The following is a 193,142-nucleotide window of genomic DNA, read 5'->3' on the forward strand; positions in this document are numbered from 1 at the left end:
GCTGTATTCGACACCGGCTCCGCTGGTGCCGCTTCTTCCGGTTTTCGTTTAGCCGCCCCACCGAGCCCCGCCGCCGTGGTAGGGCGACGCTTCTTGGCGGGCGTTTTGGAATAGACAAGCAGACTTCCGCTGGCAATCGCCTTGGCCAGCTGCTGCTCGTAATCTGCGATGGACATCCAGTGGGAGCTGGAGCCAACGAGGCGACTCACCAATTGAGATAGGTCATATTCGCTGAGGCGAAGCCCTTTTACAAACCCTTCGGCGCTAGTTCTGCAATGCCGAAAATCTTCAAGCGTTTCCCCATCGCGGGCGGCGTTCATCGACCGGTGTTGAGTGATTCGGTATTGTTTACCAAAACCTGAGCTTACGTTTTCATCGAACATCAAGGGCTCCTTTTCCTAAACTCGGTCCTTACACAGAAACATCATCGCCATGATACCTATGGTTATCATAACGTCAAGCGCAAGAAAGAGTCTCACGCCGATATTTTTCATCGTTGGCGGCTTCAAGCCGTGCCATTTTGCTCGAAGCGGTATCGACATCGCCCTCATTGTTGGGGTCTCCATTACCGACCGACCGTGGAGCCTCCGCCGGCGATGTCCGTCACATCCCGCCGTGCGCCTAAATCAAAGGTGTCATTCTCATTGCGCCGAGCCAGTTCGCCATGCCCCGAAAGAGAATACAGTCATGGCTTCGCCAACAGATAGACATCCATAATCCAGCCGTTTTCTTCTCTGAGTTTCGCCCGGCGTGCCGTAATGTGAGAGCCCACCTCGCTTAACCATCCCTTTATTAAACACTGCTTATCCATTCCCAGGTAGGCGCCCCACCAAATGTAAATACCTTTGGGTGAGAGGGTGTCGAAGGCGCTACCGCTGTCGAGCATCACCGCCACGTTGGGGACTTCCACAGGCCAACCGCGCTCTCGCAAACGCCGCCCTGTCGTGATTAACACCGGTTCAGACAAAGCGTTGAGCGGAATGCGGTGTTCAGCCGTCAGCACTTGAATACTGGTAATACCCGGTATTACACGTACCTCCAGGGTTTTCCCCCGCTCGCTCAAACGCTCGGCAATTCGCAGGCTGCTGTCGTACAACGATGGGTCACCCCAAATCATAAGCGCGGCGCGACCGCCATCGGGGAGGTAGGTATCGGCCATCTCCCCCCATACAGTGGCAATGGCGGTATGCCATTCTTCCACCGCCATGAGGTAATCGGCGCTGTCCCGCCGGGTGGGTAGATCAAACTCTACGACTTTCGCTGAGCGGCCCGGCTCCAGCAGTCGTTCGCATAGCATGCGCCTTAGATCCACCAGATCTGCTTTAGCCTCTCCCTTGCGCGGCAGTAGAACCACATCGGCATCGTTTAGAGCGCGAATCGCGGACAGGGTGACGTGGTCCGGGTTGCCGGTGCCAATTCCGATAAAGGCCAGCTCAATCATGGCTTGTCTTTTCCTGGAATGACGAGCCCGCAAAGGCCGAGGCGGCCGACTGGGGGCGGAAACGGCGGTCGTAATCCACAGCGTATAAACAGCTGTCCTGAAAATCGTTTGCCGCCAACGCCTGGCCCACCACTATGAGTGCGGTGCGGGTAATGCTTGGGTCCACCAACTGTTCCAACGTGGCCAGGGTGCCTCGGATTACTCGCTCCTCCGGCCAGCTGGCACGCCAGACAATCGCAGCGGGGCAGTCATCGCCATAGAAGGGCATTAACTCCCTCACGACGTGGGAAAGTTTATGAATGGAAAGGTGAATCGCCAATGTCGCCCGGGTGCGGGCGAAATTCTCAAGCGTTTCGGCTTCTGGCATGGTGCTGGCCCGCCCCTGGGTGCGGGTCAGCACCACGGACTGGGCCACTCCCGGCAGGGTAAGCTCCTTGCCGAGGCTAGCAGCCGCGGCGGCAAATGCGGGCACACCGGGAGTGATTGAGTAGGGAATGTGCAGTTGCTCAAGGCGGCGAAGCTGCTCGCCCATGGCGGACCAAACCGATAAGTCGCCGGAGTGAAGACGCGCAACATCCTGACCGTTGCCGTGCGCCCGTTGAACTTCTTCAATGATCTGGTCCAAAGCCAGAGGCGCCGTATTAATAACCCGTGCATCAGCCGGACAATGGCTCAGTACCTCCTCGGGCACCAGCGAGCCGGCATAGAGACAGACCGGTGAGGCGGCGATTAAATCTCGGCCTCTCAGGGTGAGTAGATCCGGGGCGCCGGGACCGGCACCAATAAAGTGTACTGTCATAAACGTATCTGTTCCGCTATCGCGCCGGTGGCCATTCGATCGTTCGATATTTGGCGGGGCCCGAGCAGGCGTGAACCCGGCCCCGCTCCGAGCAACGCCAGGGCTTCGGCGACGCTGCCTGTGTTTTTTTCACGCTGGCTGTAGGGCGAACGGGTGAGGGTTTCGACTCCTCCGCAGTCCTTATCCTCTACAAGAACCACGGGAAGCCCCCGTTCAGCCCCCAGCAACTGGACCCACTCAGCCTTATCGGCCAGCGCGACAAGGCTTTCCACTGGACCGTAACGCTGGGTCAGAGACTCAAAAACGTCGGCAAGAGAAGATAACCCCGCTTCGCGACGGTGACCAAGACCCATGACGATCATCGTGTGACCCGCCACTGAATAATGGGGTACTGAGCTTTCCATCCGCGCCGGGGCCCGAGCGCGCCGGCCGAGGAAAAAGCCAGGCGATGGAGCTCTCCCCCTCGCGTCTGATGCCATTGCATCAACAAACTTTCCGACTCCAGCGTCACCGCATTGGCCACGATTCGAACCCCTTCGGGCAAGTATTCCCAAAGCGTTTCAAGCAGAGCCTGGGATAAGCCGCCGCCGATAAAAACGGCATCCGGCGAGGGTTGACCTGCCAGCACCTCCGGCGCCCTCCCCTCGACGATTTCGAGCCAGTCCACGCCCAGCGAGCGGGCATTTCGGGCCGCCCTACTCCCTCGTTCCGCTGATGCCTCAAAGCCAATGGCTTGATTATCCGGGTGAGCCAGCAGCCATTCGATCGAAATAGCCCCGGAGCCCGCCCCGATATCCCACAGCCGCTCTCCCGCCCCGGGGGCCAGTGCCGACAGGGTCAGGGCCCGAACGGGCTGCTTGGTCCTCTGGCCGTCGTGCTCGAAAAAGTCGTCGGGCAGGCCGGCGGTACGCGGTAAGGGTGGCCCCTCCCCGGCCACCTCGATGCCTACGGCAACGGGATGCTGAACATCCCCCGGCGGTACCTTATTCGCCTTAATGTTGCGTAGACGTTCCCCGGGACCATCCAGCGCCTCAAGGATGTGCATAATGCTGGGCCCGAAGCCCCATTGAGTCACTTGAGCACCAAGTTCGGCAACCGCGTCTCCATCGCGCAACAGAACCAGCAGGCGCTGGCCCGGCTGCAGAAAGGGCCGAATGCGGGTAAGCGGCGCGGCGTGAAGCCCCAGGCAGTAGGTCGACTCCAATCCCCAAGCCAATCGCGACGCGGCCAAGCTAAAGGTCGAGGGCCCCGGGTGTACCACCCATTCCGAAGCGGCGATATGGCGCGCGAGTACCGTCCCGGCGCCAAACCAAAACGGATCGCCCGAAACCAACACGGCCACCCGCCGACCCCGTTCAGCCAAGAGCAAGGGAATCCCCTCGGCGAAAGGAACCGGCCACTCACGAACGTCAGCCTTCAGACGAGGTAACACCTTCAAATGCCGGCGGGCGCCGAAAATAATGTCCGCTTGCTCCAGGGCATTGAGGGTTGCCGGCGTAACACCGGATATGCCACGCTCCCCCCATCCTATAATTGTCAGCCAGTGGGCATTCCCAAGGTTAACCATGATTAAAGTCCTGATCCTCGGCGGTACGACGGAAGCGGGGGAATTGGCCCAGGCCCTTGCCAAAACTGATGTGCCTGCACTGTATAGCTATGCCGGCCGCGTCAAAACACCCAAGCCCCAACCGATACCGGTCCGTACCGGTGGTTTTGGCGGGGCTGAAGGTTTGGGAGAATTTTTGAGAGCCGAAGGCTTTACGCACCTGGTGGACGCCACTCACCCTTTTGCGGAACAAATGAGCCGAAACGCCGTCTTGGCCAGCGACCAAAGCGGCGTTCCCCTGCTGGCACTCACCCGCTCGCCCTGGCAACCGGTTGAAGGCGACCGCTGGCAAGAGGTGGCCAACGTCGAGGCGGCGGTTCAGGCCTTGGCGGGCCCCCGCCAACGAGTCATGTTGGCAATCGGTCGGCAACACCTGGAGGCGTTTGCAAGCCAACCGCAACATCACTACCTGTTGCGGCTGGTGGACGAGCCTACGGGTGCCCTGCCGCTTCCGAACTGTACCGTCACCGTAGACCGGGGCCCCTTCACGACGAAAGGCGACCTGGCGCTGCTTAAGCGCCATGGGATCGAGCGGGTGGTCAGCAAAAACGCTGGCGGCGAGGGAGCGGCGGCCAAACTGCTGGCGGCTCGCGAGCTGGGGCTGCCGGTGTTGATGATCAAGCGCCCTACGCTCGCCACCCGCCCTGAAGTGCACAGCGTTGATCAGGTTTTGCGCTGGCTCGGTCATGAGGTGGCCCTGGGTGTGTAGGCTCGGGCTTGCCCGTTTTGTTCAATGACCCGGGTCAGGCTTGAGCCCACCATAACCAGGGTCCGCATATCGGCCATCTCCGGTTGACTATCGGCCAGAGTGGTAATGCGGACCTGTTCGTTGGGCGTGGAAACGGCCCGGGCAAATATGATGACCCGCTCCGGCCCGCAGCTCTCCCGCAATACCTCGAGCGCGCGGGCAAACCCTTCTGGGCGGGCTTTGGAGCGCGGGTTGTAAAGCGCCATGGCAAAATCCGCTTCGCCCGCCAGGCGAAGCCGCTTTTCAATGAGTGCCCAGGGCTTGAGATTATCTGACAGGTTGATACAACAAAAGTCATGCCCCAGCGGCGCACCCACTGAAGCGCTGGCCGCCAGCATGGCGGAGATGCCCGGTAGAACCCTTATATCCAGTGAGCGCCACTCAAGGGGTCCAAATTCCAGCGCTTCATATAGAGCCGAGGCCATGGCAAATACCCCCGCATCACCCGATGACACCAAAGCCACTTTACGACCCGCCGCCGCCAACTGTAGTGCATGCCGGGCCCGGTCGAGCTCCTGGCGATTATCCGAGGTATGGCGCACTTGGTTTGGCCGAGGCGGAACGCGTTCCACATAGGTGCCATAACCCACCACATCCGTGGCCTCTTCCAGTGCGTGACTCACCTGTGGGGTCACCAACGCTTCCGCCCCCGGACCCAGTCCGGCAATAACGAGTGAACCGCTCATGGTCGCCTCCCGTTTCCGTGGATCAGCAAAATGGAAAAGTAAGGTGCGATGTCTCCGGCCTCCCGGAAGGGGGTGACGCGCTCCTCCGCCATGGCGGCGTATTCGATTAACCAGGCTTCGTCTGTTCGGCCGGCCAGGTCCAGCGCCCGCCGGACTTTAGCCAGGTTGCGACCAATTTTCATAACCACGAGCGCGTCAGTCTCCGCCATTCGCTGAGCCAGGTCGGCTTCGGGTAAGGTTCCCATGGCGACGGTCATCACATCGTCGCCCCAGGTGATGGGCTGGCCGGTGGCGGTCCAGGCGGCGGACATACCGGTAATACCGGGGACCACCGACACCGGCACTTGGTCTTTAAGGCGCGTATAAAGGTGCATAAAAGAACCGTAGAAAAACGGGTCTCCTTCACACAAGACAACAACATCCTCGCCGGCTTGAGTCAGCTCGGTCAGGTGATCCACACAGGACTGATAAAAGTCTGACAATAACGCGTTGTAACGCGGGTCGCTGACGGGTATTTCCGTGGTCACCGGGTATTCCATAGGCAACTCTATGACCGAGTCCGCCAGCATGCCTTCCACAATACTGCGGGCGTGCCCCTTGCGCCCCTTTTTACGGAAATAGGCAATATGGCGAACCCGCCGGATTAAGTTGTTGGCGCGCACACTCATTAAATCCTGAGCGCCTGGGCCCAGGCCCACACCGTAAATTTTACCCGTCGTCATTCTGTTCGATCAGCTATCGCGTTAACGGCCGCCACGGTGACCGCGCTACCTCCCAGCCGGCCCCGCACAATACAGCAAGGCGCGGCGCCGCTGTCCCACAGTGCCTGCTTGGACTCCGCCGCACCCACAAAGCCAACCGGGCAACCAATAATCGCCGCCGGGCGTGGGCAGTCTCGGTCTTGAAGCATATTGAGTAAATGAAACAAGGCCGTGGGCGCGTTGCCAATGGCCACCACGGCGTCGGCCAACAACGGTCGCCATAACTCAAGCGCCGCCGCCGTGCGGGTGTTCCCCATTTCCTTTGCCAACCCGGGAACTCGGTCATCGTTTAAGGTGCAAACAATGGCGTTATCAGCCGGCAGGCGTGCGCGGGTGATGCCTTCGGCCACCATGCGAGTGTCACATAAGATGGGCGCTCCCTGCTCCAAGGCGGCCCGCGCTCGGGAGACCATTTGGTCCTTGAACCGAATCCAGGGAGCCAGCTCAATCATTCCCAACGCATGAATCATGCGCACCGCCACCGGTTCTTCTTCATCAAGGAATTGATTAAGCTCGGCCTCCCCCCGAATAATCGCAAAAGAGTCCCGATAAATGGCCGAGCCGTCTGTTTCATAAGTGTGAAGCATTATTCCACTCCAAAATAATGGCGTACTTGAGATTCCGTTAACCCCGTGAGGCAAGGCTCTTCATCAGCGCCTCCACGAAAAACCAGATCATAGCGACCTTCCCGGCCGACAACACAAACGTCCGCCGGCAGACGCCGTGCGCAGCCCTTGGGGCAAGCGGACACATGCAGTGAACCGGCCGTTGCCCCCGCCAGCTGCGTCGCCAGTGGCCGCGTGCTCACGGTGGCCTGCTCACACCCAGGGAGGCCGGGGCAGGCATCAACCCTTAGCTCCGGTGCTTGGTTATCGAGCAATAGGCCGTCCAAAGGGCGGGCTTTCACCCCGGTAACCAATAGCCGACGCCAAGGCGTTACTCGCACATTTTCAATACCGCCGGTGCTCATTAGCCGGCGCAGTGTTGCAGTGTCCACTTGCCCGAAGCGCAACCCGTAAACCGCGCCAAGCGGGTGGTTTCCCAGCGCCAATGGCGGGCGCGACTTCGCTGGCGATACAGAAGCCGGTGCCCAGGGTGGCAAGGGACTTTCGTGGCGCCGCATCCGCCCCACCAGGGGGCCACCGGATTCGACAAACCAGTGCGCCAACCGAACCGTGAGCGCCGCCGCGTCAGCCGCTGATTGAACGGGTGTGCCCCGTTGACGTCCATCCGCCCTAACCAGCAGTTGCCCCGAGACCGCCCGTTCGATACGAAAGTCCGCGGAGTCAGCCATCAGGACGGGGCGTTCGCCCGCATCCACGGCAAAACCCACCTTGGCAGGTAATTCCGGCAGCTCGGCCAGTTGGTTCAGTAAGGCCGTGGTGCTCTGGTGCGTGTCATCGCCCGGCAGCCAGTCCGGCGCCACCAGTAGATTGCGGCGCGCTTCGAGTGAGGGAGCCTCATCCACTAAATCCGCTTGAGCCAAAGCCTCAATGAGCGGCTGCCAAGCCACTTCACGAACGCCGCGTAGTTGGAGGTTGGCACGGTTGGTAAGGTCAATCACCCCACTCCCCCAACGCTCCGCCGCCTCGCAAAGGGCTTCCACCTGACACCGGCTGAGCTGCGCATGTCGAGGACGTACACGCACGATTAACCCATCGCCGGAAGCCATGGGCTGCCAAGCGCCGGGGCATCGCCCTTTAATGCAGACCTTATCCTCCATGGGACCCCCCGCCGGCGATGGTTCCGGCACGCTCCTGGGCTTCGTCCAATTCAAGGAGCAAGTTCTGTATTACCTCGGCGTAAGCGCCAGGTTTTTTCCAAAAGCCCCGCTGCATGGCCTCCAATAACCGCTCTGCCATATCTTCCAGAGCCGATACGTTGTACTCCCTTAAGAACTGTTGATTGACCGGGTCGGTCAGCAGCGCGTCGGTCACCTGCTCGTATTGGTAATCGGCAATCAGATCGGTTGTCGCATCGTAGCCAAACACGGCGTCCACTGTGGCCGCCATTTCAAAGCCCCCCTTGTAGCCGTGTTCACGCATGGCCGTTATCCACTTCGGGTTCAGCACCCGCGACCTGACGACCCGGTTAATTTCTTCGTTGAGCGTGCGAATGCGTGGCTGAGCGGGGTTGGCGTGGTCAGCGTGAAAGGTCGTGGGCATGGCGCCACTGAGGCTATGGGTGGCATTGGCCATACCGCCCTGAAAGGCGAAATAGGTATTGGAGTCCAGAATATCGTGTTCCCGGTTGTCCTGGTTGTGGAGGACGGAATCCAAACCGGCCAGCCGGTGTTCAAAGTCCGCCCGAGCCGAGACGCCGTATTCGCCGACCTGACCATAGGCATAGGCACCGGCTTGAATATAGGCTTCCGCCAGATCATCCCTGGACTGCCAACTACGCTTCTCCAGGGGGCGATTAAGACCGGCCCCGTAATCTCCCGGCCGGCTGCCAAATACGCGGTAGCTCGCCTGACGCTTGGCCTCGATATCGGAAAGCCCCTGTTGTTCAAGTTGTGCCTGGCGTGCCAGCACCGCATTGCGGATGGTGTTCTCCTGGCCAGGCTCTTCATACTCCACCAGGGCCTGGACGGCGGCATCAAACAAACGGATGACGTTGGGAAAGGCATCGCGGAAGAAGCCGGACACGCGCAAGGTCACATCCACCCGTGGGCGGTCAAGCAACATGGTGGGAATAACCTCCACATCCACCACCCTCTGAGAGCCCTGGGACCATACCGGCTTAACGCCCATCAATGCCAACGCCTGAGCGATATCGTCACCGCCGGTGCGCATCACCGCCGTGCCCCAAATTGATAAACCCAGGCTTTTGGGAAAGTCCCCGTTATCTTGCAAGTAGCGCTCGATAAATGCCTGGGCGGATTTCTTGCCCAGGGTCCAGGCGGCGGGCGAAGGAATGGCCCGGTTATCGACCGTGAAAAAGTTTCGCCCGGTAGGCAGCGTATCCAGGCGCCCGCGAGTGGGGGCGCCGCTCGGGCCGGGGGGAATAAAATAGCCACTCAAACCATCAAGCAGTGATTGTATTTCCATGTAGGCGCCCCGCTTTAGGGCCGCCAAAACGGTGTGGCGAGCGTAACGACATTGCTCAGCCGTAGCTGGGTAGGCAGCGGCGAGCGCCTCACTCACCTCGCTTTGTACGTCAACCTGTACCACGTGCTCCCGCACGATCTGGTGTGCCAATGTTTCCAGGCGTTCACGGGTATCAGCACCACTGCGCCAGGGCGTGTCACTGAGGCGTTGCAAGGCCTCGGGGCGAGGCCCTTCCCAAGGCTCTGCCCCGAGAGCCAATGGGTCAAAACACTTTCCGCCACCCTGTTCCACAGGGGCGAGGCGAAGGTCCGCCGCAAGGTTATGCAAAATACCGCAATAGGCCGGCTCACTACCGCGCGGCAGTCGCAACATCGCCACCAGGGTGCCGGCGAGCTTGTCTTCTTCGGGGAGCACGCCCAGCACGTGTAAGCCATGCCTGATTTGCGATTCTTTAATATCGCAAAGGTAGGCATCCAACTCGTTGAGAAGTGCCTCATCCCCCTCCTCGGCGTTGACCGGGGCGCCTTGGTTCAGTTCTTGGTCAATGCCACTCTGGCGTAGATGATCGAGGATCGACTGACGCAATAGTGCTTCGCGGCGGGGGTCCATCCCCAGCGCCTGATAGTATTCATCCGTTAGAGACTCCAGCTCCGCCATGGCGCCGTAGAGCTCGGCTCGCGCCATGGGCGGCATGAGGTGGTCGACAATGACTGCCTGGGTGCGGCGCTTTGCCTGTGCGCCTTCGCCCGGGTCATTGACAATGAACGGATAAAACAGAGGCAAGGGGCCGAGCACAATGTCTGGCCAACATTCGGCGGACAAGGCTGTACTCTTGCCCGGCAGCCATTCCAGGTTGCCGTGCTTGCCCACGTGGACCACCGCGTCCACGCGGTAGTGCTCGCGCAACCAGAGATAAAAGGCCAGGTAGCTGTGCGGCGGCGCCAGTTCCGTATCGTGATAGGTCGCTGTCGGGTTCTCGCCCAAGTCCCTGTCAGGCTGAATCCCGACAAACGTCTCACCCAGGCGAATCCCGGCAATCATCAGCCGACCGCCCCGACATTTGGGGTCTTGGCGGGGATGCCCCCAGCGCGACCACACCGTTTGCTGCAGTGCCAGTGGCAGAGTTTGAAACCAGGCGAGGTAATCGTCGAGCGCAATACTTTGGGCACAGGGGCGCTGAGCCGTGTTATTGGGGTCATTGGTGACCACTGCCTGCAAAGCCGCAATCAGTCCGCCGCCGTCCATCGGTATATCGGCCACCGGATAACCCGAGGCTTTCAAACTCTGCAGAATCTTTACGGTGGAGGCCGGCGTATCCAGTCCCACACCATTACCAATTCGTCCATCGCGGTTGGGATAGTTGGCCAGAATAAGCGCCAGGCGTTTCTTAGCATTAGGGATATGGCGAAGCACGCAAAACCGTCGAGCCAGTTCGGCCACGAAATCCGCCCGTTCCGGATTCAGCTGATGGCGGATAATCGAGAGTTGGCAAAGCTCGCTATAGTGAGCTTCCGTTTTAAAACCCACGGCACGAGTGATTACACGGCCATCCATTTCCGGCAGAACCACTTGCATCGCCACGTCCCGGCTACGCAAACCGCCGGGCTGATTCTGCCAATCCTCTTCGGTACTACTGGATAGAATCGCTTGCAGTACCACGGGGGCGCCCACAAAGGCGCTCTCGCTTTCCAGGCTCGACAAGGCGTCCACATCCCCGGGAGAACGGTTGATCGAAAACCCTGTGGTATTGACGACTAAGACCGCGCCTGTTTGCTCTATCAGTTCGTTGATGTAAGCCAGGCAGTGTTCGTCTTTAAGCGAAGCCACGGCCACCGGTAGCGGGCTGATCCCCTTACGGTTCAGAGCCAGGATCAAACCGTCGATAACCTGAGTGTTGGCCCCCTGCAAATGGCTGCGGTAGAACACCACAATACACACCGGCTGACCGGGCGACTGAGACGCTCGCCATTGTGCCAGCGTGGTCTCATGAGTACCGCTATCAACGTCGGGTCGGTAGAGCGACGCTTTGGCGATGGCCTTGGGTTCACGCCAAGCGTAATCCAGTTGCAGACATTGCTCGCCGACAAACCGCAGCAGTTGCTCCGCCCCGTCGGTGCCGCCTTCGCGCAAATAGCGCCACACCAGCCAGGCCGTCTCAAAGGGCACGGTGGAGGCTTCAAGCAGCCCGTCGTCCGGCTCATCGCAGCCGGGCACTACAATAAGTTGCCGGCCCGGGGCCGCTTCGGCCCAGGCCAATAGCCGTTCGTAACCATATTCCCAGTAGCCGGTACCGCCCAGCAAAGAAAGAATAACCAGAGATGTCTGTTCCAACACCTTGGTTTCATAGAGGTCGTAAGCCGCTGGCTTGAGAAGGTTCATCCAATTGGCCAGCCGCACTGACGGGTAGCCCTCGCCCAAGCGCTCGACGGCCTGAGCCAATGCGGACAAGCTGCTGTCGGCCGCTGAAAGAATGACGATATCGCCCGGCGTCTGTTGCAGGTCGAGGATGCCTTCCTCGTCCACGAACCCGCCGGGTTGGGCCGCAAAAAGATGCATGGCTAGGCCTGCTCCATCTCCGCTTTGGCCAGAGTGGCGTGAACCAAGGCTCGGTCCAGTTGTTTACCAATAATCACAAGCTGGGTTTGGCGTACCTCGTCTTGCCTCCAAAGTCGATCAAAGTGGCTGTCGAGGCGTTGGCCCACGGCCTGTATGACCTGCCGCATCGGCTTGCCCGGCAACGCCGCAAACCCCTTGGCACGGTAGATAGGGTAAGTCTGAAGCAACTCTCGAAGCCCCTGTGCCAGGCGCTCCGAACTCACCTCCCCGAGGGTCACGACACAAGAGTCGAAATGATCGTGGGCATGGTCGTGGTGCGCCCCCGCCTTGTGGTAACGGTCGTGGTGGTTTTCAATCAAATCAATCGTTTGCTCGCTGGCGGCAGCGACCCCCATTAGCGCCTTCAACTGGTCCGTGTCTTCTTCCAAGGTATCCTTATCGATAAACAGCGTTTTAACGGCGGCGGGAACCCGGTTTTGAACAATGCGCTCAACCTCACTCCGCTGTTCGGAATTGAGTAGATCGGTCTTGGTCACAATAACCAGATCGGCCGACCCCAGTTGATCGTCCAACAGTTCTTTCAAGCTTGCGTCGTGGTCCAGGTTTTCATCCGCGCGGCGCTGAGCATCGACTTTATCCACATTATCGGCGTAACGCCCCTGCGCCACGGCGGGCCCATCCACAAGCGTAATGATGGCATCCACCGTGCAATGTTGGCGGACCTCTGGCCAATTAAAGGCCTGCACCAAAGGTTTCGGTAAGGCCAGGCCGCTGGTCTCTATAAGGATGTGATCAATGTCCTGGCGGCGTTCCACCAGCTTTTTCATGACGGGGAGAAACTCTTCCTCCACGGTGCAACAAATGCAGCCGTTGGCCAGCTCATAAATGCCCTCATCCGAATCGGTGGTGCTTTCTTCTTCGCACCCCAGCGAACAGCTGCGCAGCAAGTCCGAGTCGATATCCTGCTCACCGAACTCGTTCACGATCACGGCAATGCGCTTGCCCGCTGCCTGTTGCAGAATGCTCGCCAAGAGGGTGGTTTTACCGCTACCGAGAAAACCCGTTACAACGGTGGCGGGAATCTTATTCAACTGCATCGAACAGGCTCCTTGAGTCACTTTGGTCGCCGGTTTGCCGTGGCGTCGGGGAGAAAAGCCTGGCCACCGCGGCGGGATTGTTGGGAAAAAACAGATGAAGGTAAGTAGCGGTGAGGCGGCGCGCCCGATAGATAGGTTCGCCGGGGGCCGGGTGCCGCTGCCGCTTCCCATGGGCTATAGGCTCGGGCGTTCCTTCGCTTCTCGAGCGATGGTGAGCATGCGCCCGCACAGGTCCTTCCGGCAAGGGAGCGGTTTGCATACCCTGACATCCCCGGCGCCCGCGCATGGCGCCCTCCCCCGGTAGCAGACCCAACATTTCATGAGTCTGACCGTTGCAGTCCGTTAGCGCTTCCAGGCAGTACAGCAAGCCGCCGCATTCGGCAAGAATAGGCTTCCCGGCGACAAAGAAACCGCGAAGCGCCGCTTTCATGCCACGGTTCTCGGCCAGCGACTGGGCGTAGAGTTCGGGGTAACCACCGGGTAGCCACAATGCGTCACAATCCGGGAGGCGATTGCCCTCAAGGGGGGAGAAGTAACACAGCTGCGCGCCCATTTGTTGCAAGAGATCGAGATTGGCCTGATAAATAAAGCTGAAAGCGGCATCCCGGGCGACACCGACCGTTGTGCCGGCCAGGGAGGGCAGCTCGACCAGGGGCTCATCAAGCGGCGCTTCAAATACGACGGGAGCCAACCCCAACAACGCATCGCCTAGCCCCTCGGAGGCCAGCGCTTGCGCTCCGGCCTCAAACCGGAGCTCCAGATCATCACGCACCTCTGAAGCCTGCACCAGGCCCAGGTGCCGCTCGGGTAAGGCCAAGTTCGGATCGCGGGGCACGGCCGCTAACAGTGGTAAGTCATCGGGCATGGCCCCTTCAATTAGCTCCCGGTGACGGGACGAGGCACAAGCATTGGCAACCAGACCGGCAATGGTAACGTCCTCGCGAAAGTGTGCGATGCCCGAGGCAAGTGCAGCGACCGTTTGGGCCATTCCTTTGACGTCCATCACAAGCAGCATGGGCAGACCGAACCGGGCAGCCAAGTCGGCACTCGACGGCTCGCCGTCAAACACACCCATGACTCCTTCCACCAGAATCACATCTGCGGTACAAGCGGCTTCAAAAAGCCGGCGCCGACAATACGCCTCACCCGCCATCCAAAGGTCGAGCTGCTCCACCGGGTACCCGGAGGCTTGGGCCAGTATCTGCGGATCCAAGTAATCCGGTCCGGTTTTGAACACTCGTACCACTTTGCCCTGGTTATGGAGCAGGCGCGCCAAGGCGGCGGTGATGGTGGTTTTCCCCTGGCCGGAAGCCGGCGCCGCGATGATCACCGCGGGGCAGCTGACCGTTTGAGCGGTGCCGGTTTTACGGAGGAGGTTCATCAGGCTTTCACTCCCATGGCGGCCCCGGTCAAGTAGTCGGCACCGAGTTGTTGCGCAATTTGTTGGGCCCGCCCGCGCTTGATCGGCCCCTTTTCCACATCCACCACCACACAGTCACCAAGAGGTGGCAAGCCGGTCAGGGACTGGCGCGTGCGGCCATCGGTTATCAAATAGGTTTTCACCCTGAGTCCACGCTCGCGGTTTTGCCACTGATGGATCAGCCGGGATGCTCGAGTCAGGGCTTCCCGCAAAGGGGTACCGCCACCTCCGCTGAGAGCGTCCAGTCGTGAAATCAAACTCTTGGGCGCACGGCAACGTTGCAGCAGCGGTGTGACTCGGTCATTGCCAAAACCCAGCACCGCCATTTGGTCGCGCTTGCCATAGGCCAAAGTCGCCAGGGCCTGAACCAAGCCTTTGGCCTGGCCGAGAAGGCGCCCGCCAAGGGTGGAGCCCGAGGTATCCAATAATACGAAATGCACCGTGGGCTGGCCGGCGCGCTTCTTTTGAAAGCGAAGCGTGGTTAACGGCCATAGGCCCCGGTTAGCCACCAGGGTCGCAAACCAGTTTGGCTTTTCGGAGCCCGCTAAGTGGGAGCGTCGCCCTGCCTGGAAGCCTTTGCGTTTATTGCCGGCGTCGGACACTGCGCTTTGCATCCGCCGCGACAGCGTCCGTTTTAACGGTGATGCATTCCCGTCAAGCCCATGGACGTCATGATCAAGGGGGCGTGTTTCCTCGGCCATGGGCGGCATGGCGCCCCATTGACCTTGAGCGGATGAACCTTCCGAGGCATTAGTGGCTTGCTCGTTACGGCCATTAAGCGCTTGGCTGCCCGCCAACTCGGAACTGCCGGCACGCGGCGCCCCCGATGGGCCTTGGGGCGGAGGCGGGGGAAAGTCTGGCGGTTCAACCGACCTCTTGCGCCGATGGGCCAGCACCCATTCAGCCACGGCCTCCAGATCTTCCCGCTCAATGCGATCACCTCCCCTCCATGCCGCGTGAGCCTGGGCGGCCCGGTGCCAGCTCACATCCGCTCGTAAGCCCTCCACTTGGGCCGCTTCGCATGCCTCGGCGATGTACTGGTACACCCACGGGTCGGCAACAACGTTTGGCAATAACGATTGCGCCGTGCGAATGCGCTCCGTTAGCGCTTCCTGTTGGGGCGCAACGCTCGCACAATAACCCACTGGGTCGCGTTCAAATGCCTCGCACTGTTGGATGACCGCGACACGCTGTTCCCTGGGAATGGTGGGTGCCAGCTCCACGCACAAACCAAACCGGTCTAGCAACTGCGGGCGCAAATCACCCTCATCCGGGTTCATCGTCCCGATAAGCCTAAACCGGGCGCTGTGACTATGGCTAATACCGTCACGCTCAACCACATTTACCCCGCGCGCGGCGGTGTCCAACAACAGGTCGACCAGGTTGTCCGGCAACAAGTTGACTTCATCCACATACAGCACGCCGCCGTCGGCGGCGGCAAACAAGCCCGGCCGAAAAGCGGTTTCTTTATGGGTTAACACCTGCTGAAGGTCCAGGCTGCCCACTAGGCGGTCCTCCGTTGTGCTCAAGGGGAGGTTCACAAACGGAACCGCTTTTTCCTCCCCTGCCGGGATAACAGCCGCAAGCCCCCGGGCGAGCGTCGACTTGGCACTACCCCGTGGGCCTGAAATAACAACGCCGCCAATTCGTGGGTTGATGGCATTGAGCACCAACGCGGTTTTCAGCGGCTCCTGCCCAACAATGGCCGTAAACGGGAATTCAGGCTGTTGCTCGCTCATGGTGGCTCTGATTGTTCTTGTATAAACGTTGTAGTACCACAGCGCATAGCACGCCGACCGATAACCAGAAAAACAGATTGGTCATCGCTGATACCCAGATGAAATCGCGGTGCAAAACAGTGAGCGATGCGATGGCTGTCGCGTCGGGGTGATCGAATAGCGGCCCGTTGTGTATGGGGACAAACACATACGGCAGGCCCATTAACGGCAATGCAAGCGCTTTTATTTTGCCTCGTGCCAGACACAACACGCCCAGCCCAGTGGCGACCGAGAGCACCGAGACAAGCCACCACAGCTGGCGGGACATCAACCCGGCACTGGCTGTGCCGGGAATTTCCGGAGGCAAACCAATGGCGGGGGCCACGAAAACCGCAAAGTAAGCGCACAGGCCGATAAACAAACCGTGGGCCGGCGTCAGCCGTAGTCGGTCTCGAACATACAGTTGATTCATGATCACCAGTAGGATTGCGGAAAAACCCACGGCCGCCAACACATTCGACAATGCCGTAAAAAGCCAGCGCTCAACCCCGTCCTCGGGCGCCCAGGCACTGCCATCATGATAATGACCCTCACCTTCACCATGAGTATGACCGTGGTGAGCGTGGGCCACCTCTGCTGAGGATTCATAAGTTTCAAGCTGCTCTGCAGCCAAAAGCGTCGGTGTCACCCCAAGCGCTTGAACCGCCGTAAGCAACAAACCGGTCACAACGCCCACCACACAGGCGCCAAAAATTAGCGAACGAAACATCAGCTTCCCTCAGTTTCTCGTGAATAAAAAGTACTTCCCTCTTGGGGCGGTTACCCCAGAGGAGCTACTCACAGAGAGTTAATGACAAGGGAATACGAAACTGTGGCGGGTATCGTGGGCCGCATTGTGCGCGATATCCAGAGGCATAAACCCAACGGCAAACAGAATAAGAGCGCCGAAAAGGAGAACCGCCCCTTGTTGTACGAGAGAGGAAATATTGAACAGAGAGGCCGCAGGCCTCGCCTTTGAAGACGAAACGGTAGTAGACATGTCGATTCCCCGGGTGCCCGCCGCACCGTTGAAGGATGAATGAAACAACAGGCCGGTCTTCGGGCTCAAAGGCAACAGCGCCGCGATGGCGCCATTAGGCCCTGCACCTTCCCGGCCTTGGCCAGTGGTATAAGCAGGGTTTAACCTTTATTACCGATGCGGGGGCAGCGTTGGGATTGGCCTGGGGCCTCACCACACTTCCCGATTATCCCCTCACGCGAGGGGCACCTGTCTTTAGAAGGAATATGCTAAAGCATTGGGTCAAGGACCGCAATCGCCTCATGTACTAGCGAGGAGGGCCTTGGTGTGGCGAGCGCCCCACCAAGGCCAGCCCTTTAGCTGCCACCATCCAGGCCGAAGAACCGGATAACCTCGTTCTCATCCACGGGGAGGTTATGACCGACACCTTCCAAGCTAATGGCTTCCACTGGAGCGGCACTTCCGCTGTCACCGTAACGGGTACGGGTCGCGCCTTCAGAAGGCTCGTCGGTATAGTCGGGGGTTTGCGACAGGCCGTGAACATCCGTCCACTGCTTAATGGCCTCGTCGAAGTTATTGTAGTGGAGCACGTCATCTGCGGTGCCATGCCACAATTGAACCCGAGGGCGTTCACCGCCAAAGTCGGGGTAAGCATTTCGAACCAGGTCGCCCCACTCTTCGGCGGTTTTCGAGACATTGCCATTGGCACACTCACTGTTCCATTCCGAGTCGCCGGTGGTGGCAAAACAAGTGTAGGGTACGCCGGCGAAGAACGCTCCAGCCTTAAATACATCCGGATACAGTGCGAGCATCACGTTGGTCATCATCGCCCCCGAGGATACGCCGGTGACGAAGATACGACCGGCATCCACGTTATAGTGGCTTTCCACGTAGCCAATCATTGAGCGCAACCCAACCGGATCGCTTCCGCCGTCGCGAGTCAGCGCTTCGGATGAGGCCACATCAAAGCACTTGGAGCTGCGTGTCGCCGTAGGGTAAATCACGATAAAACCGTGGCTGTCAGCGAGGGTATTATAGCTAGTGTTCTGATAAAACTCCGGGCCGGTGCCAGTACAGTAATGAACCGCCAGTAGCACTGGGGCGTTGTTCTGTAGGCTTTCGGGAACGTAGAGGTGCATATCCAGGTCACTGGGGTTATCACCAAAGTCGGAAACTTCGAACAACTCGCCGCTAATCGCCTCGTCACTGCTTGAGCTACTGCTCTCGCTGGCCGAAGAGGACGATTCGGAAGACTCGCTCTGGGAGGAAGCGCTGCTGGAGCTGCTCGCCTCGGGCGCGCTGTCAGCGCCACTACCGCCGCAGGCCGTGAGAAAAAGGGACAGGACGGCACATATAAAGCCAGTTGTGACTGCATTTCTGGTATTCATGCGAACTCCTATGGAGAATGGTTATTATTATCGATACCAAGACGGCAACGAAACGCGCTCGGTAAGGATTCTTCAATGGCGTCTAAAAGATCTAGACTACCCTCTTTCTTTTTCAGAGAAAAGCCATTTTGGCATAAAAAACAACAAAAGAAAGGGGAATATTGCCACAATAGAGGTCGCATAGAGCGGGTTAGGTACCGGTTTGGTCTTAGTCAACATTTTCCGGTAGAAACGGTGAGCCGTTTTATGTGTCAAGAAAGCTCAGGGAAGGGAGGGCGCGATGGCGGTATTAGACCGTTAGGCCAGCCTGAGGCTGGCCTATGACACTCTATAAAACTACGGTTGATTAGCGCTGACGCCACCACAGGTAGCCACAAAGGGCGCTGAGGCCGACCAGTAGGCCGGTGGAAGAGGCAACCGGATGTTCGCGCACGTAGCCGCTGGTTGCGTTATAAGCTTCCTTGGCCCTTTTGGACATGGCGTTGCTTTGATCTTCCATCAAAATTTTGGCTTCCGCCACTCGGCCGTCCAGGGCCTCTTTAACCTCTTCCAATTCTTTTCCGGTAGCAGTTTTGGATTTTTTAATCAGGCCTTCCAGGTCCGAGATTAAGTCGCGAAATTCTTGGGACATTCTTTCCGCGCTACCGGCGGCGGACGCCCTCAGGGCAGCGAGGCCGGAGGAGCTGGCTGAGCCGTTGTTGCCGGTCTTGATCAAGTCGTTCACGCTCATAATCGTCTCCTTAGCGAGATATATTGGTGGAACCGATGGGTTGAGTGGCCCACTCGGGAGCTAACCTGCCCCGAAACGGCAATTCAAACTCAAGCCCTTGTACTTGTAGACAACAGGTTTTCTGATAACAGGTGCTTTAATAATAGCAGCCACTAGAAGAACACGCCCTTTTTATACTCGGTCGCTTCCCCAACTTCGAACAATGCGGTCTTTCACCCGTTGAAGTTCCTCTTCTGAGACACGAGCCAGTTCGCCCGGTTCCAGTGGATCGAAATGAAAGATGTAGAGCCGAGAGGCAAACTGCTCGAACGGGAGCGAAGCCTCGCCAAAACGTTCGCCATTTCCGGCCGTACTGACCAGAACGTCATCCCCCCAATGCTGGCCGCTATCGTTGTTGGGGTTGAAGAAGTACACCCTCATTACCTCTTTGGGGTCGAGCGTCACTCGAAGCACGGTAATGGCGTGCCACCCAACAAAACGGGAGGCACTGTCGGTTACGGCGACACCGGCGGGCTGAGGGTGAATCAGCGGTTGACTGCCGTTGTAGTAGGGATGGTAGCTGGCGTAGAAGTGACGGAGAAAGTCATCCAGTTCCCAGAGCTTGCCCGTAGCCACGTCCACGTTGATACGGAAACCCCGACCGGACCACCAGCCGTGAAACTCGGGGTTTACCCAACGGTGAGGGTCGCCCTCGCGCCCGATGCAGCGCCGCCCCATCTCGGCGTAGATCCGGTCCAGGTGCGGCACGACCAGCAAAGAGACCGGATCCAAATCCATCGGCGTGTCGGTGGCAACACCGCTCAGGCTCTCGCGGGAGGAGATGGGTTGCCCCTCGAAGTGAATGATGATTTCATCATCGCGGGTCGCCCAAACCACCATCTGCAATAGGTAGTCCGGGTCGTTGTAGGCCCACATGGACAGCGCCCGGGCGGACTGGCAGGTAGGGTTATTACCCTGCCCTACGCCCAGGGGCTGCCCCAGCATGCATAGTACCCCCTGCATCAACCAGGCCGACGGCGACGGCTGAGAGCCAAACACCAAGTTCAGCCGTTCCTGGCAGTGGGGTGAAATTGGCAAAGCCAACTGCCGCCACAGTGCCGGTGCCACGGCGGGTTGGTAGAGAATGCCGCGCTCGAGCATTAGGGCGAGCCCATAGATGCCCTGGGCCGTTTCCGGGAAGATGGCCCGTTCGATAATCGCCCGGCTCAACTCCCCATAACACAACAGACAGTCCCGACCGGTACTGGAAAGCCCGAGGGCCTCGGAAATCAAATAGTCGCCCTGCTCCAGCAGATGGCGCAGCAGCACTGGATGGTACGGCGAGACCAACCCCGTATCGTGCATTGCACGGGCAAAGCCGGTGGCTTCGTATTGCAAGGCCCCGGCGTCCATGGCTTGTAGGCGCTCCCGATAAACCTCGACGCCCGGATCCTCCCGGCAAGCCTGGGTCGGACCATACAGGCTGCTGATCAGCCGGTCGGCGCCCTGACCGCTTACTCCTAAATCAATGTCTGGATTACCTTGGCAGATGGCGATCTGGGTAATCATTCGTTTAACGCTGTCCACCTGGATGGGGCGCTGCTGCAAGATTCGCCAGATCTCTTCGATGAGCTTGTCGATGACGTGCTCATAGCCGATGCGTTCAGCCAGATGCCGATACAGCGAACGGGTCGCCAGAGCCAGACGCCCCTGCTGTTCACGCTCCGCTTCGCTGGGGGCGCCAAACAACAATTCCAGGTTGAGGGCCAAAACCTGGGTCAGGTAATGATGGGCCTGCTCAGCGGACATGTTCGGATGCAGGTAGTCGCCCATGGCAATCGCCAACAGGCGAAGCTCACTAATGGCTTCGATCACCACAGTGGCGGCATCGGGACTTTTAAGAGAATAGGTAGTCAGCGCCGGAATCAGGGTCTGCGGCTGGGCCCAGTCGGAGCCTTCAAACACCCCGGCTTCTTCCATTCGTTGCGCGCGCGCCTCCAGCATGGCGCAGCCGCCTTCGTGCAGCAGAATACGTCGGGCAATGTCCAGCAGCCGTTGAAGCTTGGTGATTTTGGCAAACTCGCGGCTATCGGCCAGCTGCTGTATCGTCTCATCCAGCTGGCTTGATAGCCGCTTCAGCTTTTCGGAATCCACTCAGGTAGTTACCCTTTTATTTTGAAATAAACGACAGGCCGCTCCGCGGCGGCCCTACTCCTCTCACGGATTGTCGATTATACATAGAAATCCAGGTCTTCCTGATGTTTCAGCAAGTCCCGCATTGTATAAGGGTCTTCGCCGAAGAAGTAGATCAAGCCCCAGTGGGTACCGAAGGCCGTGCGTTTGGTCACGGTTTCCTCCAGGGGTGGGGTCAGCTCGTGGAAGTCAAAATAGGCATGATCCTCGGTTTCCTCGGGGATTTCCAGCTTGCTCACTACGCGACGGCGCGGGTAAACACCAAAGCAGCCCGCATGCCCCTTGGCATCCACAACCTCTTTGGGGAAGAAATTGGTGATTTCTTCTTCCGTGGTTTTGGGGTCAAACGCGAGAATCATGCCCTGGTAGGCGTTGAATCCATAGGCGCGCTCAAGCAGCTCAAATACCTTGAAACCGGGAGGCCGGTAGGCCACTTCCCCGAAGTACATTTCTCCATCGCTGGTCACAAAGTATTCCGGGTGAACAAAACCAAAGTCGATATCAAAGGTTTTGATCAGCTTTTCAATCTGTTGGGTAATCTGCTCGCGATATTTCTCCAGCTCCGGCGTAGCGGGAACGAACACGGAGTAGCCCAGCGTAACGTACTCGGAAATGTTCAGGAAACAGATCTTGCCGTTGTGAACCCAGGCCTCCACCGCAAACTCCCAGCCGTCCAGGTGGGACTCCATAAGCACGGGAAACTCTTCATCGGGAATAACATCCACTTCGTCCGGGGTGCGGATCACCCGGTGACCCAGGCAACCGGCTTTATCGAAGGCTTTGAGGTGAATGGGGTCGTTCGGGTCGCCATCGAGCTTGAGCAGCGTCTGGTTCACCCGCTTGAGAAAACGCACTACATCTTCTTTGTCGTGGGCCTCCTCGAAGATGCCCACACGGATTCCCCCGAGCTGGGCGCGCCGCTTCATTAGTGCTTTGTCGCGCAGCAGCATAGCCTGACCAAACAGGCGGGGGTTGTCGAGCAGAACGGAGTTGATGGCACCGGCCCACTCCACGGTTTCCTCAAAAAGAGGGATCGCCACATCCACACCCATTTCCTTGAGGGTCTGCGCGATTTCCATGGACCGGTCGTTCAGTCGTTCGAAGTTCCAGGAGATATAGGGGATGTCGTGCTCTTTGCAGTAGTCTTCCGCCCAATCGGGGGCCACCACCACGTAGCGCCGATCAAACTTGTCCGCCGCTTCAATCGCCCCTAACGACCACCCCAACAACGCAATGTAACCCTTGTCGGGGTTGATGTTCTGCTCTCCTCGATTCGCCATAGTTAACCTCTTACAGCTGGTTGGTTCGCTCGCTATCACTAAAAAGTCAGTAATGGAGCTCACTTATAACCTTAGTGGAGATGACTGGCTTATTCCAACTCAAACTGTAAGATTTCTAAGGTTTTTTAGATTTTTTAGTTATAGAAAACCGTAGCCGATTTATTCCTTCTGCGCTAATTCGGTAGGGTGCTTCTGCATGAAACCCGCGCCCCTAACGGTTTTTCAGGCCAAAAAAAAGGCCGGCAAATGCCGGCCTTTTTCAGAACAATCGGGACTAAACTATTAGTCCTGATTCTTCATCTGCGCCTTGATCAGGTCACCCAGGGTGGTGGGAGAAGCCTGTTCAGCAGATTTGGCGCTGTGCTCTTTCACCGCCGTCTTCTCTTCCGCAACGTCTTTGGACTTCACGGACAAGTTGATGGTGCGGTTTTTGCGGTCAACGCTGATGATTTTGGCTTCAACTTCTTCGCCTTCTTTCAGTACGTTGCGCGCGTCTTCGACCTTTTCACGGCTCAGTTCAGAGGCCTTCAGGGTCGCTTCCACGTCTTCCGCCAGAGTAACGGTGGCCGCCTTGGCTTCGACTTCCTTCACGATGCCTTTAACCACGGAACCTTTGTCGTTCTCGGCCAGGTATTCAGAGAAGGGGTCGGTTTCCAGCTGCTTGATACCCAGAGAGATGCGCTCGCGCTCGGGGTCGATGGCCAGAACCACGGTTTCCAGCTCGTCACCCTTCTTGTACTTGCGAACCGCCTCTTCACCCGACTCGTGCCAGGAGATATCGGACAGATGCACCAGACCGTCGATGCCACCATCCAGGCCGATGAAGATGCCGAAATCGGTGATGGATTTGATCTTGCCGGTGATCTTGTCGCCCTTGGCATAGGTGCGAGCAAAGACGTCCCAGGGGTTTTCCTGGCACTGTTTCATGCCCAGGGAGATACGACGACGCTCTTCGTCGATATCCAGGATCATGACTTCGACTTCGTCACCCACATTCACGACTTTAGACGGGTGGATGTTCTTGTTGGTCCAGTCCATTTCGGACACGTGAACCAGACCTTCCACGCCTTCTTCCAGCTCCGCAAAGCAGCCATAATCGGTCAGGTTGGTAACCACCGCCTTGACCTTAACGCCTTCGGGGTAGCGGCTGGTGATGTTGACCCAGGGGTCTTCACCCAGTTGCTTCAGACCCAAGGAAACGCGATTGCGCTCACGGTCGAATTTCAGGACTTTCACTTCAATATCGTCGCCGACATTGACGATTTCGCTCGGATGCTTGATGCGCTTCCAGGCCATATCGGTAATGTGCAGCAGGCCGTCAACACCGCCCAAATCGACGAAGGCGCCGTAATCGGTCAGGTTCTTGACGATACCTTTAATGGTCATACCCTCTTGCAGGGTAGCCAGCAGTTCTTCGCGCTCTTCGGAGTTGGCTTGCTCCAGAACGGCACGACGGGATACCACGACGTTGTTCCGACGCTGGTCAAGCTTGATAACCTTGAATTCCAGCTCTTTCCCTTCGAGGTGGGTGGTATCGCGCACGGGGCGAACGTCTACCAGAGAGCCCGGCAGGAAGGCACGGATGCTGGATACATCCACGGTGAAGCCACCTTTAACCTTACCGTTGATAACGCCTTTAACCACTTCGTCGGCAGAGTGAGCGGCTTCGAGCACTTTCCAGGCTTCGGCGCGCTTGGCTTTTTCGCGAGACAGGCGGGTCTCACCGAAACCGTCTTCTACGGTTTCCAGGGCCACTTGCACTTCGTCGCCGACTTGCAGGTCCAGTTCACCGTCTTCATTCAGGAACTGGTTGGCGGGGATGACGCCTTCGGACTTCAGGCCGGCGTGTACCGTAACCCAGTCTTTGTCCACGTCGATGACTACGCCGGTCACGATGGTGCCGGGCTGCATGTCAACGGTTTTTAAACTCTCTTCGAACAGTTCAGCAAAACTTTCGCTCATGGTCATTCATATACCTTAATCTGTACCCGTTGGAGCGGCGGAAGGTGGGCGCTCTCTTACGGGTTTACCGTACTGCCAGTTGTACGGGCCGGTTGAGTTTGAGCAGGGATCTGGCTTTCGAAGCTGGCGCCAGCCAGGCCTGCTATGCCAGGGATCGTAAACAACGGGTTGGATACACTCTCCAGCAAGCGCGGCAGGCTAGCAGATTGTGGGGGATATGGCAAGATTAAGTGGTCTTATGGGGATGTTGGGGCTGGATGGGGTGTCGAGTCCGGTCCGAGAAGGGGGAACACCCTCCCAAGACACGCCGTAAATACGTGACGTGAAGGGATTCACTAATGCCGCGGTGGCATGGATGCCATGGAGCGGCCCCTGTAGGCTCGAATCGCGAATCCCGCGCTCCACGGTCTTGGAAAGCCTTACCCCACCTCTGGCCGGACTATCACATCAACTCCAAAAACCTAAGCCCGACCGTACTCGTCGTCAAAGCGCTGGATATCGTCCTCGCCCAGGTAGGGGCCGGACTGGACTTCGATGATTTCCAGGGGGATCTTGCCCGGGTTGCTTAGACGGTGACGGGTGCCCACGGGGATGTAGGTCGACTCGTTCTCGGAAAGAAGAACCGTATTGTCGTCCAGCTCCACCTTGGCGGTGCCCTTCACCACCACCCAGTGCTCGGCGCGGTGGTAATGCATCTGTAGCGACAGACTCGCCCCAGGCTTCACCCGGATACGCTTGACCTGATAGCGGGTGCCCTCGTCCACCGAATCGTAACAACCCCAGGGACGGTAAACCTCCCGGTGCTGCAAGTGCTCGGTGCGGTTGCACCGCTCGATCTCCGCGATCACCTTTTTAACCTGCTGGGCGTCGTTCTTATTCGCCACCAGAACCGCATCCGGGGTATTAATCACCATCAGATTGTCCACCCCGATGGTCGCCACAAGCTTGTCCTGAGTGAAAACCAGCGTATCTTTGGAGCCCACATCGATCGCATCGCCCACAAAGCTGTTGCCCCGCTCGTCCTTTTCGGACAGCTCCCAATAGGACTGCCAGCAGCCCACATCGCTCCAGCCCGCATCCAGCGGTACGCAAACCACATTGTGGCTCTTTTCCATCACCGCGTAGTCGATGGAAATATTCGGGGCCTCCGCGAAGGCCTCGCGGTCGATGCGCACGAAATCCAAATCCGTGGTCGCCTTGTCGTAAGCCTTTTGGGCCGCTTGCAACACGGCCGGAGAGCAGCCTTCCAGCTCCGAGAGAAAGGACTCCACCCGGAACACGAACATACCGCTGTTCCAGTAATAGTTGCCTTCGGCCAAATAACGCTCGGCGGTAGGCAAGTCCGGCTTCTCGGCGAACTCCTGAACCGGGTAGCTACCCTGCCCGCTGCCGCTTCGGTCGGTTTTGATGTAGCCGTAGCCGGTTTCCGGGCGGGTGGGTTGAACACCGAAGGTCACCAGTTTGTCGGCCTCGGCCGCGGCAACCGCCTCACGGATGGCCCCATGGAAGGTTTCGATATCGCGGATCATGTGATCGGCGGCGAGCACCAACAAGGTGGGGTTGTCGACCATTGCGCGCGCCTTGACCGCTGCCAGCGCCAGCGCCGGCGCCGTATTGCGGGCCAAGGGTTCGAGCAGGATGGATGCCTTGGAATGGCCGATTTCCAAAAGCTGCTCGGCCACCATAAAGCGGTGCTCTTCGTTACACACCACGATGGGCTCGCCCAGCTCGGGCACGCCTTCCAGGCGCAACAGGGTTTGCTGCAGCATGGTGGTTTCCCCAAACAGTTTGAGCAGTTGCTTGGGGTAGTGCTTTCTAGACAGTGGCCACAGCCGGGAGCCCGAGCCGCCGGCAAGAATGACGGGAATGATCATTATTTGCCCTACCGGTTTTTCAAGTAATCATCGAACTGCTCGCCAATTTCGCTGTGGCGAACGCCGTATTCAATGTTGGCTTTCATATAGCCGAGCTTGGAGCCGCAATCGTGGCTTTGGCCCGTCAGGCGGAAGGCTTCGACGGTCTCGTCGGTTACCAAGGCGTCCAGGGAGTCGGTCAGCTGGATTTCACCGCCAGCACCGGGCGGGGTTTTAGCCAGCAGGTCCCAGGTGGATTGGGACAGTACGTAACGGCCGACGATGGCCATATTGGAGGGCGCGGCGTCTTTTTCCGGTTTTTCCACCATGCCTTTGAGGGCGGCGTATTCGCCCTGCTCCAGTTCCGCTCCGCCACAGTCGACAACGCCGTATTTGTGGACCACGTCCCAGGGCACGTCTTCCACCAAGATCTGGCTGTGGCCGGTTTCGTCATAGCGTTTGGTCATGCCGGCGAGGTTGTCTTTGCTCAAGTTGCAGTGGTGCTTGTCGATGAGCACGTCGGGCAACAATACGGCGAAGGGTTCTTCGCCGACCACGGGGCGAGCGCATAGGATGGCGTGGCCCAGCCCTTTGGCTTCGGCTTGCCGCACGGATATGACGGTCAGACCCGGCGGGGTGATGGATCGGACTTCTTCGAGCAGGGAGCGCTTGAGGCGCGCTTCGAGTTGGGCTTCGAGTTCGAAGCTGGTGTCGAAGTGGTTTTCGATGGAGTTTTTGCTGGCGTGGGTGACGAGGACAATTTCTTTGATGCCGGCGGCGGCGGCTTCTTCGATGACGTATTGAATCAGCGGCCGGTCAACCACGGGCAGCATTTCTTTGGGGATGGCTTTGGTGGCCGGGAGCATTCGGGTGCCAAGCCCGGCGACGGGGATGACGGCTTTTTTGATCTGCATAACGTACTCCTTTTGATTTGGGGTCTCGTTCCCAAGAGTTGTGTTTGGTCAGTTTCTGAGCCTGGAGGTCTTCATAACGTCCGGTCAGGATACCGGGCACTCCACTTCCAAAACGCGATGAATACTTCCCTGTAGCTCCCTCTCTTCATCCCTGAAGAGAGGGTTTGGAAGTGGAGTGCCCGGCACCCTGCCCTACGTGGTATACGTCCAGCTATTGATTTAACAGCGCTAAAACTTCATCCGTTTTTTCCTGGACGAGCTTCTTGTCCCCACGGCTTTCTGCATTAAGGCGGACGACGGGTTCGGTGTTGGACATGCGCAGGTTGAAGCGCCAGTTGTCGAATTCCATGCTAATGCCGTCGGCGCGGTCGATGGCTTTGGCCTGGTCTTTGTAATGATCGTAGACCCGGTCAATGGCGGCGGCTGCGTCGTCGACTTTGCTGTTGATTTCACCCGGGGACGGGAAGCGGTCGATGCATTCCTGTAGCAGCTGGGAGAGGGTTTCGCCCTTGCGGCCGATGAGTTCGGCCACCAGCAGCCAGGGGATCATGCCGCTGTCGCAGTAGGCGAAGTCGCGGAAGTAGTGGTGGGCGCTCATTTCGCCGCCGTAGATGGCGTCTTCCTGGCGCATCCGTTCCTTGATAAAGGAGTGGCCGGTTTTGGATTGGATGGCGGTGCCGCCGTGTTTTTCGCAGATGTCGATGGTGTTCCAGGTCAGCCGGGGGTCATGGATGATTTTGCTGCCGGGAACCTTGAGCAGGAAGGCTTCGGCGAGCAGGCCGACGATGTAGTAGCCTTCGGTGAATTCGCCCTTTTCATCAAACAGGAAACAACGGTCGAAGTCCCCGTCCCAGGCGATCCCCATGTCGGCACCGTGTTCAATGACCGCTTCGCTAGTAGAGGCACGGTTTTCACGCAGCAGGGGGTTGGGGATGCCGTTGGGGAAGGTCGGGTCCGGGTCGTGGTGGACTTTGATGAACTCAATCATCGGCAGGTGCGGCTCGATGGCGTCGATGACGTGACCGGCGGCGCCGTTACCGGAGTTCACGACCAGCTTCAGGGGTTTGAGTTTGCGGGTATCCACGTAGCTCAGCAGGTGCTGGATGTAGTCTTCCAGGACCGAACCCTTGCGGTATTCACCTCGCTTGCTCTCGTCCACCGGCGGGAAGTCGTTGGCTTCGGCCATGGCCTGAATGTCGTTCAGACCGGTGTCACCACTGATGGGGCGGGAGCCCTCGCGCACCATCTTCATGCCGTTGTAGTCGATGGGGTTGTGGCTGGCGGTCACCACTATGCCCCCGTCCGCCTTCAAGTGGCTGGTGGCGAAGTAGATTTCTTCGGTTCCGCACAGGCCGATGTCGATGACGTCGGCTCCGGCGTCTTGCAAGCCGCGAGCAACAGCGAGTTTGAGGGTCTCGCTGGTTTCGCGGACATCACCACCGACCACGACGGTCTTGGGCTTGAGAAATTCAGCAAAGGCGCGACCAATACGATAGACGATGTCTTCGTTCAGCTCTTCGCCCAGTTGGCCGCGGATATCGTAGGCTTTGAAACAAGTTAGGCTCATCTTCGTTCCGTCCAGTGTCGTGTCTGTAGGATTGGAGTCGTCGTGTTTGCGTCGTCGTATTCTATTCTAACCGTCGCTAGGCGCTCGCTGCCGCTCAGGCGTTCACGGTTTTAAGAATTTGCTCAAGTACTTCATCAATGCTGAGATCGGTGCTGTCCAGGCAATGGGCGTCCTCTGCCGGTTTCAGCGGAGAGACGCTGCGCTCACTGTCCTGCTGGTCCCGCCGACGAATGTCTTCCGCCAAGGCCTCCACGTCTACTTTTTCACCTTTTTCCAGAAGCTGCAAGTAGCGGCGCTCAGCTCTGGCCTCCGGGCTGGCGGTCAGAAATATTTTGACTCGAGCGTCGGGGAACACGGTGGTTCCCATATCACGACCATCGGCCACTAGGCCAGGTTCCTTTCGAAAATCACGTTGGCGTTGAAGCAAGGCTTCTCGCACCGGCGAATAAGCCGCCACTTTTGAGGCATTCATACTGACCGCCTCGGTGCGAATCTCGCGGGAAACGTCACGGTCTTTCAGCAAAACTCGAGTTTCAGTGCCATCGGCTTCAAAAGCCACGTTCAAATGCCGAGCGATTTTAGCGACGGCCTCTGGATCGTCGATATCGACTCGCTCATTCATGGCCGCCAATGCGGTAAGGCGGTACAAGGCGCCACTATCGAGCAGGTGGTAACCCAGCCGGCTGGCCACCAGTCGGCTTAACGTACCCTTCCCGGCCCCGCTGGGGCCATCGATGGTAATCACGGGTGTAAGAGGTTCTTTGGGAGTCACTCGGGTTCGCTTCCTAGGGCTCGTTCAATCAATGGGTCACAAAGTTTCAATGGAGGAGGCGATCTGGCGGCAGCGCGCGATCGGGTCCTCTGCCCGGGAAATGGGCCGTCCGATGACGAGGTAGTGGCTACCAGCGGCAATCGCCTCCTCCGGCGTCAGAGTGCGGCGCTGGTCATCAGCGGCGCTATCCGCCGGGCGAATACCGGGGGTGACCAAACAGAAATCCTCTCCGTGACGGCTTTTCAGGGCGGCGGCTTCCTGGGGTGAGCATACCACACCGTCCAGGCCGCTTTGATGGCTTAGCTCCGCCAGGTGCATCACCTGCTCCATGGGGGAGCGAGCCACGCCGGTGCTGGCCAAGTCTTCCGCGGACATGCTGGTAAGAACGGTAACACCGATAAGCAAAGGCCGCCGACCGGAGGCTTTGTCCACCGCCTCGCGAGCCGCTGACATCATTCTCTCGCCACCACTGGCGTGGACATTGACCATCCAGATGCCGAGATCGGCGGCCGCTCTGACCGCTCCGGCCACGGTGTTGGGAATATCGTGAAATTTGAGATCGAGAAAAAGATCAAACCCCAGATCCTGAAGCCGTTCCACCACTTTCGGGCCACTGCGGGTGAACAGCTCCTTGCCGACCTTCAGGCGGCAATACTCTGGAGACAAGCGACGCGCCATGGTCAGGCAATCATCGAGGTTATCGTAGTCCATGGCGACAACGATCCTTGGAGCCTCGGGTTTGGGCATAATGGTCCCCCTGAACAAAAAAAGCCCGGATCCACAAGGATCCAGGCTGCCATTAAATCAAATTTGGCATTAAATTGCAGCGTCTAATCTTCAGTTACCAGAAGCTTGGCCATCAGGAGAGAGTGTCTGGTGTCAGGAGAAAAGTGCAGACACTCCCGTCAGGACCTGATGCGACCATCACCTCAGCGTGATGTTTTCGCGGTTTTCTTCAATCGTCGCCTCGCCGATGCCGCGAACCTCCGCCAGCTGATTCACGCTGACAAACTCGCCATTGGCCTCACGCCACGCCAGAATGGCTTGCGCTTTCTTCTCGCCGATACCATCAAGCTGTGACAGGGACGCCACATCAGCGGTATTGATATTGACGGGTGCGGCGGGCTCGGCCCAGGCCGCGACACTGAGCAGCAGTGCGAAAGAACATAGGAAAGACGAAATCAGTTTCATAATGAACTCCTTTTTCAAACGTTATCGATTGGATTACTCAACGTCGTCCGACGACGTTGGATATAGAGTAGAGGCACAAGCGTTTGGCGCGTAGGGGAAAAAACACAGAGAGTTTGTAGGAAATCGCCGACAAGATTTTGTCGTTTGAACTCAGTCACATTATGAGGCGGTTGATGGAGAGAAGTCGGTTGGCAGATCGGTCGACCTGCCCAATTTTTGAACAGACCGACCGAACCACTCTCGTTACAGCTTGGAAATATCCTTGGCATCCCAGTGCGGAAAGTGCTTGCGCACCAGCGCATTGAATTCCAATTCAAACTCACTGAACTGTTGGTGCGACGTATTGGCGCAACGCAAGCCCTCAATCACCATGCCGGCGCCAACGGTAATGTTGGTTAACCGATCAATAACAACAAAGGAGCCGGTAAAACGATGGTTCGGGTAAGCATCCACCACCACCGGCTGACTGAAGGTCAAGTCCGCCACGGCGATATCGTTTAACTGAAGCTTATCACCGGGCTTCTGCTCCTGGGTATTCACATCCACCAGGTAATCCACCTCTTCGAGGTGTCCCGAAACGACCTTGCTGGCAAACTTGAAGAGGTACTCCTTTCCGGGTTGCCCCACATCCTCGTGCATCCAGACCAGGTGGGCTTTCAGGTGGTTGGTTTGCTCGACCGTGTCCGAGGCGTGCACAATCATGTCGCCGCGACTGACATCAATCTCGTCTTCCAGGGTCAGTGTCACGGCCTGACTCACGAAAGCTTCTTGCAAGTCGCCATCAAAGGTCACGATGGACTTCACTTTACTGGTTTTGCCGGAAGGCAACACCTTGATAGCGTCGCCCACTTTTACCACGCCGGAGGCGATAGTGCCGCAAAAGCCGCGAAAGTTCAGGTGTGGACGGTTAACGTACTGGACAGGAAAACGGAAATCGTCGAAATTGCGCTCAGCCATTACCGGCGCATTTTCCAGAATCTCCATTAGCGTTGGGCCGGTGTACCAATCACAGCGCTCACTGCGATTAACCACATTGTCGCCTTCCAGCGCTGACATCGGCACGAACTGCACATCTTTCATGCCCAGTTTCTGGGCAAAGTTCAAGTAATCGTCTTTAATGTGGTTGTACACTTCTTCACTGAAGCCTTCCAGGTCCATTTTATTGACTGCCACCACGATGTGCTTGATACCCAACAATGAGGCAATATAGCTATGGCGACGGGTTTGGGTCATCACCCCATGGCGGGCGTCAATCAAAATGACCGCTAGGTCACAGGTAGACGCGCCCGTAGCCATGTTGCGAGTGTATTGCTCGTGTCCGGGCGTATCGGCAATGATGAACTTACGCTTGGCGGTGGAAAAATAACGGTACGCCACATCAATGGTAATGCCCTGCTCCCGCTCGGCCTGCAGGCCATCCACCAACAGCGCCAGGTCCACCTTCTCCCCGGTGGTACCGTACTTGGTGCTATCGGAGTTGATGGACTCAAGCTGATCTTCGTAGATCATTTTCGAGTCGTGCAACAAACGACCAATGAGGGTGCTTTTGCCATCATCGACGCTACCACAGGTCAGAAAACGCAACAGTTCTTTGTTTTCATGCTGTTCGAGATAGGCATCGATATCGGTTTCGATCAGTTCGCTTTGGTGACTCATAATTAAAAGTACCCCTCCTGCTTCTTCTTCTCCATGGAGCCGGCGCTGTCATGGTCGATGACGCGGCCCTGGCGCTCGGAGGTTTTCGTCAGCAGCATTTCCTGAATAATTTCCGGCAAGGTAGTGGCTTCGGATTCGACGGCCCCGGTCAGCGGGTAGCAACCCAGTGTGCGGAAGCGCACCATCTTTTCTTGCGGCTTCTCGCCGGGTTCGAGCGGCATGCGGTCATCGTCCACCATAATCAGCGTTCCGTCGCGCTCAACAACTGGGCGTTTAGCGGCGTAGTACAGCGGAACAAGCGGTATCTGCTCCAAGTGGATGTATTGCCAAATATCCAGCTCAGTCCAATTGGACAGAGGGAACACACGGATGCTCTCGCCCTTATCGACCCGGCCGTTATAAATGTTCCACAGTTCCGGACGCTGGTTTTTCGGATCCCAGCGGTGATGTTTGTCTCGGAAGGAGTAGACCCGCTCCTTAGCGCGGGACTTCTCTTCGTCCCGCCGGGCGCCACCAAAGGCGGCATCGAACTTGTATTTGTTCAAAGCCTGCTTGAGTGACTGGGTTTTCATGATGTCAGTGTGTTTGGCACTGCCATGGGTAAAGGGGCCCACGCCCATTTTTACCCCTTCTTCGTTGATATGAACGATGAGGTCCCAGCCCAACTCCTTGAGGCGATTGTCGCGGAACTCGATCATTTCCCGGAACTTCCAGGTGGTGTCGACGTGCAACAACGGGAAAGGCGGCTTGCCGGGATGGAAGGCTTTTTGCGCCAGATGCATCATGACCGCGGAATCTTTACCAATGGAGTAAAGCATCACGGGGTTATCAAACTCGGCGGCCACTTCACGAATAATGTGAATACTCTCCGCCTCGAGCTGTTTCAAATGGGTGAGATTGTATTGGTCAGACATTCCACTTAACACTGTTTGGGGGCGATGGCCGGCGTGGCCGCACTCCGCCCCGGGTGACTGGGATTACGAAAAAGCAAGCGCATTATAGAGGAAGACCCCTCTGTTCTCTAACGATCGATTACTTCTAAGGATATTCCGGTCTGTTTCGCCAACTCCACAAACGTCGGGAATGAAGTGGCCACATTGGTGGCGTCGAGCACACGAATCGGCTGACTGGCTCGCAAAGCGGCGATGGCAAAGGCCATGGCGATGCGGTGGTCGTGATGGGTCACCACTTCCCCGCCCCCCATGGAGCCGCCCTGGATCACAATGCCGTCGGGTGTCGGTTTGGCGTCGATACCGAGTGTGCTCAAACCGTCAGCCATGGCCTGGATTCGGTCACTTTCCTTCACCCGCAGCTCTTCCGCACCGGTCAAGACGGTTTCGCCCTCGGCGCAGGCCGCGGCCACAAACAGAGCCGGGAACTCGTCGATGGCTAACGGCACCTGGTCCTCGGGGATGTGAATGCCTTTAAGCTGGGCATGGCGCACCCGAATGTCCGCCACCGGCTCGCCCCCCACCGTACGCTCATTGCTCAGCGTCAGATCGGCGCCCATGGCCTTGAGAATATTGATTACGCCCACCCGAGTGGGGTTAATGCCCACATGGGTCAAAGTCAGATCCGAGCCGGGCGCGATACTCGCCGCCACCATGAAGAACGTCGCCGAGGAAATATCGGCCGGCACTTCGATTTTGGTGCCTTTCAGCTCACCCCCGCCAGTCAGCTCCGACACGGCCCCCTCTTTGGTCACCGGGTAACCGAAGCCGGTCAGCATCCGCTCGGTGTGGTCCCGTGTGGGGGCGGGCTCGGTCACCCGGGTGGTGCCCTCGGCGTAAAGCCCCGCAAGCAGCACACAGGACTTCACCTGGGCACTGGCCATGGGCAGTTGGTAATCAATGCCCTTGAGCACCTGTCCCCCTTTTATCTTGAGCGGCGGACGCCCCCCTTCGGCCGCTTCAACCACAGCCCCCATCTCGCGCAGCGGGTTGGCCACCCGGTCCATGGGGCGTTTAGCCAGGGACACATCGCCACTGATTTCGCTGTCAAAGGCTTGGCCTGCCAGAATCCCGGACATCAGCCGGATGGTGGTGCCGGAGTTGCCAATATAGAGCGGCTTTTTGGGCGCCTTTAAACCACGCAGCCCCACGCCGTGTATTTTGACACGCCCTTCGCTGGGGCCCTCAATCACGACGCCCATATCCCGAAAGGCTTGCAGAGTAGCCAGAGCATCCTCGCCTTCCAGAAAGCCTTCCACTTCGGTGATACCCTCGGCCAACGAGCCGAGCATGATCGAGCGGTGGGAAACGGATTTATCGCCGGGAACCCGGATGGTACCGGTGACCGAGCCACCGGGTTGCAATAAGTAGTCTATTTTTCCTGTCGTCATGGCTGGAACAAACGCCCTCTTGGCCAGAATGTTGGTGAAATGGTCGCGCGCGGTTTTGGCGCGGGTAAAAACGCCCAGCAGGTACTCGCCATCTTCCCGATCAATCGCCGAACGCAAGCGCGTCAGATTGTCGATAAACAAATCCAGGGAGTCGAGCACCGCCGTCCGATTGGCTTTCATGATGTCGTGCCACATGACCGGATCACTGGAGGCAATGCGGGTGAAGTCCCGAAAACCGCCAGCGGCATAGCGGAAAATGTTCGGGTTGCCAATATCTTCGGCCAGGGTGTCCACCAGCGAATAGGCAATGGCGTGAGGCAGGTGACTGGTGGCGCCGAGCACCTGGTCGTGCTCTTCCACCGACATATCCAGTACCTCGGCCCCCACCGCCTGCCACATTCCTCTTACACGCTCCAGGTGGGCCGCCCCGGTGTCTGGTAAGGGGGTGAGGATAACGCGATGTTGCTCGTAGAGGTCCGGGTTGGAGGCGGTAACGCCGCTGCGTTCGGAGCCGGCGATCGGATGTCCCAGCACCACTTGCGGCGGCATTTCACCGTAGACCGACTCGACAGCGGCTTTAATACTGCCCTTCACGCTGGCGCCGTCCGTCACGGTGACGTCACTGGAAACCTGCCGACGAACATCCGATAGAACGCTCTCTACCGCTAGCGTGGGGACGGCGACGAAGATGACATCGCCCTGCCCCAGTTCGGGAGCCACGGCATCAAGAGAGGCGACCACACGATCCACCACGCCCAGCTCCAGCGCCTTGCGGCCCGCTTCCGCGCGGCGGACAATGCCGATGGTTTCCCGACACACACCGCGGCGGCGCAAGCCGGCTGCCAGGCTGCCCCCGATGAGGCCGAGACCGATGACGACCAGTTTGCCAATCAGCGGCCGGCCCTTGTCCGAGTGAGCATCCTCCGTCATGGCGAGCTTCCCGTCATGGCCATTAGAGTACCGCTTTGGGGTAGGACCCCAGCAGTTTGAGATCCGCCGCCCGAGAGGAAACTTCGCCCAGCACCTTGCTGACCTCCGGGTCGTCCGCATGGCCACTGAAGTCGATGAAGAACACGTACGTCCAGGCGCCGGTGCGCGACGGGCGGGACTCGACCCGAGTAAGGTCCAGGTTGAGCCGATGGAAAGGCTCCAACAAATTGTGCAGGGCTCCGGGCTCATTGCGCATGGCCACCACCAGGGAGGTTTTATCATCCCCGCTGGGAGGTACCGACTCGGTGCCAATAATCAGAAACCGGGTGGAGTTATCCGGCTCGTCTTCGATTTTTTCCGCCAGCATGGTCAAACCGTACAGCTCCGCCGCCATGCCGCCGGCGATAGCCGCCGCGTTCCACTCCCCTTTCAGCCGTCGCGCCGCTTCGGCATTGCTGCTGACCGCGACTCGCTCCGCCTTCGGGTAATGGGCGTCCAGCCACTTGCGGCATTGAGCCAGAGACTGGGCGTGGGAATAGATTCGGGTGATGCTGCCGACGTTGGTGACATCCGAAATCAGCAGGTTCTGGTGGATACGCAGCTCCACCTCCCCGCAGATTTTGAGGTTGGAGGTCATGAAATTGTCCAACGTGTGGTTGACCACCCCTTCGGTGGAATTCTCAACCGGCACCACGCCGTAGTTGACCGCCCCGGCTTCCACTTCACGAAAGACTTCATCAATAGCGGGGAATGGCAGCGACACCGCCGAATGGCCGAAATGTTTGAGCGCCGCCTGCTGGGTAAAGGTGCCCTCTGGCCCCAAAAACGCGACCTTAATCGGCTGCTCCAGCGCCAGACAGGCGGACATGATTTCCCGAAACAGGCGGGCCATTTCCTCGTTACTCAAGGGCCCCTGGTTGCGCTCCATGGCCTTGCGCAAAACCTGCGCCTCGCGCTCCGGGCGGTAAAAGCTCTGGTTGGCGTCGGCCTCCGGCACCTCCCCCGCTTTCTTCACATCCGCCACTTCCTGAGCGCAGCTGGCCCGCTCGGAAATCAGCTTCCCGATCTGATCATCAATATGATCAATACGATCACGCAACGCTTTGAGCTTATCGGATTCACTCATACCAATTATTCGTCTCCGCCCTCATCTTCTTCTACCAGAGACTCGCCACTGTCTTCGTCCTCTTCAATGCGCTCAACTCCGCGCAAATGCTCACTTTCTTTCAGTCGAATCAGACGCACGCCCTGGGTGTTACGGCTCAACACCGAGACTTCGTCCACTCGGGTGCGTACTAGGGTGCCTTGGTCGGAAATCAGCATAATTTCTTCACCGTCGAGTACCTGCACGGCACCGACCAGCGCCCCGTTGCGCTCAGTGGTCTGCATGCCGATCACGCCCTGGGCACCGCGACCCTTGGTGGGGAACTCTTCAACCGGGGTGCGTTTACCATAGCCTTGCTCGCTCACGGTAAGCACCTGCCCGCCTTCCTGCGGAATAACCATGCCCACCACTTCGTGCTCATCATCCATGCGGATGCCGCGCACGCCGCGGGATACTCGACCCATGGCGCGGACATTGGACTCTTTAAAACGCACTGCCTTACCGCTGCTGGAGAGCAACATCACGTCGCACTCACCGTTGGTGACCGCGGTAAAAGACAACGAGTCGCCCTCGTCCAGTTCGATGGCTTTCAGGCCGACACTGCGCTGGCGGGAGAACTGATCCAGGGAGGTTTTCTTCACGGTACCGCGACGGGTTGCCATAAAGATAAAGTGGTCGGCGTCGTAGTTCTTCACCGGCAATATTGAGGTGATGCGCTCGCCGTCTTCCAACGGCAGCAGGTTCACCACCGGGCGACCGCGGGACTGACGTCCGGCCACCGGAATCATATAGACCTTGAGCCAGTATACTTTGCCGGCGTTGGTGAAACACAAGATGGTGTCGTGGGTACTGGCAATCAGCAGGTGCTCGACAAAATCCTCATCCTTCACCGAGGTGGCGGATTTGCCCATGCCGCCCCGGCGCTGGGCCTGGTAATCGTCCAGCGGCTGGCTCTTGGCATAACCGTTGTGAGAAATGGTCACCACTCGGTTTTCTTCGGCGATCAGATCTTCGGTGGTCAAGTCCAGTGTCGAGGCGGTAATTTCGGTGCGACGATCATCGCCGTAATCCCGCATTACCTGCTCAAGTTCTTCGCGAATCACTTCCAGCAAGCGCTCGGGGTCGTTGAGAATCTCCAGGAAGCCGGCAATCTGCTCCAGTTTTTCTTCGTACTCGGCCAGCAGCTTGTCATGCTCCATGCCGGTCAAGCGGTGCAGGCGTAAATCCAAAATTGCCTGAGCCTGGGCCGGCGACAGGTAGTAGCGCCCGTCGTGAACACCAAATTGCTCGCCCAGGTCCTCGGGCTTGCAGGCGTCATCACCCGCGCGCTCGAGGAAAGCGCTCATCTCGCTGGTTTCCCAGCCGCGAGTCATCAGCCCCTCTTTGGCTTCCGCCGGCGAGGGGGAGGCCTTGATCAACTCAATGACCGGGTCGATATTGGCGATGGCCATCGCCAGGCCTTCCAGAATATGCCCGCGCTCGCGCGCCTTACGCAGCAAGTAAACAGTGCGGCGGGTGACCACTTCGCGGCGGTGGCGAACAAAGGCTTCCAGCAGTTGCTTCAGATTGAGCAGCTTGGGCTGGCCGTCCACCAGGGCGACCATGTTGATACCAAATACGGTTTGCAGCTGGGTCTGAGCATAGAGGTTGTTCAGCAGCACTTCCGCCGACTCGTTGCGCTTGACCTCGATCACCACGCGCAGGCCGTCCTTGTCCGACTCGTCCCGCAGCTCACTGATACCGTCAATTTTCTTGTCTTTCACCAGCTCGGCGATCTTTTCGATCAACCGGGCCTTGTTCAACTGGTAGGGAATCTCGGAGATGATGATGGTCTCGCGACCGGTCTTGGCATCTTCCTCGACTTCCGCCTGGGCGCGCACATAGATGCGCCCCCGGCCGGTCCGGTAGGCCTGAACAATACCCGCCCGGCCATTAATCATGGCGGCGGTCGGGAAATCCGGCCCTGGAATGTGCTCCATCAACTCATCGATGGTGATCTCTTCATTATCGATCAGGGCCAGGCAGCCGCGCACCACCTCTTTGAGGTTATGTGGCGGAATGTTGGTGGCCATGCCCACCGCAATACCCGAGGAGCCGTTTACCAGCAGGTTGGGGATGCGGGTGGGCAGGACGTCCGGAATACGTTCGGTGCCGTCGTAGTTGTCGACGAAGTCCACCGTCTCTTTGTCCAGGTCGGCCAGCAAGTCGTGAGCGATCTTGGCCATGCGCACTTCGGTGTAACGCATGGCGGCGGCGCTGTCCCCGTCGATCGAACCAAAGTTCCCCTGCCCGTCCACCAGCGTGTAGCGCAGCGAGAAAGGCTGGGCCATACGGACCACGGTGTCATAGACGGCCGAATCACCGTGCGGGTGGTATTTACCGATCACGTCCCCCACCACACGGGCGGACTTGAGGTAAGGCTTATTCCAGTCGTTTTTGAGCTCGCTCATGGCGAAAAGCACGCGCCGGTGCACGGGCTTCAGACCATCGCGGACATCGGGCAGCGCCCGGCCCACAATGACGCTCATGGCATAGTCGAGGTAGGACTGTTTGAGTTCGTCTTCGATATTGACGGGTGAAACTTCTTTCGCTAATTCGCCCATGGACTCGCTGAGTTCCTTATTATCAAACGTCGGAAGAGCGGCCACCACGACGGCGTGGCCTATCTCGGCGGCCGGAGCCCCGGCGGGCCCTGTTAGCGCCCGCCACAGGCCCCTGAGGCCTACCGCACAAAGGGCGGAATATTACCACAAAAACGGGCTAAGGGGGTGATTTCAGGGCGTTTTTCAGGCAAGCTGCGCCTTGCCGCCGGGGCGGAGGCCAGATCCAGGAAGGTGCGGCTTTGACGTTCTGCATGCCGCCGGGCTTGAGGGTATACTGGCCGGCTCGGGGTAAGCCCGGTCTTGGACGAACCCCGGTCTTGGACGAATGATGTACACAGGATTCTCTATGCCAGCTCCCGAAACCGTCAGCTTGATCATCAACGCCCGCTGGATCGCACCAGTCATCCCTGAGGACCGGGTTTTTGAAAACTGCGCGCTGGTCATCCACAAGGGGCTGATCCAGGCACTGGTCCCCCAGGAAGAAGCCGCCAAGCGCTACAGCGCCGAGCAGGAGGTGTACCTGGGGAACCACTTGGTCATCCCCGGCCTGATCAACGCCCACGGGCACGCTGCCATGAGCCTATTGCGTGGCTACGCCGACGACCGCCCCCTAAAAACCTGGCTCGAAGAGCACATTTGGCCCGCCGAGGACCAGTGGCTGAGCGAGGACATGGTGCGCGACGGCGCCGAGCTGGCGATGGCGGAAATGATTCGTTCGGGCACCACCTGCTTTAGCGACATGTACTTTTTCCCCGAGCAAGTCGCCCAGGTAGCTCAGCAGGCCCACATGCGGGCGCAAGTGAACTTTCCGATTTTCGATGCGCCCAGCGCCTGGGGCCAAGGCCCGGAAGATTACTTCCGCAAAGGCCTGGCACTTCACGATGACTTTCGCGCCAGCCAGCTGATTCAAATCGGGTTCGGCCCCCATGCCCCCTACACCCTCTCCGACGAACCGCTCCAGCGGGTGGCCACGCTGGCCCAGGAACTGGACGCCACGGTACAGATTCACCTGCACGAAACGGCTCAGGAAGTTGAGGAGTCCATCCAGCAGCACGGCAAACGCCCCATACAGCGTCTAGCGGACCTGGGGCTGCTCACACCCCTGACCCAGTGCGTACACATGACCCAGGTGGATGACTCCGACCTCGCCCTCCTTAAAGAGAGCGGCGCACAGGTCATTCATTGTCCCGAGTCCAACCTCAAGCTGGCGAGCGGCTTTTGTCCGGTTCAGAAATTGCTGGAGGCCGGAATCAACGTCGCCCTGGGCACCGATGGCGCCGCCAGCAATAATGACCTTGACCTGCTGAGCGAAATGAAAACGGCCGCCCTGCTCGCCAAGGCCGTCTCCGGCTCGCCCGAGGCGGTGAATGCGCACACCGCGCTGCGCATGGCAACACTGAACGGGGCTCGCGCCCTGGGGCTGGAAGATCAAATCGGCAGCCTTGAGGTGGGAAAGTCAGCCGACATTACCGCCATTGAACTGAGCGATCTACCCTCTCAGCCCGTACATCACCCGGTCTCACAATTGGTCTATACCAATTCCGGCCACAAAGTCAGCCACGTATGGGTCACCGGCCGCGCGCTCATGTTGAGCCGGCAGCTACAAACACTCAATGAGCGGGAGCTGATAGGCAAGGCACGCTGGTGGGGCAAACAGATCGGATAGCTACTTTACCGTCGGGAGAAATGAAATGAGCAATGTCGACGCGGCGGAAGTCGCCAAATTCGAAGCCCTGGCCAGCCGCTGGTGGGACCGGGAAAGTGAGTTCAAACCCCTGCACGACATCAATCCGTTGCGCGCCAATTTCATCGACGAACATTCGCCGGTGGCGGGGAAAAAAGTGCTGGATGTGGGCTGCGGCGGAGGCATCCTGGCCGAAGCGCTGGCCCAACGCGGTGCCGAGGTGACCGGTATCGACATGGGCGAGGCCCCGCTGGGCGTGGCCCGCCTGCATGCTCAGGAATCCGGCCTGAGCATTGACTACCGCCAGATCACCGCCGAAGCCATGGCCGAAGAGGCCCCCGGCCAGTTCGACGTGGTGACCTGCCTGGAGATGCTCGAACACGTGCCCGACCCCGCCTCGGTTATCGAGGCCTGCGCCCGACTGGTCAAACCCGGGGGCCACGTCTATTTCTCCACCATCAACCGCAACCCGAAATCCTACGTGTTCGCCATTATCGGCGCGGAGTATGTGCTGCAACTGCTGCCGCGCGGCACCCACGACTATCGCAAATTCATCCGGCCCTCAGAGCTGTCCCGCTGGATGCGCGCGGCCAACCTGGAACTCAAAGTCCTAACCGGTATGACGTATAATCCCTTGACCAAGCGGTACAAACTGGACAAGCATGATGTCAGCGTCAATTACTTGCTCCACGCCCGGCACGTGGGTTAAGCCAGCGTCCATACAACAGAAGTTTTTCAATGACCTTATCCAAAAATATCCGCGCCGTTCTCTTTGACCTGGACGGCACTCTGCTGGACACCGCCCCGGATTTCGTGGTGGTGGTCAACCGGCTCCTGGCGGAATACGACCGCCCACCCCTTCCGGCCGAAACCATCCGGCGCAGTGTCTCCAATGGCGCGCGCGCGCTGGTGTGCCTGGCCTTTAACATCGACCCTGAGCACACCGATTTCGAGCCTTTGCGCGTGCGGTTACTGGAAATTTACAGTGAACATTTGGCCGTACACACGGCATTGTTTCCGGGACTGCAGGAGGTGCTGGACCAGCTGAACGAGTGGAGCATTCCCTGGGGCATTGCGACCAATAAACCGGCGGCGTTTACCATACCGCTGATGGAGCAGTTGGATTTGAAGCCGGCATGCGAGTGTATTATTTGTCCGGATCATGTCGCGGAGCGCAAGCCGCATCCGGAGTCGCTGCTGTTGGCGGCAAAGAATTTGGGCTGTGAGCCGGAGCATATTGTTTACGTTGGAGATCACCGGCGGGATATTGAGTGCGGTCAGCAGGCGGGCTCGGTGACGATTGCGGCGGCCTATGGTTATATCGAAGACGACGATGATGTGGATTCGTGGGGCGCCGATTACCGAGTGGAGCACGGATCGGAGATTCTGGGGATTTTGAGGGGCTTGGTTGAGCCTTTGGTCGAAGCTTAGGGTTTGCTCGTCGGAGTCCGGTCCGGGGTGGTGTGTACCCGTTGGAGACCCGCCGTGGATACATCCCTGTAGGCTTCTCATCGGCATCCATGCCTCAGAGAGTCTCCAACGGGTACACACCACCCCGGACCTCAGTGCCAATAGCGACCGATCAACGAGTCGTCACCCTACAAAAATTAGGTTGTGGCAATGAGGTGCGGAGAGGGGGTATACCGTTCATCGACTCTCTGAGGCATGGATGCCGATGAGAAGCCCCCATGGATGGGTTCACGGCGGGTCGATGAACGGTATACCCCCTCTCCGCACCGGGCTAGACGCAAGCACAAAAGCTGAAACGTATATTGGAAAAGAGTTAACACATGAAAGTACCAGAGAACTACCAACCCGCGCCGAGTTTATTGAAAGACAAAGTTATTGTTGTGACCGGAGCGGGCGATGGCATTGGTCGGGTGGCCGCGAAAACATTCGCTGAATATCGGGCCACCGTCGTACTGCTCGGGCGTACCCTGGCCAAACTTGAGCGCGTTTACGACGAAATCGAAGACGCCGGAGGGCCGCAACCGGCCATCTACCCCATCAACTTCGAAGGCGCCACCGAAAAAGACTACATCGACCTCAGCGACGCCCTCCACAAAGAATTCGGAAAAATCGACGGACTGCTGCACAACGCCAGCGAACTGGGCGAACGCACCCCCCTGGCCAACTACGCCCCCGATACCTGGCAGCGAGTCATGCAAGTGAACGTCAACGCCCCCTTCCTGATGACCCAAGCCCTACTCCCCCTCATGGAAACAGCCGAAAGCGCCAGCATCGTCTTTACCAGCTCCGGGGTGGCACAGCGGGGACGGGCATTCTGGGGGGCCTACGCCGCCTCCAAAGCCGCGCAGGACAACCTCATGCAAACCCTGGCCGACGAGCTGGGCGGGGCGCTGAATGTTCGGGCCAACAGCATTAACCCCGGCGCCACGCGTACCCGGATGCGGGCCGCCGCCTACCCGGCCGAAGACCCCAACACCCTACCGGCGCCGGAAGAGCATATGCCTCTGTACGTCTATTTAATCAGTGAGGATTCAGCGGGGGTGAACGGCGAGATTTTTGCCACCAAGTAAGCCCTAGTGGGCGTTATGCTCCTGCATGGCTTGCAGGAGCGATGCCTCCGCGCGGGACAGACCGCAGCGACGGGCGACTTCGTCCACATCCACTCCCATGCGGAACAGCTGGTTGGCTTCGGTGTAGGGAAGGTCTTGCGAGGAATCCGCGCCCGGTGCCGAGGCCCCACCGCCCTGTGCCACGCGCTTTTCCATGGCTATTAACCGGTTGCCCATGCCAATGGCGGCACTATTGGCCACCGCCAGTTCGTTCTCCAGACGGCGGTGGCTGGCGCGAACCTGTTCCACCCGCTGGCGGCTCGCCCGCAACGCGCTAAACGCGACCGCCAGGGCCAGCACGCTGAGCGTCAGACTGGCGATCACTCCCCATAGCATCCAGCTCATTGAACACTCCCCCAATCAACAACCGAACGCGCCAGGGCCCACACCCCGGCCCACCGGCAAGGCGCGTCGAAGGCGGTTTGTATGTTATTCGCTGGGCGTCTCACCGATTTAGATTTCGTCCAACTCGGCCCACTCTTCATTGGTGAGCAGTTTATTGAGCTCGATCAGAATCAACAACTCATCGTTTTTGTGGCAGACGCCCTGAATAAATTTGGCGCTCTCCTCATTGCCGACGTTGGGAGCCGTTTCGATTTCGGATTGGTTCAGGTACACCACCTCGGCCACACTATCGACCAGAATACCAATCACATGGTTGTCGGTCTCGATAATGACGATGCGGGTATTGTCCGTAATCTCCCCTTCCGGCAAGCCAAACCGATGGCGGGTGTCGATGACGGTAACCACGTTACCCCGCAGGTTGATGATGCCCAGCACGTAGGAAGGCGCTCCGGGGACCGGCGCGATTTCCGAATAGCGCAGCACCTCCTGCACCTGCATGACGTTGATGCCATAGGTCTCGCCATCCAGGCGGAAGGTCACCCACTGCAGGACCTGATCGTCCCCCTCGTTGGAGCTCTTGTTACTGGTTTTTGCACTGGTCTGAGTCGCCATACATCAAGTCCTCAAAATATCTTGCCTGTTCGGGTCGGGTGCCACCGAATTCTATCTGCGCTTTCTATTTGCGCTTTCTACCTGCATGCTCTATTCGCACTATAGTCGATTCGACCCTTCCTTGCCCCGTCCATGTCGTCATTTTCTTCATTCTAAGCGCGCTTGCGGTCTGCTTCCATGAGTAACTGCCCTACCTTGGGAATATCCAATAGCGCGCACATGTAGTCTTTAACGGTGCCCGCGAGCCACGGCCGGCGGCTGCGTTCGGACCGCCATTTCACGTCCTCCGGGTTCAGGCTAATGGGCTGGTTGACCGAGTCCACCGCCAGCCCCCAGGGTACCCCATCAATGGAAATCACGTACTGGGCGGTTTCCAGGAAGCGCTCATCGTAGCGCTCGGGCATCACGAACTTAGCCGTGTTCACCGTGCGGATTTTACCCCCGGGCGTCGGCAACAGCCCCATGAACCAGTCCGCCTGGCCAAACAGAGGAGTCAGTTCGTCAGTCAGCGGCTGAATTTGGCCCAGTGCGATCAAAGGCACCGCCAACGTCAGCCCGGAGACCTTAAACAACAGGACATCGAACCGCTCCTGCGCCCAAGCGGGTCTTCCATTTTCCAGCCACTCAACCTCCTTCATGCCGGTCGGCATAGCCGCCATGGTGGGCTCGGGTTCCGCGGGCGCCTCCGGCGCTGGAACCTCCCGGGGCGCTTCGACTACCTGAGGCGCGGGGGGTTCTGGTGGCGCCACCGGGCGGGGTGGCGTCGGTGTCGCTACCGTGGTTTTAGCCTCGGGGTCCACCACCACCGGGTCGCTGATCCGGGGGGGCGCGGCCTGTTGGGCGCGCGCGCTGTAGAGCAGTTTTTGCAACCGTTGGCGCTGCTCTTCTTGCGGATCCGCGTACTCGATCTCCGGCCCGGTCAAAAGCTCATCCATGTAGGCCTGAAGCACTGCCCGGGGATTTTCCTCGCGAGAACGGCTCATGGTTTCGCTCCCGGCACGTCCGGTTCCTTTCGCATCAGCCATTTGTACAAAGAGCGGTAGGCTTCCACCCCTCGACTGTCGGCGTCGAATAAGTGTGGCGGCACGCCAGCCTTGCTGGCGTCGCGGAACTTGGTGTCCACCGGAATCATTCCGGGCCAAACCTGGGTCGGGTAACTGTTTCGAATACTGAGCAAACTGCTCACCGAGGCTTGCGTGCGACGATCAAACATCACGGGGACCACGTGGTACTCCAAGGGTCGCTTTCGAGACCGTGTCATCATCTCCAGGGTATTGATCATACGCTCCAGCCCCTTCAGCGCCAGAAACTCGGTTTGAACCGGTAGCACCAAGCGCTGGGCCGCCGCCAGGGCGTTAATCATCAGCACGCCGAGCAGCGGCGGGGTATCCACCAGCACCAGGTCGTAGTCATCGTACACCTGAGTCAGCGCTTTGGTCAGCACGAGCCCCATTCCCTCTTGGCCCACCGCATGACGCTCCAGCGTGGCGAGCGCGGTGGCGGCCGGGAGCAGGTGCAGGTTTTCGTAATCCGTCGGCACGATCAACTCGCGTACCCGTTCGGGGGTGAGGTGTTTGCGCTCCTCGAACAGAGTGAAAACACTCTCCCGTGCGGCGTCGGGATCTTGACGAAGGTAGGTGCTGAGAGACCCTTGGGGGTCCAGGTCCAACAACAGAACGCGCCGCCCCTGCTCGGCCGCCAGGCCGCCCAGGGCAACGGTGGTGGTGGTTTTTCCAACCCCACCTTTTTGATTAGCTACACTCCAGACGCGCAACGATTGCGATCCTCAAACGGTAATGAACTGACAGTTTTTTGGCTCCCACCGGGCCGACAACCGTATTTAGCCGATATACGTCGCCATTAACGGTATGGTTCAGCAAGGCATGTGCCAACCTGCTCCCCATCACTCTCGGGGTAAATCCGGGTCACTACTGAACAGCAGGCCCCCGCCATCCAACTGAACCGGTTCAATGGGGGCTGAAGTATCCTCCTGGGCACCCGGCACATCAGGGCCCCGTGAGTTGTTATCGGCACCGTCCCGGCCTTCTTGAGCCGAAGCGCCGCTGTCCGGCTCCCTCGGCGGCAAAAACCCCGGGTCGGTGTCATCCAGAGCGGCGCTGGGGCGTGGTACCGCTTCCCGGGCGATCATCAAGGACACTCGGCGGTTCTTGGCGCGCCCTTCGGGCGTTTCGTTGTCGGCGGCGGGTTGGTGTTCGCCATAGCCGACGGCGGACAGTCGTTGCGGCCCTACTCCCGCGCCGGATAGCAACTTGACGATGGCACTGGCACGGGCGGCGGACAGCTCCCAGTTACTCGGGTACCGTTGGTTGCGAATCGGTTGGTTGTCCGTATGCCCTTCCACCTGCACCGGGTTGTCATACTCGGCCAGCAGCCGCGCCATTTCCGAGAATATATCCCGCGCCCGGGCACTCAACTCCGCGCTGCCGGACTCAAACAGGATGCTGTCCCGCAACTCCACTTGCAGCCAGTATTCGTTGGCATAGACTTCCAGCAGGTCCTCCCCCACCAATTCGGAGAAACGGCTGCTGATCCGCCGGGCCAGCTCCCCTAGCTCCCCCAGTTCACCGTCTTCGGCCGTTCCGCCGGGGTGGCCCAGACGGGGCTGTTCAGTGTCTCCGCGAGCATCCCCCCGGATATCAATCGCTGAGGTTGACGGGGAGAGCGCGGGCTGGCCCACCTGTATCGGGTCAATAGCCCTGGCCGGTTCGAACGCCTCGATGAGAGTGCTGGACAAAACCCGGTACTTACTTTCGTTTACTTGAGAGATGGAGTACATCACCACAAAGAACGCGAACAACAGGGTGATAAAGTCGGCGTAGGAAACCAGCCAGCGCTCGTGGTTGACGTGAAGTTCTGTGGGTCGGCGGCGTGGCATTTAGGGGACCACCTTCTACCGTTGCAGGTAGCCGTTGAGTTTCATCTCAATGGCGCGAGGGTTCTCGCCATCGGCGATGGCGATAATGCCCTCTATCATCAGTTCCCGGTAATGGGAACGCTCATTGATACACATTTTGAGTTTATTGGCGATGGGCAGTAAAAACAGGTTGGCGAGGGCCACGCCGTAAATGGTGGCCACAAAAGCCACGGCGATGCCGGGCCCCAGCTGCTCCGGGTCCGCGAGGTTCCGCATTACATGGATCAAGCCCATCACGGCACCGATAATACCGATGGTGGGTGAATAGCCCCCCATGCTTTCGTAAAAGCGCACCGCATCCTGGTCCCGCTGTTCGCTGAGCACCAGTTCATTTTCCATGACTCGGCGAATCACCTCCGGTTCGCTGCCGTCCACCATCAGTTGCAGACCCTTTCGGGCGAAGGGGTCCCGCTCATTGTCGGCAATCTGCTCCAACCCGAGCAGGCCCTGCTTGCGGGCGGTGACCGACCAGCTCACCAGTTTGTCCATGCCGCCCCGGAACGCATTCACCGGTGGACGAAAAATCCAGGGGAAAATTTGCAGGGCTCGTTTCAGGTGCACCTTGGGAGTCTGCAACATGGCCGCACCCACGGTCCCGCCGACCACAATCAAGGCCGCCGGCCCGTTTAGCAGGGAAGAGAGCGTGCCCCCCTCGATAAAGTTGCCACCCAGCAGCGCGGCAAAGCCAATAATGACACCGAGGATGCTCAGGATGTCCATTTCAGCAAACCTCTCGAGCCAGACGAGGGCCGATGTCATTCAGGCTCAGCACCTTATCGGTTAACCCCGCCTTGGCCACCGCCATGGGCATGCCGTATATCACACAGCTGGCTTCATCCTGGGACCAAATGGTGGCTCCCTGCTGTTTGAGCATGCGGGCCCCTTCCCGGCCATCGGCGCCCATGCCGGTCAGTATTACGCCCAGCGTGCGGTTGCCATAATGTTTGGCGGCGGAGCCGAAGGTGATATCCAAGGAGGGCTTATAAGTCATGCGCTGGTCTTCAACAATCTTCACGCTGCCCCGACCGTCGAGCATCAGCTGTTTGCCTCCGGGGGCGAGCAGCGCCAAGCCGGGCGCCAGACTGTCCCCATCGGCCGCTTCGCGGACGCGAATCTGGCACTGACGATTGAGCCTCTCAGCAAACGCACGGGTGAAGTTTTCCGGCATGTGCTGGACCAGTACGATGGGCACCGGAAAGTTAGCGGGCAGGTTCACCAGCACGTCGGTCAACGCCACCGGGCCGCCGGTGGAGGCACCAATGACTAACAACTTGACGCTGCCGCGCGCCATTCTGGGCGCGGCGCGAACCGGTTCCCGCGGGGCGGGGGCCGGACGCTCTTTGGGAGCCGGGCGCTGCAGTTTTGTTGCCTCTCGAGTAGCCGAAGCCGACGCCTTGGCCTGTCGCCCCAGGGTCAATAGTCGCTCGTGCAACTTGTCACGCAGGACCTGGGCATTGCGCGAGATTTCCCCGAAATCCTTCGGCATAAAGTCCATGGCGCCGGCGGCCAGGGCATCCAGGGTTATGCGAGCGCCTTCATAGGTCAGCGAGGAGAACATCAAAATAGGCACGGGCCGATCGGCCATTATGTGCTTGACGGCGGTGATGCCATCCATCTCCGGCATTTCGAAGTCCATGGTCACCAAGTCCGGACGTAGCGAACGAGCCTGCTCGACCGCTTCACGTCCGTTTGTGGCCGTTCCTGCCACCGTCAAATCCGGGTGCTGATCGATCATCTCCTTCAGCCGCTGGCGAAAGAAATTCGAGTCATCTACCACTAACACCCTCAATGGCATTGTTCAGAACTCCTGACCATGAATAAATAACACTCGGCAACTTCGCCCCGAAGCCACCGCGGGGAAAATTTCGGCGTTATACCCCGCCGGCGTAACGTTTGAGCAGACCGGGAATATCGAGAATCAACGCCATGGTTCCATCGCCGGTGATAGTGGCGCCCGCCATGCCGGGCGTACCCTGCAACATCTTCCCCAACGGCTTGATCACCACCTCTTCCTGACCGATCAGTTGATCCACCACAAAACCGACCAAGCGAGTACCTATGGCCACAATAACCACGTGGGCTTCGCTTTCGCGCTCTTTGCGCCCCCCACTGATCAACCAATCTTTCAGGTAAAACACCGGAATGGCCCGGTCCCGGATGGTCACGCACTCTTGGCCGTCCACCGTATGGGTTTTATTCATGTCCATGTGAAAAATTTCCTGGACGCTGGCCAGGGGCAAGGCAAAGGCCTGCTTCTGCAGCATGACCATCAAGGTGGGCATAATCGCCAGGGTCAGAGGCACCTTGATGTTCAGGCGGGTCCCCACCCCCTTGGTGGATTGAATTTCGATGGTGCCGTTGAGCTGAGTGATTTTGGTTTTTACCACGTCCATGCCGACGCCCCGACCCGAAACGTCGGAAATTTCCGTCTTGGTGGAAAAACCGGGCGCAAAAATCAAGTTGAATGCTTCGGTGTCGGATAGCCGGTCGGCGTTGTCCCGATCCAGTACACCTTTTCCCACCGCGATGTCACGCAATTTGTCGGGATCCATGCCGGCGCCGTCGTCGGTAATGGACAGGAGAATATGGTCCCCTTCCTGCTCCGCCGCCAGAACGACTTTCCCGGCACGGGGCTTGCCACTGGCCTCCCGATCGTCAGGGAGCTCGATGCCGTGGTCCACGGAATTGCGTACCAAGTGAACCAGTGGGTCGGACAGCGCTTCGACCAGGTTTTTGTCCAGGTCGGTGTCTTCCCCCACCAACTCTAGATTGACCTCTTTTTTCAGGTTTCGAGCCAGATCTCGCACCACCCGGGGGAAGCGACCAAAGACTTTTTTGATCGGCTGCATTCGGGTTTTCATCACCGAGCTCTGTAAGTCGGCGGTAACCACATCAAGGTTCGAGACGGCCTTGGCGAGCGACTCGTTCTCAATGTCATCCCCAAGGCGAACCAGGCGGTTGCGCACCAGCACCAGCTCGCCCACCATGTTCATGATTTCATCCAGGCGCTGGGTGTCCACTCGCACGGTGGTTTCCACCGGGGCGGGCCCACCGTCTTTATCCGGCTTTCCGCCGGGTTTCGGGGCCGCCGCTGGCGGTTTGCCACCTTCTCCCGAGCCCCCTTGGGCCGGCTGGGGCGCGGCACTCGGTTTCGATTTTTCCGGCGCTGGCTTCTCCGGTGTTTTAGGCGCCGGGGTGGCACCTGTAGTGGCCGTGGGGCCTTTGCCCTTGCCGTGCAGCTCGTCCAGAAGGGACTCGAACTCATCATCGCTGATCAGCTCTCCACCGCCCTTGGCCTGTTTTTGGTCGCCAGCCGGTGGCGTTGCTTCCGCAGTTTGGGCCTTGGCGCCGGGCCCCTTGCCCTTACCGTGGAGCTCGTCCAACAACGCTTCGAATTCATCCTCGCCGATCTCATCGCCTTTTTTGCCGTCGCTGTCCGAGGCCTTGTCGGAAGCCGGTTCAGAGCCGGGGGCACTGGGGCCTTTGCCCTTACCGTGAAGTTCGTCCAGCAGCGCTTCAAATTCGTCGTCTTCGATCAGATCGTCCTTCTTGGAAGTTCCCGCAGCCGACGAAGCAGGCTTCTCACCGGAAGGGGCTACCGGCTTTTCATCGGAGGCGGCGGGCTCGTCGGAAATGGCATCCAGCAATTTCTCAAACTCGTCGTCGGTAATGTCGCCCGTCGGGGTCGGTTTTTCCGGCTCGGGCGCGGAGCCCTCGGGAGCGCCCCCGTCGATGGGTTCGCCATCCACCAGCCGCTGCAGGGTCTGGATCAAGTGCGGGTCCGGCGGGGACATGGCCTCGCCCCGGGAGATTTCGGCGTACTGTTGATTGATGGTGTCCAGGGATTCAAGCACCACATCCATCAGCTCCGAGCTAACCTGGCGCTGGCCGTTGCGCAAGACATCAAACAGGTTCTCAGTGAGGTGGCAACATTCCACCATCGGGTCCAGTTGCAGGAAGCCCGCGCCGCCCTTAACGGTATGAAAGCCACGAAAAATGGCGTTAAGCAGATCGGTGTCCTCGGGGCGCTGCTCCAACTCGACCAGCTGCTCCGAGAGCTTCTCCAGTATTTCGCCCGCTTCGACCAGGAAGTCCTGGAGAATTTCTTCGTCGTCACCGAACCCCATTCAGCGCTCCTATCAAACCTGTATCAACTGTTGTTGTCATCGTGGTGGATGCACTTTTTGCCAACTGGGCCCGACCGCGCGCCCTAAAAGCCCAGGCTCGAGAGCAAATCGTCCACTTCGTCTTGGCCGGACACCACGTCGGCTCTTTCCGTGGCCTTCATTTGCGGGCCTTCCCCGGAGCTTGTGTGGCTCTTCTTGGCCGTCTTCTCTTCACTATCGGCATCCAGAGGCAAACCTGTAATATCTTCTACCTGAGCCGCGATTTTGACCAGGCTAACCAGGTCCTGCTCGACATCGTTAATCAAACCGATCACCCGTTTGAGCACCTGGCCGGTCAGATCCTGGAAGCCCTGCTCCAGCACAATTTCCTGCATGTTTTTGCCAATTTGCTCGGTACCGGTTTCCATTTGCCACAGAAAGTTATCCATACGGTGGTAGAGCTGGCGGAATTCCTCGGGGCTCATTTCACGGCGTTTAAGCCGGGCCCACTCCTCGCGCAGCGAGCCGGCTTCCTGGCCCAGGTTGGTGGCGATGGGGGCGGACTCATCCACCATATCCATGGTGCGGTCCGCCGCCTTCTGGGTGAGCTCTATCACGTAATTCAGGCGATTGGAGGCGTCGCGAATCTCTGACTTTTCGATGTTCGGAGGCTCGGAGCTCAGGTCCCCGTCGACATTGAAATTGACGATGGCGTCATGCAAGCCGCGGGTCAGCCGTCCCACAGATTGGAAGATATGACGGTCTCGCACTTCGGTAATGGCATGAATCAGTTGGGAAGCGTCTTCGTACTGATTCTCCTGCAGGCGGTCAATCAGTAGTTTGGCGCACTCTTTCAGCTCGGTGATGAACGCTTCGTTTTCATGCAACTGGGATGTTGAAGCCATGGATAAGCCTTATTTTTACTATGATCCGGGGCGGGCCGCCGCCGGCAGCGCAGAGTTCACCCTACGCGCTCAAAGATCTTCTCAATTTTTTCCTTGAGAGCCGCGGCCGTAAAGGGCTTGACCACGTAGCCATTGACCCCGGCCTGGGCCGCTTCGATAATCTGGTCGCGCTTGGCTTCCGCCGTGACCATCAGCACCGGCAGGGACTTGAGCTTCTCGTCCTCCCGCACCGCGCGCAAAAGGTCGATGCCCGACATGCCCGGCATATTCCAGTCGGTTACCAGAAAATCAAAGTCGCCGCTGCGCAGCATCGGCAGCGCCGTCACCCCGTCATCAGCCTCGTGGGTATTGCTGAAACCCAGGTCTCTGAGCAGGTTTTTAATAATCCGTCGCATTGTCGAAAAATCGTCGACAATCAGGATTTTCATGTTTTTATCCAATGCAACCTCCGTCTACTCTGGCGGGAGTCAGTTCAAGAAGGGGAGCCGCCGAAAGCCGCCCCGTCTGATGTTCATTCTAGCAGCCTGTTAGCCCGGCGCTCGCCGGGGGAAGGCAAATTACCCACAATCCTCCGGCAGGTCAATCGCCGCCCTACCAGTCCGCCAGGCGGGTGCGCAGGCGCAGCGCGGCCTGGCTGTGAATCTGGCTAACGCGGGATTCACTCACGCCAAGCACTTGGCCGATCTCTTTGAGGTTCAGCTCTTCGTCATAGTAGAGCGCCAGCACGAGCTTTTCTCGTTCCGGTAGCTGGGTTATCGCCTGCGCCAGCGATTGCTTTAGGGCGGATCGTTGAACGCCCTCCAGCGGGCTGGCGTGGTCACTGCCGGGGCCCGCCATGCTAAGGGTAGTATCATCGTCCCCAAAGGTCTCTTCATAGCTGAACAGACGGCTGGCGCTGGCATCGCGCAGCATGGCAAAGTAGTCGTCCAGCTCGACCCCGAGCTCTTCGGCCACTTCGGCGTCCTGAGCGTCTCGGCCGGTGCGGCCTTCGACAATACCAATGGCTTCGCTGATACGCCGGGCGTTGCGGTGTACCGAGCGCGGCGCCCAGTCCCCACGCCGCATTTCATCGACGATGGCACCGCGAATCCGGATTCCGGCATAGGTCTCGAAACTGGCACCGCGGGAGGCGTCATACTTTTGGGCGGCTTCAAGCAGCCCGATCATACCCGCCTGAATCAGGTCTTCCACCTGCACGCTGGCGGGCATGCGCAACATCATATGATGGGCGATGCGCTTTACCAGCACAGCATAATCCTCGACCCGGATTTGGTTGCCAAGTTGTTGCGTTTTATCGTACATGGCTAATCCATTGGCTGTGGCCATTGTTAGCTACCTCGTCACACCCACGTCCGCCGCTGTATTTCAACGGCTGTTAGCCACCTGCAGCAGACGCTCCACAAAAAACTCCAACCGCCCGGTCGGCGCACTGGGAAGCGGCCACTGGTCCACCTCCCGTGCCAAATCCCGAATGGCCTGAGAAGCTTTCGCGTGGGGAGCGAACTCCAGCAGGGACTTCTGCTTCTGAACGGATCGGCGAACATTTTCATCAAAAGGGATATGCCCGACGTACTGCAGGGTGACATCCAGAAAGCGCTCGCACACACTATTGAGTTTGTTATACATGGATTGGCCCTCACGCGGCGTGCGAGTCATGTTAGCCACGACCCGAAACCGCTGAAGGCCGTGATCGCGGTTGAGAACCTTAATCAGAGCGTAGGCGTCGGTAATGGAGGAGGGTTCGTCACAGACCACCACCAGTACCTCGTTGGCGGCGCGGACAAAGCTAATGACGGTATCGGAAATGCCGGCGGCGGTATCCACCACCAGGATGTCCACCTGATCACTGAGTTCGCTGAACGCATTAATCAGGCCGGCGTGCTCTTTGGGCCCGAGCATGGTCATGCGCTGCACGCCGGACGCGGCGGGAACGATTTTAAGTCCCGAGGGGCCGTTGACCAGCACGTCCCGAAGGCTCATTTTACCGTCGAGCACATCGGACAGGGTGTGCTTGGCTTTGAGCCCAAGCAACACGTCCACGTTCGCCAGCCCAAGGTCGGCGTCTAGGAGCACGACGCGGCGGCGCAACTCCGCCAAGGCAATACTCAGGTTGACGGAAATATTGCTTTTGCCCACCCCGCCTTTACCGCCGGAAACCGCGATGACTTGAACCGGACGCATTTGACTCATCTGCCAATAAACTCCTCAAAATCCGCTGTAACCCCGGTACGGGGTTGGTATTTCGGCGGTGTTACGACACCGCCCGGGCGGCACCCTCGCCGGTGGTGGACCTAGACCCCCGGCCCGTCGTGGACGCATCCCTCCGACCGATCAAGCTCGCGGCCCGAGTCACCAGCTGGTGAGCGCGAGCCACTTCAATATCTCTCGGAATATCCTGGCCGTGAGTAGTATAGACGATTGGCACACCACCCTGCATAACCACACCCAGGGATTCACCCAGGCTGGCGCTTTCGTCCAGCTTACTCAGAATACACCCCTCCAGTCCGGCTTCACCATAGGCGTGAAGGGACGCCTTGAGCAGCGCGGGCTGGCTATTGCTGGGCAACATCAACAGGGATTTCACCTGAGGTTGAGCACTGAGGCTCGCCATCTGTTCTGTCAGCCGTGGGTCGCCCTGGCGGAAGCCGGCGGTATCGATCAGCACCAGCGAGTGCCGGCGCAGGCCATATAACACGGAATTCAGTGCTTGTTGGTCATCCACCACCCGAAGGGTAACTCCTAGAATGCGGGCGAGGGAGCGCAGTTGGTCGTGCCCGCCAATGCGGTGGGTGTCCAACGTTACCAGGGCCACTTCGCGCGGCCCGTGCTCCATGACGTAGCGGGCCGCCAGCTTACCAATGGTGGTGGTTTTGCCCGCACCGGTGGGGCCGACCAGCGCAAACACGCCGCCCTGGGCGACCGGATCACTGGCGTCGGCAGGCAACTGGCGAGCCAGGCTGGCCAGGGTGCCGCTCCAGGCTTGGGAAAGGTCTCTGGTCGGGCGGCTGCGCTCAAGCAGCGGCGCGACCACCTCCTCGGGCAAGCCCATCCGCTCCAGGCGGCGACCAACGCTGGCCTGAGCCGGTGTTCTGGAGGGCTGGCCCTTATGGCCATCACCCAGCATTTTGGACAGCTGCTCTTCCAGCAGAAAGCGCATTTCCGCCAGCTCGCTCTGCAACGTATCCAGCCGGTCATCCTGCTCGCCGGCGCTCGCCTGGGGAGCGGTCTGGACCTCGGACCTCGATTTTGGCGCGGCGACTGGTTGGCTCGGTTCATCTCGCAGCGGGTAACGCTCCGCCGCGCTCATGGGCCGTGCGCCGGAGAGTTGCTCTTCGGCACCTTCCAGCAGGGACCGTTTAATACGAATACCCGCGTTCACTCGCTGGTTGGGCTGCAAGTACTCCCGGGCTGAGGCCTCAAGGTCCCGCTCGACATTCTTTTGAGCCGCTTGGCGTTGAAGCGCCCGCTCGATGGCATCGGCGCGCTGCCGCCCGGTTTCCGCCGCGGTCGCTGTCTCGTCCACCGGCTCGTCGCTCCAGGGCGTACTCCCCTGGACGGGCGGCGCCTCGGGCGTACTGGGCGCGGCACGGGTGGTCAGCAGCTCCACACCGTCTTTAGTGCGGTTGCTGGAGAGGATGACCGCGTCAGGGCCCAGCTCCTGGCGGACCATTTCCAGGGCGCGTCTCATATCCGCCGCGAGAAATCGTTTCACCTGCATTGTCGTACTCCTCATTCAGCCGCTATTGCCGATTGTTGGGTTTGCCGGCACCCACGCTGGCATCAATGGAAATCTGTTTGTTGTCCGGGATCTCGTTGTATGCCAGGACGTTCATATCGGGCACGCTGTTGCGAGCGAATCGGGCCAACATATTGCGCAAAGGCCCTGCCACCAGAAGTACCAGCGGCTTGCCTGCCACCTCCTGCCTCTGAGCCGCTTCCATAAGAGACTGCTGTAAACGCTCGGCCAGGCTCGGCTCGATAAAGGCGCTGTCATCGGCGCCGGATTTTTGTGCCTGCTGAAGGGTATTCAGCAATAACTGTTCCAACTCGGGCTCAAGGGTGATTACCGGTAGCTCAGGCTCCTGCCCCACTATGTTTTGGACAATTTGGCGGGAAAGCGCCACGCGCGCCACCGCGGTCAAAGTGGCGGGATCTTGACTCTTGCCACCGTTGGCCGCCAAGGCTTCGGCGATGGAGCGCATATCCCGGATCGGTACCCGTTCACGCAACAGGTTCTGAAGCACCTTCAGCAACACATTGAGGCTGACCGTGTTGGGCACCAGTTCTTCAACCAGCTTGGGCGAGCTCTTCGACAACATATCCAGCAGTTTCTGAACATCTTCGTGCCCCAGTAGCTCCCAGGTGTGGTTCTGCAAAATTTGATTCAAATGGGTGGCCACTACCGTGCTGGCATCCACAACGGTATAACCCAAAGTCTGGGCCTTCTCTTTTTGGCCGGCATCAATCCAAACGGCGTCCAGACCAAAAGCTGGGTCTTTGGTTTTGGTGCCGTCCAGTTCGCCGAAGACCTGGCCGGGGTTAATCGCCATTTCCCGGTCCGGATAGACCTCCGCCTCCGCCAGCGCCACACCCATCAAGCTGATGCGATAACCATTGGGCAGCAAATCCAGGTTGTCGCGAATATGAACGGAGGGAATCAAAAAACCCATCTCCTGAGACAGCTTGCGCCGTACGCCCTTAATCCGCCCCAGCAACTCGCCGCCCTGCCCTCGGTCCACCAGGGGTATCAAGCGATAGCCGACCTCCAGCCCGATAATATCCACCGGCTGAACATCATCCCAATCCAACTCCGCGGACTCTTTCGAGGGCGGCAACGAGGCCTGCTGGCCACCACCGGGCGCGGACGGGGTAACCGAGGGCCCTCTCTCCACGGTTCCGCCCCCGGAGCCACCGCCCCGGGAGGACGGAAATTCTCGATCATCCTCCACCGGCTGAGGTTGTTGGCTGCGCCAATAAATAAAGTACGCCAACGCGCCACAGACCAACCCCAGCCCGAGAAACGCCACGTGGGGCATACCGGGAATCGAGCCCATAAGCAGCAACACCCCGGAGGCAATCGCCAGTGCCTTCGGGGTAGCAAACATCTGCCCCATAATCTGCTCGCGCATATCCTGGGAGCTGTTAACCCGAGTCACCAGAATCGCCGCCGAGGTAGAGAGCAACAGCGACGGAATCTGGGCCACCAGCCCGTCCCCAATGGTCAGCAGAATGTAATTCTGCAGCGCCGTGGCAAAGTCCAGATTGTGCTGAATCATGCCAATGCCGAGGCCGCCGATGATGTTGATCACCAGAATCAAAATACCGGCAATGGCATCACCCCGAACAAACTTGCTGGCACCGTCCATCGCCCCGTAGAAGTCCGCCTCACTGGCGACATCCTGACGTCGGGTACGGGCTTCTTCCTGATCGATCAACCCGGCATTCATATCGGCGTCGATCGCCATTTGCTTGCCCGGCATGGCGTCCAAGGTAAATCGGGCGCTCACCTCGGAAATACGCCCGGCACCCTTGGTCACCACGACGAAGTTGATAATCATCAAGATCAGGAACACCACCAGCCCCACGGCATAGTTACCACCGATCACCACTTCCCCGAAGGCCTGGATCACCTTACCGGCGGCGTCCCCGCCCTCGTGACCGTTGAGCAACACGACGCGAGTAGAGGCGACGTTAAGCGCGAGCCGCAAGAGCGTGGCGATGAGGAGGATGGTGGGGAACACCGCGAAGTCGAGCGGGCGCATGGCGTAGACGCCGACGAGCAGGACGACGATGGAGAGGGCGATGTTGAAGGAGAAGAAGGCGTCCAACAAAATCGGCGGCACGGGCAGAATCATCATGCCCAGCAGCATCAGCAGCAGCACGGGAATACCGATGTTGCCATGGCCGAGCCCACGTAGGTGGCGGAAGGCGGCCCGGCGGTCGATGTTGTTGAGCTGGCTAAAGCTGGGTAGTGCCATGGAGGTCGCTTTTTTGACGGTTTGTCGTATGTAAGCGACCTATCGCAAGAAGTGTACCAGTTGCCCCTTCCCCTTTACCTAATCTCTTAGTGGCAACCGGATTGTTTTACGCTCGGAGGCGGATGCGGTGTATACCCATGGGAGACTCTCTGAGGCATGGATGCCGATGAGAAGCCTACAGGGATGTATTCACGGCGGGTCTCCCATGGGTATACACCGTAGCCGCCGGAGGTTGATTCGGAGCTCCCCTACCTTGAATGTTCTTTTCTAGGTACGGCGGCTACGGGGTGTGGACTGTTCGGAGACCCGCCGTAAACCCATCCATGGGGGCTTCTCATCGGCATCCATGCCTCAGAGAGTCTCCGAACAGTCCACACCCCGCATCCGCCTCCGAGCGTAATTCGAGCTTTCTGCTTCGTTAGCCTTAAGTCTGTTTGGGTCAAAATAGTCAGTCATACCGCATATTTCTCGGGACCGGAATATTCCTTGGGTACTGGGGGCGGTCCCCCCTGCCCTTGCGGTAATTTCTCAGCTGGAACACATACGCCAACACCTGCGCCACCGCCATATACAAATCCGCCGGAATCTCCTCATCCAACTCCGTCGTATAATAAATCGCCCGCGCCAACACCGGCGACTCCATAATATCAATACCGTGAGCCCGCGCGATCTCCCGAATCTTCAACGCCGTCTGATCACCCCCCTTCGCCAACAACACCGGCGTCGACATCCCCTCCGGATCATACCGTAGAGCCACCGAATAATGCGTCGGGTTCGTAATCACTACATCCGCCTTCGGCACCTCCGACATCATCCGGCGCTGAGCCATCTCCCGCTGCAACTGGCGAATGCGGCTCTTCACCTCCGGCTTACCCTCCGTATCCTTCATCTCATCCTTTATTTCCTGCCGGGACATCTTCAGCTTCTGGCTGTTGTCCCAGATCTGAAACGGAATATCGATCGCCGCAATAGCAATCGTCACCGCCGCCAGGGCAATAGCGCCAACAATACTCAGCCAAACGGAGTTCTTAATGGCCGTCACCGCCTCCTGGTCCGACAACCGGATCATATCCTGTTGCTGGATGGCCAATAGCGCCACGGCAACGGCCATAATTAATATGACTTTGCCCAACGCCTTGGCCAGCTCCATCAGGGCCTTGAGGGAGAACATGCGCTTCAAACCCGCGAGGGGGTTCATGCGGCTGGGTTTGGGCGCCATGGATTTGGAACTGAAGAGCCAGCCGCCCAGCCCAATGGGCCCGGCGATGGAAGCGACCAGAAGCAGGGCCAGCACCGGCATCATGCTCAGAGTACCGTGGTAGAGGGAGGCGGCGAGGTGTTCGACCATTATTTCGGTATTGAAGACCGCTTCCCGCTCCAGGTCGAAGTTAAACTGAACGACTCCCGCCAGCTTGTGAGCCATGTAGGGGCCGAAGATCAGCAGGCCCAAGGTGCCGGCCAGCAGGATGAAGGTGGTGGTCAGTTCCCGCGAACGCGGGATCTGCCCTTCTTCGCGCGCTTTTTCCTGTTTTCGCGCCGTGGGGTCTTCTGTTTTTTCCTGACCGTTGTCGTTTTCTTCAGCCATCAGGGTAGACCTATCACTTGACGAACAATAAGGAACGCTTCTCGGCTGAACACTTCAAACGCGGGCAGGAAGGCGGGCAGGACCAGCCACATGACCAGTAGCCCGAAGATGAGTGTCATGGGGAAGCCGACGGTGAAGACGTTCATTTGCGGGGCGGAGCGGTTCATGGCGCCGAAGGCCATGTTGATGACCATGATGGCGGTGAACACGGGCAGTGCAATGACGAGTCCGGCGCTGAATAGCCAGGTTCCCATGCCGGCGATGCTGGCGAAGGCGCCGGGGCCGAGGCCGTCTCCGCCAATGGGGAGGGTTCGGAAGCTTTCGATCAGCAGCCCTATAAGGATTAGGTGGCCGTTGAAGTAGAGGAACAGGAGTGTGGCCAGCAGTAGGTAGAATTGGGACAGTACGCTGGTGGAGACGCCGGTGGATGGGTCGTTCATGGCGGCGAAGCCGAGGCCCATTTTCATGGCCATGAGTTCGCCGGCGAGGATGAATATTTGCAGGAAGACTTGGAGCATGAAGCCCATGGCGATGCCGATGAGGAGTTCTTTGGCGACGATGACCATGGCTTGCAGGGAGACGAAGTCGATGGCCGGGGGCGGCGGCAGCATGGGGACGACGAGTATGGTGGTGAAGAAGGTGAGTACGACGCGAATTCTGGCGGTGACGGTTTGGGCGCCGATGACGGGCATGGCGAGGAATAGGCCACCAATGCGCAGCATCGGCCAGATGTACTGTCCGATGAATTGCATCAGTTGTTGTTCGCTCAGTACCAGTTCGTTCACTTTCGCTCTTTGTATCTCTTAGAGGTTTTGCTTTGTAGAGAGTCCGGCTTTTAGAAAATCGAGCCTCTTAGAAAGCCCGGCTTCGCCATCGGGTGTATGGGTCCCGGACACGCCGTAAACCCGTCCCTGGGGGCTCGAATCGCGAGTCCCGCGCCCCACGGTCCGGGACCCATACACCCGATGGCGAAGCCTCATTTGAGGCTTTACGTTTGCTGGGTTCTTACCCGATTAAATTTGGGACGTTCGTGTACAGCCTGGTAAATAAATCCATAAATTCCGTCAGCAGCCAGGGGCCGGCGATCATGACGGAGGTGAGGGTCACAAGGAGCCTGGGTAGAAAGCTCAGGGTTTGTTCGTTGATCTGGGTGGCGGCCTGGAACATGCTGACCACCAGGCCGACGATTAGGCCGGGGCCGACGATGACGATGAGCATTAGCACGATCAGGAAGAGCGCGTCGGCGAAGATGTCCATGACGACTTCGGGGGTCATTGGTGCCTCCTATACGCCAAAGCTGGCCGCGAGTGTGCCGATGAGCATGGCCCAGCCGTCCACGAGGACGAAAAGCATGATTTTGAACGGCAGTGAGATGATCAGGGGCGATAGCATCATCATGCCCATGGCCATGAGGACGCTGGCGACGACGATGTCGATGACCAGGAATGGGATGAAGATGATGAATCCGATTTGGAAGGCGGTTTTCAGCTCGCTGGTGATGAAGGCCGGTACCAGGATGCTGAAGGGGGTATCTTCCGGGGTTTGGATTTCGGGGTTGCCGGCGATGCCGACGAACAGTGCAATGTCGGATTCGCGCGTCTGGGCCAGCATGAATGAGTGGAACGGTTCGGCGGTTCGGGACAGCGCGGTTTGGGCGTTGATGTTTTCGTTGATGTAGGGCTGTAGGGCTTCTTCGTTAACGTGCTCGAGCACCGGTTGCATGATGAACAAGGTTAGGAATAGGGAGAGCCCGATCAGGATTTGGTTGGACGGCGACTGTTGCAGCCCGAGTGCCTGGCGCAGTATGGCAAAGACGATGATGATGCGGGTGAAGGAGGTCATCATCAGCAGGATGGCCGGCAGGAAGGTGAGCGCGGTCATGATCGCGAGGATCTGCAGCGTCACGGTGTATTCTTCGGAGCCGTCGGGTTGGGTGGTGACGGTCAGTGCCGGGAGGCCGGGTATGGCGGGCAGGGATCCGCCGATGACCTCGTTCGGGTTTTGTTGTTGGGGTTCTTCCGGCTCTTGCGGGCCTTCCTGCCCCATGACCGCCATGGCACCTAAGCCCAGCAATAGCATCAGCAGTAACCGGACGAGGCGTAGGGTCATTGTGTGGTGGCGTGGCATCATTGGGGTTTTCTGTCCGGCTCGGGCGCGTTATCAGGCTCAGAGGGTGTCGGCGCTGGCGTGGTGGAGCCAGGCTTTCTGTTCATCAGGGCCGTAAGCCGCTTTTTGAATTCGGTGGAAGTACCGCCGCTGGGGTCGACCACCGGCTCGTCGAATACGTGCAGGGTGGTGATTTGGTGAGCGGTTACGCCCAACAGGAGTTGCTGACCGCCAATCTCAACCACCATTAGTCGCTCGCGGGTGCCCAGGGGCATGCTGGCCACGACTTTCATGGACTGCTGGTTGTGAAAATTGCCCTGGCCAAAACGCCGCAGTAGCCAGGCCAGGGCCAGGATCAAGCCGACAATCAGCAGCAGGCTGAAGGCCACATTGAGTAGCTGCGTGGCCGCGCTTGCGCCTGTCTCGCCCATTAAAACGCTCCCATTTCAGAAAAGGCGCCTATCAACGCAACTTTTTAATCCGCTCGGACGGACTGATGACGTCGGTCATGCGGATGCCGAATTTTTCGTTCACCACGACCACTTCACCATGAGCAATCAAGGTGCCGTTCACCAGCACGTCGAGCGGCTCGCCGGCCAGGCGGTCCAGTTCGATCACGGAACCCTGGTTCAATTGCAGCAGGTTGCGAATGGAGATGGAGGTTCGCCCCACTTCCATGGCAATCGACACCGGGATATCCAGAATGACGTCCAAGTCCGGATTGGTATTGGGCTCTTCGTCTTCGCTGAGTTCGTCCAGCGACACTGGGTCCACCCCTTGCTCGGGCTTGGCGGAGGCCTTGGGCTCGGGCTCTGGTTTAGATTCGGGTTTCGGCTCGGGCTTGGACTCGGCTTCCGGCTCGACCTCGTCATCCTGCTCCATCATTGCTGCTTCCCACTCGGCCGCCATGGCGTCCTGATCTTTGTCATCATCGTGGGTATCATTTTCGTTTGCCACTGGAGCCCCCTTCGTTTGCCGTGATGTTATAGGCCGTACTATGGTCAATGAGACCATTAATTTTCAACGCCAGATTGCCACGAATCTGGCCCAGGCGGGTGCGAAACATCGGAACGCCGTTGGCGGTCACGACGTGGTATTCCGGAAAGTCCACCGGAATCACATCCCCCTCTTTCAAATTGATGATATCCCGCAGCGTAATTTCTCGGCGGACGATGTCGCACTCAAGTTCGACTTGGGCGGCGAGCACATCCTCTCGCAGCGCCTTGACCCAGCGCTCGTCCTGCTCCTCGCTGTCGCTTTGCAGCCCCGAGTCCAGCACCTCGCGGATCGGTTCAATCATGGAGTATGGGACGGTGATGTGCATATCCCCGCCACCACCATCAAGTTCCACATGAAAAGTGCTGACCACGACCACCTCGCTCGGGCTAACGATGTTGGCCAGCGAGGGGTTAACTTCTGAGTTCATATACTCGAAGGTGATGGGCATCACCGCCTTCCAGGCCTCGCCCAAGTCTACAAACACCTGGTCGAGCACCATCTGTACCACGCGCAACTCGGTGGGGGTAAATTCCCGCCCTTCGATTTTGGCATGTCGGCCGTCGCCACCGAAAAAATTATCCACGAGCTTGAAGACCAGCCGCGCGTCCAAAATAATCAGGGCGTTGCCCCGCAGCGGCCGGAATTTCACCATGTTCAGGCTGGTGGGCACGTAAAGTGTATGAACGTACTCGCCAAACTTCTGAATCTGGATGCCACCCACAGACACGTCGGCGGTCCGGCGCAACATATTGAACATGCTGATGCGGGTGTACCGGGCAAAGCGTTCATTGATCATTTCCAGCGTGGGCATGCGCCCACGAACAATCCGGTCCTGGGTGGTTAGGTCATAGGCTTTGATCGAATCGACATCGAGCTCGTCATCGGTCTCAACGTCACCCTCGTCCACACCGTGGAGAAGCGCATCGATCTCGTCTTGTGAGAGTAAGTCTTGCACGAGCGGACCCTTATGGTGTTACTGCCACTGGTATTACTGCATCACGAAACTGGTAAACAGCACTTGCTCAACGCCCGGCTGCCCAATCTCTTCCTGCAAAATGTCCTGGATGGAGCGAAGCGCATCTTGTCGCAACAGCTCCCGCCCTTCGGGCGTTTGCAAATCTTCAAACTCCTGGCCGCTCAACAGCATGATCAAGTCATTGCGAATACGCGGCATATGTCGCTCCAGTACGTCGGCCACCTTGTTGTCCCGAAACATGAGGGTGATTTCAGTCTGTAAAAAACGTTGGCGCCCACGGACATTGTAGTTGACCACCAACTTTTCATTGAGTGGATAGTATATGGCCTCCTGGCTCGCGGGCTCGGGGGGCTCTTCTTCCACAGCCGCGGGCTCACCCTCGCTGGGTTCCGGGTCCTCGGGGCCCAAAAAGTGCAGCAGCCCCATGGTGACCCCCACGGACAGCAACACCAGAAGCACCGCCAGACCAATCAGTTTGATCCGTTGATTGCGCTTCGCTTTGCGATCGACTTCCGCCTGTTCTTCTTCGGTCAGTTCCCGTTCTTCGTCTTCTTCGGCCATGCCAAAATTCCGTCGCTTTGGTGACTAATGGGGTTGGAGCAAGGGCCGTGCCAAGTAAGGCAGCACCCTTTAGGATACTTTGGCACAGGGCGGGAAGCGGAGCAAGGAAAGTAAAGAGTGTTAGAGAGGTTGCCTGGAAACGAGCATTCCATTGGGTTGAAATTAAGAAGGAAAAGCCACCGCAGTGGCTCTTCGGAGGGTAAGAAAACAACGCGCTCAATCAGGCGTAGTGGTCCACCAGGCGGTCACCGAGAATCCGCGGAGCCGACTGCACATCGCCATCGTCCTCCGCGCCGCCTTGGCGAGCACCGCCGCGCTGCCCGTCGCCCTCACCGGCCATGGACTCTCCACCGGACTGGTCCGACACATTCACGTCCACCAGGTCCAGCCCCTGTTCGGTGAACATCTCCCGCAGACGGGCGGCGCTCTGGTCCAGCGCTTCCCGAACCGCGGGCTGGGCGCTGGTAAAGGTCACGCTAATTTGGTCCTGATGGCTACTGACTCGAACTTGCACCGGCCCCAGATCGGGTGGATCCAACCGTAGTTCCGCGCTGGAAATTTTCTGGGAGGCCATCCACAAAACCCGCTGGCTCACGGCCTCTCCCCACTGCCCCTGCCCGACTGGCACTCGCACGTCGGATTGCACGGTAAACTGTCGGTCAGCCGGGGCCACCGGCTGAGCCCGGGCGCCATTTTCCAATTGCGCCAAGGCGCTGGCCGAGGTGCCGGAGGCACTCAGGTCCACGGGTTTGGCTTGTTCCCCCTGACCCCGGGCCAGGGACTGGAGTAGTAGCCCGAACTCTTCGCGGCTGCTGCGCATGCCGGTTTTGCCCGCCTCCAGCAATGCGGTCAAATCCAGTCCCTCCGTTTCGCTCGAGCCGCCGGGATTCAACAGCGTTGCGGCGCCCCCGGTTTGCTTGCCTGCACTGGGTTCGCCCCGGGCGATCGCGCTCAGTTGGGAGAGGTAAGCCGCGCCCCGCTTGCCGAGCACATCGCGGAGGTTTTGGGCGTCGGGAAACTGGGCGGCCAGCGCGGGCAAAGCGTCTAGGGGGATAGCCTCAAGCTGCTCGGCAATGGCATCCAGTGGGGCGCCATTTTCCAGGCTGCTCAACAGTTGCTGCAGTGCCTCTTCCAGTGCCGGGTCCAAGGCGCCGGCATCCACCTGCGCCTTGAGCTCCGCCAGCACGGTCTTGGCGTCCTCGGATAGTTGCGCCCATTCTTTATCCGACAAGCGTTCAAGCAGCGCTTCGGCCTCCTCCAGGGAGATTTCCTCGGCCTGTTCTTTTTCCGACACTGGGCCGGAAGGCTCGTTGGTTGATTTAGAGTCCGTGCGCCCCCGGTCAGTCGTTCTGGTGTCGGCTCTGGAGCCCACGTGGTCGTCTTTCCGGGAGTGGTTGGCATCCGACCTCGCAGTAGATTCTCTTTGGGTTGAAGGCTCTCTTTGGGCTGAAGGCTCTGACCTCCCTGGAGGCTCTCTTCGCCCGGAAGGTTCTGGCCGGTTCGAGTGCCGATCGGCCTGGGCCGCGTTCAGTGCAGTGGCGTCGCGTTCGCGAGCGGCATCAGCAGCGCGCGACCGCTGGGCTTGAGCCGCCGCGGAGGGCTGTTCCAGTAGACGGCGAAAGCTGTCATCGTTGCCGCGGGACTGCGGCTTCCCCGGCTGAGCGCTCGGGCTCAGGGACAACAGGCTGGAAATGGACGATTGAGCAGGCATGGGCAAGCACTCCGGCAAGGTTGGCGGCAACTTCTTGCCGCCAACCGGTAAACACAGTGGGAAAACCCCACGTTAACCAATGATTTACCGAAGCTTTTGCAAGGAAGGTGCCAACGCCCGAAAAAGCTCTGCAGCCGTTTACCCGGCAAAGCTTTTCAGGGTGCCCTTGAGCTTGGAAAACTCCTGCTGGATCTCCACAAGCTGCTGCTCCACGCCTTCCAGTTCACCGGCGCGACCGGCCGCTTCCATTTTTTCGCACAGGGAAGCCAGGCATTCGGCGCCAATATTGTTGCAGCTGCCTTTGAAGCTATGGGCCTGGCGGCGAACTGTATCACTATCGCGGGCCGCCAGCGCTTTTTGAATGTGGCGGATCCGCTCTTCCGAGTCGGTGAGGAAGGTGTTGATCAGTACGGGGAACTGATCGTCCATAACCTCCTGGAGGGTGGTGAGCACTTCGCGGTTCAAGTGGTTATTCGAACTCATAGTCGCGCGCCTCGTGTAAGCGGAGTTCCGCCTTTATTTAGCAGCCTTTGTCAGGCGTCACTGCTCCAGGAAAAAACGGCCTCGACTTCGTTGCCATCACCCAGGTAATGAACAGCATCGCACAGTTTTTCAACCAGCGCGAGCCCACGCCCACAGTAGGCATGGCTGTCATTGCTGAGCGCAGGCGCCCGGGCTCCGCCGGCAAAGCCGGGGCCGCTGTCTTCCACTCGCAGCCGAAGAATACCGCCTTCATCCGTGGTGCTGTGCTGCAGGTGGATACGAATTAATCCCTCACTGATCGCCGACAGCCGCTGTTGCCTTAATTCATAGTACTGCGTAAAGCCTTCGGCGCTGGATTTCAGGTCAGAGTCCAGCTGCAATATGCCGTGTTCGAGAGCGTTGGAGTAGAGCTCGGCGAGTAGGGTATAGAGATCACCGCTGTGCTGACGCAAACCGGGCACCTCCACCAGAATAGTGAGAAGCAACGGCATGGGGTCAAAATGACGAAAACTACCCGGGAGGACATCAAAGCTCATAGTCCATTCAGAGAGCGTAGAGCGGCTGCGTCGCTCGGCTTCTGCGGCCACCGCATTGACGTTTTCCGGCCGGTCCATCCGAAGTTCCACCAGGGATAGGTCGTCATCCCGGCGGCCTTCGCCGACAAAGGCCTGAACCCTCCCGAGAATTCGATCAAACAACGTGCTGTTATCCGCATCCTCCACAAACACGGCTTTTAACCGGTCCTCACCGAACATATCCCCGTCCGCATTGCGCGCCTCGTGGATACCGTCGGACCAGAGGTAAAGGCTATCACCCCAGGCGAGGTCGTAAAGCTGCATATCGTCCTTGAACCGCTGGTTGCTCAACACGCCCAAGGGCAAGTGGGTGGAGGTAATCGGCTCGGGTTCGCCGCCCGAAGCCCGGCGGATGTAGCCTGGAGGCAGCCCACCGTTCCAAACTCGAATTTGTTGGCGGCGGAAGTTGATATCCACCATGGTGGCACAGCAGAAAATTCCCACCGGAAGAATGGTTTTCAGTTTGTGGTTAATTTCCCGGAGAATGTCGCTTACGGCGAAGCCTTTGTTCACCATCCCATAGAAGGTGGAGGCCAGGGGGATCGCACCGACGGCCGCGGGCAGGCCGTGCCCGGTGAAGTCCCCCAGCAGTACCATCATGCTGCCGGAGGGCCGCATGCCCGCAACCAGAATATCGCCGTTAAACATCGCCAGGGAGGAGAGGAAGTACTTGACGTTATTGGAGTCCAGGCAGCCGCTGTGGGCGATATTGTCGAACACTTGCTTCGCCACTGTCTGCTCCTGCAGCAGGTGCTCATGATGGCGGCTGATCTGGTCCCGCTGGTCCAGGATGGTGGAGTGCATGGCCCGCATGCGGTTGAACGACTTAATTTTGGCCTGGAGGATAACCCGGTTATAGGGCTTGGAGAGGAAGTCGTCGCCGCCAGCATCGAGACATTGCACCAATGACTCGGTATCGGTCAATGACGTCAGGAAGATGATCGGGACGAGGGATTCGCCAGCCAGCGCCTTGATCCGGCGAGCGGCGCCGAAACCATCCAGGTTGGGCATAAGTGCATCGAGCAGCACCAGGTCCGGCTGCTCCTCCTCGAACACGGACACCGCCTCGCGACCGTCCCGCGCGCTGAGCACCCGGTGCCCATCCCGCGCCACGATCGTCTCCAGAATATGACGGTCGGTGTCCGAATCATCGGCGACCAGGATCGTTAACGGTGTGTCGTCGCTCATACGCAGCCTCTGCACTGTTGCCACTGGGAATCAGGGCGCAACATCCTTCTAACTCAGGGGCGAGGAGTCACCGGATATCAAACAACTGCTCAAAGTTGGAAATTGTCAGAATTTTCTTCACATCCGGGCTGCAGTTGCGGATCTCAATAGTGGCCTTGTCGCCACCAGCGTGGTCGCGCAGCAACAACAGCATACCCAGCGCGGAGCTGTCGAGATAGGAGGTTTCCTGCATATCGACCCGATAGCGCTCGGGCTTTTTCTCCAGGCCCTCGTAGGAGGCCCGGAAGTCCTGGTGAGAGCTGAAGTCGAAACGCCCCTGAATGTAGATGGTCAGGAGTGAGCCATCGGACGACAAAGTCGAAGTGATTGCCATAGCAGTTTTACGTCCTTTTTCACGCGGTAATTCTGAGCCTGGACTTTCGTTCTGGGGTTAAGGATAGCTTATAAACCCGCCTGCCGTCATGATTTTCGAGAGCGGCCCGGGCGGGTCAACCTCTGGGCCGCCAGATCGTCCACTTCGCGCTGTTGGCGCTGCTCAAAAGCGGCTTCTTCCTCCCGCTCCAGGCGGGAAATCATATCTTCCAGCGACCGACGGCGGTGGTACTTTTCCTCCCACTCCCGCCGGCAGTGCTCGCGGCTTTGCTGGACCATTGCCAGCTTTTGCTGTTGGCCATCCACGGCCTCGCCCAGACGCTGAAGAAAGCCACTATAGCTCATTAAGGCCTCGGCGCTCACCCCGCTGCGCTGGCGAGCATAATCATTCATGTATTGCTGGCGGTACTCCTGCAACTGACCCAATTGGGCCTGCTCGTGCTTGAGCGCCTCCTGTTGTTCGCCCAATTTGGCAGCGGCGGCCTGCTCTTCTCGCTCCGCCACCTGTAAGACCACTCTCATCCGTTGGGAGCGACGTTCCGCCATGGCTTAGCGCCTCCCCGGCCCGTGCTGCGCTGCCAGCGGGCCCCGCCGGTTGTTGCCCGCCGCGCCCTGGGGCGCTCTCTGGCCGGCGCCGTTTTGAGGGGAACCCTGGGGGCCCGCGCCTCCCGCCGGTTGTAGCGTTTTTTGCAGATAGGTCACACTTTCGGCGAAGTGCACAGGCTGGTTCAACCCCTGTTGAATAAACGCCCGCAAGTGCGGAAAGCGCTCAATCGCCAGGTCGGTCTCCGGGTCCGCGCCCGGTGTGTAAGCGCCAATATTGATCAAATCCCGATTCTGCTGGTACCGGGACAACAACTGCTTAAACCGCTGCATGGATTTGAGGTGAGACTCATCCACGATATTCGGCATGGCCCGGCTGATGGAGGCCTCCACATCAATGGCCGGGTATACGCCTTCCTCCGCCAGGCGGCGGGACAATACGATGTGGCCATCCAAAATCGCCCGGGCCGCGTCGGCGATCGGGTCCTGAAGGTCATCCCCTTCGGACAGTACCGTATAGAAAGCGGTAATCGACCCCTCCCCTTCGGCGGCATTGCCCGCCCGCTCCACCAACTGGGGAATTTTGGCAAACACCGAGGGCGGGTAGCCTTTGGTGGCGGGCGGTTCCCCGATGGCCAGGGAAATCTCCCGCTGAGCCTGGGCAAACCGGGTCAGGGAATCCATCAACAGAAGCACATTGCGCCCTTGGTCCCGATAGTACTCGGCGATACGACTACACAGCTGAGCCGCTCGCAGGCGCATTAGGGGGGCGTCGTCCGCCGGGGAAGCGACCACCACCGAGCGGGCCATGCCTTCTGGGCCGAGAATATGGTCAATAAACTCCTTCACCTCACGACCACGTTCCCCCACCAGGCCCACCACCACAATATCCGCCGTAGTGTATTTGGTCATCATGCCCATCAGCACACTTTTACCCACACCGCTACCGGCAAAAAGCCCCAGACGTTGGCCCCGGCCCACGGTAATCAAGGCGTTGATCGCTCGAATACCCACATCGAGCGGCTCGCTGATGGGGTGACGTTTTAGGGGGTTAATGTCGTGGGGGGCAAAGTCCAGAAAGTCCTCGCCGCGCAGCGGCCCGGCATCATCGAGGGGTTGGCCCAGCCCATTGACCACCCGACCGAGTAACCGTGGGCCCACGCGCATGCCCTGATGGCTGGACAGCGGAATCACGCGGGCGCCGGGCTGAAGGCCTTCCACCCGTTTGACCGGCATCAGATAGACGATTTCGTCGTCGAAGCCCACCACTTCCGCTTCAATACAGCGCCCGTCGCGGTTGATAACCTGGCACTGCCGACCGACAGACACGTTCAACCCGACGGCTTCTAGCGTCATCCCGACCGAACGGGTCAGCCGCCCCTCCGCCTCCGGACGGGGAGCCGGGGCCGCCTCGGTCGGACCATAGGCGCTCAGTCGGTCCAGCAGACCGGCACGGCGCGTTGGTTCTTCCCCTTCGGACTGACTCATTCGGGCCCCTCATCACTACCCTCGGGATTGCTGTCGGGGCGGCCCGGGCTCGCGTGGTCCGCCGCATCGCCCTGCGAGAGCTCGGCGGCGTTTTCTGTTCCCAGCTGTCGATTGACAAAGGCTTCGAGCTGCTGTGCCAACCGATGTTCCACCGAAAAATCAACCTGACTTTCGCGGGTTTCCACCCGGCAGCCCCCCGGCAACAATTGCTCATCAGTGTGAAACTGCCAGTCGAGCTGGTGCTCTTCGACGTAGGCTTCCACCAGAACCCGATCATCGGGATTCAAATAGATACGCAGGTGCTCGGCGCCCGCCGGCAAAGCGTCGACGGCGGCCTTGACCTGCTCGATAATGTGGGAGGAGTCTGTCAGTAGTTCCCGCTGAACCAAGCTTCGGGTCAGCACGCACACCGTTTGGAGAATCCATTGCTCCAGGGCATCTTCCTGCTCGGCGAGCGGCTCGCGCAGCGCCTGGATCATATGCTGAAAGCGCTGACGCTCCGCCACCAACTTTTGGCGCATTTCCTCCAGGCCCTTTTTTTCTCCGACGTCGTAACCTTCCGCCAACCCCTGGTCGTAACCGGCCTCATAGCCCCGCTCCCGACCCTCGGTTTCCGCCTCGTCCACTAACCGTTGCATTTCCTCCGCGCTCAGGCCGGAGCCTTCGCCTTCGTAGTCGACATCTTCAATTTTTTCGCCCTCACGCCTAGCTGCTTCCTCCATACGCTGGCGTTCCTCTCGTTGAGCGCTGGGCAAGGCACTATCCCGCTCGCCGTGAATCGGCGGCAGGACCCAGGGCTGGTAGTTCTCCAGCTCTTCGGCAGGAATGCGATTGGCGAGTTTCTTGGTACTCATGGGACCCATATTTCCAATAGGAAAGGCAGCTGCCTTGAGAGAAGCGCGGCCGGGACCCTGAGGCCCACAGCCGCTTCTTTAACAGAAGCTTACACCATTTTCTCGCCGCTGCTTCCCAACACAATTTCCCCGGCGTCGGCCATGCGTCTGGCAATGGTAAGAATTTCCTTCTGCGCGCTTTCCACTTCGGACAGGCGCACCGGTCCTTTGACTTCCAGGTCATCCCGCAGCAGTTCCGCCGCGCGCTTGGACATGTTGCTGAATATCTTTTCCTGAAGTTCGTTGTCGGCCCCTTTAAGGGCGACAATCAGTACATCGGAAGATACTTCGCGCAGTAGCATCTGAATACCGCGATCGTCCACGTCTTTGAGGTTGTCGAATACGAACATCAGGTCCTGAATCTGGTTGCCCATATCCTCGTCCAGCTCTTTGATGGCGTCCATCAAGTCGGCTTCGACGGTACCTTCCAGGTGGTTCATAATCTCCGCCGCGGTCTTGTAGCCGCCCACGGCTTTGGTCTGGGAGGAGGCGTTGCCAGTGAACTGCTTCTCCAGGATGTCATTCAACTCCTGCAAGGCGCTGGGCTGAACAGTATCGAGCGAAGCCACTCGCATCATGATGTCAATGCGCATTTTTTCGCTCAGGTAGCTGAGCACCTCGGCCGCCTGATCCGGATCCAGATAGGAGACCACAATGGCCTGAATCTGCGGGTGCTCGTTGCGGATCACATCGGCCACGGAGCGGGGCTCCATCCACTTGAGGGTGTCCAGGCCGGTGGTATTGCCCCCGAGCAAAATACGGTCGATCAAGCCGCTGGCCTTGTCCTCGCCCAGGGCGGTGACCAGCATGTTGCGAATATAAGCGTCGGAATCGGTCCCGAGCCCGGTCAGGGTCCGAACCTCGTCCAGAAAGTTGGACAGTACGGCTTGCACTTCGCTCTGCTGCACGTTTTTCATTTGCGCCATGGCGCCACCAATGCGCTGAACTTCCTTGGGGCCCATGTGCCGCAGCACCTCGGCCGCATCCGCCTCACCGAGCGACATCAATAGCACGGCGGCCTGATCCACATGATTGAGTTTGGAAGTGGGTTTGGCCGCTGCTGTATTGTCCCCTGCGGGCGCTTTTTTACCCGCTGCGGGCGTTTTCTCTGCCACGAATATCTGCCTCAGTCGTCTCGATTAATCCAGCTTTTGACCACCTGGGCGACTCGGCCCGGGTCATCCGCGACCAATCCTTTCACCGCATTGAGTTGTTGCTCGTAGCCTTCTTGCGGCCCGGGGAGTCCCAGAGCGCCGCCGGTGAGGGTAACCGCCTCATCGGACAAATCATCATACCCCCCGAGTCCGGACTCTTCCAGCGCCGCAAGCTCGCGCGCTTCTTCTTCGTCGGAGGCCTTTCCACCGGTGCGGGCCAGGCTTTTAAGGACCGGGCGCAGCAAGCCGAAAATCAGCAGTAGTATGACCAACACACCGGCCCCTTGCTTAATATAGGACAGTAACCAGTCCTGCTGCCACCAGGGTACCTCGGGCACCGTGAAATCCTGCCCCTCCCGCCCCCGGAAGGGGGAGTTCAATACATTGACGCTGTCGCCCCGGGCCGCGGAGTAGCCCACCGCGTCCCGGACCAGCATCTCCAGACGCTGAAGTTCGGCATCGGTCCAGGGCACTCGGGTTTCATTGCCGGCACCGTCGGCTTCCATCTTATCGTCCACAACCACCGCCACGGACAGACGGTCGACCCGGCCCTGCTGAAAGCGGGTATAGCTGACCGTACGGTCCAGCTCATAGTTGCGCGTGGCGCGCTCGCGGGTTTCCACCGGCTCGGCCTCGCCCATTGGCTCGCCGGTTTCGGGGTCAATCTGCTCGGGCGCTTCGGCATTGGTGCCCGGCGGCTGATTGGTCAGAGCACCGGGAATACCGCCGCTTTCGGAACCCGTGCGGGACTCGTTCATCAGTTGTTCGCTGCGAAGCGCGGGCACGTCGGGATTAAAGGTTTCCGCGGCCTGCTCCGTTGCGGTGAAGTCCACATTGGCGCTGACTTCCGCTTGATAATTGCCATTACCAACGACCGGCGCCAGAATGCGATTCACGCGCTGTTCAATGCCCTCTTCCACCCGCCGGGTGTATTCCCGTTGGCGATCGGCCAGGAGCAGTTCGGTATTTTCTTCCTTCGCCGACAGCAATTGGCCACGCTGGTCCACGATAGTGACATTGTCCTCATTGAGCTCGGAAATACTGGAGGAAACCAGGTTGGTAATCGCCTTTACCTGGGCGGCATCCATGGAGCGCCCCGGGTAAACATCCACAAACACCGAGGCCCGCGGCTCGCGTACATCCCGCACAAACACCGAGCGTTTGGGGATGGCCAGATGCACGCGAGCGCTACGCACGCTGTTCATGCTGGAGATGGTGCGGGCCAGTTCGCCCTCAATGGCGCGATGATACCGGGTGCTCTCCACAAACTGGCTGGTGCCGAGCGGCTGCTCCTGGTCCATAATTTCAAACCCGGTGGTGTCGTCCCGGGGAATACCGGCTTGGGCCAGTTTGATTCGAGCCATTTGCATATCATCGCTCGCCACCAACAGGCCACCGGTGCCCGGATCGATACGAAACGGAATTTGGTTCTGTTCAAGAATGGTAACCACATCGGGGGACTGGCGTGGGTCGAGGTCCGGCAACAACGGCCGGTACTCTTCGCCCTGGGTCCATAACACCACGGCAAACCCGATTGCGACGCTCGCCGCCAAGCCGACCATCAAGCCCGCCTGACGCACCAGGTTCAGATTACTGAACCCCTCGATCAGATCATTGCCGGAGCGCTTGCGCCCCCCGCTATCGTTGTCGGAAAAGTTATCGCCGGTTGCGGCGGAATCCGGTGCTGCCATGACGGTGACTCTCGTGTCGTGGTTCGGGCATTGTTGTCAGTACGTTTCTCGTTTGCACGAGGCGCCGATTAAATCGGCATGTTCATAATGTCGCGATAGGCTTCCACTAGCTTGTTACGTACTTGCAGGGTGGCTTGAAACGCGACACTGGACTTTTGCGAGGCCACCATTACATCGGTGATATCCACGTCGGGATCGCCTCTCTCATAGGCTTGTTGCAGGGCGCCGGAGGCCTTCTGGGTCTCGTTGACCTTATTCAGCGCCTGGGCCATGACATCCCCGAACTCGGGCACCTCGCGATTGCCTTCCGGTCGCAACGCATCGCCACGATTAACCTCGGACGGCGCGATGCCCTGGGGCTTCTGAAAGGCCTGGGTCTGGGCTTTGAGGGAGCGCATTTCCACCAGCAGGCGGTTGATGTCAACGCGATCGGTCATGAGTGGTCCCCTACGACAAGAATTTGGCGAATTGCCGCTTTTTCGGCATCCGGAGCATTCTCTGCACAAAATGGGCCAATTTCGAAGAAAAGCGGCAATGTCTTACCGCCATTGCTCTTGAGAAAAGCGCTGACGGCTGGCGGGGCTTATTGTAAGGAGGGGGCCGGGTGGGGGACGGCGCTCAGTCGGGCTGCATGGTTTTTCGAATCCGCTCTATCAGCGTCTCCCGACTGTAGGGTTTTACCATGAAGCTAGAGGCGCCAGCTTCCATGCTGTCCCGCACGACAGTCTTGGTATTGACGCCGGAAATCACCAACACAGGTATTCGGGCAAACGCTTCCTGGCCGCGCAGCCGACGCAACAGCTCCAGGCCGCTCATTCCCGGCATCTCTATGTCGATGAGAAGCAGCGATGGTCGAAGTTTTCTGAGGATATCCAGTGCTTGCTGGCCATTGGCGGCCATATGAGGCTCAAACCCTTCATCCCGCAAGATTCGAGCCTGCACTTTACGCTGAAAGTCGTTGTCTTCCACGACTAAAGCCGGCCCCTGAGAGCCGGGGCTCGGCCCGGCACCCGAGGAGGTTTTCGGCGCACTGACGGTTAAGTCGGGAAACAGGGGTTTACGGGTCACCTCCCGCCACTGGGTCAACCAGGGGCCCACCTTATCCGCTGCCATGGGGCGAGCAATAAAAAAACCTTGGGCCTTGTGGCAGTCGTCGCGGCGAAGAAATTCCCAGTCTTCCTCATTTTCCACGCCTTCAGCGGTAATCTCCAGGCCCAGTTCCTTCGCCAGCCCCAGGGCGGAGTCAAACATAACCCGAATAGCCCGGTTTTGCGCCGCCCCGTGGACAAAACTTCGATCCAGCTTAAACTGGTCAAACGGAATGTCCCGAACCTGCGCTAACGAGGCATGGCCCGTGCCAAAGTCATCCACCGCAAGCTTAAAGCCCTTCAGACGCAGGCGGGTCAGGTTGTCGAGCACAATCTCGGGGCGGCGCATGGGCCGGCTTTCGGTAATTTCCAGGATCAGGTCCCAGGGCTGTAGTCCCTCCTCCTCAAGCAGTTTGGTTAACCAGTCGGTAAATTCGAGTCGGTCCAGGTTGTCCATGGATAAATTGATCGACAAGGGGCACTGAATTTCCTCCGCGCGCCACCGTTTACATTGACTCACGGCCTCCCCGATGACCCAGTGGGTAAGGTCATCGATTAACCCTTCTTCCTCGGCCAGCCCGATGAACTTATCCGGCATCACCCGCCCCTTGGTCGGATGATGCCAGCGCACCAGCACTTCGAGGCTGGCGAGCTCACCGTCCCCCAGGGTCACCACTGGCTGGTATTCATTGAACAACTCGTTACGGGCTATCGCCTGGGCAATCTCATCGGTGCTGAACCGCTCGTCAGTGTGCTCAGGCACAGACTGACTTTGCTGCAGCAGCCGTTCCATCAGTTGGTCGAGTATTCGGTCATCGACGGGTTTTAGCAGATAACCCAAAACCGGGATGTGATGGGCTTCGACCAGGTTTCGCGCGGCCCGCAAAAGGCGCTCGTCTTCACCGCTCAACAGGATTAACTGGCCGGGAAACTTCAGCTCCACCAAATGCCGCACCACTTCAATGCCATCCATTTCCGGCATCTTTAAATCGAGGATAATAACGTCGGGGGGCGTTTTCAGCTTTTTCAATAATCCGACGGCTTCGACCCCACCGCCGACTTCCTTAATCATAACGTAGCCGAGCTTACGTAATTGCTGACTGATCAAACGACGAGTAAACGCTTCGTCATCCACAGTCATTATTTTGACGTTTCCTTTATTCATTCCGCCGCCTCACTCCTGCTCGGATAAATGATGTTGCACTTGCCGTAGAGCCAGTTGGACTCGCCGCCACTCGTTTTCAAAGTTGCTTAACAGCTCCCCCACCTGCGCGCTGTCAGTGCTCGTTGTTCGCCCCCAGCGCTCCAGCGCCAAGCAGCAGTCGGCCAACCCGTTTGCCCCGACCGAACGCGCGGAAGACTTCAAAGAGTGAGCGGCGTCCCCCACCCCCTGCCACTGTCGTCGTTCGGCCGCTTCACGCAACCGTAACACCAACCCTTCGGAGCTCGCACGAAAACTTTCCACAAACTCTGCCAACAGCGCTTCGTCCCCCCCGATGAGGTTCTGTAATACCCGCAAATCCAACGTATCGGAGACCGGCTCCGCCTGCGCTTCTTCCTCTGCCCAGTCAACCCCCTCGGGCTCGCTATCCGGCGGCTCTGTCCACCGGCTCAGTGACTCTCGCAGCGCTTCCAGCAATACCGGCTTAACCAGGTATTCGTTAAAACCCAAGCCTTGAGAGCGCTCTTCCTCCTCTACCGAGACATTCGCCGTCAGGGCAATAATCGGTACCGGCCTGGGTTCCTCCCGTTCGGCTTCCTCCCGGCGAATCGCGGCGGTTAACGCATAACCGTCAAAATCCGGCATATGCAAGTCGGTGAGCACCACCGCGTAATCCGCCCCCTGTTGCTGCCAATGCTCCAGCGCCTCTCGCCCATTGAGACACACATCGGCGGCGTAGCCAAGCATCTCCAGTTGGCGCTTGATAACCTGCTGGTTGGTTTCGTTATCTTCCGCGACCAAAACCAGCCGACGGGAGCTTAAGGCCTGCTCCCGCGTCACGGCCTCCCCGTTCGCTTTCCTTGGTACCGTCGCTGCCTTGTTAGCCTCCGGGGTTTCCCGCCCGAGGGCCACCAAGGCCGCGTGCAAAAACGCCGATTGTGTCAAGCTGTTGCTATCGATGCCAAAGATACCGGTACTCTCTTCACGGACTCGGCGCCGCTGGCCCCGCCCGAGCATTAACCAACGGTAATGGACCGGCCAGGTAGGCAGGGTGGCGTGCTCCAGAGTTTGGACACCTTCCTGGCTATTAAACCCGGTGTCGCGCACCAACAACCACAGTGAGTCGTCCCGGGCGGCCGACTCCGGCACCTCCTGCGGGGCATATACCTGGGCATTGCAGGCGCGCAAGTAATCCTCCCAGTCCGCTCCCTGGTACTCGGGCCAAACAACACAACGAGTACCGTTTAAGTCCGGCAGAGGATAGTCCGTGTCTTTGGTCTCTCCCAGAGGCAGTCGCAACGCCATGCGAAATTCAGTGCCCCTATGCGGCTGACTAGAGACTTTAATATCTCCACCCATCAAGTCCACCAAACTTGAACTGATGCTCAAACCCAAACCTGTGCCCCCGTATAGACGGGTAGTAGACGCATCGGCTTGAGTAAAGGGATTAAACAACCGCGCTTGCGTTTCCGGGGTCATTCCTATTCCGTTGTCAATTACGTGAAAGGCCAAGTCCACGTGAGATTCAGAATGCCCCGTCTCATATAAACGCACAGCCACCCGGCCGGGCCGATCCAGCCTCGAAGAGAACTTGATGGCGTTGTTCACCAAGTTCAGCAGGACCTGGCGAACCCGTAACTCGTCCCCCACCACCTGAGCCGGCATAGAGGGACTAACATAAAGGGTCAGCTCCACGCTATGGTTTAACGCCATGCGGTCCAAAAGGAGGCAAACACTACGCACGACCGCTGAAGGGGAGAATGGAGCTGAGGCCAAATCAAGCTTGCCAGCTTCAATTTTGGAGAAGTCCAGAATATCATCCACAATGACCAACAGCGACTGCGCCGATTCCCGAATAATATCCACCATCTCCACTTGTTCGCCCCTCAAACTGGTTTGGTGAAGTACATCCACCATACCGACGATGCCGTTAATCGGGGTGCGAACTTCATGGCTCATGGAGGCCAGAAACTGCGACTTAGTCTCACTGGCCAACTCGGCCAACTCCCGGGATGCCTCCAGCTCCCGAATGCGTTCTCGCTCCTCTTCGGCGCGATGCTTCTCTGTCACATCTTGGAAATACACCGCGAGGCCGTCGGTAGAAGGGTAAACGTTTACCGCCGACCACAGCTTCAAGGGTTCAAAATAGGCTTCGAACGACACCTTGAGACCAGTGTTCATTGCTTGGCGATAGACCCGTTCAAATTCGGTTCCCACCACCTCGGGAAAGGCCTCCCACAGGCTATGCCCCAACAACTCCTCACGCGGACGTCTCAGCAAACGCTCCGCTTCACGGTTAACATAAGTAAAGACCCACTCGAAATTGAGCGTAAAGAAGGCATCGGTAATGCTCTCCAGAGTGGTGGTCAGCCGTTCCGCCAACTGTTTGGAACGCTCTTCACTCTCTCGCCGTTCGTGCACATCGATGCCGCTGCCGTACCATTTGATGATCCGGCCTTTAGCGTCTTTTACCGGAATGGCCTGGAGCGAGTGCCATCGCCATTGCCCATCAAAGCGACGCAGACGCACTTCCAACTCCAACCGTGCCCCCTCATCCATGGCCATATCCCAGTTTAACTTGTAACGATCCTGATCTTCCTCCGCTATGGAGGCGCGCCAGAGCTCATCCAACCGCGCATCTTCGTGTTCACACCCTAGGTATTCCCCCAATAGCCGGTTACCGTAGTCTACCCGCCCCGACGGGTCGGCACTCCAAACCAAGTGCGGCATGGCATTGGCAAACTCACGAAAACGCAGAACGCCCTGACTTAAGAGCGAGGTGGCATGTTTGCGTTCGGTCAAATCCTGAACGGCCCCTTCCAGGCGCACGACTTCGTTACTGTCATTGACGATTGGCTCTCCCTGAACGCGGACCCAAACGTACCGCCCGAGCGCGGTGACCAACTGGGCCTCGAGATCCATCGGTATGTGCTCGGTAGCCGCGTGTTTGAAGGCGTCGGAAACCTGCTGTCTGAATTGAGGGGCATAAAAGCTAACGGCTTGCTCAAGCGTCAACACGGTGGCGGGCGGCAAGTCAAACAGGACACACGCTTCGTCATTGAGTGTCACTTGCTCTGAGACCATATCCGCTGACCAACCGCCCAGGCGCGCCATTTGAGTGGCGATATTCAGCAAGCGCTCGCGCTGAGTCAGCTGCTCCGACATTTGCCGCCGTTCCGTAATATCCGAAGCGAACCCGACAATTCGGACCACCTTCCCCCTGTTATTCTTTACCGGAAAGGCTCGGTCGTGTATCCAGCGACGGGTCCCCTCGGGCCGCTCGATTTCGTACTCCACCTCATAGCCGCCGGCCGCCTGTTTCGAGCATTCGCCTTTCACCCACTCACGATGTTCAGGCACAATGGCCTCAAGCCACTGGTCCGGGTGTCGGCTCAAAGAACGCCGCGCACGACCCCAAACCCGCTCGTACGCGGGAGAGACGTAGACCAGCTCCCCCGAACGCGACTCCTTCATCCAGAAGACCTCACCCACATGGTCGGCAAGCTGGCGAAACAAGACAACTTCGCCTTCAAGAGCCCGCTCCAGGCTCAACCGATCACGGTCATGGCGAGCGCTAAATAGAACCGCCGCCAAAATGACGGTGAGCAGTAGCGCCTCTCCCATAAAGCGCCACCAGGTTTCCGTGTCCCAGGCGGTGAGTCCCGAGGTGGACGACAATTCTTGAAAACGAAGACCGAGCACCAGAATGCCCAAAGACAAAATCGCCCAGCGAAAAACTGAGGCAAAGACCCGGTGACGGGCCAAGCGCTCGACTATACTTTTTGACTGTGCTTTCATTCTCGAAGAACTCACACGCTTCCATACCGGGCGATAGATTATGAATACCAGTGTAAACCAAAGTGACGAAAGCGACACTCACTACTCGGCGCCAATTTTTCGACGAGTGTGTGTGGTTTTATTGGTTTTGGTGTTTGCTTCCGATATTTTGACGCCACTTGGGTTTGCCCATGGTATTTTGTATTCAGTCGTCATCGCCCTGGCCAACTTAACGGGCGAGCGGCAATGGGTCTTTCGACTGGGCGTAGGGTCGCTGTTGCTCTGTAGTCTCGGAGTATTACTGAGCGAACTTCCCGCGGGTTTTTCGCTGAATGTTGTCATCGCCAATCGACTTCTCAGTCTGGTGGCCATCGGCATAACCATGACCCTTAGTCTGCAATGGCTTTCAACGCTCTCCAGCCTCGATGAGGCTCGCGATCACACCCTGCGGGAGCAAGAACAGCTGAGGCGCCTCCAAACCACGCTGGATATGCTCAGTGCCCAGGCCGATACCGGTTACTGGTGCTATGACCTAAACAGTCAGACCTTTCAATGGTCGGAAATTATCAGCCGCATCGTCGGTCAGCCTGCCGGCCAGCCGGTCCCCCCCGACGGCGGCTTGGAGTTTTTTCCCGAACCTGGTTACAGCCAAATACGACGGGCGTTCGAGCAATGCTTGGCAACCGGCAAGCCCTACTCGGAACAGTTGCCGATGACCACCCGGAGCGGACAAAAGCGGCTGATTAAAACCGCCGGGCGCCCCTTGTTCAACGCACAGGGGGAACAGATCGGCCTGGTTGGCACGCTTCAGGATATGACCGACCTCAGCCGCGCGAGCGAGCAGGTCGCGGAAAACGCCCGGGCGCTGCAACAACAACTGGATGCTTTACCCATTGTGGTTTGGAGTGCCCTACCTGATGGCTCTATCAACTACTTTAATCAAGCCTTGAGCGATTTTTCCGGGGTTCCAAGAGAAACCCTTTCGGTGCCGGGCGAATGGCTGACGCTCCTGCACCCGGACGACCAGGAGCGGGGCACTCAAACCTGGCTGCGATGCATCCAACGCGGAGAACCTTACGAGATTCAACTCCGTATTCGCCGCCATGACGGCCAGTACCGCTGGCATCAAATACAGGCGACACCGGTTCGGGATCTTTCGGGCACTATTAGCAAATGGTACGGCAGCGCCGTAGAAATTCCGCAGTCCGCCGTCACGGTATAGGGCTCCTTATGCCAGACCATCCACGGGAAAGCCCGCATCACGCAAACGCGCCATTTTGTAGCGCAGGGTTCGCGGGCTGATACCGAGCCGCTCCGCGGTTCGCTTTTTGCTGCCACGCTCGCTATTCAACGTATTCACAATAATTTCAAACTCACGGCGCTTTAAGTCGTTTCCCAGCACCGGAGAGGTTGGCGGCTCGGGAGGGGCTGAATTGGCGGCCGGTGCTCCCGCCTGGCTGACCGGCGCCGGCGCAAAGACTTCCGGCTCTTTGGGCGCCTCGGCGTAAGCAAAATCGGCATCCAGGGCGAGGTCCTCGGCCTGGATCAACTCCCCCGGCTGCAGAATCAGCGCCCGTTGCATGACGTTGTCCAGCTCCCGAACATTGCCCGGCCAGCGGTGCCGCGCTAGTGCCGCACGCGCCGACTCCGCCAGTTTTACCCAGCCCCGGCGCTGCTTCTGGGCGTGCTTAGCCAGCAATTGTTCGGCCATGGGCACAATGTCTTCGGTTCTCTCGCGCAGCGGCAACCACTGCAAAGGCAGCACGCTCAAACGATAATAGAGATCTTCGCGGAACTGCCCTTGGGCGACCTGCTCGCGCATGTCCCGGTTAGAGGTTGCGATGACACGAACATCCAAAGCAATGGTCTTTCGTCCCCCAAGACGCTCCACTTCTCTTTCCTGCAATACTCGCAGCAACTTCGCCTGCAAGGCCACATCCATTTCGGAAATTTCATCCAGCAGCAGGGTGCCCCCGTTGGCCTGTTCGAACTTTCCCGGGGCGCTGCTGTGCGCACCGGTGTAGGCCCCCTTCTCGTGGCCAAACAGCACGGCTTCAAGCATGTTCTCGGGAATGGCGGCACAGTTAATGGCGACAAAGGGCCGGCGGTGGCGGGGCGAATGGGTGTGAATATAGCGCGCCAACACCTCTTTGCCGGTTCCGGACTCACCCAGAATCAGCACGGTGGACTCGGACTGGGCAACGCGCTGCGCGAGCTGCAACAGGCGCTGACTTGAAGGGGCGCTGGCCACCGGCTCATCCCCCGCCTGACCGCTACCGTCGAGATGACGGGCCAGGGTTTCCACCAAAAGCTTCGGTTCAAACGGCTTGACCAAGTAATCCACCGCGCCCTGTTTGATGGCATCCACCGACTGGCTGACGCTGGCATAGGCGGTAATCAGCATCATGGGAATTTGCGGGTATTGCTGGCGCACGGTCTGCAACAACTGCTGCCCGCTGATGCCCGGCATATTCACATCCGAGACGATCATGTGGCAGTCACTGTCTTCGCTCAAGCGAGCCAGTGCCTGTTCGCCGCTGTCGGCTTCCCAGACTTCGTAATTCGCCAGCTGCAGTGTGTCGCACAACGCCTCGCGCAAAGCGGCGTCATCTTCCACAACCAAAACACGCGGTTGGCTTGGCGTTGATGCCATTTGCCGTGCTGCCTGAGCCATAACCTCTCTCCAATGGTAATCGGTTTATTCGGTAAACGGTTGCGCCAGGGGAAGCAGGAGCGTCGCCTGGGTACCCATGCCCGGCTGTGACTGAAGGTCAAACGCACCGCCGTGGGCGCGGACCACCGCCTGAACAACAGCCAGGCCGAGCCCGGTGCCCTGGGCTTTGGTGGTCACGAAAAGCTCGCGCACTTTTGGCAGTAACTCAGCATCAATGCCGGGCCCTTTGTCGGTCATCTGCACCGCCAGCCAATGCTGCCCTTTCAGTACTTCATAATTGAATGCCACCAGAATCTCGGCGCCTTGGCCTGAAGCCTGAATACTGTTGTTTGCCAGATTGAGCAGTGCCCCAATCAACGCCTCCCGGTTGCAGCGCAACCGTACTCGAGTGCAGTGGTTCAGATATTGGCAATGACTGTTTGAGGTGCTCAGCGGCACTTCAAGCGCTTCCCCCAAGCTCTGCTCCAGCTCACTAACGGTGATGTAGTCGTTCAGCGGCAGATCGCCTTTGACGAACAACAGCATGTCCTGCACCTGCCGTTCGATATGGTTCAGCCGGTTCGATAGCTTGCCGGCAAACTCCCGCCGGCGACCCTCTTCGAGTTCGCCATCTCGCAGGTGACCGGCATAGAGCATCGCAGTGGACAAAGGGGTACGAATCTGGTGAGCCAGCGCCGACATCATTTTGCCCAGCGCCGAGAGGCGTTCGTGACGGCTTAGCTCACTCTGCAGCCGGCGCGTTTCGGTCAAATCCGTCAACAGAATGATCTGGCCATCGACGCCCAGGTTGCGGGTGGCGATGCGAATGCGACGGCCGTCTTGCAAAGAAACTTCGTGTCCGTCATCACTGCGCGGCTTAAACGCCCGGGCGATGATGTCTCGCCACGGCATGCCTTCCAGGGGTTCACCGAGCAAGTCCAGGGCCACCGGGTTGCATTCCGATACCCGCCCGGAGGAGTCCAGCACCACTACCCCGCCCGGGAGAAAGTTGATTAGGTTTTCCAAACGGTTGGCGAGCTGCTCTTTTTCCGCCAGCTCCTCGCCCCGTTGGTGGCTGACCGAGGATAACTCGCGGTTCAATGACTCCACGCGGTCTTCCAACAATTCGTAAGAGCTCACCAATTGTTGGGACAAGTCACCGAAGACATCAAAGGCTTGATTCGCCCCTTCTACGGGTTCGGGCTCGAACGACGGGCGTAAACTGACGACATCGGCAAGGTCGCGTTTCTTCTTTTGTGTGAGTGTTGACGCACCCTCTGACATGGGAGCACTCCTGCGGTGTTGGGTTCGATTTTCCGGCGCGAAAGCCGTGTATGTTTTGGTTTCTGCAAGGAGGGTGCCAACCTGAAAAACCTTTGTTTTTCAGAAGGTTAATGAATCAACGCTCGATACCACAGTCAATATCCCGTCATTTTCGAGAACCGACCAGCCGTCGTCTAAAGGGTATATTCAGCGCCAAGGCGGTAGCTCGGAGGGCGACCATGCCAGCCAATCTACCTAAGAAAGGTGGTGCCCTTATGCGTAAGCTGGTACACTCCGCCCCCTCGGCGTCCCTCGGTCGGCGTCGCATGCCTTATTTGACCTCTTACGCAGGCTCTCCCAGACCGTACCCCCTAGCGGGGAGTGGTATGAGCCGCAGGAAACCTTCATGACATTTGCTGAACTCGGCCTGCGAGCCGAACTTTTGCGCGCGCTCGATGACGCGGGCTACTCCGAACCTACTCCTATTCAAGCCAAAGCCATCCCCACTGTAATGCAGGGGAAAGATTTAATGGCAGCGGCGCAAACCGGCACGGGTAAAACCGCCGGTTTCACTCTGCCTCTATTGGAAAACATGAGCCGCAAAGCGGTGGCCGGACAAAAGTTCCGTCCGGTGCGGGCGCTGATCCTGACCCCAACCCGCGAGTTGGCGGCGCAAGTACACGAGAGTGTGCGCACCTACGGCAAGCACCTACCTTTGCGCTCCACCGTGGTTTTTGGCGGGGTGAGCATCAACCCGCAAATGATGACCTTGCGCAAGGGCGTCGATATTCTGGTCGCCACCCCGGGGCGCCTGTTGGACTTGGTCCAGCAAAACGCCTTGCAGCTCGACCGGGTCGAGACGCTGATTCTGGATGAAGCCGATCGCATGCTGGACATGGGCTTCATTCACGACATTAAGAAAGTCTTGAAGCTGGTGCCCAAGCAGAAGCAGACGCTGCTGTTCTCCGCCACCTTCTCGGAAGAGATCAAGCAACTGGCGGACAAACTGCTGAACCGGCCAGAGCTGATTGAAGTGGCGCCGCGCAACACCACCGCTGAGCGCATTACCCAGCGCATCCATCCGGTGGACCGGGATCGCAAGCGTGAGCTGCTGTCTTATTTAATTGGCGATGGCGACTGGCGTCAGGTACTGGTGTTCACTCGAACCAAACACGGCGCCAACCGTTTGACCGAGCAACTCCAGAAAGACGGCATTACCGCCGCGGCCATTCATGGCAACAAAAGCCAAGGCGCCCGTACCCGCGCGTTGAGCGATTTCAAAAGCGGCAAGGTTCGCACCCTAGTGGCCACCGATATCGCCGCGCGCGGCATCGACATCGACCAGCTTCCCTACGTGGTGAACTACGAGCTGCCCAACGTGCCGGAAGATTACGTGCACCGCATTGGTCGGACCGGCCGGGCAGAACGCGAAGGTGTGGCCGTTTCGTTGGTGTGTGTGGATGAGAACAGCTTCATGCGCAACATCGAGCGGCTGATCAAAAGTCAGGTGGAAAAGGTGGTGGTCCCCGGTTTCGAGCCGGACCCAAACATTAAGCCCGAACCGATTCAACTGGGCCAAAAAAGGCCGGGGGGCCAAAACCGCCCGGCCAAGCCCAGAGGTGGCAGTGGCAACCCCAGGGCCCGCCAGAATGAGGGCGGCCGCTCGAATAGGAGCCGTCGTCAAAGACGTGCCTAAGAGGTAGCTTGCCATTGAAAAACGGCTTGCATAGAAAAGGGGGTTGCTTCGGCAACCCCCTTTTTTTGTTACAGCGATTCGAGAAAACGAATCAGGTTTCGCTTCTCCGTGCCGGACAAGGCTTGGTAGCTGTTCTTCGCCGCCAGGCCTTCTCCACCGTGCCAAAGAATCGCCTCTTCAATGGTGCGGGCGCGGCCATCGTGTAAATAGCTCCCTTCGGGGGTGCAAACTTCGTCGCCCTGTTGCCCCGTCGGGTTAGTCACACCGCCGGTCACACAGGCGGACAGCCCCAACCCCCACAGCGGCGCGGTTCGCCACTCGGCGCCGGAAGCCTGGCCCTCACCGAGGTTATCGGCAAGCCCCGGCCCCATATCGTGCAGCAGCATATCCGTGTAGGGATGAATGGTTTGATCACGCAACTCCGCCAGGGGGTAGTGCTGACTGGTCTGGTGAGTCGGTGTGTGGCAGCCGGCGCAACCCACGTTATCGAACAAGGCCTCCCCCTGCTGAACGCCCGGGTCGTTGTAGTCACGCTGAGGCCGAACCCCCAACAGCGAGGTGTACTTCACCAAATCGGCGAGGTGATTGTCCGCGAGTTCCGCGCCACTGCTGCCACAGTCACTCTGGTTGGCCCCGCAGTCGGGTTGAGGCAGCACAGAGGTCATCACCCCGATATCTTTGTTCAGGGCGCTAGCCAACTGGTGTTCTACGCTGACGGTACCCGCTTTCCAGCCGAAGCGGCCCAGCCGGGTGTCACCGGATTGAGGGTCGAGAATACGATTGGCGCGACCGGAGATGCCATTCCCGTCGGCGTCGTTGGGGTCGGCTTGGGCCAGAATGGCGGACTCGGGAATCGCTTCTAGCAGCCCTATGCCCACCAGGTTGGGGGCGATACGCGCAGAAAAGCGCTCGGGCGTGACCCCTGCAAACTGAAAGTTGGGCGAGCGCAGGCCGTTCTGCTCGCTCCAGCTACCGATCTTGACCTCGCCTTCACTCTGAGCGCCGTTACGGGCAAGAGGCTGCAGTACACGGCCCAGAGCCGGGTGCGGGTTACCGGCGGCATCGGCCACCAGGAAGGACCATTTGTCCAACGGCTCCCCCACTGCGGCTGGTGCGGCGCGACCATTGCGGTTATGACAACTGGCACAGCTGTCATTGGTGTAATGCGGCCCGGCCAAGCCCGACAGTTCATTGAAGACCGGGTTTTCGATGGGTTTTTCGTCGTGGCGACCGTCCACGAAAGAGGTGTGCAGGACCCGCCGCCCCAACATGAAAGGCTGGCCGTTATCGTAGCTCAGGTTGGTGGCCATCTGCATAAAGTGATTGTCGGTTTCCCCGGAGGTAGCGGCGTGGATAGTGGTTTCACCCCCGAGCCAGGCACTTTGGGGAATTTTTACCGAGTCCTTGACGCCACCCGCGGGTGTGGAACCGCCCACATCCCAAGGAACCAGACCTTCCCCGACAATGTACAGGTAGGTCGTTCCGTAATAGTTTGCCCGGCCGTTAGGCACGCTGGCATCCAGAAACTGGCTGATTTCAAACTCCAGTTTGTCACCGATTTGAATCGGCCGCCCTTCGCGGCAGTTATAGCGGCGCTCCTTGTGGTAGTTCAGGTTATTCTCCACCACCATGGTGCCGTTGTCGCAGTACTCCGCCACTGTTCCGACGCCACGATAGAACCAACGGTTTTCCGCTTCGGTATCGCTCAATTTGAATTGCGTGCGAACGTTCATGCGAACCGTGTCCCCGCCTTTGGCGACCTCATCGATAATCTCGATGCCAGCGGTGCGATCTTCCCAATAAAAACTCAGGTAGTGATCGTACGCCTGGAAGTGGTCCTCCTTGGCGTGCCGATCCCGGGCCCGGTCGGCAAAGCGAGTAATCAAGGCGGTATCCGTCTCATACTGCACCACCGGTTCCTGGGTTGTGGAGTCATCATACAGCGGCACGATTTCGCCCAGATTGGCAGAACTGCTCGAATGGCTACTCTGCTGTGAGCTGGATTGGCTGGAGGAGCTCTCACTGCTTGAACGGCTGGAGCCGTTGGCGGCAAAAATGTGACTTTGCTCTCCAGTGCTCTGCCCCACCCCGCCGGTGATAATGGTGAAATGGTAGGTCAACACATCGCCCATGCTCAGGCCGTTGATATCGTAGTACCACCCGGAGCCATTCTGCCCCATACGCACATTTTGCTGAGCCCCACCGTTAACACGGTAGTGGATGTCCACCACGTCGCCCTCAGTCACTCGAGCCCGGGCCGTGTCACCGTCCAGCTCCTGGATGCAACCGGTACCGCAGTCGGTATTTTGTGTCGGCTCGGAACCGAAGACCCGGAACTCCCAGATGGAGTAGCCCCAGTAGTTACCGGCGCTTCGGCTGATACCGAACATACGCACGTAGCGGTAGGTACCATTCACACTGAGCGTGTCCGTGCGCTCACCAAAGGCGCCTCCACTGCGACTGGCGAGTGTGTCCCACTGGCTACCGTCGTTGGAGGCACGAATTTCGTAGGTATCGGCATTGGCCGCTTCCCAGTCGATGACCACTTGGGATAGCTCGTAAGCTTGCCCGAGATCCACGGTCAGAGAGGAAGGGTCGGTCTGGGCCGCCGAGGCCCAGCGGGTATTAGCGTCGCCATCGATCGCGTTGTTGGCGGATAAATCCGCTGTACTGGCGGAGGCCGACTGGTTCAGCGCAACATTGGTGGTTTGCGCCACGGCGGGCACGGAGAAAATACACAGAAGCAGTGCGCCAAGCACACTTTGACGTCTAAATAAACGCATTCGCGGTTCCTCGCAAGTCACTGTTATTTATTGATTATCGGGGTTGGGTACCAATACGGGACACCCAAGCTGCGAGCTTTCTTGCTAATACCTTGGATAGGTCTTCCTTCACCACGGTTGCTGACCCACTGGCCGCAATCGCCAGGTTGTTGAACACTACCTGCTGACCCGGAGCCTAGGGATGCGGTCCGGCAGCGTCGTCCCACTTTGGGAAACGGGGTAAAGTGAACCGCGGACACCGCGAGGATGCCGATTCATTCGAGGGGGAATTGGGAAGTGGGCCCCGCCGGATGCCAGGGCCGCTGTCGTCTAACGTTGCAAATCGTACTTGCGCATTTTCTCTACCAAGGTGGTACGACGCACACTCAAGCGGTCGGCCGCCCGGGCCACCACGCCACCACAGTCGTTTAACGCCTGCTGGATCAAGTCCTTTTCCAGGCTGCTGATGTACTCGCGCAGATCGATGCCTTGTTCGGGTAACAAGGGAGTGTCGCTCATGCTGACATAACCGGCTTGAGGAGTAGCCTCGGCTTCCTTCTCGGCACCAAAGTCCTCTTCAGCGACATCCACATGGCGATACTTCGCGGGTAAGTCTTGCACGCCCACTACACCATAGGGATGCATGATCGCCATTCGCTCCACCAGGTTGGCGAGCTCCCGCACATTGCCGCTCCAGGGGTGACGGCACAGTGACAGTATCGCGGCGGAGTTAAACCGAATGGAACCGCGATCCTCGCTTTCGAGACGGGAAATCAGCTCATTGATCAGCAACGGTATGTCTTCGGACCGCTCCTTCAGCGCCGGCAACTCGATCGGGAAGACGTTCAGACGATAGAACAAGTCCTCACGGAACCGGTCCTCGGAGATCATGCCTTCCAAGTCCCGGTGAGTGGCGGCAATGACCCGGACATCCACCGTGGTGGTCTTATTGCTGCCCACCCGTTCAAAACTCCGCTCCTGCAACACCCGAAGAATTTTCACCTGCATATTAAGCGGCATGTCCCCGATTTCATCGAGAAAAAGGGTGCCGCCTTCCGCCAACTCAAAGCGCCCCGCCCGCGAGCTTATAGCACCGGTAAAGGCGCCCTTCTCGTGGCCGAACAGCTCGCTCTCCAGCAACTCCGCCGGAATGGCACCACAGTTGACCGGAACGAAGGGTTTTTCGCGACGGGGGGAGCTGTAATGAAGGTTACGAGCCACCACTTCCTTCCCGGTGCCGGACTCACCGGTAATGAGTACCGAGACGTCTTTATCCGCCACTTGGGCCATCATATCGCGGACTTGCTGAATTTCCCGGCTGGTGCCCACCAGGCTGCGGAACAAGTGTACCGGCCGACGGGTGGGTTGGCGGCGATTCGCTTGCTGAGCCTGGCGGTATAGCTGGGCCCGATGGAGGGTATCCAGCAGCTGATTATAGGCCGGTGGCATGCTTATGGTGGCGATGACCATCCGCGACAGTTCTGCGGGGGCCCCTTCGGGCAAGGCTCTCTCCTCCAACAGGATGACCGGGACGTCCTCCTGGCGCTGGCGAATGTCCTTAAGTTGCGCCTCCAACTCAGAGGGCTTGGGGGTCTGTCCAAGAAATAGGGCGGTCACCCCACGCTCGCCCTCCTCCCCTTCGTTGTCGTGGACGTCATGCCAACCATCCCAGCCGGCTTCCAGCGCCATATTACCCAAAAACTCCAGGATAATCGCCAATTCCCTGCGTCGCTTCTCGTTATCGTCCACCACCAAAACACGTGTGTTTCGCCACATTCGACTAGGCCCTTCTGTACTTTCTTGTCATCGACACCGAGAGCCCCCCGCTCACGAGCCGGACCTGTTAACAACTAATAGTCGACCAGGCCACACCAGTCAAATAACCGTCGGTTTTGACACCGACGCCGATATTTTGAAAGGGCGGATTTTGACGACTTGCAATTTATGTGACTTGTATCACAAAAGAAGAGATTCTGGCAGGGTTTTCCATCATGGGCAATCCCGACTGACGGAAAAGTGACGAGTTTAATGTCAAATTTTTGGGTGTCGCGACTCGAGGGGGAAGGTGAAGCGCGCCCTATCGCCCCGTGGGGCTACAGAGCCAGCGACAACACCTCCTGGTGGCAACGGTCTATCAGGTTGGCGTAAACGCCCTTGAGCTCGCTCAGTACCCGTACCAGGGCAGAACGGTCTTCGCGGTTGGCCGCAATCACTCGCTCAACCAGGCCGGCACAGGCCCTATCCAGCTCGCGCACTCGCGGCCAATCTTCGGCGCGCAGCGCCTTGACCAGCTCACGCCGCAGCTCGGCGATCTGGCCAAGGCCGGCGTCGCCTTGGTAATCGGGGGTAGGCACCGCCTGCAAAGCCATGATCAGCGAACCTCCTCGGCAATGGCGTCCCAGCCGCTTTTCAGCTCGCCCAGCAGGCGGGCACACTCGTCCAGGCGCTCGACGCTGTTCTTGTAGTTCGCCTCAGTCAAGGCGCGGATGATGTAGTCGTACAGCTCGTTGAGCTCATCGGCCAGTTCGCCCTCTTCTTTCTTTTCTTTCAGGCTGCCCTGCAAGCCGTCGACAATATTGATGGCCTTTTGGATTCGCTCGCCCTTGCGCGCGATCTGGCCCTGCTGCATGGCGCCCTTGGCCTGAGCGATGCGTTCAAGCGCCCCTTCAAACAGCATTTGAATCAGTCGATGGGGGGAGGCGTCGAGGACGCTGGATTGAACCTTGACGGAAGAGTAATTCTGAGCAGCGCGAGCGTAGGCGTTCATTCCGGATCTCCGCGAAGTTAAGTGAATAGGCTGTATCGCCATTTTCGTTGTGTCTAACTTTATAGCGGCGGCCCCGGCAGAAGCTTTAAGGGTTAGGGTGAAAAAATTTATCGGCTCCAAGAGCTATCGATACCCCTGCGCTTATAACGACTAGCCATTTGCAGTTGGCCTTGCCGTGCGCCCTCCCCGCCCCCTTCTCCCCCTGAAGCCGATTTACCTGTAGTAAACTCTTACCAGTCAACAAAAATACCGCAAACCAGGGGCTCTGTCCCCAGCTCTGCCAACTCTGCCAACTCTGCCAACTCTGAAAGGTACCGTATGGCCCCCGTTCGAGTAATCCTACAAGCCAGAACCGACTCGACCCGGCTTCCCGCCAAGGCGCTCTTACCGATTGCGGGTGTACCTAGCGCCGTACTCGCCGCAAAACGCGCCGCCAACCGGGGGCACGAGGTCCTTCTAGCCACCACATCCCGACCCGTGGACGACGAGCTGGCCGAAATGGCTTCTCGCGAGGGCATCAACACTTTCCGAGGGCCCGCGGAGAACGTGAGGTTACGGTTCATTGAAGCTTGCTCAGACATGAATAATGACTCCACCATAGTCAGGCTCACGGCCGACAACTTACTGCCCGACGGCGACCTGATTGAACAGTGCATCACGTTTTTACACCAGCATAACCTGGACTACGTCAATACGGAGGCACTCTTTGGGGCTTGCCCCTACGGGCTGTCGGTCGAAGCCTTCCGGCTAGGCGCCCTAAAACGATCTGTCGCGTCTTCCCATAGTTCATTCGATCAGGAACACGTCACGCCTCCATTGCGCAGCATGGCAGCCGCCGACTTCCCCACCCCGCACTCGTTCCCCGAAACGCTGGCGAGTTTGCGTTGCACCATGGACACTTTTGAAGACTACCTCAATGTGTCGGCCGCCTTTCGTGGCGCCCCCAACCCGGTCGCCATGGGCTGGAAAGAGCTTCTGTTTTGGTTTCCACACCCGGATGGCTCTCCGACAGCACCCTATGGGAAACCCCGCTTGGTGCTGGGAACGGCTCAGCTAGCGGCTCCTTATGGAACCATCCGACAAACCGCTCCCCCCTCCCCTTCAGAAGCCGTTGATCTCGTTCGCGCGGCGATTGACCACGGCGTGCGTACCATCGACACCGCTAGCGCTTACTCCGGCTCTGAGCGATTAGTCGGCCGGGCCACCGAAGGCGCTTACCGTTTAAAAAGCCACATCGTTACCAAGCTATCCCCACTCTCAACGGTCCCTCCCGAGGCCTCTTCCGAGCTCGCGAGCAGTGCGGCGGAGAACAGCATTCTTCGCTCACTGGTGGCGCTCGGCGGCGAAAAGAAACCTTCCATTTTGTTACACCGCTTTCAACACAAAAAGGCATGGAATGGCGCGGTTTGGCAAACTCTTCTACGCTTTAAAGAAGAAGGTCTCGTCGAGGCGGTGGGCGTTTCGGTTCAAACCCCAAAAGAAGCGCTGGAAGCCCTTGAGGACCGCCAGGTCAGGCTCATCCAAATACCCTACAATTTACTGGACTGGCGGTGGGAGGGGTTTGCTGAGACATTAAAGACGAAGGAAAATCCGCCAGAGGTCCACGCCAGGAGCCTTTTCTTGCAAGGGATATTGTTAGGCGAGCTCGATAGATGGCCGGTGATTGACGGAGCAGACCCAAAGGACATCCTGAGCCAACTTAATCACTTCGTAGCGGAATTTCACAGAGAGTCTTTGGCTGACTTGTGCGTGGCCTGGGCGAGATCAAAGTCCTGGCTTGACGGCCTGGTCATCGGTATGGAAAACCATTCCCAGCTATACAGCAATCTTCGTTTGTTCAAGACCCAACCCCTGACACCCGCACAGGCCGACAAACTCTCGGCGCAGGTCGGCAGGGTTCCGGAGAGGCTTCTAAACCCCGCCCTTTGGGTGTAGCCTTGTAACAATCGGTAAGGTGATGGCTGTCGCACTATGTTTCGTTTGGACGGAAAAGTAGCTCTGGTGACGGGGGGGAGCGGTTGGCTCGGAGCCCCCATGGTAAGCAGTCTTTGCCAGGCTGGAGCCCACGTTGTGTTTTTGGGACGACAATTGGCTCCTCTGGTACAGCTAAAAGAAGACCTTGATCATCAAGCGCTCTCGTCAGAATATTTTCAAGCGGACATTACCAACGCCAGCGACATAGCAGAACTCGCTCAGTACCTCACGCAGAAGTTTGGATACCTCGACATAATAGTCAACAATGCCCACTCCAGCGTCACTTCCAAAACCGGGCTCGACGCTTCGCCAGAGTCGTTCTCTGAGGCCGTCAATGGGTCCGTCTCCCCCATCTGGAGAATTGTCACCGAGCTGATGGAGCTTCTTAAAAAAGCGGTCGCCATCAATGGCGATGCGTCGGTAATCAACATCGCCTCCATGTACGGATCGGTCAGCCCGGATCCGGCCCTCTACGAATCAACGTCCGAACCCTACAACCCGCCCTACTACGGAAGCGCCAAGAGTGGCATTATTCAACTTACACGGTGGCTGGCGGCGCATTTGGGGCGTGAACACATTCGAGTAAACGCCATAAGCCCCGGCCCCTTCCCTCAATGGGATAAGACCGAGCGGGCCCCCGACTTCACCCGTGCGCTGAGCATGAAAACAGCGCTGGGCCGGGTGGGCTCACGTCAGGAAATTGGCGGGGCCGTGGTTTTTCTGGCCAGCGCCCAGGCCAGCTTCATTACCGGCATTGATCTCCCGGTGGACGGCGGCTGGACGGCGTTCAGATGAGCACTCGTGCTATGGGGCCCAACGTTTTGGCCTTTTACATGCCGCCGTTACCACGGATCTTGCTTCCGGTCAGTCACTTCACGGTGTCGACTTAAGGTGGCATGCGCCTTGCTTAAGGTTAACGTGACATATGCCTTGGCCATTGGTAGCGGCAAGCATACCTGGCCAGGTAACCTTCTCTGATGCATGTATTATTTCAAACGGAAAAAGCGGCATACTATGAGCAACGACCTCAACCAGCTAATCCGCCAGACCGAGCTCCACCAACAGCAGCTCATGCTTTCACAGCGTTTCGAAAAGAACCTTCGGTTTCTTTCGTCAGCGGCTCCCGATCTTTACGATGAATACAAGAACTATGCCCCTCAGTCCCTCAAGCTGAGTTTCACGGAATCCGGGCACTTGGACTTAATAAACCTAGGGACGGGAAAGTTCGTTTATGGGGCGCCTCCAGAGGAACTCCACCAGAAAGCCGTCGAGGACTTTTTAAAAAGCCCCAGACGCTACGCCACCGGCTTTTCAACGATCAAAAAAAGCTTGCTGGAACTGGAACCTTTTATTCGTAGAAGCAATACAGCGATTGAGTATTTCAACAGCCAACTGCCCAGGTTCAACTCCGCCGAAAACCCTGAGCGAATAAAGCTGCTGGTCGTCGCCGGCGTAGGCATGGGGCAGCACATCCCCCTGCTACTGGAAAAAGTAGACGTTCGCCACCTGTTCATAATAGAGCCGGACAAAGACCTCTTCTTCTGCTCCTTGCATACATTGGACTGGGAAGAGACTGCCCAGCACTTTGCAAAAGAAGGCTATTCCCTGAACCTCCAGGTGGGGCAGGAGCCAAGCGCGGCCATCAACGCCCTGCAAGTACACCTGGAGAATATCGGCCCCTACAATGCGGTCACCACCTACCTGTTCGACTTCCTCCAAACCGAGCGGACGTCTGAAAGCACTCGCCTTCTTCTGAAACAGCTAAGTCGGTCACTGGCCGTTCAGGGCTATTTCGACGACGAACGGGTGGGGCTCGCCCATACCATTAACAATGTAAAGAACAATATTCCATGCCTGACTCAGCACTCAAAAATTTCGGGCAAGAAAGAGCCCCTGCCCGCCTTCGTGATAGGCAACGGCCCGTCGTTGGATGCGGCCGAGTCATTTTTGAGAGAAAATAAAGACAAGGCGATACTTATCTCCTGCGGCACCACCTTGGGCTCCCTTGCTCACATGGGCATTACCCCCGACTTCCACATAGAGCAAGAAAGGCTATTGATGATTAGCGAGTTTCTTTCCAGCTCTACGACAGAGGAGTTCCGAAAAGACATTCGGCTAGTGGGCCTAAACACCGTTCATCCAGAGGTGTTTCGCCTGTTTGACCAGAAAGTTATGTTCATGAAGCCAAACGATTTGGGCTCCACTTATAGCCAGAAGTTGATCAAACGGGGGCACAGCGTCGTTCAGCTACCCAACTGTAACCCGACTGTGACAAATGCGGGGGCTGCCTTAGCCATCGCACTGGGCTTTAAAGAGGTTTATTTAGTGGGCGTGGATTATGGCTCGCCGGATACCCAATCACACCACTCCAAGCGTTCGACGTATTATCGGTTTAAAAAGCAATACAATGAAACGCTGAGTAAGACCCTGCACAGCCAAAGCAACACGCCGGTACAGGGTAACTTCGGGGGAGAGGTGCTGACGAGCCGGACGTTGAATCTTTCGAGAGTCAACATGGAAGAGCTCATCGAAAAGAGCCCCGGCCATCATTTTTACAACACCAGCAACGGTGCCCTGATTCATGGGGCCACCCCCCTGCGTTACAACGACGCCTCTATCGACGCCCCCACTACCCCCACGCCTCAGGTGGCCGACAGACTGCTTCAAGACTGCTTCAGCACCGAGCCGTTTGAGAGCGCTGCCTTATCAAAGCGAATTGAAGCGGACTTCAAACCCGCCGAGAAGATTCTCACCAAGATCATCACCGTTCTTGACCGTAAGCCGGAGTCTCATTCGGCAGCCAACGACATTGTCGACCGGATTCACAATGTTATGCAAAGTGCTGCGAAGAACACCGTCGAGGACAGAGCCAATCAGATGCTCTTAAAGGGGAGCATTAATACCTTCAATCTACTTCTTCAGGCGACGCTGGACAAAGGCGGTAACTCTGCTAAGGCTATGACAGTGTTCGAAGTCGTCGCCTCGGAGTACAAGTCCTACCTGTACGAGGCACTGGAGCAACTGCGGAAAGGGTTTCTGGACAACGATCAACGACGAGCCAATATTGGGGAGGCTTTGGAGGGCTGATCCTCCAGCCGGAGCGAAAAAAGTAACGCTCTTTCCGCTCCGGCCTTTACAGGAGGCCTTACTCTCCGGCGGTAAACGGCAGGCGATCGTTCAGGCCTTCCAGGAAGTCTCCCGTGCTGTTTAAGCTTCTAACGATTTGCTCCATCGACCGAAATCTGGCCTCTTGAATGGCCCGGAACGACTCACTCCGCCGATCCAAGTCCTCTCGGTCTTCGGCCACTTCGCTCAAGTCATCTTTCAGGTTGCTCTCACGTTCAGCTATGAGACCGGAGCTTCTTAGGTAAGTATCCAGACTTCCCATCAAGGTGGAACCTACGCCCCGCGAAAAGCCGATGGTTGCCGAGGTTGCGCCCGGCAACACTTCCATGGCGAGCCCCTCCGCTGGATCTCCCAGCGCTGGGCGCAAGATGTTTCCAAAGCCAAATGCCTCTCGGCCATCAATAGTGCCTGCGACGTTTTGGCCCCCCGTTCCCGCTCCGGCGGTCACACCCAGTTCCGCGGTATCCGCTCCAACACTGACGAACTCCACCGTGCTGGATGCGCCATAACGGTCGGATTCGAAACTTAGACTGTTTGTCCCTGAATCATAAACGACGGACACCTCGGCAAACCCTTCCTTTAGGCTGGCGTCACTGTTAATCAGGGTTTGAAAGTCCGCCGCCAACTCGTCTCCGTTACTATACGTCTTTCCGTCAGGCAGACTGATCTGAGCCGACTCTCGCCCATCCACCGCAATGGTAAAGCTGTAATCCTTGCCGGTGGTATCCAGGGGGAACGCCACGGTTATAGGGCTGGCTTGGTATACCCCCTTGGTGGCCTCCTGGGTAATATTCACGTCGTATTCGCCGGCCTGGCTCTTTGCGCTGTAATCAATGACATTGACTTTGCTGGATGAAGACCGCGTATCGGGAACAAATAGGTTTTTTACCGCTTCAAAATGGTTACTCATGGCCGCTTGGAAGTCTGTTTTGCTCCCATCTTCGACAATTTGCAGAGTACCGTCCAGCTTTGTGCGGATACCGATAGTGGATAAGGCACTAAAACCTCCTTCCACACCGGCCACTTGCGAACCCAAGGTGGAACGGATGTTCTGAAGCAGGTTGTCCGCCAGTGTGTCATTACGCAGACTTCCTTGACCGTCCTCGCCTTCGGAGTTACTCGTGAGAAACTGAACTTCCTCATAAAATGCGTTGTAACTCTCGACAAAGTCACGAATGGCCTGCTCGGACTGGCTACGGTCTTCCTTTACGTTAATGCTGATCTCTTCGGTGGTGCTGCTGTTGAAAATGTCAAACTCCATACCATCAATCACATCGTCAATGGTATTGGTGGTCCGGGTGACTTGGAGGCCATTGACGCGCAAGATCGCGTCTTTCCCCTCCTGCTGCTGAGTCAGATTTTGCTGAGTTTCATTGTAATTAAAGTTTGCCAACCCCGCGACAGCCCCTTCAGTGGCTGTAATTTCCAATTCTCGTTCCGCCCCCGTGGGGCCGGTTAATAACAGCTGGTAGCTGCCCTCATTGCCGACAATACTGGCTTGAACCCCAGTGCCCGCATCATTGATGGCATCCCGCAGCCCTCGCAAGCTATTATTGCTGTCATCAATTTCAATGGTGGCCCCTTGAGCCTCTGCATCCACAGTAAAAGCCCCGCTGACCCAGTCACCAAAGCGCAATGTCAGCGATCCGGTACCTACCTCGGAGTCCAGGCTCGCGTAGGCCCCCGAGCTGAGGGACTGCGACTGGGCTACCTGGTCAATTTTTACCCGGTAGTTCCCCGGCACTGCATCCGGTTCCAGCGAGTTGACCGCCATCAAAGTCGTGTCTGAAATGGAGGCGGACTTGGCGTTGAACGTGTCGGGATTCGCCAAAGCCTCAAGAGAGCCTTCGAACTCATCGACCGCCTGACGCAACATGCCCAGACCAGAGATCTGAGCGTCAAGACGCTGCTCTCGTCGGTCAAGCCGTTGCTCTTGCGGGGCCCGCTCCAGTTCCACCAACTGATTGACCAGCGAACGGGTATCAATGCCGGAGCCGCCGCCCAACTGGCTGATAATATTGCTTGTGATCTCGTTGGCCATACTAACCTCTATGATCGGAACTACCGATAGTCGGCTCGGGAAGCGCCTATACATAACTTTGGCGTCAAACGCCGCCGTTTTTCGCAGCTTGTGGGCAGCGATTGGCTATTACCCTCATTACTTACTGTTTCGGCCGGTTTTGATTAAACTTTAGGCAGAGCTACCAACCAATGGCTTATTTATCGTCACCTCAACATCCATCGCTGTTTTAATGCAAAAAGGGTGCCCTGAGGCACCCTATTGCGTTGGTCCATAGATTCAGACTCTGTCGTTAGGCCTGTTCATTGAAAAAGTGGAGTGGCTCCATACTGTCTTGTAGCCTCCGGGCGAGCTCCAAGAACACCTCGTCCGGAATTTGGCGAATAACTTCGTCCGTTTGCCGGTCCACCACTTTCACAATAGTCTCGCCCAATTCCTCATCGATACTGAAGCGCAAATCACGCTGGGTCGATTGGATATACTCGTTCATCTGGGTAACGGCTTCCTCGACTTCAGGCAGCTGTTGTGTTTCAGAAGATCGACTATTTTGCTGGGGTATAGACGAAACGGAGGGCGGCAATACCTTGCCGCCCTCTTCTGCCGCTTGACGGGTTGAATCCGGTGAAGCCGGGCGCAGGCGCTTGGGGTCCGGAGACTCATAGCTAGCGCTGCTTTGGAGAAAACTCACTTCACTCATTTCATTGCCCTCTCAAGAGAACCACCGGGTTACCCCGGTGGTTCTGACCAGACCTCTTACTGCAGCAGCTGGAGAGCCTGCTGGGGCCGGGCGTTAGCCTGGGCCAGCATGGCCTGAGCCGCCTGTTGCAGTACCTGCGACTTACTCAGGTTGGCCGTTTCCGCCGCGAAGTCAGCGTCCATGATTCGAGAGCGTGCCGCGGAGGTTTTCTCACTGATGTTGGTCAGGTTCGCAACCGTAAAGTCCAGCCGGTTGTTCACCGCACCCAAATCCGCGCGAGTCTGGCCTACCTGGTCAATGGCGTTGTCCAGGATACCAATGGCCTTTTGGGCACCGGCGGCCGTGCTAATGTCCAGGCTGGCGACAGAGCCCAAGCCTTCAGTGGCGTTACGCTCTTGCAGACCGGTTAGCGCGAAGACATCAGCGTCTGTAGCGCCTTCACCGTACTCGACCGAGATCTCATCGCCGCTGCTGGAGCGCAGGCTCACTTCGTTGTTAGTCCCAACCGTCGCAACAACACCGGTTTCAGACGAAATATCGTTGATTTTCTCAGCGATCAGCGAGGCGTTATCAGCGGCTGTGTCAGCGGCTACTACGGAAATTGCCCCGACCGCGACGCCGTTAATAAGCAGGTCACCTTTGGCCAAGTCAACGGCAGAGCCTGTGCCCACAGCCGCCCCGACAAGGTTGCCGTCATCGTCATTAAAGTCGACGCCCAGGTCGTCGGCCACAGCCGTGCCGCCGGTACCGGCCTGAATGGTAACGCCGTTCTGGTTGCTGCTGGTGTCGTTGACGACCAGAGAGAACTCATTGGCCGTGTTCGAGCCCAAGCCCGCGGTACCACCGACGTCAGATAACCCCACCGCACTTAAAGCATCGGCACTGCTACCGTTCACTTCAATACTCTCGGCGCCTTCAGCAGAGAGGACAAGTGCTCCGTCCTGATCCAGGGAAGCCTGTATGGAGCTTCCGGCGTTGATCTTATCCACCACCTCTTGCATGCTGTTGGTGCCGGTAAGGGTGATGTCCTGGTTCTGGCCATCGCCGTCCACCAAACGGATGGAAATGGTGTCGGTATCGCGCAGAATACCGGAACCGCCACCGTTACCTTCTACCTGAACCAGTGTAGAGACCTCGGCCCCTTTACCTTCCAGGTCAGCGTTGATAGTGGTCAATGCTTCATTGACGTTAGTCGCGGCTGTCAGTGAGCTGATGGTGGTGTCATTGATGATCAGACCATCGTCGGAGATAGCCGTGAGCGACGCCAGGCCAGTAGACTCTTCACCAACGATATCGGCGGCGGCCCCGCCCAATGCGTTGGTGGTGAACGAGCCAATGGTGATGTCGATGGTCTGGAACTGCTCGGAACCTACCTGCAGTTGCGCGCCTTCAAGGCTACCGTCCAACAGCGCCTGGCCGTTAAAGGTGGTTTGCTCGGAGATACGGTTCAACTCTACTTTGAGCTGCTGAACTTCTGAGTCCAGACGTCCACGGTCAGTATCAGAGTAAATGCCGTTAGCGGACTGAACGGAGAGTTCGCGCATGCGCTGCAGAATGTTGGTACCTTCCTGCAGGGCGCCTTCGGCGGTCTGGATCATTGAGATACCGTCGTTAGCGTTACGCACCGCTTGGTCCAGGCCTCGAACTTGAGAGGTCATACGGTTGGCAATGGCCAGGCCGGCGGCGTCGTCTTTGGCAGAGTTAATACGCTGACCGGAAGACAGGCGCTCAGTAGCCTGGTCCAGTGCGTTACCGGATTGCATCAGCTGACGCTGAGCGTTCAAAGAGGCAACGTTGGTGTTAATGACGAGAGACATAGTCTTTCTCCTAATTTAGTTTTCCGGTTCACAGGCTTTACCAGCCGTGGATCTTTAGTCGGACAGTGAAGCCTGGGAACACGCGCACCAGGTCTTCTATAAAGGTTTTCGACTTAACCGGCAATACCTTTAGGAGTTTTACCAGAAATTTATTAGGCGACAGGATGTCAGGATAAATTCCTTTATTTTCAATGGGTTATAAATACCGAAGAGGCTCAAAGGCTACCGTTCAACCCCTTGTTCTTCCAACTGTTCTGGCAAGACGGGGCTGCACGCCTCTACTGAAACCCGAAGCCGGCGACCCACCACCGAGGGCAACATGGCCGGAGGTAAGCCATAACCAGGGCGTACACTTCGCACCGCGTCCTCTGTAATCACCTCCCCTTTCGTCAAACTTTTGACAAAGTAGAGGGACCGGCGGAACTTCACATTACCCAGCTCACTGGATTTACGCCCGTAGTCCACCTGCCCCAAGGCTTCCCAGGCGGTGCGGGCTTGCCGACAGAGGTCCGCCAGGCCCTCGGGCTCCAGCGAAAAGCTATCGTCGGGGCCACCTCCCTGGCGGTCCAGGGTAATATGCTTTTCGACAATGCATGCCCCGAGAGCGACTGCGGCGATGGCGGTGGTGTTTTCCGTGGTGTGATCCGAAAGCCCTACGGGCACCCCAAACTCCTCCCGCATCGCAACAAGAGTGCGCAAATTATAATCACTGGCGGGCGCGGGGTAGCCACTGACGCAATGTAACAGTGCCAGCTCTCGACATCCCGCGCTCTTCGCCGTGTCGACCGCCGCCGCGATCTCCTCCCGACAAGCCATTCCCGTTGAAATAATCAGAGGCTTGCCGGTAGCGGCCACGTATTCAATCAGCGGCAGGTCAATCACCTCAAAAGAGGCTATTTTATAGGCGGGTGCATTGAGCTCTTCCAGTAAGTCCACAGCCGTCGGGTCAAAGGGCGAACTGAAAATCGTGATCCCCTGGCGCCTGGCGTGCTCGAACAAGGGCTTGTGCCATTCCCAGGGCGTATGGGCCCACTCATAAAGCTCATACAGAGTGCGCCCCTGCCATAACCCACCGGTAATTTGGAAGTCCGGCAAACCAGAGTCCAGCGTAATGGTATCCGGGCGATAGGTTTGCAGTTTGACGGCATCCGCCCCGGCCGACTTGGCGACATCTATCAACCGAAGCGCCCTTTCCAGGCTGCCGTTATGATTGCCGGAGAGCTCAGCCACAATATAGGGAGCCTGCTCGGCGGAAATAGTTCGCTTGGCAATTTCAAACATCATTTTCGTCCCGCTTTTGCAGCGTAATTGTGTATGTATGACCGTGCATGCGAAAAAACGCTGGGTACCGATCCGGATCCATCACCCGGATTCGGTTGAACAACTCTCTCAGGGGGAGTTCTGGATCGACTTCACTGTCCGCCGGTCGGCGTCGAGGATGATAAGTAGGCTCTGCATCCCTCGGCTGAGGAGTTGGCGAAGCGCCCCGTTGGATCTGGTGGAGTACCTGCTCCATCAAATCCAACTCCGCCTCAAAGAGACGCCTATGTATTTCGTTCCATAGGGCATGAGGGGGGACCTCAAACGTCTTTTTTGCCCATACCGCCCCAGAATCAACGGGGTCGCTGGCGTCTATCGCGGAAACAGTAATAGCCTCCGCACCGTTCAGCAAATCCCATACGTGGGGGCTCCACCCTCGCCCCTTGGGTAGATCACTGGCGTGCAGCACAATGACATGGTCGAACCGGGATCTCGTGATCTCGTCAACCCATTCACTACACGACACCAGAAAAAGCACCCGGGCCGCGGGAGCGTCCTTCAGTTGTTGGACCAAGATTCCGGGGTGATCGCTCTCCCTTTCTTGTAGCCAACCTCGCAGCCACGGCACCACCGGGTGTTCTACATCAGAGCAAACAATAGCCACATCCACCGCGAGACTCTCCCCCTACTTTATGAAACCAGAGACCACTTCACAGCGTCTGCCACTCTTGTCACCCCAGCGCCATCAAATACCTGTTTGCAGGCTTCGGTCATCGCGCGCATTTGTTGCGCAAGCGCCGCAGGAGCGTTGAGCTGCTGTATCAACGAATGATAGCCTTCCTTCTCCGGTTCAAGTGTTTGAGCGATACCTGACTTTTGCAGCGCCTGTGCAATAGGACGCTGGTTGTCGGCCAATACAACGACCCAGGATGGGACACCCAGGCAGCATCGTTCCCAGGCGCTGCTGCCCGCAGCGCCAATACACAAGTCCGTTTCGGCAAGCCGCTGAGCCATATCCTCCACATTGACGGACAGACGGTGCGCTACCGGCAGCTCATCCAGTTGCGCCTGGATTGATTCCACCCAGGGGCTTGTTTCACCGAGGACAACGTCTACTTCCATGCCTGTTGGTATTCCGCCGTCCGCCAGCGCAGAGAGCAGTTTCCCGGTGGCATTGTCTCGATCCACACCGCCCATGGTAATCAATAGCTTTTTGGGGCGGAACACACGCTCACGCCGGGCAAAAGACTTGTCTCGCCAATGCCGGAATTCCGGTCGCAATAGTGCATAGTCGGGACCGATCAGACAAGTACAGGGGTCGGGTACCAGAGCGCGATAGTCGCCAAGCTCCCGACCCAAATTCTGATCCAACAGCCAGTGGCACTCATGGGGCCGATCAGCCAAGTCATCGATCACACCTACTTTCAGGCCCGGTCGGTGAACGGCCCTTTGCCATCGCCGGTCAAGCGCATAGTGGTCAACCACCAGCATTCGAGCTCGGTATTGTTCAAGCACCTGTCGAGTTTGCTCGGCGTCTTCACGCCAACCTGCCTCCAGCCAATGTCCATGGGCTGTGCCATTGCCCGTAGTCGACGTGCTTCCCGGCGGCAACAGGTGGCAGTCAAACCCCTGTTGCTCCACCCTTGCCGCGATATTCCCCGTGAGAGGCCGCAGCACAAATACACAGTAGCAGCCTCGCTCACGCAGTTCATGAGCCAGCGTCAGGCAGCGCATCACATGGCCACTACCGATGGTCACAGACGCATCAGCCCGAAAGACCACGACTTGACCCGCACGAGAAATACTCACGCCCTAGAGGTGACTCGCCAAACGATGTAAAACATCGACTACGTGCTCCTGTTCTGTATTGTTCAGCCAAGGGTAAAGCGGCAAACTAATCGCTTCTCGGTAATAGGCCTCCGCGCCCATCCAGCGGAGGGACATTTTCGACTCACACTCACGATAGTAGGGCTGTCGATAGAGAGGTATATAGTGGACTTGAACGCCTACACCCTCGCTGTGAAGCAAGTGAACACAGCGGCGCTTCTCTTCCAGAGACGCCACCCAAGGAAGCCGGATAACGTAAAGGTGGCAGGAGGATTCGCGGTTCTCTCTCTGTACCAAAGGCTGAATGGCCAGGTCGGCCAAGGCTGTGCGGTAGTTCTCGGCGAGTTCTCGGCGTCGTTCGACGAAGTCGTCCAAGCGTTTAAGCTGGCTCAAACCCAAGGCCGCCTGTAGGTCCGTCATCCGATAGTTGAAACCCAACGCCTGCTGTTCGTAATACCAGGGGCCGTCGGCTTGAAAGGCCATTCGCTCGGGTTCTCTCACAATACCGTGACTTCTAAGTTCCGCCATTCGCTGCGCCAATTCCGAATGGTTCGTACAGGCCATGCCTCCCTCGCCGGTGGTAATCATCTTGACGGGGTGGAAGCTGAAGACGGTAATATCACTATAGCGCCCATTCCCGACCGGCTCGCCCTGATACGTTGCCCCCAGGGCATGCGCGGCATCTTCGATAAGGCGAACGCCGTATTGCTGGGCCAATTCATGAATTTCCCGCATATCACAGGGCTGGCCGCACAGGTGCACGGGGATGATCACTTTGGGTAGCTCACCGCGGGCGTTGGCACTTTCCAGGCGCGAGGCCAACTCCGATACCGACATATTTCCCGTTTCCAGGTCAATATCCACGAAGTCGACCTCCGCCCCACACATTCGCGCGCAGTTCGCACTGGCCACAAAGGTGATGGGGCTTGTCCACACGCGGTCCCCCGATCCGACACCCAATGCCAGGCATGCCAAATGAAGCGCAGAGGTTGCACTGTTGACCGCAATCGCGTGGCGGGAGTTAACCCGGTCAGAGATAGCTTGTTCAAAGGCCGGGACACAGGGGCCTTGCGTCAGAAAGTCCGACTGCAATGTTTCGACCACGGCCTCGATATCCTTATCATCAATGTGCTGCCGACCGTAAGGAATCATGGCGTCAACGATTCGTTCAAGTTGCGAATTTCATCCACCGTCATAAAGTCCGGGTTAGTGCCGGAATCATAGCAAAACCCCTTCTGTACCGGGGACCCGAGCTCACCCAGACGGTTTTTATCAAATCGGACATCGGTATCCATGAACTTGATGGTGGGCATAATCACATAATGATCCTTAAATTCGAGGGTTCGATAAGCATCGTCGATGGGAATCATCTGCTCGTGAAGTTTTTCGCCCGGCCTGATGCCGATGATTCGGTGCGGGACCCCCGGAGCCATCGCCTCGGCCAGTTCGGTAATTCGAATCGATGGGATTTTGGGTACAAATATCTCACCACCGTACATTCGGGCAAAACCATTCATGACCAGATCCACGCCTTGCTGCAGCGTAATCCAGAACCTCGTCATTTCCGGATCAGTAATGGGAATCTCCGTTGCGCCCTCATCAACCAACTTCTTGAAAAAGGGAACAACCGACCCTCGAGAGCCGACCACATTGCCATAACGAACCACGGAAAAGCGTGGAAACTCGGCGCCCACCATGTTGTTGGCCGCCACAAATAACTTATCCGAGGCCAGTTTGGTCGCCCCATACAGATTGATGGGAGTAGCCGCCTTGTCGGTAGAGAGGGCCACCACTTTTTTGACTTCGTTATCAATGGCCGCTCGAATGACGTTCTCCGCCCCATTAATATTGGTGCGAATGCATTCCGTGGGATTATATTCGGCCGCCGGCACTTGCTTCAAAGCAGCGGCATGAATGACATAGTCCACCCCCCGAAAGGCTTGCATAAGGCGCTCCTTATCTCGGACATCGCCGATAAAGTAACGCATGCAAGGGGCATTGAATTCCTGATGCATTTCATACTGCTTGAGCTCATCCCGAGAGAAGACAATCAGTCGCTTGGGACGATAATGGGCCAGGATGGTTTTAACGAACAGTCTCCCGAAAGAGCCCGTGCCGCCGGTAATGAGTACGGATGCATTATCAAACAAGGTGGTTTCCTCTGCCCGTCAATGTGCGTCATTTTTCTGGCTGTTAACCATCATTCACAAAAGGCTGAGCAAAGTTTAGACCAACTTCGGGGGTATGTGCCACGCAATAGCCGCCAGGGGGGGGGGTTGCCGGCACAGCTTTCTTAACGTCATTCTTGTTTATGTAAGCGACAGCACCCAGAGAGGCTACGGCTTATAGGCTTTCACGGCCTTTTCCTGGTGATTCTGCTCTTTGAGTTGGGCGGCGATATCGGCTTTGGTGGTCTCGGCCAGGACGGTGATTCGATCATTCAGCGCTTGGATATCGGCCACTTTCTCCCGAAAGGGCTGCTCCAACCCCGCCTTGGCGACCTCGACCAAAAAATCGCCCTCGTTCACCTGCGCGAGCAACGCCTCGCGCTGAGCGGAGAGGGCCTCAAACTCGTCCCAACGGCTCGCTTCGGCGAGCTTGAGCAGCTTCTGGGTGTGACTTTGGAGCTGGTTCAGGGGTGCCAAAAGCTCGTCCGATGTCATGAATAATGCCTTTACAAATAGTTGAACAGACTTAACCCGCTGACTTTCACGAAGGCCTGTTGCGCCGCGCTTAGCACCATGCTTTCCATTTGCAAACGGGTGGAAGCCTCAGCGTAATCAAGAGACTCTATATCCGCAAGAAACTCTTCATTATGGATTTTGGTCTCCGACAGCAACTCCTGGGTGGATTCGAGGGTATTCTGCCTTGCACCCAGCTCCCCTTGGGCTGCGGTCAGGTGGGTCATGGAATTTTCAAGGTTGGTTAACGTCTGCCCCACGACGTCACTCAACTCGGCCTTGCTCTCGGGGTTACCCTTTACGTTCTTCATGGCCTCGCTAAATCGAGAAAGAGTTGTCAATAGCCCCTGATTATTGCTGGCATTCACCTGAAAAGTGTCTCCGGGCTCGGCCAGAGCTCCATCGTTGGAGGTGCTGCCGTCGTTTTGAGTGGCAAAACCGAAAACGGCATCGGTATTGGCCGTGCCGCTACCCACTGTGAGGTTTTGGCCAGTCGGGACACTCAAACCCGTGGCATCAACGGTAACACCCAAGTTTGCCAAACGTTCAGCGTTGCGGTCCGCTCCGCTACCGGCTGTGGTTTCGGTGCTACTACTCAACGCCGCCGCCAAATCAGCGGCGTTGCTGACCGGACGATCCAGCACCAGTGTCTCGGAGCGGCCTCCCACGGTGAGGGTCACCGTCTCCGGTGACCCGGTAAAGTCCGTGGCCGCAACGGCCCCAAAGTCCAATGTGCCGGGCACCGCCGGCTCCCCCCCGAGCGGCTGGCCGGTAATGTAAAACCGCGCCCCTTTAATTTCTATGGGTTCTCCCTGGCTATAAGGGGCTTTGTCCATAAGGACTCGACCGCGGTCATCCGTGATAGTGTAGTTCGGCTTCGGGGGCGAGAGCGCTTCCGGGGCGTTGAACGTGACGGTCATGTCTCGTGGGTAAAACTCATCATAGGCTTCCTGGTCGACCACCTCTCCAATGCTGATTTCCGCCGGAGGCACGCCTTTGTTGGCGGGGCTGGCGCTGGTATTGAAGGTATTGTGGCCACTGGGCACGTCCACAAACAGGTCTTTCCCCGAGTCGCTGACCGCTACCGACACACTTTCGGACACCTGAATGCGTTGCTGTCCTTCATCGCCATGGTAGCTAAACTTCCCGCCCCCATCGCTTACAAAGGGCTTGGTATCACCCTGATACCCCGCAAAAATATACTGCCCGGCCGAGTCCCGTGTATTCTGAAGGTCCAACAGTTCGCTGAGGCGACTGTCCACTTCCGCAGCCATGGACTGGTAGTCGGTGGGGGTCATTACCCCGGTATTGCCCGCGTTTACCGCCAGTTCCTTCATCCGTTGGAGCAAACTGACGATGGAGTCCAGCGCCACCTCTTCCTGATCCAGCTTGCTCTGGGCCTCGTCAACATTCTTCTGGTACTGCTCCAGGCGCCCCAGATTTTGATTCAGGCGCAAAATGCTCACCGCAGCGACCGGGTCGTCCGCCGGGCTGAGCACACGCTTGCCCGTGCTGATCTGCTCACTGGTTTTGTTGATCGCCGCCTGAGCATTGCGCATGCCGACGTCGGCGATATTGTAGATTTGTGATGTAGAAACACGCATGGCAGTGCCTCGGTTAAATCGAGTTCAACAAGGTGTCGAACATATCTCGGGCCACCGATATGACCCTCGAATTGGCATTGTAGGCCTGCTCGAATTTAATCAGGTTGGCGGCCTCTTCATCCAGGTTTACGCCACTAATGCTGTCCCGGGTGGCCTGGGTCTGCTCCACCAAGCTCCGCGCGGCTTCGGTATTGGTACGCGCGGAGGCACTTTCAGTGCCCACTTGTTCCACAAGCTGCCCATAGGCATCGCTCAAGCCCAACTGGCCCTCACCCATAATGTTGGCGGTCTCCAGCGCCGCCATCGCCAAGGCGTTGCGGTTATCATTGGTGGCGTCCGAATTGAAGTCTATAGTGAAGTTATCGCCCGCTTTGGGCTGACCTTTAATAGTCGCCTGATATCCAAGGTAGGATGACTGAGCAAAGTCGGAGGCGTCACTATCGCCAAAAAGCTGGCTGTTCGAAGGCGCCGTATCCATAGTCACACCGTCGGCGAGCGTCAGGTCAACCCGACCACCCACGGTGACGGTTGACTCGTTGCCGGCGCCCTGGCCGGTCAAGCGCACATAGGGGTTATCGGTGCTGTCGTTAACGCTGAACTCGTTTTGAGTGGCGTTATCGGCTTGGAGCCGGATATCCATGTCAGCGCCGGAAGAGGCTACCATGTTCAATTCCAGCTCTCCGGTGATCGGGTTAGCCCCACTCTGGGCTCGGAATCCGAGCGTTTGTAAATTTTCATTGCTGTTGATTCGCTCGGCCAGATATTCCTGGAAGGCCACGGGCTCGGCTTGAGCATCGGGCACGTTGGGCGCGATGGCACCGCTCTGGTACTCCACCAGCGCCTCGCCGTTAACGGTAATCTGCACCGGGGAGCTGAAGTCTTCAAAACTCATATCGGTGATGGTAGCGCTGGTAAAGGCGTTGGCCGAGACCCCCGGCACGCGGCTGAGCTGGTCGGCAAGCGCGGCGGCGGAGCCGTTTGGCCGGCTGACCACCGTCTGGGTGCTTGTCGCGCCGGTCTCGGGGTCAACGCTTTGAAAGCGCATCTGCTCGACGGGATAACCATTGGCCTGCGCCGGGCCGCCCGCCGCTATAACCTGCGGGTTGCGCCCCTCCGGCAGGCCGAGACGGGCCCCCTCCCCGGTGATGCGGGTTTCCCCCGGGTCGGTAGGGAACAGCGCGTTTTCCTGGCCCGGAATAAAAATCTGCTCACGGATGGGCGGCTCCAGCGGTTGGGGATCCGCCGGATTGGAGTTATCCAGAATTTCGTAGGTCGTCTCCGAGGTAAAACGAACAATAAGCGGTGGCGAGAGTTGACCTTCTTGCGAGAAAGCGGGAAGCACCTCGCCGTTGGCGTCCACTTTGCTCAAGACCTCTCCCTGGCTGATGAGACCTCCCCCTTCATTGCCACTGTCGCTTCCAGTACGAATCGGAAAGGCGAATGCCAGGTCTTCGGGTCGGCTCAATGTGGTTTCTATATAGCGGGCCGCGTCCGTGGTCGGCTTCAGGGTAAAAGAATCCCCTCCCTGAAACGAACCGCCTTCCAAGGTCAGAGACAAACCATCAAATTCAAGAGTCTGGGGGTATCCCCCCGTAATCAGCCCCTGTTGGACCACTTCGTTATCGCTCTGGCGGGTGATCACGTAGTTGTTGGAGTTATCGAGAATCTGAAACCGGTAGTCGCTGGTGGTTAGTTGATTTACGTCATCAATCCGCAGGGAAAGTTGCCGATCATCCGGGGCGGCATTTGCCCCGGAGACCACCCGCTGGGCAATCAGCTCTTCGGAATTAATATCATTAAACAGGCGTTGGCCATAGTCACCATCAAGGTCCAACCCACGCAGCTGCTGGTCATTGAACGTGCTCGCCAGCGCCAATGATATCCGGCCCAGCTCGTTCTTGGCCGTTTTCAGAATACCGCTATTGAAATCCACCAGGGCGCCCAACTGCCCTCCATTCAACTGCTCAGTCACATTGTAGGAACGAGTGTCCTGCCCAATAATAACCTCGCCCCGGTTGGTAATATTAAAGCGATTGGAGTCGGTGCCTACCACAATCGCCTGACCCTGACCCATAAAGACATTGACACTGCCATTGCCTTGGTTCACCACACTGATGCCCACCAGTTCGGAGAGCTCCTTGAGCTTCTGATCCCGCCGGTCCAAGAGGTCATTGGGCTGGTTGCCCGTGCCCGGAACCGTTTTATCGACAATAGCCTTATTCAGCTCGGCAATGTTGCGAGCCAGACCATTCGCCTGTTCGGCAATCGAGTTCATTTCCTGGCGATTATTGTCCTCAATCGACACCAGTCGGTCGTATAGGGTATTCATGCGGTTGCTCAGGCTCTCGGCCTCGGTCACGATCAGTTGCCGAGCCGGAGAGGAGGAGGGGTTGTCCGCCCCGTTCTGTACCGCTGCAAAAAATTGCTTAAGCCCCCCACTCAGGCCAGTCGATTCATCAGCAAACAGCTTGTCAATTTTCTCCAAGTTGGATTTATACTTCTCCAACGCGTGAAAGTTGGTGGTGTCAGTTCGAAGCTGGCCGACGACGAACTGATCCACAATGCGAGTAATAGACTCGGTTTGGGCACCGCTGCCCACGTAACCCGCACTGCCGAGTTTCTGCTCCGGCCGGGTAATATTGTCCGTACGCTGGCGGCTGTAGCCCTCAGTGTTGGCATTGCTGATATTGTGCCCGGTAACGCGCATCGCATTTTGGCTGACGCGCAAACCCGAGATGGCATTTGACAGTAATCCGGACATGGGTATTTACCTATCAGGCATCGTTAGGGAGCGTGGAGTTAGTGGCACCGCCGAGCGAAGCCAAGGGCTCAGAGCGCATCAGGGCTTTCAGCTTATCGGCGTAAGCCGGATCGGTGGCATAACCGGCCGCCTGAAGTTCCTCCACATACTGCTTGGCATCGGTTCCAGACATGAGCGCGTCATGGTAGCGCGGGTTCTCCTGAAGGAACTTCACATAATCCGAAAAGCTCTCCTCATAGCTGCCGTACTGACGGAAGTTCGCATGTTCCACCCCGGGCATGCCGTCACGGTATTCAATGGTGGAGACATTGATCCGCGCCCCCTCCCAACGGGAATCCGCTTTGATATTAAAGAGGTTGTGACTGTTTTCACCCTCGCGGGTGTGGATGACGTGCCGCCCCCACCCCGTTTCCAACGCGGCTTGAGCCACCAAGGCCTGAGGAGAAACGCCCAGTGCCTGAGCCGCCTTCTGGGCCTGCGGACGGACCTGCTCAACAAAAGCGGCCGGGTCCATTGTCATGGCGGCCTTGCCACCCAGTGTTTGCACAGGCTCGGCGCTCGAGACATCAGGGGCACCCTCAATACTTCCCTGATCTAGATTCTGCCCAGCTTCAGGTCTCAAGTGGTCCCCGTAAGCCTTCTGCATTTGCTGATACATCATTTCCGCCAGTCCCAAACCTCGACCTTGGGTCAGCTCAAGAGACATTTGCTGGTCCAGCATTTCCTGATGAAACTTGGTCTCTTCACTGCTGAAAAGGTTGTCCTTACCAAACACATCATTGGTAGAGCGCATTTGTTTGAGCATTTGATGCACGAACATCGACTCAAACTGACGGGCCACTTCCCGCAACGCTTGCGGGTCGCCGTTGCGCCCCTGCTCGCGCAGCTTTTGCAAACCGTCCCCGTTCAGGTGGCTGTCCTGAACCTGTTGGCGCGCCATTGACGTATCGACAGGAATCATCAGATCACCATAATTTGTGCGTTGAGAGCGCCGGATTGCTTCAGCGCTTCCAGAATGGCCATCAGGTCACCGGGAGAGGCCCCCACGTTATTCACCGAGCGAACAATGTCCTCAAGGGTGTTGCCCGGGGCAAACTTGAACATCGGGTTGGTTTCTTCGGTAATTTCCACATCACTGCCTGGCACCACAACGGTTTCTCCCTCACCCAAGGGGTTCGGCTGTACGGCGGTATAGTCCTCGGAAATCGACACCGTCAGGTTGCCGTGGGTAACCGCCACCGGAGAGACCCGGACGTGCTGCCCCACCACGATGGTGCCGGTGCGGGAATTGATTACCACTTTCGCGGCCGCCTCACCGGGTTCAACTTCAATGTTTTCCAGCAAAGAAATAAAATCCACCCGCTGAGACGGATCCTGCGGGGCGCTGACGGCCACCGTGACCGCGTCCTGGGCCTGCGCGACCTGAGGGCCGAGCATTTCGTTGATACTTTCAGCCACACGGTTGGCGGTGGTGAAGTCCGCCCGGTTTAAGTTGAGCATAATGGGCTGACCCGAGGCAAAATTGGTTTTGACTTCGCGCTCGACACTTCCACCGTCGGGAATGCGCCCGACGCTCGGGACATTGACGGTAATACTGGAACCGTCGCGCCCCTCGGCGCCGAAGCCGCCGACCACCAGGTTGCCCTGCGCCAGAGCGTATACCTGGCCATCGGGCCCCTTCAATTGAGTCATCAGCAGGCTGCCCCCGCGCAGGCTGGTGGCGTTACTCACGGAGGAGACGGTGACATCCAGCGTCTGGCCCGGCTTGGCAAAGGCGGGAAGTTCCGCCTGAACCATGACCGCCGCCACGTTTTTTGTCTGAACGCGGGTGCCCGGCGGTACGGTAATGCCAAACTGCTGCAACATATTGTTGAACGACTGGACGGTAAACGGGGACTGGTTGGTCTGGTCGCCGGTGCCGTCCAGGCCCACCACCAGGCCATAACCCACCAGTTTGTTGGAGCGGACACCGCCCACCGAGGCGATATCCTTGATCCGCTCCGCCGCGGCGAATGTGCTGCTTAACAACAGGGTCAATGCCAGAAAAAGTCGAAAGCTCATCGGGTGTACCTCAATGCGCCGCATTAAAGCGGCCAATAACCACTGTTAAAGAAGCGAGACAGCCAGCCCATAGTCTGAGAGTCGGCCAGAGTGCCGGTGCCACTGTAGGAGATCTGGGCATTGGCCAGCCGGGTTGACGGTACCGTGTTGTTCGGAGACACATCATCGGGGCGAACGATGCCACTGATACGAATAAATTCGTCACCCCGGTTGATGGTGATCCATTTTTCACCGCGAACCACCAGCGCCCCGTTGGGCAACACGTCCGCAACGGTTACCGTAATGTTGCCTTCCAGGCTGTTACTCTGATCGGCCCCGGCGTCGCCGTTAAACCCACGGTTTTGCTCCAGGTTGGTTTCGAGCGTATTGCCACGAAAGCTGGGAACGTTACCCAGTAGCGGGCCGGCGTTAAAGTCCATTTCACTTTCTTTTTCCACGGACACGCCTGAGCTTTTGCTTGAGACCGTTCGTTCCGCGAGCGTAACCGTAATAATGTCACCCACGTTCAACGCCTTGCGGTCAGTATACAACGCCATGCCGTAGTTGCCCTGGTACAGAGAGCCTTCCGTACGTGTCGGTTGACTGGCGGCCGGAGAGACCGTGGGCGCGTAGTAGGGATCGCCGGGCACTGGGCGTTCATAGGTCACGCAGGCGGACAGCGCCATGGCACTCACCACTGGCAGCCACCTCGACGCCCCGCGCAACAACTTTCCCATTTGACTTATCATGGCCACGGCCTCACTCATTGGCTTACAAGGTTTGGTTAATGTACTGCAGCATCTGGTCGGCACTGGATACCACTTTGGAGTTCAGCTCGTAGGCCCGCTGGGTGGATATCATATCCACCATTTCCTGAACGATGTCGACGTTGGAGCTTTCCAACATGCCCTGCTCCAGGCTCCCCATGCCCTGCTGAGAAGGCGCGCCCACTACGGGATTACCGCTCGCAACGGTTTCCACATACAAGTTGCCACCGACCGACTGAAGGCCGGATGGATTAATAAAATCCGCCAACTGAATCTGACCGATTTCCTGAGGCTGAGGGTCACCGTCAAAGTGGGCACTGATAATGCCATCTTCACTAATGTTGATTTGATTGGTGTTCTCGGGAATGACAATGCCGGGCTCAATCAACAGGCCGTCATTGGTCACCAGCTCCCCTTCCCCGTTGACCTGAAGCTGGCCATTGCGGGTATAGGCCAAGTTACCGTCGGGCTGAAGCACCTGAAGAAAACCACGCCCGTCGATGGCCACATCCAACGCCTGATCCGTCACCTCCAAGCTACCGGTGGTGAACTCTTTCTGGGTCGCGACCACCCGCACGCCGGTCCCGATCTGCAAACCGGAGGGCAGCTCGTTGTTCTGATTGGCCAAACCACCGGGTTGGCGCTGGGTTTGATACAGCAAATCCTCAAACACCGCACGGTCGCGCTTAAAGCCCACGGTGCCGACGTTGGACAGGTTGTTGGCGATGGTGGTCAGCTGCTTGTCCTGAGCGCCCAGACCGGTCTTACTGACATAGAGTGCTGCGTGCATGGTCGTTCTCTCTTAATAATCAATACTGAATCGTCGGTGTCGGTGCTTGCCGCTTTGCGGCAAGCTTTTACCGCTTACCCCGCTACCTTGAGCGGGAGTCGCTCGCTATTATGAGTTTTGCAATAGCCGTGCCGAGGTTTCGGAATTTTGCTTGGCGGTTTGCATTAGCTTGAGCTGCATCTCGTACTGACGAGAGAGGCTCAGTATCTGGGTGAACTCGTTGACGGCATTCACGTTGCTCCCTTCCAGAAAGCCGGTAACCACCGATACATTGGCATCAGCGTCGGCGGGCACACCGCCCTCCTGGCGAAACAGCCCGTCCTCCCCTTTATTCACTTGCTGCAGGTCGGGATTCACCAGCTTGATTCGGTCAATCTCCACCATCGCTTCCGGACCTAGGCCCTGAGCCACCACGGAAAGAGTGCCGTCGGCGCCAATTTCCAGCTTATCCAGCGGCGGCAAGGCGATGGGGCCCTCATTGCCGATAACCGGCAAGCCACTGCCATTGCGCAAGATGCCCAAGGGGTCAATGTGCAAACCACCGGCCCGGGTATAGGCCTCGGTGCCGTCCGGCGCCTGAACCGCGATAAAACCGTCGCCTTCAATAGCGATATCGAGATCTCGGCCGGTCTCATCCAATGGGCCGGGCTCGAAATTGGTGGCCGGCTGCTCGGTCAGGGCATAGGCTCGGGTGGGATGGCCATCGCCGTAGTACACCGGCATGCTGCGCGCCTGGGCGAAGTCCGCCCGAAACCCCGTGGTGTTGAGGTTGGCCATGTTGTTGGAGTGATTGGTCTGCGCCAGCATATTGTGCTTGGCGCCGGTCATGGCAATGTAGAGCGCTTTGTCCATGGGGCCTCCCGAAAGAACGGAAAAATGTCGCTTTGGGGAGGTACTGCAAGAGTGGTGCCAAGGTGGGATTAAAGGAGGGTGAGTTACCAGCAGGGGTCCGCAGCGGGGTAACCCTTGCAAGACACGCCGTCACCCCATGACGTGAAAGGATTCACTAATGCCGCGATGGCATGGATGCCATGGAGCGGCCCCTGGGGGCTCGAATCGCGGGTCCCCCGCTCCACGGTCTTGCAAGGGGTTACCCCGCTCCGGCCCGAGCGTAACGCTAATTCATCACGTTTGCTCGAACCACGCTCCTCATTTAGCGGAGGTTGATGATGGTCTGGGTAATCTGATTGGCGGTCTCAATGGTTTTCGAGCTTGCCTGGAAATTGCGCTGGGCAATAATCAAATTCACCAACTGCGTGGACAGATCCACATTCGACTCCTCCAGCGCCCCGGCATTAATCACCCCGAGAGACGCCGAACCCGGCGCGCCGATTACCGGCTCACCAGAATCCGACGACTGCACCCAACTGGTATCACCCACCGGCTTCAACCCCTCAACGTTGTTGAAATCGGCCATCGCGACCTGCCCCAACACCTGGGCCTCGCCGTTGGTAAAACGGGCGAAAATGGTCCCGTCATCACCAATGTCGACGCCCGAGAGCCGACCGGTCGTGAAGCCGTTCTGGTCCTGACTTTCCACCCCGAAGTTCGCGCCAAATTGAGTCGTGCCATCCAGCTCAATTTCAAAGTTCGAGCTGGTGGGTGGATCCGTCACCGGCAGCTGTCCGCCCTGCAGGACGTTCAGGGGTGGCAAGGCACCGGCAGCCGAACCATCATCGTTACGAGGCGTCCAGTTGGAAACCAACATTTCCTCAGTCAACTCTTCATTCAGCGAGCCGTCGCTATTGAAGTGCACGTTGAACGAGGCCACGTTCGGCTCAGTATTCTGGGGCGGCGGCAAGGTCGGATCCGGATCCCCCACATTCTGACCATCCACCTGGACATACATCATCCAGTGGTTGGGAGACGTTGAGGGATCGTTCGGGTCATAGGGCTGACGCACAAAGTACTGCTCCAGTGTATGGGAGTTACCCAAGCTGTCATACACCACAGAGGTTGTGGAATGGTTGAAGGTGCCCTGGTCATCCGGGTCAAAGGCATTGATGGAGACTTCGTCGAAGCTATCCTCCGTCAACGGAGACAGCAGGTTGCCGACGCTCGGGGTGGCTGTTTCCAGGCTATACCCCTCTTCCATCAAGATCGTTAATCCGCCCCCGACAACGGTGTCCTCGGTGTTGGTGTTCACGGTTTGCACACCCGTGCCCGTGCGGCCGGTCATGTCAAAAGTACCCGGCGGTTGTCCACCGGCAAAACCGAAGCGAAGGTCTGCGCCCACGGCGGAGGTAATTTCCAAGTCGCCGGTGCTGTTGATCTCGGCACGAATACCCGCCAACTGAGAGGAGCTGAGACTGTTGATCTCATCCTCCAGGCCATCCAGAGTCGTCGCATTGAGTTGGACGCCGTTCAACGTCATGTTGTTGTTACTATTGTCAAAACTGCCGGCAAGAATACGAGCGTTTGTGGTTGCCGAGGCCGTCACTCCCGCCAGAGCATTGAGCTCGGATGCAGTTTTTGCCGCTGAGGCACCGCTCTCGCTGGTGAAGTTAAACACGTCGCCATCCGGCCCCTGAAACTCCAGGTTCTGAGCCACGTAACCATTATCGACGGCGGGAATACCCGCAACGGAAGCGGGCGCTCCGTTCAATGCCGTGGACAAGTCATTAGCCCCGGTAACGGCACCCAAGGTAATGGTGGAGCTGACCCCTTCGGTCAGATCCTGAAAACGCAACTGACCACCGCTGGCGACCGCCTGCACGTTAATGGGAGACGGCGCGCCAAAAATTTCACTATTGATCAGGTTGGCAATATCCTGCACAGAGTTTGCCGTAGAACCATCCAGAGTGACCGAAACCGTCCCGTTGCCCGAAGCCGGATTTGAGCCGGTCAGTTGAATATCAAAGGTGGTGGGGTTAGCCGCAAAGTTGATGGGCGTGGCGATGGCACCCAGATCCATCGTAGTGGAAGTTGCGTCCTTCAACCCCTGCTGGGCAACACCCACGGCAGCACCGTCGGTCTCAAACTCGGTACCCACGGTTTCAAGAACCGGCTGGTTGGAGTCCAGGTTGAAGCGCCCTTCCACCAAGGTAGTCTGCCGGGGCGGCTGCACGCTGACGTCCACCTGCAAATCTCCCAGGCTGCCGTTGATGTTGCCGTTCTCATCGGCCGCAAAGCCCTGCAAACGGGCGCCGGTATTGCCGACGATAAAACCTTCGTCACTCAGGCCAAACGCCCCGGCTCGAGTGTACTGACGGTCACCGCCATTGCTGGTCACAAAAAAGCCGGCACCATTGATCGCCAGATCCAGGGAGTTATCGGTAAAGTTTCGGTTACCCTGACTGAACTGTTGGCGAATGTTCTGTAGGCTCACACCGCTACCCGGAGTGTTGGCGGTAGTACCCAGAATGCTGCCGGCGTATATATCACCGAACTCCACCCGGGACGATTTGAAACCAGTGGTGCTGGCGTTGGCAATGTTATTACCGGTAACGTCCAGGTCAGCGCTGGCGGCGCGAATGCCGCTAAGAGCAGTATTAAAAGGCATGTGATTCTCCTCGATTCAACGCAGTGGAGCGATTAATTAAACTGTTTGACGTCGCCGATGTTCACGGCACCCATGCCCGCCAGATTCAGGGTCAACTGCCCGTCGTCCCCCAGCGTGACGCTGTTTACGTTGGCACTGAGCGCGGTGTCGAGCTGAACGCTTTCACCATTTTGTTTGGAGAGCACCTCAAAGCGGTACTCACCGGCCGGCAAAGGTGCTTCCCCACCCTGCCAGTCCATTAACTCACCGTTAACCTCCATGCTCTGGCCATCCCAGCGGAAGGCGAGCTGACCGGCCGGCCGAGACCCCATGGGGATGTTCGAAACCAGCTCCCCGGCCTGATTGTAGACATTGAGCTTCATATCCGAAGCCGACTGCTCAAGGTCAACGGTGCCGTTGATAATGCCGTTCTCATACAGTTGGCTGGTTTCCGACGGAACCGTCACTGAACGCCCCACTAAAGAGGACGCCTGCAGAGCCTGGTTGGACATGAACGAGCCACTGAAATCTTCGAAGTTACTGTTCAGACGCTCGAGCCCTTCGACGGAACTGAACTGAGCCAACTGCGCAATAAACTCGGTGTTATCCTGGGGCTTTAGGGGGTCCTGGTTGTTCATCTGAGTAATCATCAATTCCAGAAAGGCCGACTGCCCCAGCTCATTGCTTTTCTCTTCGTCCTTATCCTTGTTTTTGTTGGCAATATTCAGATTACTCAGAATACTGTTGGCCGCGTCGTTGTTAACCTGAGTCATGGCTCAATCTCCTTTACGGCTCGGGCTTACTGACCGAGGGTCAGCGCGCGCTGGACCATTTGTTTAGCCGAATTCATCACTTCCACGTTCATTTGAAAGGCGCGGGAAGCGGAAATCATATTCGTCATTTCCTCCACGGGGTTAACGTTGGGGTAAAACACGTAACCCTCTTCGTCCGCTTCCGGATGGTTCGGTTCGAAACGACGCTGCAGCGGGGCGTCGCTTTCCACAATACCCATGACCTGAACGCCCCGGCCCGCCGGCCCCTCGCCCTCAAAGCCCATGCCTTCACTGCCCTGCATTCTGAGCATGGCATCGCGCTGCATTTCGGCAAACACCGGTTGGCGGTTGCGGTAAACTTGATCCGCACTTGAGCTGGCGGTCTGGGCGTTCGCCAGGTTACTCGCCGTGGTGTTCAGGCGAACGGTCTGGGCGTTCATCCCAGAGCCGGCGACATCGAAAACATTGACCAGTGACATTCTCTTACTCCCGCGCCGTAGCGTTTACATTAATCTATGTGACAGAAACCCGACTTAATCACCGCGCAAAGCGCTGGTGAGGCCTTTGAACTTGCCGTTCAGGAATTGGAAAGTTGCCTGAAAGTCCAGAGCGTTTTTCATGTATTCAGCGTGCTCGATATGTTCTTCCACGGTGTTGCCATCAATGGAGGGCTGTTGCGGCACACGGTACAAAACATCCGGCCCACCCAGTTCGCTGCTGTTACCGCCCTGCATGTGTCGGGCATTGGTTTGCGCCAGGCCTACCCCTGGGGTGTCGCCGGACTGGCGGGCCAGGGCCTGCCGGAAGTCCAGATCTTTGGCCTTATACCCGGGCGTATCCACATTCGCCATGTTGTCCGCCAGCAGCTCGGCACGCTGGGCGCGCAGCTTAAACGCAGACTCATGGACTCCCAGAGCGGATTCAAATGAAATGGCCATCGGTGAAACTCCAAAGCGGTAATACACAGTCTTAAAGTACGATCTCAAAAAGTGATCTCAATAGTTATTTAGCAATCGCTGTGCCAATCGCCAAAAAATAGCGTAACCAAATGATTTTTAAAGACTTTTTTATGGAACAGGAGCAAACCGGGACACCACCACAGGCGACAGCGGCAAAGGTCGGAAGGGGAAAGGGCAAGGGAGGCCGGACAAAAGCGGCAAGGGTTTACCGCTTCTGCCGGTCACCCCGCGGCGCAAGCCACGGGGCACAGTAGAACGAAGGGGATTAGACGACCCGGATGGAAATGACGTGGTCCACGTGGGCCACCGCTGCCACTACCGCTTCAGTGGGCGGCTGCTCCAGGTCAATAATGTTGTAGGCAATATCGCCTCGGCTCTTGTTGACCATGTCGATCACATTGATGTCGTGCTCGGCCAGGACCGACAGCACATGCCCCAAAACGCCGGAGACATTGTCATTACAAAAGGTGATACGGGCGCCCAGATCCCCATTGCGGTCCATGCCCACGGCGGGGAAGTTGACGGAGTTGCGAATATTGCCGTGCTCCAGGTAGGCCTTGAGCTGATCAGCCGCCATAACCGCGCAGTTTTCCTCTGCTTCCAGGGTACTGGCGCCAATGTGCGGCATAGCGTATACGTCCGATCGAGACAGCAGGCAGGGTTCGGGGAAGTCGCAGACATAGCGCCCGAGCTGCTCCTCGTCCAGGCTGCGCACAATGGCTTCGGGGTCCACAATCGCGTCGCGCGCAAAGTTCAGCAACACCGCGCCTTTTTTCACCGACTTGAGCGACTCATCGTTGATCAGGTGTTTGGTCGCGTCGATGGCCGGCACGTGCAGGCTGATGTAGTCGGCCCGGCTCAGCAGCGATTGTAGGTTGCCCATGCGCCCCACCTGACTGGGCAGGCGCCAGGCTGCCTCCACCGACAACGCCGGGTCATAGCCCACCACGTCCATGCCGAGCGCCAGGGCGGTTTCCGCCACCATTGAGCCGATGGCGCCCAGGCCTACAACGCCCAGGGTTTTGCCCTTGAGCTCCGAGCCGGCGAAATTGGACTTCTGCTTCTCCAGCAGCTTGCTCATTTCATCCGCGTCGGTCATGTCTGTCAGCGTCTGGACATATTCCATGCCGGAGAGAATGCCGCGGGAGGCCAGCAACATACCGGCGAGCACCAGCTCCTTAACCGCGTTGGCGTTGGCGCCGGGGGTATTGAATACCACCACACCCTGCTTGGTGTACTCGTCCACAGGCACGTTATTGACGCCGGCGCCGGCACGGGCTACCGCCTTCACGCTTTCCGGCAGGGTTTCGCCGTGGAGCTTGTGGCTGCGCAGGATAAAGGCATCGGGCTCGTTGATATCGCTGGCCACTTCATACTGGTCCCGTCCGAAGCGGTCCAACCCTTTCACGGAAATCTTATTGTACGTTTTGATCTTGAACATAATCCTTCCTATCTCGGTCAATGTGTCGCTGGCGCCGAACTTCACGCCGTTTTCTGGAACGCCCAGCTCAGCCAGGGCAACAGGGCCTCAATGTCCGCCGTCTCTACCGTTGCACCACACCAAATGCGCAACCCGGGAGGGGCGTCGCGATAGGCGCCGATGTCGTAGGCCACGCCCTCTTGCTCCAGCAGTTTCACCATAGCCTTGACCCGGTCCGGCTCCGCATCCAGGGTAAAGCATACACTGGTGCTGGAAATGGTCTCTGGCTCCTTCGCCAGAAACTCGATCCAGTCATTGTCTTTGACAAACTGGCTGAGCACCGAGAGGTTGGCCTGGGAGCGGCGAATGGCTTCCGGCAGGCCCCCAATGCGATCAATCCAGTCCAAGGCGTCCAGGTAGTCCGCCACGCATAGCATGGAGGGCGTATTAATGGTCTCACCGCGGAAGATGCCTTCAATCAACTTGCCGTCCTTGGTCATGCGGAAGATCTTAGGCAAGGGCCACTCGGGCGTGTAGGTCTCCAGGCGCTCCACGGCCCGCGGCCCCAAAATCAACATGCCGTGGGCCCCCTCGCCCCCCAGCACTTTTTGCCAACTAAAGGTCACCACGTCCAGCTTTTCCCAAGGCAACTCCATGGCGAAAACCGCAGAGGTGGCATCGCAGATGGTCAGGCCGGCGCGATCGTCGGCTATCCAGTCACCATTTGGCACCTTGACGCCTGAGGTGGTGCCGTTCCAGGTGAAAATCACATCGTGGTCAAAATTCACCTTGTTCAGGTCCGGCAGGAAGCCGTAGTCCGCCTCAAGAGGGGTAACCTCTTTGAGCTTCAACTGCTTTTTTACGTCCGTTAGCCAGCCTTTACCGAATGACTCCCACTGCATCACATCCACCGGGCGCTGCCCCAACAGGGACCACATTGCCATTTCCATCGCCCCGGTGTCCGATGCCGGCACTACCCCAACCCGGTAACCTTCGGGAAGCCCCAGCAGGCGAGCGGTTTCCTCGCAAGCGCGCTTGAGCGCCGCCTTGCCCAGGCCAGAGCGGTGGGAGCGGCCCAGGGTGGACAAGTCCAACTGACCCACGTCGTAACCCGGACGCTTGCTGCAGGGGCCTGAAGAAAAGTTGGGGTTGCGGGGCTTAACCTGTGGTTGCATGAGATTCCTCAAACGGTTGACGGTAAACAGAGCACGACGCCATGAGAAAACGGGCGACGGTTCAACGAATGTGCCGATTCAGCCGAGTTAACGGGGCCGCTCGACGGCACTGCCTATTCAGAAAGCCGCCGATTATGCCAGTTAATTCGGCAAGGCACTAGCAGGCCGCCCAAAAACGCTCTTTTCCCGCGCAGTGGTTCGTCAGCATGACTGGGGGATGTTAGAAAATTACTAGAACAGGCTGGGAGAACCCCATGCAACGCGAAGGAATGACAGATAAAAAAAAGCCCTTTACAGACGTAAAGGGCAAGAGGGAGACCTCGATGCATCAACCAGACATCGAGGGTGAGAGATCGTGGTACGGCGGCCGCAGTGAAAAGGGCCTGTCCTATCTACTACCGGACATCCTACCGGGCATGTACTGCCGGGCTTGTACCTGAGCGGACCACCCTGCCCGCTACGACTAAGTGGAATAAACTTTACTCAGTGGTGACAGCGCTGTCAACACTCCCTTACCCAACGGGCCCTCAGGACCAAACTTTTCGTTTTGCCGAACACCGATGTAACCGTTTACGGCGTATTTCATCTTTCCGAACTTTTCTGAAAGCCGGCGCTACTCTGACTTAGAGGGGTACGCCGTCCACTGAATTCACCAATGAGGTTAAAGTTAGCACACTTTTTCAAAAAACAAAATGTTACCGGTTACACCCCTTAAAAGCCCGCCTGTGAGTATAAGTAACGACCCCGGCTAGAGTTCCATTTTCCCCAAGAATTGATCATTTAAGCATCACTTAGGAGGATTTGTGCGACAATTGGATTGACAGCGCTGTCAACCAACCGTAGACTCTCCCAGCTTTTAAAATGAAGAACCAGTGCGATACTGATAACAGCGGTCCGGCGCACGATAGAAAACAGCAAGATCAAGCGGGGAACTCTATGAGCTTTATTCTGGTAGCGGATATCGGCGGCACCAACGCCCGCTTTGGCTTGGTGAGCCTCGACACGGCTCGCGCAACTCCTCCCGACTTTACCGCCACCGAGCAGCACAGTTTAAGGTGCGCCGATTACCCTGGCATTGATCAGATGATTCGCGCCTATGCCGACAAGGCGGGCGTTAAACTCCCTGAATACGCCTGCCTCGCGATTGCGGGCCCCATCCACGATGGCCGAGTTCGCATGACCAACCTCGACTGGGAGTTCGGCATTGAGGAGCTGCGGAAAACGCTGGGCATGAAGGCACTGGATGTGATCAATGACTTCGCCGCCCTCGCCTACGCCACGCCCCACTTAAAGCCGGATATGCTCCGCCCACTGGTAAAAGGCAGCGCCGACCCAACCGCCCCCTCACTGGTCCTGGGGCCGGGTACCGGCTTTGGCATGGCGGCCCTGATCCCCTGCGACGGGCGCTGGAAAACGATCGCCACCGAAGGTGGCCACACCAACTTTGCCCCCGGCAACGAGCGGGAAATCGCCGTTCTTCAAACTCTGCTGAAACGACAATCCCACGTATCGGTGGAGACCCTGATCTGCGGCCAGGGTTTGGTAAGGATTTATCGCGCCCTGGCCGAGATTGATGGCGCGGAGCCGGAAGACTACGAACCGGTGGACATCAACGAAAAGGGCCAAAGTGGCGCCGACCCGCGCTGTAAAGAAAGCCTGGATATGTTCTGTGCCATGCTCGGCAGCGCGGTGGGAGATCGGGCGCTTTGCTTGGGAGCCCAGGGGGGCGTTTTCCTCGGTGGGGGAATTGCCCCTAAAATCGCGGACTATATTGAGAGCACCGAACTGGTCAACCGCTACCGAAGCAAGGGCCCCATGGCCAACTATGTGGGTCGCATCCCCCTGAATATTATCATGCACGACAAGGCGGCCCTGGTTGGCACCGCGGCTTGGTTAGTCGATCACACCCCGTCCCTAGCAACGGAGCGCCGGGCCAGTTGAGTCCCGGCGAATCAGGCTTGAACTGAGCATACTGGCCGGTAGCTGGACGTCCTTCCCCTGCAACTGTTTGAGCAACAGATCGGTGGCCTTTTGGGCCATGGCCTGAATGGGCTGCCGGACGGTGGTCAGGGAAGGCCAGATCTGGTGAGCCACGGGCGTGTCATCAAAACCCGCCACGGACAAATCTCCGGGAATACTCAAACCACTCTGATGGGCCACCATCATAACGCCGGCAGCCATATCGTCGTTCGCCGCAAAAATGGCCGAGGGCCTTGCCTCCAGCCCCAGCAGCTGTTGAGCGGCCTGCTCACCGGACTCAAATGAGTTATATCCCTGAACCAGCAGGGAGTCATCCAGATCAATGTCGTTCTCCACGAGTGCCGCCCGATACCCCTCGAACCGGTGAGTGACCGCTTTGTGGTCGGGGTGACCGGCGATAAACCCGATCCGTTGATGGCCCAGCGCAATCAGCTCACAGGTCATATCGTAGGCTGCTTCGGCGTCGTTGGTTTCAACGTAGGGGGACAACGCCTTTTTGACCGTGGGGGCAATACGCACGAACGGCAGTTGGCGTTGGATGAGCACATCGAGGATGGACTCAACGTCTGATAGCGGCGGTGTTAGAATCACTCCATCAATACGGGTCTGACGGATAAGGTCCCACACTTCGCGGGAGACCTCCGGATCCTGGTGGTTGCAGGGGTGGATCAATACGTCGTAGCCCTGGGCACGGCAAGTGGAGAGCACCCCGTCCTGCACATCAATCACATAGTTGGCGCTCGGGTTGTCATACAGCAACCCGATCACGAACGAGCGGTTGCCCGCCAAACTGCGGGCGGAAAAATTGGGGCGATAGTCCAGCTCGGCAATGGCTTTGAGCACCTTCTCGCGCGTACTCTGGCGCACATTCGGCTCTTTATTCACCACCCGGGAGACCGTTTTTATGGACACGCCGGCCAGAGCGGCGACATTATCGATGGTGGCTTTGATCACGGCGAGCTCCGTTTCTGTTATGGGTGTGCGCACTATCCGAAAAAGCGACCTGAAACGCAAGTTGGCCGCCATCAAAGCCAACCACCCTGCTCTAGCCCTTGCGTGGCGCGGGCCCTAAAAAAACCATGGAAATTTTCGTTCAAACCGGGTGACAGCGCTGTCAATTTATTTTATAGTAATTGGACCTTGAGGGTGACTACCAAGCCCCGGGGGCCTGAAAAATCGGCAATTTTTCGGTCTAGTTGCATCTAAAGCAACGCATGCGCTAATCAGTGCATTGGTACTTGCACTGAGACGTGCATTAAAAAAGCAACAAAAGATACCAACACAAGGCAGTTATAAAGACACAGGGCGGTACACAAAAAAGCGGTACGGCTTGTGCCCACCCAGCCCGGTCGGCTGGGTGGGCGGGCTAGTTCCTTCCCTGAACTTCTCTTTTTGAACGCCCCTTCTTAACTATAGTTGCCGTTTTTAGCGTAATTTCGTCCCGACCATCCCACACTCAACCAACCATCCAGCACTCAATATAATAGCGTGAAAAGCTTGCGCTGGTACTCGATGGCGAGAGGGTCACCCTTGCCCAAAGCGGCGAGAATATCGGTGAGCGTTTTACGGGCGCCGCCGTCGGCATAGCCCAGGTCTTTGCGTAGAATCTTAATCAACAACTCAAGCGCCTGGCGCTGGTAGCCTTCCTGATTGTACTGTACCGCCAGCTTGTAGCTTACTTCCAAGCTCTCCGGATCCCCTTCCAGCGCTTTCTCGAGCGATTCGATTTCGGGCGTTTTTGAGGCTTGCTGCTTTAGCTCCAGCTTGGCTTTGACTTGTTGGTACAGGGTGTCCTGATCCGCCAGTTTGACGGTGTCCAGCATTGCCTGTGCTTCGTCCAGCCGGTTGAGCTCCAACTGGGCACTGGCTACCAGGCAAGCCACCTGGGGTTGCCGACCGGAAGCCTCGTACACCCGCTGCAACAGGGGCAGAGCGGCGCTGTAATCGCCGGCTTCCAGCAGTGCCTGAGCCTGGGTCAGCTCCTGCTCCCACACCTTGGGCAGGTGCTGCTCCAGCATCTGACGGACTTGCACTTCGGACTGAGCGCCAGTGAAGCCGTCCAGCGGTTGACCGTCCTTAATCAGCATCACGGTGGGCAGGCTGCGCACGCCGAACTGGCCGGCCAGGGTTTGCTGGTCATCGGCATTAATACGCGCCAGAAGGAACTGGCCGTTGTACTCATCGGCCAGCTTTTCAAGCAGGGGCATCAAGGTCTTACAAGGGCCACACCAATCGGCCCAAAAGTCCACCAGTACGGGACGCTTGAAAGATTCGTCGATAACGTACTGCTGGGCGTTTTCCATGGTGACGTCAATGGTATGCATGAGCAACAGCCTCCGTTAGTGTTCCGGGCGCATGTGCGGGAACAGCAGCACATCGCGAATGGATGGGGCGTCGGCGAACAGCATCACCAAGCGGTCGATGCCAATGCCCTCCCCGGCCGTGGGTGGCAGTCCGTACTCCAGGGCACGAATGTAGTCGGCGTCGTAGTGCATGGCTTCGTCATCGCCCGCGTCCTTCTCGCGAACCTGCTCGCGGAACCGCTCGGCCTGGTCTTCGGCGTCATTCAACTCCGAGAAGCCGTTGGCCAGCTCCCGCCCACCGACAAAGAACTCAAAGCGCTCGGTCACTTCCGGCTTGGTATCCAGCCGGCGCGCCAAGGGCGAAACTTCCGTGGGGTACTCGGTGATAAACGTCGGCTGGTCCAGCTTGTGCTCCACGGTCGCTTCGAAAATTTCGATTTGGACCTTGCCCAGCCCCCAGGAGTCCTTGAGCGGAATCTTGAGGCCTTCCGCGACTTGGCGGGCGCCTTCCAGAGTACTGATCTGCTCTGCGGTGATTTCCGGGTTGTACTCCAGAATGCTGTCAAAGACCGTAACGCGGCGAAACGGTTTGCCGAAATCGTATTCGCTGTCTTGATACTGGATCACCGTGGCACCCATCACCTGCTGGCAAAGGCCTCGCAACATGTCTTCGGTCAGGTCCATCAGGTCATTGAAGTCGGCATAGGCCTGATAGAACTCCAGCATGGTGAATTCCGGGTTGTGCCGGGTGGAGAGCCCTTCGTTGCGGAAGTTGCGGTTAATCTCATAGACCCGCTCAAAACCGCCCACCACCAGCCGTTTCAGGTACAGCTCCGGAGCCACTCGCATGTACATATCGATATCGAGCGCGTTGTGGTGGGTGATAAACGGCCGAGCCGTGGCGCCACCGGGAATAACCTGCAACATGGGGGTTTCTACCTCCATGAATTCGCGGCCATTGAGGTAGCGCCGGATGTAGTCAATGCACTGGGAGCGCAGGCGAAAGGTGTCGCGCACCTCGGGATTCATAATCAAGTCCACGTAGCGCTGGCGGTAGCGCTGTTCCTGATCGTGCAGGCCGTGGTACTTCTCGGGCAACGGCCGCAGGGACTTGGTCAGAAGCTTGTATTGCTCCATGTTGACGTAAAGATCCCCTCGACCGGAGCGGTATACCGTGCCCCGAGCGCCGACAATGTCGCCAATGTCCCACTGGCCCCAGGTTTCCTTTATGGTCTTCTGGGTCTCCTTGTCCGCATAAAGCTGCACGGTGCCGGAAGCGTCCTGCAGCACCATAAAAGGCCCGCGCTTGGCCATCACACGGCCGGCCACGCTGGCGGTAAACCCGGCCTCCGCCAGGTCCTCTTTGGACCGATCACGGTGCTCGGCCTGTAGGGCGGCGCAGGTGTTTTCCCGACGAAAATCATTCGGAAAGGGGTTGCCCTTCTCGCGAATGGCCGACAGTTTGGCGCGGCGTTCGGCAATCAGGCTGTTCTCGTCCCGGGGGGCATTCGGCTTGCTCATGGCATCTCTAACGGTTGCGGGTGATTGGACAGGGCCTGGATTACAGGCCCGCTTTCAAACTGGCGACGATAAACTGGTCCAGCGAACCATCCAATACGTTCTGGCAGTTGCTGGTCTGCACGCTGGTGCGCAAGTCTTTAATGCGTTGATCATCCAGCACGTAGGAGCGAATCTGGCTGCCCCAGCCAATATCGGCCTTATTGTCTTCCATGGCCTGCTTTTCGGCACTGCGCTTGAGGATTTCCTGCTCGTACATTTTGGCTCGGAGCATGTTCATGGCCCGGTCCCGATTCTGGTGCTGGGAGCGTTCACTCTGGCAGCTCACCACAATGCCGGTAGGTACGTGGGTAATACGCACCGCCGAGTCGGTTTTGTTAACGTGCTGACCACCGGCGCCACTGGCACGGTAGGTGTCGGTACGCAGGTCGGACGGATTGATATCAATTTCGATGTTTTCATCAATTTCCGGCGAGACGAACACCGAGCAGAAGGAGGTATGGCGGCGATTGCCCGAGTCAAACGGAGATTTGCGCACCAGGCGATGAACGCCGGTTTCCGTTCTCAGCCAGCCGAAGGCGTACTCGCCCTCGAAACGAATGGTGGCACTTTTGATGCCTGCCACGTCACCGGCGGAGACTTCCTCCAAGGTGGTTTTAAAGCCCTTTTGTTCGCCCCAACGCAGGTACATCCGCAGGACCATTTCGGCCCAGTCCTGGGCCTCGGTACCACCGGAGCCGGACTGAATGTCCAGGTAGGCGTTGTTTTCATCCATTTCGCCGGAAAACATGCGGCGGAATTCCAGCACCTGGAGCTGCTTATCCAGCCGCTCTATCTCGCTGGCGACATCGCCCACCGCGCCATCGTCCTCTTCTTCGGCGGCCATGTCGAGCAGCTCCCGGCAGTCACTGACGCCGGCGTCCAGGTCTTCAATGGTACTGACCACCAGCTCCAGAGAGGCCCGCTCCTTGCCCAGGGCCTGGGCGCGGTCCGGGTTTTCCCAGACCTGAGGCTCGCCCAGTTCAAGCTCAACTTCGGTTAAACGCTCTTTCCTCTGAGCGTAGTCAAAGATACCCCCTAAGCACCTCGGTGCGCTCAGCCAGGTCTTTCAATTGGTTCAGCAGCGGATTGGTTTCCATAAAGGCTCGCTAATTGCTCACCGAGCCCGGCGCCCGATGCGGGCCCGTCTCGGCAATGAAATGAATTCGGTTAAGGGCGCGCATTCTAACGCAGATCCGCCCGCTCCCGCCAGCGCCCACGCGGCTTACGACGAAACCGAAAATGGCGATCTACTGCACAAACTGGCAAACTGGGCCTGTAAAACCGCCGCCAAACGGTGGAAAATGCCGGCGGCATTTTCGACGGGGGTCAAAAAGCCGCCACGGCCAAAGACACCAATAACGAATAACTCCCAACCCGGAGCAATGGTATGCACACTCAGTTGTTATCGATCCTGACACCGATGTACAACGAATCCGACGGGGTCGACTTCTTCTTTGAAACCCTGGAGCACTGCATGCAGGCGGTGCCGATCGACTATGAAATCATCTGCGTGGACGACGGCTCGGCGGACGATACGCTCGAGCGCCTGAGACAACACGCCGAGCGCAACCCAAAAATCAAGGTCCTCGCGCTGACCCGCAACTTCGGCAAGGAAGCGGCCATGACGGCGGCCCTGGACCATGCCCAGGGCGACGCGGTCCTGCCCATTGACGCGGACCTGCAGGACCCACCGGAGTTGATTGGCGCCATGGTGGAGAAGTGGCGCACGGGCGAGTATGAGGTGGTCTACGCCAAACGGGCTTCCCGCGACACCGACAGCCTGATGAAGCGCAATACCGCCCACTGGTTCTACCGGCTGTTCAATAAGATGAGCGAGATCCATATCCCCGAGAACGTAGGCGACTTCCGCTTAATGGATCGCCGTGCGGTGGATGCCATCAAGCAACTGCCGGAAAAGGACCGCTTTATGAAGGGGCTGTTCTGCTGGCCTGGCTTCCGCCATACGGTGATTGAGTTCGACCGCCAGGAGCGGGCTCAGGGGACAAGTAAGTTTAACTACTGGAAGCTGTGGAACTTCGCCCTCAGCGGTATCACCTCGTTCAGCACCTTCCCGATTCGCATCGGCACGTACCTGGGGCTGACGGTGTCGTTTTTTGCCTTTATCTATGCGGTGGTGGTGGTTATTAACACGCTGACCACGGGCGTGGATGTACCGGGTTATGCCTCGACGATGGTGGTAATCCTGTTCCTGGGGGGTATTCAGTTGTTCTTCCTGGGGCTGCTCGGGGAGTATGTGGGCCGGATTTACAAAGAGGTGAAGAACCGCCCTATTTATTTGGTGGCGTCAAAGTGGGGGTTTGAGGATTCGGATGCTTCTTAGGCAGCTATTCTGTTTCGGCGTGGTGGGCGTTGCCGCCACGCTGACGCACTACCTGATCGCCCTGTCGGCCCACGAGGTGGCCGGTATCAGTGTGTACGTGGCGAACCTTATGGGCTACGTAACGGCGATGGCGGTATCGTATTTCGGGCATGGCTTGTTCACGTTCCAGGTGGCTTTAACCCGCGCCACCTTGCAACGCTTCGTGGTGGCCTCGGTATCAACGTTTCTGTTCAGTGAGGCGCTTTTATGGGCCCTGGAGAGCGGCACCACCCTTCCCTCTCGGGTAACCTTAAGTCTTGTCGTCGTCTCGGTGCCGATAGTGTCGTTTCTGTTGAACAAGTTCTGGGTTTATCGAGTACGGTAAGGGGCTCGTGAAGTAGCGTCCCGACCGGCCGCAGGCGGGAGAACCTCCATGCAAGACACGCTGCAAGTACATCCCTGTAGCTCGATAATACGTGTCCCGCGATTAACGGTCTTGCATGGAGGTTCTCCCGCCCGCGGCCTCAGTGCTTTCGATTACCTCTACCAGGACTTTTCGTAACGCTGTCAGATACCTCTAAACGTGCGGTCAGGGGTGGGGTATACCGTTCGGAGACTCTCTGACGCCTACATGGATGTAGGTGTTAGGGCGACGCAGGAAGCCAAAGCCGCGGCATAGATGCCGATGATTCTGCTGTCTATATTCTGACGCAAAAAAGACTGTCTAAGATTTTTCTACTCCATGCCAAGATAGCGTTTCATGGCTGGACAGTCCCAGTCGCTACCAGACTCGTATTTTACCGCCGTCTTTGCCAAGTCATACTGATCGCCAGGCGCCGCCGCCACAATGTTGACATGGTGTTTATTGTAATAATCTGGCAATTTTTGCTCTATCTCTTTGCTGACTTTTTCCGCCCTATATAGAGCCTTATCCTTATCGTCTATATTTTCAGACAGCGCAGCCCCGTAAATGGCACATAACTCTTCCCCTAGATCATCCCTTGACGAAGCGCTAGAGCATGCCCCCAGGGCCAGAAGTAATGTCAAAAAGCTAAGACCTAAGGCCTTCTTGCCCACTCTACCCCAAATCGACATCAGTCCTCTCCTCGTGAATAAGCCATCCTCTATTTCGAAATTTTGAGAAATCACGGAATGGATCAATCACAAAAAATGACAACACGTGCACGGCTTTATACCCACTTCCAGACTGTACTTTACCGAGTTCTTCCATTTTCCATATTTGATCTCCTGGCCGAGCTAACACTCTATGACTACGTTTTGACATGCTAGCAACTGTAGATGTTGCCGAGAATAAAAGACCGACGCCTGAAGAGGCAGCACCTACTATTGCACCGGAAACCAAAGACAAAATGGGGTAACTCTTCCCACCTTGTAACGCAACATTCAAACGCTCAATAAAACCGCCATCCTCATTTTCACCAAATGCCTGAACCTTTTCTCACACAATATGGTTTTCTATCGACGTGAACGATTGAGGACTGCCGTTAATTTTCCATTTCCATTGAGCATTAGCCGTCATATCTGGCTTGATCAATGTTTTTCCCGCTTCGCCTTTTGAGTTACTTACGCCATGAAACCCATGAACAATGGATTGTGCTATTTTTACCCCGGACTCGGGCCGAAGCTCCTTCAGGTGGTTCAGAAGATCTTTGCTCATTTCATTCGCTCCTTGTATATTCCTATCGTATCGGACAGCTACTGGTGACAACGAAGTGTGCGGGAGTTGGCAGCTATAGTCAAACCTGGTGTACAGCCGCTTCAGGGTGACCCTGTTGTTGGTCCGGCTCTACAAAATCGCCGTCCTTGAATCGAACTCCCTGAATGACATCGGCCAACAGCTTGTAGCTTCGTAAGCGTCGCCACTTTTTCTGGGCCGTGACCATTAGCTTATACGCCATGGCCAGTGTCGTCTTCCGACTGTCCAATGTTCATACGCTTTCTAGCCTCCCAGTCACAACAGATCGACACCTGCTCCAAAACATTGCAGTTACTGCAACCCTTTGTGGCATACAGGTCAACATTTAAACAAAAAGCGGCAAACTATCTCCCGGAAAATCCGGTTGGAGATTCTCTGACGCCTACAGGAATGTAGATGCTAGAGCGACGCAGGAAGCCAAAGCCGCGGCATGCCGATGAGAAGCCTACAGGGAAGTATTCACGGCGGGTCTACAACCTGTAGCCCCCCTGACTCTCTCCCCAAACACCTAAACCAACTTAAACGGCATGGGCTGAGCCAAGTTATCGATAATGGCGCAATCGGCATGGTCGTCCCCAGGACACTGCTCAGCCATCGACAGAAGAGTCCCACGCATCGTCTCCAACTGCTCCAGCTGAGCTTCCACCTGAGCCACATGCGACATCACCAAAGCCTTCACCTCCGCACTGCGCCGGTTCGGATCCTCATAAAGCGCCAGCAACTCCCGACACTCATCCAAATTAAACCCCACCGCCCGACAATGCTGAAGAAACCGAAGCCGAGCCACATCATCACTCGTATAATCCCGATAACCATTCTCCGCTCGATCCGGCTCCACCAAACCCAGACTCTCATAGTACCGGATCGTCTTACTATTCAGCCCACTGCGCTCAGCCGCCTGCCCAATATTCATACGTTTTCTAGCCTCCACCACACCATACGTTCTCTGGCACTCAAAAACTTTCCACCAACTATAACCTTTTTCGGCGCCACAGACCAACTTTTAAACAAAAGCGGCAAGATGCCGCCCCCAAAATAGTGTGACCCACCGCACAACAACAACTCATTTTTGATAGGTATATCATATACTTAGAAATAATATTTGACATTAAAGGTGAGGATATTAAAGTAGGACTATCAACATGACCGGAGCGTCAGCCATGGAATACCTCAGCATGACCGATCCCGAGTGGGAAACCATGTGGGATCAACTCGCCAACGAGCGCCTGAATCAAGGCGACCCGGTCTGTGAGTGCTACGGTCAGGGGTGGGAATATATGGGGTCTACACAGAACCACCACCACTTCCGCCACGCCTGCCATCCGGCCACGGAAAAAGTGGAATACCTCTACATCGAACGAGCCGGAGTGGCCTTCGCCTGGGTCGGCTGAACTGAGCCGCAAACGTTAATGCCCAAAGCAGCCGCCGGTTCAAATGCCACCTCCTACAAAAAAACCCGCGAATTGCGGGCTTTTTTGTCATGGCTGCTTCCGGGTCCGCTACACCCCAATATTCTTCAGCGTTTCCAGAATCTCTCTCATCACACCGGCAGTACGCGGGTGCTCGGCGGCCATCTCCTCCACTAGCATTTCCAGCGTATCCAACGGCACCGGCTCTCCGTACTCGTCTTTGGTCCCCTGAGGGTGAGTATGCAGCTCCAGCTGCTCCATCAGGCGCTTCTGGGGCTCACTGGGCTCTTCGTCCCCATACATCTCATGCATTTCGGTAATCAGATTCCGTACTCTTTCCTGGGGCATAGTCACCTCGTTATTTCAATTAATGAACTCATTCTCCCACCCTGTACCTGCGCCACGAGCCGCTGGCACTGAGGGGCGGTGTGCGGTAGAGCATCCCAGGACCGTGGAGCGGGGGACCCGCGATTCGAGCCTACAGGGACGTATTTACGGCGTGTCCTGGGATGCTCTACCGTGCAGCGCCCCGGACTATCCGAAGGCACCGTTCCGAATTTCCTTCCTATCCGTTGCAGCTAGTTATAGTATAGACAACAAAGACACTAAGACGTTTGCTTCATCGCTCGCCTTTTGGCCTCTCTCGCCTCCCGCGCCGCTACACCGTACTCCTTCCAGTGCCCCTGGCGCCAGCGCCACCACTTAATCACCGCCCTGACCGACTCATCCACCACAGCCGCCACCATTACACCATAAATTCCCCATCCGAGCGTAATCGTCAGAACGTAAGCCAAAGGCACCGAGAACAGCCAAATGATCGCGATCGTGGAATAAGAGATAAAAGCCGCATCCCCCGTGGAGCGGAGCGCGCCTCCCATCACAATGTTCACCGTTCTGGCCGGCTCCGAAATGAAGGCGAGTACAAACACCCAAAAGCCGAACGCCAGAATCGCCGGGTCATCCGTGTAAATACTCAGCACCGGCTGGTTAAAAATCACCCAGAACAACGCCAGCAACCCAGTGCCCCACATCGCGATCTTAACGCTGCGGCGCATCTGACGGTCTGCCTCATCAAACTCGTTGCGACCTACTCGCTGAGCGATAATCACCTCCGTGGCCATACTCAAGGCCACCGAGATCATCAGGCAGAAGAGAAACGTATTGAACGCGTAGACCTTGACCTTCAGCGCCAAGTCACCCACTTCCGCAACAATCCAGTTGAGCATGATCATGTACATGTTGAAAGACACCGGCTCCAGGCTGGCCGGGGCCGCGATGCGGAGCACAGGTTTGATCAGCGAACGAAATTCGCGAATGCCCTGGCGAAGGGGCAAGCGCACTTTCAGTTTCCAGTGAACAATAGTGGCGGTAAACAGAAAGCTACAGGCGATGGCGGCGACGCTGGCCATGGCCACCCCATCGACGCCCATGGGTTCGACACCGAACAGGCCGAACACCACGATGCTATTTCCCAGAATATTCGCACCAAAGAAAACAAAGTTACTAACGGTATTCCACTTGGGCTCCCCGTAGACGTTCAAGATGGTTTGGTAGGAGGCACGCAGGCCCCAGATGGCGACCATCCAGCCGATAATGCCAAGATAGGTGACCGAGTGGGTTTCCACGGTTTCGGACAGGGGCATCCAGCCGGCCACATACGCGCCGCCGGTATTGATCGCCATGGCGGTAAGGACCGCCAGGCCCGCGATCAACAGCACATAGGCCATAATGGTGGCGTTGGCCGTCTCGTACTTATTGGCCCCAATACGCTGGCTGGCAATGCTCGAGCCGGCAAAGGCGGTCACCATCAGCAGGGTGTTGCCGGCGAACACCAGGGGCGACACTGCCCCCACGGCGGCGGCCGCATTGTCGGAAATGCGGCTGAGAAAGAACATGTCGGTCAGCGGGATGGTAAAGGTGACCGCCTGGTCCACCAACATGGGCGCACTCATGCCCCATAGGCCCTTGTCCAGCACCCGGCTTTTTGGCTGATTACTCAAACACTGCTCCTACAAAAAACGGAGAGCCGTGGCTCTCCGCATGATTAATTGGCGCATTATAGTCCGTATGACCTCGCCGGCCCAATCCGACTCAGAGGTGTCTCACCCCTCGGCACCGGCTATAGACTCTACGCCGCCTCGCGCAGCACCACGGCGGGGGGAGTCGTTACGGCGCCGCGGCAGCTAACGGCGCCAAGCAACCCCACAAACACGGCACCGAGCACGGGCCCCAACACCCAAAAGAGATAATGGGGCCGAATCGGTATCTCAAGCACGAAGTGCTGCAAGCTGAGCAGCAACGCTTCCGATCCGATAACGGCAACCACCCCGGATAGGCCTCCGAGAATAGAGAATTCCGCCCAGACACTGCCCACCACCAGCCGCCGGGGGCTACCCAGGGCACGCAGCAGGCCGGCCTCCTGTTTACGGGCATCCAAACTCGTGGTGACTGCGGCCAGCAACACCAAGGCCCCGCCAACCACCGTGAGCACCAGAACCAATTGAATGCCTTTGGTAACTTGGGTAATCACGGTTCGAATTTGCTCAAACACCCGATCCAGTTCAATCAACAATATGGTCGGGTGCTCGCGCATCAGCTCGTTCACCAGCGGCTTCTGTTCCGAGGGAATGTAGGCACTGGTAATGTAAGTGGCCGAATAGTCCGCAAGGGCGCCGGGCTCGAAAATGAAAAAGAAATTAGGGTTCATGGATTGCCAGTCCAGGGAGCGGAAGCTGGCCACTTCGGCCTCTTCGGTCAAGCCGCCGATAGAGAAACGCAGGCGGTCCCCGAGCTCAATGCCCAGCTCCTCCGCCAACTCTTCTTCTACCGACACGCCCGGCAGCTCATCACCCTGCCACTGGTCCCACCACTGGCCAGCCACGATTTTGTTGTCCTCACCCAGCGTGCCGCTCCAGGTCAGATTGGCCTCCCGGTTGAGACGATCCCGGCTCTTTTCTTCATCGTTAATGTGAGTCAAACGACCGCGCACCATCGGATATAGGGGTTGCCGATCCACTTGGTTACTGTCCAGCAGTGTCTGGACTCCCTCCACCTCATCCGGGGCCACATTGACCAGAAAGTGGTTGGGTGCCTCTTCCGGCAGCTGCAAGCGCCAATCCTCCACCAGAGAGGTGCGCACCACCGTAAGCGTAATCAACAACATAATCGCGATGGAGAAAATCACCATTTGAACCAAACTGTGGCCGCGACGGCGTTGCAGGTTGGCCACGGCCAGGCGCCAGACGCTGCTCGCCCCCGTTGTCAGCCGGCGGCTCAGTTGCAACAAGGCCAGGCCGAGCACCGAGGTGGACACCACCACAACCAGAAGCGCCGCCACAACGCTCAGGGCCAACTTCCAGTCCCGACTGAACAACACCACTAGCAGGGTTACCGCTAACAGGGCCAACACCACCTGGGTCCAGACCTGAACGCGATCAACACTCAACTCGCGCCGCAGAATTTTCAGCGGCGGCACGCCCGGTAAAAACCACAGCGCCGGGAGCGCAAAAAACATCAGACACACCAGGCCGCTGAACAGGCTCAGCATATAGGCCAGCCAACCGGGCGGTGCAAGCGTTAACTCAAAAAATGAAGCCAGGCCATAGGCCACCAGTTGCTGGAAGCCCTCACCCAGAAACACCCCAAACACCGAAGCCACGGCGGAGAGAATAATCAGTTGCCCGAAGTACAATCGACGAATGCGCCCGGCACCGGCGCCCAGGCTTTTCATTAAGGCGACCTGATCTACGTGGCGGTCGGCGAACTGCCGGGCGGCCAGTCCAATGGCCACCCCGGCCAACAGCACACCGACCACGGCGGCCAGCAGCAGGAACTGTTTGCCGCGATCCAGCGTCTGGGCCAGGCGCTGCTGGGAGGACTCAATATCCACCACGCGGTAGTGCTCGCTCAACCGGGGCTCGAGCCAGCCCATAAAGTTCTCGAGTTCCGCCGGCCGACTCGCCGCCAATAGCCATTGGTAGCTCACCCGGCTCCCCGGCTGCACCACGCCGGTTTTCTCAAGATCGGCGATGTTCATCAAAACCCGGCCGCCGGTCATAAAAATAGAGCTGGCGCCGTCGGGCTGGCGCACCATCACTCGGGAGGCCGTCAGTTGATAATCGCCCACACCAAAGGTGTCCCCGAGCTCAATATCGAGCAGTGGCAAGAGGCGGGCGTCGACCCAGGCCTCCCCAGGGGCGGGAATGCCCTCGGCCACTTGCGGCGGTTCCGCCGTCCAGGGTTTCGCGGTCGTCTCCACCACTCCCCGAAGCGGGTAGCCCTCATCGACCGCCTTGATCGACGCCAGGTGCATGGCATCGCCCTTGTAAACCATGGAGGAGAACTCCACCAACCGGCTCTGTTGCAGGTCGCGGGAGGCGGCCTCGTTCTCCCAGTTGGAGTGGTGAGGATCGGAGCCCCGAACCACCCGGTCGGCCCCCAGCAGGTTGTTGCTCTGCTGCACCAGGGTCGCATCCAGGCGATCGGTGAAAATCGCGATGGCACTGACCACCATTACCGCCATCACCAAGGCGACGCTCAGCAGCCGTACCTCTCCACTGCGCCAGTTGCGCCACAATAATCGTGCTGACAGCATGAATCAGGCCTCTTCCGGCATCGGCTGATCTTCCAGGGCACCCGCCACCAGATGGATACGCCGGCCGCAGCGCCGGGCCAGGCGCTCTTCGTGGGTAATCAGAATCAGGGTTGTCCCCTGTTCGCGGTTCAGATCAAACAGCAAGTCAATGATGGTGGCGCCGGTGTGAAGGTCGAGGTTGCCGGTAGGTTCGTCGGCAAAAAGTACTTCCGGCTGGCTGGCAAAGGCCCGTGCAATCGCCACCCGCTGTTGCTCGCCGCCGGAGAGCTGTTGAGGGTAATGGCTGAGACGTTCCGCCAGGCCCACCCGAGTAAGATACTCCTTTGCGGCGGTACGAGCGCTACGGTTACCGTGAAGCTCCAGGGGCAGCATCACGTTCTCTAGGGCGGTCAGGCCCGGCAGCAATTGAAAGGATTGAAAGACAAAGCCCACCGAGGCGGCCCTAACCTTGGCTCGGCCTTCCTCGTCCAGGCTGGTCAGCGTCTGCCCGCAGAGCTGGACCTCCCCGGAGCTAGGCAGGTCAAGCCCCGCCAAAATTCCCAGCAAGGTGGACTTGCCCGAGCCGGAGGGGCCGGTAATGGCGAGGCTTTCCCCCGCCGTTACCGCCAGAGAGATCCGGTGCAAGATGGTTAAGTCCCCCTCGGCAGTGGGGACCACCTTGCCAACATCGTTTGCTTCTACCAACACTTTTGCATCCATCGGGGTCTCCGGCCCAGTCGTGCGAGGCGAGTAACGTGAATCAAGCACATAAAATCAAGTGCCCTATTCCACCCTCAACAGCCGGGGCTGTCAAAACGGTTCACAATTCTTTACGGTATATCCTACCCGCGCGATCAGCGGCACTTTATCATTGAACGCTGACTGAAAAGGTAACTGATTATGCGGCAATGGCTGTTCCGATGGTTCTCTCTGTGCTTTCTCGTAAGCCTTCTGGGCGCCAGCGCGCTCGTGTCGGCCCAGACAGCGCCGAAAATCCTGGTGCTGGGAGACAGCCTCAGCGCCGGCTACGGCATTGAAGTGGAGGAAGGCTGGGTCGAGATGCTTAACCAGCGGCTGGAGAGCCAGGGCTACCCCCACCAAGTGGTGAACGCCAGCGTCAGTGGCGAGACCACCGAGGGCGGCCTGAAGCGCCTGCCGAGGCTGCTGGATGCCCACCAACCCGAGTGGGTGTTGCTAGGGCTCGGAGGCAACGACGGCTTGCGCGGCTACCCGGTTAAGAAAATGAAGGCCAACCTCGCCAAGGCCGTTGAGCGAAGCCGGAAAGCAGGTGCCAACGTATTGTTGTTGGGCATTCAGATTCCGCCCAACTACGGCCGCCGCTATACCGACCAGTTCACCTCGGTTTACCCGGAGCTGGCCAAAGAGAAAGGCGTGGCGCTGGTCCCGTTTATGCTCGAAGGGGTGGCCACCAAGCGCGAGATGATGCAAAACGACGGCATCCACCCCAACGCCCAAGCACAGCCAGCCATTCTAAATAACGTCTGGCCCGTACTCAAATCCCTCCTTACAAATACCACTCCAGGGTGATGCGTGCGCTGCGGGGAGCGAACACATGGTAATGATGATCGGCCACCGGCGCAGACTCATCCGCCAACTGGGATTCGTAGTAGTACTCGATATCTCGATCCCGCTCATTCAAGAGGTTCAGTACATCCAGGGATATTTCAAAGCGCTCTGACAGGCGGTACCCTGTCCGCCAGTTAAGCATCGTGCTCGGTCCGGCTCGCTCCCCGCCATCCAGGGCGTAATCCGACAAGTGACGCAGCCGCCAATGGCTGAACCACCGCTCGGTGGGATTCCAATTGAGGCTAACCGTCGCCACCCCGTCAAGCGCACCGGGAACGTCACGGCGGCCTTCGACGGGCCGTTCAAATTGCGCTCGGGACCATGCGTACTCCAGATCCAAACGCCAGTTTTCGCCCAAGGGGAGATACGCCCCCAGCTCCACCCCCCGGCGGTCACTTCCCACATCGGTGTCTTCGGTCGTGCCCTCATCACCGACAAAAATCAGTTCCGAGTCTATTTCCAGCGCCCATAACGCGGCCGTCAAATTGAGACCGTCCGAAAATTGCCCGCGCCACCCAAGCTCGTAGCCCAATGTGTCCACCAGCGGATCGGCCGGCGACAACGTTTCGCCCGAGAGGGGATTCCGCTGCAGGGTTACCCCGCGGGCATCATTGCTATGAAATCCCTGACCGATGCTGACGTACAGTTCCTGCGTTTCATACAAGCGCTGTATCAGAGACAGGGAGCCCGTCAGAATATCGTCGCTTTGTTCACCGCCGTTTTCCGCCAAGGTCCGAGGCTGCGCCGCGGCAAGTGGCGTCACATCAAAAGAGAAAACATCGTAGCGTGCTCCCGCCAGGGCAGAGAGCGAATCCGTCACGGCAAGGCGAGACTCCCAATATGCACTGTAGCTCGCCTCATTCACTCGATCAGAGCGAATAGTGCTCAGGTATTCACGTTCACGACTGCGATTCAAACTGACTTCATCAATCGCATCAAACCGGCCCTGCAAGCCGAATGTCGTGCGCAGGTCCATGCCCGCCCATTGCGAAGAGTGACGGCGGGAGAGCTCACCGCCGTACACGCGGCGACGATCCACCTGCTGGAATTGATCCCCCGCAGGATCGGTAAAGTAAGTGAAGTTCGACCACAGCGACAGCTCATAATCAATCGCGTAGAGCCCGCCACGCCAAAGCGTTCCGCCCTCGGCGTCATGCTGAAACTGACCCGACAGGCTATGGCGAGAGGATTCCCCGCCCAGTGTAGGATCGATAGAACCCAACTCACTGATGATGCCTTTCTCAACGGCTCGTTCAGGTATCTGATCCGCCGAATTCCACTGGTTGTCGTACGCCATCAGGGTCACTTCATACTCCGTGGCCCCCGTATGCCAATGCTGCTTCAACCAAAGGTTTTTTTTCTCCACCGACTCATCCACATCGGTCCATGGCCCTTTGTAAGTCTGATACTCCAGGCCATAAAGCAGGTTACCCTGGGCCACGTCGGTATCCCCGGCAAGGAGGGTTCTGACATAGCCATATTCTCCCACCGTTTGGGAAATGCGCGTGTCAGTCTCCGTTACCGAACGCATAACGGCTGAACCGGCGCCGGTAAAATCGCCGACATCAGAACGATAAGGGCCTTTTCTATAGTGGATACCCTCAATCAACTCTGGAATGACAAAGTTGAGATCAGTGTATCCCTGCCCATGGCCATGGGTGCGCATATTGACAGGCATGCCATCCAGCTGTGTCGCGAAGTCCGTTCCATGGTCCAGATTGAATCCGCGCAGGAAGTACTGGTTGGCTTTCCCGCTGCCGCTGTGCTGGGTAGCCACCATTCCCGGAACTGCTTCCAGCAGGTCCCCCACTCTCAAGCGCGGCCTGATCTTCAAGTCCTGCTGGTTGACGCTCCCTTCCGAAGCCGAAGCAACATGTCCCAATAAAGCACCAGTACGGCCGATCACAGTAATTTCTTCAATCTGAAGGGGGTCCGCTACCGCAGTCACGGGCAAGCATACCAACCAACAACACAAGGGTGTGGTCATCTTCATGGTTGTTTGTCCTCAATCAAATTACGGTTCAAGGCGTCAAAGCCGTTCAAATACCCACAGAGCCGCCACGGCGGCCACCGACAAGGACAGCCCCGGCATCAAATATTTCGCATACCACCGATAGTGGCGAGCCGCCATCAGAACGGGAAGCAACAGCAACACAATCGACAGCTGCCCAATTTCCACACCAAGATTGAAGGCCAAAACCGTAGGAACCGCTTGATCGGGGGGCACGCCGAGTTCACCGAGCACACCGGCAAAACCAAAACCGTGAATAAGACCGAAAAGAAAGGTAATCCCGAAAAGGCGTCGAATAACGGGGAACACATTATTCAGTGCGGCAAGCACGACAGATAACGCAATCACCACTTCCACCCATTGACTGGAGGGTGTCACCCACCCCAGAGCCGTCGCAGTCAAAGTCACCGAGTGGGCAAGTGTGAAGGCTGTAACCACCCAGAATGCATTAGCCACAACCCGCCGGTTGTTCGGTTCACGGTGCCAATGACCTCGCTCTCGCACCAATACGCAAGTCAACAGTAGCGCCAGAAGAAAGAGAATATGATCCAGGCCAACCCAAATATGAATGACCCCTTCCTTAACAAATTCGACAATTGTTTTAAAGACGCTGCCACCGGCATCGGCGATGGCGATCATCTGCCGCCCCTCGTCCATTACCCTGGTTTGCGCACTGCCTGGGGCATTTACGGCGTCACCCGCTTTGCGAAAGGTGACGATCAGCTTATGGTTGTTCTGCTGCTCAAAGAGCGCGCGGTAACTCAGAGTAAAATCACCGGCCAACGGACACTGTGCCCGGATTGGGATTACCAAGTAGCCTTCCTGAAAGTGTCGTTCCACCTCCCAACGCTGAGAGAATGCCAACTGACATTCATGGTCCCCTCGAGCGAGTATTAAATGCTCCCTGACGTATTGCTCTACGCTGTCTGCCCGGTCGAGGACGTCTCCCCACCGAAGCTCGCCGTCACCGTCGCGATCCAATGTCAGCGCTCGGTGCAGGTCATAAAAACGCGCCTGCCACTCCAGCGCCACCTGGCCGGTGGCATCTACCGACGCATTCAGATAAGCAGTGCTCAATTGATGAGCATTCGAGACACCGGAAAGCCCCGCGAGTATCAGTAGGCAAACAAAACGCTTCATTGCTCCTCCCCAGACTTTGATGTCTTCGCCGCCATTTTTCGGGCTTTAAGCAATAGCTTCCGGTCGGAATGCTCGCGCGCGCTCTGCCAGTTGAGTTTGGCCCAGTGCAAAGCCTTTTCAGGATCGGGGTCCAGCTGCAAGTAGTACCGCGCCACATCAGAGGCGTGTTCGACGTCCCGGCGCTGTACACGCAATGCCATCCGGGCCTTTACATACGCCTGCCACTCCTCCCCCACCAGCGACTGTTCGGCCAGCGCCAGTCGCAGGGCCAGGCTGTCATCAATGGCCGGCGCGGACGTCACGACCGGTTCGATCCGCTCCATCACCTTCTCTGGATGTGAGAGCACGAGCTGGGCGTCCGCCCATTGCAGCAGATAGCTCACGCTGGCCGCGTCGGACATTCCCCCGTCCAGCCAGTCTATGGCCTCCTGGGGTCTTCCGAGACGCGTCGCCATATCCGCCATTGTTTGACGGATCCAGGGCCCGCGCGCATCGCCCGGCAGGCTCTCCCGCTCCAGCAAGGCAAGCAACCCCTGATAGTTATCCAATATGGCCCCCTGATAGCTGGCCGCTTCGTGGGCACACACGCTCGCTGTCAGAAGGTCGGCGTTGCCAACCAACCTTATGCAGTGATTCCGAGCCTCTTTATAGGCACCTTTAACTAGATGAATACGGGCCGCCATCAACCGCCCCTGAACATGTACTGGATCGCTTTCAAATACTCTGTCCAAAGCGGACAACGCGCTATCGAAGCGATGGTGGTGTTGCTGTACATCTGCCCACAGAAGCCAGACGTCAATCCGTTCACTGTTGTTGCGAACCGGAACCGACAGATGTCGCTGAGCTTGTTCATAAAGGTGGGCATACCCCGGTAATGCGGCACGATCGAGCATCTCTCGCACCTGCGAAATCATTTCACGCGGCTGCTCCTTCCAGTGTCGTTCCACAGCGCTATCGGGTCGATCATCATCAGGCTCCCAGCGAGCCACCACCCGGTCTGGCGACAAGGGAGCTCCCGCCTGAGCGATACAACAGACTGTGAAAAACACACAAAACACGACGCTGTATTTCATTGCCATCATCCACTTTCAAGAACCCAAAAAGCGCGGCGGCCGTCCCGGCCACCGCGCGCTCGCTATCACCGCATCAGGAGATCGTCGTACGCATTCGGCTCCGTCACGTCCTGATTAAACGATCGGCCGTTGACCGGTAAAGGCTCGTCCGTCGGCCTCTGCTCAAAAGCCTGCCGACTGTAGGTGCTAAACATCACCTCGAGTGGATCAATGGTGATATCCACCACCGCGACAGCGGAAGTGGCCTTTCCGTCCGACACCTCAAAGGTGAAGCTGTCAGTACCGGTCACGGTGGCGTTGGGCTGGTAGGCAAACATGCCAGCATCATCCAACGTCACGTTGCCGTTAACGGGCTCATCAACCAGAGCGAACGTCAAGGCATCGCCGTCGTCATCCATGCCTTTTAGCGCACCGGTCAGCTCGGTGTCGGCCCGCGTTGTAAAGCTGGCGTCACTGGCCACGGGCGTGGCGTTGCGAACCGGCTTCATCGGAGGGGGGTCCGGATAATCGTTGTCATTACCACACCCCATCACCAACAGCGCGCAACTTGCTGCAATTAAATAATTTATTGATTTCATAGGGTTCTCCTTATTCAGAACCGGGGACGGGGTCCGCCAGGTAAGGGAACGAGATTTTCATCATGCTGGCATCCACCGGAGCGCCATCTGTGAAGGCGACTTCACCCACATTGGCGTCCTCCTGCTGGCACAGCCCCAGATTCGTAGGCTCCCCGTTTACCGGAATCGGGTAGCAAAGCCGGCCCATTACCACTCGCAGAGCGATGTCAACCACGTCGTCACCGGGGCGTCGACCGTTCGGGAACCCGGCCAGGTCATCGCCCGCCACCCCAAAGGCAGACTGCGCAGACGCTGGTGTTGCGGCAATCCCCGTATTCAGACGCAAGACTTCTGAGGGCGTCACGGTCGCCAGCTGGTTCACTCCCTCAAAGCCGGTCAGGAACGCGGTCACCAGGTCAGTCCGGGGAAAGTTGGTGGGTGCCAGGGTTTCCATGTTGGTGCCCAGGGTCTGGTTGACAGCATCTTTGAACAGGATGTTGAGCAGCTCCGGCAGGCTCGGGTGGGTCACGTAATCAGCAAACTGTCCATCGTCCTTGGGCTCGGCACTGGAGAAACGATCTTTGTCTTTCAGGCCAATCACCAGCTCGTTGACCAGCGGGTTACCAAGACGGGAAACCTGAGTCAAAGCACCACCGTTCACTTCGGTGTTATTAAAGCTGGCATCCGGGTTGAGGATGCGAGCCTGCGGCAAGCTGGCGGTTGTCCAGGTTCCAATGGTCCCATTGCCCTCGCCGGTCAAGCAGCTTTTGGGGATTTCCAGCGCCAGAGAGGTAACATTCTTTTGACGCAGGTCATCGTTCTCCATGCTTTGTGTGATGCCGCCCGGGAAACCTTCACCATCACCGGCCCCGCGCTCGCTGTCACCTTCAATGGGCACATAGTTGACCAGGTCAAAAGTGTTACCCAGGTTAACGGCGAAGGGGTCCTTGCGTTGCCCGACGAAGACTCGACCATTCATTTCACAGTTGGGCAACGCCACTTCATGAATGAAGCTGTTGGCGTACTCGGCATAGGCTTCACGGGAGCTGAACGTTTTGGTGCCGATAAAGTCCAGCGGTTTTCCAAAGGTGGTGCCACCCATGGTGGCGTTCTGAACATTCATCGCCGTACCGGTGCGACGATCGCCTTCCACGACGCTCAGTGCATAGGTTTCTATGAAGTTGGCCGCAGACTGATCGCCGGCGGAAATGCCACCTACGTTTTTCAATGGTACGGCCACTTGCCGAGTATTGCCTTCCGGACCAACGGTCAGCGCAACACCGGTTTCATTGGGTAGGGATTGGTTAAAGCGAAACTGGTAGGTAAGGTCTTCAACCGCATCGCCGTTGTTGTCGATATGAATACTGTAGACGGCTGCGGGGTCCAGTGCAAAGTAGTTGGGACCACCATAAGCATCCTGCAACGGCACGTAGTTGGCAATCAAAGTTACATAGTCACCGCGACCATCCTCGTAACTGTTGAATGCGTAAAAGTCCGTGGAGTCCACGGTAGGCATGCGCGTGATGTTCGGCGCTTCCCGGTGGCTGGACGACATCGCCGTGGAGGCGACCATGCCGGTGCATAGCGCACCGATCACGAGGGATAGAGTTTTGATTTTCATAACCGTTTACTTCCTATTTTGGTGGTATGAATCGACAGACTGCTCGGAGAAACAACCAAACAGCCCGTCCTCATTAACGCAAACGGCTCAAACGGCGTTTTGGATGCAGCTTTTTTCAAGTTTCTGATAACGTTTTAGCAAGCTTTCCTGGGTTTCCATCGCCACAGGCAATAACACCACTTTCGTCAGACCAAAAAAAAGCCCGCAAAAGCGGGCTTTCCAGAGTGAAGCATGACTTATAGGTTACAAACTGACCGGCTTCGTCGTATAGAGCACCGTTGTCGGCTGCCCGGTAGGTGAACCTCCCAGGGGCTCCAGACTCACCGCCAGCGCAGCCACCTCAACCCGATTCAGAAGCTCATTTCGCGGTAGTTCTGCCAGCCCCTGCTTTGGCAGTAAACCCAGTGACACAGGGTCCCGGCCGTCCGCAGCCACCAACCAAAGCTCGTAATCCCGATCCGCTCGGGGGTCCAACTGACCGGTGGCACGAACTCGGATTGCCGATTTCACGACTTCAATAAACCACAATGGCTCCGCATCTTCACTTTGCACGACAGCCAACTGTTGCGCACTTTCCGGATCAGTCATGCCCCCGGGCTGCCACACCAGCAGCACGGCCAAGACAATAGCGGCCGCTGTGGACACACCGGCAAGCCATTGCCAGGAGCGAGCCGGCTTTTTCGCGGGTCTGGAAGGCAGGGGCACGACGTCAGCCGAGCCGCTGTCTTGATCTCCCACCAGACCCAGGCGCACTTTGATACGCTCCCACACTTCGGGGCGGAGCGACTGTTCCGGCAGGGCCTCGCCCAAACCATTCAGTCCACGCTCCCAATACCAGACGGTTTTTCGCAGCGTCCGGTGCTCCATCATCAATTGTTGAAAACGTACCCTTGCCGGCCCCTGAAGGGTTCCGAGGACATATTCGGCCGCCAGGGCGTTGCGGCGCTCTTCCGTCAAATAATTCATGCTTCAAGGCACCTCTTCAAACGTTCCAACCCACGGCGAATCCAACTCTTCACCGACCCCAGTGGCGAAGCCAGCCGATGGCAGACTTCAAAATGCGTCATTCCCAAAAAATAGGCGAGATGAATCGCGTGGCGCTGAGAGCCCTCCAGGTGATCCATACAATTATCAATGTCCGCCCTTTCGCGCTTTTGATAGAGATCAACCTCCGGTGAGTGGCCATCCTCTTGCGTGGGACTGTGCTCCTCGCCGGTCTCCCGCCGGCTCTTCGCGGCACGCAGCATGTCCAGAGCGCGATAGCGGGCAATGCTGATCATCCATGAGAGAACAGAGCCTTTTTCTGACTGATACTCCCCGGCGTTATGCCAGATACGCACAAACGCCTCCTGAACCACGTCCTCCGCCCAGTCCGTGCGGTGGAGCATTTGCAGACTAACGGCATACAGCTTCCCCGCGGTTGCCCTATATAAATCGGCAAACGCCTCTTCATCGCCTTGCGCCGTCCGACTCAGCAGGGGCAAATAGGGGTTTGAAGACTCATCCATAGTGTTAGCTCTCATTCGTTATTGATTAATAGACCACCTATGGGATATAACGGGTGAAACCAAGATTTGGATGCAACCTATTCAATGTAGCCCCGGAGTGGAGAACAGACAAGGTGTAAGGAGGCGACGTCCGGTCAGAGAGACCGAACTTCCCGCATGGACCACTAGTCAGAGCTATAAAGGCGCTGATGGGCGTTTGAGGCCGCGCCCTTCGGGGCTTCCAGGGCTTCCCGATCTCGGCGTTGGCTTCCCTCGGCGGGACAACCAGCCCGACTTCGGAAAGCCGCCTTGACCTCGGAAAGCCCTGGAGGCCAGAGGCGGCTCGGGATTGTTAGAGGTGCCCTTTAGATGGCTTCCAGATACTCGACGATCAATTGCACCGACTGACGTCCACGAAACTCATTGACGTCAAGTCGGTAGGCGAGCCTAACGCGTTGCGCGCTCTCGTTGGGCCAAAGCTCCGGGTCAATATTGAATGCGATGGCGTCCACCAGGTGTTGGCCCTGAGCGTCCAGTGCCAGCGTCATTTTCAGATGCTTCTCGCCCACCAGCCTTTGCTGAGCCAGCCCGAATTCGCCATCGAACAAGGGCTCGGGAAAGTGTTGGCCCCAGGGGCCGGCCTGACGCAAGAGCGCGGCCAGTTCGAGGTTGACCTCATCGGGCGTCAGGTGACCGTCGCTGATTAACACCGGCTGCAGGTCCTCCGGCTGAAGCTGACGCCTGACCTCTTGATCAAACGCCTTGTGAAAATCATCGAAGTGTTCCCGAGCCAGGGTCATACCGGCCGCCATGGCGTGGCCGCCGAACTTGTTGAGCAAGTGAGGGTGCCGAGCGGCGACGGCATCCAGGGCGTCGCGAATATGCAGGCCTGGAATGGAGCGCGCCGAGCCCTTGATCTCCCCTTCCCCGGAATCAGCAAAGACAATCACCGGCCGGTGCAGGCGGTCCTTGATGCGCGAGGCGAGAATGCCGATCACCCCTTGGTGCCAGTTGCCGTCATACAGGCACAAGCCCCAGGGGAGCCCTTCTTCATCTTCTTGCAGTTCAAGCTTGCCCAGCATCGTCAGGGCTTCTTTCTGCATACCGCTCTCAATCGCCTTGCGGTCGCGGTTCAGCTCATCCAGCGCCAGCGCCATTTCCCGGGCGAGGGAGTCGCTGTCACACATCAGGCACTGAATGCCCAGGGAGATATCATCCAGCCGCCCCGCCGCGTTCAAGCGCGGGCCAATGGCAAAGCCCAGGTCGCTCGCTACCAGTCGGTGCATTTGTCGACCGGCCACATCCAGCAAAGCGATAATGCCCGGCCGAGCAACGCCGGCGCGAATGCGCTGCAACCCCTGGGAGACCAGGATGCGATTGTTGTGATCCAACGGCACCACGTCGGCCACCGTCCCGAGCGCCACCAGGTCGAGATAGCTGGCCATATTGGGCTCGGCCCGGCCTTCGCTGAACCAGCCCCTTTGGCGCAGCTCCGCCCGAAGCGCGTTCATGACATAAAAGATCACGCCCACGCCGGCCAGGTTTTTACTGGGAAATGAACAGCCCGGTTGATTGGGGTTAACGATGGCTTCCGCCGGAGGCAGTTCGCTCCCCGGCAAGTGGTGGTCGGTAACCACCACGGCGATGCCCATTTCCTGGGCTGCCTTTACCCCTTCCACGCTGGAAATGCCGTTGTCCACGGTCACAATCACGTCCGGGGCCATGGCCGCCGCGACTTCGACAATTTCCGGGGTCAGGCCGTAGCCGTATTCAAAACGATTGGGAACGAGAAAATCCACGGACGAGAGGCCCATCGCTTGCAGCGCCAGCACCGCCAACGCCGAGCTGGTGGCACCGTCGGCATCGAAGTCGCCCACAATCAAGACATTGGCTTGCGCTTCCACGGCGTCCGCCAACAGCGCCACCGCCTCGTCCAGGCCTTTGAAGGTGGGTTTGTGCAGCAGCTGAAGCTTGTGCTCCAGCTCTTCCGAGCGGGACACGCCGCGCAGGCGGTAAAGACGGTCCAGCAGCGGGGGCAAATGCCCCGCCAGCGGCGTCTCCGGCGCTTGTTCGGGCGGCGTGCGGCGGAGAATGGTTTTTTGCATCAGGCTTTCAGATTTTTAGCGATAAAGGACTGCACGGTGCCGATATTATTATCCAACACATCGTAACGTTCTTCCCGCTGGAACAAATCGGCCATGTGAGTCGGCAGCGCCGGATCACTCTCCTGCCCCGCCTTGCGCACCGCTTCCGGAAACTTCGCCGGATGGGCGGTGGCGAGGCAAACCATCGGAATATCCTGCCGCCGGCGTGTTTCCCGAGCGGCTTTCAGACCAATGGCGGTGTGCGGGTCCAACAAGTACTCAGTGCGAGCAAACACATCGCGAATCACTTCCAGCGTGGTAGCGTCATCCACCTTGTGGCTGCTGAACAGTGCTTTGGCTTTGCTCAGCGCCGACTCGTCCAAATGCATGGCGCCGGATTTGAAGTCTTCCATCAGGCCGCGAATCTTGTCACCGTCCCGATCGTACAAGTCGAACAGCATCCGCTCGAAATTGCTGGACACCATAATGTCCATACTGGGCGATAGGGTATGATGCAAGGACTGCTTGCTGTGGTCATTGTCACTGAGGCAGCGGTGCAGAATATCGTTGCTGTTGGTGGCGATCACCAACTGGTCGATGGGCAGGCCCATGCGCTTGGCCAGATAGCCCGCAAAAATATCCCCGAAGTTTCCGGTGGGCACGGAGAAGGAGACCGGCCGGCCGGGCGCGCCCAGGGCCAATCCGGCATAAAAGTAGTAAACGATCTGGGCCATAATGCGCGCCCAGTTGATCGAGTTCACCGCCACCAGCTGCCGATCTTCCGGTAGGAAGGACTGGTCGCCAAAGCTGGCTTTCACCATGTTCTGGCAATCGTCGAAGTTACCTTCCAGCGCGATGTTATGCACGTTGTCTTCCAGCACGGTGGTCATCTGCCGGCGCTGTACTTCCGACACCCGCTGGTAGGGGTGCAGGATGTAAATATCGATGTTGTCACAACGGCGGCAGCCTTCAATGGCGGCGGAGCCGGTATCCCCGGAGGTCGCGCCCATCACGACGACTTTCTGGTTGCGCTTTTTCAGCAGGTGGTCGAGCAGGTGCCCGAGGAACTGCAGGGCAAAGTCTTTAAACGCCAACGTGGGGCCCTGAAACAATTCCAGGATCCACTCGTTGTGGTCGGTTTGCACCAGGGGCGCAATCGCGTCATGGCGAAAGGTACTATAGGCTTCGGTGATGATCTGTTTGAGCTCTTCGTCGGACACGGCGCCCGAGACGAACGGGGCCATGATTTTGAAGGCGAGCTCTTCGTAGCTCAAACCGGCCCAGGAGGCGATTTCTTCCTGGCTGAATTCGGGTAGGGTTTCGGGTACGTACAAACCACCGTCCGGTGCCAGACCGGTCAGTACCACATCTTCAAAGTTAAGGGCGGGGGCTTGGCCCCGAGTGCTGATATATTTCACGACGTTATACCTATCACATGGTTTGGCCAAACGACACCATAAGGACCCTGAAGTGTTCTAAATCCGGTCCGGTTTGGGGTGAGGTGTTCCAAGACACGCTGCAAGTACGGTCCTACGCGCTCCCGGCGCTTACGGACACTTCCCACATCCATGTGGGTCGTCCCTGTAGCTCGATAACACGTGTCCCGCGGTTAACGGTCTTGGAACACCTCACCCCAAACCGGCCCTCAGTGCGGTAGGACCTTCTTTCTAAGGGCTTACGTAAGCAGATCGCTTTGGAGAAGCTCTGCCCGGAGTGGACCGGATTAAGATTCCAATTTTTCCGGTCAACCTTACTTCAATGGCTCTACCCGAATCCGGGTAATCGGACCGGTGATGGAACTCAGGGACTCGATCTTGATGATCGCCTCCACCAACTGTTTTTCCACCGCCCGGTTGGTCAGCAGAATCAGTGGAACGATTTCTTCCTCGTCCGCCGCTTCCTTCTGAATCAACGCTTCGATACTGATGCCCGAATCGCTCAGAATCTGCGCGACCTGGGACAGTACGCCCGGCTTATCCAAAGCGGACATACGCAAGTAGTAAGCCGTTTCAATTTCTTCAATCGGGACAATTTCCAGTTCACTGCGCAGCTGCTCCTGCTGGAAGCCCAGGTAGGGTACGCGGTGCTCCGGGGCGGCAGTCAGGGTACGAGCCACGTCCATGATGTCCGCCAGCACGGCGGAGGCCGTGGGTTCGGCGCCGGCGCCCGCGCCGTAGTACAGGGTCGGGCCAACCGCGTCGCCCTTGACCAAAACCGCGTTCATAACGCCGTCGACGTTGGCGATCAGGCGCTTTTGCGGAATCAATGTCGGGTGGACGCGCAGCTCGATACCTTTGGGGCCGCGCTGGGCAATACCCAGGTGTTTAATGCGGTAACCGAGCTCCTGGGCGTACCTGACATCCTGGGGCGCAATACGGCTGATGCCTTCGGTGAAGACTTTGTCGAACTGCAGCGGAATACCAAAGGCAATAGAAGCCAGGATCACCAGCTTGTGAGCCGCGTCGATGCCTTCGACGTCGAAGGTCGGGTCGGCTTCGGCGTAGCCCAGCTCCTGAGCTTCTTCCAAGACTTCCGAGAAACCCCGGCCCTTGTCCCGCATTTCGGTCAGGATAAAGTTGCCGGTGCCGTTGATGATGCCGGCCAGCCACTCGATTTTGTTGGCCGCCAAGCCTTCACGGATGGCCTTGATGATGGGGATACCACCGGCCACGGCCGCTTCAAAGGCCACGGTGACGCCCTTCTTGTTGGCCGCCTCAAAAATCTCATTGCCATGCTCGGCAATCAAGGCCTTGTTGGCCGTGACCACGTGTTTGCCGTTTTCGATGGCCTTGAGAATCAGCTCCCGAGCGGTGTCGATGCCGCCGATCAGCTCGACGAGAATATCGATTTCCGGGTTGGCAGCGACTTCAAAGATATCCCGAGTGACATTGAGGTTGTCGATGTCGCAGTCGACGTCGTCGCGCCGACAGGCCACCTGCCCGATCACGATATCGCAACCGGCCCGAGCGTTGATCACTTTCGTGTTGCGCTGTAGGACATTGACCGTGCCACTGCCCACGGTGCCCACGCCACAGATACCTATTTTGACCGGTTTCAAGCTTCTCTCCCCTTGCCTTATTCGAGCTCCGCTAGAAATGAGCCCTGCTAGTAACGTGACGCCCGCCAGCGCGAAGCGCTGGCGGGCGAAAACGGCTATTCTACTGGAATGCGCGCCCCGGAGCGAGGCGCGGGCAAGCAACCTTACTGGGCCGCTTGCAAGGTGTCAATTAGCGTCAAGGCGCCCCCGAATTAAATTCCGAGGATTTCAGCCAACTGCTCCGGCGGAACGTAACCAGCCTGCATCTTACCATTCGGCAGAACCAGCGCGGGGGTGCCGCTCACGCCAAACTCACCGCCCAGGCGGTAATGTTCGGCCACGGGGTTGTTTTCGCAGGATTTGGTTTCGACGGACTGGAGGTTTTTCAGCCGATCCAGGGTTTCCTGCTGGTCTTCGGCACACCAGGCGGTTTCGAGCTTCTGGGCGGAGGGGCTGCCCACGCCGGCGCGCGGATAGGCCAAGTAGCGAATTTCAATGCCCAAATCATTGTAGCCGGGCTTGGTGCTGCCACCGTCCTGATATTCGTTCAACTGGCTGTGCAGTCGACGACAAAAGCCGCAATCCACGTCAGTAAAAACGTAGACCACCGCCTTGGTTTCCCCCTCGGGGGCGAAGGCGATGCTGTCTTTCTCGTCCAGGGAGGCGGCAAGCTGCTTGCGCTGCTCGATCATGGCTGGGTCTTCATAGCGAGCAAAGCCGCCCTTCTCCACAGCGAAGATCTCCCCGGCGATCATCAGATCCGCCTCGGGGGTCACATAGAGCACCGGACCACCGACCACACGGGCCTGATAGAGCCCATCAATGGGTGAGGGGCGGACATCGGTGAATTCGAAGTCCGGGCGGGCCTCTGAGAGGGCTTTGATGATTTTGTCTTCGGTGCTCGTTTCCTGGGCACTGACCGTCGCGGCGCCGAGAAGCGCGCAAATGCCGACTGCAAATTGTTTCAACATAGGATCAATCCTGTCATTCTGGTTTATTCGATGTTGCGTGCCGCTAACCACGGGGATGGTGCAGCGCGTGCTGCTCCTGCATCCGGGCCCGGGCCACGTGGGTGTATATCTGGGTAGTAGACAAGTCACTGTGCCCCAGCAACAACTGTACGACCCGCAAATCGGCCCCATGGTTCAACAAGTGGGTGGCGAATGCGTGGCGCAAGGTGTGCGGGGACAGAGGCTTTTCAATGCCTGCCACCAGGGCCCAATGTTTGATTCGGTGCCAAAACGTCTGGCGCGTCATCTCCCGGGCTCGCGTACTGGGGAAGAGTACTTCAATCGGCGCATTATGCAAGAGCACAGGTCTCGCTTCGCGCAGATAACGGCTGACCCAGTCCCCCGCTTCCTCTCCCAGGGGCACCAGCCGCTCTTTGCTGCCCTTGCCGGTGACTCTGACCACGCCCTGGCGCAGATTGACCTGGGTGACGGTAAGCCCTACCAGTTCGCTGACCCGCAGCCCGCAGGCGTAGAGGACTTCAAGCATGGTTCGGTCCCGAAACCCCACGGGGTCTTCGAGGTCGGGGGCGGCCAGCAGGCGTTCGACGTCGCTTTCGGTGAGGGATTTGGGCAGGGGTTTGGGCAGTTTGGGGTTGTCGACCAGGGCCAGCGGGTTTTCTTTGAGGCGCCCTTCTCTGATTTGGTATTGGTAGAACCCGCGAGCGCAAGAGAGAAACCGGGCGGTGGAGCGGCTGGAGTAGTTTTTTTTGTGGCGATGGGCCAGGTAGTCATAGACGCTGATGGCGTCGGCGGACATCAGTCCCTTGCCCACGCTGTCGTGCAGCCAGAGCGCGAAGGCTTCGAGGTCGCGCCGGTAGGAGTTGAGGGTGTTTTCGCTCAACCCTTTTTCCATCCAGATGGCGTCGAGGTATTGCTCGAGGGTTTGGGTTTCTTGGGCGGATAAGGTCACGGGCATCAGGAGTTGTCGCTTTTTAATGGCAACGAGGATAGCACAGGGGAAGCTTCTAGTCCGGCCGTGAGTGGGGTAGACCATGGCGAGACCCGCCGAAAACCCATCCATGGGGGCTTCTCATCGGCATCCATGCCTCAGAGAGTCTCGAAGGGGTATACCTCACACACGGCCTCAGTGCCAGTAGTTAATTCTTCCCGTTACTCCATTCCCGCGTAGCGTAGGTAAGGCGGTAGCCGCCACCTACGAAAAAAAAACGTGATGGAGGAATGGGTTATGGGGAAATGGTAGGTGGCGGGCTGACGCCCTTACCAACCCTACACATTTTGTGGAGGAGGCTATCTCTACGGTGGTTACGCTACTACTGCGGAGGGTGGGCATATCCCTGCGAGACTCTCTGAGGCATGGATGCCGATGAGAAGCCCCCATGGATGGGTTCACGGCGGGTCTCGCAGGGATATGCCCACTCGGAGCACTCGACTACGAAGCCCCTCGCCACAAACTCTCTTTCAAACAGACATAAAAAAACCGAAGCACAAGGCTCCGGTTTTTTGGCTCGGGTAAAAGCGTATCCCTTAGGACAGCTTTTCCTTGATACGAGCCGCCTTACCAGTGAGGTCGCGCAAGTAGTACAGCTTGGCCTGGCGCACATCACCCTTACGCTTGACCTGAATGCTGTCAACCTGACGGCTGTGAGTCTGGAAAGTACGCTCAACGCCCACACCGTGGGAAACCTTACGTACAGTAAACGCCGAGTTCACACCGCGGTTGCGCTTACCGATCACCACACCCTCAAACGCCTGCAGACGCTCGCGGTTACCTTCGGTGACCTTAACCTGTACCACAACAGTATCGCCCGGGGCGAACTCGGGTACGTCTTGTTTCATTTGCTCGGCTTCGAGCTCCTGAATGATCTTGTTAGTCATGCCTGTTCTCCTGATGAGACTCTGTAGCTTCACAGCTAGAGTGTTTCGATTCAAGGTCCCGACGAAAGTCCGTCAACAGCGATTGCTGTTCCTCGTTCAAGTCTATTGCTTGCAGTAAATCTGGCCGTTTCTGCCAGGTCCGCCCCAGCGCCTGTTTAAGGCGCCAGCGCCGAATTCTCGCGTGGTCTCCGGATTTTAATACCTCCGGAACCTCCCGCCCCTCAAACACTTCCGGGCGGGTATAGTGCGGGCAGTCCAGCAACCCTTCGGTGAAGGAATCCTGCTCCGCGGACTGAGCGTGCCCAAGGGCGCCCGGTATCAACCGGGTGATCGCATCGATCAACACCATCGCCGGCAGCTCGCCGCCGCTCAGTACGTAATCTCCTATCGACCACTCCTGGTCAATGACGGTCTCCAGCAACCGCTCATCAATCCCTTCATACCGGCCGGCCACCAGCACCATGGGGCCTATCTCAGCCAGCGTCTCTACTCCCTGCTGGGTCAGAGGCCGCCCTTGAGGCGACAAATAAATAACGGGGGCCTTGGCACCCGTCCAGCCCTTGGCCGTTTCGATGGCATCGCGCAGAGGCTCCACCATCATTACCATGCCGGGCCCGCCGCCGTAGGGGCGGTCGTCTACCGTGCGGTGCTTGTCTTTGGTGAAATCCCGTGGATTCCAGCACCGCACCTCAATTAGCCCCTGCTTCACCGCCCGGCCGGTGACGCCGTAAGCCGTGACCGCTTCGAGCATTTCGGGAAACAAACTGACGACGGCCAGCTTAACCGGGCTGTCGCTCATCGGGCCCTCAAATCTTTGGGGTTCATGATGTTGAATCCCGTTAGAAGTCCGGGTCCCATTCCACCTCGATGCGTTCGGCGGCGAGGTCGACTGTGCGGACATAATGCTCCGGCACATAGGGAACCAAACGTTCGTTCTGATCGATGCTCTCGGCATCGCCGCGCACCACCAGTACATCGTTGGCACCGGTTTCCATCAGGCGCGCTACACGCCCCAAGTCCAACGTTTTACCGTCCCAATGGCTAATGACCCTCAGGCCCTGCAACTGGTGCCAGTAATAGTCGTCGCCCTCCAGCTCGGGAAGCTGTTGCCTTTCGACCGCGATGGTGATGCCCGTGTATTGGGCCGCCAGATCGCGGTCGTCGACGCCCTTGATATGGGCGACGAACCCTTTGCCGTGCGGCCGACTCGCGTCAATCTCCACCGTTTTCACCCCACGAGCTGTTTTCAGCCACCAGGGTCCGTAGTCGAACAAGTTCGCCTGCGGCTCGGTGAAGGAGTGGATTTTCACCCACCCCTGAATGCCAAATACGGCCGTTATCCGCCCGACATCTATCAGGTTTGACCCTTTCTTTCGGGAGTCGGACTCGGCCATATTCTGCAAACGGACCGGTTTAGGCCGCCGCTTGTTTCTTCTGCTCTTTCAGCAGACCGGCAACGCGCTCGCTCAGCTGAGCGCCCTGGTTTACCCAGTACTCAATGCGCTCATTGTCGATGCGCAAACGCTCTTCCTGGCCCCGGGCAACCGGGTTAAAGAAGCCAACGCGCTCGATGTAACGGCCGTTACGTGCGCTGCGGCTGTCGGTTACGTTCAGGTGGTAAAACGGACGTTTTTTGGAGCCGCCACGTGACAGACGAATAGTTACCATTGAGGATTTTCCTGTAATTTCCAATTGGGGCCGGCACTTACCGACACCCGGTGAAAAGACGCAATCGCACAGCGGGTGCGAAAGGCGCGGTATTTTAAGGGAAAGATCTGCCTTTGTATAGGGTGCTGGAGCAATTGGCGGACCACACCCACGCGGCCCGCCGGTGAGCGGGGTTATTCGGTCATGTCCCGGTAGCGGTTGGGCAGGTCGAGATCCACCGCCTGAGCTACCCCGGGCAGCCGAACGGAGTGGCTGTCGAGCTCAATTTGCTGCTCGTCAATCATGCCCTCACCAAAGTGATAGAGGGTGTTAAATTGACCCTTGGTGGCGTTCTGGTCATACTCGGCGGCGTTGGCTCGGGCCTGCTCCCGGCGCTGGGTGTAGGCCTCGAATGCGTCGCTGCCGTACCGCCGCCGTAGCATGGTCTCCACCACTCGCGGGGCCAGCACACTGGCGGTGGCATTGTTGCCGCCAAAGCCCTTGGAATTCAGAAAAGCCACATCCAGCGGCTTGTCCCGGCGGTCCAAGTCCGTGAGCGGGATGCGCAGGCGCTCGGCGAACACGTCATCCGCTACCCGATCAATAGTCTTAATGCCCGGCACAAAGCCGTATTTGAACACGCCCAGCGTATTGATCAGCTGCTCCCCGCTGGCCGCGGAGAGGGAGTGCCCCACGTAGGCTTTCACCGCCGTTACCGGCCAGTCGGTGATGCCGAACACCTCGGCCACCCGGTGGAATATTTCCGATTCAGTCACCCGGTTCTGAGGCGTGCTGGAACCGTGGGCCTGAACGAAAGAACGTTCGCGAACCGCCTCTTCCCCCAAAATGGCGCGAGCCGAAGCCACCGCCTTGGCCATGGTGATGTAGTTTCCCGGCCCGGGTGCAGAAATCGATTTCTTGAAGCCATCGGCATTGATAAAGACGTCATTGACCGCGCCGTGAATGTCCGCGCCCAACTCCACTGCCAACGCATCGTCCATCAGCACGATGTATTGACTCGCCTCGGCAATGGTAAAACCACAGTTCTCACCAAATGGCCGACTGGAACGCCGGGGGTCGGACTGGTCCGACCCGTCGATTTTCTTGAGCTTGTCCTCCTGCGCCAGGGCGCCCATGGTGGCGTAGCCATCAATCACCTCGGGGAGGATGGGCGCTTCGGCGTTACCCACCACGGCCACCCGACAGCGGCCGGCGGTAATGTCCTCCACCGCCGCGCGCAGATTGTACAAAAAGGAGGCGCAAGCCCCGGCAATCGCGCCGGTTTGGCCGACACTGCCAATAATATAGGCATTTACGAAATCGGCGGGCATACTGTTCAGCCCTAGCGGGCACTGCTTAGTGGTAACCCGCCCTCCTTTGAGTCGGGCCTGCATCAAACCGCCCATACCGGCCTCGTCGAGCTGGCTCATGACGTTGCTGGCGTACACACTGACCTGATCCGGCCGCACCGCCCGGGAGATTTCCGGCCAGGGAATGCCGATGGACTGCACCGCATCGGAGGCACCGATTACGGTCATTTGCAGCGCGCGGGGATGAAAGCGGGAGTTGTACAGCGAACCGGGGTTGAACCCCTTGGGCAATTGGCCGGCGGATTTGACCGGCAGCTCGCGAACGCTGTCCCATTTTACCTGTACCGAACCGGGCAACGTTACCCGCACCTTGCGCCCCTCCCGCTCATCAAGGGTCCAATCCGAGGGCACTGGGTCCGGAAGCTCGCGCCACTCAAGCTCAAAACTGAGCGGCTCGCCACCGTTGGAGATTTCGGCATTTTTTTGCCAGTGGGCGGCGTCGACGTCGAACAGCTCGGAGTCGATACGGCGAATCAAGGTACCCTCAATGATCGCCGGGCCGAATTGACGCTCAATGTCGGCAAGGTCATAGGGCCGGTCATCGGCGTCCCGGTAGGCGCCGTCTTCAAAACTGACCAATCCCATCAGCACCGCCAAACCCACCAGCGTTTCCTGCCGGTGCTCGGCGGGCAAGCTCTCCAGAATCATACGCCGGTAGGCGTGATGACCCGAGCTTCGGCCGGCGGCATTAAAGCCGCCAAAGCCCACAATAACCGGCAGTGATGACATAGAAAACTCCCTAATAATTCAACAGCCGCCACCGAACGGCGACGGACGGACCGACCACGAATAGTCAGAGAGTGTATTGGTCTGAAGGAGGAATGTCATGGTTGTTTTAGCCAATACTTATGGTATTTTGGCCAAAAGCCCGGCTTAGGAGCCTACTATGCCTCAAGTGCCCGGCGGCCCCATCCGGATCGCCTTCCTACTGAGCGACAATATGCTCGCCACCAGCGCCACGCTACCCATGGAGATGCTGCTCACGGCGGAGAGCGCCAGCCTGAGAGACCGAGGCCTGCACCGCAACCGTCTGCGCCTGAACACCGTTTCCGCTCTGGGTGAACCCGCCACCACCCGCTCGGGGCTGCGCTGGACACCGGATTACGCGCTGGCCGATGCGCCCACACCGGACCTGGTGTACGTGCCCGGCTTCTGGCGCAACCCCCGACCGGTAATCCGGCGCCAGCCGGAAGTACTGGAATGGCTCCGGGGGCAATACCAAAACGGTGCGCTGATCAGCGCCGTGGGTACCGGCTGCTGCTTTCTCGCCGAAGCCGGTCTGCTGTCCGGCAAAGCCGCCACCACCCATTGGCATTATTTCGACCAGTTTCAGCGGGATTATCCGGACGTGCAACTCAAACGCCAGTACTTCATCACTCAGGCGGGCAACCTCTACTGTGCCGCCAGCGTTAACTCCCTGGCGGATCTGACCGTACACTTTATTCAGCGACTCTACAGCAAGGCCATCGCCAGCCATGTGGAACGGCATTTCTCTCACGAAATCCGCCGTTCCTATGAAAGCAGCGGCTACTTCGAGCAGGCCCACAGCCGTCACCCGGATGAAGACATTGTGCAGGTTCAGCTCTGGCTACAGGACAACTACCCCAAGACCATTTCACTGGCGCAAGTCGCCCAGCGTTTCGGGTTGAGCTCCCGAACACTGAACCGCCGCTTTAAGGCCGCCACGGGCCAGACGCCCCTGGAATACTTACAGGAAATTCGAATCAACAACGCCCGGGACTTGTTAAAAACCAGCAACCTTACGATTGGGGAAATCGCCGATAAGGTGGGCTACCAAGATACGGGCTACTTTACCACGCTGTTTAAAAAACAGTTGGCCACCACACCCCGGGAATATCGGGCCACGGTGCGGGCGAAATTGTTCAGCGCGGAATAGCGCTCACGAAAAAGCCGGAGGCTAAGCTCCGGCTTCTCAAGGGCGTAAGGTAACGGATTAGCGCACGAGTTTAAGCCGCCTTGGTTTCGCTATTACCCGTTTCACTTTTGTTGTCCTGAGAAACGCTTTTAACCTCATCCTTGCGGTTCTCAACCTGGCCCTGGCCATCGTTAATCTGGATAGTGCGGGGCTTCATTGCATCGGGAATTTCCCGCTTCAGCTCGATGTGCAGCAAGCCGTTTTCAAAGTTGGCTGACTTGACCTCCACATGGTCCGCCAGTTGGAAACGACGCTCGAAGTTGCGAGCGGCAATCCCCTGATGCAGATAGGTGCGCTCTTCCTTTTCCGGTTCCTTGTTGGCGGAAACGGTTAGGTGGTTCTGATTGACCTCAATGTTCAGCTCGGAGCGGTCAAAGCCGGCCACGGCCATGGTAATTCGGTACTCATCCTCTCCGGTCAGTTCAATGTTGTACGGAGGGTAACTGGGCTGGTTCTGCTCGGTGCGACTCAGGCTGTCGAGTAGGCTGGCCATGCGATCGAAACCGATAGCGGAACGGTACAGGGGAGCAAAATCTAAGCTACGCATAATAATATCCTCACTTCAGAGCAATATTGGTGGTGACTTATCACAATGATCAAGTCGGTTCAGTTGACTGCCACCGTACCCCGGCGACGCATGCCGCCTATCGGCCGGTGGCCGAACCCCCCTCTTGAGCGGGTTCAATTAAAAAATAGGGGCAGTCAACCGCTTTTCAAGGCTCTGAGTGAAAATATTCTAAAGGCCTAGTGCTTTCTCAAAATGTTCTCCAGCGCCACGCCCAAATCTGGAAAACGATGCTGAAAGTCCGTTTCAATAGCCACTTCCGGGAGCACCCGCTGGCTGGCCAACAGCAGCTCGTCCGCCATGTCCGCCATCAAGGTTCGCAACACAAAAGGCGGCACTGGGAAAATCGCCGGGCGGTGCAACACCCGGGCAAGGGTGCGGGTGAATTGCCGGTTGGTGACCGGGTTGGGGGCAGTGCCGTTCACCGGCCCGGAGAGGGTCTCCGAATCCAGGCAGTGGAGAATCAGCGCGACGATGTCGTCCCGGTGGATCCAAGACATCCATTGCCGGCCCGAGCCCAGCCGACCACCAAGCCCGAGTTTGAAAGGCAACAGCATGGGTTGCAGAGCACCTCCATCTTGTCCCAATACGATACCGGTGCGAAGCCGGCAAACCCGGGTCCCATGGTCGGAAAACCGTTCGGCGACGGCCTCCCAATCCCGGCACAACTGGGCGGCAAAGCCGCTGCCCGAGCCATTGGTTTCCGTCAGAGGGGTATCACCCCCATCCCCGTAAAAGCCAATGGCACTGCCGCTCACCATGCGCTGGGGAAAGGAACCACGCGATTGGAAATGCTCCAGCAGGGCCTCGGTGGTGCCAATGCGGCTACGCCGAAATTCCTCCTTGCGCCGTTCATTCCAGCGACCCGCCGCCAATGGCTCCCCGGCCAGGTTAATAACCGTGTCAACGGGTTTGTCGGGCAACTGTTTGAGCTCCGTCACCAGGCTGACGCCGGTACCGAGCGTCTTGGCGGCCCGGATCGTATCGCGGGTCAACACCGTGAGCCGATCACCCCGTTCCTGTAAGGCTTGGCACAAGGGCACGCCAATAAAGCCGGTACCACCGGTAAGCAGAATCTCGCGCGGGTGATTGTCTGTGGTCATAGAAACCGTCTCCAACCTTGGTGGATGAATGGACATTGCCTCCCGTGGGGAGTTCATTGAGAGCGTCACATACCTTTACTGGTATGGTGCCACTTCAGATCACCCTCCCCTCTGGACTACAATAACAATAACACTTACAAGGGAGACGTCTATGCCCGGATACACCACCATCCTGGTAGCGTTGGATTTGTCACAAGATTCAACCGTTGTCATCGAAGCCGCCCGAAAGCTGACTGACAACGAATACCACCTGCACTTGGTTCATGTGGCGGAACATCCGGTCACCGCCCTGGGCAGCAGCACCGGTAAAAACCACCGCCACGGCGAACAAGAAGTTCGCCAGGAAGTTTACCCCCAAATCCATGAGTACACCCAGGGCCTGGCCGTGACACCGGATCACATTCACATTCTGTTCGGCGACCCTCCCACGGAAATCCACTACCTGGCCGAAAAGCTGGGAGCGGATGTCATTGTCGTCGGCAGCCACGGGGAAAAAGGTTTGAAGCGACTGCTGGGCACCACCGCCACCGACATCCTCCACGGCGCCAGTTGCGACGTGCTCACCGTTCGCATCCGCGAGCCCAAATAGCGCGCATAAAAAAACCCGCGTCCCAGAAGGCCGCGGGTTTTTGTGAACCGTTCAGTGTCAGAATCAGGCGGCCGTTTTGGACTGTTCTGAGTACTTGTTCACCAAACCGTTCAGGTTCTGCAGAGATTGCAGGTGACTGAAGATAATTTCCAGCCCATCCTTCTTGAACAAGTCCAGAACTTCTTCGTCTTTCAACGCCTTGAGCTTTTCGCGATTAACGACGTAGAAGCCGGTCAGGTTAAAGCCACCGCCTTCCTGCCCGTCTTTGAGCTTAATGTTGGCTTCCATTGGCTCCAGAAGCTCCAGCTCCGACAGCTTTTTGCAGAACACATTGGTCAGCTCGGCGCGGTACTGGTAATCCTTCAGGAAATCCATCACACCCTTGAGCTCATCGGTCTGCTCCCCGGATTCAGTAAACAGGCGCTTGCCCTGGCTGCCGTCTTTGCTCCAGCCTTCGTACTGATCGTCGATGCACAGGGTAAAGTTTTCACTCTTGCCATCGTTGGCAAAGGCGAAGGGATAGCGGCGGATAAAGCCCGGTACATAGCGCAGAGTCAGGCGCTTTTTGTCATCCAGAAACAGGTTCTGCCCTTTCTTCAGGCCCATAACACCCAGGGGCACAAAGCCGCCGTCGTCCTGGGTTTTGGCGAAGATAACCGGCAGTTCGCGGGCGACGGACGCAATCTCGGTGGCCAGCAGCGGAACGGAGTTCATTTCGGCCGTAAAGGCATGATTCTCAATTTGGATGGCCCAATCGCGGTGCGTTTCACTGGAGACTGGCTGAATGTTGTTGTAGATAAGAAGTTGTTTCGACACGTGACTACCTCAGTTGTTATTCTCGAGCGCCGCACCGGGCGCCGTAAAGAAAGAAGGGCCAAATACTAGCATTTTCCCGCCGCCTGTCACCACCCACATTGAACGCCACCCCCAGCATGGGCGCATTAATTGCCCCTTGAGCCTATTCCCGCTAGTATTGACCCAAGCCCCATAGCCAGGCCGCCATAAGGAGGCACCTGCGATAATAAGCCGCTCAGGCGATTCCCTACAGGACCCCCGCATGCTCGACACCCCCCGTATTCTGCGCCCCCTGCCCGCCCTGGTTTTACTCGTGACCTGTCTGGCAGTACCCCCATTGAGTGAAGCGGCTAAAAACCGCCCCGAGAAAGCCGCCCCCACTACCGAGGCCGAGCCTCAGGGAATGGGCACCTACCGCTCGAAGCACGGCTACCGGCTGGAACTGGAGGGGACCGAGTGGCAGCACTGGGACGACGTCGACGAGCACGTCTCCCACGCGGATGTGGGCGCGGAGCGCAGGCAGGGCGCCTTCGTGACGGTGAACGCCTGTTTCGCGCAATGGCAACCAGGCCCCGAGGCCGTCAACTTCGCCCTGCTGCGAAGCATGGGGCATCAGTACCCTACCCCGGGGACCCGCGCCGAAGGTAAGCTGACCATCGAGGGCGAAACCGCCCGCGTATGGGAGTTCCTCCGCCCGCGCGAGGACCAGCCGCCCTTTCGCTTTCGCTACCATGTGATTGAGCGGGGGAGTTGTGCCCTGTTGCTCACGGTCTGGACGACGCTGGACGACGACGCTCTGGATACCATGTCGACTGAACTGGTGGAGCGGCTGCATTTCGAGCCACTGAAAGACACTGCTTCCAATGGCGCTGCCGAGGCGGCCCAAGCCTGGTTCTACAATGCGGCCGGCCTCTACTTCCACAGTGCCGAGAACTACCTTTCCGCAGCGGAGGGCTTCCGACTGGCCGCCACCCTCGACCCCGGCGACACCGCCTACATCAATAACGCCGCCTCCACCTACAACCGGTTAAACCAGTACGGTGCCGGCCTGCAGTTGCTCAAGCGGCCCGCTATTGCGGAACAGGAAGACTCCGTGGTGAAAGGCTGGCTGGGCTGGTTTGAATACCACCTGGGGAACTACGGCGAGGCCGCCGAGCACTACCGGCAAGGGTTTGAACTGGGAGAGCTCTCGGAAGATGACCTCTACGCCTATACCCAGAGCCTGATTCAACAGGGGCGGCTGGACCGCGCCACCACCGTGGTACGTCGATACGCCCCGAAAGAGCCCGGCGTGACAGCCGTCCAAGCCCTGACCGAGCTGGCCGTGGCCCGCGAGGCCTATGAGGAAGCCCTGGAGATACTCGACAAGGCCGATGCCCGAGGCGTTCGCTCCACCGCCCTGGACACCACCCGCATGGATGTACTGGGCGCCATGCGCGAGTACGAACGGGTGGTCGCCTACAGTGACGAGCTGATCGCACAGGGCCGTGGTTCCGCGCTGGTTTATAACTACCGGGGCGATGCCCAGTATCAACTCGAGCGCTACAACGAGGCCAAGGCGTCTTTTGAACAAGCACTGGTGCTTCAGCCCGGAGACACCAACACCGCCGAATACCTGCGCTACACCAACGCGCAGCTGGGCAAGGGCGATTCGGCCTCAATCAACCGGCCCATCAAACCGGTGGCTTGGCCCGAGCTCAAGGCGCCCATCAATGTGGCCGGTATCGAGAAGTATGACTCCCACTACCCGCTGACCGTCACCGCTTATCGGTACGACCCGGACAAGCCTCTCAAAACGACGCACGTACGCCATATCGCCGTGCACGACCAAGCCGGGGTTCAGCGCCACAGCACGCTGTACGCCCGGTTTAATCCGCTATCCGAGAAGCTGTATATCAATCGGCTCGACGTCTTCGATACCGAGGACCGCAAGGTCTCGGAGCTGGACCGCAGCAGCCTCTATATAGGCGATGCGTCCGATTACGATCAGGCCACGTTCGGCAAAGTCGTGCGCGCCCCGGTGGCGGGGTTGGCGCCCAACTACCGCATCGAATTCGTATACACGTTAGAGGAGCGCTCGGTCGCGGAGGAGTTTCCATTCGAGCGCCTGTACCTTTCCGGGGAGCGTCCCATCGGCCTGGCGGCGCTGTACATTGAGGGCGATCTCAAGGACCTGCTCTACAACCAGACCAACGCCCCCAAACCTCAAAAGCGGAACAACAGCCTGCTATGGGCCGTGGAAAACCCCACCCCGTCCCTCTGGGAGCCCATGCAGGTGGACGACGAGGAGTATATGGCCAGTGTGGTGCTAGTGAGTGAGAACCAATGGCGCAGCGCCGGTGAAGACTACCGCCAGCGGGTCGACGATTTGATTCTTGCCGAAAGCCCGGAGCTGGCACCATTGGTAGAGCAGCTCACCGGTGATTTGAATCCGAAAGACAGCCGGGCACGCATCGCCGCACTCGCCCGCTATGTGCAGGAAACATTGACCTATAAGGCGTTGGAGTTCGGCGTGCGCGGCTACACCCCCAACCCGCCCACGAAAATCCTGCAGGACCGCTTTGGGGACTGTAAGGATCACTCGGTCCTATTGTGGCGCCTGCTTCGCGAGGCCGGCATTCCCGCCGAACTGGCCCTGGCCAACCTGTCCGGCCCCGTTGACCCGGATATGCCCAGCATCGACCAATTCGACCACATGGTGGTCTACCTGCCCGAGTGGCGCGGCGGGAGCTTTATCGACGCCACCAACAAAGACATTGACCTGCTGGCGGTCTCGCCCGACGGGTTGGGCGGCTCCTGGACGCTGACCCTCGGTAAGAAGCCGGACCTGGTGGCCGTGCCAGCGCTCAACCGCAGTCAGGTTCGAATTCAGCGGGACTTGGAAGTACAGCCCAACGGTGACTTGGACGTGACCGAACGAGTCCACATGGGCGCCTATTTCGCCTCCACCCTGCGCAGTCACTTGAAAAACATTGAACCGCGCGAACGCCTTAACTGGGTGCAACGTTTCCTGGGGGACGGTGGGGAACCGGTAGCGGTGGAGTCACTGAGCGTTGATCACCTCTTTGCCACCGACAAGGACTTGGTACTAAACCTTCGCTACCGCGTCAGCCCCATGGGCTTCTGGAATGAGCAAAACCTGGTGTTGGATCCGGCCTACTGGGAACACTACTACCTCAGCAACCACTGGGTACATAACCGGCAAACCGACTTCGAAGTCAGCTACCCGTTGGTATTTGAAACCGAGGTGTCCTATCGAGCCCCCCACCAGGAAGCGATCCGGTTGCACAAGCAAGACCGCCGAGAGCGCCGCTCGGAATTCGGCCGGTTCGAGTCGCACTGGGATGCGGACGAGCAAAGAGCGACCCGGCAATTTCGTTTCGAAGTAGGCGCCGGACGGTTTGAGGCCGCCCAGTACGCCGACTATCAGCGCTTCACCGCCCAAGCCCTGGACGCCCTGCGCCACCCGGTCAACCTGAAGGGGCAACAGCCCTGAGCGAGGTAAAAGAGCCCTGAGCGAGGTAAGACAGCCCTGAGCGAGGCAAAAGAGCCCTGAGCGAGGTAGAACAGCCCTGAGCGGGGGAAGACAGCCCTGAGCGGGGGAAGACAGCCCTGAGTGTGAAGGAAACAACCCTTGAGCGCCGCCTCTCAATCCCGCGCGGCGCTCAGGTGTCCACACAACAACTCGGCGCCATCCAATATCCTGAAGGTGTGCCGCTGAATAAGATCCGGCGGCACAAAGAAAAGGTGATCCTCTTCCACGGCGCTCAGGCCCGGCCACTCTTTCCAGTCATCCAGCCAATCGGGGCGCTCGTTCCCCATGCCGCTGGCCACAATCGCCTGCGGATCCCGTTCGAGCACGGACTCCATATTAATTTTGGGGGCAATGGGCTCGGCATCGGCGTAGGCGTTGCGACCCCCACACAGGCGAATAACATCGCTCACCAGGTGCTCGCCGTTCAGGGTTTGCAGCGGCTGGTTCCATACCTGATACAACACCGTCACCGGCGTTCGGTCACTGTACTGACCGCGTAACGCTTCCAACCGCCCGGTGAACGCCCGCGCCGCCTCTTTGGCTTCGCCCTCGGTGCCCGCCAGCACACCGATGGCCTCCACCGAGCGGGCCACATCTTCCAACGTTCGCGGCTCGTCGACGTAAACAGTCAATCCCAACCGCTCCAACTGACGAATCAGTGTGTCGCCATTGCCGGAGCGCCATGCCAGTACCAGATCCGGTTTCAGCGCGACAATCGCCTCAACGCTCACCGCTTTGTAGCCCCCCAACTGAGGGAGCTTCTTGGCGGCCGGCGGGTAGTCACTGTAGTTCACAGCCGCCACCAGTTTGTCGCCCGCGCCGGCGCTATAGGCGTTCTCCACAATGTGCGGCGCCAGGGCCACGATTCGCTCGGCGGGCTTCTCCAGTGCGACGGTCTCGCCTCGAAAATCCGTCACCTGAACCTCGGCCCGGGCCGCCTGAACAAAGATGGCAACACACCAAACAGCCAGCACTCCGCCAAGCACCCGTTTTTGCACTCTATTTCCGGTCATTGTTCGCTCTCATTCGTTGCCTTCATTACTATTGTTTAGCGACCGCCAATGCCTCGGCAAGACGAGCACCACCGTCGGGGGGCAAACCGCAGCGCAGCCAGGCAGCCCCTTGTTCGGCGTCCGCCCCCAAACGCAGCCACAGCCGCTGGTTTGCCAAGTGTTCATGCAAGCCATGCAGAACGGAGCCAGGCCCTCGCAGAGTCACAAACAAACCGCCGTTTGCCACGGTCACCTCGGGCAAACGCCGGGCAAGATAATCCCGCCAAAGCGCCTCCAGCTCGCGCGACGCTCGGCCCAGCCGCTCTCGTTGCCCCTGTTGCCAAGGGGTATCCGACAGGGCGCCGGCGCCCACCCACTGCGCAAGATGGGACACCCCCCAGGGCATAAGCTCCGACTCAAGGGACCGCCTCACCGGATGGTGCGCTGGGCCGAGTAAAAACCCCAGCCGCAGCCCCGCAAGACCAAAAAATTTACCCACCGAGCGCAACACCCAAAGCGAGGAATGCTTATCGAGCAAAGGAACCACGCTGCACTCGGGGGTTAGATCGGCAAACGCCTCGTCCACCAACACCACGCTCTGGCTCGGCAGCTGGGTCAGCCAGCGCCGCAGAGCCTCCAACGGCAAATACTCGGCCGTGGGGTTGTTCGGGTTGATCAACACCAAATGATCCACCGAACCGGCCTCCACCAAGGCGTCGAGCCCGGCCCAATGGTGATAGGTCACCACCGTGTGGCCGGCGGCGCGCCAGGCCCGGGCGTGCTCCGCATACCCTGGCGCCGGCACGGCCACCCGTCCGGGAGGCACATAGCAAGGCAAGCGGGCGATACCGAACTGGCTACCGGGTAGCGCCAACACCCTTTCGGCGCCAACGCCGTAATAATTGGCCGCCGCTTCCGATAGCGCTCCTCCCCGCTCGGGAAGCCGCTGCCAAATCGCCATCGGCACTTCGGGTACCGGCCAGGGCCAGGGGCTGATACCGGTGGATAAATCCTCCCAGTCGCCCTCACCGACCAGGGCGCGAGCCCGTTTCAGGTCACCGCCGTGGGGCTCGTCCGTGGCGGGTGTGTGGTTCAGGTGGTTTAACATCATCCGGGCGTCCAAGGCCAGAACGCCACGCCCAGCAGCGCCGCGGACAGTAATATCAGCAGCAACGCCACGGCGCGGTAAATCAATGCCAAGGCTCGACGAAGGTCCCGCGCCTCGGGTTCGCGGGTGCCTCCAAACCAGGGTTTGTCTTTTATTTGCCCGTGGTACCAGGAGGGCCCGCCCAGGGCCACTCCCAGCGCACCCGCTCCGGCGCACATCACCGGCCCGGCGTTGGGGCTCTCGCACCGGCGAGCCTGAACAAACCAAGCCCGCGCCGCCAAGCGGGCCGCCCGCAGCCCCGGCGCCGTTGCCACGAAAGCCGCCGCCGTCAGGCGGGCCGGAAGCCAGTTAAGGCCATCGTCCACGCGCGCGGCGGCCCAACCGAAGCGCGCGAAACGTTCATTGCGGTAGCCCCACATGGCGTCCAGAGTATTGCTGAGGCGATAGAGCACAACCCCCGGCAAACCCAGCGCCGCAAACCAGAACAGCGGCGCTACAATGGCATCGCAGGTATTCTCCAGCGCCGACTCCACAGCGGCGCGGCGCAAGTCCGACCAGCTGGCTTCGGTGCAATCCCGGCTGACCACTTGCCCGACCGCCGCGCGGGCGGCCTCAAGCTCTCCCTGAGCAAAGGCCAGACGTATCACCCGCATGTGGTCGACCAAGCTGCGCCAGCCCAACGCCCAATAAAGCCCGAAGGCGGATAGCCCGGTGTAGAGCCATACCCCGGGGGCGCCCAGGGGGATCAGTCGCATCCTCACCCAGAATGCCAGAGCCACCAGTGGCAACACGGCGATGACCCACGCCAACGCCCCGAAAACACGCCCGGCTTTTCCGGCTCGATTCAATACCGTTTCCAACCCGCTCGCACAGCGGCCAAAGCCCACCAGCGGATGCCAGCGCCGGGGCTCACCCAGGCGGTAATCCAACAGGCAGCCCAGCCATAGGGCCAGCAACGTCATCAAGCTCATGGGTGTCCCGTTAGCAAAGCGATGGCCCAAAACCAGAGCAGCAGAGTTTCCGCCAGCTCTACCTGACCACCGAGAGTATCCCCGGTGTAGCCACCGATCTGCCCCACCCACAGGCGCCGCCAAAACCATACCAGCAGCACCAACCATCCCAGGCTGATGGCCGTGGGCCAGGCCGGCCCTATCCAAAGCGCCGCCGCGATGGAGAGCAGCAGCGCCACCCAAACCGATAGCGGTGTGGTCTCAAGGTTCAAGCCGGCCGCCAGGCCTTCGGAGCGGGCATAGCGCGTCGCGATCAGTATCGGCAGCAGCGCCGCCCTCGGCAGCGCCAGAAGCACACACCAGTAAAGCGGGGAGGCGACCAGGGCCGAGCCCATCAGCACCTCCAGCGCCAACCACTTGGCCAGCAGCACCAGTACCAACATCACCACGGCCATGGCGCCGGTGGCGGGGTCGCGCATGACCGACAATATACGGTCCTTCCGCTCCAGCGAATCGGCGCAGCGGTGCCCGGCAAAGTAGCCATCCACCGCATCCGCCAGCCCGTCCAGATGCAGGGCGCCGGTCATCGCCACCCACAGCAGAAGAACCACAAACGCGGTCAGTCCCGAGGGCAAGTCGCCGCACAACCAGTAAACGCCCCACAGCACCAACCCCAGAAGAGCGCCCACCAGGGGATAATAAGCCGGAGACAGGCGCTGACCCGCCTCACTCCACCGAAACGGTGGCTGCCAGGGCCAGCGGGTAAGCAGCGCCAGGGCGGTCAGCAACGCCCGGCCGTGTTCAACCGGCTTCACCGCTGACCTCACTCAACTGGCCTTCGTCCCAAGACAGGGAGACAAAATGGGCATAAGGGACCGGTTGGTCCCTCAGGGTGTTGCGCGGCAGGCCCTTGGCGCGCGTGAGCAACAACCGGATGACGCCACCGTGGGTCACCACCAGCAAGCGCTGGCCGGCCTGGCGCTGCGCCAAGTGGTCCAGCGCCGTATTCACTCGCTGGTCGAAATCGGCCAGCGGTTCGCCCTGCGGGGGCGTGTGCTGTTCGGGGTCTTCTCCCCAGAGGGCGAGGGTCGGGTCGCTGTCCCAGATATCCTGATACAGGCGCCCTTCCCAGTCGCCGAAATGCATTTCCCGCAAATCGGGTTCCAGAATGAGCGGCAGCCCCAAACGCTCGGCGGCGGTTTCGGCGAAGGCCCGGCATCGCTGGAGCGGCGAAGTCACCACAGCCGCCCAGGGCACGGGCGTCTCGGCCGCCACCCGCGCGTCCATGTTGGCCCAGCCTTCGGGAGTGAGGGCCACATCGTGGGAGCCACGGAAAATTTCACCGCCCTCGCATTGCCCGTGGCGCAATAGATCCAGGTGAGTCTCAGGCACTGCTCACCCCCGCCTCCTCAAAGGTGGCCATGCGCGAGTGCAGGGCCAAGGCGTTGCGAACCAGGGGCACCACCAGCGCCGCCCCACTGCCCTCGCCCAGACGCAAATCCAGGGAGACCAGCGGCCGGGCGTTGAGGGCCGCGAGCATTCGACGGTGGCCGGGCTCGGCGGACTCGTGGGCGAACAGCAACCAGTCCCGCACGCCGGGGTTCAGGCGTACCGCCAATAGCGCCGCCACGGTGCTGATGTAGCCGTCCACCAGGGAGGGGACGCCCTGTTGGGCGGCGGCGATATAGGCGCCGGTGAGCCCGGCAATTTCAAAACCACCAAGGCACCGGAGCAGTTCCAGCGGGTCCGGCTGGGCGGCGGCATGAAGCTTCAGAGCTCGGGCAATCAGCTCGCTTTTTCTCGCGAGCGTGGACGAGTCCACCCCCGTGCCCGGGCCCACCACCGCCGCCGCGGGCACATCCAACAGCGCCGCTTGCAGCGCGGAGGCGGCGGTGGTGTTGCCGATGCCCATTTCCCCGCCGATAAACAAATCCGTCCGGCTGACGGCTTCCCGACCGGCCGCCAGGGCCCCGTGTAATTGGGCTTCGGTCATGGCGGGCCCTTGGGTGAAATCCGCGGTGCCCGGGCCCTGAATACGGTCCCGCAGCTGGGCGTGGGCCGGTGCTTCGGCCACGCAACCGAGGTTGATCACTTGCAGCTCGGCGCCACAGGTTTGGGCCAGGACGCTCACGGCTGCCCCGCCCGCGCAAAAATTGGCGATCATCTGCGCCGTGACGGCCTGCGGATAGGCGGACACCCCTTGCGCGGCCACGCCGTGGTCAGCGGCGAACACACAAACCTGCACGCGATCCACGGCGGGTTTATCGAGGTTCTGCCAGCCGGCAAACCGCTCCGCCAGCCATTCGAGGTGGCCGAGCGAACCCGGCGGCTTGGTTAAGTTTTTCTGACGCTCTCGGGCGCCCTGCCGGGCCGCCTCGCTGAGGGGGGCAACTGACTCATGTAGCCAACGGCTCTGTGTGCTCACATCAGGCTTCCTTTCTCTATGGGTTCAAGGTCTTCATGTTTTCGGTTCGTCTTTCAAGGCCAGCGGCAAGCCCGCGACCACCAGCGTTACCGTCTCGCAAAAAGGCGTCAACGTTTGATGCAACCAGCCACTGGCATCAACAAACTGGCGGGACAATTCCCCCATCGGCACAATGCCCGAGCCGACTTCGTTGCCCACCAAAATCAGTGACAGCGGAGCGTCTTTCAGGCCTTCCAGCGCCTCGAGAAAACGGTCCCGTTCATAGGCCCAGCAGTTCATGTGCAGACAATTGCTAAGCCAGAGCGTGAGGCAATCCACCAGCACACAGACCTCGCGCTCTTTGTTGTCGAGCAGCACCCCGGCCAGATCCAGAGGTTCCTCTCGAAGCTGCCAGCGCGCATCTCGCCGGCTCTGGTGGGACTGAATGCGCCGCGCCATTTCATCGTCGTCGGCGTTGGCGGTGGCCACGTACAGCAGCTCTCCACCGGTACGCTCCGCCCACTCCAGCGCGCGCGACTCGGCCAGGCAACTTTTGCCGCTGCGGGCGCCGCCGAGAATCAGTTGTCGCATAAACTCCTCCTCGTAGGCTGTTGAAATACCAGCGGCGGGGCTAACGAGCCAGCACCACCGGCTTGCCCGACTGCGGGTGCGGAATCACATCCACCTCGGTATTAAACAGTTCACTCATCAGCGCCGAGGTCACCACCTCATCCGGCGCCCCGTAGGCCACCCGTCGACCGTCGTTGAGCGCCAACAGGTGGTCACTGTAAGCCGCCGCCAGGCTGATGTCATGGACCACCATCACAACCCCGACCCCACTATCGGCAAACTGTCGGATTGCCTGCATCAACTGACGCTGGTGCCCCAAATCCAAAGAGGTGACCGGTTCGTCCAATAACAGCAACCGATCCGCGCCGGTGTCCGGACGCCAAATTTGGGCCATGACCCGAGCCAGTTGCACCCGTTGTTTTTCACCTCCGGACAGTGATGGGTAGAGGCGGCCCTCCAGATGGTTCACATCCAGTGCCGTCATGGCGGCATGGCATACCTCCCGATCCACCGCCACCCCGGTGCTGTGGGGAGTGCGCCCCAAAGCCACCACTTCCCCCACGGTAAAGGGAAACGATAAGGGGTTGGCCTGGGTAAGCACTGCCATCGCCAGGGCCCGTTCGGCGGCTTGCCAGTCCGAGAGGGGCTGATCGTTGAACCGCACCTGCCCCGCCGAGGCTTCCAGGTCCGCGCTGATGGCTCGCAACAGTGTGGTTTTGCCCGCACCGTTGGGACCGATAATCGACAGAATTTCTCCCGGCGCCACCGACAGGGACACCTCCCGTACCAGCTCGCGCCGGTCAATCTCAAGGGTAAGGTGGTCAATCCGCAACAGGGGCATTTAAAAACCCTCCTGCCGGCGGCGGCGAAGCAACGAGATAAAAAACGGCGCGCCCAGCAGCGCGGTCACCAGCCCCACGGGCAGCTCCGCCGGAGCCATGGCGGTGCGGGCCACGGCGTCCGCCAACAACAAGAGCACCGCGCCGCCCAACGCCGACAGCGGCAACAACACCCGGTGGTCCGGCCCGACCCAGAGGCGCACCATGTGCGGCACCACCAGGCCCACAAAGGCGATACTGCCGGAGACGGCCACGGCGAGCCCGACGCCCGCCGCCACCAGAACGATCAGTCGCGTTTTAAGCCGTTCCACGTCAATGCCCAGGTGCCGCGCCTGAGACTCGCCCAGCAACAGGGTGTTCAGCGCCCGACCAAAGGCCGGCACCGCCGCCAAGATCAGCAGCAACACCACGCACGACAGTCCCGCGCGAGTAAAATTGGCGCCATCCAGCCCGCCCATGCGCCAGAGGCTCATGCGCCGCAGCATTTCATTATCCGCAAAGTAGTCGAGCAAGCCCGTGGCGCTGGCCGAAAGCGCCGAAACCGCGATGCCCATGAGCAACATGGTGGCCACGGAGGTGCCGTTGATGCCGGTAGCCACCCGGTACACCAGCCAGACCGTGACCAGGCCGCCGAGAAAGGCCCCGAAAGACACCAGGGTTACGCCCGCGATGCCGCCTAACAGACTGCCCAGGCTGGCGCCCACCACAATCATTACACTCGCCCCCACCGAAGCACCGGCGGTGACGCCAATGAGCGACGGGTCGGCGAGGGGGTTGCGAAACAGCCCCTGCAAAATGGCGCCGCAGATGGCGAGAATGGCACCCACGCTCGCCGCCAGCAGCGCGCGCGGCAAACGCAGGGACTGCACAATCAGCGCCAGGTGCTCGGGCGTATCACCCCCGAACAACGCTTGCACAACCACCCACGGCGATAGCGAGACCGACCCCAGTAACAACGCCAGAATAAAACTGACCACCAGGCCCACAGATAGGCCAATGGTGCCCTGGCGGCGCCGGCGCGCCCGTTGCTGTGCCGGAATCACCATTTCAACTTACCTTCGCCTGATGGGATCCGGCCGCGCGGTGCCAGCGCTGCAGCCAGTCGGGCTCGAGGTGCTCGGCCAAGGTGTCCGCCAACCGATCCAGAGACTGTTCACGCCGCTCGGCAATGGACACCGTCGAACCGGTCGCGACACCGACCCAGTGAAACAGGGCTTTCTGCACCGCGGGTTGATCCAGAATACCGTGCACATAGGTGCCGATCACTTGCCCGTCATCGCTGATGGCGCCTTCGGGCTCACCGGAAGAGAGGGTTAACAGAGGTCGCCGGAGCGCCTCGCCACGGGAGCGGCCACAGTGAATTTCATAGCCGGCAAACTCAGCATCGGCGCCACCGGGAAAGGCCAACCGGCCAGAAACATTGTGAAGCTGTTTGCCCGGCTCCAACACGGTTTCAAAGGGCAAAAAACCCAAGCCGCGGCTCTCCCCGCGCTGGCCTTCCACGCCATGGGGGTCGGCAATGCGCTGGCCCAGCATCTGATAGCCGCCGCAAAGGCCCAGGACCTTTCCGCCGTAGCGCAAGTGCCGCTGCAAGTCCTCATCCCAACGGCTGTCGCGCAGCAGGTCCAAGTCCCGCCGCACGCTCTTGCTGCCGGGCAGAATAACCCAGTCACAGGCGGGCAAGCGCTCGCCGGGCTGGACCCAAAGCAGTTCCACCTCGGGGTTCAAACGCAGGCTATCGAAATCGGTGTGATTGCTGATTCGGGAAAACACCGGCACCGCCACCCGCAACCGGGCGTCGGCCTTGGGGGCGCTGTCGGTGAGGGCATCTTCGGCATCCAGATAAAGCTCACGCAGGTAAGGTAAAACGCCCAACACCGGCTTGCCGGTCTTGCGCTCCAGCCAATCCAGTCCGGGTTGCAACAACGCCAGATCCCCCCGAAAGCGGTTGATCACAAAACCTTCCACCCGTGCCCGCTCGGACTCGGACAATAACTCCAGCGTGCCCACCAGATGGGCAAAGACACCGCCTTTATCGATATCCGCCACAAGAATCACCGGGCAGTCCACCGCCTCGGCAAAACCCATGTTGGCGATGTCGTTCTCGCGCAGATTGATTTCCGCCGGGCTGCCCGCTCCTTCGGCAATCACCGCCGAAAAGTGTTCGCTCAAACGTTTGTGGGAAAGCCGCACGGCCTCCAGGGCTCGTTGCTTGTAGCCGTGGTAGGCGCCGGCTTCCATAGTCGATAGGGCGTGGCCCTGAACAATTACCTGCGCACCGGTATCGCTGTTGGGCTTAAGCAAAACCGGATTCATCTCGGTGTGCGGGTCCAGGTAGGCGGCCCGCGCCTGTAGCGCCGTGGACCGGCCGATCTCACCGCCGTCCACCGTTACCGCACTGTTCAGTGCCATGTTCTGCGGCTTGAACGGCGCCACCGACCCGCCGGTGCGCGCCAACAGGCGACACAGGCCCGCCACCAGCGTGCTCTTACCGGCGTCGGAGGTGGTACCCTGCACCATCAAGGTGGCCACGACTCAGTAGTCCACACCCTTGCGAGCCTTGATGCCCGCGCGGAAAGCATGCTTGACGTCTTTCACTTCGGAGACAGTATCCATCAGCTCCTGCAGCGCGCTACCGCCACCCCGGCCGGTAACCACCACGCTCTGCTCGCTCGGGCGGTTCTTAATAACCTCCAATACTTTTTCTTCGTCCAGGTATTTGTAGGCAATCATGTAGGTCAGCTCATCCACTACCACCAGTTGGTAGGCCGGATCTTTCAGCATGGCCTCGGCTTGCGCCCAGGTACGCTCGGCCGCCGCAATATCACCGCTGCGGTCCTGGGTATTCCAGGTAAACCCCGTGCCCATCTGGTAGAAGGTCACCTGCGGGCAGTGATCCCGCACATAGAGTTCTTCCCCGGAGAGCTGCTCACCTTTTATGAACTGGACCACGCCCACTTTCTGGCCATAACCCAGCGCGCGCATCACCATGCCAAAGGCGGAGCTGGATTTGCCCTTGCCGTTGCCGGTCAGTAGCAGCGCGATGCCCTGCTCCTGCTGGGCTTCGGCAATGCGAGCATCCACTTTGGTTTTCTGTTTCTGCATGACGGCTTTATGCCGCTGGGCTTTTTGATCGTCATCGCTCATGGGTTGGGCCTTTATTTAGAAAGTGAATTCCACTCCGGCGTAACCGGCGGCGCCGGAGGTGTTGTAGTAACCGGTCAAATTGTTGTTGCTGTCGTAGCTCGGCACTTCCACGTAGTCTTCATCCAAAACGTTTTCGCCCCGCACGTAGACCACGATACCCTCGAGCACCTGGTAGCGGACGTTGGCATTCAACACTTGGTAGTCATCGAGCTGGACGTCGCCTTCGTAGCGGTCCCGAGCGGTGCGCCAGTCGAGGGCGATGGTCCAGTCGGATGTCGGTGTATAGCGCAAACCTATGTTAGCGAGATGCTTGGGCTGGCGCGAACGGGGGCTGCCATCCTCGGCCTCGGCATCCACATAGGTGTAGTTACTGTTTAATTGCCACCGGTCGGACAGGGGCCACTGGCCAATCAATTCCAGACCGCGGGACTCACTGCTTTGCTCACTTTGCAGATAACCGGAATAGCTGACCAGATCAAAGTAGATTTCGTGGTCAATGGTCTGGTCGAACAGAACAGCTTCAAGATGGACGCCTTCGTCTCCCAGGTATTCGATGCCCACATCCATACCCAGGCTTTCTTCCTGATTCAACGGCGCCAGGTCAGTATTGTTTTGCGAGCGGTTATAGTCGATTTCAAACAGGCTGGGAGCACGGAAGCCGGTCCCCACGCTGGACTTGAGCTTCACCACGCCGTGACTGAGCTTGGGAAACAGGTAAGCCGCGCTGACACGGTAGCTGGTATGGCCGCCGAAGTCTTCGTTGTCGTCCTGCCGAATACCCGCCGTCAGGTATACCCGTTCGGCATAGGCGCCCTGATACTCCAAGTAAGCGCCCTGCTGTTCCCGTCCCAGTTCGTTCACCTCATCCTGACGGTGTTCGGCGCCGTAGACCAGAGAGTGCGTTTCGCTCAACGTCACATTGCCATTCAGCTCCCACTTGGCAATAGAGCCTTCGGTGTCGTAAGAGACTTCACCGCCGGCGTAATTGGCGCGCTCCACATCGGTTTGGGAGTAGGCCAGAGTATTCTCACCCTCAGTGGTACTGTGTGTAAGGCTGCCCCGCAGGTTTTGTTGATCAAAGTAGCCGACGCAGTCGTTAATGGTGGGAAAACCACAGCGATCGATTTCGGTGGTTGAATCGGTATCCCGAACTACCAGCTGAGCTCGCAGCTGCGGGTCGATATTCCAGCCACCTCTGGCGTGTACAGTGGTGTTCTCATAACCATCATCGTCGGTTAGCGTCTCTTCCCCCGGGTTTTCCTGATGAAACGCATTAAAGCCATCGGTGTCGACCTGAGCGGCGGAGAGGTAGAAGTCCCCCCGCTCGCCACCGCCACCGATAAAGCCCGAGTTTTTGCGGCTGTCGTAACGGCCCGCTTCCAGGCTGACCCCGGCCTTGCGGCCCTGGGTGACTTGGTCAGTAGTGATATTGAGCACGCCCCCGGCGTCGGCGCCGTACATCATGCCCTGGGGGCCGCGCAGCAGCTCCACCCGCGCGATGTTGCTGTTCAAAAGGTGCTGAACCTGGGCGCTGGGCTGAGTGGTGGTGGGGTCAGAAATATCCACGCCATCGATGCGGACCAAAGTGCGATGCCCTTCCTCGCCGCGAATGCGGATTGAGCTGGCCTTGCCCATGCCTCCGGTATTACTGATGGCCACCGATGGAAGCGTGCGCAGCGCATCGGCCAGGGAGGGCGTACCCAGAGTTTTCAATGCCTGTTCATCCAATACCGAGACCGAGCTGCCGACCTGGCGCAGCGGCATTTCCGTACGGGAGGCAACCACCACCAGAGTTTGATCGGGGGCTTCGCCGGTGACCGGCGTGGTTTCGAGGGTTTGCGCCATTACGGGCGCGGCGGTGCTGACAGCGATAATGGCTGCCGACAGAAAAGACGGTTTAAACACAGTCGTTCCCCTATGTTAAGAATCGAACACGGGGAGGGAGGAGTAGCAAAACGACTCGGCCGGGGCGTGGGCCCACAGCGCGGGAACAATTGCCGGATGGTAGCCCTCCGCTCCATCTCAGGACGCCGCCCCAAGGGGTGGCGCCGGCGACAAACGGCCGGTATCGGGCTGACAAGGCTCTTGAAGAACGAACCTTGATCACCGTTGCGGGGGCAGCGCTGGATTGTCCAGACTTCCCGTTTAACCCATTCAGCGCTCCGGACTTGCGTCCGGGGGCTCAGGGCACCGTGTGTCGATGGAGCGCAATGTAGGCGAGCGACGCGTCAAAGTCAACGCGCCCGTTCGCCCCTACCTACTCTGGCAAGGACAGCGCCCCTAGGGGATACCCAAAGGGGTGACCGCCTCGGGGTTACTCTTCGGTCAGGCGGACATAGGCCCGGTAACGGTCCCGGATATGGCGGACGTAGTTCACCGGCTCCTGCCCCCGCACAAACCCGAAGCGGGCGTGCTGATAATACTTTTTCTGCGAGAGCAACAACATGGCCCGCTCGACGTGGTTAAACCACTGGTCCGGGTCCCAGCCCTTTTGGTCAGCCAGGCGTCGGGCGTCGCGCACATGGCCCACTCCGGCGTTGTAGGCGGCCAGGGAGAACCACATCTGTTGTTCAACCGGTAGCCGTTCGGGGAAGCGATAACGCAGCCATTCCATGTATTTCACGCCGGCATGCACGCTGATTTTCGGGTTATCCATCGGGTACAGTCCCAGCTCCTTGGCGGTACGGGGCATAACCTGCATTAACCCTTCGGCCCCCACCCAGGAGACGGCATCCGGGTCGAACTCACTTTCCTGGTACATTTGCGCCAGGATCAAGCGCCAGTCAAAATCATACTGCTCGCCATAGGCCTTGGCGAGATCATCCCACCGGGACAAACCTTTCCCCTCGCCCAGGTCCACGCGGCCTTCGCGATGAGCTTTGATGCGGGAGTGGTCTTCAAAATACCGCTTATAAAAAATGTTGTAGTGCAGCCCTCGGTACTCCTTATTCCAAAAGCTATTGATCGCTTCGAGCAACCGAGGGTTGTTCTGTCGCACCGCCCAGGAGTGGCTGATGGGTTCACCCAGAGAGAGCAGCCCGGTTACATCATCTCTCCAGGTCAGCTCGGACCGCAGAATGTGACTGTCCGCTATGGTCAAATCAAAGTCACCGTCCGCCACCCGATCGATGATTTGCTCGGTTTCCATAGTGTCCGGCACGGCTTCCAGCTCCACATCAATACCCTTTTTGCGCAACGCTTCGGCGGTATCCCAGTAGCTGCTGGAGCGCCGTAAATGTAGGGTGCGGCCCGCGAGCGCTTCGGCGCTCTCCAGCTCGGTTTCTCTGGCCTGCCCCACGACGGTTTCCGTCGCATAATGATAGGGGCGGGAAAACGCTACCTCTTCGGCGCGGTCGTCGGTACGGGTCATAAACGCAGCCACAAGGTCTCCCTTGCCTTCCCGAAGCATGGGGATCATTTCATCGTGACTGTCGGGCACCACCATTTGCAGGCGCACGCCCAAGCTGTCGGCGAAGCGTTTCGCCAGCTCGTACTCAAAACCTACCAGCTTACCGCGGTACAAATAATAGGTGGCGGCGTTATTGCGCGTAATCACCCGCAGCACTTTGCGTTCGAGAATACCTTGTAAGTCTTCGGTGTGGTCGTCAACGTCCGAGCGGGTCAAGCGTTCACGGGTCAGAAAACGGTTTAACGCGACCAGCAGGTCCGGGTTGTCCGGGCGCACGGCCCAAGCCAGCGGACGCCGCTCCCCCAAGGCAAAGCGGGTTTGCACGTCGTCTCGATAAGTACGCACGATCTCCATCACATTGCTGTCCTGGAGTGCGAAGTCATATTGGCCGTTGACCAATCCATCCAGCACGTCATCACTGGTCAGTGTCGACTCCAAGGGCACAATCTCGACGCCCTCCTGATCAGCCAAGCGCTCTTGCGCCAGCTCCCAGAAGCTAGTCCCGCGCATCACGCCCACCGAATGCCCTTTAAGGCCGGCCACCTCCTTTACCCTCGGACCGCTCGCCTGACCAACAATCACTTCCCGCGTTTGGTCGATGCTCAACGTAAAGGCGGCACGCTCCGAGCGCGACTCGGTCACTGTCAAGTTGGCCGCGACCACATCGCCCTTGCCTTCCAACAAGGCCGTCAGCAAATCACCGTAAGAGGTGACGGGGACCAGCACGGGCTCCATCCCTTGCTCCCGAGCAAACCGTTGAGCCATTTCACGCTCGAGATCCAGAGGGTAACCGGCTCGGGGCAGATAATTGTCCGCATACTGATGGACCACTATTCGCAACTGTCCCCGTTTTTTCAGCGCTTTAATGTCACCCTTCTCTACATAACTGGACTTGGCGCCGGGTAAGATCACCCCCTCTCCAGACTGCCGAGAGGACGGAGAGTCCTGGCTGCAACCCAGCAGTACCGCCTGTGACATCAATAAAAAAAGTAGAAAAAAGCGCATATTCTCCCCTTTGAACCGGCTGTGACTCCAAATTGTCTACGCTCAGTGTATCCTTACAGACCAGCACAACGCCAACAACGACACGACTGATCATTGATAAAAAGGAGCGGGGCATGAAGCGAGTCGTCTCTGTATGGAGTCTTCGATCTTTAACGGTACTACTCATCCCGGCATTATTCAGCCTCGCGCTTAGCGGTTGCCAGCGAACCGAAACCGATACCTCGGAGGCCCTCACGCCGCAGGAGACCGACGCGCTACTCAACCAGCTCCCGCCGATGGAAACTTCAGGCGCCAGCACCGACAAAACGGTCCAGAGCGACACGCCGCCTCCGCCCTCAACCGAAAAAGCCACCAAACCGGCTTTTCCCGAAACCGACGCACCAGAGGCCGGCCCCGCCCAAGCGCCAGAGATTGTACGCTTTGCTCCCCAGGGCGAAGTGGAGCGGGCGGCCATGATCAGCATCACCTTTTCCGAACCGATGATCCCTGTCGGTCGCCATGCCGACGCCCAGGATAAACCCCTCCCAATCGCCATTCGCCCGAAAGTGGAGGGCGAATGGCGCTGGCTGGACACCAAGAGCCTGGTCTTTGAGCCCACCGCCGAGGCGCTGCCCATGGCCACGGAATACACCGTGAGGGTCGCGAAAGACATAACCTCCGCCAACGGCCAAAAACTCAGCGAGCCAAGAGAGTGGCAATTCGCCACCGCCCCCCTGCAAGTCACGGCGTTTCACCCCGACGCCAGAACCCCCACCTCCAATCAGCCGGTGCTGATTCTGGTCTTCAACCAAGCCGTCGAGCCAAGCTCACTGATGGACCACCTGGTACTGCAAGCCAACGGGGAGACATATGCCTTAACCCAGGCCGACAACGCCGCGCTTGAGGAGGAGCACCCCAAGCACGTTATTGATTCACTGCAAGAGCAGCACTGGGTTGCCGTCACGCCCAAAGACCCGCTGCCCTGGAGCCAACGGTTCACTCTAGAACTAAAAGCCGGTGCCTCGGCAAAACACGGCCACCGAGCCACACCTGGCGCTCAAAGCCATAGCTTTAGAACCGCGGGCCCGTTACAGCTCACCAACATTCACTGTGGTCACGGCGATGCCTGCCACCCGGACAGCGGCATTTCCGTCGGCCTGAGCCATGGATTGGCCGAGGACTGGGACGAGTCCTTGTTCACTATTTCGCCCGAGGTGGAAGACCTGAACATTAACCACCATGGCAACCGCTTTTACCTGCGAGGTTCATTTACACCCAACACCGAATACACCTTGAGGTTAAAAGCCGGCACGGAAGACCGTTTCGGTCGGGTGCTGGAAAATGATCTAACCACCCGCGTGAAAGTGGGCGATTATCCGCCCGGGTTCAGCTTGCCGGGCGATACGTTCATCACATTGCCGGGTGCCCATGCAAGCGTGCCGATCATAAGCCGTGGCATTAAGCAACTGAATGTAGAAATTCGCCACGTTAAACCGAAGGACTGGCAAACGTTTCTGGATTATCGTCGGCAATACCTCCGAAATGACGAGCAAGCGGCACTGCGCAAGCCCGGCGAGCTGGTAGAAGAGCGTGCCATCAAGGTACAGAACACCTCCAAGCCCTATGACCAAACCAACCTTTCGCTAAAAAAGGCATTAAACGAGGCCGGTTTTGGCCACCTCGTGCTGTTTATTAGCTCACCAGATATCAAGACACCGCCAGACCGATATACGGAAAGCCACTTCAACGCCGCCGGAACCTGGATTCAAGTCACCAACCTGGGGGTAAGCACCTATGCAGAACACAACCAGTTCACCGCCTGGGTGACCGAACTGGAAAGCGGCCGCCCCGTGAACGGAGCCAAGGTTAGCGCTGGGAAACAGTCTGGCGAAACGAACCCCAAGGGGTTAGCCGAACTACCGGTTGGCGAACCGGAGAACCGGGCGCCGCTTGAAGTCATCAATGAGCTGGATCATGCCCTGTTTCCAGACCACTCCCATTACACCTCCGCAACCCATGACCGCGGCTACTATCGATACCCAACCTTTGTCTTTACCGACCGTCAGCTCTACCAGCCGAGAGAAACCGCTCACTTCAAAGGGCTAGTACGCCACCGGCAATGGGGCACTGACGGCGACATTCGCTACCCGGAGGAGATTACGCACATTGAGTGGACCGTCTATGATGGGCAATCAAATGAGCTGGCAACCGACAAAACGCGTATCAGCGAGAACGGCAGCTTCGACATCGCGGTGTCGATACCCAAAAAGGCCTCGTCAGGGTTTGGGGAGCTCGCGTTTACTCTGTTCAAAGGCGAAAAAGAAGTTGACCAGTTCGGGGGTTCCCACCGCTTCGCCATCGAAGAATTCCGCCGCCCGGAATATCAAGTCCACCTCGAGTTCAGCACCGATGATTTCTTGCCCGGCCAGTCTCTAAGTGCCACCACCAGTGCAAACTACTACGCTGGCGGCCCCTTGCCCAACGCGCCGGTTGAGTGTCGACTCAACTTGAGGAGCACCCACTATGCCCCTCCCGGTTGGCCCGGCTACCGATTCGGACGCTGGCAACCAGTATGGGCAAGAAGTGTATGGCCCGCGCCGCAGAAAGTGGTATGGGAGCGCTCCGTCAGCGGACAAACCAACGCCTCCGGCGAACATCAATTGGTGCTGGCACCCGGGTCGGATTTCGATTTTTCTGAGCTTTTTTACACCCACCGTCTAAAAGCCACGGCCAACGTCTCAGACGTCAACCGCCAACAGTGGAGCGCGGCAGGCGAGATACTGGTTCACCCCGGTAACGTCTACGTCGGGCTTCGTACCCCAACGTTCTTCTCCAAGGTCGATGAATCCGTCGCCATCCAATGGGTGGCTGTCGGTATTGACGGCCAAACCGTTAAGGCAGGAACCCCGGATATTATAGTCGAGCGCCTGGAGTGGGACGACGGTGACTGGGTGGCGCAAGGTGTTACTCCGTGCAAACCCAGCGGGGAACACTCTGGTTGTGAATTTGTACCGAAGAAAAGCGGCAACTACCGGGTAACCGCCACCATTAGCGATAAAGAAGGTCGAGAGAACCGAACGCAACTGACCGTCTGGGTCGCCGGTGATTCAGGGGAAGGGTTTCCCTCCCCCAAGGAAGAGCCCGAAATCCAGCTGATCCCGGGTAAGGAAGAGTACTCTCCGGGAGATACCGCTCGCATTCAGATTCAGACCCCGTTTGCGCCCGCCGACGCCTTGCTGACCGTACAACGGCAGGGACTGGTTGAGTTGCAATACCAACGGTTGGACGAGGGGCTCTATACGCTGGATATTCCCATTAAGGAAACCTCTGTCCCAGCGTTAACCGTTACTGCCGAAGCTCTTGGAAGGTCAGCCGAGGGTGAGCAGCTCCCTCAACACGCTTTCAACGAGCTTACCCTTCCGGTCAGCACCGACAGCCGGAAGCTAACCGTCAATGTACGGCCCAAAACGCCGTCTCTTAAACCGGGAGAAACCGCTAGCGTCGCCGTTACGGTCACCAACTTAAACGGGGCCGCCGCTAGCGGTGCAGAGCTGACGTTCTACGCGGTTGATCAATCCGTGCTAGACCTTGCGGATTACGAGCTGCCCTCACCGCTAAACGCCTTCTACACCAGGATAGCGGACGGTGTCACCGAATATCATTCACGGAACCAGTCCATCACATTATCAGCCACTCCGCCTCCCGAACGCCTGGAAGAAGCACGAATGAGCGCCGACATTCAAACGCGATATGAGGCGGCAACCCCCGCTGACGCCCCTCAATCCACCACCGCTGTACGCTCCAACTTCAGCGCTTTGGCCACGTTCGAGTCCACCGTCAAGCTGGACCAACAGGGCAAGGCAAAGGTGTCGTTTGAACTGCCCGACAACCTAACCCGCTATCGCCTCATCGGCGTTGCCCACACCGAACAACAGTTCGGCACGGGAGAGGCGCAGATTGAGGCCGGCCTGCCCCTGATGGTTCGCCCGTCCCTGCCCCGGTTTCTCAACCTGGGAGACAAAGCCGAGCTGCCGGTGGTGGTGCAGAACACCACGGATAAACCGATGACCGTCGAGCTGGCCGCCCGAGCGAGCAACTTGACGCTGACCGGCGCTCAAGGTCGGCGGCTCACCATTCCCGCCAAGGACCGAAAGGAGGTGCGCTTTACCGCCGAGCCCATGCAGGTGGGCGATGCGACGGTACAGGTTATCGTGAAGTCCGGCCGCCATGAGGACGCGGCGGAAGTTTCTCTGCCCGTGCAGCGGCCGGCCACGGATGAGGCCTTTGCCCAATACGGCAGCCTCACCGGGGGCAACGAGTTCCTACAAGTGTCGGTGCCGGAGAATGTCTACCCCGACTTTGGGGGTCTGAGCCTGACCACTAGCAATACGCAGTTTCAGTCCCTGAGCGATGCGTTCCTGTACCTGATGAAATACCCCTACGGCTGCTCAGAGCAAATCGCATCGCGACTAATGGCCATGACGGCCTTGGAAGATTTGCTTCAAGCGTTTCACGCCGAGGGTTTACCGGACAAAGCCGAGATCGAAAAAAGCGCTCGGGATATTCTCACCCGGCTGGAAGAGCTGCAAAACCGGGACGGGGGCTGGGGGTTCTGGACTCGCAATGGGGACTCCCAAGCGTATCTGTCCGTGCACATTACCCACGCGTTGCTTCGCGCCCGAGAGGCCGGTTATGACGTGCCCGAGCCCCTGCTCAAAGACGCTTTGGCCTACACCCAAAAGGCGGGGGACAACCTACCCAAAAACATGGAAACTCGACCGGCCAACAGCGTTAAGGCTTACAGCTTATATGTTCGGTCGCTCGCCGGTGAATCCATCGCCCAGGCCGCTATTGAGCTTTTTGAGCGCACCGAAGAAAAAGCCCTGGGGATCGAAGCCATGGGGTGGTTGCTGAGCACGGTCGCGGACCACAAGCCGGCGGAAGCCATGCGCGTAGAGCTACTCCGTCGGCTTAACAACCAACTTCGGGAAACCGCCGCCACCGCGTCCTTCGTGGAAGATTACAATGACGGCGGCGGCCATTGGGTACTGCACGGCAGCCGCCGCACCGACGCGGTGGTACTAGAAGCGCTGCTCACCGCCCACCCCAAGAGCGACCTGATTGAAAAGCTCTCACGGGGCCTGCTCAATGACCGTCGCGACGGCCACTGGGGCAACACCCAGGAAAACGTGTTCGCGCTCCTGGCGCTCAAACGCTACTTCCTGGCCCGCGAGACAGACGTTCCCAACCTCACGGCGCGTGCGTGGCTGGGCGAACAGTTCCTGGGGGAGCATCGCTACCAGGGCCGCGAGGCCCAAACGAACACCCATCGGGTGCCAATGAGTGAGCTGCAAAGTGGCGACAGCGCGCCCACCGTGGCCCTGCAGCACCAGGGCCAAGGTCGCCTTTACTATCGCCTGGGAATGGAATACGCCCCGGAGAGCCTGCGGCTGGAAGCGGCACGGCACGGGTTTCAGGTGGAGCGGCACTATGAGGCCATCAATGACCCGAGCGACGTCACCCAGGCCAAAGACGGCACTTGGGAAGTCAAGGCCGGTGCCGCCGTGCGGGTCAGACTCACCATCACCCTACCTGCCCGACGTCACCATGTGGCCCTGACCGACCGGCTACCGGCGGGCTTCGAAGCGTTGAACCCCGCCCTGGCAACCACGGCCCAAACGCCCGACCGCGCACGGGGCATAAACCAGACACGGCCGGGCTTCTGGCACCCACACTGGTATCAGCACCAGCAGTTGAGAGACGATCGGGCCGAAGCCTTCAGCTCCGAGGTGGAGGCCGGCGTCTACGACTATGAATACACCGCCCTGGCCACCACCCCCGGGGAGTTCGTGGTGCCGCCCGCAAAAGTGGAGGAGATGTACCACCCGGAGACGTTCGCCCGCTCGGCTACCGAGACCGTAAGAATTATTGAGACGCCTTAGCAGGCTGTGCGCGACGCCATGGAGAAAATGCCGTTTGAGAGCGACGCTGGGGCGCAAATCACAGCCTTTGTGGTAGGCAATAAGTCTGACGGAAATGCTACAATTTCTAGAAGCAGACGTTCAAAAAGGAGTTCGCATGAAACCACACACCCCGAAACGTTCATTGGAGTGGATTTTTTCAGGCGTAATACTGAGTGCCTTATTATCTTGCAGTGTAGAAGCACCGGACACTTTTGAACCCTTGTTCTCCGGTATGCCGCAAGGAGAATTCATTGCCCGCAACTGCGTTCGTATCGACGGTTTTACAGTTCAAAAGAAAAGGAAGAGCGCGGAGTCAGAGCTTCGTGTTTATACCGGCAATGCGTGTAACGGAGCCACCGCTCACCGGGCCACACTCACCGGTGAAACCCTCTTCGCCGGCGTGTGGAATCACTATCTGGTTCTGGACCACGGTACGGGCGCGGACAGCCGGGAGATTGAACTTATCGACCTTACAGAGGCGAAAAAGCACTTTCGCACCGCGTATGTCAGAACCCCAGAGTTCTCAGGTGAATCCTTAAGTTACTACAAACCGACCGGAGAAACAGTCAGCCCCGAGAGCTGCGAGACGACACCCGAAAAAGCTCAGACCTGGGCCCAAAAGGGCCTCGATGTCGGCAAGGCCACAAAGATGACTTTTCGCTCAGGCACCGCCGGGGCCACTGTAGAACCGGAAACCACCTGCTACCCTATCCAGTAACGGTAGCATGGTGGTTCAACAACAGGCAGGTTCCTACCATGAGCAATTCCGAAGGCAACCTAATTGTTTACTACGATGGCGCCTGCCCCCGCTGCGTGGCCGATCGAAAGCGCTACGAACGCATAGCGGGCAAAGCGGGCGAGACCGTCCAGTGGTTCGATATCACCGGCCGCGATGAAGAGCTGAAAAAAGTGGGAATAGACCCTGAAAAGGCGTTGCGCGAACTCCATGTGCGGGATGCCCACGGAAACATTCACCGGGAGCTGGATGCCTACATTCTGCTGATGCGGCGGACTTGGCTGTTGCGCCCCCTCGCATGGCTGATCGGGCTACCCGGCATTCGAGCACTCATCTCCCGCTGTTACCATGCCTGGGTGGACCGCCGCTTGCGCGCGAGTGGACGGGGCTAAGGCGGCCAGAAATGAAAAAGGCAGGACTTAATTGTCCTGCCTTTTCCGGTTTCGCCTCACTACGATACGGTATAGAAGGCGCCGTTAGACGTAGAAGTCCAGCTCTTCCTGGCGTTTCAGTAGATCCCGCATTGTGATCGGATCATCACCGAAGAAGAACAGCAGGCCCCAGTGAGTACCGAAGGCCGAGCGGTCCGGCACGGTTTCTTCGGTGGGTTCCATCAGCTCGTGGGATTCGAAGTAAGGATGCTCGGTGGTCTCCTTGGGCATCTCCAACTTGCTGACCACGCGCCGCCGTGGATAAACGCCAAAGCAACCCGCATAGCCTTTCGCATCCTCCACCTCTTTGGGGAAAAATGCTTCGACTTCCTCTTTGGTGCTTTTGGGGTCAAAGACCAGCATCGAGGCTTGATAGGCACTGAAACCATAAGCGCGCTCAATAAGCTCGAAGGCTTTAAAGCCCGGCGGGCGATAGGCCACCTCGCCGAAGTACATCTCACCATCCGAGGCCACAAAATACTCGGGATGAATAAGCCCGAACTGAATGTCGAACGTCTTAATCAGCTTCTTAATCTGCTGGGTAATCGCATTGCGCCAGCTTTCAAGCTCCCTTGTGGCGGGAACAAACACCGAATAGCCCAATGTCACGTACTCGGAGATATTGAGAAACTTGATCTCGCCCTCGTGAATCCAGGCCTCCACGGCGAACTCCCACCCGTCCAGGTGGCTTTCCATCAACAACGGATACTCTTCGGCCGGGATACTGTCAATTTCCTCGATTTTGCGAATCATCCGGTGCCCCAGGCAGCCGGCTTTATCGAACGCCTTAACGTGAATCGGGTCATCCGGGTCACCGTCAAGCTTGAGCAATGTCTGGTTCACACGCTTCATAAAGCGAATGATATCGTCCTTCTCGTGGGCTTCCTCGAAGATCCCCACACGAATACCGCCCAGCTGGGCGCGGCGCTTCATAAGGGCCTTATCCCGAAACAGGATCGACTGGCCGTACATCCGTGGGTTATTCATAAGCACGGAGTTAATCGCCCCCGACCATTCGACGGTTTCCTCAAACAGTGGTACGGCCACATCAACACCTCTGGCCTTGAGCGTTTCCGCAATTTCCAGGGAACGATCATTCAGGCGCACAAAATCCCAGGGGATGTAAGGAATCTTGTTGGCTTCGCAAAAGTCAGCCGCCCAGTCTGGGGCAACGACCACGTAGCGGCGGTCAAACTTTTGCGCGGCCTTAATGGCATTGACGCTCCAGCCCAAAAGCGCGATATAGCCCTTGTTGGGGTCTTTTGGCGTCTCAGTACCTTTAACCGAATCCATCGTCGGATCGATCCAGCCTGAAACGTCATTCGGTGTGGGAGTTTCTTCTGATTTGGACATGTGGGGCTCTCCTTTTGCGTTGATAATAAACGGGCGCTCGCTTACCTATCGCTCCGTAAAGCTCGCCATTGTTCTGGGTTGAGGTGACGATCTCCTGCCCCCCAAATTCTGACCACTATTGAGTAGTGAGATTAAAAAGTATAGACGTATTTCCCAGCTCGGACCGGGCGCGAGTTTAACGCGCCGCCATTGTCGCCCAAGAACTCAACGGCGCTAGATGTGTACGCTCCACGTTCCTTTATAGCTCACTCGATGTCAAATTCATTCGAGAGGGAGATACTCCGACCATATCCGGTGTAACCGCCTTTCGTGATGAGGAGCCCAAGCGGAGAGCCCCGCCCCACGCGGTCAGCATGGCAAAATAAAAACTGTGAACTAGCTCACATGGCAGAAGTTTCTTTGAGCGGGAACCCTGTTGAGGGTTGCAGTAAAGTGCTAACTTTAGGTATTATTATCGACAACGATCCAAACGAAACAAGGAGATAGTTAATGATTTACCCGCCACAATCCGGACACGCCGTCATAGTAGATAACAGCTCAAGGCCATAAAGAATGGGTTAAATCCTTCATGGCTTTTTTAATAAAGAAATTAGCTGTGGTAACCACCATGGCCATCCTATCCGTTGCCGGAACGCTGTACGCGTCGTTTAGCCTAGTAAGCGACGCAACCTCACAAAGCGAGGCAATTGAAAACGGTACACCCCTCATCGTCATTAAAACGTTCCACAGCTACCTTCCTGGCACCATCATTATTGGAGCTGGGCTATTTCTTTGCTCAATGGCCCTCTACGCGATTCTCTACAGAGAGACGTTATACAAAAAACTAATGCCGATCTGCAACTGGATCGTCCTCATTGGAATAATAACCATCCCAATCGGCGGTGTCGGCATAAGCTATTACTGGCACTATGAAGCCAAAAATAATGGCTACGTAAAGTGCGGCCTTTTAGACAAAATATCCACCACAAAAATGCATACAAGCTATTGGGGAAAAGAGAAGTCATTTTGCAACAATATACAAGTCGCGAAAATAATCTCCGGGACCTCAATGCAAGATCTAGAACGAGCCAACTCCTACCTTCAACAGCAAATAGAAGAGAAAAAATAGCAGGCCCTATTAGATTCGTCTTGTCAACTGATTGAGGCCTGTTATTCAATGCCCTCTGGCTCCATCCGAGGCCAATTTTCCACTGTCACACCATTGTAGCAATCATCGTCACCGAAAGCCTGCTCTGGCTTTACCAGGCCACCACGTTTAACGTCATCAATCGAATAGAGCGCGCGCCATCCACAAGCGCCGGTGGCAGCGGACAAATGCAACAGCTCCACAACGTTGCCTTGATCGCCTTTATACAGCGTTCCCCTAATTAGGGTTCCGCCCTCCTCCGAGCCGTCTTCGTCCTTAGGAAGTGTCAACATAACAGGGGCCACCGTTTTATCTTCAGCATCGACCGTGTAGACATGAAAGGCATCTTGGTAGGCTCCAAGCGCACAGGTCAGAAGGAGTAGCTGTGTATTGGCGTCTAAACGAACCCAGTTCTTTCGGCGAGCCTCACTGCCTTGATTCTCAGCTTCACAACTCGCGATATCTAAGACGTCCAGCCACTCACTATGGGTGAGTGCTTCCCAGCGCTCTGGCAGAGTCTGGGCGGAAGTCCCGGATGAGCTACTTGCTGAATCGGTTCCTGCCGTCAAAGCCGTTTTTTCAGGCTGAACAGGAGTTTTCTCGTTACCGGCACACGCCGGAACAACGAGTGCCATCAACAAAATACAGACGTATTGGCAATTAAGCATAGTGGACAAACCTGTTAGTCGGCATCAATCGAAACAATTTCTGAGCAGACGAGGCGAAAAGGAGATCCTCGAACTGACGGGCTTCTTCTGCAATCTCTTCTGCATGGTCACTCCCGTTGATAATCCTCCGAGCGCCCACATAATCAGTTCGTTTCCCTGACAAAAACTGCGCCAAACTGGCATTGGCAAAAATTCCCTCTCTCATGCCGAGAGACATAATCTTATAAGCTATGTCCGGCTTCAGGGCATCATCGGGGTTTAGGTAGAGAGAATTCCCCAGGCCCAGCCTCTCCCCAATGTTCCTGTAATTGTAATCCCAAGTAAGCTGGACATACCCTCGACCATAATACACATTGGTCTTCTCTTTCCCGGTTATCGGGTTGTTAATGGCCATCTAAACTGACCCACCTCTGGCCAATAATTTTGACCCACCCCAGGTGGCTT

162 protein-coding genes, 1 pseudogene and 2 riboswitches are annotated in these 193,142 nt (G+C 58.3%); of the genes and pseudogenes, 22 read left to right on the forward strand and 141 right to left on the reverse strand.

The window, feature by feature from the left end; all coding sequences use genetic code 11:
* From AAE514_RS03855 to cbiE, 5 genes are all read right to left on the reverse strand, one after another.
* The coding region (locus tag AAE514_RS03855) for a hypothetical protein (RefSeq protein WP_347330191.1) at positions 1-383 on the reverse strand (383 nt) is incomplete at its 3' end.
* Between the two features lie 302 nt (positions 384-685).
* Entirely contained in the window at positions 686-1,441 is a 756-nt protein-coding gene (gene cobF / locus AAE514_RS03860; protein ID WP_347330192.1) for a precorrin-6A synthase (deacetylating), read from the reverse strand.
* Entirely contained in the window at positions 1,434-2,240 is an 807-nt protein-coding gene (cobM, locus tag AAE514_RS03865; RefSeq protein WP_347330193.1) for a precorrin-4 C(11)-methyltransferase, read from the reverse strand. The genes cobF and cobM overlap by 8 nt, the downstream gene beginning before the upstream one ends.
* Positions 2,237-2,593, reverse strand: a complete 357-nt coding sequence (locus AAE514_RS03870; RefSeq protein ID WP_347330194.1) for a cobalamin biosynthesis protein — start codon at positions 2,591-2,593, stop codon at positions 2,237-2,239. The genes cobM and AAE514_RS03870 overlap by 4 nt, the downstream gene beginning before the upstream one ends.
* A gap of 5 nt (positions 2,594-2,598) precedes the next feature.
* Positions 2,599-3,807, reverse strand: a complete 1,209-nt coding sequence (cbiE, locus tag AAE514_RS03875; RefSeq protein ID WP_347330195.1) for a precorrin-6y C5,15-methyltransferase (decarboxylating) subunit CbiE — start codon at positions 3,805-3,807, stop codon at positions 2,599-2,601.
* Between cbiE and AAE514_RS03880 the strand changes: the two genes are divergently transcribed.
* Positions 3,806-4,555: a cobalt-precorrin-6A reductase gene (locus tag AAE514_RS03880; RefSeq protein WP_347330196.1), complete on the forward strand. Its 750-nt coding sequence runs from the start codon at positions 3,806-3,808 to the stop codon at positions 4,553-4,555. The two genes, cbiE and AAE514_RS03880, sit on opposite strands and share 2 nt — an antisense overlap.
* On the opposite strand, the gene cobJ is transcribed toward AAE514_RS03880, so the two are convergent.
* From cobJ to gyrA, 26 genes are all read right to left on the reverse strand, one after another.
* A complete protein-coding gene (gene cobJ, locus AAE514_RS03885; RefSeq protein ID WP_347330197.1) occupies positions 4,531-5,280 on the reverse strand; it encodes a precorrin-3B C(17)-methyltransferase in 750 nt (249 codons plus the stop codon). The two genes, AAE514_RS03880 and cobJ, sit on opposite strands and share 25 nt — an antisense overlap.
* A complete protein-coding gene (locus tag AAE514_RS03890) occupies positions 5,277-6,002 on the reverse strand; it encodes a precorrin-2 C(20)-methyltransferase (RefSeq protein WP_347330198.1) in 726 nt (241 codons plus the stop codon). Before AAE514_RS03890 ends, cobJ begins: the two co-directional genes overlap by 4 nt.
* Complete coding sequence (locus AAE514_RS03895; protein ID WP_347330199.1) at positions 5,999-6,628, reverse strand: precorrin-8X methylmutase; 630 nt, start codon at positions 6,626-6,628, stop codon at positions 5,999-6,001. Before AAE514_RS03895 ends, AAE514_RS03890 begins: the two co-directional genes overlap by 4 nt.
* Complete coding sequence (locus tag AAE514_RS03900; RefSeq protein ID WP_347330200.1) at positions 6,628-7,764, reverse strand: hypothetical protein; 1,137 nt, start codon at positions 7,762-7,764, stop codon at positions 6,628-6,630. Before AAE514_RS03900 ends, AAE514_RS03895 begins: the two co-directional genes overlap by 1 nt.
* Entirely contained in the window at positions 7,754-11,647 is a 3,894-nt protein-coding gene (cobN, locus tag AAE514_RS03905) for a cobaltochelatase subunit CobN (RefSeq protein ID WP_347330201.1), read from the reverse strand. The genes AAE514_RS03900 and cobN overlap by 11 nt, the downstream gene beginning before the upstream one ends.
* A gap of 2 nt (positions 11,648-11,649) precedes the next feature.
* On the reverse strand, positions 11,650-12,744 hold the full coding sequence (gene cobW / locus AAE514_RS03910; RefSeq protein WP_347330202.1) for a cobalamin biosynthesis protein CobW: 1,095 nt from the start codon (positions 12,742-12,744) through the stop codon (positions 11,650-11,652).
* Positions 12,731-14,125: a cobyrinic acid a,c-diamide synthase CobB gene (locus AAE514_RS03915; protein ID WP_347330203.1), complete on the reverse strand. Its 1,395-nt coding sequence runs from the start codon at positions 14,123-14,125 to the stop codon at positions 12,731-12,733. Before AAE514_RS03915 ends, cobW begins: the two co-directional genes overlap by 14 nt.
* The gene (locus tag AAE514_RS03920; protein ID WP_347330204.1) at positions 14,125-15,903 is read right to left on the reverse strand and encodes an AAA family ATPase; all 1,779 of its coding nucleotides are present in this window, start codon (positions 15,901-15,903) and stop codon (positions 14,125-14,127) included. The genes AAE514_RS03915 and AAE514_RS03920 overlap by 1 nt, the downstream gene beginning before the upstream one ends.
* Positions 15,884-16,651, reverse strand: a complete 768-nt coding sequence (locus AAE514_RS03925; RefSeq protein WP_347330205.1) for a CbtA family protein — start codon at positions 16,649-16,651, stop codon at positions 15,884-15,886. Before AAE514_RS03925 ends, AAE514_RS03920 begins: the two co-directional genes overlap by 20 nt.
* Positions 16,652-16,729: 78 nt before the next feature.
* Positions 16,730-16,921 (reverse strand): CbtB domain-containing protein, encoded by a 192-nt coding sequence (locus AAE514_RS18555; RefSeq protein ID WP_430623877.1) that lies wholly within the window; start codon positions 16,919-16,921, stop codon positions 16,730-16,732.
* A 33-nt stretch (positions 16,922-16,954) separates the two neighbouring features.
* A riboswitch (cobalamin riboswitch) is annotated at positions 16,955-17,168 on the reverse strand.
* An 88-nt stretch (positions 17,169-17,256) separates the two neighbouring features.
* Positions 17,257-18,288, reverse strand: coding sequence for an extracellular catalytic domain type 1 short-chain-length polyhydroxyalkanoate depolymerase (locus tag AAE514_RS03930; protein WP_347330206.1), 1,032 nt, complete (start codon positions 18,286-18,288; stop codon positions 17,257-17,259).
* Positions 18,289-18,634: 346 nt separating this feature from the next.
* Entirely contained in the window at positions 18,635-19,018 is a 384-nt protein-coding gene (locus AAE514_RS03935; RefSeq protein WP_347330207.1) for an ElaB/YgaM/YqjD family protein, read from the reverse strand.
* Positions 19,019-19,189: 171 nt separating this feature from the next.
* A complete protein-coding gene (locus AAE514_RS03940; RefSeq protein ID WP_347330208.1) occupies positions 19,190-21,151 on the reverse strand; it encodes a hypothetical protein in 1,962 nt (653 codons plus the stop codon).
* A 77-nt stretch (positions 21,152-21,228) separates the two neighbouring features.
* The gene (locus AAE514_RS03945) at positions 21,229-22,470 is read right to left on the reverse strand and encodes an ATP-grasp domain-containing protein (RefSeq protein WP_347330209.1); all 1,242 of its coding nucleotides are present in this window, start codon (positions 22,468-22,470) and stop codon (positions 21,229-21,231) included.
* Positions 22,471-22,752: 282 nt separating this feature from the next.
* Positions 22,753-24,432, reverse strand: a complete 1,680-nt coding sequence (rpsA, locus tag AAE514_RS03950; protein ID WP_347330347.1) for a 30S ribosomal protein S1 — start codon at positions 24,430-24,432, stop codon at positions 22,753-22,755.
* Positions 24,433-24,893: 461 nt separating this feature from the next.
* Positions 24,894-26,306, reverse strand: a complete 1,413-nt coding sequence (locus AAE514_RS03955; RefSeq protein ID WP_347330210.1) for a mannose-1-phosphate guanylyltransferase/mannose-6-phosphate isomerase — start codon at positions 26,304-26,306, stop codon at positions 24,894-24,896.
* Positions 26,307-26,314: 8 nt separating this feature from the next.
* The gene (gene galU / locus AAE514_RS03960) at positions 26,315-27,199 is read right to left on the reverse strand and encodes a UTP--glucose-1-phosphate uridylyltransferase GalU (protein WP_347330211.1); all 885 of its coding nucleotides are present in this window, start codon (positions 27,197-27,199) and stop codon (positions 26,315-26,317) included.
* A 211-nt stretch (positions 27,200-27,410) separates the two neighbouring features.
* Positions 27,411-28,766 (reverse strand): phosphohexomutase domain-containing protein, encoded by a 1,356-nt coding sequence (locus AAE514_RS03965; RefSeq protein ID WP_347330212.1) that lies wholly within the window; start codon positions 28,764-28,766, stop codon positions 27,411-27,413.
* 94 nt (positions 28,767-28,860) lie between these two features.
* The gene (cmk, locus tag AAE514_RS03970) at positions 28,861-29,538 is read right to left on the reverse strand and encodes a (d)CMP kinase (protein ID WP_347330213.1); all 678 of its coding nucleotides are present in this window, start codon (positions 29,536-29,538) and stop codon (positions 28,861-28,863) included.
* A 36-nt stretch (positions 29,539-29,574) separates the two neighbouring features.
* Positions 29,575-30,285: an orotidine-5'-phosphate decarboxylase gene (pyrF, locus tag AAE514_RS03975; protein WP_347330214.1), complete on the reverse strand. Its 711-nt coding sequence runs from the start codon at positions 30,283-30,285 to the stop codon at positions 29,575-29,577.
* A gap of 177 nt (positions 30,286-30,462) precedes the next feature.
* Positions 30,463-30,729: a ComEA family DNA-binding protein gene (locus AAE514_RS03980; protein WP_347330215.1), complete on the reverse strand. Its 267-nt coding sequence runs from the start codon at positions 30,727-30,729 to the stop codon at positions 30,463-30,465.
* 243 nt (positions 30,730-30,972) lie between these two features.
* Positions 30,973-32,385, reverse strand: coding sequence for a sulfate adenylyltransferase subunit CysN (gene cysN, locus AAE514_RS03985; protein WP_347330216.1), 1,413 nt, complete (start codon positions 32,383-32,385; stop codon positions 30,973-30,975).
* A 2-nt stretch (positions 32,386-32,387) separates the two neighbouring features.
* A complete protein-coding gene (gene cysD / locus AAE514_RS03990) occupies positions 32,388-33,299 on the reverse strand; it encodes a sulfate adenylyltransferase subunit CysD (protein ID WP_347330217.1) in 912 nt (303 codons plus the stop codon).
* Positions 33,300-33,406: 107 nt separating this feature from the next.
* A complete protein-coding gene (locus AAE514_RS03995) occupies positions 33,407-35,656 on the reverse strand; it encodes a bifunctional prephenate dehydrogenase/3-phosphoshikimate 1-carboxyvinyltransferase (protein ID WP_347330218.1) in 2,250 nt (749 codons plus the stop codon).
* A gap of 22 nt (positions 35,657-35,678) precedes the next feature.
* A complete protein-coding gene (pheA, locus tag AAE514_RS04000) occupies positions 35,679-36,782 on the reverse strand; it encodes a prephenate dehydratase (protein WP_347330219.1) in 1,104 nt (367 codons plus the stop codon).
* A 5-nt stretch (positions 36,783-36,787) separates the two neighbouring features.
* Positions 36,788-39,364: a DNA gyrase subunit A gene (gene gyrA, locus AAE514_RS04005; RefSeq protein ID WP_347330220.1), complete on the reverse strand. Its 2,577-nt coding sequence runs from the start codon at positions 39,362-39,364 to the stop codon at positions 36,788-36,790.
* Positions 39,365-39,710: 346 nt separating this feature from the next.
* On the opposite strand from gyrA, the gene AAE514_RS04010 reads away from it, so the two are divergent.
* The 4 genes from AAE514_RS04010 (at position 39,711) to AAE514_RS04025 (ending at position 43,588) form a co-directional block, all read left to right on the forward strand.
* A complete protein-coding gene (locus AAE514_RS04010) occupies positions 39,711-41,030 on the forward strand; it encodes a TRZ/ATZ family hydrolase (protein ID WP_347330221.1) in 1,320 nt (439 codons plus the stop codon).
* A 25-nt stretch (positions 41,031-41,055) separates the two neighbouring features.
* Positions 41,056-41,757 (forward strand): bifunctional 2-polyprenyl-6-hydroxyphenol methylase/3-demethylubiquinol 3-O-methyltransferase UbiG, encoded by a 702-nt coding sequence (gene ubiG / locus AAE514_RS04015; RefSeq protein WP_347330222.1) that lies wholly within the window; start codon positions 41,056-41,058, stop codon positions 41,755-41,757.
* A gap of 29 nt (positions 41,758-41,786) precedes the next feature.
* Complete coding sequence (locus AAE514_RS04020; RefSeq protein WP_347330223.1) at positions 41,787-42,479, forward strand: HAD-IA family hydrolase; 693 nt, start codon at positions 41,787-41,789, stop codon at positions 42,477-42,479.
* A gap of 359 nt (positions 42,480-42,838) precedes the next feature.
* Positions 42,839-43,588 (forward strand): YciK family oxidoreductase, encoded by a 750-nt coding sequence (locus AAE514_RS04025; protein ID WP_347330224.1) that lies wholly within the window; start codon positions 42,839-42,841, stop codon positions 43,586-43,588.
* 3 nt (positions 43,589-43,591) lie between these two features.
* On the opposite strand, the gene AAE514_RS04030 is transcribed toward AAE514_RS04025, so the two are convergent.
* The 34 genes from AAE514_RS04030 to AAE514_RS04195 all read right to left on the reverse strand — a co-directional run bounded on the left by AAE514_RS04030 (position 43,592) and on the right by AAE514_RS04195 (position 80,881).
* The gene (locus AAE514_RS04030) at positions 43,592-43,972 is read right to left on the reverse strand and encodes a DUF2802 domain-containing protein (RefSeq protein WP_347330225.1); all 381 of its coding nucleotides are present in this window, start codon (positions 43,970-43,972) and stop codon (positions 43,592-43,594) included.
* Positions 43,973-44,080: 108 nt separating this feature from the next.
* Positions 44,081-44,584 carry a chemotaxis protein CheW gene (locus AAE514_RS04035; protein WP_347330226.1) on the reverse strand — a complete coding sequence of 168 codons (504 nt, stop codon included), beginning with the start codon at positions 44,582-44,584 and terminating at the stop codon, positions 44,081-44,083.
* Positions 44,585-44,736: 152 nt separating this feature from the next.
* On the reverse strand, positions 44,737-45,567 hold the full coding sequence (locus tag AAE514_RS04040) for a chemotaxis protein CheW (protein WP_347330227.1): 831 nt from the start codon (positions 45,565-45,567) through the stop codon (positions 44,737-44,739).
* Complete coding sequence (locus AAE514_RS04045) at positions 45,564-46,358, reverse strand: ParA family protein (RefSeq protein ID WP_347330228.1); 795 nt, start codon at positions 46,356-46,358, stop codon at positions 45,564-45,566. Before AAE514_RS04045 ends, AAE514_RS04040 begins: the two co-directional genes overlap by 4 nt.
* A 129-nt stretch (positions 46,359-46,487) precedes the next feature.
* Positions 46,488-47,480 carry a flagellar motor protein MotD gene (gene motD / locus AAE514_RS04050; protein ID WP_347330229.1) on the reverse strand — a complete coding sequence of 331 codons (993 nt, stop codon included), beginning with the start codon at positions 47,478-47,480 and terminating at the stop codon, positions 46,488-46,490.
* A gap of 15 nt (positions 47,481-47,495) precedes the next feature.
* Complete coding sequence (locus AAE514_RS04055) at positions 47,496-48,239, reverse strand: flagellar motor protein (RefSeq protein ID WP_347330348.1); 744 nt, start codon at positions 48,237-48,239, stop codon at positions 47,496-47,498.
* Position 48,240: 1 nt separating this feature from the next.
* On the reverse strand, positions 48,241-49,314 hold the full coding sequence (locus AAE514_RS04060) for a protein-glutamate methylesterase/protein-glutamine glutaminase (protein WP_347330230.1): 1,074 nt from the start codon (positions 49,312-49,314) through the stop codon (positions 48,241-48,243).
* 76 nt (positions 49,315-49,390) lie between these two features.
* Entirely contained in the window at positions 49,391-51,646 is a 2,256-nt protein-coding gene (locus AAE514_RS04065) for a chemotaxis protein CheA (RefSeq protein WP_347330231.1), read from the reverse strand.
* An 83-nt stretch (positions 51,647-51,729) separates the two neighbouring features.
* Entirely contained in the window at positions 51,730-52,530 is an 801-nt protein-coding gene (locus AAE514_RS04070; protein ID WP_347330232.1) for a protein phosphatase CheZ, read from the reverse strand.
* A 56-nt stretch (positions 52,531-52,586) separates the two neighbouring features.
* Positions 52,587-52,970: a chemotaxis response regulator CheY gene (cheY, locus tag AAE514_RS04075; RefSeq protein WP_347330233.1), complete on the reverse strand. Its 384-nt coding sequence runs from the start codon at positions 52,968-52,970 to the stop codon at positions 52,587-52,589.
* 151 nt (positions 52,971-53,121) lie between these two features.
* Complete coding sequence (locus AAE514_RS04080) at positions 53,122-53,832, reverse strand: RNA polymerase sigma factor FliA (RefSeq protein WP_347330234.1); 711 nt, start codon at positions 53,830-53,832, stop codon at positions 53,122-53,124.
* Positions 53,833-53,895: 63 nt separating this feature from the next.
* The gene (locus tag AAE514_RS04085; protein WP_347330235.1) at positions 53,896-54,720 is read right to left on the reverse strand and encodes a MinD/ParA family protein; all 825 of its coding nucleotides are present in this window, start codon (positions 54,718-54,720) and stop codon (positions 53,896-53,898) included.
* Between the two features lie 61 nt (positions 54,721-54,781).
* Entirely contained in the window at positions 54,782-56,248 is a 1,467-nt protein-coding gene (gene flhF / locus AAE514_RS04090) for a flagellar biosynthesis GTPase FlhF (RefSeq protein ID WP_347330236.1), read from the reverse strand.
* 22 nt (positions 56,249-56,270) lie between these two features.
* A complete protein-coding gene (gene flhA, locus AAE514_RS04095; protein WP_347330237.1) occupies positions 56,271-58,508 on the reverse strand; it encodes a flagellar biosynthesis protein FlhA in 2,238 nt (745 codons plus the stop codon).
* A 448-nt stretch (positions 58,509-58,956) separates the two neighbouring features.
* Positions 58,957-60,093 carry a flagellar biosynthesis protein FlhB gene (gene flhB / locus AAE514_RS04100; protein WP_347330238.1) on the reverse strand — a complete coding sequence of 379 codons (1,137 nt, stop codon included), beginning with the start codon at positions 60,091-60,093 and terminating at the stop codon, positions 58,957-58,959.
* On the reverse strand, positions 60,093-60,878 hold the full coding sequence (fliR, locus tag AAE514_RS04105) for a flagellar biosynthetic protein FliR (RefSeq protein WP_347330239.1): 786 nt from the start codon (positions 60,876-60,878) through the stop codon (positions 60,093-60,095). Before fliR ends, flhB begins: the two co-directional genes overlap by 1 nt.
* A 220-nt stretch (positions 60,879-61,098) precedes the next feature.
* Entirely contained in the window at positions 61,099-61,368 is a 270-nt protein-coding gene (locus AAE514_RS04110; protein ID WP_347330240.1) for a flagellar biosynthetic protein FliQ, read from the reverse strand.
* Between the two features lie 9 nt (positions 61,369-61,377).
* Positions 61,378-62,202 carry a flagellar type III secretion system pore protein FliP gene (fliP, locus tag AAE514_RS04115; RefSeq protein WP_347330241.1) on the reverse strand — a complete coding sequence of 275 codons (825 nt, stop codon included), beginning with the start codon at positions 62,200-62,202 and terminating at the stop codon, positions 61,378-61,380.
* Positions 62,203-62,219: 17 nt separating this feature from the next.
* The gene (gene fliO, locus AAE514_RS04120; RefSeq protein ID WP_347330242.1) at positions 62,220-62,630 is read right to left on the reverse strand and encodes a flagellar biosynthetic protein FliO; all 411 of its coding nucleotides are present in this window, start codon (positions 62,628-62,630) and stop codon (positions 62,220-62,222) included.
* Positions 62,631-62,661: 31 nt separating this feature from the next.
* Positions 62,662-63,156, reverse strand: a complete 495-nt coding sequence (gene fliN, locus AAE514_RS04125) for a flagellar motor switch protein FliN (protein ID WP_430623875.1) — start codon at positions 63,154-63,156, stop codon at positions 62,662-62,664.
* The gene (fliM, locus tag AAE514_RS04130; protein WP_347330243.1) at positions 63,140-64,153 is read right to left on the reverse strand and encodes a flagellar motor switch protein FliM; all 1,014 of its coding nucleotides are present in this window, start codon (positions 64,151-64,153) and stop codon (positions 63,140-63,142) included. Before fliM ends, fliN begins: the two co-directional genes overlap by 17 nt.
* A 33-nt stretch (positions 64,154-64,186) precedes the next feature.
* Positions 64,187-64,735, reverse strand: coding sequence for a flagellar basal body-associated FliL family protein (locus tag AAE514_RS04135; protein WP_347330244.1), 549 nt, complete (start codon positions 64,733-64,735; stop codon positions 64,187-64,189).
* Between the two features lie 220 nt (positions 64,736-64,955).
* Positions 64,956-66,446: a flagellar hook-length control protein FliK gene (locus tag AAE514_RS04140; RefSeq protein WP_347330245.1), complete on the reverse strand. Its 1,491-nt coding sequence runs from the start codon at positions 66,444-66,446 to the stop codon at positions 64,956-64,958.
* 138 nt (positions 66,447-66,584) lie between these two features.
* Positions 66,585-66,929 carry an Hpt domain-containing protein gene (locus AAE514_RS04145; protein WP_347330246.1) on the reverse strand — a complete coding sequence of 115 codons (345 nt, stop codon included), beginning with the start codon at positions 66,927-66,929 and terminating at the stop codon, positions 66,585-66,587.
* Between the two features lie 50 nt (positions 66,930-66,979).
* A complete protein-coding gene (locus AAE514_RS04150; RefSeq protein WP_347330247.1) occupies positions 66,980-68,692 on the reverse strand; it encodes an ATP-binding SpoIIE family protein phosphatase in 1,713 nt (570 codons plus the stop codon).
* A gap of 67 nt (positions 68,693-68,759) precedes the next feature.
* A complete protein-coding gene (locus AAE514_RS04155; protein ID WP_347330248.1) occupies positions 68,760-69,065 on the reverse strand; it encodes an STAS domain-containing protein in 306 nt (101 codons plus the stop codon).
* Between the two features lie 86 nt (positions 69,066-69,151).
* A complete protein-coding gene (fliJ, locus tag AAE514_RS04160; RefSeq protein WP_347330249.1) occupies positions 69,152-69,610 on the reverse strand; it encodes a flagellar export protein FliJ in 459 nt (152 codons plus the stop codon).
* A 3-nt stretch (positions 69,611-69,613) separates the two neighbouring features.
* Positions 69,614-71,095, reverse strand: a complete 1,482-nt coding sequence (gene fliI / locus AAE514_RS04165) for a flagellar protein export ATPase FliI (protein WP_347330250.1) — start codon at positions 71,093-71,095, stop codon at positions 69,614-69,616.
* On the reverse strand, positions 71,092-71,949 hold the full coding sequence (locus AAE514_RS04170; RefSeq protein ID WP_347330251.1) for a flagellar assembly protein FliH: 858 nt from the start codon (positions 71,947-71,949) through the stop codon (positions 71,092-71,094). The genes fliI and AAE514_RS04170 overlap by 4 nt, the downstream gene beginning before the upstream one ends.
* An 89-nt stretch (positions 71,950-72,038) precedes the next feature.
* Positions 72,039-73,103, reverse strand: a complete 1,065-nt coding sequence (gene fliG / locus AAE514_RS04175; RefSeq protein ID WP_347330252.1) for a flagellar motor switch protein FliG — start codon at positions 73,101-73,103, stop codon at positions 72,039-72,041.
* An 11-nt stretch (positions 73,104-73,114) separates the two neighbouring features.
* On the reverse strand, positions 73,115-74,833 hold the full coding sequence (gene fliF / locus AAE514_RS04180) for a flagellar basal-body MS-ring/collar protein FliF (RefSeq protein ID WP_347330253.1): 1,719 nt from the start codon (positions 74,831-74,833) through the stop codon (positions 73,115-73,117).
* Positions 74,834-74,901: 68 nt separating this feature from the next.
* A complete protein-coding gene (fliE, locus tag AAE514_RS04185) occupies positions 74,902-75,270 on the reverse strand; it encodes a flagellar hook-basal body complex protein FliE (protein WP_347330254.1) in 369 nt (122 codons plus the stop codon).
* A 181-nt stretch (positions 75,271-75,451) separates the two neighbouring features.
* Entirely contained in the window at positions 75,452-77,086 is a 1,635-nt protein-coding gene (locus AAE514_RS04190) for an EAL domain-containing protein (RefSeq protein ID WP_347330255.1), read from the reverse strand.
* 9 nt (positions 77,087-77,095) lie between these two features.
* Positions 77,096-80,881, reverse strand: coding sequence for a PAS domain S-box protein (locus AAE514_RS04195; RefSeq protein ID WP_347330256.1), 3,786 nt, complete (start codon positions 80,879-80,881; stop codon positions 77,096-77,098).
* A 40-nt stretch (positions 80,882-80,921) separates the two neighbouring features.
* On the opposite strand from AAE514_RS04195, the gene AAE514_RS04200 reads away from it, so the two are divergent.
* Positions 80,922-82,082, forward strand: coding sequence for a PAS domain-containing protein (locus AAE514_RS04200; RefSeq protein WP_347330257.1), 1,161 nt, complete (start codon positions 80,922-80,924; stop codon positions 82,080-82,082).
* A gap of 6 nt (positions 82,083-82,088) precedes the next feature.
* Here the strand turns inward: AAE514_RS04200 and AAE514_RS04205 are convergent, their stop codons facing one another.
* Together AAE514_RS04205 and AAE514_RS04210 are read right to left on the reverse strand one after the other, a co-directional pair.
* Positions 82,089-83,534 (reverse strand): sigma-54-dependent transcriptional regulator, encoded by a 1,446-nt coding sequence (locus AAE514_RS04205; protein ID WP_347330258.1) that lies wholly within the window; start codon positions 83,532-83,534, stop codon positions 82,089-82,091.
* Positions 83,535-83,558: 24 nt separating this feature from the next.
* Positions 83,559-84,797, reverse strand: a complete 1,239-nt coding sequence (locus tag AAE514_RS04210; RefSeq protein ID WP_347330259.1) for a sensor histidine kinase — start codon at positions 84,795-84,797, stop codon at positions 83,559-83,561.
* Positions 84,798-85,182: 385 nt separating this feature from the next.
* Here AAE514_RS04210 and AAE514_RS04215 point away from each other — a divergent pair, with 385 nt between their 5' ends.
* Positions 85,183-86,472, forward strand: a complete 1,290-nt coding sequence (locus tag AAE514_RS04215) for a DEAD/DEAH box helicase (RefSeq protein WP_347330260.1) — start codon at positions 85,183-85,185, stop codon at positions 86,470-86,472.
* A 68-nt stretch (positions 86,473-86,540) separates the two neighbouring features.
* On the opposite strand, the gene AAE514_RS04220 is transcribed toward AAE514_RS04215, so the two are convergent.
* The 4 genes from AAE514_RS04220 to fliS all read right to left on the reverse strand — a co-directional run bounded on the left by AAE514_RS04220 (position 86,541) and on the right by fliS (position 92,001).
* On the reverse strand, positions 86,541-89,255 hold the full coding sequence (locus AAE514_RS04220; protein ID WP_347330261.1) for a di-heme oxidoredictase family protein: 2,715 nt from the start codon (positions 89,253-89,255) through the stop codon (positions 86,541-86,543).
* Between the two features lie 309 nt (positions 89,256-89,564).
* Positions 89,565-91,010: a sigma-54-dependent transcriptional regulator gene (locus AAE514_RS04225; protein WP_347330262.1), complete on the reverse strand. Its 1,446-nt coding sequence runs from the start codon at positions 91,008-91,010 to the stop codon at positions 89,565-89,567.
* 317 nt (positions 91,011-91,327) lie between these two features.
* Positions 91,328-91,603: a hypothetical protein gene (locus AAE514_RS04230; protein ID WP_347330263.1), complete on the reverse strand. Its 276-nt coding sequence runs from the start codon at positions 91,601-91,603 to the stop codon at positions 91,328-91,330.
* 2 nt (positions 91,604-91,605) lie between these two features.
* Positions 91,606-92,001, reverse strand: a complete 396-nt coding sequence (gene fliS, locus AAE514_RS04235) for a flagellar export chaperone FliS (protein ID WP_347330264.1) — start codon at positions 91,999-92,001, stop codon at positions 91,606-91,608.
* Between the two features lie 318 nt (positions 92,002-92,319).
* On the opposite strand from fliS, the gene AAE514_RS04240 reads away from it, so the two are divergent.
* The 3 genes from AAE514_RS04240 (at position 92,320) to AAE514_RS04250 (ending at position 97,062) form a co-directional block, all read left to right on the forward strand.
* On the forward strand, positions 92,320-93,936 hold the full coding sequence (locus tag AAE514_RS04240) for an aldo/keto reductase (protein WP_347330265.1): 1,617 nt from the start codon (positions 92,320-92,322) through the stop codon (positions 93,934-93,936).
* 36 nt (positions 93,937-93,972) lie between these two features.
* Positions 93,973-94,770 carry an SDR family NAD(P)-dependent oxidoreductase gene (locus AAE514_RS04245; RefSeq protein ID WP_347330266.1) on the forward strand — a complete coding sequence of 266 codons (798 nt, stop codon included), beginning with the start codon at positions 93,973-93,975 and terminating at the stop codon, positions 94,768-94,770.
* Between the two features lie 219 nt (positions 94,771-94,989).
* Positions 94,990-97,062 carry a motility associated factor glycosyltransferase family protein gene (locus AAE514_RS04250; RefSeq protein ID WP_347330267.1) on the forward strand — a complete coding sequence of 691 codons (2,073 nt, stop codon included), beginning with the start codon at positions 94,990-94,992 and terminating at the stop codon, positions 97,060-97,062.
* Between the two features lie 58 nt (positions 97,063-97,120).
* Here AAE514_RS04250 and fliD read toward each other — a convergent pair whose 3' ends face one another.
* From fliD to AAE514_RS04355, 22 genes are all read right to left on the reverse strand, one after another.
* On the reverse strand, positions 97,121-99,142 hold the full coding sequence (gene fliD, locus AAE514_RS04255) for a flagellar filament capping protein FliD (RefSeq protein WP_347330268.1): 2,022 nt from the start codon (positions 99,140-99,142) through the stop codon (positions 97,121-97,123).
* 271 nt (positions 99,143-99,413) lie between these two features.
* Entirely contained in the window at positions 99,414-99,818 is a 405-nt protein-coding gene (locus AAE514_RS04260; protein ID WP_347330269.1) for a flagellar protein FlaG, read from the reverse strand.
* Between the two features lie 56 nt (positions 99,819-99,874).
* Positions 99,875-101,635: a flagellin N-terminal helical domain-containing protein gene (locus AAE514_RS04265; RefSeq protein WP_347330270.1), complete on the reverse strand. Its 1,761-nt coding sequence runs from the start codon at positions 101,633-101,635 to the stop codon at positions 99,875-99,877.
* A 222-nt stretch (positions 101,636-101,857) separates the two neighbouring features.
* Entirely contained in the window at positions 101,858-102,919 is a 1,062-nt protein-coding gene (pseI, locus tag AAE514_RS04270; RefSeq protein ID WP_347330271.1) for a pseudaminic acid synthase, read from the reverse strand.
* Complete coding sequence (locus tag AAE514_RS18560; protein WP_430623876.1) at positions 102,909-103,565, reverse strand: formyltransferase family protein; 657 nt, start codon at positions 103,563-103,565, stop codon at positions 102,909-102,911. The genes pseI and AAE514_RS18560 overlap by 11 nt, the downstream gene beginning before the upstream one ends.
* Before the next feature lie 20 nt (positions 103,566-103,585).
* Positions 103,586-104,704, reverse strand: coding sequence for a UDP-2,4-diacetamido-2,4,6-trideoxy-beta-L-altropyranose hydrolase (gene pseG, locus AAE514_RS04275; protein WP_347330272.1), 1,119 nt, complete (start codon positions 104,702-104,704; stop codon positions 103,586-103,588).
* Between the two features lie 3 nt (positions 104,705-104,707).
* Positions 104,708-105,874: a UDP-4-amino-4,6-dideoxy-N-acetyl-beta-L-altrosamine transaminase gene (pseC, locus tag AAE514_RS04280; RefSeq protein ID WP_347330273.1), complete on the reverse strand. Its 1,167-nt coding sequence runs from the start codon at positions 105,872-105,874 to the stop codon at positions 104,708-104,710.
* Positions 105,871-106,872, reverse strand: coding sequence for a UDP-N-acetylglucosamine 4,6-dehydratase (inverting) (pseB, locus tag AAE514_RS04285; RefSeq protein WP_347330274.1), 1,002 nt, complete (start codon positions 106,870-106,872; stop codon positions 105,871-105,873). The genes pseC and pseB overlap by 4 nt, the downstream gene beginning before the upstream one ends.
* A 186-nt stretch (positions 106,873-107,058) precedes the next feature.
* Complete coding sequence (locus AAE514_RS04290) at positions 107,059-107,385, reverse strand: flagellar protein FliT (RefSeq protein ID WP_347330275.1); 327 nt, start codon at positions 107,383-107,385, stop codon at positions 107,059-107,061.
* 11 nt (positions 107,386-107,396) lie between these two features.
* Positions 107,397-109,007 carry a flagellar hook-associated protein FlgL gene (gene flgL, locus AAE514_RS04295; RefSeq protein ID WP_347330276.1) on the reverse strand — a complete coding sequence of 537 codons (1,611 nt, stop codon included), beginning with the start codon at positions 109,005-109,007 and terminating at the stop codon, positions 107,397-107,399.
* 13 nt (positions 109,008-109,020) lie between these two features.
* Positions 109,021-111,768 (reverse strand): flagellar hook-associated protein FlgK, encoded by a 2,748-nt coding sequence (gene flgK / locus AAE514_RS04300; protein WP_347330277.1) that lies wholly within the window; start codon positions 111,766-111,768, stop codon positions 109,021-109,023.
* A gap of 13 nt (positions 111,769-111,781) precedes the next feature.
* Positions 111,782-112,729 carry a flagellar assembly peptidoglycan hydrolase FlgJ gene (gene flgJ / locus AAE514_RS04305; RefSeq protein WP_347330278.1) on the reverse strand — a complete coding sequence of 316 codons (948 nt, stop codon included), beginning with the start codon at positions 112,727-112,729 and terminating at the stop codon, positions 111,782-111,784.
* The gene (locus AAE514_RS04310) at positions 112,729-113,829 is read right to left on the reverse strand and encodes a flagellar basal body P-ring protein FlgI (protein ID WP_347330279.1); all 1,101 of its coding nucleotides are present in this window, start codon (positions 113,827-113,829) and stop codon (positions 112,729-112,731) included. Before AAE514_RS04310 ends, flgJ begins: the two co-directional genes overlap by 1 nt.
* Before the next feature lie 23 nt (positions 113,830-113,852).
* Positions 113,853-114,557, reverse strand: a complete 705-nt coding sequence (gene flgH, locus AAE514_RS04315; RefSeq protein WP_430623878.1) for a flagellar basal body L-ring protein FlgH — start codon at positions 114,555-114,557, stop codon at positions 113,853-113,855.
* Between the two features lie 22 nt (positions 114,558-114,579).
* Complete coding sequence (gene flgG, locus AAE514_RS04320; protein ID WP_347330280.1) at positions 114,580-115,365, reverse strand: flagellar basal-body rod protein FlgG; 786 nt, start codon at positions 115,363-115,365, stop codon at positions 114,580-114,582.
* A 108-nt stretch (positions 115,366-115,473) separates the two neighbouring features.
* On the reverse strand, positions 115,474-116,217 hold the full coding sequence (flgF, locus tag AAE514_RS04325; protein WP_347330281.1) for a flagellar basal-body rod protein FlgF: 744 nt from the start codon (positions 116,215-116,217) through the stop codon (positions 115,474-115,476).
* Positions 116,218-116,518: 301 nt separating this feature from the next.
* Entirely contained in the window at positions 116,519-118,867 is a 2,349-nt protein-coding gene (locus AAE514_RS04330) for a flagellar hook-basal body complex protein (protein ID WP_347330282.1), read from the reverse strand.
* A gap of 32 nt (positions 118,868-118,899) precedes the next feature.
* On the reverse strand, positions 118,900-119,619 hold the full coding sequence (locus AAE514_RS04335; RefSeq protein WP_347330283.1) for a flagellar hook assembly protein FlgD: 720 nt from the start codon (positions 119,617-119,619) through the stop codon (positions 118,900-118,902).
* Between the two features lie 26 nt (positions 119,620-119,645).
* Positions 119,646-120,098, reverse strand: a complete 453-nt coding sequence (gene flgC / locus AAE514_RS04340; protein WP_347330284.1) for a flagellar basal body rod protein FlgC — start codon at positions 120,096-120,098, stop codon at positions 119,646-119,648.
* Between the two features lie 54 nt (positions 120,099-120,152).
* Positions 120,153-120,557, reverse strand: a complete 405-nt coding sequence (flgB, locus tag AAE514_RS04345; protein WP_347330285.1) for a flagellar basal body rod protein FlgB — start codon at positions 120,555-120,557, stop codon at positions 120,153-120,155.
* A gap of 286 nt (positions 120,558-120,843) precedes the next feature.
* Positions 120,844-122,019 (reverse strand): 3-phosphoglycerate dehydrogenase family protein, encoded by a 1,176-nt coding sequence (locus AAE514_RS04350; RefSeq protein WP_347330286.1) that lies wholly within the window; start codon positions 122,017-122,019, stop codon positions 120,844-120,846.
* Positions 122,020-122,060: 41 nt separating this feature from the next.
* Complete coding sequence (locus tag AAE514_RS04355; RefSeq protein ID WP_347330287.1) at positions 122,061-123,173, reverse strand: phosphoserine transaminase; 1,113 nt, start codon at positions 123,171-123,173, stop codon at positions 122,061-122,063.
* 936 nt (positions 123,174-124,109) lie between these two features.
* Between AAE514_RS04355 and glk the strand changes: the two genes are divergently transcribed.
* Positions 124,110-125,114: a glucokinase gene (gene glk / locus AAE514_RS04360; RefSeq protein ID WP_347330288.1), complete on the forward strand. Its 1,005-nt coding sequence runs from the start codon at positions 124,110-124,112 to the stop codon at positions 125,112-125,114.
* Here the strand turns inward: glk and AAE514_RS04365 are convergent.
* The 4 genes from AAE514_RS04365 to prfB all read right to left on the reverse strand — a co-directional run bounded on the left by AAE514_RS04365 (position 125,088) and on the right by prfB (position 130,113).
* On the reverse strand, positions 125,088-126,107 hold the full coding sequence (locus AAE514_RS04365; RefSeq protein ID WP_347330289.1) for a LacI family DNA-binding transcriptional regulator: 1,020 nt from the start codon (positions 126,105-126,107) through the stop codon (positions 125,088-125,090). The genes glk and AAE514_RS04365 overlap by 27 nt on opposite strands.
* Before the next feature lie 521 nt (positions 126,108-126,628).
* Positions 126,629-127,477: a thioredoxin gene (gene trxA / locus AAE514_RS04370; RefSeq protein WP_347330290.1), complete on the reverse strand. Its 849-nt coding sequence runs from the start codon at positions 127,475-127,477 to the stop codon at positions 126,629-126,631.
* Positions 127,478-127,492: 15 nt separating this feature from the next.
* Complete coding sequence (gene lysS / locus AAE514_RS04375) at positions 127,493-128,977, reverse strand: lysine--tRNA ligase (protein ID WP_347330291.1); 1,485 nt, start codon at positions 128,975-128,977, stop codon at positions 127,493-127,495.
* Positions 128,978-129,017: 40 nt separating this feature from the next.
* Positions 129,018-130,113 (reverse strand): peptide chain release factor 2 gene (gene prfB, locus AAE514_RS04380; RefSeq protein WP_347330292.1). Its coding sequence is split into 2 segments (ribosomal slippage): positions 129,018-130,040 and positions 130,042-130,113, totalling 1,095 coding nucleotides; the frame shifts between segments, so codons are not numbered across the junction.
* 290 nt (positions 130,114-130,403) lie between these two features.
* On the opposite strand from prfB, the gene AAE514_RS04385 reads away from it, so the two are divergent.
* Together AAE514_RS04385 and AAE514_RS04390 are read left to right on the forward strand one after the other, a co-directional pair.
* On the forward strand, positions 130,404-131,357 hold the full coding sequence (locus AAE514_RS04385; RefSeq protein ID WP_347330293.1) for a glycosyltransferase family 2 protein: 954 nt from the start codon (positions 130,404-130,406) through the stop codon (positions 131,355-131,357).
* The gene (locus AAE514_RS04390; RefSeq protein ID WP_347330294.1) at positions 131,347-131,721 is read left to right on the forward strand and encodes a GtrA family protein; all 375 of its coding nucleotides are present in this window, start codon (positions 131,347-131,349) and stop codon (positions 131,719-131,721) included. Before AAE514_RS04385 ends, AAE514_RS04390 begins: the two co-directional genes overlap by 11 nt.
* A gap of 350 nt (positions 131,722-132,071) precedes the next feature.
* Here AAE514_RS04390 and AAE514_RS04395 read toward each other — a convergent pair whose 3' ends face one another.
* The 4 genes and pseudogenes from AAE514_RS04395 to cueR all read right to left on the reverse strand — a co-directional run bounded on the left by AAE514_RS04395 (position 132,072) and on the right by cueR (position 133,966).
* Positions 132,072-132,431 carry a hypothetical protein gene (locus AAE514_RS04395; protein WP_347330295.1) on the reverse strand — a complete coding sequence of 120 codons (360 nt, stop codon included), beginning with the start codon at positions 132,429-132,431 and terminating at the stop codon, positions 132,072-132,074.
* Positions 132,432-132,795: 364 nt separating this feature from the next.
* Positions 132,796-133,014, reverse strand: a complete 219-nt coding sequence (locus AAE514_RS04400; protein WP_347330296.1) for a hypothetical protein — start codon at positions 133,012-133,014, stop codon at positions 132,796-132,798.
* 79 nt (positions 133,015-133,093) lie between these two features.
* Positions 133,094-133,276: pseudogene (locus AAE514_RS04405) on the reverse strand (IS256 family transposase); the annotation flags it as partial.
* 285 nt (positions 133,277-133,561) lie between these two features.
* Entirely contained in the window at positions 133,562-133,966 is a 405-nt protein-coding gene (gene cueR / locus AAE514_RS04410; RefSeq protein WP_347330297.1) for a Cu(I)-responsive transcriptional regulator, read from the reverse strand.
* A gap of 229 nt (positions 133,967-134,195) precedes the next feature.
* Between cueR and AAE514_RS04415 the strand changes: the two genes are divergently transcribed.
* On the forward strand, positions 134,196-134,444 hold the full coding sequence (locus tag AAE514_RS04415; RefSeq protein WP_347330298.1) for a 4-diphosphocytidyl-2C-methyl-D-erythritol kinase: 249 nt from the start codon (positions 134,196-134,198) through the stop codon (positions 134,442-134,444).
* A gap of 108 nt (positions 134,445-134,552) precedes the next feature.
* On the opposite strand, the gene AAE514_RS04420 is transcribed toward AAE514_RS04415, so the two are convergent.
* The 4 genes from AAE514_RS04420 to AAE514_RS04435 form a co-directional block, all read right to left on the reverse strand.
* Positions 134,553-134,810, reverse strand: coding sequence for a DUF4404 family protein (locus AAE514_RS04420; protein WP_347330299.1), 258 nt, complete (start codon positions 134,808-134,810; stop codon positions 134,553-134,555).
* A 257-nt stretch (positions 134,811-135,067) separates the two neighbouring features.
* On the reverse strand, positions 135,068-136,462 hold the full coding sequence (locus AAE514_RS04425) for an MATE family efflux transporter (RefSeq protein WP_347330300.1): 1,395 nt from the start codon (positions 136,460-136,462) through the stop codon (positions 135,068-135,070).
* 128 nt (positions 136,463-136,590) lie between these two features.
* Positions 136,591-139,056 (reverse strand): ABC transporter permease, encoded by a 2,466-nt coding sequence (locus AAE514_RS04430; RefSeq protein WP_347330301.1) that lies wholly within the window; start codon positions 139,054-139,056, stop codon positions 136,591-136,593.
* 3 nt (positions 139,057-139,059) lie between these two features.
* Positions 139,060-139,755 carry an ABC transporter ATP-binding protein gene (locus AAE514_RS04435; protein ID WP_347330302.1) on the reverse strand — a complete coding sequence of 232 codons (696 nt, stop codon included), beginning with the start codon at positions 139,753-139,755 and terminating at the stop codon, positions 139,060-139,062.
* Positions 139,756-139,935: 180 nt separating this feature from the next.
* Between AAE514_RS04435 and AAE514_RS04440 the strand changes: the two genes are divergently transcribed.
* A complete protein-coding gene (locus AAE514_RS04440; protein ID WP_347330303.1) occupies positions 139,936-140,583 on the forward strand; it encodes an arylesterase in 648 nt (215 codons plus the stop codon).
* Here AAE514_RS04440 and AAE514_RS04445 read toward each other — a convergent pair.
* From AAE514_RS04445 to AAE514_RS04525, 17 genes are all read right to left on the reverse strand, one after another.
* Positions 140,561-142,615 (reverse strand): TonB-dependent receptor, encoded by a 2,055-nt coding sequence (locus AAE514_RS04445; RefSeq protein ID WP_347330304.1) that lies wholly within the window; start codon positions 142,613-142,615, stop codon positions 140,561-140,563. The genes AAE514_RS04440 and AAE514_RS04445 overlap by 23 nt on opposite strands.
* Positions 142,616-142,651: 36 nt before the next feature.
* Positions 142,652-143,773, reverse strand: a complete 1,122-nt coding sequence (locus AAE514_RS04450) for a HupE/UreJ family protein (protein ID WP_347330305.1) — start codon at positions 143,771-143,773, stop codon at positions 142,652-142,654.
* Positions 143,770-144,780: a hypothetical protein gene (locus tag AAE514_RS04455; protein ID WP_347330306.1), complete on the reverse strand. Its 1,011-nt coding sequence runs from the start codon at positions 144,778-144,780 to the stop codon at positions 143,770-143,772. Before AAE514_RS04455 ends, AAE514_RS04450 begins: the two co-directional genes overlap by 4 nt.
* Positions 144,781-144,911: 131 nt before the next feature.
* Complete coding sequence (locus AAE514_RS04460; RefSeq protein ID WP_347330307.1) at positions 144,912-145,424, reverse strand: Ig-like domain-containing protein; 513 nt, start codon at positions 145,422-145,424, stop codon at positions 144,912-144,914.
* Between the two features lie 10 nt (positions 145,425-145,434).
* On the reverse strand, positions 145,435-147,024 hold the full coding sequence (locus tag AAE514_RS04465; RefSeq protein ID WP_347330308.1) for a DUF4331 domain-containing protein: 1,590 nt from the start codon (positions 147,022-147,024) through the stop codon (positions 145,435-145,437).
* Positions 147,025-147,267: 243 nt separating this feature from the next.
* Positions 147,268-147,990, reverse strand: a complete 723-nt coding sequence (locus AAE514_RS04470) for an anti-sigma factor (protein WP_347330309.1) — start codon at positions 147,988-147,990, stop codon at positions 147,268-147,270.
* On the reverse strand, positions 147,987-148,532 hold the full coding sequence (locus AAE514_RS04475; protein WP_347330310.1) for a sigma-70 family RNA polymerase sigma factor: 546 nt from the start codon (positions 148,530-148,532) through the stop codon (positions 147,987-147,989). The genes AAE514_RS04470 and AAE514_RS04475 overlap by 4 nt, the downstream gene beginning before the upstream one ends.
* Before the next feature lie 344 nt (positions 148,533-148,876).
* Positions 148,877-150,616 (reverse strand): single-stranded-DNA-specific exonuclease RecJ, encoded by a 1,740-nt coding sequence (gene recJ / locus AAE514_RS04480; RefSeq protein WP_347330311.1) that lies wholly within the window; start codon positions 150,614-150,616, stop codon positions 148,877-148,879.
* The gene (gene thrC / locus AAE514_RS04485; protein WP_347330312.1) at positions 150,616-152,013 is read right to left on the reverse strand and encodes a threonine synthase; all 1,398 of its coding nucleotides are present in this window, start codon (positions 152,011-152,013) and stop codon (positions 150,616-150,618) included. The genes recJ and thrC overlap by 1 nt, the downstream gene beginning before the upstream one ends.
* A gap of 332 nt (positions 152,014-152,345) precedes the next feature.
* Positions 152,346-153,653, reverse strand: a complete 1,308-nt coding sequence (locus AAE514_RS04490) for a homoserine dehydrogenase (protein ID WP_347330313.1) — start codon at positions 153,651-153,653, stop codon at positions 152,346-152,348.
* 191 nt (positions 153,654-153,844) lie between these two features.
* Complete coding sequence (locus AAE514_RS04495; protein WP_347330314.1) at positions 153,845-154,603, reverse strand: DsbC family protein; 759 nt, start codon at positions 154,601-154,603, stop codon at positions 153,845-153,847.
* 43 nt (positions 154,604-154,646) lie between these two features.
* The gene (xerD, locus tag AAE514_RS04500; protein ID WP_347330315.1) at positions 154,647-155,558 is read right to left on the reverse strand and encodes a site-specific tyrosine recombinase XerD; all 912 of its coding nucleotides are present in this window, start codon (positions 155,556-155,558) and stop codon (positions 154,647-154,649) included.
* A gap of 569 nt (positions 155,559-156,127) precedes the next feature.
* Complete coding sequence (gene rplS, locus AAE514_RS04505) at positions 156,128-156,478, reverse strand: 50S ribosomal protein L19 (RefSeq protein ID WP_347330316.1); 351 nt, start codon at positions 156,476-156,478, stop codon at positions 156,128-156,130.
* On the reverse strand, positions 156,471-157,277 hold the full coding sequence (gene trmD / locus AAE514_RS04510) for a tRNA (guanosine(37)-N1)-methyltransferase TrmD (RefSeq protein ID WP_347330317.1): 807 nt from the start codon (positions 157,275-157,277) through the stop codon (positions 156,471-156,473). The genes rplS and trmD overlap by 8 nt, the downstream gene beginning before the upstream one ends.
* A gap of 40 nt (positions 157,278-157,317) precedes the next feature.
* Positions 157,318-157,872, reverse strand: coding sequence for a ribosome maturation factor RimM (gene rimM / locus AAE514_RS04515; RefSeq protein ID WP_347330318.1), 555 nt, complete (start codon positions 157,870-157,872; stop codon positions 157,318-157,320).
* Between the two features lie 19 nt (positions 157,873-157,891).
* Positions 157,892-158,146 (reverse strand): 30S ribosomal protein S16, encoded by a 255-nt coding sequence (gene rpsP, locus AAE514_RS04520; protein ID WP_347330319.1) that lies wholly within the window; start codon positions 158,144-158,146, stop codon positions 157,892-157,894.
* Between the two features lie 173 nt (positions 158,147-158,319).
* A complete protein-coding gene (locus AAE514_RS04525; protein WP_347330320.1) occupies positions 158,320-160,224 on the reverse strand; it encodes a beta-ketoacyl synthase in 1,905 nt (634 codons plus the stop codon).
* A gap of 157 nt (positions 160,225-160,381) precedes the next feature.
* Here AAE514_RS04525 and AAE514_RS04530 point away from each other — a divergent pair, with 157 nt between their 5' ends.
* Entirely contained in the window at positions 160,382-161,392 is a 1,011-nt protein-coding gene (locus tag AAE514_RS04530) for a GlxA family transcriptional regulator (protein ID WP_347330321.1), read from the forward strand.
* Between the two features lie 70 nt (positions 161,393-161,462).
* Here AAE514_RS04530 and AAE514_RS04535 read toward each other — a convergent pair whose 3' ends face one another.
* Both AAE514_RS04535 and AAE514_RS04540 read right to left on the reverse strand, forming a co-directional pair.
* On the reverse strand, positions 161,463-161,978 hold the full coding sequence (locus AAE514_RS04535) for an Hsp20 family protein (protein ID WP_347330322.1): 516 nt from the start codon (positions 161,976-161,978) through the stop codon (positions 161,463-161,465).
* Between the two features lie 197 nt (positions 161,979-162,175).
* Positions 162,176-163,099: a TIGR01777 family oxidoreductase gene (locus AAE514_RS04540; RefSeq protein ID WP_347330323.1), complete on the reverse strand. Its 924-nt coding sequence runs from the start codon at positions 163,097-163,099 to the stop codon at positions 162,176-162,178.
* Between the two features lie 151 nt (positions 163,100-163,250).
* On the opposite strand from AAE514_RS04540, the gene AAE514_RS04545 reads away from it, so the two are divergent.
* Positions 163,251-163,688, forward strand: coding sequence for a universal stress protein (locus AAE514_RS04545; RefSeq protein WP_347330324.1), 438 nt, complete (start codon positions 163,251-163,253; stop codon positions 163,686-163,688).
* A 63-nt stretch (positions 163,689-163,751) separates the two neighbouring features.
* Here AAE514_RS04545 and AAE514_RS04550 read toward each other — a convergent pair whose 3' ends face one another.
* On the reverse strand, positions 163,752-164,504 hold the full coding sequence (locus AAE514_RS04550; protein ID WP_347330325.1) for a SapC family protein: 753 nt from the start codon (positions 164,502-164,504) through the stop codon (positions 163,752-163,754).
* Positions 164,505-164,745: 241 nt separating this feature from the next.
* Between AAE514_RS04550 and AAE514_RS04555 the strand changes: the two genes are divergently transcribed.
* Complete coding sequence (locus AAE514_RS04555) at positions 164,746-167,979, forward strand: tetratricopeptide repeat protein (RefSeq protein WP_347330326.1); 3,234 nt, start codon at positions 164,746-164,748, stop codon at positions 167,977-167,979.
* 152 nt (positions 167,980-168,131) lie between these two features.
* On the opposite strand, the gene AAE514_RS04560 is transcribed toward AAE514_RS04555, so the two are convergent.
* The 13 genes from AAE514_RS04560 to AAE514_RS04620 form a co-directional block, all read right to left on the reverse strand.
* On the reverse strand, positions 168,132-169,031 hold the full coding sequence (locus AAE514_RS04560) for a cobalamin-binding protein (protein ID WP_347330327.1): 900 nt from the start codon (positions 169,029-169,031) through the stop codon (positions 168,132-168,134).
* 28 nt (positions 169,032-169,059) lie between these two features.
* Positions 169,060-170,121, reverse strand: coding sequence for a threonine-phosphate decarboxylase (locus AAE514_RS04565; RefSeq protein ID WP_347330328.1), 1,062 nt, complete (start codon positions 170,119-170,121; stop codon positions 169,060-169,062).
* Positions 170,118-171,089 carry an adenosylcobinamide-phosphate synthase CbiB gene (gene cbiB, locus AAE514_RS04570; RefSeq protein ID WP_347330329.1) on the reverse strand — a complete coding sequence of 324 codons (972 nt, stop codon included), beginning with the start codon at positions 171,087-171,089 and terminating at the stop codon, positions 170,118-170,120. Before cbiB ends, AAE514_RS04565 begins: the two co-directional genes overlap by 4 nt.
* Positions 171,086-171,883: an adenosylcobinamide-GDP ribazoletransferase gene (locus AAE514_RS04575; RefSeq protein ID WP_347330330.1), complete on the reverse strand. Its 798-nt coding sequence runs from the start codon at positions 171,881-171,883 to the stop codon at positions 171,086-171,088. The genes cbiB and AAE514_RS04575 overlap by 4 nt, the downstream gene beginning before the upstream one ends.
* Complete coding sequence (locus tag AAE514_RS04580; protein ID WP_347330331.1) at positions 171,870-172,460, reverse strand: histidine phosphatase family protein; 591 nt, start codon at positions 172,458-172,460, stop codon at positions 171,870-171,872. Before AAE514_RS04580 ends, AAE514_RS04575 begins: the two co-directional genes overlap by 14 nt.
* The gene (cobT, locus tag AAE514_RS04585; RefSeq protein WP_347330332.1) at positions 172,453-173,493 is read right to left on the reverse strand and encodes a nicotinate-nucleotide--dimethylbenzimidazole phosphoribosyltransferase; all 1,041 of its coding nucleotides are present in this window, start codon (positions 173,491-173,493) and stop codon (positions 172,453-172,455) included. The genes AAE514_RS04580 and cobT overlap by 8 nt, the downstream gene beginning before the upstream one ends.
* Positions 173,494-173,526: 33 nt before the next feature.
* Complete coding sequence (cobU, locus tag AAE514_RS04590; RefSeq protein WP_347330333.1) at positions 173,527-174,063, reverse strand: bifunctional adenosylcobinamide kinase/adenosylcobinamide-phosphate guanylyltransferase; 537 nt, start codon at positions 174,061-174,063, stop codon at positions 173,527-173,529.
* A 40-nt stretch (positions 174,064-174,103) separates the two neighbouring features.
* The gene (locus AAE514_RS04595; RefSeq protein ID WP_347330334.1) at positions 174,104-174,883 is read right to left on the reverse strand and encodes a heme ABC transporter ATP-binding protein; all 780 of its coding nucleotides are present in this window, start codon (positions 174,881-174,883) and stop codon (positions 174,104-174,106) included.
* Entirely contained in the window at positions 174,884-175,927 is a 1,044-nt protein-coding gene (locus tag AAE514_RS04600) for a FecCD family ABC transporter permease (RefSeq protein WP_347330335.1), read from the reverse strand.
* Between the two features lies 1 nt (position 175,928).
* Positions 175,929-177,413, reverse strand: coding sequence for a cobyric acid synthase (locus AAE514_RS04605; RefSeq protein WP_347330336.1), 1,485 nt, complete (start codon positions 177,411-177,413; stop codon positions 175,929-175,931).
* A gap of 3 nt (positions 177,414-177,416) precedes the next feature.
* Positions 177,417-178,028, reverse strand: a complete 612-nt coding sequence (gene cobO / locus AAE514_RS04610) for a cob(I)yrinic acid a,c-diamide adenosyltransferase (protein ID WP_347330337.1) — start codon at positions 178,026-178,028, stop codon at positions 177,417-177,419.
* A gap of 15 nt (positions 178,029-178,043) precedes the next feature.
* A complete protein-coding gene (locus AAE514_RS04615) occupies positions 178,044-179,933 on the reverse strand; it encodes a TonB-dependent receptor plug domain-containing protein (protein ID WP_347330338.1) in 1,890 nt (629 codons plus the stop codon).
* Positions 179,934-180,071: 138 nt separating this feature from the next.
* A riboswitch (cobalamin riboswitch) is annotated at positions 180,072-180,238 on the reverse strand.
* Positions 180,239-180,342: 104 nt separating this feature from the next.
* On the reverse strand, positions 180,343-182,442 hold the full coding sequence (locus tag AAE514_RS04620) for an MltF family protein (RefSeq protein ID WP_347330339.1): 2,100 nt from the start codon (positions 182,440-182,442) through the stop codon (positions 180,343-180,345).
* 113 nt (positions 182,443-182,555) lie between these two features.
* Here AAE514_RS04620 and AAE514_RS04625 point away from each other — a divergent pair, with 113 nt between their 5' ends.
* The 3 genes from AAE514_RS04625 to AAE514_RS04635 all read left to right on the forward strand — a co-directional run bounded on the left by AAE514_RS04625 (position 182,556) and on the right by AAE514_RS04635 (position 189,512).
* Positions 182,556-188,363, forward strand: coding sequence for an alpha-2-macroglobulin family protein (locus tag AAE514_RS04625; RefSeq protein ID WP_347330340.1), 5,808 nt, complete (start codon positions 182,556-182,558; stop codon positions 188,361-188,363).
* 136 nt (positions 188,364-188,499) lie between these two features.
* On the forward strand, positions 188,500-189,102 hold the full coding sequence (locus AAE514_RS04630; protein WP_347330341.1) for a hypothetical protein: 603 nt from the start codon (positions 188,500-188,502) through the stop codon (positions 189,100-189,102).
* Positions 189,103-189,140: 38 nt separating this feature from the next.
* Positions 189,141-189,512, forward strand: coding sequence for a thiol-disulfide oxidoreductase DCC family protein (locus AAE514_RS04635; RefSeq protein ID WP_347330342.1), 372 nt, complete (start codon positions 189,141-189,143; stop codon positions 189,510-189,512).
* Between the two features lie 84 nt (positions 189,513-189,596).
* Here the strand turns inward: AAE514_RS04635 and AAE514_RS04640 are convergent, their stop codons facing one another.
* Entirely contained in the window at positions 189,597-190,904 is a 1,308-nt protein-coding gene (locus AAE514_RS04640; protein ID WP_347330343.1) for an ATP-grasp domain-containing protein, read from the reverse strand.
* 568 nt (positions 190,905-191,472) lie between these two features.
* Here AAE514_RS04640 and AAE514_RS04645 point away from each other — a divergent pair.
* Complete coding sequence (locus AAE514_RS04645) at positions 191,473-192,012, forward strand: DUF1240 domain-containing protein (protein ID WP_347330344.1); 540 nt, start codon at positions 191,473-191,475, stop codon at positions 192,010-192,012.
* A gap of 41 nt (positions 192,013-192,053) precedes the next feature.
* On the opposite strand, the gene AAE514_RS04650 is transcribed toward AAE514_RS04645, so the two are convergent.
* Together AAE514_RS04650 and AAE514_RS04655 are read right to left on the reverse strand one after the other, a co-directional pair.
* Entirely contained in the window at positions 192,054-192,698 is a 645-nt protein-coding gene (locus tag AAE514_RS04650; RefSeq protein ID WP_347330345.1) for a DUF1176 domain-containing protein, read from the reverse strand.
* Complete coding sequence (locus AAE514_RS04655) at positions 192,691-193,092, reverse strand: hypothetical protein (RefSeq protein WP_347330346.1); 402 nt, start codon at positions 193,090-193,092, stop codon at positions 192,691-192,693. Before AAE514_RS04655 ends, AAE514_RS04650 begins: the two co-directional genes overlap by 8 nt.
* Positions 193,093-193,142 lie beyond the last annotated feature (50 nt).

The sequence above is a fragment of the Marinimicrobium locisalis genome, from assembly GCF_039822625.1.
Lineage (GTDB): Bacteria > Pseudomonadota > Gammaproteobacteria > Pseudomonadales > Cellvibrionaceae > Marinimicrobium > Marinimicrobium locisalis.

Excerpts from the sequence above, each read along its gene's own strand:
- AAE514_RS04625 (WP_347330340.1), top strand. The coding sequence starts at position 182,556 with ATGAAGCGAGTCGTCTCTGTATGGAGTCTTCGATCTTTAACGGTACTA.
- AAE514_RS03925 (WP_347330205.1), bottom strand. The coding sequence starts at position 16,651 with ATGTTTCGTTCGCTAATTTTTGGCGCCTGTGTGGTGGGCGTTGTGACC.
- AAE514_RS04630 (WP_347330341.1), top strand. The coding sequence starts at position 188,500 with ATGAAACCACACACCCCGAAACGTTCATTGGAGTGGATTTTTTCAGGC.
- AAE514_RS03930 (WP_347330206.1), bottom strand. The coding sequence starts at position 18,288 with ATGAATACCAGAAATGCAGTCACAACTGGCTTTATATGTGCCGTCCTG.
- AAE514_RS04545 (WP_347330324.1), top strand. The coding sequence starts at position 163,251 with ATGCCCGGATACACCACCATCCTGGTAGCGTTGGATTTGTCACAAGAT.
- AAE514_RS04310 (WP_347330279.1), bottom strand. The coding sequence starts at position 113,829 with ATGAGCTTTCGACTTTTTCTGGCATTGACCCTGTTGTTAAGCAGCACA.
- cobM (WP_347330193.1), bottom strand. The coding sequence starts at position 2,240 with ATGACAGTACACTTTATTGGTGCCGGTCCCGGCGCCCCGGATCTACTC.
- flgF (WP_347330281.1), bottom strand. The coding sequence starts at position 116,217 with ATGGACAAAGCGCTCTACATTGCCATGACCGGCGCCAAGCACAATATG.
- flgG (WP_347330280.1), bottom strand. The coding sequence starts at position 115,365 with ATGCACGCAGCACTCTATGTCAGTAAGACCGGTCTGGGCGCTCAGGAC.
- AAE514_RS04230 (WP_347330263.1), bottom strand. The coding sequence starts at position 91,603 with ATGGCTTTGCAGGCGGTGCCTACCCCCGATTACCAAGGCGACGCCGGC.
- AAE514_RS04195 (WP_347330256.1), bottom strand. The coding sequence starts at position 80,881 with ATGAAAGCACAGTCAAAAAGTATAGTCGAGCGCTTGGCCCGTCACCGG.
- AAE514_RS04445 (WP_347330304.1), bottom strand. The coding sequence starts at position 142,615 with ATGAAGATGACCACACCCTTGTGTTGTTGGTTGGTATGCTTGCCCGTG.
- AAE514_RS04565 (WP_347330328.1), bottom strand. The coding sequence starts at position 170,121 with ATGATGTTAAACCACCTGAACCACACACCCGCCACGGACGAGCCCCAC.
- AAE514_RS04655 (WP_347330346.1), bottom strand. The coding sequence starts at position 193,092 with ATGGCCATTAACAACCCGATAACCGGGAAAGAGAAGACCAATGTGTAT.
- AAE514_RS04460 (WP_347330307.1), bottom strand. The coding sequence starts at position 145,424 with ATGAAATCAATAAATTATTTAATTGCAGCAAGTTGCGCGCTGTTGGTG.
- AAE514_RS04035 (WP_347330226.1), bottom strand. The coding sequence starts at position 44,584 with ATGGCGACTCAGACCAGTGCAAAAACCAGTAACAAGAGCTCCAACGAG.
- cobO (WP_347330337.1), bottom strand. The coding sequence starts at position 178,028 with ATGAGCGATGACGATCAAAAAGCCCAGCGGCATAAAGCCGTCATGCAG.
- flgJ (WP_347330278.1), bottom strand. The coding sequence starts at position 112,729 with ATGATTCCTGTCGATACGTCAATGGCGCGCCAACAGGTTCAGGACAGC.
- AAE514_RS04030 (WP_347330225.1), bottom strand. The coding sequence starts at position 43,972 with ATGAGCTGGATGCTATGGGGAGTGATCGCCAGTCTGACGCTCAGCGTG.
- AAE514_RS04020 (WP_347330223.1), top strand. The coding sequence starts at position 41,787 with ATGACCTTATCCAAAAATATCCGCGCCGTTCTCTTTGACCTGGACGGC.
- AAE514_RS04535 (WP_347330322.1), bottom strand. The coding sequence starts at position 161,978 with ATGCGTAGCTTAGATTTTGCTCCCCTGTACCGTTCCGCTATCGGTTTC.
- AAE514_RS04265 (WP_347330270.1), bottom strand. The coding sequence starts at position 101,635 with ATGTCTCTCGTCATTAACACCAACGTTGCCTCTTTGAACGCTCAGCGT.
- rimM (WP_347330318.1), bottom strand. The coding sequence starts at position 157,872 with ATGGCCGAGTCCGACTCCCGAAAGAAAGGGTCAAACCTGATAGATGTC.
- pseC (WP_347330273.1), bottom strand. The coding sequence starts at position 105,874 with ATGATTCCTTACGGTCGGCAGCACATTGATGATAAGGATATCGAGGCC.
- AAE514_RS04530 (WP_347330321.1), top strand. The coding sequence starts at position 160,382 with ATGCCTCAAGTGCCCGGCGGCCCCATCCGGATCGCCTTCCTACTGAGC.
- AAE514_RS04140 (WP_347330245.1), bottom strand. The coding sequence starts at position 66,446 with ATGCCTGCTCAATCGTCCATTTCCAGCCTGTTGTCCCTGAGCCCGAGC.
- AAE514_RS03880 (WP_347330196.1), top strand. The coding sequence starts at position 3,806 with ATGATTAAAGTCCTGATCCTCGGCGGTACGACGGAAGCGGGGGAATTG.
- AAE514_RS04110 (WP_347330240.1), bottom strand. The coding sequence starts at position 61,368 with ATGACCCCCGAAGTCGTCATGGACATCTTCGCCGACGCGCTCTTCCTG.
- gyrA (WP_347330220.1), bottom strand. The coding sequence starts at position 39,364 with ATGGGCGAATTAGCGAAAGAAGTTTCACCCGTCAATATCGAAGACGAA.
- AAE514_RS04155 (WP_347330248.1), bottom strand. The coding sequence starts at position 69,065 with ATGGCAATCACTTCGACTTTGTCGTCCGATGGCTCACTCCTGACCATC.
- flgK (WP_347330277.1), bottom strand. The coding sequence starts at position 111,768 with ATGTCCGGATTACTGTCAAATGCCATCTCGGGTTTGCGCGTCAGCCAA.
- AAE514_RS04420 (WP_347330299.1), bottom strand. The coding sequence starts at position 134,810 with ATGCCCCAGGAAAGAGTACGGAATCTGATTACCGAAATGCATGAGATG.
- AAE514_RS04060 (WP_347330230.1), bottom strand. The coding sequence starts at position 49,314 with ATGCCATTGAGGGTGTTAGTGGTAGATGACTCGAATTTCTTTCGCCAG.
- galU (WP_347330211.1), bottom strand. The coding sequence starts at position 27,199 with ATGCAGATCAAAAAAGCCGTCATCCCCGTCGCCGGGCTTGGCACCCGA.
- flhB (WP_347330238.1), bottom strand. The coding sequence starts at position 60,093 with ATGGCTGAAGAAAACGACAACGGTCAGGAAAAAACAGAAGACCCCACG.
- glk (WP_347330288.1), top strand. The coding sequence starts at position 124,110 with ATGAGCTTTATTCTGGTAGCGGATATCGGCGGCACCAACGCCCGCTTT.
- fliO (WP_347330242.1), bottom strand. The coding sequence starts at position 62,630 with ATGGGCGAGACAGGCGCAAGCGCGGCCACGCAGCTACTCAATGTGGCC.
- cobU (WP_347330333.1), bottom strand. The coding sequence starts at position 174,063 with ATGCGACAACTGATTCTCGGCGGCGCCCGCAGCGGCAAAAGTTGCCTG.
- AAE514_RS04200 (WP_347330257.1), top strand. The coding sequence starts at position 80,922 with ATGAATACCAGTGTAAACCAAAGTGACGAAAGCGACACTCACTACTCG.
- AAE514_RS03920 (WP_347330204.1), bottom strand. The coding sequence starts at position 15,903 with ATGAGCGAGCAACAGCCTGAATTCCCGTTTACGGCCATTGTTGGGCAG.
- AAE514_RS04055 (WP_347330348.1), bottom strand. The coding sequence starts at position 48,239 with ATGGACATCCTGAGCATCCTCGGTGTCATTATTGGCTTTGCCGCGCTG.
- AAE514_RS04640 (WP_347330343.1), bottom strand. The coding sequence starts at position 190,904 with ATGTCCAAATCAGAAGAAACTCCCACACCGAATGACGTTTCAGGCTGG.
- flgH (WP_430623878.1), bottom strand. The coding sequence starts at position 114,557 with ATGATAAGTCAAATGGGAAAGTTGTTGCGCGGGGCGTCGAGGTGGCTG.
- AAE514_RS04440 (WP_347330303.1), top strand. The coding sequence starts at position 139,936 with ATGCGGCAATGGCTGTTCCGATGGTTCTCTCTGTGCTTTCTCGTAAGC.
- AAE514_RS03935 (WP_347330207.1), bottom strand. The coding sequence starts at position 19,018 with ATGAGCGTGAACGACTTGATCAAGACCGGCAACAACGGCTCAGCCAGC.
- motD (WP_347330229.1), bottom strand. The coding sequence starts at position 47,480 with ATGCCACGCCGCCGACCCACAGAACTTCACGTCAACCACGAGCGCTGG.
- AAE514_RS04635 (WP_347330342.1), top strand. The coding sequence starts at position 189,141 with ATGAGCAATTCCGAAGGCAACCTAATTGTTTACTACGATGGCGCCTGC.
- AAE514_RS04070 (WP_347330232.1), bottom strand. The coding sequence starts at position 52,530 with ATGGCTTCAACATCCCAGTTGCATGAAAACGAAGCGTTCATCACCGAG.
- AAE514_RS18555 (WP_430623877.1), bottom strand. The coding sequence starts at position 16,921 with ATGTCTACTACCGTTTCGTCTTCAAAGGCGAGGCCTGCGGCCTCTCTG.
- AAE514_RS04525 (WP_347330320.1), bottom strand. The coding sequence starts at position 160,224 with ATGTCATCACTGCCGGTTATTGTGGGCTTTGGCGGCTTTAATGCCGCC.
- AAE514_RS03965 (WP_347330212.1), bottom strand. The coding sequence starts at position 28,766 with ATGAGCCTAACTTGTTTCAAAGCCTACGATATCCGCGGCCAACTGGGC.
- AAE514_RS04150 (WP_347330247.1), bottom strand. The coding sequence starts at position 68,692 with ATGAGCGACGACACACCGTTAACGATCCTGGTCGCCGATGATTCGGAC.
- AAE514_RS03980 (WP_347330215.1), bottom strand. The coding sequence starts at position 30,729 with ATGAAACTGATTTCGTCTTTCCTATGTTCTTTCGCACTGCTGCTCAGT.
- pyrF (WP_347330214.1), bottom strand. The coding sequence starts at position 30,285 with ATGCCCAAACCCGAGGCTCCAAGGATCGTTGTCGCCATGGACTACGAT.
- flhA (WP_347330237.1), bottom strand. The coding sequence starts at position 58,508 with ATGGCACTACCCAGCTTTAGCCAGCTCAACAACATCGACCGCCGGGCC.
- AAE514_RS04170 (WP_347330251.1), bottom strand. The coding sequence starts at position 71,949 with ATGAGTACCAAGAAACTCGCCAATCGCATTCCTGCCGAAGAGCTGGAG.
- cysD (WP_347330217.1), bottom strand. The coding sequence starts at position 33,299 with ATGTCTGACCAATACAATCTCACCCATTTGAAACAGCTCGAGGCGGAG.
- AAE514_RS03870 (WP_347330194.1), bottom strand. The coding sequence starts at position 2,593 with ATGGGTCTTGGTCACCGTCGCGAAGCGGGGTTATCTTCTCTTGCCGAC.
- AAE514_RS04650 (WP_347330345.1), bottom strand. The coding sequence starts at position 192,698 with ATGCTTAATTGCCAATACGTCTGTATTTTGTTGATGGCACTCGTTGTT.
- AAE514_RS04540 (WP_347330323.1), bottom strand. The coding sequence starts at position 163,099 with ATGACCACAGACAATCACCCGCGCGAGATTCTGCTTACCGGTGGTACC.
- AAE514_RS04330 (WP_347330282.1), bottom strand. The coding sequence starts at position 118,867 with ATGCCTTTTAATACTGCTCTTAGCGGCATTCGCGCCGCCAGCGCTGAC.
- cbiE (WP_347330195.1), bottom strand. The coding sequence starts at position 3,807 with ATGGTTAACCTTGGGAATGCCCACTGGCTGACAATTATAGGATGGGGG.
- AAE514_RS04465 (WP_347330308.1), bottom strand. The coding sequence starts at position 147,024 with ATGAAAATCAAAACTCTATCCCTCGTGATCGGTGCGCTATGCACCGGC.
- AAE514_RS04495 (WP_347330314.1), bottom strand. The coding sequence starts at position 154,603 with ATGTTGAAACAATTTGCAGTCGGCATTTGCGCGCTTCTCGGCGCCGCG.
- cobN (WP_347330201.1), bottom strand. The coding sequence starts at position 11,647 with ATGCATCTTTTTGCGGCCCAACCCGGCGGGTTCGTGGACGAGGAAGGC.
- pheA (WP_347330219.1), bottom strand. The coding sequence starts at position 36,782 with ATGAGTGAATCCGATAAGCTCAAAGCGTTGCGTGATCGTATTGATCAT.
- AAE514_RS03955 (WP_347330210.1), bottom strand. The coding sequence starts at position 26,306 with ATGATCATTCCCGTCATTCTTGCCGGCGGCTCGGGCTCCCGGCTGTGG.
- AAE514_RS04225 (WP_347330262.1), bottom strand. The coding sequence starts at position 91,010 with ATGTGGCGAAACACACGTGTTTTGGTGGTGGACGATAACGAGAAGCGA.
- AAE514_RS04620 (WP_347330339.1), bottom strand. The coding sequence starts at position 182,442 with ATGCGCTTTTTTCTACTTTTTTTATTGATGTCACAGGCGGTACTGCTG.
- fliJ (WP_347330249.1), bottom strand. The coding sequence starts at position 69,610 with ATGGCGGAACGTCGCTCCCAACGGATGAGAGTGGTCTTACAGGTGGCG.
- AAE514_RS04065 (WP_347330231.1), bottom strand. The coding sequence starts at position 51,646 with ATGGGGTTCGGTGACGACGAAGAAATTCTCCAGGACTTCCTGGTCGAA.
- cobF (WP_347330192.1), bottom strand. The coding sequence starts at position 1,441 with ATGATTGAGCTGGCCTTTATCGGAATTGGCACCGGCAACCCGGACCAC.
- AAE514_RS04245 (WP_347330266.1), top strand. The coding sequence starts at position 93,973 with ATGTTTCGTTTGGACGGAAAAGTAGCTCTGGTGACGGGGGGGAGCGGT.
- AAE514_RS03890 (WP_347330198.1), bottom strand. The coding sequence starts at position 6,002 with ATGACGACGGGTAAAATTTACGGTGTGGGCCTGGGCCCAGGCGCTCAG.
- AAE514_RS04430 (WP_347330301.1), bottom strand. The coding sequence starts at position 139,056 with ATGCTGTCAGCACGATTATTGTGGCGCAACTGGCGCAGTGGAGAGGTA.
- pseI (WP_347330271.1), bottom strand. The coding sequence starts at position 102,919 with ATGATGTTTGAAATTGCCAAGCGAACTATTTCCGCCGAGCAGGCTCCC.
- AAE514_RS04400 (WP_347330296.1), bottom strand. The coding sequence starts at position 133,014 with ATGAGCAAAGATCTTCTGAACCACCTGAAGGAGCTTCGGCCCGAGTCC.
- flgC (WP_347330284.1), bottom strand. The coding sequence starts at position 120,098 with ATGTCACTGGTCAATGTTTTCGATGTCGCCGGCTCTGGGATGAACGCC.
- ubiG (WP_347330222.1), top strand. The coding sequence starts at position 41,056 with ATGAGCAATGTCGACGCGGCGGAAGTCGCCAAATTCGAAGCCCTGGCC.
- AAE514_RS03945 (WP_347330209.1), bottom strand. The coding sequence starts at position 22,470 with ATGGCGAATCGAGGAGAGCAGAACATCAACCCCGACAAGGGTTACATT.
- AAE514_RS04240 (WP_347330265.1), top strand. The coding sequence starts at position 92,320 with ATGGCCCCCGTTCGAGTAATCCTACAAGCCAGAACCGACTCGACCCGG.
- AAE514_RS04395 (WP_347330295.1), bottom strand. The coding sequence starts at position 132,431 with ATGTCGATTTGGGGTAGAGTGGGCAAGAAGGCCTTAGGTCTTAGCTTT.
- rplS (WP_347330316.1), bottom strand. The coding sequence starts at position 156,478 with ATGACTAACAAGATCATTCAGGAGCTCGAAGCCGAGCAAATGAAACAA.
- AAE514_RS03995 (WP_347330218.1), bottom strand. The coding sequence starts at position 35,656 with ATGACGGAGGATGCTCACTCGGACAAGGGCCGGCCGCTGATTGGCAAA.
- xerD (WP_347330315.1), bottom strand. The coding sequence starts at position 155,558 with ATGCCCGTGACCTTATCCGCCCAAGAAACCCAAACCCTCGAGCAATAC.
- flhF (WP_347330236.1), bottom strand. The coding sequence starts at position 56,248 with ATGCAGGTGAAACGATTTCTCGCGGCGGATATGAGACGCGCCCTGGAA.
- trmD (WP_347330317.1), bottom strand. The coding sequence starts at position 157,277 with ATGAGCGACAGCCCGGTTAAGCTGGCCGTCGTCAGTTTGTTTCCCGAA.
- rpsP (WP_347330319.1), bottom strand. The coding sequence starts at position 158,146 with ATGGTAACTATTCGTCTGTCACGTGGCGGCTCCAAAAAACGTCCGTTT.
- AAE514_RS04210 (WP_347330259.1), bottom strand. The coding sequence starts at position 84,797 with ATGTCAGAGGGTGCGTCAACACTCACACAAAAGAAGAAACGCGACCTT.
- AAE514_RS04385 (WP_347330293.1), top strand. The coding sequence starts at position 130,404 with ATGCACACTCAGTTGTTATCGATCCTGACACCGATGTACAACGAATCC.
- AAE514_RS04335 (WP_347330283.1), bottom strand. The coding sequence starts at position 119,619 with ATGACTCAGGTTAACAACGACGCGGCCAACAGTATTCTGAGTAATCTG.
- AAE514_RS04450 (WP_347330305.1), bottom strand. The coding sequence starts at position 143,773 with ATGAAGCGTTTTGTTTGCCTACTGATACTCGCGGGGCTTTCCGGTGTC.
- AAE514_RS04560 (WP_347330327.1), bottom strand. The coding sequence starts at position 169,031 with ATGACCGGAAATAGAGTGCAAAAACGGGTGCTTGGCGGAGTGCTGGCT.
- AAE514_RS04145 (WP_347330246.1), bottom strand. The coding sequence starts at position 66,929 with ATGAGTTCGAATAACCACTTGAACCGCGAAGTGCTCACCACCCTCCAG.
- flgB (WP_347330285.1), bottom strand. The coding sequence starts at position 120,557 with ATGGCCATTTCATTTGAATCCGCTCTGGGAGTCCATGAGTCTGCGTTT.
- cobJ (WP_347330197.1), bottom strand. The coding sequence starts at position 5,280 with ATGAGCGGTTCACTCGTTATTGCCGGACTGGGTCCGGGGGCGGAAGCG.
- cysN (WP_347330216.1), bottom strand. The coding sequence starts at position 32,385 with ATGAGTCACCAAAGCGAACTGATCGAAACCGATATCGATGCCTATCTC.
- AAE514_RS04350 (WP_347330286.1), bottom strand. The coding sequence starts at position 122,019 with ATGTTCAAGATCAAAACGTACAATAAGATTTCCGTGAAAGGGTTGGAC.
- AAE514_RS04595 (WP_347330334.1), bottom strand. The coding sequence starts at position 174,883 with ATGCCCCTGTTGCGGATTGACCACCTTACCCTTGAGATTGACCGGCGC.
- recJ (WP_347330311.1), bottom strand. The coding sequence starts at position 150,616 with ATGCAAAAAACCATTCTCCGCCGCACGCCGCCCGAACAAGCGCCGGAG.
- cueR (WP_347330297.1), bottom strand. The coding sequence starts at position 133,966 with ATGAATATTGGGCAGGCGGCTGAGCGCAGTGGGCTGAATAGTAAGACG.
- AAE514_RS04040 (WP_347330227.1), bottom strand. The coding sequence starts at position 45,567 with ATGAGCCGTTCTCGCGAGGAAAATCCCCGGGCAGTGCTTCAGGCCTAC.
- lysS (WP_347330291.1), bottom strand. The coding sequence starts at position 128,977 with ATGAGCAAGCCGAATGCCCCCCGGGACGAGAACAGCCTGATTGCCGAA.
- fliS (WP_347330264.1), bottom strand. The coding sequence starts at position 92,001 with ATGAACGCCTACGCTCGCGCTGCTCAGAATTACTCTTCCGTCAAGGTT.
- fliP (WP_347330241.1), bottom strand. The coding sequence starts at position 62,202 with ATGACCCTACGCCTCGTCCGGTTACTGCTGATGCTATTGCTGGGCTTA.
- AAE514_RS04415 (WP_347330298.1), top strand. The coding sequence starts at position 134,196 with ATGACCGGAGCGTCAGCCATGGAATACCTCAGCATGACCGATCCCGAG.
- AAE514_RS04080 (WP_347330234.1), bottom strand. The coding sequence starts at position 53,832 with ATGTACGATAAAACGCAACAACTTGGCAACCAAATCCGGGTCGAGGAT.
- AAE514_RS04190 (WP_347330255.1), bottom strand. The coding sequence starts at position 77,086 with ATGAATAAAGGAAACGTCAAAATAATGACTGTGGATGACGAAGCGTTT.
- fliF (WP_347330253.1), bottom strand. The coding sequence starts at position 74,833 with ATGGCAGCACCGGATTCCGCCGCAACCGGCGATAACTTTTCCGACAAC.
- AAE514_RS04215 (WP_347330260.1), top strand. The coding sequence starts at position 85,183 with ATGACATTTGCTGAACTCGGCCTGCGAGCCGAACTTTTGCGCGCGCTC.
- AAE514_RS04475 (WP_347330310.1), bottom strand. The coding sequence starts at position 148,532 with ATGGATGAGTCTTCAAACCCCTATTTGCCCCTGCTGAGTCGGACGGCG.
- fliE (WP_347330254.1), bottom strand. The coding sequence starts at position 75,270 with ATGACCGATCGCGTTGACATCAACCGCCTGCTGGTGGAAATGCGCTCC.
- AAE514_RS03900 (WP_347330200.1), bottom strand. The coding sequence starts at position 7,764 with ATGGAGGATAAGGTCTGCATTAAAGGGCGATGCCCCGGCGCTTGGCAG.
- trxA (WP_347330290.1), bottom strand. The coding sequence starts at position 127,477 with ATGCATACCATTGACGTCACCATGGAAAACGCCCAGCAGTACGTTATC.
- AAE514_RS04085 (WP_347330235.1), bottom strand. The coding sequence starts at position 54,720 with ATGAGTCAAATGCGTCCGGTTCAAGTCATCGCGGTTTCCGGCGGTAAA.
- AAE514_RS04290 (WP_347330275.1), bottom strand. The coding sequence starts at position 107,385 with ATGACATCGGACGAGCTTTTGGCACCCCTGAACCAGCTCCAAAGTCAC.
- AAE514_RS04260 (WP_347330269.1), bottom strand. The coding sequence starts at position 99,818 with ATGAGTGAAGTGAGTTTTCTCCAAAGCAGCGCTAGCTATGAGTCTCCG.
- AAE514_RS03915 (WP_347330203.1), bottom strand. The coding sequence starts at position 14,125 with ATGAACCTCCTCCGTAAAACCGGCACCGCTCAAACGGTCAGCTGCCCC.
- cbiB (WP_347330329.1), bottom strand. The coding sequence starts at position 171,089 with ATGAGCTTGATGACGTTGCTGGCCCTATGGCTGGGCTGCCTGTTGGAT.
- AAE514_RS04010 (WP_347330221.1), top strand. The coding sequence starts at position 39,711 with ATGCCAGCTCCCGAAACCGTCAGCTTGATCATCAACGCCCGCTGGATC.
- AAE514_RS04600 (WP_347330335.1), bottom strand. The coding sequence starts at position 175,927 with ATGGTGATTCCGGCACAGCAACGGGCGCGCCGGCGCCGCCAGGGCACC.
- AAE514_RS04025 (WP_347330224.1), top strand. The coding sequence starts at position 42,839 with ATGAAAGTACCAGAGAACTACCAACCCGCGCCGAGTTTATTGAAAGAC.
- AAE514_RS04435 (WP_347330302.1), bottom strand. The coding sequence starts at position 139,755 with ATGGATGCAAAAGTGTTGGTAGAAGCAAACGATGTTGGCAAGGTGGTC.
- AAE514_RS04250 (WP_347330267.1), top strand. The coding sequence starts at position 94,990 with ATGAGCAACGACCTCAACCAGCTAATCCGCCAGACCGAGCTCCACCAA.
- fliD (WP_347330268.1), bottom strand. The coding sequence starts at position 99,142 with ATGGCCAACGAGATCACAAGCAATATTATCAGCCAGTTGGGCGGCGGC.
- AAE514_RS04355 (WP_347330287.1), bottom strand. The coding sequence starts at position 123,173 with ATGCAACCACAGGTTAAGCCCCGCAACCCCAACTTTTCTTCAGGCCCC.
- AAE514_RS04555 (WP_347330326.1), top strand. The coding sequence starts at position 164,746 with ATGCTCGACACCCCCCGTATTCTGCGCCCCCTGCCCGCCCTGGTTTTA.
- AAE514_RS04390 (WP_347330294.1), top strand. The coding sequence starts at position 131,347 with ATGCTTCTTAGGCAGCTATTCTGTTTCGGCGTGGTGGGCGTTGCCGCC.
- fliI (WP_347330250.1), bottom strand. The coding sequence starts at position 71,095 with ATGAGTCAGTCCGAAGGGGAAGAACCAACGCGCCGTGCCGGTCTGCTG.
- cobW (WP_347330202.1), bottom strand. The coding sequence starts at position 12,744 with ATGCAGTTGAATAAGATTCCCGCCACCGTTGTAACGGGTTTTCTCGGT.
- flgL (WP_347330276.1), bottom strand. The coding sequence starts at position 109,007 with ATGCGTGTTTCTACATCACAAATCTACAATATCGCCGACGTCGGCATG.
- AAE514_RS04470 (WP_347330309.1), bottom strand. The coding sequence starts at position 147,990 with ATGAATTATTTGACGGAAGAGCGCCGCAACGCCCTGGCGGCCGAATAT.
- AAE514_RS03895 (WP_347330199.1), bottom strand. The coding sequence starts at position 6,628 with ATGCTTCACACTTATGAAACAGACGGCTCGGCCATTTATCGGGACTCT.
- AAE514_RS04220 (WP_347330261.1), bottom strand. The coding sequence starts at position 89,255 with ATGCGTTTATTTAGACGTCAAAGTGTGCTTGGCGCACTGCTTCTGTGT.
- AAE514_RS04135 (WP_347330244.1), bottom strand. The coding sequence starts at position 64,735 with ATGGCCGAAGAAGACGAAGAACGGGAACTGACCGAAGAAGAACAGGCG.
- rpsA (WP_347330347.1), bottom strand. The coding sequence starts at position 24,432 with ATGAGCGAAAGTTTTGCTGAACTGTTCGAAGAGAGTTTAAAAACCGTT.
- AAE514_RS04645 (WP_347330344.1), top strand. The coding sequence starts at position 191,473 with ATGGCTTTTTTAATAAAGAAATTAGCTGTGGTAACCACCATGGCCATC.
- AAE514_RS04205 (WP_347330258.1), bottom strand. The coding sequence starts at position 83,534 with ATGGCTCAGGCAGCACGGCAAATGGCATCAACGCCAAGCCAACCGCGT.